The 228,016-nt window shown below is 73.7% G+C and carries 192 protein-coding genes and 2 riboswitches (1 of these 194 running past the window's edge); of the genes, 84 read left to right on the top strand and 108 right to left on the bottom strand.

Annotation, left to right across the window (positions count from 1 at the left end; all coding sequences use genetic code 11):
* Window positions 1-159 precede the first annotated feature (159 nt).
* The 3 genes from ACZ3YL_RS01155 (at window position 160) to ACZ3YL_RS01165 (ending at window position 3,789) form a co-directional block, all read left to right on the top strand.
* Window positions 160-1,152, top strand: coding sequence for an ABC transporter permease (locus ACZ3YL_RS01155; protein ID WP_465654553.1), 993 nt, complete (start codon window positions 160-162; stop codon window positions 1,150-1,152).
* A 14-nt stretch (window positions 1,153-1,166) separates the two neighbouring features.
* Complete coding sequence (locus tag ACZ3YL_RS01160; protein ID WP_465654555.1) at window positions 1,167-2,954, top strand: dipeptide ABC transporter ATP-binding protein; 1,788 nt, start codon at window positions 1,167-1,169, stop codon at window positions 2,952-2,954.
* Between the two features lie 271 nt (window positions 2,955-3,225).
* Entirely contained in the window at window positions 3,226-3,789 is a 564-nt protein-coding gene (locus tag ACZ3YL_RS01165) for an EF-hand domain-containing protein (RefSeq protein ID WP_188303035.1), read from the top strand.
* A 122-nt stretch (window positions 3,790-3,911) separates the two neighbouring features.
* Here ACZ3YL_RS01165 and ACZ3YL_RS01170 read toward each other — a convergent pair whose 3' ends face one another.
* Window positions 3,912-4,931 carry an EamA family transporter gene (locus ACZ3YL_RS01170; protein WP_465654557.1) on the bottom strand — a complete coding sequence of 340 codons (1,020 nt, stop codon included), beginning with the start codon at window positions 4,929-4,931 and terminating at the stop codon, window positions 3,912-3,914.
* Between the two features lie 133 nt (window positions 4,932-5,064).
* Between ACZ3YL_RS01170 and ACZ3YL_RS01175 the strand changes: the two genes are divergently transcribed.
* The 6 genes from ACZ3YL_RS01175 (at window position 5,065) to ACZ3YL_RS01200 (ending at window position 9,593) form a co-directional block, all read left to right on the top strand.
* Window positions 5,065-5,514, top strand: coding sequence for a gamma-glutamylcyclotransferase family protein (locus ACZ3YL_RS01175; RefSeq protein ID WP_465654559.1), 450 nt, complete (start codon window positions 5,065-5,067; stop codon window positions 5,512-5,514).
* Between the two features lie 192 nt (window positions 5,515-5,706).
* Window positions 5,707-6,945: a precorrin-6y C5,15-methyltransferase (decarboxylating) subunit CbiE gene (gene cbiE / locus ACZ3YL_RS01180; protein ID WP_465654561.1), complete on the top strand. Its 1,239-nt coding sequence runs from the start codon at window positions 5,707-5,709 to the stop codon at window positions 6,943-6,945.
* Window positions 6,942-7,703, top strand: a complete 762-nt coding sequence (gene cobM / locus ACZ3YL_RS01185) for a precorrin-4 C(11)-methyltransferase (RefSeq protein ID WP_465654563.1) — start codon at window positions 6,942-6,944, stop codon at window positions 7,701-7,703. Before cbiE ends, cobM begins: the two co-directional genes overlap by 4 nt.
* The gene (locus ACZ3YL_RS01190; RefSeq protein WP_465654565.1) at window positions 7,700-8,482 is read left to right on the top strand and encodes a cobalt-precorrin-6A reductase; all 783 of its coding nucleotides are present in this window, start codon (window positions 7,700-7,702) and stop codon (window positions 8,480-8,482) included. Before cobM ends, ACZ3YL_RS01190 begins: the two co-directional genes overlap by 4 nt.
* Window positions 8,483-8,539: 57 nt before the next feature.
* Complete coding sequence (locus ACZ3YL_RS01195; protein ID WP_188303041.1) at window positions 8,540-9,058, top strand: DinB family protein; 519 nt, start codon at window positions 8,540-8,542, stop codon at window positions 9,056-9,058.
* Window positions 9,059-9,086: 28 nt separating this feature from the next.
* A complete protein-coding gene (locus ACZ3YL_RS01200; protein ID WP_465654567.1) occupies window positions 9,087-9,593 on the top strand; it encodes a protein-tyrosine phosphatase family protein in 507 nt (168 codons plus the stop codon).
* A gap of 37 nt (window positions 9,594-9,630) precedes the next feature.
* Here the strand turns inward: ACZ3YL_RS01200 and ACZ3YL_RS01205 are convergent, their stop codons facing one another.
* Window positions 9,631-11,160, bottom strand: coding sequence for a UDP-N-acetylglucosamine 1-carboxyvinyltransferase (locus ACZ3YL_RS01205; protein ID WP_188303043.1), 1,530 nt, complete (start codon window positions 11,158-11,160; stop codon window positions 9,631-9,633).
* Between the two features lie 178 nt (window positions 11,161-11,338).
* Window positions 11,339-12,589, bottom strand: a complete 1,251-nt coding sequence (locus tag ACZ3YL_RS01210; RefSeq protein WP_188303044.1) for a cobalt-precorrin-5B (C(1))-methyltransferase — start codon at window positions 12,587-12,589, stop codon at window positions 11,339-11,341.
* A gap of 350 nt (window positions 12,590-12,939) precedes the next feature.
* Between ACZ3YL_RS01210 and ACZ3YL_RS01215 the strand changes: the two genes are divergently transcribed.
* Window positions 12,940-14,679: a TIGR03767 family metallophosphoesterase gene (locus tag ACZ3YL_RS01215; protein WP_465654570.1), complete on the top strand. Its 1,740-nt coding sequence runs from the start codon at window positions 12,940-12,942 to the stop codon at window positions 14,677-14,679.
* Window positions 14,680-14,827: 148 nt separating this feature from the next.
* On the opposite strand, the gene ACZ3YL_RS01220 is transcribed toward ACZ3YL_RS01215, so the two are convergent.
* The 3 genes from ACZ3YL_RS01220 to ACZ3YL_RS01230 are packed head-to-tail and all read right to left on the bottom strand — an operon-like array spanning window position 14,828 to window position 18,254.
* The gene (locus tag ACZ3YL_RS01220) at window positions 14,828-16,354 is read right to left on the bottom strand and encodes a precorrin-2 C(20)-methyltransferase (protein ID WP_188303046.1); all 1,527 of its coding nucleotides are present in this window, start codon (window positions 16,352-16,354) and stop codon (window positions 14,828-14,830) included.
* Complete coding sequence (locus ACZ3YL_RS01225) at window positions 16,351-16,977, bottom strand: precorrin-8X methylmutase (RefSeq protein ID WP_188303047.1); 627 nt, start codon at window positions 16,975-16,977, stop codon at window positions 16,351-16,353. The genes ACZ3YL_RS01220 and ACZ3YL_RS01225 overlap by 4 nt, the downstream gene beginning before the upstream one ends.
* Window positions 16,974-18,254, bottom strand: a complete 1,281-nt coding sequence (locus ACZ3YL_RS01230; protein WP_465654572.1) for a hypothetical protein — start codon at window positions 18,252-18,254, stop codon at window positions 16,974-16,976. Before ACZ3YL_RS01230 ends, ACZ3YL_RS01225 begins: the two co-directional genes overlap by 4 nt.
* A gap of 267 nt (window positions 18,255-18,521) precedes the next feature.
* A riboswitch (cobalamin riboswitch) is annotated at window positions 18,522-18,607 on the top strand.
* A 157-nt stretch (window positions 18,608-18,764) separates the two neighbouring features.
* On the opposite strand from ACZ3YL_RS01230, the gene cobN reads away from it, so the two are divergent.
* Window positions 18,765-22,391, top strand: a complete 3,627-nt coding sequence (gene cobN / locus ACZ3YL_RS01235; protein ID WP_465654574.1) for a cobaltochelatase subunit CobN — start codon at window positions 18,765-18,767, stop codon at window positions 22,389-22,391.
* Window positions 22,392-22,774: 383 nt separating this feature from the next.
* Entirely contained in the window at window positions 22,775-24,331 is a 1,557-nt protein-coding gene (gene lnt / locus ACZ3YL_RS01240) for an apolipoprotein N-acyltransferase (protein ID WP_465654576.1), read from the top strand.
* Here lnt and ACZ3YL_RS01245 read toward each other — a convergent pair.
* The 3 genes from ACZ3YL_RS01245 to ACZ3YL_RS01255 all read right to left on the bottom strand — a co-directional run bounded on the left by ACZ3YL_RS01245 (window position 24,307) and on the right by ACZ3YL_RS01255 (window position 27,310).
* Window positions 24,307-25,068, bottom strand: a complete 762-nt coding sequence (locus ACZ3YL_RS01245) for a VOC family protein (RefSeq protein WP_188305657.1) — start codon at window positions 25,066-25,068, stop codon at window positions 24,307-24,309. The genes lnt and ACZ3YL_RS01245 overlap by 25 nt on opposite strands.
* Window positions 25,069-25,288: 220 nt before the next feature.
* Window positions 25,289-26,197 carry an NADP-dependent oxidoreductase gene (locus tag ACZ3YL_RS01250; RefSeq protein ID WP_188305658.1) on the bottom strand — a complete coding sequence of 303 codons (909 nt, stop codon included), beginning with the start codon at window positions 26,195-26,197 and terminating at the stop codon, window positions 25,289-25,291.
* Between the two features lie 237 nt (window positions 26,198-26,434).
* A complete protein-coding gene (locus ACZ3YL_RS01255) occupies window positions 26,435-27,310 on the bottom strand; it encodes an AraC family transcriptional regulator (RefSeq protein ID WP_188305659.1) in 876 nt (291 codons plus the stop codon).
* Window positions 27,311-27,654: 344 nt separating this feature from the next.
* Between ACZ3YL_RS01255 and ACZ3YL_RS01260 the strand changes: the two genes are divergently transcribed.
* On the top strand, window positions 27,655-28,284 hold the full coding sequence (locus ACZ3YL_RS01260) for a GTP cyclohydrolase II (protein ID WP_465654579.1): 630 nt from the start codon (window positions 27,655-27,657) through the stop codon (window positions 28,282-28,284).
* A 117-nt stretch (window positions 28,285-28,401) separates the two neighbouring features.
* Here the strand turns inward: ACZ3YL_RS01260 and ACZ3YL_RS01265 are convergent, their stop codons facing one another.
* The 3 genes from ACZ3YL_RS01265 to ACZ3YL_RS01275 all read right to left on the bottom strand — a co-directional run bounded on the left by ACZ3YL_RS01265 (window position 28,402) and on the right by ACZ3YL_RS01275 (window position 35,359).
* Window positions 28,402-31,980 (bottom strand): protein kinase domain-containing protein, encoded by a 3,579-nt coding sequence (locus tag ACZ3YL_RS01265; protein ID WP_465654581.1) that lies wholly within the window; start codon window positions 31,978-31,980, stop codon window positions 28,402-28,404.
* A gap of 231 nt (window positions 31,981-32,211) precedes the next feature.
* On the bottom strand, window positions 32,212-34,332 hold the full coding sequence (locus tag ACZ3YL_RS01270; protein WP_465654583.1) for a putative bifunctional diguanylate cyclase/phosphodiesterase: 2,121 nt from the start codon (window positions 34,330-34,332) through the stop codon (window positions 32,212-32,214).
* Window positions 34,333-34,552: 220 nt separating this feature from the next.
* Window positions 34,553-35,359: an SAM-dependent methyltransferase gene (locus ACZ3YL_RS01275; protein ID WP_465654585.1), complete on the bottom strand. Its 807-nt coding sequence runs from the start codon at window positions 35,357-35,359 to the stop codon at window positions 34,553-34,555.
* 295 nt (window positions 35,360-35,654) lie between these two features.
* On the opposite strand from ACZ3YL_RS01275, the gene ACZ3YL_RS01280 reads away from it, so the two are divergent.
* The 8 genes from ACZ3YL_RS01280 (at window position 35,655) to ACZ3YL_RS01315 (ending at window position 45,123) form a co-directional block, all read left to right on the top strand.
* Window positions 35,655-36,104 (top strand): SRPBCC family protein, encoded by a 450-nt coding sequence (locus ACZ3YL_RS01280; RefSeq protein WP_465654587.1) that lies wholly within the window; start codon window positions 35,655-35,657, stop codon window positions 36,102-36,104.
* A complete protein-coding gene (locus ACZ3YL_RS01285) occupies window positions 36,101-37,339 on the top strand; it encodes an aminotransferase class I/II-fold pyridoxal phosphate-dependent enzyme (protein WP_465654589.1) in 1,239 nt (412 codons plus the stop codon). The genes ACZ3YL_RS01280 and ACZ3YL_RS01285 overlap by 4 nt, the downstream gene beginning before the upstream one ends.
* 266 nt (window positions 37,340-37,605) lie before the next feature.
* Entirely contained in the window at window positions 37,606-38,892 is a 1,287-nt protein-coding gene (gene egtA / locus ACZ3YL_RS01290; protein WP_465654591.1) for an ergothioneine biosynthesis glutamate--cysteine ligase EgtA, read from the top strand.
* Complete coding sequence (gene egtB / locus ACZ3YL_RS01295; protein WP_465654593.1) at window positions 38,889-40,277, top strand: ergothioneine biosynthesis protein EgtB; 1,389 nt, start codon at window positions 38,889-38,891, stop codon at window positions 40,275-40,277. The genes egtA and egtB overlap by 4 nt, the downstream gene beginning before the upstream one ends.
* Window positions 40,277-41,026 carry an ergothioneine biosynthesis protein EgtC gene (egtC, locus tag ACZ3YL_RS01300; RefSeq protein WP_465654595.1) on the top strand — a complete coding sequence of 250 codons (750 nt, stop codon included), beginning with the start codon at window positions 40,277-40,279 and terminating at the stop codon, window positions 41,024-41,026. The genes egtB and egtC overlap by 1 nt, the downstream gene beginning before the upstream one ends.
* Window positions 41,027-41,071: 45 nt before the next feature.
* A complete protein-coding gene (gene egtD, locus ACZ3YL_RS01305) occupies window positions 41,072-42,043 on the top strand; it encodes an L-histidine N(alpha)-methyltransferase (RefSeq protein ID WP_465654597.1) in 972 nt (323 codons plus the stop codon).
* A gap of 166 nt (window positions 42,044-42,209) precedes the next feature.
* Window positions 42,210-43,634: a sugar porter family MFS transporter gene (locus ACZ3YL_RS01310; RefSeq protein ID WP_465654599.1), complete on the top strand. Its 1,425-nt coding sequence runs from the start codon at window positions 42,210-42,212 to the stop codon at window positions 43,632-43,634.
* 376 nt (window positions 43,635-44,010) lie between these two features.
* A complete protein-coding gene (locus ACZ3YL_RS01315) occupies window positions 44,011-45,123 on the top strand; it encodes a nitric oxide synthase oxygenase (RefSeq protein WP_465655233.1) in 1,113 nt (370 codons plus the stop codon).
* 121 nt (window positions 45,124-45,244) lie between these two features.
* On the opposite strand, the gene ACZ3YL_RS01320 is transcribed toward ACZ3YL_RS01315, so the two are convergent.
* Window positions 45,245-45,889 (bottom strand): TetR/AcrR family transcriptional regulator, encoded by a 645-nt coding sequence (locus tag ACZ3YL_RS01320; protein ID WP_188305113.1) that lies wholly within the window; start codon window positions 45,887-45,889, stop codon window positions 45,245-45,247.
* 128 nt (window positions 45,890-46,017) lie between these two features.
* Between ACZ3YL_RS01320 and ACZ3YL_RS01325 the strand changes: the two genes are divergently transcribed.
* The 4 genes from ACZ3YL_RS01325 (at window position 46,018) to ACZ3YL_RS01340 (ending at window position 51,059) form a co-directional block, all read left to right on the top strand.
* On the top strand, window positions 46,018-47,181 hold the full coding sequence (locus ACZ3YL_RS01325; RefSeq protein WP_188305117.1) for an acyl-CoA dehydrogenase family protein: 1,164 nt from the start codon (window positions 46,018-46,020) through the stop codon (window positions 47,179-47,181).
* A gap of 37 nt (window positions 47,182-47,218) precedes the next feature.
* Window positions 47,219-48,418, top strand: a complete 1,200-nt coding sequence (locus ACZ3YL_RS01330; protein WP_188305112.1) for a thiolase family protein — start codon at window positions 47,219-47,221, stop codon at window positions 48,416-48,418.
* A gap of 189 nt (window positions 48,419-48,607) precedes the next feature.
* Window positions 48,608-49,366, top strand: a complete 759-nt coding sequence (gene fabG, locus ACZ3YL_RS01335; RefSeq protein WP_188305111.1) for a 3-oxoacyl-ACP reductase FabG — start codon at window positions 48,608-48,610, stop codon at window positions 49,364-49,366.
* A gap of 286 nt (window positions 49,367-49,652) precedes the next feature.
* Window positions 49,653-51,059: a S53 family peptidase gene (locus ACZ3YL_RS01340; RefSeq protein WP_465654602.1), complete on the top strand. Its 1,407-nt coding sequence runs from the start codon at window positions 49,653-49,655 to the stop codon at window positions 51,057-51,059.
* A gap of 215 nt (window positions 51,060-51,274) precedes the next feature.
* On the opposite strand, the gene ACZ3YL_RS01345 is transcribed toward ACZ3YL_RS01340, so the two are convergent.
* Window positions 51,275-53,521 carry a hypothetical protein gene (locus ACZ3YL_RS01345; RefSeq protein ID WP_465654604.1) on the bottom strand — a complete coding sequence of 749 codons (2,247 nt, stop codon included), beginning with the start codon at window positions 53,519-53,521 and terminating at the stop codon, window positions 51,275-51,277.
* A gap of 173 nt (window positions 53,522-53,694) precedes the next feature.
* Between ACZ3YL_RS01345 and ACZ3YL_RS01350 the strand changes: the two genes are divergently transcribed.
* Both ACZ3YL_RS01350 and ACZ3YL_RS01355 read left to right on the top strand, forming a co-directional pair.
* The gene (locus ACZ3YL_RS01350; protein WP_465654606.1) at window positions 53,695-54,246 is read left to right on the top strand and encodes an HAD domain-containing protein; all 552 of its coding nucleotides are present in this window, start codon (window positions 53,695-53,697) and stop codon (window positions 54,244-54,246) included.
* Window positions 54,247-54,261: 15 nt separating this feature from the next.
* Entirely contained in the window at window positions 54,262-54,564 is a 303-nt protein-coding gene (locus tag ACZ3YL_RS01355) for a hypothetical protein (protein WP_188305897.1), read from the top strand.
* Between the two features lie 66 nt (window positions 54,565-54,630).
* Here ACZ3YL_RS01355 and ACZ3YL_RS01360 read toward each other — a convergent pair whose 3' ends face one another.
* From ACZ3YL_RS01360 to ACZ3YL_RS01420, 13 genes are all read right to left on the bottom strand, one after another.
* Window positions 54,631-58,536, bottom strand: coding sequence for a LysM peptidoglycan-binding domain-containing protein (locus tag ACZ3YL_RS01360; protein ID WP_465654607.1), 3,906 nt, complete (start codon window positions 58,534-58,536; stop codon window positions 54,631-54,633).
* Window positions 58,537-58,628: 92 nt separating this feature from the next.
* Window positions 58,629-59,093 (bottom strand): TadE/TadG family type IV pilus assembly protein, encoded by a 465-nt coding sequence (locus ACZ3YL_RS01365; protein ID WP_188305899.1) that lies wholly within the window; start codon window positions 59,091-59,093, stop codon window positions 58,629-58,631.
* A gap of 167 nt (window positions 59,094-59,260) precedes the next feature.
* Window positions 59,261-59,785 (bottom strand): TadE/TadG family type IV pilus assembly protein, encoded by a 525-nt coding sequence (locus ACZ3YL_RS01370; RefSeq protein ID WP_188305900.1) that lies wholly within the window; start codon window positions 59,783-59,785, stop codon window positions 59,261-59,263.
* Window positions 59,782-60,156 (bottom strand): TadE/TadG family type IV pilus assembly protein, encoded by a 375-nt coding sequence (locus ACZ3YL_RS01375; RefSeq protein WP_188305901.1) that lies wholly within the window; start codon window positions 60,154-60,156, stop codon window positions 59,782-59,784. Before ACZ3YL_RS01375 ends, ACZ3YL_RS01370 begins: the two co-directional genes overlap by 4 nt.
* Window positions 60,157-60,200: 44 nt before the next feature.
* Complete coding sequence (locus ACZ3YL_RS01380; protein WP_188305902.1) at window positions 60,201-60,488, bottom strand: hypothetical protein; 288 nt, start codon at window positions 60,486-60,488, stop codon at window positions 60,201-60,203.
* Window positions 60,489-60,537: 49 nt separating this feature from the next.
* Entirely contained in the window at window positions 60,538-61,416 is an 879-nt protein-coding gene (locus ACZ3YL_RS01385) for a hypothetical protein (protein ID WP_188305903.1), read from the bottom strand.
* The gene (locus tag ACZ3YL_RS01390; RefSeq protein WP_188305904.1) at window positions 61,413-62,387 is read right to left on the bottom strand and encodes a type II secretion system F family protein; all 975 of its coding nucleotides are present in this window, start codon (window positions 62,385-62,387) and stop codon (window positions 61,413-61,415) included. Before ACZ3YL_RS01390 ends, ACZ3YL_RS01385 begins: the two co-directional genes overlap by 4 nt.
* A complete protein-coding gene (locus ACZ3YL_RS01395; protein WP_465654611.1) occupies window positions 62,387-64,024 on the bottom strand; it encodes a CpaF family protein in 1,638 nt (545 codons plus the stop codon). The genes ACZ3YL_RS01390 and ACZ3YL_RS01395 overlap by 1 nt, the downstream gene beginning before the upstream one ends.
* The gene (locus ACZ3YL_RS01400; protein ID WP_465654613.1) at window positions 64,014-65,348 is read right to left on the bottom strand and encodes a hypothetical protein; all 1,335 of its coding nucleotides are present in this window, start codon (window positions 65,346-65,348) and stop codon (window positions 64,014-64,016) included. The genes ACZ3YL_RS01395 and ACZ3YL_RS01400 overlap by 11 nt, the downstream gene beginning before the upstream one ends.
* Window positions 65,348-66,217: an SAF domain-containing protein gene (locus tag ACZ3YL_RS01405; RefSeq protein ID WP_465654615.1), complete on the bottom strand. Its 870-nt coding sequence runs from the start codon at window positions 66,215-66,217 to the stop codon at window positions 65,348-65,350. The genes ACZ3YL_RS01400 and ACZ3YL_RS01405 overlap by 1 nt, the downstream gene beginning before the upstream one ends.
* Window positions 66,218-66,281: 64 nt before the next feature.
* Entirely contained in the window at window positions 66,282-67,214 is a 933-nt protein-coding gene (locus tag ACZ3YL_RS01410) for a hypothetical protein (protein ID WP_465654617.1), read from the bottom strand.
* Window positions 67,208-67,771 carry a hypothetical protein gene (locus ACZ3YL_RS01415; RefSeq protein WP_188304896.1) on the bottom strand — a complete coding sequence of 188 codons (564 nt, stop codon included), beginning with the start codon at window positions 67,769-67,771 and terminating at the stop codon, window positions 67,208-67,210. The genes ACZ3YL_RS01410 and ACZ3YL_RS01415 overlap by 7 nt, the downstream gene beginning before the upstream one ends.
* A 197-nt stretch (window positions 67,772-67,968) precedes the next feature.
* The gene (locus ACZ3YL_RS01420) at window positions 67,969-68,838 is read right to left on the bottom strand and encodes a hypothetical protein (RefSeq protein WP_188304895.1); all 870 of its coding nucleotides are present in this window, start codon (window positions 68,836-68,838) and stop codon (window positions 67,969-67,971) included.
* Window positions 68,839-68,987: 149 nt separating this feature from the next.
* Between ACZ3YL_RS01420 and ACZ3YL_RS01425 the strand changes: the two genes are divergently transcribed.
* The 5 genes from ACZ3YL_RS01425 (at window position 68,988) to ACZ3YL_RS01445 (ending at window position 73,756) form a co-directional block, all read left to right on the top strand.
* Window positions 68,988-69,461: a pyridoxamine 5'-phosphate oxidase family protein gene (locus tag ACZ3YL_RS01425; protein ID WP_188304894.1), complete on the top strand. Its 474-nt coding sequence runs from the start codon at window positions 68,988-68,990 to the stop codon at window positions 69,459-69,461.
* A 118-nt stretch (window positions 69,462-69,579) separates the two neighbouring features.
* Window positions 69,580-70,032, top strand: a complete 453-nt coding sequence (locus ACZ3YL_RS01430) for a MaoC family dehydratase (protein WP_188304893.1) — start codon at window positions 69,580-69,582, stop codon at window positions 70,030-70,032.
* Window positions 70,033-70,431: 399 nt separating this feature from the next.
* On the top strand, window positions 70,432-71,610 hold the full coding sequence (locus ACZ3YL_RS01435) for an MBL fold metallo-hydrolase (protein ID WP_188304902.1): 1,179 nt from the start codon (window positions 70,432-70,434) through the stop codon (window positions 71,608-71,610).
* A gap of 439 nt (window positions 71,611-72,049) precedes the next feature.
* Window positions 72,050-72,961, top strand: coding sequence for an acyl-CoA thioesterase (locus ACZ3YL_RS01440; protein ID WP_317621062.1), 912 nt, complete (start codon window positions 72,050-72,052; stop codon window positions 72,959-72,961).
* A gap of 144 nt (window positions 72,962-73,105) precedes the next feature.
* Entirely contained in the window at window positions 73,106-73,756 is a 651-nt protein-coding gene (locus tag ACZ3YL_RS01445) for a TetR/AcrR family transcriptional regulator (protein ID WP_188304892.1), read from the top strand.
* A 9-nt stretch (window positions 73,757-73,765) separates the two neighbouring features.
* Here the strand turns inward: ACZ3YL_RS01445 and ACZ3YL_RS01450 are convergent, their stop codons facing one another.
* Entirely contained in the window at window positions 73,766-74,896 is a 1,131-nt protein-coding gene (locus ACZ3YL_RS01450; RefSeq protein ID WP_317621061.1) for a sulfite oxidase, read from the bottom strand.
* 631 nt (window positions 74,897-75,527) lie between these two features.
* Here ACZ3YL_RS01450 and ACZ3YL_RS01455 point away from each other — a divergent pair.
* The 3 genes from ACZ3YL_RS01455 to ACZ3YL_RS01465 all read left to right on the top strand — a co-directional run bounded on the left by ACZ3YL_RS01455 (window position 75,528) and on the right by ACZ3YL_RS01465 (window position 79,051).
* On the top strand, window positions 75,528-77,180 hold the full coding sequence (locus ACZ3YL_RS01455) for a BCCT family transporter (RefSeq protein ID WP_188304890.1): 1,653 nt from the start codon (window positions 75,528-75,530) through the stop codon (window positions 77,178-77,180).
* 157 nt (window positions 77,181-77,337) lie between these two features.
* Window positions 77,338-77,517, top strand: a complete 180-nt coding sequence (locus tag ACZ3YL_RS01460; protein WP_188304889.1) for a hypothetical protein — start codon at window positions 77,338-77,340, stop codon at window positions 77,515-77,517.
* Window positions 77,518-77,677: 160 nt separating this feature from the next.
* A complete protein-coding gene (locus ACZ3YL_RS01465; protein WP_465654622.1) occupies window positions 77,678-79,051 on the top strand; it encodes an NAD(P)/FAD-dependent oxidoreductase in 1,374 nt (457 codons plus the stop codon).
* Between the two features lie 135 nt (window positions 79,052-79,186).
* On the opposite strand, the gene ACZ3YL_RS01470 is transcribed toward ACZ3YL_RS01465, so the two are convergent.
* Window positions 79,187-80,917 carry a DUF2398 family protein gene (locus ACZ3YL_RS01470; protein WP_465654624.1) on the bottom strand — a complete coding sequence of 577 codons (1,731 nt, stop codon included), beginning with the start codon at window positions 80,915-80,917 and terminating at the stop codon, window positions 79,187-79,189.
* 232 nt (window positions 80,918-81,149) lie between these two features.
* Here ACZ3YL_RS01470 and ACZ3YL_RS01475 point away from each other — a divergent pair, with 232 nt between their 5' ends.
* Complete coding sequence (locus ACZ3YL_RS01475) at window positions 81,150-81,884, top strand: lysoplasmalogenase (protein WP_188307857.1); 735 nt, start codon at window positions 81,150-81,152, stop codon at window positions 81,882-81,884.
* Window positions 81,885-81,954: 70 nt separating this feature from the next.
* Here ACZ3YL_RS01475 and ACZ3YL_RS01480 read toward each other — a convergent pair whose 3' ends face one another.
* The 7 genes from ACZ3YL_RS01480 to ACZ3YL_RS01510 form a co-directional block, all read right to left on the bottom strand.
* Window positions 81,955-82,542 (bottom strand): hypothetical protein, encoded by a 588-nt coding sequence (locus tag ACZ3YL_RS01480; protein WP_188307856.1) that lies wholly within the window; start codon window positions 82,540-82,542, stop codon window positions 81,955-81,957.
* Window positions 82,543-82,704: 162 nt separating this feature from the next.
* Window positions 82,705-83,508 carry an exodeoxyribonuclease III gene (locus ACZ3YL_RS01485; RefSeq protein WP_188307855.1) on the bottom strand — a complete coding sequence of 268 codons (804 nt, stop codon included), beginning with the start codon at window positions 83,506-83,508 and terminating at the stop codon, window positions 82,705-82,707.
* A 161-nt stretch (window positions 83,509-83,669) separates the two neighbouring features.
* Complete coding sequence (gene ggt / locus ACZ3YL_RS01490; RefSeq protein ID WP_465654627.1) at window positions 83,670-85,457, bottom strand: gamma-glutamyltransferase; 1,788 nt, start codon at window positions 85,455-85,457, stop codon at window positions 83,670-83,672.
* Window positions 85,458-85,678: 221 nt separating this feature from the next.
* On the bottom strand, window positions 85,679-86,785 hold the full coding sequence (locus ACZ3YL_RS01495) for an ROK family glucokinase (RefSeq protein ID WP_411292878.1): 1,107 nt from the start codon (window positions 86,783-86,785) through the stop codon (window positions 85,679-85,681).
* Window positions 86,782-87,597 (bottom strand): ATP-binding cassette domain-containing protein, encoded by an 816-nt coding sequence (locus ACZ3YL_RS01500; RefSeq protein WP_188302818.1) that lies wholly within the window; start codon window positions 87,595-87,597, stop codon window positions 86,782-86,784. The genes ACZ3YL_RS01495 and ACZ3YL_RS01500 overlap by 4 nt, the downstream gene beginning before the upstream one ends.
* Window positions 87,594-88,634, bottom strand: coding sequence for an ABC transporter permease (locus ACZ3YL_RS01505; RefSeq protein WP_188302817.1), 1,041 nt, complete (start codon window positions 88,632-88,634; stop codon window positions 87,594-87,596). Before ACZ3YL_RS01505 ends, ACZ3YL_RS01500 begins: the two co-directional genes overlap by 4 nt.
* A complete protein-coding gene (locus tag ACZ3YL_RS01510) occupies window positions 88,631-89,650 on the bottom strand; it encodes a sugar ABC transporter substrate-binding protein (protein WP_465654630.1) in 1,020 nt (339 codons plus the stop codon). Before ACZ3YL_RS01510 ends, ACZ3YL_RS01505 begins: the two co-directional genes overlap by 4 nt.
* A gap of 361 nt (window positions 89,651-90,011) precedes the next feature.
* Here ACZ3YL_RS01510 and ACZ3YL_RS01515 point away from each other — a divergent pair, with 361 nt between their 5' ends.
* Window positions 90,012-91,094 (top strand): alpha/beta hydrolase, encoded by a 1,083-nt coding sequence (locus tag ACZ3YL_RS01515; protein WP_317620899.1) that lies wholly within the window; start codon window positions 90,012-90,014, stop codon window positions 91,092-91,094.
* Window positions 91,095-91,292: 198 nt separating this feature from the next.
* On the opposite strand, the gene ACZ3YL_RS01520 is transcribed toward ACZ3YL_RS01515, so the two are convergent.
* Complete coding sequence (locus ACZ3YL_RS01520; protein WP_465654632.1) at window positions 91,293-92,900, bottom strand: PucR family transcriptional regulator; 1,608 nt, start codon at window positions 92,898-92,900, stop codon at window positions 91,293-91,295.
* A gap of 389 nt (window positions 92,901-93,289) precedes the next feature.
* Here ACZ3YL_RS01520 and ACZ3YL_RS01525 point away from each other — a divergent pair, with 389 nt between their 5' ends.
* From ACZ3YL_RS01525 to ACZ3YL_RS01550, 6 genes are all read left to right on the top strand, one after another.
* Window positions 93,290-94,177, top strand: a complete 888-nt coding sequence (locus ACZ3YL_RS01525; RefSeq protein ID WP_188302813.1) for an FAD binding domain-containing protein — start codon at window positions 93,290-93,292, stop codon at window positions 94,175-94,177.
* Window positions 94,174-94,659, top strand: a complete 486-nt coding sequence (locus tag ACZ3YL_RS01530; protein ID WP_188302812.1) for a (2Fe-2S)-binding protein — start codon at window positions 94,174-94,176, stop codon at window positions 94,657-94,659. Before ACZ3YL_RS01525 ends, ACZ3YL_RS01530 begins: the two co-directional genes overlap by 4 nt.
* 73 nt (window positions 94,660-94,732) lie before the next feature.
* On the top strand, window positions 94,733-97,099 hold the full coding sequence (gene pucD / locus ACZ3YL_RS01535) for a xanthine dehydrogenase subunit D (protein WP_188302811.1): 2,367 nt from the start codon (window positions 94,733-94,735) through the stop codon (window positions 97,097-97,099).
* A gap of 248 nt (window positions 97,100-97,347) precedes the next feature.
* Window positions 97,348-98,832, top strand: a complete 1,485-nt coding sequence (locus ACZ3YL_RS01540; protein WP_188302810.1) for an NCS2 family permease — start codon at window positions 97,348-97,350, stop codon at window positions 98,830-98,832.
* A gap of 172 nt (window positions 98,833-99,004) precedes the next feature.
* On the top strand, window positions 99,005-100,189 hold the full coding sequence (locus tag ACZ3YL_RS01545; RefSeq protein WP_188302809.1) for an XdhC family protein: 1,185 nt from the start codon (window positions 99,005-99,007) through the stop codon (window positions 100,187-100,189).
* Window positions 100,190-100,332: 143 nt separating this feature from the next.
* Entirely contained in the window at window positions 100,333-100,626 is a 294-nt protein-coding gene (locus ACZ3YL_RS01550; protein WP_188302808.1) for a hypothetical protein, read from the top strand.
* 22 nt (window positions 100,627-100,648) lie between these two features.
* Here ACZ3YL_RS01550 and ACZ3YL_RS01555 read toward each other — a convergent pair whose 3' ends face one another.
* The 14 genes from ACZ3YL_RS01555 to ACZ3YL_RS01620 all read right to left on the bottom strand — a co-directional run bounded on the left by ACZ3YL_RS01555 (window position 100,649) and on the right by ACZ3YL_RS01620 (window position 116,511).
* Window positions 100,649-101,269 (bottom strand): LysE family translocator, encoded by a 621-nt coding sequence (locus ACZ3YL_RS01555; protein WP_188302807.1) that lies wholly within the window; start codon window positions 101,267-101,269, stop codon window positions 100,649-100,651.
* A gap of 34 nt (window positions 101,270-101,303) precedes the next feature.
* Window positions 101,304-101,720 carry a PIN domain nuclease gene (locus ACZ3YL_RS01560; RefSeq protein ID WP_188302806.1) on the bottom strand — a complete coding sequence of 139 codons (417 nt, stop codon included), beginning with the start codon at window positions 101,718-101,720 and terminating at the stop codon, window positions 101,304-101,306.
* On the bottom strand, window positions 101,713-101,910 hold the full coding sequence (locus tag ACZ3YL_RS01565) for a type II toxin-antitoxin system VapB family antitoxin (protein WP_465654636.1): 198 nt from the start codon (window positions 101,908-101,910) through the stop codon (window positions 101,713-101,715). Before ACZ3YL_RS01565 ends, ACZ3YL_RS01560 begins: the two co-directional genes overlap by 8 nt.
* Window positions 101,911-102,006: 96 nt before the next feature.
* The gene (locus ACZ3YL_RS01570; RefSeq protein ID WP_465654638.1) at window positions 102,007-103,749 is read right to left on the bottom strand and encodes an SDR family oxidoreductase; all 1,743 of its coding nucleotides are present in this window, start codon (window positions 103,747-103,749) and stop codon (window positions 102,007-102,009) included.
* On the bottom strand, window positions 103,746-104,699 hold the full coding sequence (locus ACZ3YL_RS01575) for a M24 family metallopeptidase (protein WP_465654639.1): 954 nt from the start codon (window positions 104,697-104,699) through the stop codon (window positions 103,746-103,748). Before ACZ3YL_RS01575 ends, ACZ3YL_RS01570 begins: the two co-directional genes overlap by 4 nt.
* A 257-nt stretch (window positions 104,700-104,956) precedes the next feature.
* Window positions 104,957-106,045 (bottom strand): PDR/VanB family oxidoreductase, encoded by a 1,089-nt coding sequence (locus tag ACZ3YL_RS01580; RefSeq protein WP_465654641.1) that lies wholly within the window; start codon window positions 106,043-106,045, stop codon window positions 104,957-104,959.
* A gap of 231 nt (window positions 106,046-106,276) precedes the next feature.
* Window positions 106,277-107,194: a metal-dependent hydrolase gene (locus ACZ3YL_RS01585; RefSeq protein WP_188302801.1), complete on the bottom strand. Its 918-nt coding sequence runs from the start codon at window positions 107,192-107,194 to the stop codon at window positions 106,277-106,279.
* Between the two features lie 207 nt (window positions 107,195-107,401).
* Window positions 107,402-108,181: an IclR family transcriptional regulator gene (locus ACZ3YL_RS01590; protein WP_188302800.1), complete on the bottom strand. Its 780-nt coding sequence runs from the start codon at window positions 108,179-108,181 to the stop codon at window positions 107,402-107,404.
* A gap of 345 nt (window positions 108,182-108,526) precedes the next feature.
* Window positions 108,527-109,987, bottom strand: a complete 1,461-nt coding sequence (locus tag ACZ3YL_RS01595) for a catalase (protein ID WP_188302799.1) — start codon at window positions 109,985-109,987, stop codon at window positions 108,527-108,529.
* Window positions 109,988-110,078: 91 nt separating this feature from the next.
* The gene (gene alc / locus ACZ3YL_RS01600; protein WP_465654643.1) at window positions 110,079-111,353 is read right to left on the bottom strand and encodes an allantoicase; all 1,275 of its coding nucleotides are present in this window, start codon (window positions 111,351-111,353) and stop codon (window positions 110,079-110,081) included.
* Window positions 111,354-111,501: 148 nt separating this feature from the next.
* Window positions 111,502-112,881, bottom strand: a complete 1,380-nt coding sequence (allB, locus tag ACZ3YL_RS01605; protein WP_465654645.1) for an allantoinase AllB — start codon at window positions 112,879-112,881, stop codon at window positions 111,502-111,504.
* A 217-nt stretch (window positions 112,882-113,098) separates the two neighbouring features.
* A complete protein-coding gene (locus tag ACZ3YL_RS01610) occupies window positions 113,099-114,241 on the bottom strand; it encodes a glycerate kinase (RefSeq protein WP_465654647.1) in 1,143 nt (380 codons plus the stop codon).
* Between the two features lie 369 nt (window positions 114,242-114,610).
* Window positions 114,611-115,504 carry a 2-hydroxy-3-oxopropionate reductase gene (locus ACZ3YL_RS01615; protein ID WP_188309324.1) on the bottom strand — a complete coding sequence of 298 codons (894 nt, stop codon included), beginning with the start codon at window positions 115,502-115,504 and terminating at the stop codon, window positions 114,611-114,613.
* Between the two features lie 140 nt (window positions 115,505-115,644).
* Entirely contained in the window at window positions 115,645-116,511 is an 867-nt protein-coding gene (locus ACZ3YL_RS01620; RefSeq protein WP_188309333.1) for a TIM barrel protein, read from the bottom strand.
* A gap of 218 nt (window positions 116,512-116,729) precedes the next feature.
* Between ACZ3YL_RS01620 and ACZ3YL_RS01625 the strand changes: the two genes are divergently transcribed.
* The 7 genes from ACZ3YL_RS01625 to ACZ3YL_RS01655 all read left to right on the top strand — a co-directional run bounded on the left by ACZ3YL_RS01625 (window position 116,730) and on the right by ACZ3YL_RS01655 (window position 122,681).
* Window positions 116,730-116,975, top strand: a complete 246-nt coding sequence (locus tag ACZ3YL_RS01625) for a thiamine-binding protein (RefSeq protein WP_188309332.1) — start codon at window positions 116,730-116,732, stop codon at window positions 116,973-116,975.
* Window positions 116,972-117,352, top strand: coding sequence for a helix-turn-helix domain-containing protein (locus ACZ3YL_RS01630; RefSeq protein ID WP_188309323.1), 381 nt, complete (start codon window positions 116,972-116,974; stop codon window positions 117,350-117,352). Before ACZ3YL_RS01625 ends, ACZ3YL_RS01630 begins: the two co-directional genes overlap by 4 nt.
* Window positions 117,353-117,575: 223 nt before the next feature.
* Window positions 117,576-118,079 (top strand): 2-oxo-4-hydroxy-4-carboxy-5-ureidoimidazoline decarboxylase, encoded by a 504-nt coding sequence (uraD, locus tag ACZ3YL_RS01635; RefSeq protein ID WP_188309322.1) that lies wholly within the window; start codon window positions 117,576-117,578, stop codon window positions 118,077-118,079.
* Between the two features lie 105 nt (window positions 118,080-118,184).
* Window positions 118,185-118,520 (top strand): hydroxyisourate hydrolase, encoded by a 336-nt coding sequence (gene uraH, locus ACZ3YL_RS01640; protein WP_188309321.1) that lies wholly within the window; start codon window positions 118,185-118,187, stop codon window positions 118,518-118,520.
* 30 nt (window positions 118,521-118,550) lie between these two features.
* Entirely contained in the window at window positions 118,551-119,471 is a 921-nt protein-coding gene (gene pucL, locus ACZ3YL_RS01645; protein ID WP_188309320.1) for a factor-independent urate hydroxylase, read from the top strand.
* 264 nt (window positions 119,472-119,735) lie between these two features.
* On the top strand, window positions 119,736-121,226 hold the full coding sequence (locus ACZ3YL_RS01650; protein ID WP_188309319.1) for a nucleobase:cation symporter-2 family protein: 1,491 nt from the start codon (window positions 119,736-119,738) through the stop codon (window positions 121,224-121,226).
* Between the two features lie 69 nt (window positions 121,227-121,295).
* Window positions 121,296-122,681: an 8-oxoguanine deaminase gene (locus tag ACZ3YL_RS01655; protein ID WP_188309318.1), complete on the top strand. Its 1,386-nt coding sequence runs from the start codon at window positions 121,296-121,298 to the stop codon at window positions 122,679-122,681.
* A gap of 142 nt (window positions 122,682-122,823) precedes the next feature.
* Here the strand turns inward: ACZ3YL_RS01655 and ACZ3YL_RS01660 are convergent, their stop codons facing one another.
* Window positions 122,824-123,225: an allophanate hydrolase-related protein gene (locus ACZ3YL_RS01660; RefSeq protein ID WP_188309317.1), complete on the bottom strand. Its 402-nt coding sequence runs from the start codon at window positions 123,223-123,225 to the stop codon at window positions 122,824-122,826.
* A 145-nt stretch (window positions 123,226-123,370) separates the two neighbouring features.
* The gene (gene aceB / locus ACZ3YL_RS01665; protein WP_465654652.1) at window positions 123,371-125,053 is read right to left on the bottom strand and encodes a malate synthase A; all 1,683 of its coding nucleotides are present in this window, start codon (window positions 125,051-125,053) and stop codon (window positions 123,371-123,373) included.
* 200 nt (window positions 125,054-125,253) lie between these two features.
* On the opposite strand from aceB, the gene ACZ3YL_RS01670 reads away from it, so the two are divergent.
* Window positions 125,254-126,051, top strand: coding sequence for an IclR family transcriptional regulator (locus ACZ3YL_RS01670; protein WP_188309315.1), 798 nt, complete (start codon window positions 125,254-125,256; stop codon window positions 126,049-126,051).
* A 166-nt stretch (window positions 126,052-126,217) separates the two neighbouring features.
* Here the strand turns inward: ACZ3YL_RS01670 and ACZ3YL_RS01675 are convergent, their stop codons facing one another.
* Window positions 126,218-127,618, bottom strand: coding sequence for a glycoside hydrolase family 16 protein (locus ACZ3YL_RS01675; protein WP_465654654.1), 1,401 nt, complete (start codon window positions 127,616-127,618; stop codon window positions 126,218-126,220).
* A riboswitch (cyclic di-AMP (ydaO/yuaA leader) is annotated at window positions 127,619-127,784 on the bottom strand.
* Window positions 127,785-128,225: 441 nt separating this feature from the next.
* Here ACZ3YL_RS01675 and ACZ3YL_RS01680 point away from each other — a divergent pair.
* Window positions 128,226-128,642 (top strand): MoaF-related domain-containing protein, encoded by a 417-nt coding sequence (locus tag ACZ3YL_RS01680; RefSeq protein ID WP_465654656.1) that lies wholly within the window; start codon window positions 128,226-128,228, stop codon window positions 128,640-128,642.
* Between the two features lie 73 nt (window positions 128,643-128,715).
* Here the strand turns inward: ACZ3YL_RS01680 and ACZ3YL_RS01685 are convergent, their stop codons facing one another.
* On the bottom strand, window positions 128,716-129,912 hold the full coding sequence (locus ACZ3YL_RS01685) for an alpha/beta hydrolase (protein WP_188309313.1): 1,197 nt from the start codon (window positions 129,910-129,912) through the stop codon (window positions 128,716-128,718).
* Between the two features lie 279 nt (window positions 129,913-130,191).
* Entirely contained in the window at window positions 130,192-130,818 is a 627-nt protein-coding gene (locus ACZ3YL_RS01690; protein WP_465654658.1) for a TetR family transcriptional regulator, read from the bottom strand.
* Window positions 130,819-130,955: 137 nt separating this feature from the next.
* Between ACZ3YL_RS01690 and ACZ3YL_RS01695 the strand changes: the two genes are divergently transcribed.
* Window positions 130,956-131,720 (top strand): SDR family NAD(P)-dependent oxidoreductase, encoded by a 765-nt coding sequence (locus ACZ3YL_RS01695; protein WP_465654660.1) that lies wholly within the window; start codon window positions 130,956-130,958, stop codon window positions 131,718-131,720.
* An 89-nt stretch (window positions 131,721-131,809) separates the two neighbouring features.
* Here the strand turns inward: ACZ3YL_RS01695 and ACZ3YL_RS01700 are convergent, their stop codons facing one another.
* The 6 genes from ACZ3YL_RS01700 to ACZ3YL_RS01725 all read right to left on the bottom strand — a co-directional run bounded on the left by ACZ3YL_RS01700 (window position 131,810) and on the right by ACZ3YL_RS01725 (window position 135,913).
* Window positions 131,810-132,232, bottom strand: a complete 423-nt coding sequence (locus tag ACZ3YL_RS01700) for a GNAT family N-acetyltransferase (RefSeq protein ID WP_465654662.1) — start codon at window positions 132,230-132,232, stop codon at window positions 131,810-131,812.
* Between the two features lie 118 nt (window positions 132,233-132,350).
* Window positions 132,351-133,277, bottom strand: a complete 927-nt coding sequence (locus ACZ3YL_RS01705; RefSeq protein ID WP_465654664.1) for a phosphotriesterase family protein — start codon at window positions 133,275-133,277, stop codon at window positions 132,351-132,353.
* Entirely contained in the window at window positions 133,274-133,819 is a 546-nt protein-coding gene (locus ACZ3YL_RS01710; RefSeq protein WP_188309309.1) for a carboxymuconolactone decarboxylase family protein, read from the bottom strand. Before ACZ3YL_RS01710 ends, ACZ3YL_RS01705 begins: the two co-directional genes overlap by 4 nt.
* A 17-nt stretch (window positions 133,820-133,836) precedes the next feature.
* The gene (locus ACZ3YL_RS01715; RefSeq protein ID WP_465654666.1) at window positions 133,837-134,412 is read right to left on the bottom strand and encodes a DUF4865 family protein; all 576 of its coding nucleotides are present in this window, start codon (window positions 134,410-134,412) and stop codon (window positions 133,837-133,839) included.
* Window positions 134,413-134,494: 82 nt separating this feature from the next.
* A complete protein-coding gene (locus tag ACZ3YL_RS01720) occupies window positions 134,495-135,061 on the bottom strand; it encodes a TetR/AcrR family transcriptional regulator (RefSeq protein WP_188309307.1) in 567 nt (188 codons plus the stop codon).
* A 351-nt stretch (window positions 135,062-135,412) separates the two neighbouring features.
* The gene (locus ACZ3YL_RS01725; protein WP_465654667.1) at window positions 135,413-135,913 is read right to left on the bottom strand and encodes a hypothetical protein; all 501 of its coding nucleotides are present in this window, start codon (window positions 135,911-135,913) and stop codon (window positions 135,413-135,415) included.
* Between the two features lie 513 nt (window positions 135,914-136,426).
* On the opposite strand from ACZ3YL_RS01725, the gene ACZ3YL_RS01730 reads away from it, so the two are divergent.
* Window positions 136,427-137,419, top strand: coding sequence for an aldo/keto reductase (locus ACZ3YL_RS01730; protein WP_465654669.1), 993 nt, complete (start codon window positions 136,427-136,429; stop codon window positions 137,417-137,419).
* Window positions 137,420-137,602: 183 nt separating this feature from the next.
* Here ACZ3YL_RS01730 and ACZ3YL_RS01735 read toward each other — a convergent pair whose 3' ends face one another.
* From ACZ3YL_RS01735 to ACZ3YL_RS01760, 6 genes are all read right to left on the bottom strand, one after another.
* Window positions 137,603-138,676, bottom strand: a complete 1,074-nt coding sequence (locus tag ACZ3YL_RS01735) for an LLM class flavin-dependent oxidoreductase (RefSeq protein ID WP_188309303.1) — start codon at window positions 138,674-138,676, stop codon at window positions 137,603-137,605.
* 3 nt (window positions 138,677-138,679) lie between these two features.
* Window positions 138,680-139,585, bottom strand: coding sequence for an ABC transporter substrate-binding protein (locus ACZ3YL_RS01740; RefSeq protein ID WP_188309302.1), 906 nt, complete (start codon window positions 139,583-139,585; stop codon window positions 138,680-138,682).
* A gap of 85 nt (window positions 139,586-139,670) precedes the next feature.
* On the bottom strand, window positions 139,671-140,447 hold the full coding sequence (locus ACZ3YL_RS01745) for an ABC transporter ATP-binding protein (protein ID WP_188309301.1): 777 nt from the start codon (window positions 140,445-140,447) through the stop codon (window positions 139,671-139,673).
* The gene (locus ACZ3YL_RS01750) at window positions 140,444-141,310 is read right to left on the bottom strand and encodes an ABC transporter permease (protein ID WP_465654673.1); all 867 of its coding nucleotides are present in this window, start codon (window positions 141,308-141,310) and stop codon (window positions 140,444-140,446) included. Before ACZ3YL_RS01750 ends, ACZ3YL_RS01745 begins: the two co-directional genes overlap by 4 nt.
* A complete protein-coding gene (locus ACZ3YL_RS01755; protein ID WP_465654675.1) occupies window positions 141,307-142,335 on the bottom strand; it encodes an NrtA/SsuA/CpmA family ABC transporter substrate-binding protein in 1,029 nt (342 codons plus the stop codon). Before ACZ3YL_RS01755 ends, ACZ3YL_RS01750 begins: the two co-directional genes overlap by 4 nt.
* Window positions 142,336-142,533: 198 nt before the next feature.
* Window positions 142,534-143,559, bottom strand: coding sequence for an ABC transporter substrate-binding protein (locus ACZ3YL_RS01760; RefSeq protein ID WP_465654678.1), 1,026 nt, complete (start codon window positions 143,557-143,559; stop codon window positions 142,534-142,536).
* A gap of 500 nt (window positions 143,560-144,059) precedes the next feature.
* Between ACZ3YL_RS01760 and ACZ3YL_RS01765 the strand changes: the two genes are divergently transcribed.
* On the top strand, window positions 144,060-144,842 hold the full coding sequence (locus ACZ3YL_RS01765) for an IclR family transcriptional regulator (protein ID WP_465654680.1): 783 nt from the start codon (window positions 144,060-144,062) through the stop codon (window positions 144,840-144,842).
* A 182-nt stretch (window positions 144,843-145,024) separates the two neighbouring features.
* Here ACZ3YL_RS01765 and ACZ3YL_RS01770 read toward each other — a convergent pair whose 3' ends face one another.
* From ACZ3YL_RS01770 to ACZ3YL_RS01790, 5 genes are all read right to left on the bottom strand, one after another.
* The gene (locus tag ACZ3YL_RS01770) at window positions 145,025-145,777 is read right to left on the bottom strand and encodes a winged helix-turn-helix domain-containing protein (RefSeq protein ID WP_465654682.1); all 753 of its coding nucleotides are present in this window, start codon (window positions 145,775-145,777) and stop codon (window positions 145,025-145,027) included.
* A gap of 849 nt (window positions 145,778-146,626) precedes the next feature.
* The gene (locus ACZ3YL_RS01775) at window positions 146,627-147,175 is read right to left on the bottom strand and encodes a GTP-binding protein (RefSeq protein WP_317621458.1); all 549 of its coding nucleotides are present in this window, start codon (window positions 147,173-147,175) and stop codon (window positions 146,627-146,629) included.
* 121 nt (window positions 147,176-147,296) lie between these two features.
* Entirely contained in the window at window positions 147,297-147,842 is a 546-nt protein-coding gene (locus ACZ3YL_RS01780; protein ID WP_188309296.1) for a DUF742 domain-containing protein, read from the bottom strand.
* Between the two features lie 8 nt (window positions 147,843-147,850).
* A complete protein-coding gene (locus ACZ3YL_RS01785) occupies window positions 147,851-148,270 on the bottom strand; it encodes a roadblock/LC7 domain-containing protein (protein WP_030283024.1) in 420 nt (139 codons plus the stop codon).
* A complete protein-coding gene (locus tag ACZ3YL_RS01790) occupies window positions 148,267-151,389 on the bottom strand; it encodes a sensor histidine kinase (RefSeq protein ID WP_465654685.1) in 3,123 nt (1,040 codons plus the stop codon). The genes ACZ3YL_RS01785 and ACZ3YL_RS01790 overlap by 4 nt, the downstream gene beginning before the upstream one ends.
* A gap of 444 nt (window positions 151,390-151,833) precedes the next feature.
* On the opposite strand from ACZ3YL_RS01790, the gene ACZ3YL_RS01795 reads away from it, so the two are divergent.
* The 3 genes from ACZ3YL_RS01795 (at window position 151,834) to ACZ3YL_RS01805 (ending at window position 156,425) form a co-directional block, all read left to right on the top strand.
* On the top strand, window positions 151,834-153,660 hold the full coding sequence (locus ACZ3YL_RS01795) for an AMP-dependent synthetase/ligase (protein ID WP_465654687.1): 1,827 nt from the start codon (window positions 151,834-151,836) through the stop codon (window positions 153,658-153,660).
* A gap of 280 nt (window positions 153,661-153,940) precedes the next feature.
* Entirely contained in the window at window positions 153,941-155,098 is a 1,158-nt protein-coding gene (locus tag ACZ3YL_RS01800) for a polysaccharide deacetylase family protein (RefSeq protein ID WP_465655234.1), read from the top strand.
* Between the two features lie 439 nt (window positions 155,099-155,537).
* Entirely contained in the window at window positions 155,538-156,425 is an 888-nt protein-coding gene (locus ACZ3YL_RS01805; RefSeq protein ID WP_465654689.1) for a nitroreductase/quinone reductase family protein, read from the top strand.
* Between the two features lie 93 nt (window positions 156,426-156,518).
* On the opposite strand, the gene ACZ3YL_RS01810 is transcribed toward ACZ3YL_RS01805, so the two are convergent.
* The 4 genes from ACZ3YL_RS01810 to ACZ3YL_RS01825 form a co-directional block, all read right to left on the bottom strand.
* Window positions 156,519-157,316 (bottom strand): SGNH/GDSL hydrolase family protein, encoded by a 798-nt coding sequence (locus tag ACZ3YL_RS01810; protein ID WP_465654691.1) that lies wholly within the window; start codon window positions 157,314-157,316, stop codon window positions 156,519-156,521.
* Window positions 157,317-157,588: 272 nt separating this feature from the next.
* The gene (locus ACZ3YL_RS01815; RefSeq protein ID WP_317621144.1) at window positions 157,589-158,332 is read right to left on the bottom strand and encodes an SGNH/GDSL hydrolase family protein; all 744 of its coding nucleotides are present in this window, start codon (window positions 158,330-158,332) and stop codon (window positions 157,589-157,591) included.
* A gap of 423 nt (window positions 158,333-158,755) precedes the next feature.
* Window positions 158,756-159,394, bottom strand: a complete 639-nt coding sequence (locus ACZ3YL_RS01820) for a hypothetical protein (protein ID WP_465654693.1) — start codon at window positions 159,392-159,394, stop codon at window positions 158,756-158,758.
* Between the two features lie 188 nt (window positions 159,395-159,582).
* Complete coding sequence (locus ACZ3YL_RS01825; RefSeq protein WP_465654695.1) at window positions 159,583-160,479, bottom strand: hypothetical protein; 897 nt, start codon at window positions 160,477-160,479, stop codon at window positions 159,583-159,585.
* 745 nt (window positions 160,480-161,224) lie between these two features.
* On the opposite strand from ACZ3YL_RS01825, the gene ACZ3YL_RS01830 reads away from it, so the two are divergent.
* Both ACZ3YL_RS01830 and ACZ3YL_RS01835 read left to right on the top strand, forming a co-directional pair.
* A complete protein-coding gene (locus ACZ3YL_RS01830; RefSeq protein ID WP_188307917.1) occupies window positions 161,225-162,394 on the top strand; it encodes an exonuclease SbcCD subunit D in 1,170 nt (389 codons plus the stop codon).
* Window positions 162,391-165,459 (top strand): AAA family ATPase, encoded by a 3,069-nt coding sequence (locus tag ACZ3YL_RS01835; RefSeq protein ID WP_465654697.1) that lies wholly within the window; start codon window positions 162,391-162,393, stop codon window positions 165,457-165,459. Before ACZ3YL_RS01830 ends, ACZ3YL_RS01835 begins: the two co-directional genes overlap by 4 nt.
* Before the next feature lie 11 nt (window positions 165,460-165,470).
* Here ACZ3YL_RS01835 and ACZ3YL_RS01840 read toward each other — a convergent pair whose 3' ends face one another.
* Window positions 165,471-165,704 (bottom strand): hypothetical protein, encoded by a 234-nt coding sequence (locus ACZ3YL_RS01840; RefSeq protein WP_188307795.1) that lies wholly within the window; start codon window positions 165,702-165,704, stop codon window positions 165,471-165,473.
* 90 nt (window positions 165,705-165,794) lie between these two features.
* On the opposite strand from ACZ3YL_RS01840, the gene ACZ3YL_RS01845 reads away from it, so the two are divergent.
* Window positions 165,795-166,352 carry a DUF1990 family protein gene (locus tag ACZ3YL_RS01845; RefSeq protein ID WP_188307794.1) on the top strand — a complete coding sequence of 186 codons (558 nt, stop codon included), beginning with the start codon at window positions 165,795-165,797 and terminating at the stop codon, window positions 166,350-166,352.
* Window positions 166,353-166,361: 9 nt separating this feature from the next.
* Here ACZ3YL_RS01845 and ACZ3YL_RS01850 read toward each other — a convergent pair whose 3' ends face one another.
* Together ACZ3YL_RS01850 and ACZ3YL_RS01855 are read right to left on the bottom strand one after the other, a co-directional pair.
* A complete protein-coding gene (locus ACZ3YL_RS01850) occupies window positions 166,362-166,817 on the bottom strand; it encodes a YjbQ family protein (RefSeq protein WP_188307792.1) in 456 nt (151 codons plus the stop codon).
* A gap of 207 nt (window positions 166,818-167,024) precedes the next feature.
* The gene (locus ACZ3YL_RS01855; protein ID WP_188307793.1) at window positions 167,025-167,294 is read right to left on the bottom strand and encodes a hypothetical protein; all 270 of its coding nucleotides are present in this window, start codon (window positions 167,292-167,294) and stop codon (window positions 167,025-167,027) included.
* An 877-nt stretch (window positions 167,295-168,171) separates the two neighbouring features.
* On the opposite strand from ACZ3YL_RS01855, the gene ACZ3YL_RS01860 reads away from it, so the two are divergent.
* Window positions 168,172-170,415: a bifunctional glycosyltransferase/CDP-glycerol:glycerophosphate glycerophosphotransferase gene (locus tag ACZ3YL_RS01860; protein WP_465654700.1), complete on the top strand. Its 2,244-nt coding sequence runs from the start codon at window positions 168,172-168,174 to the stop codon at window positions 170,413-170,415.
* An 87-nt stretch (window positions 170,416-170,502) separates the two neighbouring features.
* Here the strand turns inward: ACZ3YL_RS01860 and ACZ3YL_RS01865 are convergent, their stop codons facing one another.
* Window positions 170,503-170,715: an EF-hand domain-containing protein gene (locus ACZ3YL_RS01865; protein ID WP_188304199.1), complete on the bottom strand. Its 213-nt coding sequence runs from the start codon at window positions 170,713-170,715 to the stop codon at window positions 170,503-170,505.
* 176 nt (window positions 170,716-170,891) lie between these two features.
* On the opposite strand from ACZ3YL_RS01865, the gene ACZ3YL_RS01870 reads away from it, so the two are divergent.
* Entirely contained in the window at window positions 170,892-171,560 is a 669-nt protein-coding gene (locus ACZ3YL_RS01870) for a lysophospholipid acyltransferase family protein (RefSeq protein WP_188304198.1), read from the top strand.
* A gap of 26 nt (window positions 171,561-171,586) precedes the next feature.
* Here ACZ3YL_RS01870 and ACZ3YL_RS01875 read toward each other — a convergent pair whose 3' ends face one another.
* Both ACZ3YL_RS01875 and ACZ3YL_RS01880 read right to left on the bottom strand, forming a co-directional pair.
* Window positions 171,587-173,431 (bottom strand): ABC transporter ATP-binding protein, encoded by a 1,845-nt coding sequence (locus ACZ3YL_RS01875; RefSeq protein WP_465654702.1) that lies wholly within the window; start codon window positions 173,429-173,431, stop codon window positions 171,587-171,589.
* Window positions 173,432-173,645: 214 nt separating this feature from the next.
* Window positions 173,646-174,419 carry an SDR family NAD(P)-dependent oxidoreductase gene (locus tag ACZ3YL_RS01880; protein WP_465654704.1) on the bottom strand — a complete coding sequence of 258 codons (774 nt, stop codon included), beginning with the start codon at window positions 174,417-174,419 and terminating at the stop codon, window positions 173,646-173,648.
* A gap of 70 nt (window positions 174,420-174,489) precedes the next feature.
* Here ACZ3YL_RS01880 and ACZ3YL_RS01885 point away from each other — a divergent pair, with 70 nt between their 5' ends.
* Entirely contained in the window at window positions 174,490-174,867 is a 378-nt protein-coding gene (locus ACZ3YL_RS01885) for a DUF6895 family protein (RefSeq protein WP_465654706.1), read from the top strand.
* The gene (locus tag ACZ3YL_RS01890) at window positions 174,864-175,718 is read left to right on the top strand and encodes a serine hydrolase domain-containing protein (protein WP_465654708.1); all 855 of its coding nucleotides are present in this window, start codon (window positions 174,864-174,866) and stop codon (window positions 175,716-175,718) included. The genes ACZ3YL_RS01885 and ACZ3YL_RS01890 overlap by 4 nt, the downstream gene beginning before the upstream one ends.
* Here the strand turns inward: ACZ3YL_RS01890 and ACZ3YL_RS01895 are convergent.
* Window positions 175,715-176,311, bottom strand: coding sequence for a LysE family translocator (locus ACZ3YL_RS01895; protein ID WP_465655236.1), 597 nt, complete (start codon window positions 176,309-176,311; stop codon window positions 175,715-175,717). The two genes, ACZ3YL_RS01890 and ACZ3YL_RS01895, sit on opposite strands and share 4 nt — an antisense overlap.
* Before the next feature lie 216 nt (window positions 176,312-176,527).
* On the opposite strand from ACZ3YL_RS01895, the gene ACZ3YL_RS01900 reads away from it, so the two are divergent.
* Window positions 176,528-177,862 carry an aminotransferase-like domain-containing protein gene (locus tag ACZ3YL_RS01900; RefSeq protein ID WP_188304192.1) on the top strand — a complete coding sequence of 445 codons (1,335 nt, stop codon included), beginning with the start codon at window positions 176,528-176,530 and terminating at the stop codon, window positions 177,860-177,862.
* Window positions 177,863-177,969: 107 nt separating this feature from the next.
* Here the strand turns inward: ACZ3YL_RS01900 and ACZ3YL_RS01905 are convergent, their stop codons facing one another.
* From ACZ3YL_RS01905 to ACZ3YL_RS01915, 3 genes are read right to left on the bottom strand one after another with little or no spacing between them, the layout of a single operon-like run.
* Complete coding sequence (locus ACZ3YL_RS01905) at window positions 177,970-178,875, bottom strand: SDR family oxidoreductase (RefSeq protein WP_188304191.1); 906 nt, start codon at window positions 178,873-178,875, stop codon at window positions 177,970-177,972.
* Entirely contained in the window at window positions 178,872-179,963 is a 1,092-nt protein-coding gene (locus tag ACZ3YL_RS01910; RefSeq protein WP_465654711.1) for an alpha/beta fold hydrolase, read from the bottom strand. The genes ACZ3YL_RS01905 and ACZ3YL_RS01910 overlap by 4 nt, the downstream gene beginning before the upstream one ends.
* Window positions 179,960-181,621: a flavin-containing monooxygenase gene (locus ACZ3YL_RS01915; protein WP_465654713.1), complete on the bottom strand. Its 1,662-nt coding sequence runs from the start codon at window positions 181,619-181,621 to the stop codon at window positions 179,960-179,962. The genes ACZ3YL_RS01910 and ACZ3YL_RS01915 overlap by 4 nt, the downstream gene beginning before the upstream one ends.
* A gap of 234 nt (window positions 181,622-181,855) precedes the next feature.
* On the opposite strand from ACZ3YL_RS01915, the gene ACZ3YL_RS01920 reads away from it, so the two are divergent.
* Together ACZ3YL_RS01920 and ACZ3YL_RS01925 are read left to right on the top strand one after the other, a co-directional pair.
* Window positions 181,856-182,632: a MerR family transcriptional regulator gene (locus ACZ3YL_RS01920; RefSeq protein WP_317621002.1), complete on the top strand. Its 777-nt coding sequence runs from the start codon at window positions 181,856-181,858 to the stop codon at window positions 182,630-182,632.
* Window positions 182,633-182,750: 118 nt separating this feature from the next.
* Window positions 182,751-183,716, top strand: coding sequence for an ABC transporter substrate-binding protein (locus tag ACZ3YL_RS01925; protein WP_465654716.1), 966 nt, complete (start codon window positions 182,751-182,753; stop codon window positions 183,714-183,716).
* Between the two features lie 286 nt (window positions 183,717-184,002).
* Here ACZ3YL_RS01925 and ACZ3YL_RS01930 read toward each other — a convergent pair whose 3' ends face one another.
* From ACZ3YL_RS01930 to ACZ3YL_RS01950, 5 genes are all read right to left on the bottom strand, one after another.
* Window positions 184,003-185,601 carry a M4 family metallopeptidase gene (locus tag ACZ3YL_RS01930; RefSeq protein ID WP_465655238.1) on the bottom strand — a complete coding sequence of 533 codons (1,599 nt, stop codon included), beginning with the start codon at window positions 185,599-185,601 and terminating at the stop codon, window positions 184,003-184,005.
* 588 nt (window positions 185,602-186,189) lie between these two features.
* Window positions 186,190-186,438: a glutaredoxin domain-containing protein gene (locus ACZ3YL_RS01935; RefSeq protein ID WP_317621000.1), complete on the bottom strand. Its 249-nt coding sequence runs from the start codon at window positions 186,436-186,438 to the stop codon at window positions 186,190-186,192.
* 17 nt (window positions 186,439-186,455) lie between these two features.
* Window positions 186,456-188,384 (bottom strand): protein kinase domain-containing protein, encoded by a 1,929-nt coding sequence (locus tag ACZ3YL_RS01940; RefSeq protein WP_465654718.1) that lies wholly within the window; start codon window positions 188,382-188,384, stop codon window positions 186,456-186,458.
* Window positions 188,385-188,479: 95 nt separating this feature from the next.
* The gene (locus ACZ3YL_RS01945; RefSeq protein ID WP_465654720.1) at window positions 188,480-189,409 is read right to left on the bottom strand and encodes an alpha/beta fold hydrolase; all 930 of its coding nucleotides are present in this window, start codon (window positions 189,407-189,409) and stop codon (window positions 188,480-188,482) included.
* 191 nt (window positions 189,410-189,600) lie between these two features.
* The gene (locus ACZ3YL_RS01950) at window positions 189,601-190,362 is read right to left on the bottom strand and encodes a dienelactone hydrolase family protein (RefSeq protein WP_465654722.1); all 762 of its coding nucleotides are present in this window, start codon (window positions 190,360-190,362) and stop codon (window positions 189,601-189,603) included.
* Between the two features lie 88 nt (window positions 190,363-190,450).
* Here ACZ3YL_RS01950 and ACZ3YL_RS01955 point away from each other — a divergent pair, with 88 nt between their 5' ends.
* Window positions 190,451-190,771, top strand: a complete 321-nt coding sequence (locus tag ACZ3YL_RS01955) for a DUF6191 domain-containing protein (RefSeq protein ID WP_188304413.1) — start codon at window positions 190,451-190,453, stop codon at window positions 190,769-190,771.
* A 21-nt stretch (window positions 190,772-190,792) separates the two neighbouring features.
* Here ACZ3YL_RS01955 and ACZ3YL_RS01960 read toward each other — a convergent pair whose 3' ends face one another.
* Window positions 190,793-191,626, bottom strand: coding sequence for a (2Fe-2S)-binding protein (locus ACZ3YL_RS01960; RefSeq protein WP_465654724.1), 834 nt, complete (start codon window positions 191,624-191,626; stop codon window positions 190,793-190,795).
* A 293-nt stretch (window positions 191,627-191,919) separates the two neighbouring features.
* Between ACZ3YL_RS01960 and ACZ3YL_RS01965 the strand changes: the two genes are divergently transcribed.
* The 10 genes from ACZ3YL_RS01965 to ACZ3YL_RS02010 all read left to right on the top strand — a co-directional run bounded on the left by ACZ3YL_RS01965 (window position 191,920) and on the right by ACZ3YL_RS02010 (window position 204,268).
* Window positions 191,920-192,897 carry a FecCD family ABC transporter permease gene (locus ACZ3YL_RS01965; RefSeq protein ID WP_465655240.1) on the top strand — a complete coding sequence of 326 codons (978 nt, stop codon included), beginning with the start codon at window positions 191,920-191,922 and terminating at the stop codon, window positions 192,895-192,897.
* A 73-nt stretch (window positions 192,898-192,970) separates the two neighbouring features.
* Window positions 192,971-194,005 carry a FecCD family ABC transporter permease gene (locus tag ACZ3YL_RS01970; protein WP_188304411.1) on the top strand — a complete coding sequence of 345 codons (1,035 nt, stop codon included), beginning with the start codon at window positions 192,971-192,973 and terminating at the stop codon, window positions 194,003-194,005.
* Window positions 194,005-194,871 carry an ABC transporter ATP-binding protein gene (locus tag ACZ3YL_RS01975; RefSeq protein ID WP_188304410.1) on the top strand — a complete coding sequence of 289 codons (867 nt, stop codon included), beginning with the start codon at window positions 194,005-194,007 and terminating at the stop codon, window positions 194,869-194,871. Before ACZ3YL_RS01970 ends, ACZ3YL_RS01975 begins: the two co-directional genes overlap by 1 nt.
* A 51-nt stretch (window positions 194,872-194,922) precedes the next feature.
* Window positions 194,923-195,921 carry an ABC transporter substrate-binding protein gene (locus ACZ3YL_RS01980; RefSeq protein ID WP_188304409.1) on the top strand — a complete coding sequence of 333 codons (999 nt, stop codon included), beginning with the start codon at window positions 194,923-194,925 and terminating at the stop codon, window positions 195,919-195,921.
* 184 nt (window positions 195,922-196,105) lie between these two features.
* A complete protein-coding gene (locus ACZ3YL_RS01985) occupies window positions 196,106-197,305 on the top strand; it encodes an ATP-grasp domain-containing protein (protein WP_465654727.1) in 1,200 nt (399 codons plus the stop codon).
* Entirely contained in the window at window positions 197,302-199,014 is a 1,713-nt protein-coding gene (locus ACZ3YL_RS01990) for an IucA/IucC family protein (protein WP_465654729.1), read from the top strand. The genes ACZ3YL_RS01985 and ACZ3YL_RS01990 overlap by 4 nt, the downstream gene beginning before the upstream one ends.
* On the top strand, window positions 199,011-200,198 hold the full coding sequence (locus ACZ3YL_RS01995) for an MFS transporter (RefSeq protein WP_465654731.1): 1,188 nt from the start codon (window positions 199,011-199,013) through the stop codon (window positions 200,196-200,198). The genes ACZ3YL_RS01990 and ACZ3YL_RS01995 overlap by 4 nt, the downstream gene beginning before the upstream one ends.
* On the top strand, window positions 200,195-201,997 hold the full coding sequence (locus ACZ3YL_RS02000) for an IucA/IucC family protein (protein WP_188304406.1): 1,803 nt from the start codon (window positions 200,195-200,197) through the stop codon (window positions 201,995-201,997). Before ACZ3YL_RS01995 ends, ACZ3YL_RS02000 begins: the two co-directional genes overlap by 4 nt.
* Window positions 201,994-203,211, top strand: coding sequence for a type III PLP-dependent enzyme (locus tag ACZ3YL_RS02005; RefSeq protein WP_188304405.1), 1,218 nt, complete (start codon window positions 201,994-201,996; stop codon window positions 203,209-203,211). Before ACZ3YL_RS02000 ends, ACZ3YL_RS02005 begins: the two co-directional genes overlap by 4 nt.
* A gap of 259 nt (window positions 203,212-203,470) precedes the next feature.
* Complete coding sequence (locus ACZ3YL_RS02010; RefSeq protein WP_465655242.1) at window positions 203,471-204,268, top strand: inositol monophosphatase family protein; 798 nt, start codon at window positions 203,471-203,473, stop codon at window positions 204,266-204,268.
* Window positions 204,269-204,433: 165 nt separating this feature from the next.
* On the opposite strand, the gene ACZ3YL_RS02015 is transcribed toward ACZ3YL_RS02010, so the two are convergent.
* The 4 genes from ACZ3YL_RS02015 to ACZ3YL_RS02030 all read right to left on the bottom strand — a co-directional run bounded on the left by ACZ3YL_RS02015 (window position 204,434) and on the right by ACZ3YL_RS02030 (window position 210,094).
* Window positions 204,434-205,948, bottom strand: a complete 1,515-nt coding sequence (locus ACZ3YL_RS02015; RefSeq protein ID WP_465654734.1) for a pyridoxal phosphate-dependent decarboxylase family protein — start codon at window positions 205,946-205,948, stop codon at window positions 204,434-204,436.
* Complete coding sequence (locus ACZ3YL_RS02020; RefSeq protein ID WP_465654736.1) at window positions 205,945-207,414, bottom strand: diaminobutyrate--2-oxoglutarate transaminase; 1,470 nt, start codon at window positions 207,412-207,414, stop codon at window positions 205,945-205,947. The genes ACZ3YL_RS02015 and ACZ3YL_RS02020 overlap by 4 nt, the downstream gene beginning before the upstream one ends.
* Before the next feature lie 239 nt (window positions 207,415-207,653).
* Window positions 207,654-208,394, bottom strand: a complete 741-nt coding sequence (locus tag ACZ3YL_RS02025; RefSeq protein WP_465654738.1) for a response regulator — start codon at window positions 208,392-208,394, stop codon at window positions 207,654-207,656.
* Window positions 208,391-210,094 (bottom strand): ATP-binding protein, encoded by a 1,704-nt coding sequence (locus ACZ3YL_RS02030; protein ID WP_188309257.1) that lies wholly within the window; start codon window positions 210,092-210,094, stop codon window positions 208,391-208,393. Before ACZ3YL_RS02030 ends, ACZ3YL_RS02025 begins: the two co-directional genes overlap by 4 nt.
* Window positions 210,095-210,259: 165 nt before the next feature.
* On the opposite strand from ACZ3YL_RS02030, the gene ACZ3YL_RS02035 reads away from it, so the two are divergent.
* Window positions 210,260-211,684 (top strand): cation:dicarboxylate symporter family transporter, encoded by a 1,425-nt coding sequence (locus ACZ3YL_RS02035; protein WP_188309256.1) that lies wholly within the window; start codon window positions 210,260-210,262, stop codon window positions 211,682-211,684.
* Between the two features lie 182 nt (window positions 211,685-211,866).
* Here the strand turns inward: ACZ3YL_RS02035 and ACZ3YL_RS02040 are convergent, their stop codons facing one another.
* Together ACZ3YL_RS02040 and ACZ3YL_RS02045 are read right to left on the bottom strand one after the other, a co-directional pair.
* Window positions 211,867-212,832 carry a hypothetical protein gene (locus ACZ3YL_RS02040; protein ID WP_465654741.1) on the bottom strand — a complete coding sequence of 322 codons (966 nt, stop codon included), beginning with the start codon at window positions 212,830-212,832 and terminating at the stop codon, window positions 211,867-211,869.
* Between the two features lie 102 nt (window positions 212,833-212,934).
* Entirely contained in the window at window positions 212,935-213,528 is a 594-nt protein-coding gene (locus tag ACZ3YL_RS02045; protein ID WP_223243422.1) for an RNA polymerase sigma factor, read from the bottom strand.
* 220 nt (window positions 213,529-213,748) lie between these two features.
* Here ACZ3YL_RS02045 and ACZ3YL_RS02050 point away from each other — a divergent pair, with 220 nt between their 5' ends.
* Complete coding sequence (locus tag ACZ3YL_RS02050) at window positions 213,749-214,120, top strand: hypothetical protein (protein WP_188309254.1); 372 nt, start codon at window positions 213,749-213,751, stop codon at window positions 214,118-214,120.
* A 135-nt stretch (window positions 214,121-214,255) separates the two neighbouring features.
* Here ACZ3YL_RS02050 and ACZ3YL_RS02055 read toward each other — a convergent pair whose 3' ends face one another.
* From ACZ3YL_RS02055 to ACZ3YL_RS02085, 7 genes are all read right to left on the bottom strand, one after another.
* Entirely contained in the window at window positions 214,256-214,966 is a 711-nt protein-coding gene (locus ACZ3YL_RS02055; RefSeq protein WP_465654744.1) for a GTP-binding protein, read from the bottom strand.
* Entirely contained in the window at window positions 214,947-215,294 is a 348-nt protein-coding gene (locus tag ACZ3YL_RS02060) for a DUF742 domain-containing protein (protein ID WP_223243428.1), read from the bottom strand. The genes ACZ3YL_RS02055 and ACZ3YL_RS02060 overlap by 20 nt, the downstream gene beginning before the upstream one ends.
* 161 nt (window positions 215,295-215,455) lie before the next feature.
* Window positions 215,456-215,866 (bottom strand): roadblock/LC7 domain-containing protein, encoded by a 411-nt coding sequence (locus ACZ3YL_RS02065; protein ID WP_188309252.1) that lies wholly within the window; start codon window positions 215,864-215,866, stop codon window positions 215,456-215,458.
* On the bottom strand, window positions 215,863-218,688 hold the full coding sequence (locus ACZ3YL_RS02070; RefSeq protein WP_465654746.1) for a sensor histidine kinase: 2,826 nt from the start codon (window positions 218,686-218,688) through the stop codon (window positions 215,863-215,865). The genes ACZ3YL_RS02065 and ACZ3YL_RS02070 overlap by 4 nt, the downstream gene beginning before the upstream one ends.
* Before the next feature lie 138 nt (window positions 218,689-218,826).
* Window positions 218,827-219,675 carry an MHYT domain-containing protein gene (locus ACZ3YL_RS02075; RefSeq protein ID WP_188309250.1) on the bottom strand — a complete coding sequence of 283 codons (849 nt, stop codon included), beginning with the start codon at window positions 219,673-219,675 and terminating at the stop codon, window positions 218,827-218,829.
* Between the two features lie 417 nt (window positions 219,676-220,092).
* Window positions 220,093-221,457, bottom strand: a complete 1,365-nt coding sequence (locus tag ACZ3YL_RS02080; protein WP_188309249.1) for a cytochrome P450 — start codon at window positions 221,455-221,457, stop codon at window positions 220,093-220,095.
* A gap of 117 nt (window positions 221,458-221,574) precedes the next feature.
* Window positions 221,575-222,642 carry an RNA ligase (ATP) gene (locus ACZ3YL_RS02085; protein ID WP_188309248.1) on the bottom strand — a complete coding sequence of 356 codons (1,068 nt, stop codon included), beginning with the start codon at window positions 222,640-222,642 and terminating at the stop codon, window positions 221,575-221,577.
* A gap of 463 nt (window positions 222,643-223,105) precedes the next feature.
* Between ACZ3YL_RS02085 and modA the strand changes: the two genes are divergently transcribed.
* The 3 genes from modA to ACZ3YL_RS02100 all read left to right on the top strand — a co-directional run bounded on the left by modA (window position 223,106) and on the right by ACZ3YL_RS02100 (window position 226,084).
* Entirely contained in the window at window positions 223,106-223,972 is an 867-nt protein-coding gene (modA, locus tag ACZ3YL_RS02090; protein WP_465654749.1) for a molybdate ABC transporter substrate-binding protein, read from the top strand.
* 101 nt (window positions 223,973-224,073) lie between these two features.
* On the top strand, window positions 224,074-224,889 hold the full coding sequence (locus ACZ3YL_RS02095) for an ABC transporter permease (protein ID WP_188309261.1): 816 nt from the start codon (window positions 224,074-224,076) through the stop codon (window positions 224,887-224,889).
* Between the two features lie 109 nt (window positions 224,890-224,998).
* Window positions 224,999-226,084 (top strand): ABC transporter ATP-binding protein, encoded by a 1,086-nt coding sequence (locus ACZ3YL_RS02100; RefSeq protein ID WP_465654751.1) that lies wholly within the window; start codon window positions 224,999-225,001, stop codon window positions 226,082-226,084.
* Window positions 226,085-226,188: 104 nt separating this feature from the next.
* Here the strand turns inward: ACZ3YL_RS02100 and ACZ3YL_RS02105 are convergent, their stop codons facing one another.
* On the bottom strand, window positions 226,189-226,848 hold the full coding sequence (locus ACZ3YL_RS02105; RefSeq protein ID WP_465654753.1) for a response regulator transcription factor: 660 nt from the start codon (window positions 226,846-226,848) through the stop codon (window positions 226,189-226,191).
* Window positions 226,849-226,943: 95 nt separating this feature from the next.
* A protein-coding gene (locus ACZ3YL_RS02110; RefSeq protein WP_465655243.1) for a sensor histidine kinase crosses the window boundary here: on the bottom strand, window positions 226,944-228,016 show its 3' portion. It continues 220 nt past the right edge of the window; the window shows 1,073 of its 1,293 coding nt (coding positions 221-1,293); its start codon lies off the right edge, out of view; it ends in the stop codon at window positions 226,944-226,946.

A 228,016-nucleotide genomic window follows, 5' to 3' on the forward strand; every position in this document is an offset into this window, starting at 1 on the left:
GGTTTAAAACACCCTTTTTTGGGGGGGGGGGGGTTTGTGTGGTTTTTATTTTTTGTGTTGGGGGGGGGGGGGGGTTCCCCGCCCCCCCGGGGGGGGGGGGGGGGCACCCCGGCCGCTCCCCTCCCCCGCCTCCCCCGTCACGTCGACCCCGGACCGGCCATGCTCTCCTTCGCCCTGCGGCGCACCCTCCAGGCCCTCGCCGTCCTGGTCGCGGTCTCCGCCGCCGCCTTCGCCCTCTTCTACGCCACGCCCGCCGACCCGGCCCGGGCCGCCTGCGGCCCGCGCTGCGACAGCGGCCAGATCGCGGCGGTGCGCCAGAGCATGGGCCTGGACCAGCCGCTGCTCGCCCAGTACAGCGACTACCTCGCCGGTGTCGTGGCCGGGCGGGACATCAGCGACGTGGACGGCTCGGTCATCCACTGCGCGGCACCCTGCCTCGGCTACTCCTACCGGCTGCACCAGCCCGTCACCGAGGCGCTGGCCGAGCACCTGCCGGTCACCTTCTCGCTGACCGCCGGGGCACTCGCCGTCCTGCTGGTGCTCGGCCTCGGCACCGGGTTCGTCTCCGCGCTGCGGCACGGCGGGCGCACCGACCGGCTGCTGTCCGGCTTCACCCTGGTCGGCGCGAGCGTGCAGATCTCCTTCCTCGGGTACGTCGCGCAGTGGGCGCTGGTCTACTCGACCGGCCTGCTGCCGCTGCCCTCCTACACCCCGCCGAGCCGGGACCTCGCCGCCTGGGCGGGCGGGATGCTGCTCCCCTGGCTCGTCCTCGGCTTCGTCAACTCGGCTGTCTTCGCCCGGCTTTCGCGCTCCCAGCTGCTGGAGACGATGAACGAGGAGTACGTCCGCACGGCCCGCGGCAAGGGGCTGGGGCGGCTGCGCGCCCACCTGAAGTACACCTCGCGCGGCGCCGCCGGGCCGCTGGTGCAGCTGCTCGGCCTGGAGGCCGGGGTGCTGCTCGGCGGGGCGGTGATCACCGAGACGGTGTTCGGGCTGAACGGGGTCGGGCGGTTCGCCGCCCAGGCGGTGTCCGGGCAGGACCTGCCCGCGGTGGTCGGCGCGGTGCTGCCGGCCGCCTGCTTCGTGGTGCTGTTCGTCGCGCTGGCGGACCTGGTGGTGGCCTGGCTCGACCCGCGCATCAGGCTGGGCTGAGGGGAGCCGCAACGATGAAGTCTCTTGAATCCCACGGTGGTCACGCGGTGGATGTCGAATCGGTGCTCGGTGCGCAGGACTCGGCGGAGCCAGTGCTCGGTGTGCGGGACTCGGCCGAGCCGGTGCTCAGCGTGCGGGACTTGACGGTCGAGTTCGCCGATCCGCGCGGCGGCGCTCCGGTGACCGCCGTCCGGGGCCTGTCCTTCGACCTCGCGTCGGGTGAAGTGCTCGGCCTGGTGGGCGAGTCGGGCTCCGGGAAGTCCACCGTCGGGCTGGCCGTCCTCGGCCTGCACGACCCGCGGACCACCACCGTCCGCGGCTCGATCCGGCTGGACGGGCAGGAGTTGGTGGGCGCCGGGGAGTCCGCGCTGCGCGGGGTGCGGGGCGGCCGGGCGGCGCTGGTCTTCCAGGACGCGCTCACCTCGCTCAGCCCCTTCCACGGCGTGGGCGCCCAACTCGCCGAGATGTACCGGCTGCACCACCCGCGGGCCGGGCGCGCCGAGGCCCGTCGGCGCGCGGCCGCGATGCTCGACCGGGTCGGCATCCCGGCCGCCCGGCTGCGCGACCACCCGCACCAGTTCTCCGGCGGGATGCGGCAGCGGGTGATGATCGCGATGGCGCTGATGAACGACCCCCGACTGCTGATCGCGGACGAGCCGACCACCGCGCTGGACGCCCGGGTCCAGCGGCAAGTCCTCGACCTGCTGGGCGAGTTGCAGCGCGAGCACGGCACGGCGGTGCTGCTGGTCAGCCACGACCTCGGGGTGGTCGCCGGGACGACGGACCGCACCCTGGTGCTGCGCGACGGGGCCGAGGTCGAATCCGCGCCGACCGACGAGCTGCTGGGCGCCCCGCGCCGGCCGTACACCCGCGCACTGGTGGGGGCGGCGCTGCGGCTCGATTCGGTGCCAGGCAGCGCATTGCCGACGGTTGACGATCCGCCACCATCACGGAGGTTCGCACCCCGGGTGCGGACGGCCGAGCCCCCGGGGCGCTGGCTGGTCGAGGTGGAGGACCTCTCGGTGCACTTCCCCGGGCGGCGGCACTTCCCCAGGCGGCGGCGTCTCCCCGGGCGGCGTCTCCCCGCGCTGCGGGCCGAGCCGGTCCGGGCGGTCGACGGGCTGGGCCTGCGGATCGCGCCGGGCGAGACGGTCGGTCTGGTCGGCGAGTCCGGCTCCGGCAAGTCCACCACCGCCCGGGTGCTGGCCGGACTGCAGCGGCCCACCGGCGGCCGGGTGCGCTACGACGGCCGGGACGTCGCCCACCCGGACCAAGAGCTGCGGCGCCGGCTCAGCCGGGAGATCCAGCTGGTGTTCCAGGACCCGTACGCCGCGCTCAACCCGCGTCGCACCGTCGCCCAGACCCTCGACACCCCGCTGCGCCTGCACACCCCGCTGGACGCGGCGCGGCGGCGGGAGCGGTCGGCCGAGCTGCTGGAGCAGGTCGGGCTGCCCGCCGGGCACCTGGACCGCTACCCGCACGAGTTCTCCGGCGGGCAGCGGCAGCGGATCGGTATCGCCCGGGCCCTGGCCCCCGAGCCGCGGCTGATCATCGCGGACGAGCCGGTCTCGGCACTCGACGTGTCGGTGCAGGCGCAGGTGCTCAATCTGCTGATGGAGCTGCGCGAACGGCTGGGCGTCGCCTTCCTGTTCGTCTCGCACGACCTCGCGGTGGTCCGGCACTTCTGCGACCGGGTGGCGGTGATGCACCGGGGGCGGCTGGTCGAGTCGGCTGACCGGGAGCAGCTGTTCGACGCGCCGCACACCGAGTACACCCGGGAGCTGCTGGCGGCGGTGCGCTGAGGCCTCCGGGCCGCATGGCGGCCGGGCCCGGAAAGGGTTGGCACGATCGGGGTCGTAACGGTGATGATCGAAGGGTTTCGGGTTCGACCAGGAAGGACCGTCGATGATGTCCGGCACCGATCACGAGGCTGCCGGTCATGGACTGAGCCGGGCCCGGCGGGCGCCGGCGTTCGGCCTTCGTTCGGCTGCGCGGGCGCGGTCCGAGGCGTTAGCGTGCTGGCGACGTGCCGTCACTCGACGTGCCGCGCGGATCGCCACCGGAGGGGGCACATTGTCGGACGACCTGCTCATCGCAAAGATCAACCACGGTTTCGACTACCTCGATGCCGACGGAGACGGCCTGCTCACCGAGCGGGACCACGTGCTGATGGGCCACTCGGTGGCCCGCTCGCTCGGCCACCAGGAGGGCTCGGAGGCGGAGGCCGTCATCGTCCGCGCCTACCTGACGGTCTGGCACGACCTGCACCTCGCCGGAAAGCCCGCCGGGACGGAGGCCATCACCCGCGAGCAGTTCGTCGCCGCGACCGCCGCGCTCGCCGACGACCCGGACGCCGCCCGGGAGATCCTCGGCTCCCTGGCCGAGTCCTTCCTCGTCGTCGCCGACGCCGACCGCAGCGGGACGGTGGACGCCGGCGAGTTCTTCGTGTTCCAGCGCGGCCACTTCGCCGGGCTCTGCCGCGACGACGCCGACGAGGCCTTCCGGCACCTCGACCTCGACGGGGACGGGACGCTGTCCGCCGAGGAGTTCACCAGCGCCATCATCGAGTACTGGACCAGTCGCGACCCGGAGGCGCCGGGGAACTGGTGGACGGGGAAGCCGCCCTCCGCGCTCTGACCCGGCCGGGCCCGCGCCCCTTCCTTGGCCTTCCCCCCTCCCTGAGTGGTGCGCCGGCGGATCGCCCCGGTCAGGCGGCCGGGACGGTCCGCCCGGCGACGGCGCGTACCGTCCGGGGCGGCTCAGCCGCGGCCGGACGGCGCCTTCGCCGGGCGCTCCGGACGCCGGCCGGACGGGCGCCGGCTGACGCTCACCACCAGGCAGACGCCCGCCACCACGATCGCCCCGCCCACCAGCGTCGGGCCGGTCAGCGGCTCGGCCAGGATCAGCCAGCCCAGCAGCACCGCGACCACCGGGTTCACATAGGCGTAGGTGGCGACCAGGGTCAGCGGGGCGGAGCGCAGCAGCCAGGCGTACGCGGTGAAGGCGAGCAGCGAACCGAACAGCACCAGGTAGCCGAGGGCCAGCCAGGACCGCCCGGAGACGGCCCCGAGGTCGAGTCCGCGCTGCTCGCCGCGGGCCAGTCCGACCAGCAGGTCGCAGAGGCCGCCGGCCAGCATCTGGTAGGCGCTCGCGGCCAGCACGTTGCCCGGCATCGGGATCTTCTTGCTCGCGAACGAGCCGACCGCCCAGCTCAGGGTGGCGCCGATGATCAGGATCACCCCGACCGGCTTGATCGACCCGCCGATCGCGGGGGCGGACAGCACCCCGAGGCCCACCAGGCCCAGCAGCACACCGGCGAGTTCGGCCCGCTTCGGGCGCTCGCCGCCGCCGAAGGCCGTCAGCACGACCATCCAGAGCGGGACGGCGGCCACCAGCAGGGCGGCCAGTCCGGACGGGACGGACGTCTCGCCGAGCACCACCAGACCGTTGCCGCCGGTCAGCAGCAGCACGCCGACCAGGGCCGCGGAGGCCAGCTGACGGCCGCTCACCCGTAGGCCGGCCGGGCCCTGGCGGACCAGCAGGTAGCCGACCAGCAGCAGTCCGGCGGTGAGGAAGCGGGCGGCGGCGGAGAAGAAGGAGGGCATCGTCTCGACCACGATCCGGATCGCGAGGTAGGTCGAGCCCCAGACGACGTAGACCACCGCGAGGGCCAGCCAGACCGCGCCGGAGAGGCGGGGGGCGGTGGGTGTGCTCGGGGAGGGGCCGGCGGGGGCTCTGCCGGGGGTCGTTGCCGGTTGTGAGGAGGCGGGCGATGTCATGCGTGTCCCCCTAGGACGGTGCTGGCTGAACATCCGATATGACAGCGCATCGACGGCCCGGTGCGCCAGTGGGTTCCACGGATCGGTCGGCAGGACGTACCGTGGGCGCTCCCCCAGCGAAGAGGTCGAATCCGTGTCCGCTTCCGAGCAGGCCCCGACGGCCGGGGCCGCGCTGCCGTTCTTCGTGTACGGCACCCTGCGCAGCGGCGGCCACAATCACGCCCGCCACCTGGCCGGACGCTGCGCCGGGATCCGCCCGGCGGTGCTGGAGGGCGCGGCCCTGCACGACGGCCCCGGGTTCCCGTACGCGGTGCCGGACCCGACGCCCGGGCGCCGGGTCGTGGGCGAGCTGATCACCCTGCGCCCCGGCGCGTACCCCGGGGCGCTCACGGCGCTGGACCTTCTGGAGGACTGCCGGGCCGACGGAACGGGCCTGTACGTCCGGCGGCGGCTGGCGGTGCGGACGGCGGCCGGCGACCTGTGCGACGCCTGGGTGTACCTGGCTGGGCCGGCGGCCGAGGCCCGGCTGCGCGCCCGGCCCGCGCTGATCGCCTCCGGGGACTGGACGGCGGTCGGCGGCTGACGGCTGACGGCTGACGACGTTCAGCTTTCAGCGTTCAACATCTGAAATCTGTTCGCTGACATCTGTTGGCTGACATCTGTTCGCTGAGACCTGTTCGCCGCCCGCCGTCCGCCGTCACCTCGCCGGATCCCGCCCGCATACCGCCAGGTAGGCTGCCCCGGCCAGCAGGAACGAACGACGAGGAGCCACCCGGTGCCCGAGCTGCCCCCTCCGATCACCGTCGTCGGGATCGGGGCCGACGGCTGGCCCGGCCTCGCCGACGGCTCCCGGGCCGCACTGCAGTCCGCCGAGGTGGTCATCGGCGGTCCCCGGCAGCTGGACCTGCTCCCCCGGGACGCCGTCACCGCCGAACGCGTCGCCTGGCCGTCCCCGCTGCGCCCAGCCGTCCCCGGGCTGCTCGCCGACCACGCCGACCGTCGGATCGCCGTGCTCGCCAGCGGCGACCCGATGTTCTTCGGCATCGGCCGCACCCTCGCCGAGACCGTCGGCGCCGACCGGCTGCGCGTGCTGCCCCACCCCTCCTCCGCCTCCCACGCGTGCGCCCGGCTCGGCTGGCCGCTGGAGGCCACCGAGGTGGTCAGCCTGGTCGGCCGGCCCCTGGACACCCTCGCGCTCACCCTCCACGCCGGGCGCCGCCTGCTGGTGCTCAGCGCCGACGCCCACACCCCGGCCGCCGTTGCCGCCCTGCTCACCGCGCGCGGCTTCGGCACCGCCCGGCTGCGCGTGCTGGAGCAGCTCGGCCACGCCCGCGAACGGCAGCTCGAAGGCCGCGCCGACGCCTGGCCGCACCCGCCCGGCGATCCGCTGAACCTGATCGCCGTCGAGCTCGGTGACGGTCCGCGCGGCTCCCTCGTCCCCGGCCTGCCCGACGAGGCGTACGAGAGCGACGGCCAGCTCACCAAGCGGCACGTGCGCGCCGCCACCCTGGCCACCCTCGCCCCCTCCCCCGGCGAACTGCTCTGGGACGTCGGCGGCGGCTCCGGCTCGATCGCCATCGAGTGGCTGCGCGCCCACCGGGACTGCCGGGCCGTCAGCATCGAACGCGACCCGGTCCGGGCCGAGCGGATCGAGCGCAACGCCGCCGCGCTGGGCGTGCCCCGGCTGCGGGTGGTGACCGGCCGAGCCCCCGGCGCGCTCGCCGAACTCCCCACCCCCGACGCCGTGTTCATCGGCGGCGGCCTCACCGCCCCCGGCCTGCTGGATGGTTGCTGGGCCGCGCTGCGCCCGGGCGGGCGACTGGTCGCCAACACCGTGACGCTGGAGTCCGAGGCACTGCTCACGGAGTGGTACCGGCGCCACGGCGGGGAACTCGTCAAACTGGCCGTCGCCCACGCCGTCCCGGTCGGCGGATTCACCGGGTGGCGGCAGGCCATGCCGGTCACCCAGTGGTCCGCCGTCAAGCCCAACACCCCTCAGGAGGACGCCTCGTGACCGTCTACTTCATCGGAGCCGGCCCGGGCGCCGCCGACCTGATCACCCTGCGCGGCCAGCGCGTCCTGGCCCGCGCCGAGGTCTGCCTGTACGCCGGCAGCCTCGTCCCGCGCGAGCTGCTGGACGAGTGCCCGGCCGGCGCCCGGCTGGTCGACACCGCACAGCTCAACCTGGACCAGATCATCGCCGAGCTGGTCGCCGCCCACCAGGCGGGCCGGGACGTCGCCCGGCTGCACTCCGGCGACCCGTCGGTGTTCTCCGCCGTCGCCGAGCAGATGCGCCGACTGGACGCGGCCGGCGTGCCGTACGAGGTGGTCCCCGGCGTACCCGCCTTCGCCGCCGCAGCAGCAGCGCTGAAGCGGGAGTTGACGGTGCCGACCGTGGGCCAGACCGTCATCCTCACCCGGATCGCCAAGCGCGCCACCCCGATGCCCGACGGCGAGGACCTCGCCACCCTCGGCCGCAGTGGCGCCCTGCTGGTGCTGCACCTGGCGGCCGGCTACGTGGACGACGTGGTCGAGCAGCTGCTGCCACACTACGGCGCAGACTGCCCGGCCGCCGTGGTCGCGATGGCCAGCCGGCCCGACGAGCTGGTGCTGCGCGGCACGCTCGCCGACATCGCCGGGCAGGTCAAGGAGGCGGGCGTGGTGCGCACCGCCGTCATCCTGGTCGGCCGCACGCTCGCCGCCGAGCAGTTCCGGGACAGCCACCTGTACTCGGCGGACCGCGAGCGGCCGCACGAGCCCTGCGGCGCATGACCCTGCACAGCCCGACCCTGCACAGCCCGACCCGCACCCCTGCCCATGTGCTGGTCCTCGGTGGGACGACGGAGGGGCGGACGCTGGCCGCCGCGCTGGACGGCCGGCCGGGTCTGCGGGTCACCAGTTCGCTGGCCGGGCGGGTCGCCCGACCCCGGCTGCCCGTCGGGCAGGTGCGGATCGGCGGCTTCGGCGGCCCGGACGGGCTCGTCGCCTGGCTGCGCGCCGAGGCGGTGGACGCCGTGGTCGACGCCACCCACCCGTTCGCCGCCGGGATGTCGCACAACGCCGCCCTCGCGGCCGCCGCCACCGGGGTGCCGCTGCTGGTGCTGCGCCGCCCCGGCTTCGCGCCCGTCGCCGGGGACCGCTGGCACCTCGCGCCCTCGTTGGCGGCGGCCGCCGAGCTGCTGCCCAGCCTCGGCCGGAAGGTCTTCCTCAGCTCCGGACGGAAGGGCATCGGCGCCTTCGCCCACCTGGAGGGGCTGCACTTCCTGGCCCGCTCGGTGGACCCGCCCGAGCCACCGATGCCATCCTCGCTCGAAGTCCTGCTGGAGCGCGGCCCGTTCACCCTCGACGGCGAGCGGGCGCTGCTGCGCGAGCACCGGATCGACGTGCTCGTCACCAAGGACAGCGGGGGCGCCGCGACCGCGCCCAAGCTCACCGCCGCCCGCGAACTCGGCCTGCCCGTGGTCGTGGTGGAGCGCCCGCCGGTGCCGGAGGGCGTGCCGGTCGCAGCGGACGTGCCGGGCGCGGTGCGGTGGTTGGAGCAGCTGGGGTAGCTCTCGCCCGCAGAATAATGCCAGCCGGATGCTCAGGCCATGAGGCACGATGGCCCGATGACCGATACTCAGCCCACCGCCACCCCGCGCACCACCACCCTGCAGACGGCCGACGAACGGGCCACCCTGGCCAGCTTCCTGGACTTCCAGCGGGACACCCTGGCGATGAAGTGCGCCGGCCTGACCACCGACCAGCTGCGGACCCGGGTGCTGGCACCCTCCGGGCTCTCCCTGCTCGGGCTGGTCCGCCACCTCGCCGAGGTGGAGCGCGGCTGGTTCCGCAACGTCCTCGCCGACGAAGGCCGGCCCGGCTTCTGGAAGCATCCCGACGGCAGCTTCGCCGAGTTCGACGTGGAGACCGCCGACCCGGCGGAGGCCTTCGCCGTCTGGCGCCGAGAGTGCGACCACGCCCGGGAACTCGTCGCCGCCGCAGAGTCGTTGGACGTCCTGGGCCGCCACGGCGAGGAGGTGTTCTCGCTGCGCTGGATCCTCACCCACATGATCGAGGAGTACGCCCGCCACAACGGCCATGCCGACCTGCTGCGCGAGCACCTCGACGGCAGCACGGGCGAGTAGCCGCACCGGGGGGCCGGAAGGAGCACACGTGCGGACCCGCCAGAAGGACCGCGACGTCCCCGGACCGCCGGAGCCCTGGAACGAGGTCCTTCCCGGGCTCTGGATGGGCGGACACCACTTCACCCCGCCCGGCGGTGAGCTGGAACCAGCGGTCGCCCGGGGCGAGTTCGACCTGGTGGTGAGCCTGTTCACACGGCCCGGGCACGGCCCGGCCCCCGGGGTGGAGCACATCGTCCGAGAGGTGCCCGACCAGCCGCTCTCCCCCGGCCAGTTGCTCGCCGTCCAGGAGGCCGCGGACCTCACCGCCGCCGCCGTGCGCCGGGGCCGTCGGACGCTGGTGCGCTGCCACTCGGGCTACAACCGCTCGGGCCTGGTGGTCGCGCAGGCGCTGGTCGGCCTCGGGCACGATCCGGCCGAGGCGGTCCGGCTGATCCGGGAGCGGCGTTCGCCCTGGGCGCTGAACAACCCGGTGTTCGTGGACTACCTGAACACCGGGCTGGACGTGGCGGCCCTGCTGGCCGGCCTCAGCGGCTGAGGCCGACCGTGGAATGGACGATCCGTCAGGCGGACGGTCAGATGTCGCGGAAGGTCTCGATCTGGGCGCCGATGGAGTTGAGGCGCTCGGCGAGGTCCTCGTAGCCGCGGTTGATGACGTAGACGTTGCGCAGGACGGAGGTGCCCTGGGCGGCGAGCATCGCGAGCAGGATGACCACGGCCGGGCGCAGTGCGGGCGGGCACATCATCTCGGCGGCGCGCCAGCGGGTCGGGCCCTGGACCAGGACGCGGTGCGGGTCGAGCAGCTTGACGTCCGCGCCGAGCCGGGTCAGCTCGGTGAGGTAGATCGCGCGGTTGTCGTAGACCCAGTCGTGGATCATCGTGGTGCCGTGCGCGGCCGCGGCGATGGCGGCGAAGAACGGCACGTTGTCGATGTTGATGCCGGGGAACGGCATCGGGTGGATGGTGTCGATCGGCGCGGTCAGCTTGGAGGGGCGCACGGTGAGGTCGACCAGGCGGGTGTGGCCGTTGTGGGCCCGGTACTCCGGGGTCCGGTCGTAGTCGAGGCCCATGCCCTCCAGCACCGCGAGTTCGATCTCCAGGAACTCGATCGGCACCCGGCGGATCGTCAGCTCGGAGGAGGTGACCACGGCGGCGGCGAGCAGGCTCATCGCCTCCACCGGGTCCTCGGCCGGGGTGTAGTCGACGTCGCAGCTGATCTGCGGGACGCCGTGCACGGTGAGGGTGGTGGTGCCGATGCCCTCGATCTTCACGCCCAGCTTCTCCAGGAAGAAGCAGAGGTCCTGGACCATGTAGTTGGGCGAGGCGTTGCGGATGACGCTGACGCCGTCGTGCCGCGCGGCGGCCAGCAGGGCGTTCTCGGTGACGGTGTCCCCGCGCTCGGTCAGTACGATCGGGCGGTCCAGCGGGGTACCCGGCTCGACCGAGGCGTGGTAGGCGCCGCCGGTGGTGGCGACCTCCAGGCCGAAGCGGCGCAGCGCCGTCAGGTGCGGCTGGACGGTGCGGGTGCCGAGGTCGCAGCCACCGGCGTACGGGATGGCGAAGCGCTGGGCGCGGTGCATCAGCGGGCCGAGGAACATCAGCACGCTGCGGGTGCGGCGGGCGGCCTCGACGTCCATCGCGGCGAGGTCGAGTTCGGCCGGCGGGGTGAGTTCGAGGTCGCGGCCCTCGTTCAGCCAGCGGCTCTTGACGCCGATGCTGGTGAGCACCTCGAGGATGCGGTAGACCTCCTCGATCCGGGCGACGCTGCGGATCGTGGTGCGGCCGGTGGTCAGCAGCGAGGCGCAGAGGATCGCGACGCAGGCGTTCTTGCTGCTGCGGACCTCGATGGCGCCGGAGAGGCGGGTGCCGCCGGTGACCCGCAGGTGCATCGGCCCGGAGTAGCCGAGGGAGACGATCTCGCTGTTGAGGGCATCGCCGATGCGCGCGATCATCTCAAGGCTGACGTTCTGCTTGCCCTGTTCGATGCGGTTGACCGCGCTCTGGCTGGTGCCGAGGGCCTCGCCGAGCTGCGCCTGGGACCAGCCGCGGTGCTGGCGAGCGGTACGGATGAGGGTGCCGATACGGGTGAGGTAGTCGCCTGTCACTCGGCAGACCATATCTCATGGTTGAGATGGCACCAGAATCAACAGCAGGCATGGCGCCACTTTTGTCCGTTTCTCACCCTGTATGAACGTCGGATCTTCACATCACCACGCGATATTGCTGAGGTTTCTTTGCGCAAGGGAGACCCTCAACTCGCTGCCGTACAGGGCCCGAGCGCCGTCACGGCCCGAGTGGCTCCGCCCGGCCGACGATGGTGCCCGCGCGGTCGATGCAGATGACGTCCACCGCCACCGGCGAGCCGAGCAGCACACCGAGCGCCGTCGCCCGGGCCGCCTCGGCGACCTGGTCCCCCAGCGGCACCCCGGCCGCCCGGCACAACTGCACCGCCTCCAGGCCGGTGTTGGCCGCCGCCACCGCCGCGACCAGTTCCTCGTCCGCCCCGCCGCGCCGGGCCAGTTCGGCCAGGTAGCCCTTGTCCACCTGGGAGCGCGCCGAGTGCAGGTCGAGGTGGCCGTAGGCGAGCTTCGACAGCTTGGCGAAGCCGCCCGCGATGGTCAGCCGGGGCACCGGGTGGCGCTTGAGGTACTTGAGGACGGCCCCGGCGAAGTCGCCCATGTCGAGCAGCGCGTCCTCGGGCAGGCCGTGCACCGCGACCGCGACCTTCTCCGAGGTCGAACCGGTGCACCCGGCCACATGGGTGCGCCCGGCCGCGCGGGCCACGTCCACGCCGCGGCGGATCGAGTCGATCCAGGCCGAGCAGGAGTAGGGGACGACGATCCCGGTGGTGCCGAGGATCGACAGCCCGCCGAGGATACCGAGGCGGGGGTTCCAGGTCGAGCGGGCGATCTCCTCGCCGTGGTCGACGGAGACCTCCACCACCACGTCCCCGCTGCCGCCGTGCGCGGCCGCCACCTCGGCCACGGCGTCGCGGATCATCTGGCGGGGCACCGGATTGATCGCGGGCTCGCCGACCGGCAGCGGCAGGCCCGCCTTGGTGACCGTCCCGACTCCGGGGCCGGCCCGGAACACCACCCCGGTGCCGGGTTCGCCGAAGCGTACGGTCGCCCGGACCAGTGCGCCGTGGGTCACGTCGGGGTCGTCGCCGGCGTCCTTGACCACCCCGGCCATGGCGCTGGTCCGCTCCTGGCCGGCTGTGGCGAGCTCCCCGCCGGCCCTGCTCAGGACTTCGCCGCCCGTGGCGCGCTCCCCGCCGGCTGTGGTCTGGTCTCCGCCGCCCGTGGTCGGCTGCTCGGCAGCCGTGGTCAGCCGCTCGGCGGCGAGGGCGAAGGCGGGCCGCTGCCCCTTGGGGAGGGTGATGGGCACCGGGTCCGGGAAGTCGCCGGTGAGCAGCGCGGTGTACGCGGCCTTGGTGGCGGCGGTGGCGCAGGCGCCCGTCGTCCAGCCGTGCCGCAGACCGCTGCTCTTCAGCTGGCCGGCCCGGCCTCCCGGCTCGGCTCCCGCTGCGGCCACCTGCGCCTCGCTTCCGTGCTGCGGGCCGGCGCTCGCGCACCGGCCGTCGTTCCGTCGACGGCCGGTGTGGCCGTCGCTCCTCCAGCGGCCGCACCGGCCGTCGTCGCCGCCGATTTTCCCCCATCCGTCCGGCCGCGGCCCGACCGGGGTCGCGGCGGGCGTCCGGTGTGGGGGCTGCGAAGGGGAGGCGGGCCCGCGTTCCCGAAGAGTTCTCCGCACGGGCCTAACGCCGCCGGCTACCGGTGGGTAATCTGGCGGTCCGCCAGAAGCGGGTTCATGACACTCAGGCCCGGTGGACGGGACGCCTTTCCCGACCGGGCCATCAGCATGTGGGGGTTTTTGTGGCAGGCATGAGACGACGCACCTTCCTCACCGGTACGTCGGTGGCCGCCGCCTGGTCGGCCCTGTCGCTGGGCGGCGCGCAGTTCGCCTCGGCCGCGGCGCGCGAGCAGGCACTGGCGACCACGGCCGCGCGGGCGGTCAACGTCTCCGGGACGACCCTGGAGCAGGTGGCCACGCCGTCCGGCGACGGCTCCTACAAGCGGCTGACGGCCGGGCCGGGGTGGCCGCTGGTGGTGCGCGGGGAGCTCGCGGCGCCGGGCACCGGGCGGGACGACCGCCGCACCGGGCTGGCCAGCTTCGTCCAGTTCAGCGACCTGCACCTGGTGGACACCGAGTCCCCGGTGCGTTTCGAGTTCCTGGCCAAGTTCAACGACAGCGCCTACCGGCCCCAGGAGGCCCTGAACGCCCGTGGTGTCTCGGCCCTCGTCGAGCGGGTCAACTCGCTCGCCGGCGGCCCGTACACCGGGATGCCGTTCAGCATGGTGATGGCCACCGGTGACAACACCGACAACCATGAGCTGGCCGAACTCGACTGGTACCTCACCGTCATGGGCGGCGGGCGGCTCGCCCAGAACACCGGCGACCCGACCCGCTACGAGGGCGTGCAGAACTCCGGCAACTCGGCCTTCTGGAACCCCGAACTCGCCTACAGCGACGTCTACAAGGCGAAGGGCTTCCCGCAGGTGCCCGGCTTCCTGTCCGCGGCCGGCCGGCCCTTCGACGCGCCGGGCCTGCACACCCCCTGGTTCACCACGGTCGGCAACCACGACGACAGCATCGAGGGCTCGCTGCCGGACTTCGGGCTGCTGAACGACCTCTACACGGGCGGCCTCAAGCTGGAGGGCTGCGACGACGCGACCGCCGCCCAGCTGATGGACTCGCTGCGCCGCGACCCGGCGGGTGCCGTACTGCTGCTCGCCAAGCTGCTCGCGAACGGCGACGCGGTGCGCCGGATAACCCCGGACGAGCGCCGGCACCCGTTCACGCTCAAGGAGTTCGCCAAGGCCCACCTCGACCCGGCCGTCACCGGCGCCGGTCCGTACGGGCACGGCTTCACCTCGGACATGGTGAGCAGCGGCAAGCTCTACTACACCTTCCGGATCTCGGAGAAGGTCGTCGGCATCAGCCTGGACACCACCAACCAGGCCGGATTCGCCGACGGTTCGCTGGGTACCGCCCAACTGCGCTGGCTGGAGCAGCAGTTGAAGAACCACAGCGGGCACTGGTACGACAGCAACGGGAACCGGGTCACCGGCGGCAGCACCGACGACGTGATCCTGCTCTTCAGCCACCACACCAGCGGCTCGATGGGCAACCTGCTGCCGGACCCTCGCAACATCTTCGAGAAGCGGCACGACGGCAACGAGCTGGTCGCGCTGCTGCAGCGCTACCCGAACGTGGTCGCGTGGGTGAACGGACACACCCACATGAACAAGATCACGGCGCACGGGCACGCGGTGCCGGAGCGGGCGTTCTGGGAGATCAACACCGCCTCGCACATCGACTACCCGCAGCACGGGCGCATCATCGAGATCGCGGACAACGGGGACGGCACGCTGTCGCTGTTCACCACGCTGATCGAGTCCGCCGCGCCGTACTCCACGGACTTCGGCAGCACCTCGGACGCCAACCTGGCGGCGCTCTACCGCGAGCTGGCGTACAACGACCCCAACGGGCGGGTCTCCTCGCTGCTGGGCGCCGGGGAGGACCACAACACCGAGCTGCTGATCACCAAGCCGACCCGGTGAGGTAGCGGCGGACAGCGGACGGCAAACGGATGACAGCTGACAGATTTCATCATCTGTCAGCTGTCATCCGTTATCTGTTAGCTGTTATCTGTCCGCTGTCACCTGTCGGCTGTCAGCTTGTTCCCTGTCAGCCGCGACGCGCCCGCCGTCACGCCTCCGGGTACCGCCGGGGCGTCCAGACGACCTCCACGCCGCCGCCCCGCTCGACCGCCCGGGTCTGCGAGGAGCCGATCAGCAGGATGGTCCGCATGTCGACCAGTGCCGGGTCCAGCTCGCCCAGCCGGACGATCCGGATCCGCTCGGTCGGCCCGCCGACGTCGCGGGCCATCACCACCGGAGTCTCCGGCGCGCGGTACTCCAGCAGCAGGTCCCGGGTCAGACCGACCTGGGTGGTGCGGGACTTGGAGCCCGGATTGTAGAGCGCGAGCACGAGGTCCGCCTCGGCGGCGGCGCGCAGTCGCTTGGCCACCACGTCCCAGGGCTTGAGCCGGTCCGACAGCGACACCACCGCGTAGTCGTGCCCGAGCGGGGCGCCGGCCCGGGAGGCGGCCGCGTGGGCGGCGGTCATCCCGGGGACGATCCGCACCGGCACGTCCCGGTAGTCCGGCTCGCAGGCGACCTCCAACACGGCGGTGGCCATCGCGAAGACGCCCGGGTCGCCCGAGGACACCACGCAGACCCGGTGCCCGCGCCGGGCGAGGTCCAGCGCGAACTCGGCGCGCTCCGACTCCACCTTGTTGTCCGAGCCGTGCCGCCGCTGCCCCGGCCGCTCGGGCACCCGGTCCAGGTAGGTGGTGTAACCGACCAGGTCGGTGGCCTCGGCCAGGGCGCCACGCGCATCGGGGGTGAGCCAGAGCGGCCCGGCCGGGCCGGTGCCGACGACGGTCACGCTGCCGACGCCGTCCGCGAGCCGCACCTCCGGCTCCAGCGGCGCGACCTTGCTGGGCAGCACGACCACCGAGAAGTACGGAACGGTCTCCCCGTCGACCTCGGCGAGCGGCGCGATCCGCTCGCCGTCCATGAAGGCGCGCTCGACGTACTGGGCGTCGTCCAGTCGGCCGGCCCGCTCCAGCGCCCGCCGGACGGTCGGGAAGGTGCGCCCGAGCTTCATGATCACCGCGGAGTCCGCCGAGGCGATCCGTGCCGCCAGCTCCTCCTCGGGCAGCGTGCCGGGGATGACGGTGAGCGTCTCCTCGGCCTCGGTCAGCGGCCGGCCGAGCCGGGCCGCCGCCGCGCTGACCGAGGTCACGCCGGGCACCACCTCGGTCGGGTAGCGGTGTGCGAGCCGCTTGTGCATGTGCTGGTAGGAGCCGTAGAACAGCGGGTCGCCCTCGGCGAGGACGACGACGTCGCGCCCGGCGTCCAGGTGGGCGGCCAGCCGGGCGGCTGCCTCCTCGTAGAACTCGTCCAGCGCGCCCCGGTAGCCGCCGGGGTGGTCGGTGGTCTCGACGGTGAGCGGGTAGACCAGCTTCTCCTCGATCTGACCACCCGTCAGATAGCGTTCGGCGATCGAGCGCGCGATGGACCGGCCGTGCCGGGCGCTGTGGTACGCCACCACGTCGGCCTTGCCGATGAGTTCGGCCGCCCGGACGGTCACCAGCGAGGGGTCACCGGGGCCGAGCCCGACACCGTACAGCCGTCCGGTGGCAGCCCGAGGATCCTGATGTTCCGTCACTCTTCTTCGCTCGCAATCGCGTTGATGGCGGCGGCGGCCATCGCGCTGCCGCCGCGCCGACCGCGCACCACCAAGTGCTCCAGGCCGGAGGGGTGTTCGGCCAGCGCCTGCTTGGACTCGGCGGCGCCGATGAAGCCGACCGGGACACCGATCACCGCGGCCGGACGCGGCGCGCCCGCCTCGATCATCTCCAGCAGTCGGAACAGCGAGGTCGGCGCGTTGCCGACGGCCACCACGGCGCCCTCCAGCCGGGGCAGCCACAGCTCCATGGCGGCCGCGCTGCGGGTGTTGCCCATCGCGCGGGCGAGTTCGGGCACCGACGGGTCGGTGAGGGTGCAGATCACCTCGTTGTCGGCGGGCAGCCGCTTGCGGGTGACGCCGCTCGCGACCATGTTGACGTCGCAGAGGATCGGCGCACCGGCGTGCAGCGCCGCGCGCGCCGAGGCGACCACGCCGGGCGAGTACACCAGGTCCTCGACCAGGTCGGTCATCCCGCAGGCGTGGATCATCCGCACCGCGACCTGGGAGACGTCCGCCGGGAGGGCGGCCAGATCGGCCTCCGCACGGATGGTGGCAAAGGACTGGCGGTAGATGGACGCGCCGTCCTTCTCGTACTCGATCACTTGGTGGTCCTCCTGGCCTCGGCGACCGCCTCGGCCATCTCTTCGTTCCTCACGTCCACGGGGGCGCCCGCGGTCGTGGCCGGCCCGTTCACCGTCACCCGGTAGCCGTGCCCGGTGGCGAGCACGTCCACCCACCGCCCGGCCGGATGGCCGCAGCGCCGTTCACAGCCCGACCAGTGGACGGGCAGTCCGCCGGTCGCCGTCCCCGGCCCCGTCTCCATCCCCGCCGCCGACTCCGCCGACTCCGCCGCCGCCAACGCCCGGGCCGCGTCGGCCCTTACGTCGGCCAGCGACTTGGCGCAGCCCGGCAGCCCGGTGCAGGCGGTGGCCCGCTCCCAGGGCGAACCGGGCTCGGTACGGAAGCCGGCCGCCGCCAGCGCGGGCAGCCGGTCGGCCGGGGCGCCGGGCACCACCGCGCCGCGCCACGGGGTCAGCCGCAGTTCGCCGGCCGAGGCGGCGACCAGCGCGCGCCACTGCGCGGCGCTCGCCCGCCCGAAGCGCACGCCCACCGAGAGGCCCCCGGGCAGCACGCCGACGGCGGGCGGCGCACCGGCGACGGCGGGCAGCGGCACCGGGCCGGCCGACAGCAGATCGGGCACCTCGCGCACGTGCCAGGCCCGGCGGCCGCTGCTCCGCAGCGCGTCCAGGAAGGCGTGGGCCGCGTCCAGCACGGCCGTCACCTCCTGCCCGGGCTCGACCGGGTGTCCGTCCGCGGCGCGCCCGAGGCGCAGCACGGCGGGCCCGCCCGAAGCTGCGATCAATGTCACATCGGCGTCGAGCGCGGCGACGTCGCCCCGCCCGTCGTCCAGCGCGAACAGGAACTTGCCGGAGAGCCCGGCCGCCCAGTCGCTCGCGCACAGCCGGGCGTCCAGTTCCCGTACCCAGGCCTGGACATCGGCGTTCCCGGCGGCGTCCAGTCCGGCCAGCGGCGAGGCGACGATGTTGCGCACCCGCTCATGGGTGTCCGAGGGCAGCAGTCCGACGGCGCGCAGCCGGTCGGCGAGTTCGGCGCCGCAGTCCCGGGCCAGGCCGCGGAGTTGGACGTTGCCGCGCGAGGTGGTCTCCAACTCCCCGTCGCCCAGGGCCTCCGCCGCCTCGGCCAGGCCCAGGGCCTGACGATCCGTCAGCAGTCCGCCGGGCAGCCGGACCCGGGCGAGGCCGCCGTCGTCGGCGGCGTGCAGGCGCAGCGCCCCGGGGCAGGCGTCCGCGCGCCCCCGGTCGGGCACGGCGGCGCCCGGCGCGGTGGCGTCGGGTGTCGGTGGCATGGCGGCGAGCATACAGATGATCCGATCGCTTGCCCCCGTCCGCTGCATCACACCGCCGGAACATCCGGCAGCACGCCCGCCAGCACGCCCGCCAGCGCATCCGCAGCACGCCGGCCGCACACCGGCCGCACACCGAGCTGTCGTCCGGCGCCGGTGAGCACCGTGCGCCCGCCCGTGCGCCGGGCGAAGCGAAGCCGGCTCTCCCCCAGGTCAGTCGCACCCCGGTACGATGCAGGCGGACGGCCCCAGCGGGCCGTCCACGCCAGCGACGGCGCAGGGGAGGAAACCGGTGCGAGCCCGGTGCGGTCCCGCCACTGTGACCGCGGCTCACCGGGAAGCCGGTCGGCCGCGGGAGCCAGGAACTCCCGCCGTCCTCCACCGGCCCGGGGCGCGGACCCCGAGGAAGGCAGAAATGCACCACCGCTGTCGCATGCCCGCGCCCGTTTCCCCGGCCACCACCGCGGCCGCCCCGGCCACCACTGCGGCCATCCCGGCCGCCCACGAGGCCGGGAGGGCCTTCGCATGATCCTGCTGCTGTCGACGTCCGACACCGACCTGCTCAGTGCCCGCGCCTCGACCGGCCCGGTCCCGTACCGGCTCGGCAACCCGGCCCGGCTGAGCCCCGAGGACCTGCCCGAGCTGCTGGAGGGCACCGAGCTGGTGGTGGTCCGTCTGCTCGGCGGGCGCCGCGCCTGGCAGGAGGGCCTGGACGCGCTGCTGGCCGGTCCCCGCCCGGTCGTCGTGCTGACCGGTGAACAGGCCCCCGACGCCCAGCTGATGGAGTTGTCCACCGTCCCGGCCGGCATCGCCGCCGAGGCGCACGCCTACCTCGCCCACGGCGGCGCGGCCAACCTGGCCGAGCTGGGCTCCTTCCTCTCCGACACCGTGCTGCTGACCGGCCACGGCTTCGCCCCGCCCGCCTCCGCACCCGCCTGGGGGCCGCTGGAGCGTGAAGCCCGTACGTCCGACGGCCCGACCGTCGCGGTGCTCTACTACCGGGCGCACCACATGAGCGGCAACACCGCCTTCGTGGAGACCCTCTGCCGGGCCGTCGAGGACCAGGGCGCCCGGGCGAAGGCCTACTACTGCGCCTCGCTGCGCGGTGCCGAGCCCGAGCTGCTGGCCGAACTCGGCGCGGCCGACGCGATCGTCACCACCGTGCTCGCCGCCGGCGGCACCCGCCCGGCCGACGCCCAGGCCGGCGGCGACGAGGAGGCCTGGGACGCCGGCGCGCTGGCCGCGCTGGACCGCCCGATCCTGCAGGCGCTCTGCCTCACCTGGTCCCGCGCCCAGTGGGAGTCCAGCGACGACGGCCTGTCCCCGCTGGACACCGCCACCCAGATCGCGGTGCCCGAGTTCGACGGCCGCCTGATCAGCGTCCCGTTCTCCTTCAAGGAGCTGGACGAGGACGGCCTGACCGTCTACGCCGCCGACCCGGAGCGCGCCGCCCGGGTGGCCGGCACCGCCGTCCGGCACGCCCGGCTGCGGCACGTCCCGGCCGCCGAGCGCCGCCTCGCCCTTGTGCTGTCCGCCTACCCGACCAAGCACTCCCGGGTCGGCAACGCCGTCGGCCTGGACACCCCGGCCAGCGCGGTGCGCCTGCTGGAGCGGCTGCGCGCGGAGGGCATGGACCTCGGCTCCGACCTGCCCGGCTTCAACACCGCCACCGACGGCGGCGAGGACGACGGCCACGAGGGCGACGCCCTGATCCACGCCCTGATCGCGGCCGGCGGCTACGACCAGGACTGGCTCACCGAGGACCAGTTGGCCCGCAACCCGGTCCGCATCCCGGCCGCCGACTACCGCCGCTGGTACGCCACCCTCCCCCAGGGCCTGCGCGCACGGGTCGAGGAGCACTGGGGCCCGGCCCCCGGCGAGCTGTACGTCGACCGCTCGCAGAACCCGGACGGCGACATCGTGCTCGCCGCGATCCGCTCCGGGAACCTGCTGGTGCTCATCCAGCCGCCGCGCGGCTTCGGCGAGAACCCGGTCGCCATCTACCACGACCCGGACCTCCCGCCGAGCCACCACTACCTGGCCGCCTACCGCTGGATCCAGGCCGCCCAGCAGGACGGCGGCTTCGGCGCCCACGCCGTCATCCACCTCGGCAAGCACGGCAACCTGGAGTGGCTGCCCGGCAAGACCGCCGCGCTGTCCGCCGAGTGCGGCCCGGACGCCGTCCTCGGCGACCTCCCGCTGATCTACCCCTTCCTGGTCAACGACCCGGGCGAGGGCACCCAGGCCAAGCGCCGCGCCCACGCCACCCTCGTCGACCACCTCGTCCCGCCGATGGCCCGCGCCGACTCCTACGGCGACATCGCGCGCCTGGAGCAGCTGCTCGACGAGCACTCCAACATCGCCGCGATGGACCCGGCCAAGCTGCCCGCGATCCGCGCCCAGATCTGGACCCTGATCCAGGCCGCCAAGCTGGACCACGACCTCGGCCTGGACGAGCGCCCCGAGGACGACGGCTTCGACGACTTCCTGCTGCACGTCGACGGCTGGCTGTGCGAGATCAAGGACGCCCAGATCCGCGACGGCCTGCACGTCCTCGGCCAGGCCCCGGCCGGTACCGACCGGATCAACATCGTGCTCGCCATCCTGCGCGCCCGGCAGATCTGGGGCGGCGTCAGCGCGCTGCCCGGCCTGCGCGAGGCGCTCGGCCTGGACGAGGCGGCCCTCACCCTCGGCGCCACCGACGCGGCCGAGGCGCAGGCCCGCGCCCTGGTCGAGGCGATGGAGGCGGAGGACTGGGCGCCCGAGGCGGTGGAGAAGGTCGCCGCCGGGCTGCCGGAGGCCGTCCGCCAGGTGCTCGACTTCGCCGCCACCCAGGTGGTGCCCCGGCTGGCCGCCACCACCGACGAGCTGGACGCCGTGCTGCACGCGCTCCAGGGCGGCTTCGTCCCGGCGGGCCCGTCCGGCTCACCGCTGCGCGGCCTGGTCAACGTGCTGCCGACCGGCCGCAACTTCTACTCCGTCGATCCGAAGGCCGTCCCCAGCAAGCTCGCCTGGGAGACCGGCCAGGCGCTGGCGAGTTCGCTGATCGACCGCTACCGGGCCGACAACGACGGCGCCTACCCGCCCTCGGTCGGGCTCTCGCTCTGGGGCACCAGCGCGATGCGCACCGCCGGCGACGACATCGCCGAGGCCTTCGCCCTGCTGGGCGTCCGCCCGGTCTGGGACGACGCCTCGCGCCGGGTCACCGGCCTGGAGGCGATCCCGGCGGCCGAGCTCGGCCGCCCGCGCATCGACGTCACGCTGCGCATCTCCGGCTTCTTCCGGGACGCCTTCCCACACGTCGTCGCCTTGCTGGACGACGCGGTGCGCCTGGCCGCCGCCCAGGAGGAGGCCGACGACGACAACTTCGTCCGCGCCCACGTCCAAGCCGACCTCGCGGTGCACGGCGACGAGCGCAAGGCCACCGTCCGCGTCTTCGGCTCCCGCCCGGGCACCTACGGGGCAGGCCTGCTCCAGCTGATCGACAGCCGGGACTGGCGCACCGACGCCGACCTCGCCGAGGTCTACACCGTCTGGGGCGGCTACGCGTACGGTCGCGGACTGGACGGACGCCCGGCCCGCGAGGAGATGGAGACCGCGTACAAGCGGATCACCGTCGCCGCGAAGAACACCGACACCCGCGAGCACGACATCGCCGACTCGGACGACTACTTCCAGTACCACGGCGGCATGGTGGCCACCGTGCGCGCCCTCACCGGCAAGGCCCCGACCGCCTACATCGGCGACTCGACCCGCCCGGAGACGGTCCGCACCCGCACCCTCACCGAGGAGGCCGCCCGCGTCTTCCGCGCCCGGGTGGTCAACCCGCGGTGGATGGACGCGATGCGCCGCCACGGCTACAAGGGCGCCTTCGAGATGGCCGCGACGGTCGACTACCTGTTCGGCTACGACGCCACGACCGGCGTGATCGCGGACTGGATGTACGAGAAGCTCACCCAGGAGTACGTCCTCGATCCGGTCAACCGCGAGTTCCTGGCCGGCGCCAACCCCTGGGCGCTGCACGGGATCAGCGAGCGCCTGCTGGAGGCGGCGAGCCGCGGGCTGTGGGAGCAGCCGGACCCGCAGCTGATCGAGCAGCTGCAGGCCGCGTTCCTGGAGACCGAGGGCGACCTGGAGGGCGACGAGGGCTGAGGCCCTCCGACCGGACGGTGGCCGGCCGCGTTCCTCCGGGAAGGCGGCCGGCCACCGTCGTGCTGTCCGGCCACCGTCGTGACCTCCGGCCAGCGTCGTGACGTCCGGCCGGTGCGCGGGCTGGTCAGGGATCGGTCCGGTGGTGCCGATGACCAGAACCGTTCCGAGGAGCGGCACCGTTCCAAGAGCCGGCACCGTTCCGAGAGCCGGCACCGTTCCGAGGACTGGCGTCAACCGCGTGTGCCGCCATCTGGCACCGGGCGTCGCCCGCGCGGACAATACGGGGCATGTCGCGCCGCAGCGTTCCCGCCAGCCCGGTCCTGAGCACGGCCCGCACAACCCGCACAGCCCGCACGGCTCGCACGGAGCAACGTGAGCCGCGCGTGCCGCACCGGTACCGGGCACGGCTCGGGGCGCTGGCGGCCGGGGCCGTGCCCGTGGTGGCGTTCCCCGCGCCCGGGCAGGCGTGGCTCGCCTGGGTCGCGCTCGTGCCGGGGCTGCTGCTGGCACAGCGGGCGCCGTCGGGGCGGGAGGCGGCGGTGCGCGGCTGGTGGTTCGGGGCTGGGTTCATCCTGACCGCGATGTACTGGCTGGTGCCGTCCGTCGGACCGGCGCTGCCCGTGCTCGCGGTGCTGTTCGGGGCGCTGCAGGCCCCGGTCGGGTACGCGGTGCACCGGCTGCTGCGCCCGCCGCTGACCACCCCCCGGGCCCTGCTCGCGCTGCTGGTCGTCCCCGCGGTGTGGGTGAGCGCCGAGTACGCGCGCTCCTGGCACGCGCTCGGCGGTCCGTGGGCCCTGCTCGGCGCCACCCAGTGGCAGCACCCGGCGATCCTCGGACTGGCCTCGGCGGGCGGGATCTGGCTGGTCAGCGCGGCGGTGGCGGCGGTGAACACCGGGGTGCTGATCGTACTGACGGCGGTGCGGCGGCGGCCCCGGGCGGTCGCCGCACTGGTGACCGTCCTGGTACTGGCCGCCGGTCCGCTGCTGTTCGCACTGCGCCCGGCGCCGGTGGGGGCCGGGGCGGTGACGGTGGCGCTGGTCCAGCCCGGCATCGTCGAGGACCCCCAGGCCCGGTTCGACGCCAGCGCGCGGGCCACCACCGACCTGGTCGGGCAGCCGGTGGACCTGGTGGTCTGGGGCGAGAGCAGCACCACCGCCGACCTGGACCACGACCCGGCCGCCCTGGACGCGCTGCGCCGGCTGGCCGTCACCACCGGCGCCGAGCTGCTGGCCGGGGAGGACGCCCGCAAGGCCGACGGGCGGATCTCCAAGGACGCGGTACTGGTCTCCCCCGACGGGGTGGTGGACCGCTACCGCAAGATCCGCCTCGTGCCGTTCGGCGAGTACATCCCGCTGCGGCCGCTGTTCGGCTGGATCGCCGGAGTCAGCCGGGCCGCGGGCGAGAACCGGGCCCCCGGCACCGCCTTCCACATCCTGCCCACCACCGACCGCTCTGGTCGGCCACTGCCGGTCGGCGCGCTGATCTGCTTCGAGTCGGCCTTCCCGGACATGGCGCGCGCTGCGGCCCGGGACGGCGCCCGGGTGCTGGTCTACCAGTCCTCGACCTCCACCTTCCAGCACACCTGGGCACCCGAACAGCACGTCTCGCTGGCGGCGATCCGGGCCGCCGAGACCGGGCGCCCGGCCGTCCAGGCCTCGCTCACCGGGGTCTCCGCCGCCTTCGACGCCCAGGGCCGGGAGCTGGCCCGGCTGGGCACCGACGGCACCGGCGCGCTGACCGTACGGCTGCCGCTCACCGCGCCCGGGACGCTGACCTGGTACGACCGGATCGGCGACGTGGTGCCGCTGGGCGCGCTGCTGGTCACGGCGGGCGCGGCGGCCACGGCCTGGCGCTCGCGCGGCTCCCGGGCGCGGACGGCCGCGAGTGCCTCCCCGCGTTCGGACGGGCCGGGCGCTCAGCCCTCGGCGCCGTCGCGGTAGATGCCGAAGGGGGCGCCCTGGTCGTCCCGCAGCACGGCGATCCGCCGGACCGGCATGGAGTAGGCGGGCATCAGCACGTCCGCGCCCATCGCGACCGCCCGGCCGACCGTGTTGTCGACGTCGGCGACCGAGAAGTACGGCAGCCAGTGCGGCGCCACCTCCGGCGGGAAGCCGTCGTCCATCACCACCATCCCGCCGAAGTCCTGACCGTCCAGGCCCCACTGGGTGTAGTACTCGGACGGCGCGACGGACCAGCCGAAGACCGCCGGGTAGAAGGCGGCCGCGCCGGCGGCGTCCCGGGTGGCCAGCTCCACCCAGCCGAGGGCGCCGGGCTCGTTGAACACCCCGGCGCCCTCGAAGGCGCGGGCCTGCCAGAGGATGAAGACCGCGCCGGACGGGTCCGCGGCCACCGAGAAGCGGCCGAGGTCGCGCACATCGGTGGGCTCCTTGAGGACCTTGCCGCCGGCCGCCTTGATCCTCGCCGCGGTGGCCTCGGCGTCGGCGACCGCGAAGGCGACCGTCCAGGCCACCGGCTGCTGCGGCGCGTACCGCGGGGTGACGGCGGCGGCCGGGGCCTCGCCGACGAACATCTGGGTGTAGCCCTCGTCCTCGGGGCGGACGTCACTGTCGGGGCGCCAGCCGAACAGTTCGGCGTAGAAGGTCCGGGCGGCGGCCGGGTCGTCGGTGCCCAGCTCGACCCAGCACGGGGCGTTGGTGGTGACGGAGGTCTGCTTCATGGCTCCCGGCTCCTGGCTCTCGAATCTCGGTGCTCGGTTCTCGGTGTCCTGTTGTGGGTGTTCTGTTGTGGGTGCTCGATGCTTGGTGCTCTGTTGTGGGTGCTCGATGCTTGGTGCTCTATTGTCGGTGCTCGATGCTTGGTGCTCTGTTGTCGGTGCTCGGTACTCGGTACTCGGTGCTCGGTGTTCGGTGTTCGGTGTTCGTCAAAGGGCTGCTGCGTCAGGAGACTTCGATGATCACCTTGCCGCGGGCGTGCCCGGACTCGACCTCGGCGAGTGCCTCGGCGGCGCGGCCGAGCGGGTAGCGTGCGCTGACCTGCGGGTCGAGGTCTCCGGCGGCGACCAGGGCGGCGAGGGCGGCGAGGGTCTCGGGGGTGGTCGAGCGGGTGACGTAGCGGCCGCCGAGTTCGGCGGCGGTGGCCGGGTCGGCGGTGCTGACCAGCTCGGTGCGGTCGGCGCGGACGTCAGCCACGGCCCGCAGGGCGTCGCCACCGACCAGGTCGAGGATGCCGTCGACGCCGTCGGGGGCGGCCTCGGCGATCCGCCCGGCGACGCCGTCGCCGTAGCGGACCTGCGTCGCACCGAGGGACTCCACGTAGGCCCGGTTGGCGTCGCTCGCGGTGCCGAGCACGACCAGGCCCTGGCTGCGGGCGATCTGGGCGGCGGCGCTGCCGACCCCGCCGGCGATGCCGAGGATCAGCAGCGTCCGCCCGGCGCCCAGGGCGAGTTGGCGGACGGCGTCGTCGGCGGTGGCAACCGACACAGAGAGCACGGCGGCCTGGTCGAAGCCGACGGCCTCGGGCTTGAGGGCACTCAACTCGGCCCGCAGCAGGGTCTGTTCGGCGAAGGCTCCGGCGGCGACGAGGCCGAACACCTCGTCGCCCGGGGTGAAGCCGGTGACCCCGGGGCCGACCTGCTGCACCACTCCGGCGGCCTCCTGGCCCATCACGGCGGGAAGTTGGCGTTCGCGGCCGAGGAAGCCCCGGCGGATCTTCCCGTCCACCGGGTTCACCCCGGCGGCCCGGACGGTGATCGCCAGCTGGCCGGAGCCCGGGGCGAGTACGGGACGGTCGAGGAACTCCTGCGTCTCCGGTCCGCCGTAGTCGACGAAGCCGAATGCCTTGGCCATCGGTGATCCCACTCCTCGGGTAGCGGCCTGCGGCCCCTGCCCCCCGCCCCAGCATGCGGGGCGCGGTGGGGCGGGGGCGGGCGCTGGTGGGCCGAACGGGGGCGGACGAACAAAAGACAGCTGACGGATGACAGATTTCGAAATCTGTCATCCGTCAGCTGTTATCTGTTTGCTGTTATCTGTTACTTGTCAGCTGTTACCTGTCAGCCGTCAGCCGAGCGCAGACCCCGACCGCGGTCAGCCCCGCACGGCCCGCGCCACCGGGATCCAGAGCTCCGCGTCCGCGTCGCCCGTCCCCGGGATGAAGCGGGTCCTCAGGATTTCCGGACCCGGCCGGGCCTCGTACGGGTTGGACGGGAACCACTGGCTGCCCACGTTCCCCCACATCTCCTGCAGCGCCTGCGGGAACGGCCCGCTGCTACTGAACACCGCCCACGTCCCGGCCGGGACGTGCAGGACATCCAGGTCATCCGGGACGACGGCGTCCTCGCTCGCCACCACCGCGTGCCAGTAGTCGTATTCGGACCCCTCCTCCCGGTTGGGCGCGAAGCCGTCGTTCACCGAGACGATGCCCTCCGGCTCCTTGCCGGTCAGTGCGGTGATCCGTTCCACGGTCTCCTTGCCGAGCCCCTTGATGAACTCGGCGACACCCGGATTGACACCCTGGTAGATCAGGGTGACCCGGGCCTTCTTCCCGACGATCCGGAAGTCCGGCTTCTCGACGATCCGGTATTCCATGCTGCTGCTTCCCTCCACGATGAGTCGGAAGGACATCCGGGGCTGGGAGACGAGCACCGCGCCGTCGCGCCGGGCCTCACCGGGCCCAACCCCGTGCATCGCCCGGAACGCCCGGGCGAACGCCTCCCCCGAGGTGTAGCCGTAGCTGACCGCGACATCGAGCAACGTCCGCCCGCCGTCGAGCACTTCGGCCCCGGCGACCGTCAGTCGCCGGCGTCGGACGTACTCCGACAGCGGGATCCCGGCGAGCATCGAGAACAGCCGTCGGAAGTGGTACTCCGACGTCATCGCGATCCGCGCCAGTTCGGCCACGTCGATCTCATGGTCCAAGTGCCGTTCGATGTGCTCCATCGCCCGGTTCAGGTGCTCCAGCACGCCAACCCCGCCCTTCCCTTGCTGATCACTACCGTAGGAAGGACCCACCCTGCCGTACCCGACGATCGGTGCCCGCTCCGGTCGGGTAGCGATGTCCACACCTCGGGTCCCGCCCCTTCCACATGCTGGTACGCCGGACGGGAACAGGCGGGGCGGATGGGGTGTTGTCCGCCTCCGTAGTCGGTTCGATCACCGGCAGTAGGCAGTTGTTCAAATTGGAACAACCAGGTACGGTCGACCTCCGAACCGATCGGATCCCTCTCGGATCCGATCCGGATCCACTCCGGATCCGAAGATCCGACCCGGTCAAACCCGGTCCACCCCCGATCGACGGAGGCCCGTCCATGCCTCAACCCGGCTCCGCCACGGTGCGCTCGCGCGTGCGCATCCCGCTCACCTTCCCCGACGGCTACCGCGCCGACGCGGAGGTCTCCACCTTTCACGGCCTCACCGACGGCGCCGAGCACCTGGCGCTCGCCCTCGGCACCGTGCCGGACGGCGGGACCCCGCTGGTGCGACTGCACTCCGAGTGCCTGACCGGCGACGTCTTCGGCTCGGACCGCTGCGACTGCGGCCCGCAGCTGCGCGAGTCGGTGGAGCGGATCAGCGAGGCCGGCGGGTACCTGCTCTACCTGCGCCAGGAGGGCCGGGGCATCGGCCTCTACAACAAGCTCGAGGCGTACGCCCTTCAGGACTCCGGTCTGGACACGTACGACGCCAACACCGCGCTGGGCCTGCCCGAGGACGGCCGGGACTACACCGCGGCCGCCCAGATGCTCGCCACGCTCGGCGTCGACGGCATCGACCTACTGAGCAACAACCCGGACAAGGCCGCCCAGCTGACCGAGCTCGGGGTCGCCGTCCGCCGGCGGGTGCCGACCGGTGTCCACCTGTCGGCGAGCAACGTCCGGTACCTGACGGCCAAGGTGGAGCGGACCGGGCACTCGATCGAACTCTCCCGACTGGTGGGCTGAGCACGGCGGACGACGGGCAGCGAGCGGCGGACAACGAACGACGAACGACTGACAGATAACAGCCGACAGATGACAGATTTCAATATCTGTTATCTGTCAGCTGTCAGCCGCCCTTCGTCAGCCCCCCGCTCCCGCCCCCCGCACCGTCCGCAGCACCCCGTACGCCGCCAGCGGCAGCGCCACCAGCAGCGCCGCCCAGAACGCGCCGTGCCCCCACCAGTTCGCGACCGCGCCGAACAGCCCCCCGAACACCGGGATCCGCAGCGCCTCCACCGGCCCCAGCTGCCCCGGCCAGGCGCCCAGGAACAGGGTGCCGAGGATCCAGCCGACGAACAGCACCCGCGCGGTGACCAGCGTCCCGAGAGTGCTCAGCAGCGTCACCGCGGCCAGCAGCACGACGAACCCCGCCTGGTAGGACGCACCGGTCTGCCCCGTCCCCCAGGAGTCCGGCGTCCGGTGCACCCCGGTGGCCGCGAGCCGCACCTCGACCGCCGCCCACAGCAGCAGGACCAGCACCCCGGTGCCGGCGAGCGTGAACCGCAGCCGGTCACGCGTCCCCGCCCGGCCCGTACCCCACGCCCTGGCGGCGCCCGCCGCCGGAACCGGCCGGGCCGGAGCGCCCGCGACCCGCGCCGCCCGCTCGGCCCGCTCGGCCCGCCGGTCGAGGTCCCGCCAGGCCTCCCGGACCCGCCGCCGGGCCTGCTGGGCGGGCTTGAGCAGCCGGCCGGCCGCCCGCTCGATCAGCACCACGGCCGCCACCAGCGCCACCACCGCCGCGATCCCGGCCCAACTGCCCATCCCGCCCTCGAACATGACCACCCGGTCGGCCACCGCCCGGGGCGCCTGCACGGCCGTCATCGGCGGTCCGAGCCGCAGGTAACCGATCACGAGGGCGCCCGCGCCGGTCAGCAGGGCCGTACCGAACCCGACCGGGGCCGGGAAGAAGGCGAGCACGGCGGCCGCGACGAAGGCCGCGCCCAGTTTGCCGACCACCTGCTCGGCCGCCCGCCGCCCGGCGAAGCGCAGCGGCCCGCCGAACAGGTCGGGCGAGAGGTCGAGTTGATGCCCGGACTCGACCGGGTAGCGCAGCACCGCCCCCGTCCACAGCAGCAGCCCCAGGCCCACCACCAGCAGCGCGGCCGCCGCCACCCGGCGCGGCAGCATGGTGCGGGCGTACGGCCACCAGAGCCGCAGCCGGGCCGCCCAGTCCACCGGCGGCTGTCGGCGCCGCTCGCGCCACAGCCGGGCCGCCCGACCGGCCCGCGCCCGGCCCTCCCGCAGCGCGCCCGCCTCCGCCTCGGGCCCGGACCGCTCCGCCCGCCCCCGGCCGCGTCGGCGCAGCGCCTCCGCGGCCACCAGCGCCGCCCGCCCCGCGACCTGCTCCGGCTCGGCCCCCACCGCCCGCCGCCGCAGCGCCGACCAGCGGCGCCGCACCACGTCCCGGGGGGTGGCCGCCGCCGGGTCGGGCGCCGGTCGCCGGGCGGCCGAGCGCACCGCCGTACGGGCCCCGGCGCCGGCCGTCAGCGCCCCGTCCACCACCGCCGCCGCGGCCACCGCGGCGAGCTCCGACGCCCGTACGGGCAGTGGCAGTCGGTGGAGCGCGGCGGGCAGCGGGGAGAGCCGGCCGAGCAGCCGGTACCGCTCCTCGGGGCGGATGCTCAGCCAGACCGCCAGCCGGTGGGCCTCCTCGCGCTCCTCCGGGCTGAGGCCGCCGTCACCGCGCCGGCCGCCGCCGACGGTGCGGGCGGTGCGCTCCACCTCGGCCAGCACGTCTGGGAGGGCGGCGAGGGCGAGCAGCCGCGAGCAGTGCTCGCCGGAGCACTCGGGGTGGAAGCAGTCGTAGCGCGCGGCGACGGCGGGGGCGCCGCCGCGGACCAGTTCGTCGATGAACGCGGCGCCGTCCGGCTCGGTGGCGACGCGCTCCAGTCCGGCCGGGTCGACCGGCCGGTCGCGGTAGTGCGGGACGGCGGACGGGGCGTAGGCGGCGCCGAGGGCGAGCACGGCGACGCCGGCCACCGCCTCGCGCCGGGAGCCGGGCGAGCGGACCACGTCGGTGAGGTAGTGCAGGTCGAACACGGAGTCCTGGACCTCGTCGCGCAGCCAGTCGCGCAGCCGCTCCGCCCCCACCGCCGCCAGCCAGCGCGCCGCCGCACCGGAGTTGCGCAGCAGCACCTCGGTGAGCCGGGCCGGGTCGGTGAACGGGTCGCCGAGGAAGGTGATCGGCCGGCGGGCCTGCGGGCGGCGCCGGATCACCTCCGGGCTGCCGCCGGCCAGCCAGCTGCGGACCTCCGGGGCGGTCCAGCGGTCCTCCGGCTTCTTGGTGAACAGGCCTTGGAGCAGCAGCAGTTGGCGCTGGTCAGTGACGGCGGTGAGGTCCACCTCCTCGCCCATGACCAGTTCCAGTTCCAGGTCGTGGTCGGCGGCCCGCTCGCCGTCCGCGCCGACGAAGCGGGGGCGGCCGACGAACAGTTCGTACAGCACGTTGCCGAGCCCCCACCAGGGCCCGGCCTCGTGGTTCTTGCCGGCCAGTTGCTCGGGGGCCATGTAGGCGACGGTGACCATCATCGCGGAGGTGAAGCGGCGGCTGTCGGTGAGCCGGTCGACGCCGCCGAAGTCCGCGATCACGAACTCCCCGGGCCCGCGGCCGGGTCGGACCAGGATGTTGGCCGGCTTGAAGTCCAGTGGGTTGCGCTGGATCCGCCGCTGCCAGAACTCCAGCAGCGAGACCAGCTCGTAGACGATCTGCTCGGTGGTCCGCGGGTCGGTGTGGGCGCCGTCCCGGCGCAGCCCGGCGACGTACGCGGAGAGGGTGACCGGCAGGTACTCCATCGCCACCCAGTCGACCAGCGCGCCGTGGTGGCGCACCCGGCCGAAGTCGATCAGGTGCGGGACGTGCCGGCGGAAGCCGTCGTTGCGCAGGTGGACGAGCAGGTCGTGGTCCATCGGGTGGCCGACCACGGACACCTTGACCGCGGCGTCCGCGCCGCCGTCGGTGCGCCGGACGTACCAGACGGTGCCCTCGGCGCCGGCGCCCGCCCTGCCCAGCGGGGCGAAGCGGTCGCGCAGGGCGTCCGGGAAGCCGTCCTCGGTCGGGCCGGCCTGCCCGGTGAACCCGCCGCCGCCCGGCTCCGGCCCACCGACCGGGCCGGGCCCCCCGCCCGGGCCCGGCGCGCCGTTCGGCCCCGGCGCACCGTTCGGGCTGGGCCCCGGGCCGATGTTGTCCTGCCAGGACGGCCCGCCCGCGGACCGGGGCCGCACCACCTCGGTGACGGCCTCCGGGTCGAACCGCCCCGGGGCGCCGGGCCGGACCTTCGTCGGGGCCTCCGGATCGGGCCGGCGACCGGGCATCCGGCGGGTGCCGGCCTCCGGGTCGTGGCGCGGACCGGGCATCCGCCGGGTGCCCGCCTCCGGGTCCACCCCGGTGGGCCGCCGGGCGCCGAGCCGCGACGGCCGCTCCGCGCCGTCCCCCGCGCCGGTGTCCGCGCCGACGCCCGAGCCGGACCTTGAGCCGGACCCCGCGCCGGATCCCGCCTCGCCCCGTCCCCCGCCCTGGGCGCCGAGCCGCCGGTCCCACGACCCCCGGAACCGCGAGCCGCGCTCCCGCGACCCCCAGTCGACCCTGGTCCGCGGCGGCTCCCCCGGCCACCCCTGGGGCCGGTCCCCCTCGGCCGGACCGGCGCCCTCCGTTGCGCCCATGGCGGCGCTCCCCTCCCCGTGCCCCGGGGCCGGTGCGAAGGCCGTGACCACGGGCGCACCGGTGCCGGGTGGTGATTTTGACGCGCCATCATCCCGCATACCGGGCGGGGCCGTAGGGCGGTTTCCGGAACGGTTCCGGAACGCTTGCCGGAACGGGACCGAGCCGCGGCCACCGCGCCGCGGCGCCTCCGTCCCGACGGCGGGAAGGGCCGCCGGAGGACGGGCGGGGGATCATCCCGCCGCGACCGGCCGCCCCGCCGGCTCCTCGACGATCCGGCGGGCGATCTCGGCGGGCCGCACCGGGCGGCCGAAGTGCCAGCCCTGCGCCCAGTCGCAGCCCATCCCGCGCAGCCGCTCGGCGTCCTTGCGGGTCTCCACGCCCTCGGCGGTGACGTTGAGGCCGAGCGTGTGCGCCATCGACACCAGGCCGCTGACGATCCGCCACCCGGTGGCGCCGTCCTTGGCCGGGTCGTGCAGGTCGCCGACGAAGGAGCCGGCGATCTTCAGTCCGGAGACCGGCAGGTCGCGCAGGTAGGCGAGGTTGGACCAGCCTGTGCCGAAGTCGTCCACCGCCAGTGACACGCCGAGGTCGACCAGCCCGTGCAGGGTGCGCAGCGCCTCGTCCTCGGGGCCGACCACGGTCGACTCGGTGATCTCCAGTTGCAGCCGGGCCGGGTCCAGACCGGTGCCGTCCAGGATCCGGGCGAGGTCGGTGACCAGCGCGGCGCTGCGCGCCTGCCGGACGGCCAGGTTGACGTTGAGCTGCGGTGCGGCGTCGCCGTACCGCTTGATCCAGTCCGCGGCCTGGCCGCAGGCCTGCTCCAGCACCCAGCGGCCGAGCGGCATGATCAGCCCGGTCTCCTCGGCGGTGGTGACGAACTCGTCCGGGCCGAGCACCCCGAGCTGCGGGTGGCGCCAGCGCACCAGCGCCTCCACGGCGGCCATCCGGCCGTCGGCGAGGCGGTAGAGCGGCTGGTAGTCGATGAAGAACTCGCCGCGGTCCAGGGCGGCCGGCATCCGGACGGACACCGCGTAGCGGCTGACCGCGCGGGCGTTCTCCTTGGGGTCGAACAGCGTCCAGCGGCCGCGGCCGGCCTCCTTGGCGCGGTAGAGCGTGAGGTCGGCGGCCCGGACGGCGGCGCCGGGGGTGGTGGTGGACACCCGCCGCTCCAGCACGCCGACGCTGGCGCCGACGGCGAGCTTGTGGTCGCCGATCAGCACCGGCCCGGCCAGCGCCCTGAGCACGGTCTTGGCGGCGGCCACCGCCTCCTGCTCGCCCCGGCAGTTCTCCAGCAGCACGACGAACTCGTCGCCGCCGAGCCGGGCGACCAGGTGGCCGAGCGGGGTGAGGGCGGCCTTCAGCCGGGCGGCGACGGCGGACAGCAGCTGGTCGCCCATGTCGTGGCCGAGGCTGTCGTTGACCACCTTGAAGCCGTCGAGGTCGACGTAGCAGAGGCCGAAGCGGGCGCCGGGCTCCGGTTCCTCGAAGAGCTTCTCCAGCCGTTCGAAGAAGGCGGCACGGTTGGGCAGGCCGGTCAGCGGGTCGTGGGTGGCCTGGTAGCGCAGCCGCTCCTGGAGCCGGTAGCGGTCGGTGACGTCCTCCAGCATCGCGACCTGGTACTGCGGGACGCCGTCGTCGTCGCGGATCAGCGAGACGGTGAGGTGGGTCCAGACCACCTCGCCGTCCTGGCGGTAGTACGGCTTGTCGAACTGGAAGTACTCCCGCTTGCCGCCGATCAGCTCCTCGTACGCCTCCCAGACGCCCGGGGTGTCCTCAGGGTGGACGAGGTCGTCGACCCGGCGGCCGACCATGTCCTCCGGCCCCGCTCCGAACAGCTCCTGCACGGCCTTGTTGACGGCCAGGATGTTGCCGTCGGTGTCGCCGATGGCGATGCCGATCGCGGCGCTCTCGAACAGGGCGCGGAACCGGGCCTCGGAGGCGCGCAGCGCGCGTTCGGCCTCCTTGCGGGCGGCGTCGGCGGCGGTGCGGATGGCCTCCTGCTCGCTCAGCGTCCGCTCGCGCAGGGCGTTCGCCCACCCGGCCGCGAAGGCACCGGTGAGGGCGGGGCCGCAGTCGTCGCGGATCGGCTGGGACTGCAGCAGCTCGACCGCTCGGGCGAGCAGCACGGGGTCGGTGAAGTGGGCGTCGACCAGTTCGGCGGCGGCCTGGGCGGCCAGCCGGGGCTGGAAGGGATCGTCCTGCTGGGCGCGGTGCAGCAGCGCGGCGGTGCGGGCGACAAGCCGGCCGAGCAGGCCGGGGTGGACGGCGATGCCGTGGTCGGCGGAGAGCAGCCGGGACCAGTCCTCGTGGAACCGCTCGGCGCTCCGGTCCGCCGGGGTGGCGCCGCTCATCCGACGGCCCCGGTTCCGCACCGGGCGCCGGCCCCGGCGGTCCGGCTGTTGCCCGCCCCGGTGGTACGGCCGGTGGCACGGCTGTTGCCGGCCGCGGTGGTACGGCCGGTGGCACGGCTGCTGCCGGACCCGGCGGTACGGCCTGGGGTGCGCACGGCCGGGCGGCCGGCGGCCGTCCCGTGGAGGGTACGGCCGTCGGTCGCGCGCCGGGTGCGACCACTCAAGGGCGGAACCCCACGCCCGCCACCCCGGCGATCCGTTCGGGGTGCTCGCCGACCGTGCCGGGCTGGTCGGGGCGCCACTGCGGCAGGTGGACGACGCCCGGCTCGACCAGCTCGAAGCCGTCGAACATCACGGTGACCTGCTCGCGGGTGCGCATGGTCAGCGGGGTCGGGGTCATCCGGTAGAGCTCCTGGTGGTCCTCGGCCTGGTCCGGACGGGCTTCCAGGGAGGCGTGCGAGAGGACCAGGGCGCTGCCGGCCGGGAGCCGGTCGCGGATCGTGGCGATCAGCTTCCAGGGGTCCTCGTCGTCGCTGACGAAGTGGGCGACGGCCACCAGCAGGACGGCCGCCGGCTCGCCGGCGGCGAGGAGCGCGGCCACCTCGGGGTGGGCGAGCAGGTCGTCGACGTCCCGCAGGTCGGCCTGGACGACGGCGCTGTGCGGGTCGTCCTCGAGCAGCAGGCGGCTGTGGGCGACGGCGACCGGGTCGCGGTCCACGTAGACGACCTCGGCGCCGGGCCGGATCGCGCGGGCGATCTCGTGCACCGCGCCGAAGGTGGGGATGCCGGAGCCGATGTCCAGGAAGCGGGTGACGCCGTGCTCGGCGAGGTAGGTCACCGCGCGGCGCAGGAAGGCCCGGTTGGAGCGCATGATCTGGGGCAGTTCGGGCCACAGGGCCATCGCCCTGCGGGCCATCTCCCGGTCGACCTCGAAGTTGTGGGAGCCCCCGAGGTAGTAGTCGTAGACCCGCGCGGCGTTCGGCTTGTCCAGGTCCGTACCTTCCGGTACCCAGCTCGGTCGCCGCATGCCTGTGACTCCTTCACTCCGGTTCGGGGCGCAGCGTCTGGAGGTGCTGCCGTGACTGATGAGACTACAAGCACACAAGATCCTCCCTCGCACCCCGAACGGGTGCAAGCGGAGTGCCCCCTTCCCCGCGAACTGCGTTCTTTGCCCCGTATGTACCGGGCGTTCGAGCTCCGCCATCGACGGGACCCGCGCGGCGGGCGCCAACTCGGCAGCAGGCCGACCCCGTTCGCCCCTCCGACGGCGGGCGCCGGACTAGGGTGGGCCCGTGGATCCCAACCACTACCGTTTCCGGAGCGTGTGGCGACTCACGGCCCCGGCCGCAGCGGCGTACGCGGCGCTGGAGGACCTCCGGAGCTACCCGCTGTGGTGGCCGGAGATCCGCGAGGTCCGGCAGACCGGCCCGGAGTCCGGGCAGGTGGTGCTCCGCGCGCTGCTGCCGTACCGGCTGGTGATCGGATTGGAGCGGCGGCGGCACGACCCGGCGGCCGGGGTGCTGGAGGCGGTGATGCGCGGTGACCTCGAGGGGTGGTCGCGGTACACCGTCACGGCGGACGGGCCGGGCGGCGCGGGGTGCCGGGTGCTGTTCGAGGAGGACGCCCGGCCCGGCAAGCCCCTGCTACGGCGCCTCGCGCTGCCGCTGCACCCGCTGTTCCGGGCCAACCACGCGGTGATGATGCGCCGGGGCCGCCGCGGGCTCGCGGCGTACCTGGCGGGCGACGGCGAACGAGGGATGGCGAACAGATGACAGATGACGACTTTCAGCGAACAGATGACGGATTTCGAAATCTGTCAGCTGTCAGTTGTTCGCCGACCTCCGATCCCGCCCCTCCCGTCGGCGTCGCCTCGGACTTCGCCACCCCCTTCGACCGCACCGCCACCGGCAGCAGCAAGTGGGCCCGGGCCGCCGCCCCCGGGGTGATCCCGATGGGTCTGGCGGACATGGACCTGCCCGGCCCGCCCGCCATCGCCGAGGCGCTGGAGCGGCGAGCCCGCCACCGCGCGTACGGCTACACCGTCTGTGACCCGGTCGGCCGGACCCTGGTCGCCGACTGGTACCGCGCCCGGCACGGCGTCGAGGTCGACCCCGACTGGGTGCTGCTGCTCCCCTGCGGCCCGCGCACCACCCTGCGCCTGCTCCTGGAGACCGTCCGCACGGAGGCCGCGCACCCCCACGCCCCCGTCCTCTTCCCCACCCCCGAGTGGGGCGGCTTCGCCCAGCTCTGCCACGCGGCCGGCCTCCCGTACCGCGAACTGCCGCTGCGGCTCGGCCCGAACGGCTACCGCTCCCCGAGCGGCCCGTTCCCCCGCCCCGCGGCCGCCGTACTGCTGAGCAACCCCCACAACCCCTCCGGCACGGTGTGGCCGACCGGCTACCTGCGCGGCCTCGCCGGGTGGGCCGCCGAGGCGGGCGCGCTGCTGGTCTCGGACGAGGTGCACGGCGACCTCACCCACCCCGGCGCGATCCACCCCGTCGCCGTCACCACCGTCGAGCCGGCGCTGCGCTGGCACGTGGTCACCCTGAACTCCGTCGGCAAGACCTTCAACTGCTCGGGCGTTCCCAGCAGTTTCGCCCTCGTCCCGGACCCCGGGCTGCGCGCCCGGCTCACCGACACGATGGCCGGCTACGGCCTCTGGGAGGGCGGCCTGCTGGAGCAGACCGTGCAGCGGGCCGCCCTGAGCGAGGGCGGCCCGTGGCTGGACGCGCTGCTCGCCCACCTCGCCGCCGCCCGCGCCCGGCTCACCGACCGCCTCGGCCCGGCCGTCCGCTCCGCCCCGCGCGCCTCCTACCTGCTCTGGCTGGACGCCGCCGCCCTCGGCCTGCCGCCGGCCGACGCCCGCGCGGCGCTGTTGCAGCGCTGCGGACTGGAGGCCTCCGACGGCGCCGAGTTCGGCCCGGGCGGCGCGGGCTCGCTGCGCCTCAACTACGCTCTGCCGGGCCCGGTGCTGGACACCGTCCTGGAGCGGCTGGACCGCCTGTGACCGGGGCACGTGCCGCCGTCCAGTACGCCTCTGCAAGCCCCTGCCCGGCGGCCTCCGCACCCCCGGATTCACCCGTTCGCCACGGCCCTGACCTGCTGAAACGAACATTCACGCGATATTTGCGAAGCGCCCCCGCATGCTCCGTAGCAGACTGGGCAGGGTAGACCGGGCCCGCAATCGTGATCCCGAGGATGGTGAGTCCGGTGATACCGACATCCCCCACCACTCCGCCCGACCGGCAGAGCGCACCCCCGCCCCCCACGGGGGTGACCCCGTTGACCGAATCGGGGGCGCGCAGCCATGTGTCGGGCGTCTGCTTCAAGATCGGACCGCCCCGCCTGGTGGGGGTCGAGGTCGAGTGGTTCGTCCATGACGACCGATGTCCGACCCGACCCGTTCCCCCCGAACTGCTCCACGCCGCACTGGAGTCGCTGCCACTGGGCGGCCCCGACGGCGTCACGCTCCCCTCGGGTTCGCGCCTCACGCTCGAACCCGGCGGACAGGTCGAGCTCAGCTCCCCGCCCGCCACCGGCCTCCTGGCCTGCGTCGATGACACCCGACGTGATCTGACCGCCCTGCGGGCCGCCTTCGCGGCGCAGGGCCTGCGACTCACCGGCACCGGGACGGACCCGCTCGCCCGCCCCCGACGGATGGTGCTGGACCACCCCCGCTACCTCGCGATGGAGCGCTTCTTCGACTCGGCCGGCCCCTGGGGCCGGGTCATGATGACCGGTACCGCGTCGGTGCAGGTGTGCCTGGACGCCGGCGACACGGCCGGTCCGCACGCGGCCGAACGACGCTGGCGGCTGGTCCACCGACTGGGCCCGGTGCTGGTCGCCACCTTCGCCAACTCCCCGATCCTGGACGGCCGGCCGACCGGCCACCGGTCCACCCGGCAGACCGTCTGGTCCCGGATGGACCCGAGCCGCACCCTCGCCCCCGAGCCGGACCACGGCGACCCGCGCGAGGCCTGGGCCCAGTACGTGCTGGACGCCGAAGTCCTCTGCGTGCAAAGGCCGGAGGGCCTGCCCTGGACGGCCACGCCCGGCCTGACCTTCCGCGACTGGATCCGCGGCGGCGGCGAACGCCCGCCCACGCTGGCCGACTTGGAGTACCACTGCACCACCCTGTTCCCGCCGGTGCGCCCGCGCGGCCACCTGGAGCTGCGGATGATCGACGCCCAGCCCGGGGACGGCTGGGTGGTGCCGGCCGCGCTGGTCACCGCACTGCTGGACGACCCGGTGGCCGCCGACACCGCGCTCGCCGCGCTGGAGCCGCTCGACCGCGACAGCGACCGGCGCCCGCCGCGCAGCGAGGTCTGGCGCCGGGCCGCCACCCTGGGCGTCGCCGACCCCGAGCTGCGCCGCGCCGCCCTCACCTGCTTCGCCGCCGCCGACGCCGCGCTGGGCCGACTGCCCGGCGCCGGGCGGCTGCGCGCCACCGTCGCCGAGTTCGCCGAGCGCTACCCCGCGCGCGGCCGCTGCCCGGCCGACGACCAGCTGGACGCCCTGCGCTCCGGCACCCGACGCACTCTCCCGGAGGAGGCCTCATGACCGACGTCCGACCCCCCACCGCCCCGGGGCCGGGCGCCCCGGGCCCCGCCCCCGACCCCGGGGCGGGCAGCGAGGCGCTGCGCGAGATCATCGCCACCGAGCTGCTGGCCGCCCGCGCCCGGACCGCCGCGCTGACCGACTGCGTCGAGGATGCCGACCTGACCGCCCAGCACTCGCCGCTGATGTCGCCGCTGGTCTGGGACCTCGCGCACATCGGCAACCAGGAGGAGCTCTGGCTGCTGCGCAACGTCGGCGGCCGCGACCCGATGCACCCCGAGATCGACCCGCTGTACGACGCGTTCCAGCACCCCCGGGCCGAGCGCCCGAGCCTGCCGCTGCTGCCGCCCGCCGAGGCCCGCGCCTACGCCCACGAGGTGCGCGGCCGGGTGCTGGACCTGCTGGCCGCCAGCCCGCTGGAGGGCGCGCCGCTGCTGGACGCCGGGTTCGCCTTCGGGATGATCGCCCAGCACGAACAGCAGCACGACGAAACGATGCTGATCACCCATCAGCTCCGTCGGGGCGAGCCCGCGCTGGCCGCTCCCCCGCCGCCGCCCGCGCCCGCCGACGCGGCCACCCTGCCGGCCGAAGTCCTCGTCCCCGCGGGCCCGTTCACCATGGGCACGGACACCGAGCCGTGGGCGCTGGACAACGAGCGCCCGGCGCACACCGTGGAGCTGCCGGGCTACTTCCTGGACACCACCCCGGTCACCAACGCCGCCTACCAGCGCTTCATCGCCGACGGCGGCTACGACGAGCCGCGCTGGTGGACGCCGGAGGGCTGGGAGCACCGCCTGCGGGCCGGCCTGACCGCCCCGCTGTTCTGGCAGCGCCAGGACGGCCAGTGGCTGCGCCGCCGCTTCGGCGCGGTCGAGCCCGTACCGCCGAACGAGCCGGTGCTGCACGTAAGTTGGTACGAGGCGGACGCGTACGCCCGCTGGGCCGGGCGGCGGCTGCCGACCGAGGCCGAGTGGGAGAAGGCGGCCCGCCACGACCCGGCCACCGGCCGCTCGCGCCGCTACCCCTGGGGCGACGGCCCGCCCGGCCCCGAGCACGCCAACCTCGGCCAGCGGCATCTGCGCCCGGCCGCCGCCGGCAGCTACCCGGAGGGTCAGTCACCTTACGGCGTGCGGCAGTTGATGGGCGACGTGTGGGAGTGGACGGCCAGCGACTTCCACTCGTACCCGGGGTTCCGGGCCTGGCCGTACGAGGAGTACTCGGAGGTCTTCTTCGGGCCCGAGTACAAGGTGCTGCGCGGCGGCTGCTTCGCGGTGGCGCCGGTCGCCTGCCGGGGCACCTTCCGCAACTGGGACTACCCCGTCCGGCGGCAGATCTTCGCCGGCTTCCGCACCGCCCGCAGCCTGGACCACGACCCGGGGCGGGCCTGATGTGCCGCCATCTCGCCTACCTGGGCGGTCCGGTGGCGCCGCAGGAGCTGCTGGTGCACCCGCCGTACGCGCTGTACCGGCAGTCCTGGGCGCCGCGCACCCAGCAGTACGGGACGGTCAACGTGGACGGCTTCGGCCTGGGCTGGTACGCGGAGGGCGACGAGCTGCCCGCCCGGTACCGCCGGGCCGGGCCGATCTGGGCGGACCCGGCCTTCGCCGACCTCGCCCGGGTGATCCGCACCCGGGCGCTGGTGGCGGCCGTGCGCTCCGCGACCGAGGGCTGCGCGGCGGGTGAGGGCGCGGCCGCGCCGTTCGCCGCCGGGCGCTGGCTGTTCAGCCACAACGGCGCGGTGGCCGGCTGGCCCGGCAAGCTGGACACGCTGGCCGCCCTGCTGCCGCCCGCCGAGTTGCTGGAGCTGGAGGCCCGGAGCGACTCGGCCCTGCTGTGGGCGCTCACCCTGCACCGGCTGCGCCGGGGCGCGGACCTCGGCGAGGCGCTGGCCGGCACGGTGGCCGACGTCACCGGGCACACCACCGGGCGGCTCAACCTGCTGCTCACCGACGGCACCACGCTCGCCGCGACCACCTGGGGCGACACCCTGCACCACCGCGCGCTGCCCGGCCTCGGCACGGTGGTGGCCTCCGAGCCGTACGACGACGATCCGGGCTGGACGCCCGTCCCGGACGGCTCCCTGCTGCTGGCCGACGCCGGGGGCGTCTCGGTCCGGCCGCTCCCCCGCCACTACTGACCCTCCACTCTCCCTTCATCTTCTGAACAGAGGACCCACCCTGTCATGGACACATTTGATCTCGTCCGACTGCTGCCCGCCGACCACTTCAGCACCGCGCTGCACCACGACGTCCGGCACGGGCTGACCGCCGAGCCGAAATGGCTGCCGCCGAAGTGGTTCTACGACGCGCGGGGCAGCGAGCTGTTCGAGGAGATCACCCGGCTGCCCGAGTACTACCCGACCCGCGCCGAGCGGGCCATCCTCACCGCCCGGGCCGGCGCGATCGCCGCCGCCACCCGCGCCCGCACGCTGGTCGAGCTGGGCTCCGGCTCCTCCGAGAAGACCCGGCTGCTGCTGGACGCGCTGCGCTCGACCGGCGACCTGGAGACCTACGTCCCGGTGGACGTCAGCGAGAGCGCGCTGGTCGCGGCCGGCACCGCGCTCGCCGCCGAGTACCCGGGCCTGGCCGTGCACGGGGTGCTGGCCGACTTCACCGCCCGGCTCGGCCCGCCCCCGGACGGCGGCCCCCGCCTGGTCGCCTTCCTCGGCGGCACTCTCGGCAACCTGCTCCCGCCGGAGCGCGCCGCCTTCCTGCGCGGCCTGCGGGCCGCCCTCGACCCGGACGACTTCCTGCTGCTCGGCACCGACCTGGTCAAGGACCCGGCGGTGCTCGTCGCCGCCTACGACGACGGCGCCGGGGTGACGGCCGAGTTCAACCGCAACGTGCTCAACGTGCTCAACCGCGAGCTGGGCGCCGACTTCGACCCGGCCGCCTTCGAGCACGTCGCGCTCTGGGACCGGGAGCAGGAGTGGATCGAGATGCGGCTGCGCTCGCTGCGCTCGCAGACCGTGAAGATCCCGGCCCTGAACCTGCCGGTGCACTTCGAGCGGGGCGAGGAACTGCGCACCGAGGTGTCGGCCAAGTTCACCCGGGAGCGGGTGACCGGGGAACTGGCGGCGGCCGGACTGCGGCTGACCCACTGGTGGACCGACCCCGAGGGCCGGTTCGGACTCTCGCTGTCCGCCCCGGCGTAAAGGCCGGCCGGCCCCCACGGGCGACGACAGCGAGGAGGCTCAATTTGCTTGTTCACCTTACGAATTCTCAGAGCAAAATTTGAGCTTCCCCGCGTACAAGGCTTGAACGAATAGGGGTTACGATCTCGGCTACCGAGCTCAGCGTTGAGTACCAGGAGTCAAGATCGTGAGCGTCACCCAGAAGCCCTCCGGGGCGGCCGAGGCCACCGCGCCCGGCCGCCTCGGTTTCGTCGTCTTCATCACCGCGGCCGCGGCCCTCGGCGGTTTCCTGTTCGGCTACGACAGCTCCGTGATCAACGGCGCCGTCTCCGGCATCCAGGGGAAGTTCAGCGTCGGCAGCGGCGAGACCGGCCTGATCGTGTCCTCCGCGCTGCTGGGCTCCGCGGTCGGCGCCGCGCTGGCCGGGCGGTTCGCCGACCGCTACGGCCGCATCAAAATCATGAAGGCGGGCGCGCTGCTGTTCGCGGTCAGCGCCGTCGGCTCGATGCTGCCGTTCTCCCCCTGGGACCTCGCCCTGTGGCGCGTCCTCGGCGGCGCGGCCATCGGCATCGCCTCGGTGATCGCCCCGACCTACATCGCCGAGGTCGCGCCGACCAAGTACCGGGGCCGGCTGGCCTCCTTCCAGCAGGCTGCGATCGTGCTCGGCATCGCGATATCCCAGCTGGTCAACTGGGTGCTGGCGGACGCCGCCGGCGGTGACACCCGCGGCCGGCTGCTCGGCCTGGAGGCCTGGCAGTGGATGCTCGGCATCTGCGTCGTCCCCGCCGCGGTCTACTTCGTGCTGTCCTCGATGATCCCCGAGTCCCCGCGCTACCTGATCCAGGCCGAGCGCCTGGACGACGCCCGCAAGGTGCTGGCCGCGATCGAGGGCGAGGGCGTGGACGCCGACGCCCGGATCGCCGAGATCCAGTCGCTGATCGCCTCCGACCACCGCCCGCGCTTCCGCGATCTGCTCGGCGGCCGCTTCGGCCTGCTCCCGATCATCTGGGTCGGCATCGGCCTGTCGGTCTTCCAGCAGCTGGTCGGCATCAACGTGATCTTCTACTACTCGTCGATCCTGTGGCAGTCGGTCGGCATCGACCAGAGCAACTCGCTGCTGATCAGCTTCATCGGCTCGGTCATCAACATCCTCGGCACCGTGATCGCGATCCTGCTGGTCGACCGGATCGGCCGCAAGCCGCTCGCCCTGATCGGCTCGGCCGGCATGGCCGTCACGCTGGCCGCGGCCGGCTGGGCGTTCTCCTCCGCGACCGGCTCCGGCGACAACGTCACGCTGCCCGACCTCCAGGGCACCGTCGCGCTGATCTCCGCCAACGCCTTCGTGCTGTTCTTCGCGATGTCCTGGGGCGTGGTCGTCTGGGTGATGCTCGGCGAGATGTTCCCGAACCGGATCCGCGCCGCCGCACTGTCCGTCGCCGCCTCCGCGCAGTGGATCGCCAACTGGGCGATCACCGTCTCGTTCCCGTCGCTGTCGCGCTGGAACCTCTCGGCGACCTACCTGGTGTACGCGGCCTTCGCGGCGCTGTCGCTGGTCTTCGTGGCGAAGTTCATGAAGGAGACCAAGGGCGTCCGGCTGGAGGACATGGGCTGATCAGCCCCGCACCCGCCGGTCCTACAGTCTGACCTTCGGCCCCCGCACCCTAGCGCGCTGAGCGCGGGTGCGGGGGCCGAATCGTTCACTCTCCACGGCGGGCCGGGCACCTCCGGTACTCCTGTGCGACAGGAGGGATGTGTCCTTGATCTTCAACCGGCTCCGCACCCGCAGAACCGCCGCCGCCCCGAGCGGCGGCTGTCCGTACGCCCACGCCCACATCGCGACGACCTTCGCCCCATCCGTCGCCCCATCCGCCGCCCCATCCGTCGCACCGGCCGTCGCACCACGTGCCGCCCCACCCGTCGGCCGTCCCGTCGCACCGCCTGTCGGCCGACCCGTCGCACCGCCCGCACCGTCGGGTCGGCAGCCGCAACTGCCGCCCGCGCCAGCGCCGTTCACCGACCCCGAGCAGGCCGCCGGGTTCCTCCGGCAGTTCCACCGCGAGCAGCCCGCCGCCGGCGACCCGGAGCCCAGGCTGCGGGCCGTCCGGGAGGAGATCGACCGCACCGGCAGCTACCGGCACACCCCCGCCGAACTCGCCTACGGCGCCAGGCTCGCCTGGCGCAACGCCGCCCGCTGCATCGGCCGGCTCTACTGGCGCAGCCTGGTGGTCCGCGACCTGCGCCACCTGTCCTCCGCCGACGACATCGCCGCCGAGTGCTTCGAGCACCTGCGGCTGGCGGGCAACGGCGGCCGGATCCGCCCGATGGTCTCGGTGTTCGCCCCCGACCGCCCGGGCCGCCCGGCCGCGCGGATCCTCAACCAGCAGCTGGTCCGCTACGCCGGACACCGCGTCGACCGCCCGGAAGGCAGCACCGTGGTCGGCGACCCGGCGGGCGCCGCCCTCACCGCCCGGGCCCGCGACCTCGGCTGGAAGTGCGCCGAGGACCGCTTCGAGGCACTGCCGCTGCTGATCCAGGAACGGCCGGGCGAGCAGCCCCGCTGGTACGAACTGCCGGACGGCACCACCCTGGAGGTGCCGCTGAGCCACCCCGAGCACGCCTGGTTCGCCGACCTCGGGCTGCGCTGGTACGCGGTGCCCGCGATCAGCGACATGACCCTGGAGATCGGCGGCGTCCGCTACCCCACCGCGCCGTTCAACGGCTGGTACATGGGCACCGAGATCGGCGCCCGCAACCTCGCCGACGCCGACCGCTACGACATGCTGGGCACCGTCGCCGACCGGCTGGGCCTGGACACCTCCAGCGACCGCACGCTCTGGCGCGACCGCGCCCTGGTCGAGCTCAACCTGGCGGTGCTGCACTCCTTCCAGGAGGCCGGGGTGACGATCGCCGACCACCACACCGAGTCGGAACGCTTCCTCAAGCACGTCGCCCAGGAGAAGCGGCTCGGCCGCCCGACCCCGGCGGACTGGAGCTGGATCGTGCCCCCGGTCTCCGGCGGGCTGACGCCGGTCTACCACCGCTACTACGACCCGGTGGACCCGGAGCAGCGACCGGCCTTCCTGACCCGCGAACCCTGGTAGCGCCCGGGGGTCGGTACACCCGGCCCCGGGCGCCAGGTGTACCGACCACGGAGGTTGGCGTTGTCGGACCACGGAGGTCGGCGGCGGCGGACCACGGAGGTCGGTGACGTGGTCCAGAAACCTAGGACCGCACGGCGAGGCGCTCGAAGCGCAGGGCGAGCCCGTCCAGCAGCGCCTCCAGGCCGGTCTCGAAGGCGCCCTCGTCGACCGTCCCCCGGTGCCCGGCGAGCCGGTGCGCCTCGCCGAGGTGCGGGTAGTCGGCCGCGTCGTAGACCTCGGCGTCCGCCGGGAAGCCGGCCGCGAAGGAGGCCAACGCGGAGCCGGTGACGAAGTAGCGCATCAGCGCGCCGATCCGGGTCGCCTGGCCGCGCGGCCACCCGGACTCGACCAGGTGCCCGAAGACGGCGTCGGCCAGGCGCAGCGCGTTGGGCCGGCGCCCCGGGCCCTGGGCGAGCACCGGGACGATGTTGGGGTGGGCGGCCAGGGCGGCGCGGTAGGAGCGCGCCCAGTCGCGCAGCGCCTGCGGCCAGGGGGTGTCCGGGGCGCTGAACATCGACAGGTCGACTTCCCCGATGACGCTGTCCACCACCGCGTCCAGGAGTTCGTCCTTGGTGGCGAAGTGGTTGTAGAGCGACGGCCCGCTGACCGAGAGCTCGGCGGCGAGGCGGCGGGTGGAGAGGACCTCCAGCCCCTCGCCGTCGATCAGCCGCAGCGCGGCGGCGACGATGCGCTCGCGGCTGAGCAGCGGGGTGCGCGGGCGGGCCATCGGGTCGCTACCTCCGGTCGGGTGGGGTGAGGACCGATTCTGACAGGTGCCCCTTCCCAGTACGGCGGGTCGGAGCTACAGTCCCCTCGTAAAACTTGCAGCGCTAGTTTAACGAGGTGGGCACCGTCGTGAACCTGGAGTTGTCCGAGGAGCAGGCCGCCGTCCGGGACCTCGCCGCCTCCTTCACCGACCGCGAGATCGCTCCGTACGCCGCCGAGTGGGACCGCGCCGAACAGGTGGACCGCGCGATCATCGGCAAGCTCGGGAAGGTCGGCTTCCTCGGCCTGACCATCCCCGAGGAGTACGGCGGCAGCGGCGGCGACCACCTCGCGTACTGCCTGGTGCTGGAGGAACTCGGCCGCGGCGACTCCGCCGTGCGCGGGATCGTCTCGGTCTCGCTCGGCCTGGTCGCCAAGTCGATCAACGGCTTCGGCACCGAGGAGCAGAAGCGGCACTGGCTTCCCCGGCTCACCTCCGGCGAGGCGCTCGCCTGCTTCGCGCTCACCGAACCCGGCACCGGCTCGGACGCCGCCAACCTCACCACCCGGGCCGTGCGCGACGGCGACGGCTGGCTGATCAGCGGCGCCAAGACCTTCATCACCAACGGCACCTGGGCCGACGTCGCCCTGGTCTTCGCCCGCACCGGCGGCGACCGGCCCGAACACCAGGGCCACCGGGGCATCACCGCCTTCCTCGTCCCCACCGACCTGCCCGGCTTCGGCCGCACCGAGATCCACGGCAAGCTCGGCCTGCGCGGCCAGGCCACCGCCGAACTCGCCCTGGACGGCGTCCGGGTGCCCGACAGTGCCCGGCTCGGCGAGCTCGGCAAGGGCTTCACGGTGGCGATGGCGGCCCTGGCCAAGGGGCGGATGTCGGTCGCGGCCGGCTGCGTCGGCATCGCCCGGGCCTGCCTGGAGGCCGCCGTCCGCTACGCGGGCGAACGCGAGCAGTTCGGCAAGCCGATCGCCTCGCACCAGCTCGTCCAGGAACTGCTGGCCGGCATCGCGGTGGACGTCGAGGCGGCCCGGTTGCTCACCTGGAAGGTCGCCGACCACATCGAACGCGGCCTCCCGTTCGCCACCGAGTCCTCCGTCGCCAAGCTCTACGCGAGCGAGGCCGCCGTCCGGGCCGCCAACAACGCGCTCCAGGTCTTCGGCGGCTACGGCTTCATCGACGAGTACCCCGTCGGCAAGTACCTGCGCGACGCCCGGGTGATGACCCTCTACGAGGGCACCAGCCAGATCCACCAACTGCTCATCGGGCGTGCCCTGACCGGCGTCAACGCCTTCTGACCCGCCACCCTCCCGAACATCCGATAAGGAGCACGACGTGCGCCCTGTCTACTTCGCCGCAGCCCGCCGCACACCCATCGGCCGACTGCGGGGAGCGCTCGCCACGGTCCGCCCGGACGACCTCTCGGCCACCGTGCTGCGCGCCCTGCTCGCCGACGTACCCGCCCTCGACCCGGCCCGGATCGACGACGTCTACTGGGGCGCCGCCAACCAGGCCGGCGAGGACAACCGCAACGCCGCCCGGATGGCCGTCCTGCTGGCCGGCCTCCCCGAGACCGTCCCCGGCGCCACCGTCAACCGGCTCTGCGCCTCCGGCCTGGAGGCCGTCACCCTCGCCGCCCGGGCCATCGGCTCCGGGGAGGCCGAGGTGGTGCTGGCCGGCGGCTGCGAGTCGATGACCCGCGCGCCCTTCGTCCTGCCTCGCCCCGACGAGGCACTGCCGCACCGCATCGAGACCCACGACACCCGGCTCGGCTGGCGGCTCACCAACCCCCGGATGGCCGAACTCCACGGCGTGCTCAGCATGGGCGAGACCGCCGAGGAGGTGGCGAGCCGGTACGGCATCGGGCGCGAGCGCCAGGACGCCTTCGCGCTGCGCAGCCACCAGCGGGCCGCCACCGCCCGCAAGGACGGGCACTTCGACGCCGAACTGGTCCCGGTGGAGCGGCCGGACGGGGTGACGGTGAGCCAGGACGAGGGCATCCGCGAGGACACCAGCCTGGAGAAGCTCGCCCGGCTCAAGCCGGCCTTCCGTCCGGGCGGCACCGTCACGGCCGGGAACGCCTCGCCGATGAACGACGGCGCGGCCGGACTCGTCCTGGTCAGTGAGGAGGCCCTGCGCGACCTCGGGCTCCAGCCGCTCGGCCGGTACGTGGCCGGGGCCTCGGCCGGGGTGCACCCGGACGTCATGGGCATCGGTCCGGTGCCGGCCACCGCCAAGGTGCTCGGCCGGGCCGGCTGGAACCTCGCCGACCTGGACACGGCCGAGCTGAACGAGGCCTTCGCCGCCCAGGCGCTGGCCTCCGCCGACGGCATCGGGTTCAGCCCGGAGCGGGCGGACGAGCTGGTCAACCCCAGCGGCGGGGCGATCGCCCTCGGCCACCCGCTGGGCGGCTCGGGCGCCCGCATCCTCACCACCCTGCTGCACCGCATGCGCCGCACCGGCGCCCGGCGCGGCCTGGCCACGATGTGCGTGGGCGTGGGGCAGGGTACGGCCGTGCTGGTCGAGAACGGCTGACCGCCGAGCTGCTGACGGCCAGAACGGCTGACGCCGAGAACAGCTGACGTCCAGAACTGCTGACGTCCAGAACTGCTGACGTCCAGCGCTGCTGACGTCCAGAACTGCTGACGTCCAGAACGGCCGGCCTCCGGAACGGTTGAGGCCGAGAACGTCCGAGGGAGTTTCCAGATGAGCGGAGGAACCGACATGGCGCGATTCACGGGCAGGGTCGCCGTGGTGACCGGCGCGGCACAGGGCATCGGCGCGGCCACCGCCCGCCGACTGGCGGAGGAGGGCGCCACGGTCGCGGTGGTCGACCTGACCGCCGAACGGGCGGCCGGGACGGTCGCCGAGATCACCGCCAAGGGCGGCACCGCCCGGGCCTACGGCTGCGACGTGGCCGACTACGACGCCGTCGAGGAGGTGTTCGCCCGGATCGCGGAGGAACTCGGCGGGCTGCACGTCCTGGTGAACAACGCCGGGATCACCCGGGACAACCTGTTCTTCAAGATGTCCAAGGCCGACTGGGACACCGTCCTGACCGTCAACCTGACCAGCGCGTACAACTGCAGCCACGTGGCCCAGAAGTACATGGTGGCGCAGAAGTACGGGAAGATCGTCTCGCTCAGTTCCCGCTCCGCGCTCGGCAACCGGGGCCAGGCCAACTACGCGGCCGCCAAGGCCGGCATCCAGGGGCTCACCGCGACCCTGGCGATCGAGCTCGGGCCGTTCAACATCAACGTCAACGCCGTCGCCCCCGGCTACATCGCCACCGCGATGACGGCGGCCACCGCCGAGCGGGTCGGCGCCACGGCCGAGGACCACCAGGCGGAGGTGTCCGCCCGCACGCCGCTGCGCCGGGTCGGGCAGCCGGAGGAGGTCGCCTCGGTGGTGGCCTTCCTGGCGAGCGAGGAGGCCTCGTACGTCAGCGGGCAGACCCTCTACGTCAACGGCGGGGCTCGATAGCCACCCCCAGGGGTGAAACCGGTGGCCGCCAGTTGAATTGAGTGGGCACTGGGTAGATACGGTTAATATTCATTGAATATTACTGACGTGTCATCAGATGGCCGTCCCAGGTGCGCGGTTACTTTTCCCTGGGACGGCCTTTACCTTTTCGCGTGGCCGATCATGACCATGTGCCTGGTCAGACGACCCCACCAAATGACTATGGCATGATCATGCGGCAGTCGATGGGATGTCCGAAACCGACTCGACCACCCCAGGTCGGGCCCTCTGCGTCCCAAGGAGTCCCATGGGCAGCCCCGCCACCCTCCGCCGTGCCCTGGCTCTGCTCGCCGTGGGGGCCACCGCCCTCACCGCCGGCACCGTCGCCGTTCCGGCCGTCGGCGCCGCGACCGCCGCCCCCGCGCACGACTACTCGGGCGTCCACGTCCGCCCGGCCTCCTTCGGCCACCACCTCGCCACCACCCGCCCGGCGCCGCTGAGCACCACCCAGTGCGTCAGCCAGATCGGCATCCACTGCTACTCCCCGCTGCAGTACCAGGCCGCGTACAACCTGGCCCCGCTGTACAAGGAGGGCATCACCGGCAAGGGCCGCACGATCGTCATCGTCGACTCCTTCGGCTCGCCGACCATCCAGCACGACCTCGAGGTCTTCGACAAGCAGTGGGGTCTGAAGGACACCCAGGTCGAGGTCAAGAAGTGGGGCAACGTCCCGGTCTTCGACCCGAAGAACCCCGACCACACCGGCTGGGCCGGCGAGACCACCCTGGACGTCGAGTACGCCCACGCGATCGCCCCCGACGCCCACATCGTCCTGGTCGAGACCGGCGTGGCCGAGACCGAGGGCACCACCGGCCTGCCCGAGATGATGGACGCCGAGAAGGACCTCATCAAGAAGGGCGTCGGCGACGTCATCTCGCAGAGCTTCGGCGCCACCGAGAACACCTTCCCGGGCTACGACAAGGGCGACTTCAAGTCGCTGACCGACCTGCGCTACGCCTTCAAGGCCGCCGCCGACCGCGACGTCACCGTGCTCGCCGCCTCCGGCGACAACGGCGCGACCGACTCGCAGACCAACGGCACCGACCTGTACCCGTTCAAGGTCAACTCCTGGCCGTCCTCGGACCCGCTGGTCACCTCCATCGGCGGCACCCAGCTGACCCTGGACGACAACGGCAAGCGCACCGCGGCCGACAAGGTGTGGCACGACAAGTCCGGCGCCGGCGGCGGCGGCGTGTCCGGCATCTTCCAGCGCCCGTGGTACCAGACCGGCGTCGCGAACGTCACCGGCAACCACCGCGGCACCCCGGACATCAGCATGAGCGCGGCCGTCGACGGCGCCGCCTGGACCTACGAGTCCTACGACCCGACCGCGGTCGGCTGGCACCTCACCGGCGGCACCAGCGAGGCCACCCCGCTGTTCTCGGGCGTCGTCGCGCTCGCCGACCAGCTCGCCGGCCACCGCCTCGGCCAGCTCAACCCGAGCCTGTACGGCCTGAGCCTGCTCCCGAACAGCTGGAGCGGCATCGTGGACGTCAAGGACGGCGACAACGGCTGGGGCGGCGTCACCGGCTACAACGCCGCCTCGGGCTACGACCTCGCGAGCGGCCTGGGCACCATCGACGGCGCCAAGTTCGTCCACGCGATCGCGGGCGACGTGCTGGGCGACGACAACAGCCAGGGCGACGAGCAGTAAGCAGCTGGTCGTGCGTGCGTGAGAGCTGACAAGTAACAGCTGACAAGTAACAGCGAACGGATAACAGATTTCAACATCTGTTATCCGTTCGCTGTTTTCTGTTTGCCGTTCTCTGCTCTCCGTCAGCTGCCGGGAGCCGGGAGCCGGGAGCCGGGAGCCGGGAGCCGGGAGCCGGGAGCCGGGAGCCGGGAGCCGGGAGCCGGGAGCCGCCCGGCTCAGGCTCGGTCGGCGCCCGCCGGGGTGGCCGCCAGTTGCGCAAGGTAGCGCTCGGCGGCCCGGAGCTTGCGGTTGTCCCGGCCCGGGAGGAAGGCGCGCAGTTCGATGATCTCCGGGGCGATGCGGATCGCCTCCGCCCGGTCGGCGATCGAACGCCAGCAGGCCTCGGCGTTGGTGGCCGCCCGCTGGGCCTCCGGGTCCTCCGCCCCCTGCGAGCGCAGCAGCGTCAGGGCCACCTCGCGGTAGATGCTGGCCGCCTCGGCGGGCCGGCCCGCCAGCCGGCAGACGTGGGCGCGCACCTGGCGCACCTGGAGGACCGGTTCGGAGACCGCTCCGTGCTCGGCGATCGCCTCCAGTTCGAGGGCGAAGGCGAGGTCGGTGGCGGCGGCGTGGTCCCCGGCGTCGGCACTGCGGACGATCCGTCCGATGACCTCGCGGTAGTCCTCGCGCGGCGCGTTGGCGGCCGGGGCGCCGGCCTGCGGGCCGTCGGCGGTCGCCTCGGCCTGCACGGGCGGAGCAGGCGGAGCGGGCGGAGCGGGCGGAGCGGGCGGCACCTCGGACGGGACCTCGTCGGCCGGTACCTCGTCCCGGGGTACCTCGTCCTCGGGCACCTCCGCGACGGGCACCTCGTCGGCCGGCACCTCGCCCTCGGGCACCTCGTCCTCGGGCACCTCGCCCTGCGGCTCGTCGGCCGTCGGCAGGGCCTCGGCCGGGACGGCGTCCCGGGGCTCCTCGGCGGGCTCCCCCGCCACCACAGCCGGGTCAGCTACCTCAGCGGCATCGGCCACATCCTCGGCGACCACCGCCGACGGCCCCCCGGCCGCCTCCGGAACGGTGTCCGACGGCTCCCGCCGGGCCTTGCGCAGGGTGACGCCCGCCGAGGACGCGGCCTCCGCCATGGCCGGCGCCACGGCGTCGGCGGCGGCCTTGTGCAGGCTGACGTTCGACGGCTCCTCGGCGGGCTGCTCGCCCGCCTTCCGCAGGCTGACCGGGCGGGCCGGTCGCGGCGGTGTGGGCGGCACGCCGGGCTTGACCAGGTTCACCGGTCCACCCACGGGCGTAGAGGGGACCAGGGCCTCGGCCGCCGGGGCCCGCTCGGCCACGGCGTCCCAGGACTCCGCCTGACGCGGCAGCGGCAGCGACAGCGGCGCCGCCAGGGACAGCGCCGGCTCGGCCACCGCGTCCACGACCGACGGCGCGTCCAAGAGGGACAGCGCCTCCGGCAGCGGCAGCACAGCGTCCGCGACCAGGGCCTCGCCCCGGCGGGCGGTGTTGCGGAAGACCGGGCGGTCCGGGGCGTGGGTGGCCAGGATGACCACGTCCGGCCGCAGCACCGAGTACACCTGCTGGCGCAGCTGCTCGGGGGCGAGCACCTCGCCCGCCCCCGGGCGTCCGCCGTGCAGTGCCTCGATCAGGGCGCGGGTGAAGGTGCCGATCTGCTCCGGATCGGGACTGACGACGGCCCACAGCGGGATGCCCTCGCTGAGCGGCGAGACGGTGCCCTGGAGGTACGGCCAGGCGTTCTGGTCGGCGCTCAGGTCGGCGATGACCAGGGTCTGCCACTCGGCCGGACGGTGGCTCAGTTCGGCGGCGACGGCCTGCCAGGGCAAGCCGTCCTGCTTGGAGTCGCGCAGGGTGAGCTGCAGCTGCCCGCCGCGCTTGTCGGCGACGACGTGCCCGCCCAGGTGGACCAGCAGCGGCCCGGGGTGCCGGGAGGCGGCGCGCAGGTGGGCGAGGACGGTGTGCGGGTCGCTGGCGCCGGGGAGGTGGACGGCGTCCACCGCGTCCGCGGCGAGCAGCACCTGTGGCGAGACGGCGGCGAGCATCGCCGACAGCACCGGCGCCTGGGTGGGGCCGCCCCGGCCCCAGGTGCGGCGGCCGGAGGTGCCGTAGCCGCCCTCGATCACCAGGATCCGGCCGCGCGGCGCTGCGCCCAGCCCGCCCGGGCCGCCCGGGCCGACGGGGGCCGCACCGGGGGCCTGCGCCTGCTGCGGCGCCGCCTGGGGCGGGGCACCGGCGGCGGGCAGGCCGGTGAGGGTCCATCCGGTGGGCGCGACCGGCGGGGCCGGTGGCACGGTCGGCGGCGCCGGGGGTGCGGCCGGGGGCGTCGGCGGCGGCTCGTACAGCGCGGCCGGCCCGGGCGGGTGCTCCTCGGCGGTCCGGTGGACGGGCGGCGGTACGGCGTCCCAGGGGCCCGAATCCGCTGTCGGCTCGGGACCTCCGGAAACAGCTGTCGTCTCCGCCATCTTCTGGTCACCGCCCCGCCCCGCCGCTGCCGCGGCGTCTGATGCCCTTGCTCTCGTGGTGCCTGCCACCACGTCCCGTGCGCGCCACCCTACGAGATCCCGGCACGCCCGAGCCAGGCCGGGTGGCCGATCGGCGCGCCCACGCCGTCGGCGCCGGTGGCTATCGTGCCGTCATGACCGCTTCCGGCCCGCCCCTGCTGTTCCTCGACGTCGACGGACCTCTGATCCCCTTCGGCGCCCCGCCCCCGGGCGGTTACCCCAGCTACCCGGGCCCGGGCACGGGGCCGGAGGGCAATCCGCTGGTGGCCCGGGTCGACCCGGGCCTGGGGCGGCGATTGCTGGCCCTGCCCTGCCAACTGGTCTGGGCCACCACGTGGTTGGCGGATGCCGACGACTGCCTCTCGCCCCGGCTGGGCCTGCCCCGACTGCCGTACGTGGACTGGCCGGAGACGGACGACGCGGACGGCGCGGACGGAACGGATGGAACGGACGATGCGGACGGCGGCCACCGAACGAACGCCCAACTGCACTGGAAGACCCGTACCTTGGTCGCCTGGGCCGCGGGCCGCCCGTTCGCCTGGGTGGACGACGAGATCACCGGGGCCGATCGCCGCTGGGTCGAGGCCCACTCCCCCGCTCCCGCGCTGCTCCACCGCGTGGACCCCCGAGTCGGCCTCACCGAAGCCGACTTCACCACCCTCGACGCCTGGCTGCGCGGCACCTGACTACACTCCCCCGCCATGGAGTACGAGGCTGGGCCACCGACCCGCTGGCACCTGACCCTGCGGGACGGGGCCGTGCTCGAACTGTGGGCGGACGGATACGGCATCGAGGACGGGGCGTACGAGTTCAGCGTGCTCGTCCGGGCGACGGAGGAGGAGCAGGGCGGCGCCGAGGTGGTCGCGCGGACCCCTGCCGACCCCGGGCGGGTCATGGTGGCCGTGGCCAGGCTGGCGACGGCATCCGTGCAGGACGTCCACACCGCCTCCGCACCCGCGCGCGACGGCGCCTGCGTCTGCCGCCCCTTCTCCTGGGAGCAGTGACGCCCGCCCGGTCACCCCTGCCGGATCCGGACGGATCAGGGGTGACCGGGCGGGCGACGGGGCGTTTCAGGACCCGGCGAGCAGGTCGCGCAGCAGGGCGACGGTGTCGGCGTCCAGGTCCCGGCCGGTGCGGCGGCTCAGCGCATCGAGGCGGTTGACGGCGCGCAGCAGCTGGTCCCGCGCGCCGGCCGAGGCGTAGGCGTAGAAGAGGTCCCGGTGCAGGAGTTCGACGTCCGGGGCGACGGCGAGGCCGCGGAAGACGGCCGCCTCGGCGCTGCGGTGGTCGCCGTACTGGAGGCGGCGGGCGGCCAGTTCGTGGGCGGTGTCGACGATCGCGGCGATCATGTCCTGGCGCTCGGCCTCGGCCCAGCCGTAGGAGGCGGGCGGGGCCTCGGCGAACGGGGCGCCGCGGACCAGGGCCAGGGCGTGGGCGAGGGCGGCGTCCGCGGTGGCGCTGGTACTGCGCATGCCGCGCCGGTAGAGGCCGCGGAACTCGTCCCAGTCGCAGGTGACGGTCGGGGCGAAGGAGTAGCCCTCGACGGTGTCGGTGGGCAGGTAGGCGCGGCCGTCGGGCGTGGTGCCGAACCAGGCCGCCAGGTCGGCGAGTTTGGCCGGGAGCGGGCTCCCCGCGTCGGACGCGGTGGGGTGCGGGTCGAGGTGGGCGGCGCCCGGGTGGAGGTCGTGGTCGAGCGCGTGGTGGTCGGCACCGGGCCGCAGGGCGAGGTAGACGGCGAGTTCGGTGAGCCGGGGCAGCGCGCCGGGTTCGACGGCGCCCGGGGTGCCGGCCACGTCGACCGGGCCGAGCAGCCGGATCCGGGGGGCGGTGCGCGGGGTGTGGGCCTCCGGGGAGCGGAGGATGGCGAGCAGGTCGTCGCTGTCGCTGCGCCCGGGGGTGGTCCGGGCGACCGGCGCGGTGGCGGCCGGGCCGGGTTCGACCGTCGCCTCCTGATCGTCACCGGCCGGGCCGGTCGGGCCGGTCGGGCCGTACGGGCCGGGGGCGGGTTCCGGGCGGCCCGGGACGCGCGGATCGACGCCGGTGGGCGCGGGCGCGCTCTGGTGCGTCGGCGCGGGCTCGCCCGGCGCCGCGGGCACTGCCGGTACTGCCGGTACCGCAGGCGCCGCGGACGTCTGCGGGGCCACGGGCTGGACGGGCTGGACGGGGAGCACCACCACCGATGCCTCCGCCGGTGCCGCGTCGGCGTCCCCGACCGCCTCTTGCGCCTCCGCCTCAGGGTTCACCTCCGCCTCCGCCTCCGTCTCCGGCTCCGGCGACTCGGCGGGGGCACCCGGCAGCCGCAGGTCGCGGGTGGCCTCGTCGGCGGGCTGCTCCGTCCCGGTGGCCGCCTGCCGCCCCTGCCCGTTGACGGCGAACCGCGCCGACCCGGCCGGCACCGGAACGGGCACGGACACAGGAACGGGCGCGGGCGTCACCGGGTCGGTGCCCGCGAACGGGCTGGCGCCGGTCCCGATGACCCGGGTCAGCAACCGGGGCCCGGCGGCCGGCTCGGTGTCCTCCTCGGCCGTCCCGCCCGGGGCGCCGACGGCGGCCAGCACCGGTACGGCGAGCGGCAGTTCGGTGGTGTCGGTGTCCTCGTCCGGGTCCGGGTCGAGGCCGGGACCGTCCAGCGTCCAGGCGGGCGCCGGGTGCTGGGTGGCGTCGTCGGCGGCCCGGAGCAGCTCGGCGACCTGGTCGTACTGGTGGTCGTCCAGCCGCTGGAGCTCGACGGTCAGGTGCAGGCCGGGGACGGCGGCCTGGCCGGTGGTCGGCAGGGTCCAGCGGGCCACCGGTCCGGTGCCGCGCTCGGGGGCGCGGGTGACGACGGCGACGCAGGTGCGCGGGCGGGCGTCCAGCAGGCGGCCGAGTTCGGCGGGGGTGTCCCCGCCGGGCTGCTGGGCGCAGAGGATGATCTCGGGCACCCAGGACTCGTCCGCCTGGCCCCGGCTGCGGGCCTCGCGCGGGCTGGCGGCCTCGGCCGCGACCAGGGTGGCGCGGGCCTTGGCGGTGCGCGGGCCGAGGGCGGCGAGCGCGGCTTCCAGGGTGGGGTGGCGGTGGACCCGTTCGGCGGCCGGTCCGCTGATCGGCACCTCCTCGGCGAGGTCCACCAGGTGCAGGTGGAGCCGGTCGGCCAGCGGGCTGTGGGCGAGTTCGATGGCGAGGGTGCGCAGCACGGCGCGGGCGTCGTCGGGGTGCCCGGACAGGTGGAGCAGCCGGACGGCCTCCAGGTCGGCGAGGACCACCGAGCCGTCCGGCGAGGTGCCGAGGGTGACCAGCGCGGGGTAGGGCGCGGCGGTCTTGCGGGCCTGGGCGGGGCTCAGCAGGTCGCCGGACTCCTCGCTGCACCACCAGACGTTGGCGGCGTGCGCGGCGCGGAACGGAGCGATCGGGGTGGCCGGGCCGGACAGGTGCAGTTCGATGGTGTGGTCGGTGGTGATCCGGGCCGCGACGATCGCGGGCAGCCGCTTGCCGCCGCGCAGGGTGTTGCGGGCCAGGGTGCGCAGGGCGCGGTCCAGCAGTTCCAGGCCGGCCTGGTCCTGGCGGACCATCAGCTCGTTCTCGAAGGCGGCGGCCTCGGCGTCGGGCATCGCGATCCGGTGTCCGGGGCGGCGGCCGCGCAGCTGGGTGCCGCGTTTGTAGGCGACGGTGCCGACCATGACGGCGGCGAGCAGGACGCCCACGGTCGAGGCGGCGAGGGCGACGCTGTAGTCGTCGCTGGGCGCCGGGGCGGCGTGCGCGGCGGGGGCGGGCGCGGGGGTGTGGGCGGGAGTGTGGGCGGGCGCCGGGGCAGCCTGGGACGGCGCGGCCTGCGAGGGCGAAGGCGCCGGGGCCTGGGTGGCCGGGGTCTGCTCGGGCGTGGTCGAAGGCGTGGTCGAAGGAGCGGGCGTGGCCGAAGGAGCGGGCACGGGCGTCGACGCGGGCGGCTGCTCGACCGGTGTGGCCGGTGCGGCCGCTCCGGGCACGGTGAGCACCATCCCCGGCTCCAGCACGTCCGGATCGGTCAGCCGCTCCCCGTCCGGCGCCTGCGCGCCCTTGTTCGCGTCGAACAGCTTCGGCCAGGCCTCGGCGTCCCCCAACTCCCGCTGGGCGATGGCCGACAGGCTGTCCCCGGCCTGGACGGTCACCGTCTTCGGCCCGCCCGCCGCCGGCTCCGTCCCGGCCTGCGGCACCTGCGCCGGAGCCGGGGTCTGTGCGGGGGCGGGGGCGGGCGCCGGGGCCTGCGTGGGTGCCTGGGCCCCGTCCGGCTTGGCGTCGGCCGGCATCAGCAGTTCCCAGCCGGGCTGGATCGGCCGCTCGGCGTCGAAGCGGATGCCGGAATCGCCCATCGCCCGGCCCTCGTTGAGCTTGGCGATCTCCACCCAGCGTTCTCCGGAGCCCAGTTGGCGTTCCGCGATGGACCACAGGCTGTCCGCCGGCCGGCTGTCCCGCACGGTGTAGGTGGGGTGCTGGTCCGCCGCCGGTGCGAGGGCGGGTGCGGGCTGGGCGGCGGGCAGCGCGGCCCGCTGCACGCCCGGGGTCAACTGCGCCTGGGCGGCGGGGCTGTGGGTCAGTTCGGGCACCGCCGCGAAGGCCGAGCCGGCCACCGGCAGCAGCGCGAGCACCGAGCCGACCAGTCCGGCCGCGAGCCGCTGGCTCCAGCCGAAGGCCGGGATCCGGCGGGCGATCCGGCCGCGCAGCTGGGCCGGAATCTCCAGCAGGACGGAGAGCGCGAAGCACGCCCAGGCCAGCCAGCCGACCACCACCAGCAGCCAGAGGAACAGCCGCCCGTCGTCCGGACTGGTGAGCGCCTCGCCCACCCCGCCGGACGCGACCTCGCCCATCGAGGCGACCGCCTGGGTGCCGTACAGCAGCAGGGCGGGGACGCCGAACAGCAGCGCGAGCAGGGTGACCAGCGCGGCGAGCGCGGTGATCAGCGCGCCGCCGCGGCCGCGTCCGGCCCGGCGCCCGCTCCGGGCGTGCCCCCTCACGGTTCGCATCCCGTCCTTCCCGGTTCCGCCCGGGCCGGTTCCGGGCCCACCGGTACGGGCCTGGGCGGTACGGGCCTTGTCCTTGGCACGTGGCGCGGCCATCAGTCGGTCTCCGCTTTCTCGACTCCGTGGACGAGGGTCGCACTGCCCCTGCCCGTTACCTTCCGCTCCCCGAGGGCGCCCAGCAGGACCGGCCGGTAGTCGGCCTGCACGGTGACGGTGACGACCTTGCCGTCATCGGAGAACGTGATGTGGTCGACCTGCAACCCGTACCGTTCGAGGTAGATCTCGGCGGCCCGCCGGACGTAGTCCTGCTGGACCTTGAAGCCCTTCCCCTGCAGCACGGCCGCCTGGTCGAGTTGCTGTCCGCCGACCCGCGCGGCCTCCTGGGCGTAGGCGTCGGTGCGTTCGGCGACCCGCAGTCGGCCGCCCGCGTCGATCACCAGCGCGATGACGAGCACCAGGTAGGCCGCGCAGATCGCCACGAAGAGGGCGACCGCGCCCCGGTCGGACCGGCGCCCGGCCGAGCGGGGGCCGCGGGCCCGTAGCCGGCTCAGCACTCGCATCCCCTCCCCCCGATCCGCACGATGTCTCCCCACCGGCTCCCCACCGGGCGCCCCTCGGTGTCGTTGCGTCATCCCCCGAGCGCTCTCCGCTTGCGTCTCCCCCGCGCGGGCCGTCCCCAATCCCCCTGCCGCGCCCGTTGCGGCGCGCGCACCGCCGGTTACCGCCGTCATGTGCCGCGGTAGCGGTCCATCACGGAGGTGAACGTCCCCTTGAGGTGGGTGGTCACGGGCAGTCCGGACGGTCCGCCGAGCAGGTCGGCGAGTTCGACGTCGCAGAACACGGTGACCGTCACGGTCGCCACCTGGCCGCCCGGCAGGTCCATCGTGCCGGTGTCGACCTGGACCCGCGAGGTGCGGCAGGCCACGCCCTGCTGGTCCAGCGTCGCGAGGGCGGAGTCCGCGGCCGGCTTGTCCACTCCGGCGACGCTGCGCTGAAGCGAGCCGGTCCGGGCCCCGGCGCGGGCCGCGGCCTCCACGGTGCCGGCCGCGGTCTGCACCCGTCCGGCGGCGATCGCCACCAGCACCAGGCCGACCACGCCCGGAACGACGATCGCCGCCTCGATCGCGATCCCGCCCCGGTCCGACCGGCGCGGCCACCGCAGCCACCGCGCCCGCGCGGTGCCGCGGGCCCGTCCCCAGCCCCATCCCCGGCCCTGGCCCGCGGCCTCAGCCTCGGCGTCGGCCCGCCTCACGGCGTCACCGCCGGCGCGATGAAGCGCTCGCGCGGCGCCTCCGCGAACTGGCGGATGCTGGGCCCGGTGAGCCCGGGTATCAGCAGCGGGGGCGTCAGCTCCACCGTGACCTTGATCGTCTCGGCGGTGCTGCCGTCCGTCCCCACCTGGTACGTCCGGACGCCCTGCCGGTCCAGGAAGTCCCGGGCCTGCCGCTTGGCGGCCTCGTTCTTCGCCTGCTCCGTCGTGTCGCCCTGCGCCCGGCCGGCGTCCACGCCCTCGCGGGCGGCGGTGAGCGCGACCTGCCGGTCGTACCAGATCAGCGCGGCCTGGACGACGAGGAGCAGGAGCAGCAGGACGACCGGGAAGACGATGGCCAGGCTGATGGTCATCGACCCCCGGTCGCCGCGGCGGCGTAGCAGGCGAAGCAGGGCGGTCACTTGGTGGCGCCGCCCGCGGCTCCGCCGGGCAGGTTCGGGTCCTGCTCGACCTTGGTGACCACCTTGTCCTTCAGCAGGTACAGCGCGGTCGCGACGGCGCCCGCGACGAACACCAACGCGATGATGGCGAGGGCGAGTTCGATGCTGATGGCGCCGCGGTCGCCGCGGGCCCGGGCGGCGCGCAGCCGGCCCAGCCGCAGGGTGAACAGCAGCAGCGCGAACTGCACCGGCAGCAGGACGGGCCGCAGCACCCGGCCTGCCAGCCGGACGAGTCGTGGGGTCATCGGGGTCTCCAGGTGGTGTGGTGTGGTGTCAGCTGCTCGGTGGTGCACGTCAGTTGAGCATTTGGTGGAGCGCCGGGAAGACGATCAGGACGGTCATCAGCAGGGTCAGCGCCGCGCCGGGTGCGACCATCCGCTCGCTGTCGGCGTTGGCGCGGGCGAGGTCTTCGGCGAGCAGTTCGCCGCGCAGGCCCTTGGAGCGGGCCCGCAGGGTGTCGTACACGGCGGCGCCGTCGGTGCCGGACAGCCGCATGATGTCGGCCACGTCCTGGAGCGGGCTGAGACCCAACTCCTCGGCCAGCGCGTCGAGTCCGGCCCAGGGCGGGAGCCGGTCGGTGGCGGCGCGCTCCAGGGCGTCGCGGATCCGCCGGAACACCGCGCCCTGCCCGACCGAGGCGGCCCGGCGCAGCGCCTCGGCGGGGCCGCAGTCGGCGGCCCGTTCCAGGGCGACGAGTTCCAGGTAGGCGGCGATGCCGTGCAGGTACTCGGTACGGGCCTCCTTGGCCTCGCCGCGCACCACGCCGTCCGGGACGAACCAGAGCAGCCCGGCCAGCAGCGGCCCGGCGACCAGCGGCAGGGCGAACGGCAGGCCGACGTCCATCAGTACGGCCATCGCGCCCAGGTAGGCGGGCAGCACCAGGCCGAGCGCGGCGAACAGCAGCTTGTGCACCATGAACCGGGCCGGGGTGCGGCCGATCAGGGCGAGTTCGCGGCGCGGGATCGTCACCCCGCGCAGGGTGAGCGAGCGTTCGCCGATCCGGTCGTACCAGCGCGGCCGCTCGTCCGGGTCCTGTTCGCGGTCCGCCGGGGCGCGGTGCAGCCGGTCCAGCGCCTGGCCGAGGTCCGGTGGTGCGGGCCGCAGTTCGGCGATCAGCAGGGCGAGGCCGCCGGCCGCGACGGCGCCGGCCAGCACGGACCAGGGGGAGATCACCGGACCTCCCCGACCTGCTCGGCCGGCTCCGGCTCGGACCCGTGGGCCGGGGTGGAGCCGAGCCTGCGCCCGCCCTTGCTGCGCCGGTCCGGGGTGAGCAGGCGGGGCACCGGCGGGTGCGAGGCCAGGGCCCGCATCCAGGCGATGATCGCGACGAACAGGGCGGCGACCACGGCGAGCACCAGCTGGCCGAGGACGGTCCCGTACGGGCGGGTGTACTCGGCGTTGAAGGAGCCGACGGTGACGACCAGCACGATGATGCCGACCAGCCAGCGGATGGTGGTGCGGTGCTTGGCCCGGTCGGCCTCGATGACGCGGCGCTGGCGGACCTCCTCGCGCACCGAGTCGGCCATGTCGGAGAGCGTCCGGGCCAGGCCCGGGCCGCTGTCCCCGGAGCGGAGCACCAGGGCCGCGAGCACCTTGTCCGCGGTGGCGTCGGCGAGGCTGTCGGCGAAGGCGTGCAGGGCCTCCTCGGGCCGCCAGCGGGCCTGAAGCCGGGCGGCGAGTTCGCCGATCTCGTCCTCCAGCGCGGCGGGGGCGGTGCGGCGGCTGGTGACGATGGCCTGGTTGAGGCCGACGCCGAGCAGCAGCACGTCGGCGATCCGCTGGGTCCACTCGGAGAGCGCCTCCAGCCGCTCGATCCGTTGGGTGTCCGGGCGGGTGGTGTCGAACAGCCAGGGCAGGCCGAAGACGGCCAGCGGCACCAGCAGCGCGGTCAGCGGGATGCCGGTGAACAGCCAGGCCAGCGGCCCGCCGACGAGCGCCAGCGGCAGCTGGATCCGGCGCAGCCGCACCATCCGCAGCGAGGCGCTGCCGGGGGCGCCGTACCAGAGGACGTGGGCGCGGCCGGCCAGCGGGTTGTCCCGGCGGGCGGGTCCGTCCTCGGCGGCGGGTTCGCTGCCGCGGGCCCAGGCCACCAGGGCGACCAGGCCGCCGGCGACCGCCAGCCCGCACAGGGCGAAGAGCAGCATCACCGCGCGCCACCGCCGATCCGCAGCTGCAGCGGGGCGGCCCAGCTCCCGTACCGGGAGCCGAGCAGGGAGGCGTCGAAGCCTGCCCGGCGCAGGTCGTCCAGGCACTGCGGCGGGGTGTGCGGCACGGCGCGCGGCTCGCCGAGGTCCGGCCGGGGGCCGAAGACGGTGTTCAGCGCGGGCCGGCCGCTCTCGCCGAGGCCGGTGACCTCCAGGACGTGGGAGACGAAACGGTGACGGCGGCCGCCGACGGCGGTCTCGTCGACCATGGCGACGTGCACGATGAGGTCCAGGGCGTTGGCGGTGAGCCGGTAGGCGAGCGCGTCGGTCATGTGCGAGCCGTACTCCAGGCAGAGTTCGGCGATCCGGTCGACCACCATGTGCGGGCCGCGGGCGTGCAGGGTGCACATCGAGCCGCCCTCGCCGTTGGTCATGACCCGCAGCATCGGGACGACCTCGCCGGAGCGGACCTCGCCGACGATGATCCGGGAGAGTGTCATCCGCAGCGCGGCCGGGATCAGGTCGCCGATCGTCAACTCCCCGGCCAGGCGTCCTTCGACGCGCTCACCGTTGCCCTCCCGGGCCTCCATCGGGACGACCTGGCGCAGGTGGCCGAGGGTGTGCAGCCAGAGCTCGAACTCCGACTCCAGGGTGCCGATCCGCTCGTCCGGCGGGATCTCCGCGGCCATCGCGCGCAGCAGGCTGGTCTTGCCGACGCCCTGGGTGCCGGTGATCATCACGTTCTTCCGGGCCCGGATCGCGGCGGCCAGGAAGGCGGCCAGGCTGGAGTCCAGGGTGCCGAGTTCGACCATCTCGGGCAGCGTCGCCGAGGCCACCCGGTGGCGCCGGATCGCCACGTACGGGCGGGGCGTCACCTCGGTGAGCGCCTGAAGGCGCATGCCGCCCTCCAGGCGCAGGGCGAGAGTCGGGCTGGCGGTGGACAGGCTGCGCTCGCCGCCGCCGTGCTGACGGGCCAAGTCCTGGAGCAGTTCGACGAGTTCGTCGTCACTGTCGGCCACCGGCGGGACCTGCCGCAGCGGCTGGTGCACCTTGGAGACCCAGACGTCGTCACAGCCGTTGACCAGGATGTTCTCGATCTCCGGGTCGTCCAGGTAGGGCTGGAGCCGGCCGGCCCGGAACAGCAGGTCGAAGACGGCCTCGGCGAGGGCGCGGTCCTGCTCCCGGGTGGGCGGGATGCCGTGGGTCTGGGCGTAGGCGTCGGACCAGCGGGCGACCGCCTCCTCGATCAGCGCCCGGCCGCGCTGGCGGCGGGTGGCGCGGTCCGGCTCGGCACCGGAGCCGGCGGTCAACCGGGTGATCTGCTGGTGCAGTTCGGCCGCGACCTGGCGCTTGAGCTCGCGCGCGACCTGCGGGTCCACGGCCGGCCGGGTGGCGGCGCCGCGCACGTCCAGCGAGGGCAGCTGGGAGGGCACGGCGGTGGGGCCGGCGGCGGCCGGGGCGACGGGCCCCGGCGCGACGGACTGTGGCACCGACTGCGGTACGACCGGGCCGGGCTGGTACGCCTGCGACGGCGGCTGTGGCTGCGGCTGCGGCTGCCCGGCGGCCGGTACGGGCGCGGCCCACGGCAGGGCGGCCGGGTCGGCCGTCGGGCGCTGGTGCAGGGGGCTACCGCGCACGGAGCACCTCCCCGGGGTTGAACGGGTACTGGTCGTCTTCTTGACGGTCCGTCACCGTCGGTTGCTGGAGCTGGTACTGACCGTCCTCGGTCACCGGACCGGTCATCCGGCCGGACATCTGGCCGGAGGCGTGACCGGTCGCCTGGACGTGTGCCGGGAACGGCGCGGGGGCGGCGGGCTGTGGTGCCAGTCCGGCGAGCGGGGCGACGGGGCCGGTGGTGATCACCGGCGGGACGTACGAGGGCGACTCGCCCTCCACCGGGGCCTGGGCCGACTGCCCGTAGCCGGGCTGCGGGTAACCGGGTTGCGGGTAGCCGGGCTGCGGGTAGAACGGCTGCCCCTGGGACTGCTCCCCGGAGCCCTGATCCCCGGAGGCCGGCCGCCCGTGGACGCCCTGCCCGTACGGGGCCGGTGTGGGCACCTGCGGCACGGGCGGCACCGGAGCTGCGGGCCCGACCGGCACCGGTCCGACCGGCGCGACGGGCACCGGCCCGACCGGCACCGCCGCGACGGCCCCGGCCGCGGCCCCCGCGCCGGGCGCGAGCCGCTGCCGCCGGCGACGGACCAGCAACTGCACCTCGTCCGCCGCCGAGCGCGCCGTGCGCATCAGCTCCGAGCGGATGAACCGCCGATCGGTGGTGTCCCCGCCGTCGGAGAGCACCCGCGCGGTGCGGGGGGCGTGCGGCAGCACCCCGAGCAGCGGCAGACCGAACTCGCGTGACACCTCCGCGCCCGAGTACGGCCCTTCCGCGACCAGCAGCAGTCCGAGCGCGTCCGTCCCGGTGCCGGCGGCGGCGAGGTCCTCGCCGAGCGCGGCGAGCCGGGGGCGGGCGGCGCTGAGCCCGCGCAGGGTGCTGCGGACCGTCACCGCCACCACGTCGGCGCGCCGGGCGAGCACCGCGCTGGTCCCGGTGGCGCCGGAGCGGCCGAGGTCGACGATGACGTCGTAGCCCTGCTGCTCGATGCCGTGCAGCAGTTCGGCGAGCGGCTCCCAGGTGTAGGCGAGGCCGGACGCCTGGGCGGGGTCGGTGAGGCCGGGCAGCAGCAGCCGCTCGGCGTTGCCCTCGGGCGAGAGGTCGATCAGCTGCTCCCAGATGGTCTGGGCGAGCAGTCCCCGCCGGTCGGCGACGGCCAGGTTGCGCAGCCCGTACACCGCCTCGACCCGGCCTTCCAGGGCTCCGGCGAGCACCGCGCCGCCGTCCGGGTCAGCCTCGACCAGGACGATCCGGCGGCCGGGCTGGAGCGGCCAGGCGAGCAGCAATGCCAGGGCGGTGGTGGTCGCCCCGGGCGCGCCCGGGCCGCCGACCAGCGCGATCACCGCCATCAGGCGCCACCCGTTCCGGCCGGGGCCGATGGCGCGCCGGCCGCGCCGGAGGGCGCCCCGCTGGGTGCTGCACCGGCGGGCGCCGTCCCGGTGGGCGCCGCACCGGTGGGCGCCGCACCGGTGGGCGCCGTCCCGGCGGGGGCCGTCGAGGACCCGCCCGGGGTGACGGCCCGCGGCGCGAGCAGCACCTGGATCCGCCCGCCGGCCACCCATTGGGCCAGCCGGGGCCCGTCCGCCGCGCCGACCGCCACATCGATCACCTGGCTGCCGTCGGTGTCCACCCGGCCGACGGTGATGACCGTCGCGGCCAGCGAGTCGGGCCGGCCGTTGTCGGGGGTGTTGACCACGACGATCTGCACCCCGGGCTGGAGCCGGCTGGCGGGCAGCTGGGTACGCCGGGCCGAGACGCCGACGACGATCTGGCCGGGCTGCACCGTCAGGCCCTGGGCGAGGTCCGCCCCGGTCAGCATGGCGCCGCGCTTGAGGTCGGTGGCGGCCCGCATGCCGACCGCCTTGGCCCGGTCCTGAGCGGAGACCGGGTGCAGCGCCGGGTCGCCGGCGATCCGGGCGACCGCCAGGTCGTCCTCGGTGATCACCTGCCCCCAGGGCACGTCTCGGGCCAGTGCCAGCACCGCGACCCGCTGGCCGGTGCTGTTGTAGAGGGCGGCGCCGCCCAGCCCGCCGGCCGCGATCAGCGCGACGGCCATCGCCAGCACCGCGGGGCGGCGGCGCCGGGCCCGCATGGTCCGGCCCGGGGTGTGCGGCGTCGCACGGCCCCGGCCCTGCTCCTGCTGCTCCGGCACCGCCACGGACACCGCGGCGCCCGCCGGTGTGCCGGACCCCGGCGTCGCGAATGTACGGTTCTCCACCGGGTTCCGCCCTTCCTCGTACGCTTTCCGGATCGTCAGTGGCCGAACGGCCTGCGTGGCGCGGTCAGTTGAGGACCTGCACCTCGGCGACCTTGACCGTGAACGGTTCGCTGTCCTGTTGCATGGGAGGGATCGAGTACTTCTCCGGGTTCGGCCCGGTGACGACCACGTCGGCCACCCAGTGGGTCGATACCGTGGCACTGAAGACGCCGCCCCGGGTGGTGCCCGAGCCGACCTTGAACAGGTAGCCGCAGTCCGGGGATGCGGAGCCCTGGTACTTGGGGTCGTACGGCGTCCCGGCGGTCGCGCAGTCCTTGGTGCCGCCGGCGCCGAAGTCCCAGGTGGTGCCGGTCAGTCGGGCCGTGACGGTGACGGTCACCCCGCCGGACGCGGCGTACCCGGGCTTGGGCGGCGTCACGTTGTCCGCCCAGAGCCAGACCGGCGCGTTGACCACCGCCGTCCCGCCGGGCGCGACCCGGCCCACCGGCACCGGGAGGTGGACCTTGTCCCTCGCCTCCCGCTTGAGCTCCGCCACGCTCTTCACCCGCTGCCCGGTGGGCACGAACACGAACTGGGCGCCGTCCTGGCCCCCGCCCGTCTGCGGGCAGACCTTCGAGTAGATCGAGCCGTCGGTGGGCTTGTTGGTGCCCCAGGCCGAGTCGCTCGCCGGGGGCTGCTCGTCCAACTCGCGGTAGTAGCAGCCCTCGCCGCTGTCGAACGAGCCCCACTGGGGGTCGTAGCACGCCCACTGCACGCCGTGGTAGCCGCACAGGTCCGAGCCGCCGTCCGACGACCCTCCGCCACCGCCCCCCGGATTCCCGGTGGCGGTCGTTCCACCGGAATTGGCGTGGGCGCAGATCACGTTCGGGAAACACTGTTCGGCCCCGCCGCTCGGGGGTTCGTCCGCCGTCGCCGTCACCGCCGAGGACAGCAGCAACCCGGCCGTCAACGACGCGACGGCCGCGAATCGTCCGGCCGGTTTCCGCGCGTTCAGCATGTCCGGTCCACCTCCCGTGTGAACTCGTAGATCAGCCAATGTGCTTGGAACCTGCGCAGCGAAGCCGTCGCGACATACCGGTCCAGCCGCCCACCCGGATCCTTCGCCGCCCGGGTGACGGGATCGACCCGGCGCCAGCCCGAGAGATCGACACAGTCCTCGATCACGGCGGTCTGCGGATCGGCTTTCAGATCAATCGCCTTCACCACCGCGGAATTGCGCGGCGCTCCGGTCATCACCACTTTGGCGTCGTGGAGTTGGTGGAGGCCGACCAGGGCGTCCGAAAGCGCCCGCCCGGAGGAGTACTGCTCCAGTGCCGATCCGTCCGAATCCGTACGCCCGTACGCCTCGGCCTGGGCCCGCCACCAGTCCTGATATGCGCTCAGGGCCAGCCGCCCCATCGCCCCTTCCGGGCCGTCGGTCGGCGCGATCGTGGCGTTTGCCGAACCACCCGAAGGAGTTAACGGGTTCACTCCCGCGACCGTGGGCGCGGGCGACCCGAGACGATCGACGGAACCACCGGCGCCACCGCTCGCACAAGCGCCGAGCAGTAACACCAGTACCGCCCCGCCAGTCCCAACCGCCCCAGGGCGCAACACATTTCCGCGCTGTCGCATCGCCCCACCTCGTCGCGACCGAGCCGATCCGTGATCCACGGCCGCCAGGAGAATTCCGAAGTCCCGCCGGTGTTTCCGCTGGGGATCGATTCTTCGCCAACCCACCCCATCACGGCAACACCTCAGGCCCCCTGACCTTACGCGGAGGGCGGTTCCGTCGGGGCACTTTCCCGCCACAGAACGGCCAACAGTTCCTCGGAAAGCGACAATCCGGCCAATGCGCCCCGAACTGCGGCCCGATTGCGCATCAACAGGCGCCCGCCCTGCGGCGGAACGAGCAGGCGCACGCCCGGCGCACCCGAACTACCGGACGGATCGCCCCCGTCGAGCAGGCCGGCCACGGCAGGCTGGAGGTCCACCGGGGCGACGGCCGCGGGGGCACCCGGGACGCCCTGCCGCAGGACGGTGGTGAGCGCCCGGCTGAACGAGCCCTCCTCGCCCGGCAGTACGGTGTCCCGGCCGCGTCTGCCCGGGGCGTACCGGCTGCCCGCGGCGTAGCGGCCGATCCGGCCCCAGAGCGGGACCCTGGAATAGCTGAGCAGCTCGCCCGCGGTGTCCTCGCCGGCCCGCTCCAGCGCCGTCCAGGTGTCCCGGTCGGCCACCGCGTCGACCAGCAGCAGCGCCTCCTCCTGGTCGCCGTGCACCATCGCGCTGACCACCCAGTCCCAGGCCAGGCCGCGCCGGTAGGCGTTGTCGGGGGTACTGCCGGGGGTGACCAGGGCGAGCCGGCGCCCGCGCGGGTCGGCCACCAACTGGCCGACCAGGCACACCACCAGCCAGCGGCCGGGGTGCTGGGCGGCGTCCCGGACGGCGGTGAGCATCGCGTTGGCGTCCGCGTCCGGCGCCACCGCGCTCACCCGGCAGCCCGCGGCGCCGGTGTCGAAGCACATCCCGGGCAGCACCTCGGCCAGCAGCCGGGCGCCCGCCGGAGCGTGCGCCGAACCGCCGTAGGCCCGGTCGGGCCCGCCGTCCGCCCCGATCACCACCAGATCGACCCCGCCGGCCATCCGTCCGCCCCCTCCTGCGCCCGCCCCTCCACCGATCCCGACGCCGGGCAGGCTACCGCTCCGGGCGGGCGCCGACGGGGCTCCCGGCCCCTCCGCTCAGGGACCATGGGCCCTATCGACGCACCCGTCGACCGAGGACGATCGGACGCATGGAGCGTGAGGACCGTGCGGAGACCCTGAGCGAGGCCGAGTGCCTGCGGCTGCTCAGCACCGTGCCCGTCGGGCGCGTGGTGTACACCGAGCACGCGCTGCCCGCCGTCCTGCCGGTCTCCTTCGAGGTCCTGGACGGGCGGCTGGTGCTTGCTGTACGCCGGGGAAGTGCCACCGCGCGCGGGCTTGACGGCACGGTGGTGGCCTTCCAGGCGGACCTGCTGGACCCGGTCACCCGCACCGGGTGGAGCGTGCTGGTGCACGGGCGGGCCGACGCGGTCAGCGAGCCCGAGCAGGTGCGGCGGGCGCTGCGCTCCGGACTGCGGCCGTGGGTGGGCGACCCGGAGCCGCTGTTCATCGCGCTGGTGCCGGAGCTGGTCAGCGGCCGGCGGCTGTTCCCTGACGGGCAGGGCCCGGCCGGCCGGGGCGCGCCGGGGCCGGGCCCGCTCGGGCGGCCGCTGCCGCGGCCCTGAGCCCGCGCGTCGCAGTCCGGTGATTTCGCACTCCGGTCCTGACAGGTACCGGCGGGTAGGCATACGCTTCCGGCGTCCTGACCCCTCCCCGGGGCCCGTCCCCCTCCAGGAGCGCACCGTGACGACCTTCGCCTCCCTCGCCGAGCTGACCGCCGCCGTCGGCACCGAACTGGGCACCAGCGAGTGGCACACCATCGACCAGCGGACCATCGACCTCTTCGCCGAGGCCACCGGAGACCACCAGTGGATCCACGTGGACCCGGAGCGCGCCAAGGAGAGCCGGTTCGGCTCGACCATCGCGCACGGCTACCTGACCCAGTCGATGATCCCGGTGCTGGCCAAGGAGTGCTACGGCGTCGAGGGCGTGCGGATGGCGCTCAACTACGGCTCGGACAAGGTCCGCTTCCCGGCCCCGGTACCGGTGGGCACGGCGATCCGGGCCACCGCCGAGCTCCTCTCCGCCACCGAGGTGCCGGGCGGGGTCCAGGCGGTGGTGCGGTTCACCATCACCAGCGAGCAGAGCGCCAAGCCGCACTGCGTCGCGGAGGCGATCACCCGCTTCTACGCGTAGCGGCGCGCCCGGGACGGGTGCGCGGGGCGGCGGGCGGGATATGGCGGGGCGGGGCGGCGGGCGGTCCACCAGGCGCCGGGTACGCCGATTGGACCGTGCCGGGCCCTCCACCGAGTCCGAACGGCCCACGGCGAGTAACGTCCGACGAGATGGTTGTCGTACCCCAGTGGCCTCATCCGCCCCGGGGTACGCGCCCCGGCCAGCCCGGTAGCCGTGACCGTCCCTGGAGGAGCCGTGCCCCGCCCCGTCTCGTGGTTCTCCCGTATCGCCGGTCTGACCGCACAGTTCGCCCCACCGCCCGCCGGACCTGCCGGAACTGCCGGAACTGCCGAACCCGCCGGAACTGCCGCCGACGGTGTCGCCCGGGGCCGCGTCAGCCCGGACCGTGCCCTCCCCGGCCTGGCCGGACTGCCCCGCGCTGCCTGGCACCGGGTCCGCACCGAGGCCTTCGGGGCCGAACCCCGGGGCGAGCGGCTGGCCCGGATCCGCCGCTCGCCCCAGTTCGCCGACGGTGCCTTCCGCAATCCCGTGCCGACCCGCCGCCTGGTCTACGAGCGGAGCCCGCTGGAGATCACCCTCGCCCAGCTCAGCGGGGACAAGACCCGCCGGGCACCAGCCGCCGCCGTACCGGTGCACCGGCTGCTCCCGGTCGACCTCGCCACCCCGCCCGCCTCCGGCTTACGGCTCACCTGGCTCGGGCACGCCACCGTGCTCGCCGAGATCGGCGGACGACGCGTCCTGATCGACCCGGTCTGGGGCGAGCGCTGCTCCCCGTTCGGCTGGACCGGGCCCAAGCGACTGCACCCGGTGCCGCTGCCGCTGTCCGAACTCGGGCCGGTGGACGTCGTGGTGATCTCCCATGACCACTACGACCACCTCGACATGCGCACCGTACGGGCCCTGATCGGCAGCGGCGCCGTGTTCGCGGTCCCGCTCGGGGTCGGGGCGCACCTGGAGCACTGGGGGGTACCAGCCCGGCGGATCGTCGAACTGGACTGGTGGGAGTCGGCCGAGGTCGCCGGGCTGACCCTGACCGCCACGCCCGCCCGGCACTACTGCAGCCGCGGTCCGCGCACCAGCGCGCTGTTCCTGTGGGCGTCCTGGGTGATCGCGGGCGGCGGGCACCGGATCTTCCACAGCGGGGACACCGGCTACTTCCCGGGCTTCGCGGAGATCGGGCGCCGGCTCGGCCCGTTCGACGCGACGATGATGCAGGTCGGCGCGTACAGCGAGTTCTGGCCCGAGGTGCACATGACCCCGGAGGAGGGCGTCCGGGCACACCTGGACCTGGGCGGCGAGCTGCTGCTGCCGATCCACTGGTGCACCTTCAACCTGGCGATCCACCCCTGGGAGGAGCCCGCCGAACGCGTGGTCATCGCCGCCCAGGCGCTCGGCGCCCACCTGGCGGTGCCCCGCCCCGGCAAGCCCTTCGAACCCGCCGACCCCCCGGCCCTGCGACTGTGGTGGCGCGCCGTCGCGGCGACCCCGCGGGGCATCGAGCCGCTGGTGGCGAGGCGGACGGAGGCGTGTGAGCCGGTGGCGGGGCGCAGCGAACAGATTTCAAATTCTGTTCTCTGAAATCTGTTCGCTGAAAGCTGTCAGTTGAACTCTGTTCGCTGAACTCTGTTCGCCATCAGCCATCCACCGTCAGCCGTCAGCCGTCAGCCGTCAGCCGTCAGCCGTCCACGACGTGGGCCACCCCGACCGAGTCGTCCAGGCAGCCGAGCACCGGCTCGCGCAGGTCGGGCGGGACGATCAGGCGAAGGTGCAGCACGAGCACTCCGGTGCGAACGGGACGGATCGGAAATCCCGCCCACCCTGGGCCCTGACGCCCCGCCCGCCGCCCGAACCGCCCCCGCCCGCCCCGCCCGGCCCCGCCCCCCCGAGGTGGCCGGGTCGAGGCCTCCGGCCGCCGGCGCCGTCCAGCGGGCCGGCGTCGGACTGGAACACGTTCTACGGGCGGAGTGCGTAACCCAGGTCACACCACCGCACGGTTGGCTTCTGCCACTATGGGCCGGTGACCGACCTGACAGAACAGCAGAGACCGACCGAGCGGGAGCCCGCCCCGGCCGCCCCGTTCGCCGAACTGCTGGAGATCGAGCAGCTGGACGAGAACACGTTCCGGGGCCACTGCCACGCCGGCGCCCCGATGCGCGCCTTCGGCGGGCACGTCGCCGCCCAGGCCCTCGCCGCCGCCGGGCGCACCTGCGCCGCCAAGCGCGCGGTGCACTCGCTGCACGGCTACTTCCTGCTGCCCGGAGACCCGACCCGGCCGATCGAGTACCAGGTGGACCGGCTGCGCGAGGGCTTCACCTACACCACCCGCAGGGTCCGGGCGGTGCAGGACCGGAACGAGATCTTCAACCTCACCGCCTCCTTCAAACTCCCCGAGCCGGCCGCCGGCGACCGCCACCGCGAGATGCCCCCGCTGCCCGGCCCGGAGACCCTGCCGGACGCCTTCTCGCACTGGGACGAGGAGCTGCGCACCGCGATCAAGGCCACCGACGGCTTCCGCGACCTCGAACTGCGCTTCGTGCCGCCGGACGCCCCGGGCATGCCCCCGGACGCCCCGGGGATGCCGCAGCAGTTCGTCTGGCTGCGCATCGCCACCCCGCTGCCGGGCACCGACCCGCTGCTGCACACCTGCGCGCTCGCCTACCTGTCCGACCTCACCCTGGCCTCCACCGCCGGGCTGCACGAGCAGCCGAACTTCTTCCAGCGCACCGAACCGCCCCGGCTGCTGATGACCTCGCTGGACCACGCGATGTGGTTCCACCGGCCCTTCCGGGCCGACGAGTGGCTGCTCTTCGCCCAGCGCAGCCCGTCCGCCTCGGACGGCCGGGGCCTGGCCCTCGGCGAGTTCTACGACCGGGACGGCCGGCTGGTCGCCTCGGCCGTCCAGGAGGCGCTGATCCGGAGGATGCCGTAGCTCCCGGGGCGCTGCGGCGGCCACCACGAACGCCCCCGGGGCCCCCGGTGCGCCCCCGGGAGGAGCGTGGTGACCGCCGGGCGAACGGAAGGGGGCCGGTCGGCGTCATACTCCTGAGCGGTCCCGGCCCGTATCATGGTGCGGGTGACCAAGGTTGACCTGTCACCACGGCCGGTGGAGGCGATGTCTCCGCGTCAGCTCGAACGCCGCGAAAGCCTGATCGCGGCCGCGCTCGCCCTGGTGAACGAGATCGGCGTCGAGCGGCTGCAGATGAAGCAGGTCTGCGAGCGGTCCGGAGTCGCCCTGGGGACGGCGTACCGCTATTTCTCCTCCAAGGACCACCTCCTGGCGGCGGCGATCGCCGAGTGGCACCGCCTGCTGCTGGCGGATCTGGTGGCCGAGCTGCGGGGGCCGCGCGCCGGGCTGGGGGCCACCGATCGGGCGGTCCGGTTCGTCCGGGGCGGGATGCGGGCCTACCAGCGCCAGCCCGAGCTGGCGCGGCTCCGGGTGGCCGTCGCCGCCTCCACCGACCCCTTCGCCAGCGAGGCGCTGCAAGGCATGGCCCGGGCCGACAGCACCGCCCTCCAGGCGGTGACGGCCGAGGTGCCGACGGCGGCCAGCGAGCTGGTGCGGCACATCGTGGCGCACGCCTGGCAGGGCGAGCTGACCGCCTGGGTGACCGGCCGCACCACCCTCGGGGACGCCCGGCGGCGACTGGAGGACGTGGTGCGGCTGGTGCTGACCCCGTACGAGACCCACTACCCGGCCCCGTACGAGGTCCAGTCCACCGGCTGAGCGGTCGGCTCAGCCGACCGTCACCGGGTGCGCCACCACCGCGCCGAACAGGTAGCCCTCGCGGTTGAACGCCGCCCGCTCGGGCTGGGTGGCGCCCCGGTGGTCCGTCGCGCGGGCGCGCAGCTCGTAGCCGCCGGGCCGCTCGGGCCGCCAGTCGAGGCTCCAGCGCGTCCAGTCGCCGGCGCGCGCCTGCTCGTCCAGTTCGGCGTGCCGCCAGCTCCGGCCGCCGTCGGTGCTCACCTCGACCAGCCGCACCGGGGCGGTGCCGGACCACGAGCGCCCGTGCAGCCGGTGCTCGCGCCCGGCCTCCAGCCGTGCGCCCTCGGCCAGTTCGAAGGCGGACTTGACCACCTGGGCAGTGAGCGCGGGGCCGCCGCCGGGTGGATGGTCCGGGCCGAACATCCGGTAGAACTCGGTGTTCCAGGGCGAGTGGAGCGGGTGGTCGGCCACCTCGACGCCGCCGACCCACTTGATCGAGGCGATGCCGACCCAGCCGGGCACCACCAGCCGTACCGGCGCGCCGTGGTCGGGGGTCAGCGGCGCCCCGTTCATCTCGTACGCGAGCAGCGCGTCGTCCAGTGCCTTGGCGATCGGCAGCGGGCGGCGCACCGGGCCGTAGTTGGTGCCGTCGACGACGTAGTCCGGGTCCAGGCCAGTGGGCAGCACGTCCACCGCGCGGTCGGTCAGCCCGGCGGCGCGCAGCACCTCGGCCAGCCGGACGCCCCGCCAGGCCGCCGAGCCGATGCTGCCCAGCGTCCACGGGGTGCCGGGGACGCGCTGGCCCTGCTGGCGGTGGAAGAAACTGCGGCCGTTGCCGGCGCACTCGATCAGCGCGTCGATCCGGGTGGCGGGCAGCGCCCGCAGGTCGGCCAGGCCGAACTCGACCGCCCGCTCCGGCCCCGGGGCGCCGCGCAGGCCGCTGCCGAACAGCCGCAGCCGCCAGGCGACCGGGTCGATCAGCGGGGTGCTGGTGTGGTTGCGGACGAAGAACCGTTCCACCGGGACGTGCCGGCCGACGGCGGCCCCGCCGTCGGCGTCGCGCAGCGCCTCCCAGCGCATCTCGGCGTTGGTGTCGCGCTGGACGAACCACTCGGCAGGCAGTGGCTTGACGATCCCGGGCAGGTTGACGCTTCCGGGCACGGGCCTGGCACCTCCTCGGCGGCCGCCCGGCCCGGGGCGCACACCGGGGCGGCCAACGCGGGCGGGTGGGCGCCCCGGCGGCGGAGCGCGGCGGCATCCGGACGGCACTGTCCGGATGGCACTCCTTTCTCCCAGCGTAGGCGCTCCGACGCGTTCCGTGACCTGGGCGGCGGACAGGGGTTTCCATCCGGACCCGGCGCTGACCTTCTCACCGGTGTGGACTCCTGGTGTTCCCGGTGCCGGAACAAGCCCCGCCGCACCGAACACCGAGGAGCACCCGTGCCGTCCGACACCCCCGCCCCGCGCGCCCAGCCCGGACGAGTACGCCGACCGGCCGGCCATCGGCGCCGCCGAGGCCCCCGGCGCTCGCCATGTCGAACTCCCCTACGGGCACCCGCCGATGATCGAGGCACTGCCCCAACTGGGCGAGACAATAGTGGAGTTCATGGAGGGCTGACGCACCGGAGCGGGCCGGGGCCGAGCCGGCGGGGAGCAGGCGGCCTGACGGGTCGCAAGTCCCGACCCCGGCGGCTCTCCGGCGCGCCGCCCGGCCCCAAGCGGCGCCGACTGGACATAGTGCGACATACATCCCGATTCCCCCGTGCTCCGAGTATGTCGAGAGGTCCGCCCGATGAGCAGCCAGCCGCCGCAGCCCTCCCCTCGCACGACGGAGCCCGACGAACCCGGCGAGCCCGCCGCCACCCTCCCCACCGACCGGGCGGTCTTCGGCATCAGCGCCGCCCTGGTGCTGGCGGTGGTCGCCTGGGGCGTGTTCGCCGAGGACTCCCTCGGCCGGACCTCCAGCACCGCGCTCGGCTGGGTGCTGCACAACTTCGGCTGGCTGTTCGTGGTGGCCGCCGACGTCTTCCTCGCCCTCACCGTGCTGCTCGCCTTCAGCCGCTTCGGCCGGATCCGGCTCGGCCGCGACGACGACAAGCCCGAGTTCTCCACCCTCGCCTGGGTGGCCATGATGTTCAGCGCGGGCATGGGCATCGGCCTGATGTTCTACGGCGTCGGCGAGCCCCTCCAGCTGTTCGCGGCCCCGCAGCCCGGCTCCGGCCTGGAACCGCAGAGCCCCGCCGCCGCCCAGCAGGCACTGGAGTTCTCGCTCTTCCACTGGACCCTGCACCCGTGGGCGATCTACGCGGTCGGCGGCCTCGCCCTCGCCTACACCACCTTCCGCAAGGGCAGGGGCAACCGGATCTCCGCCGCCTTCGTCCCGCTGATCGGGCAGCGCGGCGCGGACGGCTGGACCGGGCGCACCATCGACCTGCTGGCCGTCTTCGCCACCGTCTTCGGCTCGGCGACCAGCCTCGGCCTCGGCGCCCTGCAGGTCGCCGACGGGCTCGGGTACATCACCTCCGTCCGCAACACCCAGAACGCCCAGCTGGTCATCATCGGCTCGCTGACCGCCGCCTTCGTGCTCTCCGCCTTCTCCGGCGTGCACAAGGGCGTCAAGTGGCTCTCCACCGCGAACGTGGTGCTGGCCTCGCTGATCATGCTCTTCGTCTTCGTCTTCGGGCCGACGGTCTTCGCCCTGGACTCGATCCCGGCCACCGTCGGCGGCTACCTCTCCGACCTTCTCGGCATGTCCACCCAGACCGGTGCCTTCACCGACGAGAGCTGGCTCGGCTCCTGGACGATCTTCTACTGGGCCTGGTGGCTCTCCTGGGCACCCTTCGTCGGCACCTTCATCGCCCGCATCTCGCGCGGCCGCACCATCCGGCAGTTCCTGCTCGGCGTGCTGCTGGTGCCCAGCGGGGCGACGGTCATCTGGTTCTGCGTGATGGGCGGCACCGCGATCCGGCTGGTCGGTACGGGCGCGGCCGACCTGGTCGCCACCATCCCGCGCGGCCCGGAGGCCTCGCTGTTCGAGATGCTGCGCTCGCTGCCGCTCGGCTCGGTCACCAGCGTGGTCGCGGTGCTGCTGGTGATGACCTTCTTCATCACCAGCGCCGACTCCGCCTCCCTGGTGCTCGGCTCGCTCTCCAGCCGCGGCTCGCTGCACCCGCGCACCCCGCTGGTGGTGGTCTGGGGCGTGCTGATGGGCGGGGTCGCCGCCGCCCTGCTGCTGGCCGGCGGGCTGACCGCGCTGCAGAACGCGACGATCCTGGTCGCCCTGCCCTTCGTGGTGGTGATGCTGCTGCTGTGCGTCTCCCTGGTGAAGGAGCTCCGGGAGGACCCGGCGGCCGGCCCCTCCCGCTTCCACCCCGCCCACGGCCTGCGGGACGCCGTCCGGGTCGCCGTCGGCGAGGCCCTCGCCGAACGCGGTCCACACCGCTGAGCCGGGCGCCGGACGCCCTCCCGGGCACGGCACTGACCAGCGGATACACCCCACCCGCCGGCCGGGTGGGGTGTATGCGGCCAACCGACGCCGGATCCCCGTCCGGACTTCACCCGCGCGTACCGACCGTTCACACCGCCCTGGGAGCCTCCCTGTCATGAACGCCAGCCCTCAGGCGCCCTACCAGGAACCGCGCTTCCCGCTCCCCCAGCGCCACCGCCGTCTGCTCGCCTGCACCGCCGTCCTCGCCTCCATCGCCCTCGGCACCCTCGGGGTGGGCGCCACCGTGGAGACCGTCCAGCACGGCCCGCTCGCCACCATGACGGCGAGCAAGTAGCCGACCCGGCCCGCGCCACCGGCCCGACCCTTCCGGCACCGCCGTCCGCCCCCCGGACGCGGTGCTTCCGTCGTTCCTGAGCCGGAACGACGGGGGCGGCTCCGATCCCAAGATCGGCAAACCCTAAGATCGTTCCGCAACACGACGCGAAGGGGATGCAGTGGCGCGGGTTGCGATCATCGGTGGTGGTATCAGCGGGCTGGGAACGGCGCTCCTGCTCGGTCGGCGGGGCCACAAGGTCACGCTGTTCGAACAGGAGACGCGGCAGGCCGGGGACGACCTGAACCAGGACTTCTTCCACTGGAACCGGCCGAGGGTCCCCCAGGCCGACCAGCCGCACTCCTTCCTCGCCCCCGTCCGCACGGTGCTGCGGGCCGAGGCCCCCGACGTCTACGCGGACCTGCTGGCCCGCGGCGCGTACGAGTACCACGACTTCGACTGGTTCGACGAGCACCCGCCGCACCGCGGCGGCGACGAGGAACTGGTGACCCTGCGCACCCGCCGGATCGTGCTGGAGGCCGCTCTGGCCGCGGGCGTACGGCGGGAACCCGGCATCGAGGTGCGGCGCGGCCGCCGGGTGAGCGCCCTCGCCGTCCGGCGCGGCGACCCGCCCCGGGTCACCGGCGTACGGGTGGGCGGCGAGACCCACCGGGCGGACCTCGTCATCGACGCGGCCGGGCGCCGCTCCCCGGTGCCCCGCTGGCTGGTCGAGGCCGGCTGCCGCCCGCCCGTGACCGACAGCCACCGCACCGGGATCACCTACCTGTGCCGCTGGTACCGGCTGCGCGCCGACGGCCCGCGCGACCCCGGGCGGGTCAGGACCGGCTCGGCCGCGGCCTTCGCGCTGGCCGGCGTCTTCCCCTCCGACAACGACACCTTCGCGCTGAGCATGATCATCTCCACCGGCGATCCGACCCGCGCCTCGCTCGTCGACCCCGCCGTGTTCGAGGCCGTCGCCCGCCGCTTCCCCGCCTGCGCCGCCTGGCTCGACCTCGACCCCGAACCCCTGTCGGCCGTCCTGCCGATGGCCGGCCTGGACAACCGCTGGACCTCCCTCGCCGACGACGCCGGGCCCGTCGTCACCGGCCTGGTCAACACCGGGGACAGCCTCATCCACACCAACCCCACCCTCGGCCACGGCGTGGCCCTCGGCCTGCGCACCGCCCAGTACCTCGCCGCCCACGCCGACCAGGTCGCCGCGGACCCCACCGGCTACCACGCCTGGGCCGGCCGGAACCTCCGCCCGCTGTTCGACGAGCAGGTGGCCGCCGACCGCGCCAACGAGCAGCGCCTCAACGGCGGTTCACAGCTCCCGGAGCGCCGCGCCGCCGCCCTCGCCGCCTGCGCCTTCGACGACCCCGTCGTCATGCGGGCCCGTGCCCATGCCCGCCACCTCGTCCGGCCGGCCAAGGAGGCCTACGGCACCGAGGAGGTCGACCGCGCCGTCACCGCCTGGCTGGCCGCCAACCCGGACTTCACCCCGCAGCACGACGGCCCGACCCGCGACCAGTGGGACGCCCTCATCCCGGCCTGAGCACCCGCCCGGTCCGGCCGTCCGGCCGCCGGGGGACACCCCGGCGGCCGGACGGGGAACCGTCATCGGGGCCCCGGAACAGGGACTCCGGAACAGGGAGTTGAGAGCCGGCGCACCGGGCTCACCGGACCCGCCCTACGCCCGCAGGCCCTCACGGGTCGGCACAGAGGCCGGGGCCGGGGCCGGGCCGGTGGGGCGGGAGTGGCGGCCGGTGCCCGGGGTGGGGTGGAGGTCGGGCGCCGGGGCGTAGCGGGCGGCCGGGGGGCGGAGGAGCCATGTGGTGCGGGGGGTGGGGGTGATCAGCCCGAGGCGGTGCAGGAGGTCGAGGGCGTCGCGGCGCAGGGCGGTGCGGTCGGCGAGGTAGCGCGCGGGGAGGTCGTGGTCGTCGGCGATGTCGCCGAGCAGGCCGTCTATCAGCGCGTCGGAGATCGGGACGTCGCCCTCGCCGCTCTCCCCGCCCTCGCCGGGCAGCGGGCGGACCTCCTCGACCAGGCACTCGATCAGCAGCTGGGCGGCCTGGGCGAGGGTGCCGGTACCGGGGAGGGCGAGGTCGGTGAGTTCGGCGGCCGGGTCGAGCAGGGCGACGCCCTCGGCGCGCAGTTCGGCCTCCAGCCCGAGGAACTCCGCGAGCGCGGCCGGGCCGCTGAGCCGGTGCTCGTGCAGCCAGGCGCGCCGGTCCTCGGGGAGGTCGGCGGCGAGGACGGCGGGCGTCTCGGCGAGGAGCCGGCGTACGGCGGTGCCGGGCTCGGCCTCGGCGGCGCGGCGGATGAGGTCGGCGGCGTCGTCGGCGAGCGCGGGCCGGCCGGCCGGGACGGCGCGGGCGAGTTCGCGGTCGACGGTCAGCACGAAGGCGGTGTCGGCCGGATCGGCCGGCAGGTCGCCCAGCACCTGCCAGTCGGCCAGCGCGGCGAGCGCCATCCCGAGGGCGGTCGGGTCGGCCGCGAGGTCGGGCGCGGCGGCCCGCATCGCGTCGAGCAGCCGCCCGTACCGGAGTTGCTCGGGGGCGTCGACGAGCAGGGCCAGGACGAGGGCGAGCCGGGCGTAGCCGGCCGGGGTGAACGGGGCACCGGTGACGGGGTGTTCGAGGCGGCGGCCGGCACCGGGGCCGAGGCCGGCCTTGCAGAGCCGGGCGTGCCAGGGGCCGACCACCAGGCGGTAGCCGAGCAGGGTGTCGAAGCGCTCGATGAGCCAGTCGCGGTGACGGCGGATCAGCGGGAAGCCGTCGGCGTGCGAGCCGGAGGCGGTGACCAGCGGGTGGGCGAGCAGCAGCCGGGCGGCGATCCGGCGTTCGGCGTCCGGGAGTTCCACACCGGAACGATCCTGCACGTCGGGCGGGGCTTCCGGGAGCGCGCGGCCCCGCTCCGGCCGGCGGTGCCTGCCGGGCCCGCCGGGCTTGGCGCCTGACCGGACGACGGGCAGTGCGGCGGCGTCCCGCCGGGCCCGGCGCAGGCCGCCCTCGGTACGGGCCTCGCGGGTGCGCGGTGCGGCGGCGGCGTGGGCCGTCGGGCCGTGCCACCAGCTGACGGCGGGGTCGGCGGGCGCGGCGGCGGCGCCGAGGTGCCGGGCGGGGTAGAGGCCGAAGGAGGCGGTGCACAGGTCGTCCGCGGTGCCGGGGGTGGCGGCGGCGAACCAGTGGGCGAGCCGCAGCAGCCCGGGGTCGGGCGAGAGCCCCTCGGCGGTCGCCTGCGGGCCGTCAGCACCGGTCCCGGCCACGGCATGGACCTCGACTTCGGCTTCGGCGGACGCTTCGGCTCCGCGTACGGCGAGGACGGCGTCGGCGGTTCCCCGTCCTGCCCCGCCCTTGCGTCCGTCCGGCCTGCCGGCGGCCACCCGGGTGGCGCCGACCGCGTACTCCTGCTGCTCCATGTCGGGGTCCAGACTAGACGGTGACCGGCTCACCCGGTGGCAGCAACCGTCCTCCCGAGGAACTCTCCGCAGGAGCCGTCGAAGCGGGCGCCCGCACCCCGTTTCCACCGGCCGCGCCGTCACTCCCCGCCGCCCGACCGGGTTACGCACCGGTAACCCGGTCTTCCGCCGCCCGGTCGACTCCCCTAAGGTCGATCTCCCCACCCCGAACGACTGCGGAGGCACACGCCGCATGAGTATCCGTACGACCACCCGCGCCACCGGCCTCGGCGGGCGCCTGCGTTCGGCCACCGGCCTGCTCGGCGGCTTCGCGGCCACCTCGGCGGCGCACCTGGGCTCGATCCTGTCCGGCGCGTCCGTCCTGCAGAACGCCACCAAGCCGGCCCTGATGCCGCTGCTGGCCGCGCACAGCGTGGCGGCGGCGTCCCGCGCCGGGCGCGAGGCGCCGAAGCTGCTGGCCCCGGCACTGCTGGCGAGCGCGGGCGGGGACGTGCTGCTGCAGCTGAAGAACGACACCGCGTTCCTGGCCGGCATGGGTTCCTTCGCGGCCGCGCACGTCTGCTACGTCACGATGTTCGTCCGGCGCGGGGCGCTCACCGACCGCCGACGGGCCCTGGTGGTCGCGGCCGCGTACGCGACGGCCTGGGCGGGCCTGGTCAGTCAGCTCTGGCCGGACCTCGGGGACCTCAAGGTGCCGGTGGCCGGCTACAGCCTGCTGCTCACCTCGACCGCCGTCACCGCGGCCGGGCTGAACTGGCGGACCGGGCTGGGCGGGGCGCTGTTCCTGCTCTCCGACACGCTGATCGCCACCCAGATCGCGAAGTGGCGCGAGCTGCCGGGGCATCAGTTCTGGATCATGGCGACGTATGTGCTGGCCCAGTACCTGCTGGCCAGCGGCACCCTCCAGCACCAGGAGCACCCGGAGCACCAGGAGCGACCCGAACGGCTGGAACCGGCGGCCGTCTGACGCACCACCGCGCCGCCGGTCCGGTCAGGATCCGGCGGCGCGGGGCGCGGCTGCGGAGGGGGCGGGGCCTTCAGGCGCCGCGCCGCCGGAGCAGCCAGAAACCGCCGACACCGCCGGCCATCAGGGCCAGCCCTCCGGCCAACTCCGCCGGGTCCGCCGCGACCGAGCCGCCGAGGCCGGTCTCCACCGCGCCGTGCGGGCCGACCTGCTGGCTGCCGGCACCGGACTGGCCGAGCGAGCCGGCCCACTCCCCCGCCGCCTTGCCCCAGTCGCCGAGGCCCTTGTCGGAGCCGCCGGCGGCGACGGTGCCGACCGTGACGGTGGTGGAGAAGGCGCCGCCGTCCGGACAGGTGCCGTCGACCTTGCTGTCCCCGCCGTGCTGGGAGGCCAGCCGGGCGGAGCCGGTGTGCTTGCCGTCGGCTCCCAGGGTGAGGGTCGCCGGGCCGCCCTCGAAGGCGGCGGAGTGGGCGGTGATGGTCTTGGCGTCGGGCTTGTCCGACTTCTCGCAGGAGACCGTGACCGTCACGGTCTGGCCCGGTGCGGCCTGGGACGGGCTGACCGAGGCCGCGCCGTTTCTGGCGGACGCGAGGGGGGCCGTCAGACCGGTCAGCACCGTCGCGCCGATCAGGGCGGCGGCGGCCGTACGCATGGGGCGCATGCCGGAACCTCCGGGATTCTCGGGCGCAGCCGGGGACTCCCATGTCCACGTGGTGTGTCAACTGCACCCGGTTATTCACCGACGGTAGGCAGGCGCTCCCGGCCCGGCCACCGCTCAGGACCGTTCGAGCGACGGCCCGTCACCCAGTGTCAACATGGTGACTCAGAGGTCCAGGTCGACCACGACCGGGGCGTGGTCCGAGGTGCCCTTGCCCTTGCGGGCCTCGCGGTCCACGTAGCTGTCGGTGACGGCGTCGGCGAAGGGCTCGTTGGCGTACGTGAGGTCGATCCGCATGCCGCGGTTCTTCGGGAAGGCCAGCTGGCGGTAGTCCCAGTAGGTGTAGGGGCGGTCGTACTTCAGCGGGCGCGGCACCACGTCGTGCAGGCCGATCTCGTCGAGGGCGGCCAGGGCGGCGCGCTCGACGGGGGTGACGTGGGTGAGGCCCTCGAAGGCGGCGACGTCGAAGACGTCCTCGTCGGTGGGGGCGATGTTGAAGTCCCCGAGGACGGCGAAGGGGCGCGGGCCGGCCGCGTCCTCGGCGGCGGCCTTGCGCAGCGCCTCCAGCCACTCCAGCTTGTAGTGGAAGTGGGCGTGGTCGACCTCGCGGCCGTTGGGCACGTAGACCGACCAGACCCGGACCGGGCCGCAGGTTGCGGCGATGGCGCGCGGCTCGACGTCGGGCAGCAGGGCGCCGTCGGCCAGGTAGCCGGGCTGGCCGGGCAGGCCGCGCACGACGTCGTCCAGGCCGAGCCGGGAGACGATGGCGACGCCGTTCCAGCGGCCGGTGCCGTGCGCGGCCGTCTCGTAGCCGAGCTCGCGGACCTGCTCGTACGGGAAGGCGTCGGCCGCGCACTTGAGCTCCTGGAGGCAGAGCACGTCGGGCTTGGCGCTCTCCAGCCACTCCAGGAGCTTGGGCAGCCGCGCGGTGACGGAGTTGATGTTCCAGGTGGCGATGCGGACGGTCACGGCGGGCGGCCTTCCCGGTGGTTCGGTCGGTACGGACGGGGGTGGGCCCCCTGGGGAGGCCCACCCCGAACATACCGTCCGGCACCGACAACCCGGCCCGACCGGCGCCACGGCCGGTCCTGGCCCGCGCCGTGGCCGGTCCTGGCCGGCGGCGCCGGGCGTCAGCCCGCCGGCCGGACCACCGCGGCCGAGCCGCCGCCGCGCCGCACCGGTTCGGCCGCGGCCACCCAGCGGCCGTCCGGCAGCCGTTCCACGCCGGTCGCGGCGCCGATCTCGCCGCCGTCGGTGAACCGGTGCCCGAGGGCTTCCAGCGCGGCCCGCTCCGGCAGTGCCAGGAAGCCGGGCTCGGCCTGGGTGGCGGCGCTGTTGCGCTGGCTGGCCCGGGGCGCGGCGATGGCTCGCTCCAGGCTCAGCCCCCGGTCGAGGCGCCCGAGCAGCACCTGCAGGGTGGTGGTGATGATGGTCGCGCCGCCGGGGCTGCCGGTGGCCAGCAGCGGCTCGCCGTCGCGCAGCACGATGGTCGGGGACATCGAGGAGCGCGGCCGCTTGCCCGGGCCGGGCAGGTTGGGGTCGGGGACGCCGGCGGCGAGCGGGGCGAAGTCGAAGTCGGTCAGCTCGTTGTTGAGCAGGAAGCCCCGGCCGGGGACGGTGATGCCGCTGCCGCCGGTCTGCTCGATGGTGAGGGTGTACGAGACGATGTTGCCCCAGCGGTCCGCCACCGTCAGATGGGTGGTGTTGGGACCCTCGTACGGCTCGGGGACGGCCTGGCCGGTGTCGGCGCAGTCGGCCGGGTGGCGCGGGTCGCCGGGGGCGAGCGGGCTGGTGAGCGCGTGGTCGGGGCTGATCAGGCAGGCCCGGGAGGCGGCGTAGCGCTCGGAGAGCAGCTGCTTGGTCGGGACGTCGACGAAGGCCGGGTCGCCGACCCAGCGGTTGCGGTCGGCGAAGGCGATCCGCGAGGCCTCCAGGAAGTGGTGGTAGTACTGGGTGCCGCTGTCGGCGGAGAGGTCGCCGTCCTCGAGGATGTGCAGCGCCTCGCCGACGGTGGTGCCGCCGGAGCTGGAGGGGGCCATCGAGTAGACGTCGTAGTCGCGGTAGGCGACGTGGGTGGGCGCCTGGTCGCGGACCCGGTAGGCGGCCAGGTCGGCGGTGTCGACCTTCCCTGGACGGGCGTTGCGGCCGGCGGCCGGGTCAACTGGCGGGTGCTGCAGGGTGTTGACGATGTCCGCGGCCAACTCGCCCTGGTAGAAGGCCTTCACGCCGTCCTTGGCGAGCAGCTTGTAGGTCGCGGCGAGGTCGGGGTTGCGCAGCACGGAGCCGACCTCGGGGAGCTTTCCGCCGGGCAGGTAGATCTTGGCGGTGGCCGGGAAGTCCTTGAACCGGCTGTAGTTGTCGGAGGTCTGACCGCGGAAGGTGCCGTCGACGACGAAGCCGTTCTCGGCGATCCGCTCGGCGGGGTCGAGGTTCTGCGCGAGCGAACGGGTGCCCCACTGGCGCAGCGCGGAGTCCCAGGTGGCGGGGGTGCCGGGGACGCCGACGGACAGTCCGCTGGTGACGGCGTCGGCGAAGGCGAGCGGCTTGCCGTCCTCCAGGAACAGCCCGCTGTCGGCGGTGTGACCGGCCGTCTCGCGGCCGTCGATGGTGTGCACCCGGCCGGTGGCGTGGTCGTAGTAGACGAAGTACCCGCCGCCGCCGATCCCGGAGGAGTAGGGCTCGGTCACCCCGAGCGCCGCGGCGGCGGCCACGGCCGCGTCCACCGCGTTGCCGCCCTTGCGCAGCACCTCGATCCCGGCGGCGGTGGCGTCGGCGTCCACGGATGCCACCGCGCCGCCCCACCCCACCGCCTCCGGCACCTTCGGCGGCGGCGCCGCGGCGCCGGCGGGTCCGGTGGTGGCCCAGACCAGTGCGGTGGCGAGCAGCAGTGATGGTGCGAGACGGGTCAGAGCCCTCATCCAGGTCCTCCTGATGTGACGTCAACTCATCAGTTGTTCCACAGGAGGGATGATCCGACAACCACACCATGCCACTACCCATGGGTAGTTGACGTGATTGATGCAGGAGGGGAGGGGAGGAGGGAGGGCGGCGAACAGAAAACAGCTGACAACTTTCAGCGAACAGAAAACATCATCTGTTCGCTGAAAGTTGTCAGCTGTCACCCATGCCGACCCGACCGCTACAGCGCGCTGCGCTCCACCCGCCGCCGCTTGATGGTGCGGAACCGCCGCGCCACCTGCCGCGCCAGGTCCGCCGCCCCGACCAGCCCGGCCTCGTTGCCGAGGGCGGCGTGGACGATGGTGGCCTCGGGCCGGAAGCCGCGGCCGGTCAGGGTGCGGCGGAAGGTGTCCCGGGCCGGGCCGATCAGCAGGTCGCCGGCCTCCGAGACACCGCCGCCGATGACGAAGCGCCCCGGGTCCAGCGCCGCCGCCAGGTTGGCGATGCCGACGCCGAGCCAGGTGCCGACCTCGTAGAGCAGTTCGGTCGCGGTCGGGTCGCCGTCCTGGGCGGCCTCGGTGACCAGCGGCCCGGTGATGCCCTCGACCGTGCCGCCGGCCCGGGCGAGCAGGGGCTGCACCACCGGGGACTCCTCGGCGACCAGCTCCCGGGCGTCGCGCACCAGCGCGTTCCCGGAGGAGTACTGCTCCCAGCAGCCGCGGTTGCCGCACGGGCAGCGGTGGCCGCCGGGCACCACCTGCATGTGCCCGAACTCGCCCGCCAGGCCGTACTTGCCGCGGTCGACGTAGCCGTCCCGGACGACCGCGCCGCCGATGCCGGTGCCCAGGGTGAGCATCACCATGTGGTCCTCACCGCGCCCGGCACCGAAGCGCCACTCGGCCCAGGCCGCCGCGTTGGCGTCGTTCTCGACGATCACCGGGAAGCGCAGCCGCTCGCTGAGCGCCTGCTGGAGCGGCTCGTTGCGCCAGTTGAGGTGGGGGGCGAAGAGCACCCGGGAGCGCTCGGCGTCGACCCAGCCGGCCGCGCCGATGCCGACCGCGTGGACGTCGTGCCGGTCGGCGAGCTCGAGCACCAGCTCGACGATCACGTCCTCGACGACCCGGGCGCTCCTGCTCTTGTGCGGGGTGTCGGTGCGCAGCTTCTCCAGCACCTTGCCCTCGCCGTCGACGACCCCCGCGACCACCTTGGTGCCGCCGATGTCGACGCCGATGGTGGGCAGCCGCAGTATCCCCGCGGGCAGGGCGCGGCGCCGGCGCTCGGCCCGCGGGCCGAGGCCGAGCAGGGTGGGCAGGACGGCCGGCCGAGTGCTGCCTTGGGGGCTGGTCACGGCTGCGGACGCTCCTCACGGGAGAGGGTGGTGTTCGGACGGGCCAGCTCGTGCGAGAGCTCGGCGAGGTCGGAGCCGCCGGCCATCTCGGTGGTGAGCTGTTCGAGGCTGATCGCGTCACGCGGGTGGCTGCCGGCCATCCGCCCCCGCTTCAGCAGGGTGAAGTGGTCGCCGACCAGGTAGGCGTGGTGCGGGTTGTGGGTGATCAGCACGACCCCGAGCCCGGCGTCGCGGGCCGCCGTGACGTACTTGAGCACCACCCCGGACTGCTTGACGCCGAGCGCCGCGGTCGGCTCGTCCAGGATGAGCACCTTGGCGCCGAAGTGCACGGCCCGGGCGATGGCCACGCACTGGCGCTGCCCGCCGGAGAGGGTGCCGATCGGCCGGTCGACGTCGTACAGGTCGATGCCCATGTTGGCGAGCGCCTCGCGGGTGGTGGCGCGCATGCCGTCGGCGTCCAGCCGCAGGCCGCCCCAGCGGCGCATGCCCTGTTCGGAGCCGAGGAAGAAGTTGCGCCACACCGGCATCAGCGGGACGACGGCGAGGTCCTGGTAGACGGTGGCGATGCCTCGGTCCAGGGCCTGGCGCGGGGAGTCGAGCCGGACCTCCTCGCCGCCCACGGTGTAGGTGCCCTCGTCGTGCTGGTGCAGCCCGGCGATGATCTTGATCAGGGTGGACTTGCCGGCGCCGTTGTCGCCGAGCACGCAGCTGATCTCGCCGGTCCGCAGGGTCAGGGAGACGTCCTGCAGGGCCCGGACCGTCCCGTAGGTCTTGCCGACGCCTTCCAGGGAGAGGAGTTCTGAAGAGGTCATCGCGGCCCCCGTTCCGCCCGGCGCTTGACGTAGGCGTTGAGCAGCGCGGCCAGCAGCAGCATCGCGCCGAGGAAGAACTTGAACCAGTCCGGGTTCCACTGGGCGTAGATGATGCCCTTGCTGGCCATGCCGAAGATCAGCGCGCCGAGCGCGGAGCCGGCCACCGAACCGTAGCCGCCGGTGATCAGGCAGCCGCCGATCACGGCCGCGACGATGTAGATCAGCTCGTTGCCGACGCCCTCGCCGGACTGGACGGTGTCGAAGGAGAACAGCAGGTGCTGCCCGAGCACCCAGGCACCGAAGCCGACGCCCAGGTAGAGCACCGTCTTGGTGCGGGCGACCGGCACGCCGACGGCGCGGGCGGCGGCCGCGTCGCCGCCGACGGCGAAGATCCAGTTGCCGAAGCGGGTGCGCAGCAGCACCCAGCTGCCGATCACCAGCAGGCCGAGCCACCACCAGACGGTGGCCTTGATCGCCAGTCCGCCGATGGTCAGCTCGGAGGCGAACAGCCACCGGCAGGTCTCGTAGCCCTGCATGTCCGCGATGGACTTGGTGGAGACCGTCCCGGAGATCGCCTTGGTGACGCCCAGGTTGGCGCCGGTCAGCATCAGGAAGGTGCCCAGGGTGACGATGAAGCTGGGCAGCCTGGTGCGACCGAGCATCCAGCCGTTGAACCCGCCGATCGCCAGCGTGGTGGCCAGCGAGACCAGGACGCCGACCCAGGTGACCGCGGTGAACTGGTACGAGACCATCGAGGAGGTCAGCGCGGCGGTGGTGACCAGCACGCCGGCCGACAGGTCGAACTCGCCGCCGATCATCAGCAGCGAGACCGGCACGGCCATGATCCCGATGGTGGACGCCGCGTAGAGCACGGTGCCCAGCGAGGAGACCCTCAGGAAGGGTTCGGCGACGGCCGCGAACACCGCGAACACCGCGACGGCGGCGATCAGCGAGCCGAGCTCGGGCCGGGCGAGGATCCGCCGCAGGGTGGTCGGGCGGTCCTGGACGAGCAGGTCGGAGGTGGTGGGGCTGGTCACCTGGTCCCCCTCGCCACGTACTCGGCGAGCGCGTCGGCGTTGTCCTTGGTCAGGATCTGCGGGCCGGTCGCGACGGGCTTGCCGCCGCCGAGCATGTCCAGGTTGGACTTGTACAGCCACAGCAGGTCGACGCCCTCGTAGCCCTGGAGGTAGGGCTGCTGGTCGACGGCGAAGCCGACGCTGCCGGACTTGAGGCCGGCCACCACCTGCGGGCCGAGGTCGAAGGTGTCCAGCTCCACGCCGCGGTGGGCGTCCTGGACGGCCTGCAGTCCGGTGGCGGCAATCGGCCCGGAGAGGGTGAGCACGGTGTCGATGGAGGGGTCGGCCTGGAGCTTGGCGGAGATCGCCGCCCGGGCGTCGGGCATGTCGACGCCGTTGACGTAGAGCGTCTGGAAGCCGCCGCCGGCCTTGGACTGGGCGCCCGAGCAGCGCTCCTCCTGGCCGACGTTGCCCTGCTCGTGGATCACGCACAGCACGTTCTTGCGGCCGCGCGAGGCCAGCTCCGTACCGGCCGCCTGGCCGGCCGAGGACTCGTCCTGGCCGATGTGGGTGAGCGCGCCGAACTTGGCGGAGAACTCCTGACCGGAGTTGATCGTGATCACGGGGATGCCGGCCGCCTTGGCCTTGCCGAGGACGTCGGCCATCGCGTCGCCCTTGGCGAGGGTGACCAGCAGGCCGTCGACCTTCTGGTCGATGGCGGCCTGGACGAGCTGGACCTGGTTCTGGGTCTGCGCGTCGTTGGAGTACAGGAAGGTGATGTTGTCCTTGGCGGCGGCCTGCTCGGCGCCCTTGCGCACGCTGTCCCAGAAAGCGTCGCCGGCTCCGGCGTGGGTCACCATGGCGACCTTCCAGCGCGGGGTGGTGACGGCGCTGCCGCCGGTGGCCGCGGCCTTGGCGCGGGCCTCCTCGGCGCGTCTGCCTCCGGTACTGCTGCAACCGGCCGCGGTGACCGCGAGGGCCAGGACGGCGCACACGGGCCAGAAGCGGCGGGACGGGCGAAAGCGGGTTGTGCTCATCCCCCTAGTCTCTCTGGCCCGGCGGTGCGGGATCGCACCGCCTCGCCCGGTGGTGCGAACGGCCCGGGAGGTAAGGTGCCGCGGGGGACCTTCCTGGAAGTTCGCTGGGCATCTGGTCCGGAGCACCGCCGTCCGGGTGACAGACTAGGCGCCGACCCGAAGCTGGAACACCTCGGAAACGTGATGTTCCTCTCAGGTTCCGCACAGATTCGGACGGCAACCGATCATCGGTTCGCTGCCGTCTGATGCCATTGACGTGCGTTCGGGCGAGTGGGGCCCGAGCGGCGAGCGACCCGGATACGAGAACTTGATGGAACTGACAGGTACGCCATTCCTTATCCTCACCGTCATCCTGGTGCCGGTGTCCATCACGGTGGCGCTGCTGTTCTGGGGGAAGGTGCGCGGCCCCCAGCCGGTGCGCACCCTGTCCCGGATCGTCATGATCATGTTCTGCCAGGTCACCGCCGTGCTGATGGTCTTCGTGATGGTCAACAACGCGAACCTGATCTACGGCAACTGGGACGACCTGCTCGGCACCGGTGACCACGTCCGCGCGGTGCCCTCGGTGGCTCCGGAGAACCCGGCGGGCAACGGCAAGGACGGCCAGTCCGACGCCGCCAAGCAGCCGCCGAAGGCGCTGCAGAAGTTCGGCGGCGTGAACGACCCGGCGGTGCCCGGCGACGTCCAGAAGACCGAGCTCAAGGGCCAGGTGTCCGGCGTCGACGGCGAGGTGCTGGTCTGGCTGCCGCCGCAGTACAACGACCCGGCGTTCAAGGACAAGAAGTTCCCCGTGGTCGAGCTGATCCCCGGCTACCCGGGCTCCTCCTCCACCTGGTACGGCACCCTCAAGGTCTCCGAGCAGCTCAAGCCGCTGATGCAGCAGGGCAAGGTCGCGCCGTTCATCCTGGTCTCGCCGCGCACCCTGCTGCTGGGCAACCACCAGGACGCGGGCTGCACCGACATCTCCGGCAAGATCAACGCGGATGCCTGGATCACCCGCGACGTCCCGCAGATGGTGCTGGACAACTTCCGCGCCGATCCGTCCTCGGACCGCTGGGCGATCGCCGGCTACTCGGCCGGCGCCCACTGCGCGGCCAAGCTGTCGCTGGCCCACCCCAACCGCTACCGCGCCGCCATCGCCATGTCCGGCTACAACGACCCGGCGACCGAGGGCGACTCGCTGGTCGGCAAGGACCCGAAGCTGCGCGAGGCGAACAACCCGGTCAACATCCTCAAGTCCGCCCAGCAGCCGCCGAAGGTCGCCCTGCTGGTCAGCGGCGCCAAGGGGGACGGCTACGAGGACGGCCAGGCGATCGCCGCCGCGGCCAAGGAGCCGACCAAGGTCCAGGTCGAGGAGAGCACCGGCCCGCACACCACCGACATGTGGAAGCGGATGGTGCCCAGCGCCTTCGAGTGGCTGACCGGGATCATCCCGGTGCAGTGACCGGCCGTCACGGCCGAGGGCCCGCCGCGAAGACTCGCGGCGGGCCCTCGGCCGTTCCCGACCGTTCCCGACCGTTCCCGGCCGGCTCCGGCGTCGGTGTCAGGAAGGGCCGATTCCTGGGAGACCGCTGGAAGGCGACCGGAACCGAGCGGACCTGAACGGGCCTGAGCAGACCCGAGCGGAACTGCCAGGAAACGATCAGGCCAGTTCCAGCGCCAGATAGAAGTCCACCCGGTCCTCCAGCCGGGAGAGGTCCCGCCCGGTCAGCTCCTCGATCCGGCCGATCCGGTACCGCAGGGTGTTGACGTGGACGTGCAGCTGCCCGGCGCAGCGGGTCCAGGAGCCGTCCGAGCGCAGGAAGGCCTCCAGGGTGCGGACCAGGTCCGCCTGGTGCTCGATGTCGTACGCGATCACCTTGTCCAGCAGCCGGCTGCGGAAGGCCCGGCGGACCTCGTCCGGGACGGCGGCCAGCAGCAGCACGTGCGAGGCCAGCTCCTCGGGGCCGGCCACACAGACCCGGCCGACGCGGGCGGCGGCGATCCGGCGGGCGTGCCGGGCCTCCTCCAGGGCGCCGCGCAGGCCGCCGGCCTCCGAGGCGGGGGCGGAGACGCCGAGGGTGATCCGGCCCTCCGAGCCGAGCCCGGCCTCCAGGGGGGCGAGCAGCTCGCGCAGGGTGTCGGCGGGCACCGGGCTGTCCAGCGCGGGCAGCACCACCACGGCGCCGTGGCCCGCCCCGGCGACCAGGGCGCGGTCGGTGGTGCCGCCGAGCGCCTCCTCCAGGACGGAGCGCACCATGCCCTCCGGCAGGCCGGTGCCCTCGGCGCTGAGCACCAGCCAGGAGGCTTCCTGCGCCGGGGACTTGGGCTCGGGGTTCTCGTAGCGGGCGGCCATCGCCGAGGAGGCGTACAGGGTGCGGCTGATCTCGGCCGGGTCGGCGTCGCGGCGCAGCAGGGCGAGCAGTTCGTCGGCCAGTCGGCGGCGCAGCCGGCGGCCCTCGTCCCGGCGCTGGCGCTCGGCGGCGACCAGCCGGGCCAGGTTCTCGGCGAGCTGCTGGCGCTTGGTGGTCCACTCGGTGACGTCGCCGGCCACCGCGAGCACCCAGTCGGCCAGCGCAGAGCCGGCCTGCGGGGCCTCGTCCTCGGCGGAGGCCGCGGCGGGCAGCAGCGAGTAGGCGCCGCCGGCCAGTCGGGCCCGGTGCGGGGGGCGGCGGCGCTGGCGCTGGGCGGCGAGGTGGGCGCGGACCAGCTGGTCGCGGTCCTCGGCGGTGAGCCGGTCGGCCGGGCCGGCGATCACCCCGCCGGTCGGGGTGAGCACCCAGCAGTCCAGGTCGAGGTCGCCGCCGAGCAGGTCCAGCACGGCGTCCAGCCCGCCGCCGCCGGCCGCCGAGACCAGCAGCCGGTGCCGGTCGACCAGGGCGGCGAGGTCGGCGGCGCGGTCGGCGGAGACCTGCCGGCCGATGAACTCGGTGACGGTGCCGAAGGCGATGTCGTCGGGGACGGCCAGCAGCGGCATCCGGTGCCGGCGGCAGGCCTCGACCAGGTCCTCGGGCACCGGGCCGACCTCGGCCTCGCCGGCCGCCAGGGCGACGGCGCCGCCGGCCGCGATGGTCCGCACGAAGCGCTCGGAGTCGGCCGGAGCGCTCCGCCAGAGCATCCCGGTGAGCACCAGCTCGCCGCCGTGCAGGTAGCGGCCGGGGTCGTGCAGGTCCGTGGTCATCACACCGCTGACCTGCCGGTCCAGCTCCTCCTCGGCCGCGAGCAGGCGCAGTCGGGGGGCGCCGGGGGCGAGCAGGTCACGGACACGCATCCGCGGACTCCTAACGGGGGGCTGGAACAGGGGGTTCGAACGGGGGGCTGGAGCGGGGCCGGGGGGCGGATCGAGGGGGTGGGGGTGGCCGGGCGCGCCGCCCGGGGGTGACAGTGTGCCCGAACATCCGTGCTCGGTGTTACGTACCAACGGGCGGTCGGATCACGGGCCCGTGGACCGTGCGTCACGGCCGGATTACGGTCGTAGGTAGCACCCGGCGGAGACCTGGACTGCGGGATTCTCCTGCTTAGAGGAACGTACAGGATGCCGGGCGGGCGCACAGCCGGGGCTTCATGCCATCGGTGACTGCCAGTGGCCCCGGTCACAGGAGTTCACTGGGCGACACGCCGCCGGACACCCGGTCGGCGAAGACTTGAGGAGAAACCCGCATGGAGTTCCTTCGGCCCGCCACCTGGGACGAGGCTCTCGCGGCGAAGGCTGAGTACCCGACCGCGCTGCCCATCGCGGGCGGCACGGACGTCATGGTCGAGCTGAACTTCGACGTGCACCGGCCATCCGCGATTCTCGACCTGAACCGCGTCACCGAGCTCACCGAATGGACGAACGACGGCAGCGTCGTCCGGCTCGGCGCCTCCGTCCCGTACGCCCGGATCATCGCGGAGCTGTCCGGGCCGCTGCCCGGGCTCGCGCTGGCGGCCCACACCGTCGGCTCACCGCAGATCCGCAACCGCGGCGGCGTCGGCGGCAACCTGGGCGGCGCCTCCCCGGCCGGTGACGCGCACCCCGCGCTGCTGGCGGCCGGGCGGGACGTGTTCGTCGAGGCGGCCTCGGTGCGCGGCACCCGGCTGATCCCGATCGACGAGTTCTACGTCGGCGTGAAGCGCAACAGCCTGGAGGCGGACGAGCTGATCCGCGCGGTACACATCCCGGTCGCGGACGGCCCGCAGCAGTTCTCGAAGATCGGCACCCGCAACGCGATGGTGATCGCGGTGTGCGCGTTCGGCTTCGCGCTGCATCCCAGGAACGGAACCGTCGGCACCGGGATCGGTTCGGCTGCCCCCACGCCGCGCCGCGCCGTCGAGGCCGAGGAGTACCTCCAGGGGGTGCTCGCCGAGCGCGGGCTCTGGGAGTCCGGCGACCTGCTGGGCACCGAGGTGATCCAGCGCTTCGGCGAGCTGGTGAAGGCCGCGGCCTCCCCCATCGACGACGTCCGGGGCACCGCGGACTACCGGCGCCACTCGCTCGCCGTGATGGCCCGCCGCACCCTCACCTGGTGTTGGAACGACTACAGCAAGCAGATCAGGAGCGCGGCATGAGGGTCACGTTCACCGCCAACGGCAAGCCCGTCGAGGCCGACGACGTGTGGGAGGGCGAGAGCCTGCTCTACGTGCTGCGCGAGCGCGTCGGCCTGCCCGGTTCGAAGAACGCCTGCGAGCAGGGCGAGTGCGGCTCGTGCACCGTCTACCTGGACGGCGTGCCGGTCTGCTCCTGCCTGGTCGCGGCCGGACAGGTGCAGGACCGCGAGGTACGCACGGTCGAGGGCCTGGCCGAGGAGGACGGCGAACTGGGCCTGGTCCAGCAGGCGTTCATCGACGCCGGGGCCGTCCAGTGCGGCTTCTGCACCCCGGGGCTGCTGGTGCAGACCGACGCCCTGCTGGAGCAGGACTCCCAGCCGAGCGACAACGACATCCGCGAGGCGCTGTCGGGCAACCTGTGCCGCTGCACCGGCTACGAGAAGATCATGGACGCGGTGCGGCTCGCCTCCGCCCGCAAGTGCGCCGGGGAGGGTTCGAAGTGAGCGAGCGAAGCGAACGGAGCATCAAGGGGTGCGCGTCGGGCGAAGCGCCCGCCGAACGCAGCGAGGTGGCCGCATGAGCACCAGGACCATCCAGGGCCAGAAGAACCTGCAGAACATCAACCAGGCCTCCAAGGACGGCATCGGCGGCTCGCCGCTGCGCCCGGACGGAAACCTGAAGGTCAGGGGCGAGTTCGCCTACTCCTCCGACATGTGGCACGAGGACATGCTCTGGGGCATGGCGCTGCGCTCGCCGCACCCCCGGGCCGACATCCTGAGCGTGGACATCTCCGAGGCGCTCAAGGTGCCCGGCGTCTACGCGGTACTGACCCACGAGGACATCCCCGGCGCCAAGTACTACGGCCTGGAGATCCAGGACCAGCCGGCCCTGGCGATCGACAAGATCCGCTACCACGGTGAGGCGATCGCCCTGGTCGCCGCCGACCACCCGGAGACGGCCCGCCGCGCGGTGAAGAAGATCAAGGTCGAGTACGAGGTGCTCACCCCGATCGTCACCGAGGAGCAGTGCCTCGACCCGGAGACCCACGGCTACGTGCACGAGCCGCACGAGTACAAGTCCCACGCGTACGGCAACATCTGCCACGAGCAGAAGCTGGTCTCCGGCCTCGGCGTGAACGACGAGGTGCGGGCGCTGGCGGACGTCATCGTCAGCGGCGACTACGAGGTCGGCATGCAGGACCAGGCCTTCCTCGGCCCCGAGTCCGGCCTGGCCGTGCCCGCCGAGGACGGCGGCATCGACCTCTACATCGCCACCCAGTGGCTGCACGTGGACCGCGAGCAGATGGCCCCGGTGCTGGACCTGCCCGAGGAGAAGGTCCGGCTCACCCTGGCCGGCGTCGGCGGCGCCTTCGGCGGCCGCGAGGACATCTCGATGCAGATCCACGCCTGTCTGCTGGCCCAGCGCACCGGCAAGCCGGTCAAGATCGTGTACTCCCGGGACGAGTCCTTCTACGGCCACGTCCACCGCCACCCGGCGCGGATGCACTACGAGCACGGCGCCACCCGGGACGGCAAGCTGGTCTTCGCCGACTGCCGGATCGTGCTGGACGGCGGCGCCTACGCCTCCGCCTCCCCCGCCGTGGTCGGCAACGCGGCCTCGCTCGGGCACGGCCCGTACGTGATCCCGAACGTGAAGATGCACGCCATCGCGCTCTACAGCAACAACCCGTCCTGCGGGGCGATGCGCGGCTTCGGCGCCGTCCAGGCGGCGTTCGGCTACGAGACCCAGATGGACAAGCTGGCCGCCGCCCTCGGCATGGACCCGGTGGAGCTGCGGCAGCTGAACGCGATGTCGGAGGGCGACTTCATGCCCACCGGCCAGCAGATCGACTCCCCCGCGCCGGTGGCCGAACTGCTCCAGCGGGCCAAGGACATGCCGCTGCCCCCGCCGCTGGACACCGAGCACCTGGACGTGCGCGCGCTGCCCGGCGCGCTCTCCAACACCTCGCACGGCGAGGGCATCGTGCGCGGGGTCGGCTACTCGGTCGGCATCAAGAACGTCGGCTTCTCCGAGGGCTTCGACGACTACTCCACCGCCCGGGTGCGGCTGGAGGTGATCGGCGGCGAGCCCGTCGCCATGGTGCACACCGCGATGGCCGAGGTCGGCCAGGGCGGCGTCACCGTGCACGCCCAGATCGCCCGCACCGAGCTGGGTGTCGAGCAGGTCACCATCCACCCCGCCAACACCGAGGTGGGATCGGCCGGTTCGACCTCCGCCTCGCGCCAGACGTACATGACCGGCGGCGCGGTGAAGCTGGCCGCCGAGGCCGTCGCGCGGGAGCTGATCGAGAAGGGCCGGCGCCGCTACGGCTGGACCCACAAGGACATCACGCTGGCCGGCGGCAAGGTCGTCTCGGAGAGCGCCGGTGTGCTCGTCCCCATGGTGGACCTGCTCGGTGACGAGGCGATCGACCTCACCCGCGAGCACCACCACCGGCCCACCCAGGCCTTCGACAAGGAGACCGGCCAGGGCTTCGGCCACGTCCAGTACACCTTCTGCGCCAACCGCGCGGTGGTGGACGTGGACGTCGAGCTGGGCCTGGTCAAGGTGGTCGAGCTCACCGCCGTCCAGGACGTCGGCAAGGCGCTCAACCCGCTCTCCGTGGTCGGCCAGATCCAGGGCGGCTGCACCCAGGCGCTCGGGCTCGCGGTGATGGAGGAGATCATCGTCCGGGACGGCAAGGTGCGCAACGCCTCCTTCACCGACTACCTGATCCCCACCATCCTGGACACCCCGCCGATCCCGGTGGACGTCCTCGAACTGCCCGACCCGCACGCCCCGTACGGGCTGCGCGGCGTCGGCGAGGCGCCGACCGTGTCGGCGACCCCCTCGATCGTGGCCGCGATCCGCAACGCCACCGGTCTGGCGCTCAACCGGATCCCGGTCCGGCCGGAGCACCTGACCACCGAACAGCCCGGCTGATCCCGGGAGTCCACACCTCTCCGGGGCGGCGCCGAGTCTTCCCCGCCGCCCCGGAGACACCCGCTGCCCGCGCCCACGCCGGGGTTGCGCAGTGGTGCGCACCACCCACACCTGCACCACCCGCACCACGGGCGCTCCCCCCAACGAGCGCCCCCAGTGAGTCGATTCAGTCCCCCTGTGCCAACGTCGTTGACTGGCAGTCAGGTCGGCTCGCCCACCCCAACCCCCTTTGACACTTGGGAGTGGACATGACCAGGATCCCCACGGAGCCCGGCACCACCGAAGCAGACAGACCCACCGAGGACGAGACCCACCCCTCGCCCCCGGCACCAGGGCCGAAGGGCGCGCTCGACGCGTACTTCAAGATCTCGGCCCGCGGCTCGACCCTCGCCAACGAACTGCGCGGTGGCCTCACCACCTTCATGGCGATGGCGTACATCATCCTGCTCAACCCGCTGATCCTCAGCGGCGCGGACGTCACCGGCGTCAAGCTCGACCACGCCGCGCTGACCACCGCCACCGCCCTCGCGGCAGCCGTCACCACCATCCTGATGGGCGTGGTCGGCAACGTGCCGCTGGCCCTGGCCGCCGGGCTCTCGGTCTCCGGCGCGGTCTCCGCGCTCGTCGTACCGCACACCACCTGGCCGCAGGCCATGGGACTGTGCGTGATCTACGGCCTGCTGATCGTGCTGCTGGTGGTCTCCGGACTGCGCGAGAAGATCATGAACGGCATCCCCCTGCCGCTCAAGCACGCGATCACCATCGGCATCGGCCTGTTCGTCACGATCATCGGCCTCTACAAGGCCGGCTTCATGCACACCGGCGGCCCCACCCCGCTGTCCCTCGGCCCCTTCGGCGAACTCTCCGGCTGGCCGGTCCTGATCTTCTGCCTCACCCTGCTCACGATCTTCGTGCTGATGGCGCGCGGCGTGCGCGGCGCGATCCTGATCGGCATCGCCGGCGGCACCGTGGTCGCCATCGTCGTCAACAAGCTGGCCCACGTACCGGCCAAGGCCTGGGCGAACTCCGTCCCGGTCTGGCCCGGCAGCCCCGTCGCCGCCCCCGACTTCAGCCTCTTCGGCCACGTCGACCTGTTCGGCGCCTTCGGCGGCAAGGGCCTGGGCGCGATCAGCGCCTCCGTCGCGGTGTTCACCCTGGTGCTGGCCGGCTTCTTCGACGCGATGGCCACCATCATCGGCGTCGGCACCGAGGCCGGGCTCGCCGACAAGCAGGGCCGGATGCCAGGCCTGTCCAAGGCCCTGTTCATCGACGGCGCCGGCGGCGCGGTCGGCGGCCTGGCGGGCGCCTCCGGGCAGACCGTGTTCGTCGAGTCCGCGACCGGCGTCGGCGACGGCGCCCGCACCGGCCTCGCCTCCGCCGTCACCGGCGGGCTCTTCGCGCTGATGCTGTTCTTCTCTCCGCTGGCCGGCATCGTGCCGGTCGAGGTCGCCTCCGCCGCCCTGGTGGTGATCGGCTCGATGATGATGAGCCAGGCCCGGCACATCGACTGGTCCGACCGCGAGGTCGCCATCCCGGCCTTCCTGACCTGCGTGCTGATGCCGTTCACCTACAGCATCACCGCGGGCGTCGCCGCCGGCATCATCTCCTACTCGGTGATCAAGGCCGGCCAGGGCAAGTGGCGCGAGCCCGGGGTGCTGATGTGGATCCTCACCGCCGTGTTCGTCGTGTACTTCGCGCTCAGCCCGATCAAGTCCTGGCTCGGCGTGCACTGAGCGGTCGGGGTGCACTGGGCGCTCGCGGGCACCGAGCACTCACGGGCACCCAGTACTCGCGGGCACCGGGCGTCATGACCCCGGGCCTTTGATCACAACCGCCGCCGTACGGGATCGTTTCCCGTACGGCGGCGTCTCCCGCTACTGTCGAAACGTGTAAGGAGCCTCCGACATGCAGGACATCGCCGAGCAGTTGCGGGCCTGGCACGCGTCCGGGCGCTCCTTCGCCGTGGCCACCGTCGTCGGCGTCTCCGGCAGCGCCCCGCGCGACCCCGGCGCGGCCCTGGCCGTCGACGCGGCCGGGGAGGCCGTCGGCAGCGTCTCCGGCGGGTGCGTCGAAGGCGCCGTGTACGAGCTCTGCCGGGCCGCCCTGGAATCCGGCGAACCGGTGCTGGAACGCTTCGGCTACAGCGACGAGGACGCCTTCGCCGTCGGGCTGACCTGCGGCGGGATCCTCGACGTGTTCGTCCAGCCGGTCGTGCCCGGGGCCGACCCCGGGATGGACGCCGGCCTCGCCCGCATCGCCGACGGGACGCCCGTCGCCCTCGCCCGGGTGATCGAGGGCCCCGCCGGACTGCTCGGGGCCACCCTCGCCGTCACCGCCACCGAGCAGCACGGGGCGCTCTCGGTCGGGCCGTCCACCGTCGGCGCGCTCGAACGCGCCCTCGGCGCGGAGGCCCGGGCCATGCTCGACGCCGGCCGCACCGGGCGGATCGTACTCGGCCTGGACGGACGGCCCTGCGACGAACAGGAACAGGGCACCGTCACCTGCTTCGTCGAGTCCTACGTGCCCGCGCCCCGGATGCTGGTCTTCGGCGCGATCGACTTCGCCGCCGCCGTGGTGCGGATCGGCAAGTTCCTCGGCTACCACGTCACCGTCTGCGACGCCCGGCCCGTCTTCGCCACCACCCGGCGCTTCCCCGATGCCGACGAGGTCGTGGTCGACTGGCCGCACCGCTACCTGGACTCCCAGCTCGGCCGGATCGACGGCCGCACCGTGCTGTGCGTGCTCACCCACGACGCCAAGTTCGACGTCCCACTGCTCGAACGCGCCCTGCGGCTGCCGGTCGGCTACGTCGGCGCGATGGGCTCCCGGCGCACCCACCGCGACCGGCAGGCCAAACTGCGCGAGGCCGGGCTCACCGACACCGAACTCGCCCGGCTGCGCTCCCCCATCGGCCTCGACCTCGGCTCCCGCACCCCCGAGGAGACGGCCGTCTCCGTCGCCGCCGAGATCATCGCCCACCGGCGCGGCGGTAGTTGCCTGCCGCTGAGCGCCGGGGACGGGCCGATCCACCACGACACCGCGACGCCCCCGCAGGCACCGGAGGCGGCACCGCGGACCCACGCCGCCTGACCCACGCCGGCTGACCCACCCCGCCCGGTCCCGGGGCGGATCAGCCGGGGCGGAGCCCGCCCGGTGTCACGTTGCGTGGCCACCGGGGCGGCGGGAGGCTGGAGGTGCGGACTCGCCCCGAGCCCGGGGAAGGAGCAGGGATCATGCGTGCCCTGCTGGAGGTCGAACTCGACACCGCGGCCTCGAACAAACTGATCACCGACGGCACCATCGGCCCGGGGATCCAGCAGACGCTGGCCCAACTCAAGCCGGAGGCAGCCTACTTCCTCAGCCGCCACGGGCGGCGCGCGATGGTGCTCGTCGTCGACATCGCGGACGAGGCCTCGATCCCGTCCATCGTGGAACCCTTCTGGCTGCAGCTGGACGCCGACGTCGACCTGTACCCCTGCATGAACGCCGACGAGCTCCTGGAGGGCCTCAAGCGGATCGGCCAGTAGCCGCCCGGTCCGCGTTCACGCCTCAGTCGGCCAGCGCCAGCTTCAGGCCGAAGCCCACCACCACCGCACCGGTCACCCGGTCCATCAGGCGCCGGGCGGCCGGCCGGCGCAGCCACTCGCGCAGCACCCGGGCGAACCCCACCAGGACGGTCGACCACAGCACCCCCTCCACCACGTGCACACAGGTGAGCGCCACCCCGGCGGCGAAGTGCGGGGCCCCGGCCGGGATGAACTGCGGCAGCATGGCCACGTAGAACACCCCGACCTTGGGGTTCAGCAGGTTGGTGAGGGTGCCGCGCCGCCAGCCGTGCCCGAAGCCGCCCTCGGCCGGCTCCCCCTCGGCCGCCGCCGCTCCTCCTCGGTTGCGCAGCATCCCGACGCCCATCCACACCAGGTAGGCGGCGCCGGCCCAGCGCAGGACCTCGTACGCCACCTGCGAGGCGGTCAGCAGCGCCGTCACCCCCGCCGAGGTCAGCGTCCCCCAGATCAGCGTGCCGGTCTGGATCCCCAGCACCACCCCCCAGGCCTGCCGCCGCCGCCCCATCGCGGAGGTCCGCAGGATCAACGCGGTGTCGAGCCCGGGCGTGAGCGTGAGCAGCCCGACGACAAGGGCGAAGGACCACAGCGCGGTTGTCATCTCCATGGGCCGTGATGCTCTCACAGACCCGCCGGAGCGATCAGTCGGCCGTCCCCTGCGGGACGACCCACTCGGTCGGCTGTCCGGTGACGGCGGCGATCATGTCGTAGTCGCCGTTGTAATGAAGGACCGTGGCGCCATGGCGTTCGGCGGTGGCGGCGATCACGAGGTCCGCCACGGACAGCGCGCGCCAGTTGCCGGCGACTGTCAGGAGGGCTTGCACTTCGACGGCGCGGTCCCAGACTTCGTCGGGGGTGGACAACCAGCCGAAGCCGCGCAGGCCGTCTCGGATTCGGTCGGCGTCCGCCTTGGACCGGGCGCTGTACATGATCTCCAGCTCGACCGCACCGCAGATAGCGAGGCGCCCTTGACTGAACAATCTGTCGATGACATCCGCGATCACGGGCTTGGGGTACCGAGCGAAAGCGGACTTGTCGATGAGGAAGCGCTCAGTCACCCTTTTCCACCGGCCCGGTCAGGTCAGGTAGCCCGCCATCCGCAAGCCACGCAAGAAACTCCTTGCCCTTACGACGCTTCACCGCGTCCTCAAGGGCGGCATTGACGGTGGCAACCTTGGTCGAGGTGCCGAAGATCTCGGCAGCTTCGGCCAACAGTTCGTCGTTGACGTCTATCACGGTGCGGGTCATGGCGACCTCCCGAAAGATGCACAGGCCTGCGATATCAAAATCGATGGTAGTTGATATCGCAGGCCCGTTGGAGCCGATCAGGTGACATCCACCCGATCAAGTGACGTTGAGGCGGGCGGCGAGGCGTAGCAGGCCGGGGCTGAGACGGGAGAGGAAGCGGGCGGCCTTGGCCTCGGGGGTGACCGGGACGACGGGCCTGCCGGTGCGGACGGCCGTGACGATGGCGGTGGCGACCTTCTCCGGCGGGAAGCCGCGGCGGGCGTAGAGCCGGGCGGCGCGGGCCTGCTTGGCGGACTGCTCGTCGGCGGTGGTCGCGGAGAAGGTGGAGGTGCGGGTGATGTTGGTGTTGACGATGCCCGGGCAGATCGTGGAGACGCCGATGCCGTGGCCGACGAACTCGGCGCGCAGGCAGTCGGAGAGCATGAAGACGGCGGCCTTGCTGGTCGCGTAGGCGGTGAGCGCCTTGGCGGGCAGGTAGGCGGCGGCCGAGGAGACGTTGACGATGTGGCCGCCCTGGCCGCGGTCGGCCATCAGGGTGCCGAAGGCGCGGCAACCGTGGATCACGCCCCAGAGGTTGACGTCCAGGACCCGCTGCCACTCCTTCTCGGTGGTCTGCAGGAACGTCCCGGAGTGGCCGATGCCGGCGTTGTTGACCATCACGTCGGGCACGCCGTGTTCGGCGGCGACGCTCTGCGCGAAGGCGTCCATCCCGGCGCCGTCGGAGACGTCCACCTGGTAGGCGTGCGCCCGCGGGCCGATCAGCGAGGCGAGTTCGGCGGTGCGCTCGGCGGCCGCGAGGTCGAGGTCGCAGACCACCACCCGGGCGCCGTCCTCGGCGAAGGCCAGCGCGGTGGCCCGGCCGATGCCGCTGCCGCCGCCGGTGACGACCACCAACCGGCCGTCGCCTTCGGCGGGTTGGGCCTGCCGGCCCGCATCGACGCGGGCGGTGAACTCGCGGACCATGGCGGCCACGGTGGCTCCCTTCTCCAGCAGCGCCGACCAGTGGCCGGCGTGCAGCGTGCGGCGGGTCAACCGGGGCACCCAGCGCTCCAGGCCCTCGGAGAGGTAGGTGCCGACGTAGCGGTCCCGGGTCAGGGTGATCAGCTGGACCGGGACCTCGGTCGGCCGCTCGCGCGGACTGCCCAGGGTGGGGCGGAAGTTGGCACGGTACAGCTCGATGCCGCGGACCGCGTCCCGGCGCAGGGTGGGCTGGGGGTGGCCGGCCCGCGGGGTGACGTGCTCCAGGTCGCGCAGCACCCGCGGCCAGGCCCGGGCCAGGCCCAGGCGCCACACCGCCGGGGCGAGGAAGGGCAGGTGGAAGGCGGTGATGTACCAGGAGTGGGCGCCCTGGTGGAGCAGCTGCTTGAGGTGGCGCGGGGTGGGACGGCGCATCCGGTGGCGCAGCCAGTGGCCCATGTGGTCCAGGCTGGGGCCGGACAGCGTGGTGTAGGAGGCGATCCGCTGCTCGGCGCCGGGGACGGTGACGGCCTCCCACGACTGGATCGAGCCCCAGTCGTGGGCCAGCAGGTGCACCGGGCGGTCCGGGCTGACGGCGTCGGCCACCGCGAACAGGTCGTCGGCGAGGCGCTCCAGGCGGTAGTCCTCGCGGTGGGCCGGGGCGGCGGACTCGCCGGCGCCGCGCACGTCGTAGCGGACCACGTGGTGGTCGCGGGCGAGGTCGGCGGCGATGTCGTCCCAGACGGTGTGGGTGTCCGGGTAGCCGTGCACCAGGAGGACGGTGGGGGCCTGCGGGTCGCCCTGCTCGAAGACGGCGAGCGGCAGGCCGCCGGAGTGGACGGTCCGGCGGCGGACGGCCGTGGACGGGCGAGGGGTCGTCATCGGGTGGCCTCCAGAGCGGTCGGATCGGCGTCGGTCGGGTCGCCGTCGGCCGGGTCGGCGTCGGTCGGGTCGGCGTCGGTCGGGTCGGCGTCGGTCCGCTCGATGGTGGCCGAATCGTCGGCGGTGGTCCAGCGGCGGACGTGCGGGAGGTCGTCGTCGAGCCAGTAGGCGTCGTCCTCGGTGACCACCAGCAGTTCCTCGAACTTGATGCCGACACCGCGGAATCCGATGTGTGGTTCGACCGCCCACAGCCCCGGGGTGGGCGCGTGCCGGGACGACCGCCCGTCCGCCCACAGCGGCGAACGCCCGTGCAGGCGCTCGGAGATGAGCTCGCGGCCGAGGGTCTGCAGGGTGCGCACGCCGAAGCCGAGGACGTTCACCCCGGCCGGACCGCGCACGGTGGTGCGGGTGACCTGGTGGCCGATCACCCGGCCCGGGTAGACCTGGTGCCGGTTGTCGTAGCCGTGCGCGGCGATCTGCGCGTCCACCGCCGCGTACACCTCGTTCAGTGGCTTGCGGGCGCGCACCTCGGCGAGGATCAGCTCACGGTAGACCTTCAGGTCGGCGGCCAGGCGGTCCCAGACCCGGTTCTCGCCGATCTTGCCGCCGTAGCCGATGTCGGCGGTGTAGCCGTCCACGATCGGCGCGCAGTCGAGCACGTAGGGCATGCCCTCCTCCAGCCGACGGCTGCCGGCGAAGAACTGCAGCGGGGTGTGGAAGTGCCGGAATGCGGTGCGGTCGCCGAACCAGGCGAAGGGGACATGGAAGAAGTCCTGCACCCCGGCGGCCACCAGACGGCGGCGCAGCTCGGCGGTGGCCTGCCGCTCGGTGACGCCCGGTTCGATCCAGGCGGCAACCTGTTCGGCGCAGTGGTAGGCGAGTTGCTGGGTCTCGCGGAAGCGGGCGAGGTCGCGCTCGGTGTAGGCGAACGTCGGGGTCGCATTCCCCATCGGAGGGGCTCCTTCCAGGGCGTGTCTTGTGGGTTCTGTCGGAGAGGCCGCGGCGTGGGGGTGCATGCATCGCACGGCGGAGGTGCGGGCACCTCCCGGCCCGAGGCCGGGGGCGGAGTCCAAGCGGTGGGGGCACCTCCCGGCCGCCAGGCCGGGGGCCATCGGCGACCGACGACAACCCGGCGAGGCGCGTGCCCCCGCGCCGCGGCCCCGGCAAGGAGCCGGCAACGACCCGGCAACGACCCGCAGGACGGGCCCTAGACGTCGAGCACGAGGGTCTCCCCCTCGGCGGCGCGGGAGACGCAGGGCAGCAGGGCGCCGGCGGCGCGCTGCTCGGGAGTGAGGCGGCGGTCCCGGTGCTCGGGGGTGCCGGCCAGGAGGCGGACCTCGCAGGTGCCGCAGAAGCCCTGGTGGCAGGAGTACGGGAGGTCAGGGCGGGCCTCGCGCAGCACGTCCAGGGCGGAGCGGTCGGCGGGGACGTCCAGGGTCGGGCCGCCGGTGCCGAGTCGGACGGCGAAGGGCGCGCCGCCGGTGATCGGGGCGGCGCCGAAGCGCTCGAAGTGCAGGGCGCAGGCCGGGGATCCGTCCAGTGCCCGCTGCACGGCGGCGAGCATCGGGGCCGGGCCGCAGCAGTAGACGGCGGCGCCGCGCGGGGCGTGGGCGAGCAGTTCGGCGCCGGTGGGGACGCCGCCGTGCTCGTCGTCGGTGCGCAGCACGACCCGGTGCGGGTCGAGGGCGCGCAGCTCGTCCGTGTACGGGAGGGTGTCGGCGCTGCGGCCGACGTGCACCAGGCGCCAGTCGAGGCCGTGCCGCTGCGCCTCGCGGGCCATCGGGAGCAGCGGGGTGATGCCGATGCCGCCGGCGAGGAGGAGGACGGCGGGCTCGGCACAGAAGGCGAAGCCGTTGCGCGGGCGGCGGGCGGTGAGGCGGGCGCCCGGGTGCAGGGTGTCGTGGACCTCGACCGATCCGCCGCCGCCCTCGGGCAGTCGCCGGACGGCGATCCGGTAGCGGTGACGGTCGGCAGGATCACCACTGAGCGAGTAGTGGCGTTCGCGGCCGGAGGGCAGGGCGAGCCGCAGGTGGGCGCCGGGCTGCCAGGGCGGCAGCGGGCTGCCGGAGGGGTCGGCGAGGCTCAACTCGATCACGTCGGCGGCGAGTTGGCGGCGGTCGGTGACGACCAGCTGCAACGGCGGGGTGGGGCGGCTGAGCGCGCGGCGGGGGTTGCGGCGCAGCAGGGGGCTGCCGAGGGCCGGGGAGTAGCGGTCGCCGAAGGCGGTGAGCCGGCGGATGAAGGCGTCGACGCGGGGGCGGCCGTAGAGGTCGGGGGGCGGGGTGAGCAGGTCCATCCGGGCGGGTCCTTGGCGGTGGAAGGGGGCGGCGGGTGGCGGGCGGTGGTCGGCGGCTGATGACTGACGGGACGGGACGGACGGAACGGGGGTGACGGGTGACGGGAGTTCAAGGTTCAGAGTTCAGCGAACAGATGACGTCGTCTGTTATCTGTTATCTGTTCGCTGAACTCTGTCAGCTGTCAGCTGTCCGCTGTCAGCCGCCGGCCGTCCGCCGTCAGCTCGCGGCCGTCACCCGCGCCCGGCGGCGGCGCGGGCGGCCGGCGAGGTGGCGAGGTAGCCCAGCGCCTGGCTGGAGGAGCCCTCCTGGGTCGGGTGGTAGCCCGGTCGCAGGTAGCGCAGCCCGGAGCGGACGGAGCGGATCGGGTCCGGCAGCAGTCCGCGCTTGGCGATCCGGCCCGCCTCCCGCCAGGTGGGCTTGAGCCGCCCCTCCAGGGTCGGGTCGGCGGCGAGCAGGAAGCGGGCGCCGCGCACCCAGAGGTGCACCAGCAGCGGCCCGGACACCGCCATCCCGCGGACCCGGCGCAGGTAGCCCGGGTCCAGGTGGACCATCAGGTCGAAGGCGACGCTGCGGTGCTCGACCTCCTCGGCGCCGTGCCAGCGCAGCAGGTCCAGCATCGTCGGGTCGGCCTCGGCCCGGTCCAGGCCCGGGGAGTTGAGCGCCCAGTTGCCGAGGAAGGCGGTGAAGTGTTCGATCGCCGCGACGAAGGCGACCCGTTCGATGACGTTCTCCCGCTGCCGGGCCGGCGTCAGGCCCGGTTTGTCGCCGAGGATGCGCTGGAAGAGCCAGGAGATCTGCCGGACGTACGGGCGCGGGTCGAGCCCCTGGCCGAGCAGGTGGTCGAGCACCTCCTGGTGGGCCTCGGCATGGATGGCCTCCTGCCCGATGAAGCCGAGCACCTCCTCGCGCAGCTGCTCGTCCCGGATGAGCGGCAGTGCCTCCTTGAACACCTTGACGAACCAGCGCTCACCCTCGGGCAGCAGCAGGTGCAGCACGTTGATCACGTGGGTGGCCATCGGCTCGTCCGGGATCCAGTGCAGCGGCAGTCGGGCCCAGTCGAAGCGGACGTCCCGGGGCTCCAGGACGAGGCTCTCGTGCACCCGCGCGGCGGGCGCGGCGACGGCGGGGACGGGGGTGGAGCGGGGCATGGCAGGCCCTCCTGACCTGGGGGCGGCGGCTCGACTCTGCGAAACGTACTCGCCGGTAGCGGTACCGACAAGGGGTTCGGCACCCCTTATCGACATCGAGTCTAATAAGTGATGTGCACCGCGGAACACCCCCGGAAACACTCCCGCGGAAAACGCGCGGGCCCCGCCGGACAGTACGTCCGACGGGGCCCGAGGGGCGGGCGGTGCTCAGACCGCCATCGCCAGCATCAGCGGCGCCGCCCGGGCCGCCAGCAGTTCGGCGGCGGCCTTCAGCTTGTGGATGTTGTCCACCGGCATCGAGGTGGCCAGGCAGCCGACCGTGCTGCCCGCCGTGATCGGGACGGCCGCGCAGACCGTGCCGAGCGCGTACTCCTGGATGTCCAGCACCGGCACCGTGGCCGGCTGGCGCTCCAGCCGGTGCATCAGCTGATCGGCGTCGGTGACCGTACGGGAGGTGAGCCGGGCGACCGGGTGCCGGGAGAGGTGGTCGCGCCGGCCGTCCGCGTCCAGCTGGCTGAGCAGGCACTTGCCGATCGCGCTGGCGTGCGCGGTGGCGCGGAAGTCCACCCACTCCTGCACGGCGGGCGCGTAGTCGGCGGCCGAGACCGCCTCGACCGACAACTCCCCGTCGTGGTAACGGGTGAAGTACACCGCGGCACCCAACTCGTCCCGGAGTTCGGCGAGTTTGCGGTTCAGCCGGGCCTTGACGAGCTGTTCCCGGTTGTACTGCCCGAGCAGGGCGAAGGTGCCGCCGAGCACCCAACCGCCGTCCTGGCACTGGAGGTAGCCCTCGATCTCGAGGATCTCCGCGAGCCGACGGACGGTCGGCAGGCCCAGCGAGGTCTCCCGCGCGAGGCCGACCAGGGTGGCGCCGTCGGGGTGCCGGTCGACGGCCTCCAGCAGTCTGAGGGCGTGCTGCAGGGAGGTGAACGGGCCCGTCGGGCCCTGGTCCAGCGCGGCGTGACGACCCGGGGCTGGTGTCGACATGTCGTCCCCTTCCGATGTCCCCCCACGGAGCGACCGCGGGCGGTGTCCAGCCTATCCACCCCGGGGCTCGGTCGGCTGCTGTCCGTGAATATCCGTGAACATTCCGTGGAGCAACGGCAGGTCGGCTGGCGGGGTCGGCGCGGAGTCGGCCCCGCAACGCGCCTCTCCTGCAACGTGCCTCCCCGCAACGCGCCTCTCCTGCAACGTGCCTCCCCGCAACGGCGGACGGGCTCCTCCCCCACTGCCCAGGGGGAGGAGCCCGTCGTGGAACCGCCGGGGTGCGGGCCCCGGCGGCCCTGAGGGTGCGGAGAGTACGAGGGGGTGCGGGCGAAGGTCCGCGGGGCGTCAGCCCTCGTCGCCCGCACGGAGCTTGGTGACGGCGGCCTCCAGCCGGGCGCCGTACTCCTCGTCGGCGGCGTGGAAGTGGGCGAGGTTCTTCTCGACCACGTCGTCCCGGGTGACCTGCGACAGGAAGCCCGCGATGTTGTGGATCAGACGGGCGCGCTCGCCCTCCGACATCAGCCGGTAGAGCTCGCCGGCCTGGAAGAAGTCGTCGTCCTTGGTGTGGGCCGGCGTGGTGTAGGTGCCGGTGTAGCCGTCGAGCCTGACCGGCGCGGCGAGCGCGTTGTCGCTCTGGACCGGGCCGTCGTACGAGTTGGGCTCGTAGTTCTTGCCGCGGCCGGCGCTGTTGACGGCCATCAGCCCGTCCCGGCCGTAGTTGCCGGCCTCGGTGGCGCGCGGGGCGTTCACCGGCAGCAGGGTGTGGTTGACGCCGAGGCGGTAGCGCTGGGCGTCGGCGTAGGCGAACAGCCGGCCCTGGAGCATCTTGTCCGGGGAGGGACCGATGCCGGGCACGAAGTTGTTCGGCGAGAACGCGGACTGCTCGACCTCGGCGAAGACGTTCTCCGGGTTCCGGTTGAGCACCAGGCGGCCGACCTTGACCAGCGGGTAGTCGGCGTGCGGCCACACCTTGGTGAGGTCGAAGGGGTTGAAGCGGTAGTCCGCGGCCTCGGCGACCGGCATCAGCTGGACGTAGAGGGTCCAGGACGGGAACACCCCGCGCTCGATGGCCTGGTGGAGGTCGCGCTGGTGGGAGTCGGCGTCGGCGCCGACCACCTCGGCGGCCTGGCCGCCGTCCAGGCTGCGGATGCCCTGGTTGGTCTTGAAGTGGTACTTCACCCAGTAGGCCTCGCCCTCGGCGTTGACCCACTGGTAGGTGTGCGAGCCGTAGCCGTTCATGTGGCGGTAGGAGGCGGGGATGCCGCGGTCGCCGAACAGCCAGGTGATCTGGTGGGTCGAGGCCGGCGAGTGGGCCCAGAAGTCCCAGACGTTGTCCGCTTCCTGCACGCCGGTGTACGGGTCGCGCTTCTGCGAGTGGATGAAGTCGGGGAACTTGATCGGGTCCTTGATGAAGAACACCGGGGTGTTGTTGCCGACGAGGTCGTAGTTGCCCTCCTCGGTGTAGAACTTCAGCGCGAAGCCGCGCGGGTCGCGCACCGCGTCGTTGGCACCCAGGTTGCCGGCCACGGTGGAGAACCGCAGGAAGACCTCGGTGCGCTTGCCGACCTCGGACAGGAACGCCGCCCGGGTGTACTTCGACACCTCGTCGGTGACCTCGAAGTAGCCGTACGCGCCGGAGCCGCGGGCGTGCACGACGCGCTCCGGGATGCGCTCGCGGTTGAACCGGGCCAGCTTCTCCAGCAGCTGCTGGTCCTGGATCAGCAGCGGGCCGTACTCGCCGGCCGAGGCCGAGTTCTGGTTGTCGGCGACCGGGGCGCCGGACTCCGTGGTCAGGATCTTGGACATGGAGGGTCCTTCAGGTGTCGATAAGGCGGTGCGTGAGGGCAGCGCGTGGAGGCGGTGCGTGAGGAGGCGGGAGAGCGGGCGCGGGCCGGGGTCAGACGCCCAGCAGGCGCCACAGCGCCGAGCGGCGGCGGGCGGAGTGCTCGCCGTCCGGGCCGTCGGCCGGCTGGAGGGCGGCGACCGCGGCGGTGGCCGCGGCCGGGTCCGCCAGCGGGCGGGCGGCGGCCAGCGCGGCGGCCTCCTCGGCGGTCAGGCCGGCGCCGGTGAGCGCGGTGGCGGCCTCGACGGCCGGGACGGCGTTGAACCAGCGCAGCGCGAGGGCCGCGCGGCCGGCCTCGGTGAGGCGGCCGGTGAGCCGGAGGCGGGCCAGGCCGCCGTCCGGGTAGACGTTGATCCGCACGTGGGTCACCGGGCGGCCCGGGTCGAGCCGGAAGCGGTGCCGGGTGTCGGGCTGCAGCCGGGTACGGGGCAGGATCTCGAACCACTCGCCGTCGGCCGGTGTCTGTGAAGTCGCAGCCTGCCCGGTCGAGGCGTCGAAGCCGATCAGGTCGGCCCAGCCGGGGGCATTGGCGACGAAGTGGGTGGTGTCCACCTCGGCGGCCAGGACCTCACCACCCCCGGCCAGGGCGATCTGCACCCAGTCGTTGGCCTTGTCGCGCCGACGCCGGGTCTCCCAGCCCTCGCCCATGACGGAGGCGCGACCGGGAGCGTTCAGGTTGTGCGGGGAGGAGAAGTAGCGGTCGGACGCCGCCTCGGCCACGCCGCCGTACTCCTGGGCGGCCAGGTCGAAGGTGAGGCCGTCCAGTTCGCGCGGGTCGGGCAGCACCTCGCCGTGCACCCGGAGCCGGGCGACGCCGCCGTCCGGGAAGATGGCGAGCCGTACGTGGGTGTACCGGGCGTCGTCCTGGACGGCGAACTCGTGGGCGGTGTCGCCCCGGAGCGGGGTGCGCGGCACGATGACGGTCCACTCGGCGGCCCGCAGCTCCTCGGGCGAGGGGTGCCCGGGGACGGAGGCGGCCTCGACCGTGGCGCTCTCCGGGTAGTTGCCGGTGAAGTGGGCGGTGTCGACGATCACGCCGCGGATCACGCCGCCGACGCCGAGCCGCACGATCGCCCAGTCGTGGTCCTGGTCGGTGGGGTGCGGCTGCTCGGCGGAGACGCCACGGCGGCGCTTGGACTCCCAGCCGTCCATGATCTGGCCCTTGTGGCCGAAGGTGTGCGGGCGGAACTCGGCGGGCTTGGCGACCAGCAGGTTCTCGGCGTCCGCGAAGGTGTCCTCATTGGTGGCGACGACGCCCGCGCCGAGCAGTCGGGAGGCCAGGTTGACCAGCTCGGTGAAGGGAGCGCTCGGGGTGTCGGCAGTGGTCACTGACTCTCCTCGGAAGACGTGGCGGTTCGGGAAGCTCGGCGGTTCGGGAGGCTCGGTCGGTTGGGGAAGCTCGGCGGTTCGGGAAGCTCGGCGGTTCGGGAAGCTCGGCGGTTCGGGAAGCGGTGCCGTTTCAGGGAGCGGTGCCGTTTCAGGAACCTTCGACCGAACGGGAGTCGGCGGGCCGGGTGAGCTGCCGGCCGAAGGGCTCGGCGCCGGTGTCCACCGCACGGCCGCGCAGCCAGGTGGTGCGGACGGCGCCGCGCAAGGTCCGTCCGGCGTACGGGGTCACCGGGTTGCGGTGGTGCAACGCGCGGGCGTGGACGGCGAATTCGCCGTCGGGGTCGAAGGCGACCAGGTCGGCGTCGCAGCCCGCCGCGATGGCGCCCTTGGTGCCGGTGAGGCCGACCAGTTCGGCCGGTCCGGAGGACATCCAGCGCACCACGTCGGCCAGCGTGTGGCCGCGACGGCGGGCCTCGGTCCAGATCGCGGGCAGGCCCAGCTGCAGCGAGGCGATGCCGCCCCAGGCCGCCGCGAAGTCGCCGCTGCCGCCGTACTCGGGCAGCAGCTTGAGGTCGGGGGTGGACGGCGAGTGGTCGGAGACGACGGCGGTGAACTCGCCGTTCGCCAGGGCCTCCCAGAGCGCGTCCCGGTTGGCCTCGTCGCGGATCGGCGGGCAGCATTTGAAGGCGGTGTCGCCGTCCGGCACCTGCTCGGCGGCGAGGGTCAGGTAGTGCGGGCAGGTCTCGGCGGTCACCCGTACGCCGTCCTCGCGGGCCTGGCGCAGCAGCGGCAGCACGGCCGCCGAGGAGACGTGCAGGATGTGCACCCGGGTGCCGGTGCGCCGGGCGGTGTGGAGCAGGTGGGCGACCGCCGCGGTCTCCGCGCCGGCCGGCCGGGAGGCGAGGAAGTCCCGGTAGTGGACGCCGGGTTGCTGCGGTGCGGCGGCCAGCACGGCCGGGTCCTCGGCGTGGATGATCGCCAGTGCCCCGATCCGGGCCTGCTCGGCCAGGGCGGCCTCCAGGTCGGCGGCCTCGACGTGCGGGAACTCGTCCACGCCGGACGGCGCCAGGAAGCTCTTGAAGCCGAACACGCCTGCCCGGTGCAGGGGTTCGAGGTCGGGGAGGTTGCCGGGGACGGCGCCGCCCCAGAAGCCGAGGTCGACCCAGGCCTGCCCCTCGGCGGTCTTCCGCTTGACGTCCAGCCCGGCGACCGTGGTGGTGGGCGGGACGGAGTTGAGCGGCATGTCGATGATCGTGGTGACGCCGCCGGCCGCGGCGGCCCGGGTGGCGGTGGCGAAGCCCTCCCACTCGGTGCGGCCGGGCTCGTTGACGTGCACGTGGGTGTCGACCAGGCCGGGCAGCAGGGCGGTGTCGCCGAGGTCGACCAGTTCGCTGTCGCCGACCGCGAGGGAGCCGTGGGCGGCGACCTGCTCGATCCTGCCGCCCCGGATCAGCACGTCCGCGGGGCGCTCGCCGTCGGGCAGCACCGCCCGACGGGAGCGGATCACCGCTGGCTGGCTGAACGGCATGGGGACCTCCGAAACCTGGAACTGGGTGGGGAACGGGGCACTCAGGGGTACGCGGGGACACACCGGACCGCGCGGGCCCGGGAGGCACTCGCGGACGGTCGGAGTCAGCGGCTGGCGCGGGTCGTTGGCGCGGGTCGTCGGCGTGGCGGGAACCGAAGGATTGCCGGGAGCCTAGGCCCGCCTTCAACAAAACGTCAATGGAGGAACGTACGAGGGCTCAGCCCGGCAGCAGCGCCCCGGCCAACCGCTCCCCCGCCACCTCGGCCAGTTCCCCGGCCTTGGTCATGCTGTCCCCCGGCTGCTCGGCGAGGTCGGTGAGCGCGATCGCGGCGGTGAAGCCGGCCGCCCGCCACTCGGGCTCGGACAGCTCCAGCCGCCCCGCCACGGCAGCCACCCGAACCCCCGCCCGGGCAGCCGCCGCGGCGACTCCGGCGGGGGCCTTGCCATGGAGCGTCTGAGCGTCCAGGCAGCCCTCACCGGTGACGACGAGGCGTGCCCCACGCACGGCCTCGTCGAAACCCAGCAGTTCGAGCAGCAGCTCGATACCGGGTCGCATGGTGGCGCCGAGCAGGGCGAGGGCGCCGAAGCCCACCCCGCCCGCGGCCCCGGCGCCGGGGGCCTCCCGCACGTCCCGTCCGGTCGCCGCGGCGACCTGGTCGGCGAAGCTGGTCAGCCCCTGCTCCAGGACCACCAGGTCGTTCCCGTCGGCGCCCTTCTGCGGGCCGTAGACGGCGGTGGCGCCGCGCGGGCCGAGCAGCGGGTTGTCCACGTCGCAGGCGACCACGACGTCCACGCCGGCCAGCAGCTCGGCCAGCGGACCGAGGTCGACCCGCGCCAGTCGGCGCAACGCGGCGCCGCCGGGCGGCAGTTCGACGTCGTCGGCGTCCCGCAGCCGGACCCCGAGCGCCTGCACCATGCCGGCCCCGCCGTCCGTGCCGGCGCTGCCGCCCAGGCCCAGCACGATCCGCTTGGCGCCCATCGACACCGCCCGGCCGATCAGCTGGCCGACGCCGTAGGAGCCGGCCGCGAGCGGGGCGGTCCGGCCGCCGGGCAGCCGGGCCAGCCCGGAGGCCTGGGCCAGCTCGACCACGGCGGTGTCGCCGCGGACGGCGAGCGCGGCGTCCACCGGCAGGCCGGTCGGGCCGGCCACCTTGGCCGGGACGCGGGTGAAGCCGGCCGCGAGCGCCGCGGCCAGAGTGCCCTCGCCGCCGTCGGCGACGGGCAGTTCGCGGACCTCGGTGCCGGGCGCGGCGCGCCGGATGCCGGCGGCGATCCTCGCGGCGACCTCGGCGCCCTCCAGGGTGCCCTTGAACTTGTCCGGCGCTACGACCACGTGGCCCTGGTGGGGGGTGGGGGGCATCGGTGGTCCTCACTTCCGTGCGGGTGTGGCAGTGGTTCGACAAGCATGGGTCCGGTGGCCCCGGGACCGCGACCCCCGCGCGGTTGGCACGGCCGGGGCCCGCGGAAGGGGTGGTGCGCCCCCTCCCCGCCGTTTCCCCTCGTCCCGCTTCCGACGTACGAGGGGCTCCCCTCGGCGGGGAGGGGGCCAGGCGACACGCGATCGGCACGACCGAAGTGCCCCCAGGGAAGGGTGTGCGTGTCACCGGCTTGGGTCGACCGGCGGGCGGGCGGATGAGCCCCAGCCCGCGCGCCGGTCGGGTCTGGCCTCCTGGTGGCGCGGGCACGACCGGATCAGGTACACGCCACCAGGAGGAGCTTTCGGGAGGTGTTACACCACCTCGCGGCCCGAGAGCCGCTCGACGCCGCGCAGCAGCGCCGAGTGGTCGAGCGAGCCGTCGCCGTTGGCCCGGGCGGAGGCGACCAGCTGGGCCACCACGGCGCCGACCGGCAGCGCGGCGCCCACGGCGCGGGCGGCGTCGGTGACGATGCCCATGTCCTTGTGGTGGAGGTCGATCCGGAAGCCGGGGGCGAACTCGCGGTTGAGCATGTTCGCCTTCTTGCGGTTGAGCACGGTGGAGCCGGCCAGGCCGCCGCCGAGCACGTCCAGCGCGGCGGCGAGGTCGACCCCGGCGTTCTCCAGGAACACCACGGCCTCGGCGAGCACCTGGATGTTGACCGCGACGATCAGCTGGTTGGCTGCCTTGACGGTCTGGCCGGCGCCGTCCGGCCCGACGTGGACGACCGTGGTGCCCAGCGCGTCGAACAGCGGCTCGGCCTCGGCGAAGTCCGCGGCCTCGCCGCCGACCATGATCGACAGCACCGCCTCGACGGCGCCGGCCTCGCCGCCGGAGACCGGGGCGTCCAGGGTGCGCACACCCTTCTCCCGGGCGGCCTTGCCGACCTTGATGGAGGTCTGCGGGGTGATCGAGGACATGTCGATCACCAGGGTGCCCGGCCGGACGTTCTCCAGGACGCCGCCCTCGCCGAGGATGACCGCCTCGACGTGCGGGTCGGCCGGGACCATGGTGATGACGACCTCGGCGTCCTTCACCGCGTCCGCGATGCTCGCGGCGCCGTGGCCGCCGGCCGCGATCACGGTGTCGATCGAGGCCTGGGAGAGGTCGAAGCCGGTCACGTGGTGGCCGGCCTTGACCAGGTTGACGGCCATGGGCTTGCCCATGATGCCGAGGCCGACGAAGGCAATCTTGCGGGAGGCGCTCATCACGTCGGGTTCCTTACGTGTGCGGGTGGGGAGGGGTGCCGTGCCGGGCCGTGCCGGGTCCGACCGGGGCCGCGGCGGCCTGACGGGTCCGTCGGCCTGACCGGGCCGTCGGCGCTTCGGACCGTGACGGGTCCGTCGGCCTACCGGGCCGCGCGCAGCTCGCGCGGCAGCCAGTCGAAGCTGTCGGCGCTGACGCCGGTGGAGGGCCGGTACTCCAGGCCGATCAGGCCGCCCGCGGCAGAGCCGCCGACCGGCCGATGGCCCGCGGCGCTGAGCCGGGCGAACAGGTCCTCGAAGTCCAGCTCGCCGGTGCCGGGCTCGTTGCGGCCCGGGGTGTCGGCGATCTGGACGTGGCCGATCTTGTCGGCGTGGGTGTCGATGACCGCCGCCAGATCCTCGCCGTTCTTGGCCAGGTGGTAGAGGTCGCAGAGGAACCGGGCGTTCCCCAGGCCGGTGGCGGCGTTGACCTTGTCCACCACCTCGACGGCGGCGGCTGCGGACACCAGCGGGTAGTCCGGGGACTCTGCCTTGTTGAGGGCCTCGATCAGCAGGACGGCGCCGATCTCGTGCGCCGCCCGTGCGGCGAGCACCAGGTTCTCCAGCGCGAGCGCGTCCTGTTCGGCCGGCTCGACGCCCTCGACCCGGTTGCCGTACAGCGCGTTGAGCGCGGTGGCGCCGAGCGAGGCGGCGAGTTCCGCGGCGACCGGGAGGTTGGCGCGGAAGCGGTCCCGCTCGGACGGGACCGAGACGGTGCCCCGGGCGCCCAGGCTGAGGTCGTCGAGGAGGTTCAGGCCGGTGAGCCGGACCCCCGCGTCACTGAAGGCCTTGCGCAGCGCGTCGAGTTCGGCCCGGCTGGGGCTGTGCTCGGCGCCGAAGGGCCACCAGAGTTCGGCGGCCGTGAAGCCGGCCGCGGCGGCGGCCGCGGGGCGCTCCAGCAGCGGGAGTTCGCCGAACAGGATCGACAGGTTGACCGTGAAGCCGTGCTTGGCAGCCGCCGTCACGTCCATCACCTCTCACTCTCTCTTCCTTCATCCGCAACTTCCACGATCCGGAAGAGGGATTCTGTGTGGTGGAAGCATCTCCGGCCCGCCGAGCGGGTGTCAAGGCTGTCGCAACATTTTGTTGAAGAAGCCCGGAGGGGCCCGCCCACCAGGCCCGCGACTGTTCGATCGCCCAGCCCCTGCCCCCGCCCACCCCCGCTCGATACAGTGAGCAGGTGCGATTGATGGTGGAGTTCACGACAGAACCGTTCGAACTGGACACGTTCCCCGAGCACGCCGCGGCGGCCCGCAAGGTCGTCGACGAGGCCGGCCTGGACGTGTCCGTCGGCCCCTTCGGGACCGGTGCCGAGGGCGAGGCCGAGCAGGTCCTCGCCGCGGTGACCCGGCTGCTCCGGGAGACCCTGGACGCCGGGGCGACCCGCATCTCCGTCCAGGTCAGCCTGCTGGGCGAGGAGGGCGGTACGCCGTGACCGAGCACGTGGAACACCCGCTCGCCGCGGCGGTCAAGCCGCTGCTGGACGCGGTCGGCGCGACGCCCGTCCCCCTGGACGAGGCGAAGGCCGAGGACGTCGTCCTGGAGTGGGAGGGCACCCCGGCCCTGGCCGTCCGACTGCCGCACCTGAGCAGCGCACTGGACCGGCTGCTCACCGAGATGACCCGGCAGTTCGACGGCCGGCCGCTGGCCGAGCTGGACCGCTGGGAGAAGCAGCGGGTCGTCGCCCTCCTGGAGGAGCGCGGCGCGTTCACCGTGCGCCACGGCGTCGAGACGGTCGCCTCGGCCCTGGGCGTCAGCCGCTTCACCGTGTACAACTACCTGAACCGCCAGGACGGCTCGAAGCCCTCCTGAACGAACCGGGCAGCCCTGGGCGGCCCGCCGTACGGGTGACCCCGCCGGTGCCGAGAAGTCTGGATCGGCCCTCGGCGGGGCACACTTGGCGAATCGCACACGAAAGGGCCCCGTATCGCGGGCCGGTTCAAAACGTAACCACCAACCGTTCAACAAACTGTTGACGGCCGGGTGGGGCCGATCTAGCTTTTCCGGGTGGCACCACTCTTCAGGAGGTCCACCCGTGACCAACCACCCCCACGCCCTTGACGCCCTGGCCGCGACCGATGCCGCGGCCCTGACGGAGATCCTGCTGGAGGTATGCTCCAGCCCCCGCTGGGCCGCCGCGGTCGCAGAGGCCGAGCCCTGGTCCAGCCGGGAGGCCCTGCTCGCCGCCAACGCGGCGGCGATGGCCGGACTGACCGGCGCGGACCTGCGCGACGCGATGGCCGGACACGCCCGGATCGGCCAGCCCAAGGCGGGCGACGCCACCTCCGAGCGCGAACAGGCCGGCCTCCAGGGCGTGGACCAAGCGGTCCTCGACGAACTGCGCCGGGCCAACGCCGACTACGAGGCCAAGTTCGGCCACGTGTTCCTGATCTGCGCGACCGGCCGCACCGCGGTCACCATGCTCGCGGCCCTGCGCGCGCGCCAGCCCAACGATCCCGCCACCGAGGCGGAGATCGTCCGGGGTGAGCTGCGCAAGATCAACGACATCCGGCTCAACCGCCTCCTCGACGCTTCCTGACTCATCGTCAAGAATGCTTCGTGGGCGGGCCGCCCCTCCCCCGGACAGTCGCCCGTCACGATCTGACGCACCTTCACCTCTGCCATCAGTAAGGTCACTTCACCCATGACTGGCATCTCCACCCACGTGCTCGACACCAGCCTCGGCCGCCCGGCCGAGGGCGTCCCGGTCGAGCTCGCACTGCACACCGAGGGTGGCTGGCAGGTGCTCGGCACCTCCGCCACGGACTCCGACGGCCGGGTCAAGGACCTGCCGGCCGTGGAGGCGGGCTCGGTCGTCCGGCTGCTCTTCGACACCGGCGCGTACTACGCGCTCAAGTCCGCGGAGCCGCCGTTCTTCCCCGAGGTCTCGATCGTCTTCACGGTCGCGCCCGAGCAGCACCACTACCACGTGCCGCTGCTGCTGAACCCGTTCGGATACTCGGTCTACCGCGGAAGCTAGTAGACCGACCTGGAAGCTTAGGAGCCTGTCATGGCCCACGTACTCGGTCAGAACCAGTACGGCAAGGCGGAGAACCGCATCGTCCGGGTCTACCGCGACTCCACCCGGCACGAGATCAAGGACCTCAACGTCTCGGTCTCCCTCCAGGGCGAGTTCGAGGACGTCCACCTCACCGGGTCGAACGCCAACTGCCTTCCCACCGACACCACCAAGAACACCGTCTACGCCTTCGCCAAGGAGTACGGCATCGACTCGGCCGAGGCCTTCGGCATCCTGCTGGCCCGGCACTTCGTCGACGACACCGAGCGCGGCGTCGTGCACAGCGCCCGGATCCGGATCGAGGAGTACTCCTGGGACCGGATCCGGACGCCCGACAGCTCGGCCCGCTTCATCGGCTCCGAGGAGGTCGGCCACTCCTTCGTCCGCAACGGCCAGGAGACCCGCACCACCGAGATCGTCTACGACGGCGAGCGGGTCCAGGTCATCTCCGGCCTGAAGGACCTGATCGTCATGAACTCCACCAACTCGGAGTTCTGGGGCTACATCAAGGACAAGTACACCACCCTGCAGGAGGCGTACGACCGCATCCTCGCCACCCAGGTCACCGCCCGCTGGAAGTACGGCTACAGCGGTCGCGACGGCGAGGCCCAGCCCAACTGGAACCGCTCCTACACCCACGTGAAGCGGCACATGCTGGAGGCGTTCGCCGAGACCTACTCCTACTCGCTGCAGCAGACCCTGCACGCGATGGGCACCCGGGTGCTCAACAACCGCGCCGAGGTTGACGAGGTACGCCTCGAACTGCCCAACAAGCACCACTTCCTCGTCGACCTGGAGCCCTTCGGACTCAAGAACGAGAACGAGGTCTACTACGCCGCGGACCGCATGTACGGCCTGATCGAGGGCACCGTGCACCGCGAGGGCGTCGTCCCGGTCATCCCGGTCGCCTGAACACCCCCACCCGCGGCGCCACCCGCACCACCCGTCCAGCTGATCCACCCGTTCCGGCTGTTGCCGCACCACCCGTTCCCGCACCACCCGCTCCCGCACCACCTGTTTCTCCACCCCCACCAACCGGAGTTCGTGTCTGCCTCACGGCGGCCGGCCCGGGGCACTGGAGAAGCGCCCCGAGGGATCCTTGCTCCGCCGTCCCGCTCTCGGGGGTCTCCAGCGCCACGGGCGCGCCGGGAGCCACGGGCACAAGAGGGGCTCGACATGGCACCCAGCAACACCAGCAGTAACGACGGCGGTTCCACCCCAGCAAGAACCCCGGGCCCGGACGGCACGTCAACCCGCCTCCCCGGCGGGCCGTCCGGCTCCGGACCCCACCCCGTGGACGAGGTGCTGCCACCGGTGAAGCTGTTCTCCACCGGGCTCCAGCACGTCGCCGCGATGTACGCGGGGGTCGTCGCACCCCCGCTCATCGTCGGCGCCGGCGTCGGACTCTCCGCCGCCGACCTCGCCCTGCTGATCTCGGCCAGCCTGTTCACCGCCGGACTGGCCACCCTGCTCCAGACCCTCGGCGTCTGGAAGATCGGCGCGCGGCTGCCGTTCGTGAACGGCGTGTCGTTCGCGGGCGTCGCGCCCATGATCGCCATCGCCAAAGGCTCCATCGAAAGAACAGGGGGACCGAAGGACGCCCTCCCGGTGATCTTCGGAGCGGTGATCGTCGCGGGGGTCCTGTGCTTCCTCGCGGCGCCGTACTTCTGCAAGCTCATCCGGTTCTTCCCCCCGGTCGTCCAGGGCACCGTGATCACCCTCATCGGGGTGTCCCTGCTCCCGGTGGCGGTGAACTGGGCGCGCGGCGGCTCGCCGGGCGCCCCCGGGTACGGCTCCATGCGGGCCATCGGCCTCGCCGCGATCACCCTTGTCGCGGTGGTGCTCTGCCATCGGCTGCTGCGCGGCTTCTGGCAGCAGCTGTCCCTGCTCGTCGGCCTGGCGTTCGGCACCCTGATCGCCTTCCCGCTGGGGCTGGCCGACTTCGGCGCGGTCCAGGACGCGAAGATCTTCGCGCTCCCCTCCCCGTTCCACTTCGGCGCGCCGATGTTCGACGCCGCCGCGATCGTCTCGATGTGCATCGTCATGGTGGTCTCGATGACCGAGTCCACCGCCGACATGCTCGCCCTCGGGAGGATCGTCGAGCGCGAGGCCGACGAACCCACGCTCGCCGCCGGCCTGCGCGCCGACGGACTGGCCACCGCGCTCAGCCCCGTCTTCAACGGCTTCGCCGCCAGTGCCTTCGCCCAGAACATCGGGCTGGTGGCGCTGACGAAGATCCGCAGCCGCTTCGTGGTCGCGGCCGGCGGGGGCATCCTGATCCTGCTGGGGCTCTTCCCCGTGCTCGGTTCGGTCGTCTCCCTGGTTCCGCAGCCCGTCCTCGGCGGCGCCGGGATCGTGCTGTTCGGCACGGTCGCGGCGAGCGGGATCCGAACCCTCGCGGAGGCCGGCATGGAGTCCAGCGCCAACACCATCCTGGTGTCGGTCTCGCTCGGGGTCGGCATCGTCCCGATCGCCGTGCCCACCTTCTACGACGCCTTCCCGGAGGCCGTCCGGACCCTGATGCACTCGGGGATCTCGGCCGGCTGCGTGATGGCCGTCCTGCTCAACCTGCTCTTCCACCACGTCGGAGCAGCCCGCCGGCCCGGATCCGAATCCAGGTCCGGCCAGGCCTCCGGCGCGACGGTGCCGACGGCGACACCGTCCTGACCGGTCCGGGCAGGGGCGCGCACCGCTGAGTGCGCGCCCCTCCTGGCCCTCCCCCATAGGAGTGACACCATGGCAGTCCAGCCCCCGCCCGCCGACCAGCGGATCGTGATCGAGAACGTCGCGATCGCCACCGTCGACGCCGTCGACACCGAGTACGCCCGCGGCCACGTGGTCATCCTCGGCAACCGGATCGAATCGGTCGGCGACGGCCCCGCCCCGGCGTGGCTGGACAACGTGGTGCGCCGGATCAACGGCGAGGGCCACCTGCTCACCCCCGGCCTGGTCAACACCCACCACCACTTCTACCAGTGGATCACCCGCGGCCTCGCCCAGAACGACATCCTGTTCGACTGGCTGGTCGCCCTCTACCCGACCTGGGCCCGGATCGACGAGAAGCTCGTGCACGCCGCCAGCCAGGGCTCGGCCGCCGCCCTGCTCAAGTCCGGCTGCACCACCGCCTCGGACCACCACTACGTCTTCCCCAAGGACGGCGGGGACGTCCTCGGCGCCTCGATCGAGGCCGTCCAGGAGCTCGGCCTGCGCTTCACCGCGCTGCGCGGCTCGATGGACCGCAGCAAGAAGGACGGCGGACTGCCGCCGGACCACGCCGTCGAGGAGCTGGACGACATCCTGGCCGCCTCCGAGGCCGCCGTGGACCGCTACCACGACTCCTCGTTCGGCTCGATGCTGCACGTCGCGCTGGCGCCCTGCTCGCCGTTCTCGGTCTCCACCGACCTGCTCCGCCAGTCCGCCGAACTCGCCCGCCGCAAGGGCGTCCGGCTGCACACCCACGGCTCCGAGACGGCCGAGGAGGAGCAGTTCTGCAAGGAGCTGTTCGGCATGGGGCCGACGGACTACTTCGAGTCGGTCGGCTGGCTCGGCGAGGACGTCTGGATGGCGCACTGCGTCCACATGAACGACTCCGACATCGCCAAGTTCGCCGAGACCGGCACCGGCGTGGCGCACTGTCCGTCCTCCAACGCCCGCCTGGCCGCCGGGATCGCCCGGGTGCCGGACATGCTCAGGGCCGGCGTACCCGTCGGCCTCGGCGTCGACGGCACCGCCTCCAACGAGTCCGGCGAGCTGGGCACCGAGCTGCGCAACGCGCTGCTGATCAACCGGCTGCACGGCTCCCCGACCGCGCTGACCGGGCGCCAGGCGCTGCGGCTGGGCACCATGGGCGGCGCCCGGGTGCTCGGACGGCAGAACGAGATCGGCTCGATCGAGGCCGGCAAGCTGGCCGACCTGGCGCTGTGGAGGATCGACGGGGTCCTGCACTCCTCGATCGCGGACCCGGTCGCGGCCCTCACCTTCGGCGCGCTGCCGCCGCTGGCGACGCTGTTCGTCAACGGCAACGCCGTGGTCGAGAGGGGCGAGCTGACCACCGTCAACGAGGACCGGATCGCGCGTGCCTGCGCCCGCGCGGCCAAGGAACTGGCCTCCCGGCCGGTCTGATCCCGGCCGGTACCAAGGAGCTCCGGGGGCGCCCAGGGACGGTGCGCACCCCGGACTCCGTACACCCGGCAGGGTGTACGGACCGCGGCCCCGAACCCACGGCGAGGGTTCGGGGCCGCGGCGTGTGCTGCGGCGCCTGCCCTCAGGCCGTGCGCCCCAGCGTCCCCAGGTACGCGCGCCAGCCGCCGTGGTGGGTGATCTCCCGGTGCACGCCGCGCTCGACCTCGCCGCGGGCGAGCAGCATCGAGAAGCACGCGGAGCCGTCCTCCAGCTCGATCACGCCGAGCTCCAGCTCCCTGGGCTCGCCCGGCAGGATGACGTCCCGCAGGCGCTCCAGGCTGATCTCGTACAGCTCGCCCTCGATCGCGCTGTCGGCGGCCGGGTCGGGCAGCAGCCCCGGGCAGACGTCCGTCCCGCCGCTGTGGTCGATGGAGAAGAAGCGGTAACCGGTCGCGGTGCGGGCCGGGCCGATCAGGGCGTCGGCGACCTTGGCGTGGAACGGTCCGCCGACCATCGCCTGGCCGTTGAAGAAGATGCGTGCCATCGGTGAACTCCTCGGAACGAAAAGACCGTTCCGCACGGCGACGAGAGGACAGGTGGATTCGTCGCCGTACGGAACGGAGCATTGGGCGGTGGAACTGCTACAGCCCGGCAGGCGGCAGCGGTGGCGCCGGCGGATAGGTTGGTACTCAGCCCAGCAGGGGCAGCGCGGGGAGGGTCAGGAAGTCCGCGAACTCCTCGGCCAGGGCGACCTGTTCGAAGAGCTGGGCGGCCTCGCGCCAGCGGCCGGCCTGGTAGGCCTGGTCGCCGGACTCGGCGCGGAGCTCGGCCAGTTCGGTGGCGACCAGGGTGCGCACCAACTCGGCGGTGGCCTTCTCGCCGGTGTCGGACAGCACGACCCCGTTGTGGATCCACTGCCAGATCTGCGAGCGGGAGATCTCGGCGGTGGCGGCGTCCTCCATCATGTTGAAGATGCCGACCGCGCCGAGCCCGCGCAGCCACGCCTCGATGTAGCGCAGGCCGACCTGGACGGCGTTGTGCAGCCCGGCCCGGGTGCAGGTGCCGCCAGCGCCGGCGATGTCGAGCAGGTCGGCGGCGGTGACCGGCTCGGCCGGGCCGGGGTTGTCCTTCTGGTTCGGCCGCTCGCCGAGCACCGCGTCGAAGGAGGCCTGGGCGACCGGGACGAGGTCCGGGTGGGCGACCCAGGAGCCGTCGAAGCCGTTGCCGGCCTCGCGGTCCTTGTCCGCCTTGACCTTCTCCAGCGCGGCGGCGTTGACCTCGGGGTCCCGGCGGCTGGGGATGAACGCGGCCATGCCGCCGATCGCGTGGGCGCCGCGCCTGTGGCAGGTGCGCACCAGCAGGCGGGTGTAGGCGGCCATGAACGGCGAGGCCATGGTGACGCTGTTGCGGTCCGGCAGGATGTAGTGCTCGCCGGCGTCGCGGAAGTTCTTGACGATCGAGAACAGGTAGTCCCAGCGCCCGGCGTTGAGGCCGGCCGCGTGGTCGCGCAGCTCGTGGAGGATCTCGTCCATCTCGAAGGCCGCGGTGATGGTCTCGATCAGGACGGTGGCCCGGACGGTTCCGTGCGAGATGCCCAACTCGGCCTGGGCGTGGGTGAACACGTCGTTCCAGAGCCGGGCCTCGAGGTGGCTCTCGGTCTTCGGCAGGTAGAAGTACGGGCCGGAGTTGGGGTCCTCGGCGCCCTTGGCGAGCAGCCGGGCGGCGTTGTGGAAGAAGTACAGGCCGAAGTCGACGAACGCGCCGGCCACCGGGACGCCGTCGACCAGCAGGTGGTTCTCGTCCAGGTGCCAGCCACGCGGGCGGACCACGACGGTGGCGAGTTCGGCGGCGGGCTTGAGGGTGTAGGCCTTGCCGGCCGTGCTGGTGAAGTCGATCCGGCCCTCGAAGGCGTCGATCAGGTTGACCTGGCCGCTGACCACGTTCTCCCAGGTCGGGGAGGTGGCGTCCTCGAAGTCGGCGAGCCAGATCTTCGCCCCGGAGTTGAGCGCGTTGATGACCATCTTGCGGTCGGTGGGGCCGGTGATCTCGACCCGGCGGTCCTGGAGGGCGCGCGGCGCCTCGGCGACCTTCCAGTCGCCGGCCCGGATGTCGGCGGTCTCGGGGAGGAAGTCCAGCGTGCCGGTGCGGGCGATCTCGGCGCGTCGGCTCTTCCGCCTGGCCAGCAGTTCCTGTCGGCGGCCCTCGAAGGCGCGATGGAGGCCCACGACGAAGGCGACCGCCTCCGGGGTGAGCACCTCCTCCGCCCGATGGACGCGCGGACCGGCGACAGTGACGACCGGAGCGGCGGTAGAGGAGGCGATTGGGGGTACCCCCGGCCGGAGGCTGGGGGAGGGCCCCTGATCTGCAGCCATGAGCAGGACACTCCTAAGACGGTTGAGCCTGGCGAAGGGGGCTCCGGTGGGAACGCCCTCGGGAACTTCCTCGATCGTTACCCGCCTGTCGGCGAGTTCGATTCTGTAAGGTGGAGACTAGTTTCCGCGATACAGAATTTCAACGGTTTGTTGAAGAGTCGCCGGGACTCTACTCCTCCCCGACAGCGAAGGGAACGCCGGTGGTTGCGACCCCCGACACAGCATCGACGACAGGCGCCGACCGCGCGAGCGGCGGCGTGCAGTCCGTCGAGCGCGCCTTCCAACTCCTGGAGGCGCTGGCCGACTCGGGCGGCGTGGCCACCCTCAGTGAGCTCTCCACCAGCTCCGGCCTCCCGATGCCGACCATCCACCGACTGGTCCGTACCCTCGTCCAGCAGGGCTATGTCCGCCAGGACACCGCACGCCGCTACACCCTCGGCCCCCGGCTGATCCGGCTCGGCGAGACGGCCGGCCGGCTGCTCGGCAGCTGGGCCCGCCCGTACCTGGCCGAACTCATGGAGGCCACCGGCGAGACCGCCAACCTGGCGGTGCTGGAGGGCGGCGAGGTGGTGTACGTCGGGCAGGTGCAGTCGCGGCGCTCGATGCGGATGTTCACCGAGGTCGGACGGCGGGTGCAGCCGCACTGCACCGGCGTCGGCAAGGCCCTGCTCGCCCAGCTCCCCGAGGACGAGGCGCGCGCGATCCTGGGCCCCAACTCGCTGCCCGCGCACACCGAGTACACCCTCACCGACCCGCAGGAGCTGATGGACCAGCTCGCCGAGGCGCGCGAGCGCGGGTACGTGGTGGACGACCAGGAGCAGGAGATCGGCGTCCGCTGCATCGCCCTCACGGTACCGGGCGCGCCGACGCCCACCGCGCTCTCGGTATCCGGCCCGGAGGCCCGGATCCGGGCGCTGGAGGATCAGACGGGGGCGTCCTCGCTGGTACCGGTGATGCAGGAGATCGCGACCCGGCTGGGGCAGGTCCTGGCGCCCTGACGCCTGATTCTGACGCTACGTCAATTCACCTGCCGCACCTGGGGATCAACGCAAGAACCGGCAGCCGTTCCGACCACGCGCGGTGGTCGAGGCGGCTGCCGGTCCCTGAGAGCGGCTGGTCTTGGGTGGTGCGGGTTCGGCTACCCGGGGCGGGCTACGTGACGGCTCAGCGGTAGACGCGCACGTAGTCGGCGGCGAAGGTGATCGGGGTGTTCCCCTGCGGCGCAGGGTGGTACTTGCCCGCGCCCACCGAGAGGTTGAGGATCAGGTACGCCGAGAAGCCGGCGCCCACGCCCTTGTTGTCCGAGTACACCTTGACGCCGTTGACGTACCAGTCCACCGAGTTGGCGCCGTAGTAGGTGCCGATGGTGACCCACTGGTCCTTGGCGACGGCCTTGGCGTCGGTGTAGTACTCGGGGTTGCTCGGGTTGACGTGGTTGGTCAGCTCCAGCAGGTTCGGGTTGTCGGGGTGGTACTCGAAGGAGTCGATCTCCCCGTTGCCGTTCTTCCAGGTCCACAGGGCGGGCCAGGCGCCGCCCACGGAGGGCATCTTGACCCGGGTCTCGGCGTAGTCGCCGGTCTTGACCTGGAAGCCCTCGGCGGAACCCTCGGTGGTCAGGAAACCGGTGTTCCAGGACTGCTGGCCGTTCTCCAGGGTGGGGCCGCCCGGGGTGGCGGTGAAGGTGGCGACGCCGTTCGCGACGGTGACGTTGTTCTTGTTCAGCCAGTCGAGCTTGTTGTCGTCCGGGTTGTGGTTCCCGTACTTGTACGAGGTGCTCTTGTCGCCGACCCAGCGCTGGCCCCAGTCGATCGGGCCGTTGAACTCGTCGGACCAGGTCAGCGACTTGCCGGCGATCGGGGAGGACGGCGCCGGGGTGCTCGGGCTCGCGGTGGCGCTCGGGCTCGCGGTTGGGCTGGTCGGGCTCGTCGGGCTCGCGGTCGGTGTGGTGGTCGGGCTCGCGGTCGGGCTCGTGGTCGGCGGCGGCGTGGTGGTCGGGCTGGTCGTCGGCGTGGGCGTCGGCGCGGTGGTCGGGCTCGTGGTCGGCGACGGCTTGGCGCTGGGGGTGGCGGTCGGGGCCGGGGTCGGCGTCGACGTGCCGGTGCGGGAGACCACCAGCTGCTGCGAGGGCAGGTTGTGCCAGGCGCCCCCGAGGTCCTGCCAGAAGCCGAACTGGGTGTACGTCCCGGCCGGCAGGGTGCGCGCACCGCTGGTGAAGTCGACCCCGCTCGGGCATATCCGCGCGTTGGTCGCGTTGCCCGGGAAGTCCAGGTTGGTGCCGCGCGCGTCACGGACGCCGACGCCGACGGTCTTGGCGACGAAGCAGGCCGAGGAGTGCAGGCTCAGCGAAGCGGTGGTGGCCTGGCCGGCGACCATGGCGGCCGGAGCGAGCCGGTCCTGGGTGACGGTCGGGGCGGTGGCGGCCTGGGCACCGGCGACGGACGGCAGCCCGAACAGGCCTGCGCCGCTGATCGCCAGCGCCCCGGTGGCGGCGAGGGCGGCGTTGCGGCCGCGGTGGGACGGACGGGCGTGGCGGGGCGCGCGGCGGCGCCGGGCAGGCTGGTGCATGGGGGTCCTCTGCGACGCCTGCGAGGTGAGCTGTCGGATTCGGACTGCAGTTGCCCGGCCGCCTGTGGAGCGGCTTCACCCCTAGCCACGGCCCGCACACTGGTGCGTACGGGCCGGGCGCTGACCTTGGTTCCCCCGCTCCCGTCCGCTGTGGCGCTCGACAGCTCGCCGACGGGTGGACGGGACTCGGCGTCCCGGCGGCGGGGTCCGCGACGGCGGACGACGGTTGCAGGCTAGGCAGGCCGTCCGTGAACGGACAACCTGATCGGGCCGGTTGTCGCACAGCTCACAGTGGTGTCGATCAACGACGCTGCGTGGTGGCCGAGTTGATCAACCACGTCGTCGCGGCCCGGGGCTCAGCCGAGCCAGCCGGCCACCTGGCTCTCGGCCTCCGGCGACCAGGCCGGCTCCAGGTGGTTCAGCCCGGGTAGCAGTCGCTGCCGCCGGTCGGCAGCACCCCGAGCCAGGGCTGCTAGGACCGGCGTGCGGCCGCCGCCCATGTGCCGGTCACACACGGTGAGCGGCGCGGTGGTGGCGGACCGTACCGTGGCGCGGGGCCGCCCGAGTCCGCCCGGTCGGATAAATTGGAGCCCTGGCGTTTTCCACGGTGCACAAGTGCACCGAGCCCGACCCGTACGACCCGTACGACCCGCACGGTCCGTCCCGCGCTCCCGAGAAGAGGTCCCGCCCCACCATGACCGCGTCCCTGCCCGCCTTCGCCGGCCGTACCTACGTCTTCCGGGCCGACAACGGCGCGGCCTTCCGCAACAGCTACTCGGCCGACGGCACTCGGCTGCGCTGGGAGGGCCTCGGCGAGTCGGCCGGCCAGTGGGAGGACGTGCGGCTGCACGTCGCCGAGGTCGCGCCGGAGATCTACTTCATCAGCTGGACGGAGCAGAGCGGGATCACCGTCAGCCATGTGATGGACCTCAATGCGCTGACCGTACGGGCCTTCTGGACCTTCGAGGGCGAGGGCGGCCGGGTCGGCCAGCTGCACACCGGGACGCTGGAGCGGGTGGCCTGACCGGCGCCGGGCCGTAGAACGCGTCGAACCCCCGGGGCCTGGGCTCCGGGGGTTCGACGCGTTCCCGTCGCCGTCAGACGGTCTGGCTCGCCTGGCCCGAGGGGTTCGGCCGGCCGGGCTGGTTCGGCTGGCTGGGCTGGTTCGGCACCTTGAGGTGCTGGGACAGCCACTCCAGCGAGGACGGCAGCAGGGCGCTCCAGGTCTCGAAGTTGTGGCCGCCGTTCTCGAGCATGCTGTACGAGACCTTCATGGGGCTCCGCACCGCGTCGATGAACGCCTCGGTGTCCGGCTTGTAGTTGCCGTCGCCCTTCTTGGTACCGGCCAGCAGGACCGAGATGTCCGGCGGCGGCATGTTCTTCAGCCGCCACATCAGGTTGGCCTCGTTGCGGCGCTGCTTGCTGCCGCCGAAGAGGTCGCCGGTGGTCGGGTCGTCGGCGGCGTCGTAGTAGCCGGACAGGGCGACGGCGGTCGGGAAGACGTCCGGGTGGCGCATGGCCATCTTGACGGCGCAGTAGCCGCCGGTCGAGTTGCCCATGAAGGCCCAGGCGTGCGGATCGGGCGAGACCCGGTAGCTGGCCTGGATCGCCGAGGTGACGTCCTTGGTGAAGTACGTGTCGGACTGGGCGCCGCCCGGGATGTCCTCGCACTCGGTGTCCTGCGGCATGGCGGGCGAGGGCTGCAGCATGACCATGACGGTCGGCTGCATCCGGCCCTCCTGCAGCAGCTTGAGCGCGGCGCCCGGGTAGTTGAAGCGGGTGATCAGGTTCTCGGCGATTCCTGGGAACCCGGTGCTGACGATCACCGCCGGGAACTGCTTCTGCGCGTACTCGGGCTGGAAGTACTGCGGCGGCAGGTAGACGAAACCCTCGGTCGACAGCCGGCTCACCTTGCCGTCGATCCGGACCTTGCGGATCTCGCCGGACTGGCCGGGTTCACGGCCCCTCGCGCCGCCGCCCTTGACCGACGCCTGGCCTATGGTCTCCACCAGCAGGCGGCCGGAGGCGTCCGCCTTGTTGTGTATCACCACCGGGCCGGTGCTGCCGGTGCCCAGCAGGTCGTCCCAACTGCTGTAGAACGCGAAGTAGTTGTTCGCCACCAGGCCGAGCGCCGCGAGCACCGTGAGCTGGGTGGCGAGCAGCGCGCCGATCCGGCCGAACACCGCCTGCCAGCTCTTCCTGGCGAGTCTGGGCCACAGCCAGACCGTGCCGACCATCATCACGACCGCGACCAGCACGGCCAGCGCCAGCACCTTGTGGCTCGTCAGACCCATGTTCCAGTTGCTCCCACACCTCGGACTCCACGCCCCCTCCGCTCAGGGACATCCGAGGAGTTCACCCCGGTTCCCCCACCGGGGCGTGAGGTCCAACCCTAGCGGGAGCTGGGAGGAAGCTGATCGGGGGCTGGGGAAGGCTGAGGACGGGTTTCAGTCGACAGATTTCGAAATCTGTTAGCTGAACTCTGTTATCTGTCGTCTGTCATCTGAAATCTGTCAGCCGTCAGCCGTCAGCCGCCGCCCGTCGTCTGTCGCCTGCCGGCCGCCGACCGCCTGCTACGCCCCGGCCGCCCACTCCCAGAGCCGCAGCCCCGCCGTGAGCTCGCGCATGCAGCGGGCGCCGAGGTCCTGCGGGGAGCCCGGGCCGGTGACCGCCACGTCGGAGGCGGCCCACTGCTCCAGGGCCACCCGGATCGCCGCCGTGGCCGCCGCGGCGGCCAGCCGGATCTCCAGCGGGTCGGCGCCGACCGGGCAGCGCTCGGCCAGGACGGACCGCAGTCGCTCCTCCGATCCCGCGTGCACCCGCTGCCAGGTGCCGTCCAGCCGGGGGTCGCGCAGCAGGCTTCGGGTCCAGTGCATCGCCTCGACGGCCGCATCGTCGGCCGGGGTCAGCGACTCCACCGCGGAGCGCTCCAAGGCCTCGCGCAGCGGGCGGTCCGCCGGACTCTCGGCCAGCAGCTCGACCCAGCGCTGCCCGCCGGCCGCCAGCAGCGGAGCGACGGCGTCCTCCTTGACGGAGAAGTAGCGATAGAAGGTGCGCAGCGAGATGCCCGCGGCGGCGGCGATCTCCTCGGCGGTGGTCGCCTCGGCGCCCTGCTCGGCGAAGAGCGCGGCGGCGGTGCGGGCGATCTCCAGCCGGGTGGCGTCACGGCGGCGCTGGGTCAGGGTCGGGCGTCCGGTCACAAGGGTCAGCGTACGCACCCGGGCTCCATAATGACGCACCACGCCTATATGGCACATCGAGACTTATTGGCACGACGTGCCATAAAGGCGTACCGTGTCTCCTGAGGTCGAGAGACCACGAACGAAGGAGTACCACCATGGAGCGCTTCAGCGGACGGAACGTCCTGATCACCGGCGGCGGCTCTGGCATCGGCCAGGCGACCGTGCACCGGATCCTCGCCGAGGGCGGGAACGTCGTCGCCGTCGACGTCAACGAGGACGGCCTGAAGAAGACCCTGGACCGCGCGACCGCCGACGGCACCGCCGACCGCCTGACCATCCAGGTGCTGGACATCTCGGACGAGTCCGCCGTGGTGACGGGCGTGGCCGAGGCGATCACGGGCCTGGGCGGCCTGGACGTCCTGGTCAACGCGGCCGGCATCCTCCGCTCCTCGCACACCCACGAGACCACCCTGGAGTTCTGGAACAAGCTCCTCGCGGTGAACCTCACCGGCACCTTCCTGATGACCCGCGAGGCGCTCCCCGCCCTGCTGGCGACCGGCCGGGGCGTGGTGGTCAACTTCAGCTCCACCTCCGCGAGCTTCGCCCACCCCTACATGGCCGCGTACGCCGCGACCAAGGGCGGCATCCAGTCCTTCACCCACGCCATCGCCTCGGAGTACTCGAAGCAGGGCCTGCGCGCGGTGTGCGTCGCGCCGGGCAGCATCGACAGTGGCATGACCAACAACCCCGGCCTGCCCGCCGACGCCGACTTCAGCCTGCTCGCCAAGCTCTCCCCCGCCATCGGCCGGGGCTTCGCGGGCCCGGACACGGTCGCCGGCGTGATCGCCATGCTGGCCTCCGACGACGGCGCCTTCGTCACCGGCACCGAGCTGCGCATCGACGGCGGCACCCACATGTGAGCCGCCGGTCCGGTTGACGGCGGGGCCCGTGCCATCCCCCATCCGGCACGGGCCCCGTCAGCGTTCTCCGGGCTCCGCCCGTGCACCGGTCAGTCCAGCGGCTTCGCCAGCAGCAGTTCGCGGGTGGTCCCGTCGGCGAGGAGATCGCCGGGTTCGGCGAGCGGGACGAAGCCATGGCGGCGGTATCGGGCGAGCGCGGCCTCGTTGCCGGGCAGCACCGCCAGGCGCAGGGTGCTGCCGCCGTCCGCGCGGGCCCAGTGCTCGACCTCCTCGATCAGCCGGTCCGCGACGCCCCGCCCGCGCGCCCAGGGCGCCACCCACAGCGAGCGCAGCTCCCGCACGCCGTTCGCCGTACCGGGCAGCCCGCCGGCCAGCCCGGCCGGGGCGTCGTCGAGCAGGGCCACCAGAGCCGACGGGAGCGAGCCACGAGTGCATCGCCGGGACCGCCTCGCCGGGGCGTGGTCCGGGCAGGGGCTTCGCGGATTCAAACCCCGGCGGGCGGACGCGGCCACGGGAGGGACGGTTTGGGCGAATCGTTTCAGCAGGCAGCTTCGGTGGACGGTTTCCGCGGGTGGTCTCGGCGGGCGGTCTCAGCGGGCCGTTTCAAGGGCCTGCTTCAGGGGCCCGGCTTCACGGGGTGCGCCAGTCCGCGGCCAGGGCGGTTGCCGGGTTGGCGACCAGCAGCCGGTCAGGCAGCTCCGGCCCGAAGGTGCGGGCCAGCCGCGGGGCGAGGTCGGTGAGCAGCCGGGCGGGGCCGCCGACCGCGCGGGCCGTCCTCGTGGTGGTGTCGGCGCCCAGCAGCAGCCGGTCGGCGTGGCCCGCGTCGACCAGGTCGGCGATCACGTCGAAGGCCTGGAGGTCGGCGGGGTGGCCGATCCGGGAGGGGCTGTCCAGGGCGAGGAACACACCCTCGGCGGCCAGGCTGCGGTGCACCGCCCGGTCGGTGAAGCGGGTGAGGTGGCCGAGGACGATCCGGTCGGGGCTGACTCCGTGCCGTCCGTGGAGCCGGCGCAGGACGCCGTGCGGGTCGCCGTCGGGTTCGAGGTGGACGGCGATCGGCGCGCCGGTGGCGTGGTGCGCCTCGGCCGCGGCGGCCGTCGTCCGGCGGGTGTGCGCGGTCAGGGGGCCCGCGTCGTCGGCGATCTTGATCAGGCCGGGTCGCACGCCCTCGGGGGCGCCGGGGAGCCCGGTGGTGAGCTCGGTGACGAAGCGCTCGGCGAGGTCGGCGGACGGGGTGGGGCCGGAGCGGCCGTCTTCGGGGTAGTGGGCCGCCTGGTGCGTGCCGGTGGCGGCGACGACGTGGACGCCGGTCGCGCGGGACAGCGCGGCGAGGACGTCCGCGCCCCGGCCCATGCCCCACGGGGTCCACTGGACGAAGGTGCGGCCGCCGGCCGCGGCGTAGGCGCGCAGCACCTCCTCGGCGGCGGCCGGGTCGTCCAGCTCCTGACCGGGGAGCAGCGGGCTGCGGATGAAGAGGTGGTCGTGGGAGTCGGTGACGCCCAGTTCGGCGGGGGCGAGGTCGCCCAGGACGGTCCGTACGGTGCGGGTGGCGCTCACGCCTCGTCCTCCGTCGGGGTCGCGGCCGCCGGGGCGCCGGTCGCCGGGGTGTCCGTCGCCGACGTGCTGGTCGCCGCGGTGTCGGTTGCCGCGAAGGTGACGGTGGCGACCCGGAGGCCGGCCAGGGCCTTGGGGACGCCGACGTACGGGGCCAGGTGGACGATCACCTCGGTGATCTCCTCGCGCGTCATCCCGATCCGCAGGCTGTTGCGGACGTGGTCGGCGAGCTGCGGCTCCACGCCACCGAGGGCGGTGAGTGCGGCCAGGTTGGCGATCTGACGGTCGCGCAGGGCGAGGCCGGGGCGCTGGTAGGTGCCGCCGAAGAGGCTGGTGACGATCCAGTCGGGGAAGCCGGGGGCGAGCGCGTCCAGGCCGCCGAGGGTGGCGGCGGCGGCCGGGCCGGCCAGGTCGGTGAGCAGGGCGTAGCCGGCTTCGCGGTCGAGCGGCGCGGGGGTGAGATCGGCCGGGACGACGCCGGCGGGGGTGGGGTCGGCGGGGGCGAGTCCGCTCGACGGGTCGACGGCGGGGGAGGTGGTGGGCATCGCGGTGTCGGGACCTTTCACCAGTGGCGACCGGCCGGCAGCCGGTCGAGTTCGGGGCGGGACAGGTGCAGCACCCGGTAGCGGGTGCCCGGCGCGTCCTCGGGGGCCGGGCCGTGCCAGAGGGCGAGGCTGAGCAGTTCCCAGCGGCTCGGGTCCACGGCGACGGCGGCGGTGTGCAGGGCGGGGTGCGCGGGGAGGTCGGCGAGGGCCCGTACGACGGCCTCGGCCGGGTCGGCGGCCTCCGGTAGCCGTACGGTCGCACGGGTGGCGGTGGTCGGGGCGTCCGTCCGGGTACCCGCGGTCAGGCCCGCGCCGAGCCAGTGGTGGACGGCGGGGCGGCCGAAGTCCGCGCTCAGGCCGCGGAAGCCCGGGCCCCACAGGAAGGCGTTCATGCCCTCGGCGGTGCGCCAGAGGTAGAACGGCGCGTACTGGTTGACCGGCGAGCCGTCCTGGCCGCGCTCGCGGACCAGGTACGCCTTGAGGCCGAGGCCGGGGTGGGCGTCGAGCAGGTGGCCCTTGTCGGCCACGCGCCGGCGGATGATGCCCATGTCGTAGTCGGCGGGGAGGGTGATCTCGTACTGCATGGCGTGCACGGCGGGGCTCCCGGGCTCGGGCGGCGGGTCAGTGACGGAGATCCGTGCTGGAGATCCGTGCTGGATCCGTGCTGGGGATCCGTCAGGACTGGCGGTGGGCGGCGAGCAGGCCGAGGGCGCCGCGGACGGCCTGTTCGAAGGGTGCGGCACTGTCCGCGGCGCGGGCCAGGACGTAGCCGCCCTGGACGACGGCAACCACGGCGGCGGCGGTGTCCGCCGGGTCCAGGCCGGGGGCGAACTCGCCGTGCTCCTGACCCTCGGCGACCAGTTCGGCGATCCGGCCGCGCAGCCAGTCGAAGGTCTCTTCGACCGGGGCGCGCAGCTGCGGGTCGGCGACGACGTCCGGATCCTGGGCCATCCGGCCGATCCGGCAGCCGCGCAGCACCTCGCGGTCGCGGTGCAGGTAGGCGGCGATCCGGTCGTACGCGGTGCCGGGGGCGGCGAGGTCGGCCTCAGCGACGCCCCGCATCTGCTCAGCGCTGCGGCGCAGGGCGGCGGCGGCAAGGTCGGGCTTGCCGGTGAAGTGGTGGTACATGCTGCCCTGGCCGACGCCGGAGCGCTGCTGGATGGCCTTCGGGCTGGTGCCGACGTAGCCGCGCTCCCAGAGGAGGGCCTGAGTGCTCTCGATGAGGCGGTCCTGGGTGGTCATGACTCCACTGTACATACCAGTAGGTACAGAGGGAAGTGCATTCGTCTTTCTCCGGGGCCGCACTCGGCGGAAGGCCGGAGAACGGGGACGGAAGACTGAGGGCCGTGCGCCGCCCCCCGGCGGCCACGGCCCCTCGACCGTTCGTCATCCCCCGTGCCGCCCAAGGGCATTCCGCCCGGAGCGGTGGCGCGCGTCACGTCACGGACGGTGGCAGGCGTCACACGGCGTGGGGGGTGCGCGGCGCCCGCGCGGGCGGGAAGCGTCGTTCCGCTCGCGCGGGCGGGGGGCGAAGCGCGTCGCGCGGGCGGGGGGCATCGTTCCGCGCGGGCGGTCAGGGCAGCTCGCGCCGGATCACCGGGGCCACCTCCCCGGCGAACAGCTCCAGTTGCTCCCGCTGCGCCCCTCGGTCAGCGCGCCCTCGGTCAGCGCGTCCACGCCGATGCCGACCGCCTCGCTGCCGAAGGCCTCGTGGTAGCGGTGGATCTTCTCGATCACCTGCTGCGGACGGCCGACCAGGGCCGAACCCTGCGCCGAGGCGTCCTCCAGCGAACCGAACGGCGAGTCATCGTGCTTGCCCGCCGCCGAGTCGACCGGGGCGCCCCCGTACGGGCGGAAGCCTCGACGGCGTCGTGCCAGCACCTCGCGACGTACAGTCCGCCGAAGCCCGCCCCCGCCCGGGGCCTCCTTCAGGTCATCGCCGTAGTGCTCCCAGCGCTCGCGGCAGTGCTCCACCAGGGCCCGGTACTTGACCGGCGGGTGGGAGGGAGTCGGCGGAGAACAGCAGGTCGCCGTACCGGGCGGCCAGGTCGGTGGACCGGGTGAGCGGCGGGCGGTCGCGCTCTCCCAGCTCACCTCCTCCTCGCGCCAAAGTCCGCGCAGCAGCGCGTAGTTCTCGGCGAGCGCCGCCTACTGGCACTCCTCGGGAAGGCCGAACAACCCGGTGCGGTTTGGATCGTCACCCTTGCCGGTGATCAACTCCACCCGGCTGCCGGACGGTTGGTCGAGCAGTGCGCAATCCTCAGGCGCCCCGGACCGGATCGAGGACCCCGAGCACCGTCACCGCGGCGAAGAGCCGGACGGTGGTCGTGCGGGCGGCAATCGCGCTCAGCAGTACGGGCACCGCCGGAGGACGGCCCGGGCGGGCGGGGCGGCTCGGAGGCGGCGTCAGTGCGCGGCGGGGCGGCGGGGGGGGGTGGTCGCCACGGTCCGGCCTGCCATCACGCCCCCCTCCGTCTCGTACACCCTCGACCCCAGCCGGGGTCGGACGGCCTCGCGCCGCCTCGTACGGTCCTCCGCGAGGACAAGCAGTGGTCGGAGGCGGGGCAAGGGCTTGCCCGGGCCGGACCGGCTGGCAAGATGTCCGGCATGAGCTACCTCGCCGCAGATGACCGCTACGCCTCGATGACCTACCGGAAGGCCGGCCGCAGCGGCGTCCAGCTGCCCGCCGTCTCCCTGGGGCTCTGGCACAACTTCGGTGACGCCCAGCCGCTGGACGTGCAACGGGCCGTGCTGCGCCGGGCCTTCGACCGGAGCGTCACCCACTTCGACCTGGCGAACAACTACGGCCCGCCGTACGGCAGCGCCGAGCGCAACTTCGGCTATCTGTTCGCGCAGGACTTCCAGCCGTACCGCGACGAGCTGTTCATCGCGACCAAGGCCGGCTGGGACATGTGGCCCGGCCCGTACGGCAACGGCGGCAGCCGCAAGTACCTGCTGGCCAGCCTGGACCAGTCGCTGGGCCGGATGGGGCTGGACTACGTCGACGTCTTCTACTCGCACCGCTACGACCCGGACACCCCGATCGAGGAGACGATGGGGGCGCTGGACAGCGCGGTGCGCTCGGGCAAGGCGCTGTACGCGGCGATCTCCAACTACCCGGCGGAGCAGCACCGGGAGGCCGTGGCGATCCTGCGCGAGCTGGGCACGCCGGTGCTGATGAACCAGTCGGCGTACTCGATCCTCAACCGGTCCGTGGAGGAGGGTGGCGTGCTGGACGCGGTGGGCGACACCCAGACCAGCCTGATCGCTTACTCCCCGCTCGCCCAGGGGCTGTTGACCGACCGCTACCTCTCCGGGCAGGTGCCGGCCGGTTCGCGGATGTCGGTCGGGAAGTTCCTGACCGAGGAAGTGCTGACCGAGCCGAAGCTGGAGCAGCTGCGCGCGCTGAACAAGGTCGCCGAAGGGCGCGGGCAGAGCCTGGCGCAGCTGGCGCTGAGCTGGGTGCTGCGGGACCCCCGGGTGGTCTCGGTGATCATCGGGGCGAGCAGCGTGGCCCAGCTGGACCAGAACCTCGAGGCGCTGGCCGCCGGACCGCTGACGGAGGAGGAACTCGCGGAGATCGACCGGCTGAGCGCCTGACGGCGAGCGGCGGGGCGCCGGCGGGTGACAGCTGACAGATTTCGAAATCTGTCAGCTGTCATCTGTTTGCTGTTATCTGTTTGCTGTCATCTGTTTGCCGTCAGCTGTCATCTGTTCGCTGACGGCCGTCGGTCGCCTGCGGCGAGCGGCCGCCTTCCAGCGCCGACGGCCGGCAGCGGGAGATCAGCGACGGATGCCCAATGCGGGCAGAACCGTTTCTGCAACCCGGTGAGCCTCCTCCAACAGCGGATTGCCGGAGAGGATGAAGGTGTCCACCCCCAGCGCCTCGAACTCCTGCAACCGCTCCACCACCTGGGCCGTCGAGCCGACCACCGCAGTCCCCGGCCCGGGGCGGAACAGGCTCATCCCCGGCCACAGGTTGGGGTAGGCCTCCAACTCCCGGGCGCGCGCCGGGACCTTGCCACCGTGCTGACGGAACTGGCGCTGCCAGCCGACACCGTCCTCCCCCTCGGCCGAGCCCAGCTGCCGCGCGTACGTCGCCTCACTGGTCACGTCCAGCAGCCGGTCGGCCGCCGCCCAGGCCTCCTCCTCGGTGTCCCGGACGATCAGGTGCAGCCGCAGCCCGATCCGCAGGCTCCGCCCGTGGGCGGCGGCGCGCTCGCGGACCAGGTCCAGCTTCTCCTTGAGCAGGTGCGGCGGCTCGCCCCAGGTCAGGTAGACGTCCACATGCCGGGCGGCCATCTCGATACCGGCCGGCGAGCTGCCACCGAACCAGAGCGGGATGCCGCCGGGCTGCACCGGGGGGAGTTCGCGCAGGCTCGCCCCTGCGTTCTTCAGCCGGTAGAACTCGCCCTCGTGGTCGAACACTTCGCCCGTCGTGAGGCGCTTGACGATCGACCAGTACTCCGCGCTGAGCCGGTAGCGGTCGTCGTGCTCGACGTCCAGGCCGTACTCGCGCAGTTGGGCGGTGGAGCCGTTGACCACGTTGAAGCGCAGCCGTCCGCCGTGCAGGTGGTCGAAGCTGAGTGCCGACTTGGCCAGCAGGGTGGGCGAGATCAGCCCGGGGTGGACGGCCAGCAGCGGCTTGAAGGCCGGGCCGGTGGCGGCGGCGAGCGCGCTGCCGAGCGTCCAGACGTCGTACAGATCGGTGGCGAGCAGCGCGCCGGTGTAGCCCAGGCGCTCGACGCTGCCGGCCAGTTGCTGCAGGTAACGCAGGTCCACCGGGCGGCGGCCGGCCGACTCCCAGGGGTAGTGGCCCTCGCGCGGGATGATGTACCAGAGGACTTCGGAGGCCACGGCTCAGCTGTCCTTCCCGAGCGCGGCGGCCACCGGGGCCTCCAGGGCAGGCAGATGGGCGTCGGCGACGGTCAGCGCGCCGGCGAGGAAGCCGACCCGGTGGAAGATGTCCGCCGCCTCCTGCTGTTCGGCGATGAACTCGGCCGTGGCGGGCTCCAGTTGCCAGGGCAGTGCGGCGAGCGCGGTCCGCCAGTCGGCGGCCGTGCCGCCCAGCTCCCCGGCCGCGATCGCGGCGGCCTCGGCCGGGTGGGCCGCCACCCAGGCGTCCGCCCGGCGCAGCGCGGTGGCGATCGCGGCGACCACCTCGGGGCGCCCGGCGGCGAACTCCCGGCGGGTGAAGAAGACCGAGCGGTCGGTGATGACGTCGCCGGTGCGGATCAGCTCGCGGAACTCCCCGCTGCGGCGGGCGGCGGCCAGTTCGGCGCCCTGGGCGATCCAGCCGGCGATCTCGCCGTCACGCAGCCGCCGGGCCTGGTCCTCCCCCGCCACCGGGCGCGCCGGGGTGACATCCTCACCGTACGAAAGCCCCTGCGCGTAAAGGGCCTTGGCGAGCAGGTGGGTCTGCCAGGAGCCGACGCCGAGGACGACGGTACCGCCCTTGAGGTCGGCGACCGTACGGACCGGCCCGGCGTCCAGGACCAGCAGCGCGCCGTGGTCGGGGCGGGGCACGGAGACCGCCGCGTACACCAGGTCGTGACCGGCCGCCTGGGCGGTGATCGGCGGGGTCGAGCCGGTGCCGCCGAAGTCGATCGTGCCGTCGGCGAGCAGGTCGCCGGTGCGGGTGCCGTCGGTGTAGTGGTGGAACGCTCCGGTCTCGCCGAGCGGGGCCAACTCCTCCTCCAGGTAGGGAAGTCGGGCGAGGTAGTAGAGCGAGGGATTGCTGGCGTGAACGCCGAGGGTGACGGTCATCTGGTCAACTCCGTTGGTGCGTGGGGATTCTTCGGGCGGCCTGGGGGAATCTGCGGAGGTGGATCGGGTGCCAGGCGGGGGCCGTTCAGTGGACGCCGAGGTCGGCGAGCAGGTGTCGGCGCAGCTCGGCGAAGGCCGGGTCGGCGGGGTCGCGGGGGTGCTCGACGGTGACGGCCTCGTCCCGGACCAGCAGACCGTCACGCAGCACGGCGACCCGGTCGGCGAGCCGGACGGCCTCGTCCACGTCGTGGGTGACCAGCAGGACGGCCGGTCGGTGGCGGCGGACCAAGTCCCCGACCAGATCCTGCATACGCAGCCTGGTGAGGGCGTCCAGGGCTGCGAACGGTTCGTCCAGCAGCAGAAGTTGGGGCTCTCGGACGAGCGCCCTGGCGAGCGCGACGCGCTGCGCCTCACCGCCCGAGAGGGTGGCCGGCCAGGCCTCGGCATGCCGTTCCAGACCGACCTCGGCGAGTGCCTTCAGTCCGGTCTCCCGGGTGGCGGCGCCGCCCGGCAGGCCGACCGTGACATTGGCCAACACCCGCTTGGACGGCACCAGTCGGGGCTCCTGGAAGACCACCGTACGGACCGGCGGAACGAGCACCGTACCCTCGTCGGCCTGGTCGAGCGCACCGAGGATGCGCAGCAGAGTGGTCTTCCCGGTGCCGCTGGCGCCGAGCAGGGCGACGAACTCGCCCCGGGCGATGGAGAGGTCGACGCCGTCGAGCACGGCCCGGGTGCCGAACACCCTGCGCAGGCCTCGTAGATGGACGGCGGGGGCGGCACCGGGCGAAGTACCAGCGGAAGCGGCGGCGGTGGCGGTGACAGCGGCGGTTGCGGCGGCAGTGGGGACGGGGATGGTCATCGGGCGGCTCCTCGGACGACCCGGCGCCACGGCATCAGCAGGCGTTCCAGGATCCGGACGACGCCGTCGGCCGCGAGGCCGAGCAACCCGTAGATCAGGATGCAGACGGCGAGGACGTCGGTGCGCGAGTAGTTCTGCGCCTGGGCCATCAAGTACCCGATGCCTTCGGTGGAGTTGATCTCCTCGGCGGCGATCAGGGCGATCACGCTCAGCGTCATGGAGAGCCGAAGGCCGGAGAGCAGCGAGGGCAGTGCCCCGGGCAGGACGACCGTGCGCACGATCGCCCAGCGGCCGAGGCCGAAGCTGCGCATCGCCTCGACCAGCTTGCGGTCGGTGTTGCGGACCCCGCCGGAGGCCGAGACGTACATCGGGAAGCTGGTGGCCACCCCGATCAGGGCGACCTTCGCAGTCTCGGTGATGCCGAACCACACCATGAAGAGCGGGACGAGCGCCAGGAACGGTACGGTGCGCAGGACTTGGATCGCCGAGTCGAGGAGCTCCTCCCCCAGCCGGGTGAAGCCGGTGACGACGCCGAGCACGAGACCGGTGGTGGCGCCGAGGAGCAGGCCGAGTCCGGCCCGGGTGAGCGAGACGGTGAGGGCGTCGGCCAACTGGCCGTTGTCCCACAACTCGCGGACGGCTCCGGCGACCTGGGCCGGTGAGGCGAGCACGTCCTGGGTGAGCGCTCCGGTGGCGGAGGCGAGCGCCCAGCCTCCGAGCAGGGCCAGCGGGCCGAGGGTGCGCAGGAGCGCGGCGAGGGCCCGGGGGCGGGGCCGCCGGAGCTGGGCGCGTGGGGTCACCAGTCCGGCGGCCAGGGCGGCCCGGGTGTCGGTGGGGGCGTGTCCCGCTGCGGGGGTGGTCACTTGGCGCCGCCCCCGAGCGTGTCGATGTCGATCAGGTAGGGCTTGACGTCGACCAGCTGCTTGGTGACCTTCTGGTCGGCGAAGAACCGGGCGACGGTGCCGAAGCGGGCGGTGTCGGCCTCGGAGATGACGTCGGCCACGGCGGCTTGCCGGCTGACGTTCACCGCGACGTCCTTCTCGGCCGGGGTGACGGCGGTCGGGCCGGAATCGGTGAAGACGTTGAGGTAGGCGGCCGGATCGGCCTTCTCCTTCCGGCCGTTGTCGCGCAGGTAGGCGTAGAAGGCCTTGACCACCTCGGGGTGCTTGTCGGCGAAGCCGTTGCGCACCGCCCAGACCGCGTAGTTGTCGGAGCCGATCGCCTGGCCGTCGACCAGGAAGTGCGCGCCCGCGTTGGCGATGGTGGGCGTGGAGAAGGTGTTCCAGGTGGCCCAGGCGTCCACCTGGCCGGAGTTGAACACCCCGGAGGTCTGGTCGGCGCGCAGGTAGACCCGCTGGACCTGGTCGGCCGGGACGCCGTTCCTCTCCAGCGCCTTGAGCAGCAGGTACTCGCTGGTACCGCCCTGGGAGACGGCAACCTTCCTGCCGACCAGGTCCTGCACGGTCTTGATGGGCGAGTCGTTCTTGACCAGGATCCCCTCGCCGACGCCGTCCGGCGCGGTCTGGGCGAACAGCTTGAAGCCGGGCTTCTGGGCAAGTGCGGCGACGGCCGAGGTGATCGAGCCCTGGGCGACGTCGAGCTGGTCGGCGGAGAGGGCCTGCGCGGCGGGGGCGAAGGGGCCGGCGCTCCCCGTCCAGGCGGCCTTGGCGTGGACGGCCGCCAGGGCCTGGTCCAGCGAGCCGTCCTTCTTGCCACGGGCGAGGAAGCCGTTGTTGCCGGGGTCGGGCAGGCGGAGCACGACGTCGGCCTTGCCGCCGGCCCCGCCCTCGGCGGAGCCCTGGGCCCCGTCGGCGGACGAGCCGCAGGCGGCCAGGGCGGTGGAGGCGAGCAGCGCGGTGGCGGCGAGGGCGAGGCGGGCGGTGTTCACGGGGGTCTCCAAGAACGGATGACAGGTGACAGCTGACAACTTTCGAAAGTTGTTCGCTGAACTCTGTTTACTGAAAGCTGTCGGCTGAAAGCTGTTCGCCGAACTCTGTCGGCGGGGCGTGGCCTGCGGCGCAACTGCCCGCAGGCTCGTGGCAGGCGGGGACCGGTCAGCCGGACGAACGACCGGGCCTGCGGCCGGTCACGCCCCGCCGCCCCGCCGCTCGCGCAGCAGCGCGCGGGCGGCGCGGAGCGGCTCCGGGTCGGCCCAGGCCCGTACGTCCACCGGTGCGGGAAGGAAGCCCTGCCCCCTGAGGAACCGTTCCTGCTGGGCCAGCAGCTCCAGACGCTCCTCCGACAGATCCAGGTGCAGGGTCCGGTGACCGCCCCCCGCATACGCCCCCGCGACGCCCTCGGCGCCGGCCCCGGTCTCGGCCTGCAGGATCCGGGCCACCTCCGCCGGCCGCACGGCGGCCCAGTCGGCGGCCTCCAGCAGCACGGCCAGGAACCGGGCGACCAGCTCCGGGTGCTCGTCCAGCAGTCGCTGGTGGACGGTGACCGGCCGAGGCGTCCCGTTGTTGACCCGGGCCCGGCGGTCCGGGGTGGCGTCGAGCTCCACCGCCACCTCGGCGCCGATCCGGCGGGCCGCCTCGACGGCGAGCGCCCCCTTCACGTACACGGCGTCCACCACACCGTCCCGCAGTGCGGACAGTTCGGCGGACCATTGGCCGCCGCCCGGGGCGGCCGGGACGTCGACCAGCTCGGCATCGTCCAGTCCGAGTCCGGCGAGCCCCAGGGCGCCTCGGAAGCCGGCCAGCGCCATGGCCCGCCAGAAGTCGATGCCGATCCCATGATGTGGCACCGCCAGCCGCAGACCGCGCAGCCGGCCCGGCTCACTGATCGCGCTCCCGGCCCGGACCAGGACGACCTGGCGCTCCTCGATCCAGGTCAGCCCGATCAGCCGGGTCGCCTCACCGCGCGAACGGGCCCACAGCGCGGGGACGTTGCCGCCCTCGCGGAACAGTCCGGTGAGCGCATGGGTGTAGTGGTGGTCGGCGGCCACCTCGGGCGGGGCGTCCTGGAGCGAGCGGACAACGATCCCGTCGGCGGCGAACTCGCGGGCGAGCCAGCCCTGATCGGCCGCTATCCCGGTCGCGGTGGGCACCGGGCAGCGGGTGAACCAGAGGGTGTCGGGGCGGTCGGGGGAACTCGGCGAACGGCTGGGCACGAGGCTTGGTCCTCTTCGGGGGCTCCGACGGCGGGGCCGGAGGCATCGGCGATCAAGTGTGTCCGGACCACGCGGCACTGGACGCAGGGAAGTTGCGTCCCATGGCCGGCAGCGGAGCGAGGCAGGGCGAGAAAGGGCAGGGCGAGAAAGAGCAGGCAGAGCAGGGCGGGACAGGAGGCGCAGGGTGCGTCAGCGACAACAGCCACGGGAAGGGCGGCGCCGGTGGAGCGTCACGGCACTACTCCTTCCTGTTTCCTGCGCACGGGGACCAACGCATGTGCGGCATCCGGGCGCGCCCCGGCCGAGAAGCCGGCGGCGCGATGCGAGGAGCGTTCCACGGCGGCCGAGCCGCAGGCAAGCCTTTGCCACATGGTGGGATCAGTTGTTCATCAACGCCATTCCATTGCAACATCGTTGACACATGTCCGCAGCACCGGCTGCCCTACGCTGAAACTCCCTCCGGCAGTCCGCTCGGAGCCACGAACCGAACGCGAGGTGCCATGGCCGAGGCCGCCACCGCCGTCCAGAGTCCGCCGGCGGGTGCGCAGGCCGTCCAGCGCGCACTCGGACTGCTGCACTGCTTCCACGACAACGGCCCGGATCTGAGCGCCTCGGACCTGGCCCGCCGGATGGACCTCTCGGTCTCCACCGCGCACCGGCTGGCCCGCACGCTGGTCAGCGCCGGCTTCCTGGAGCAGGACGAGCAGACGGCCCGCTACCGGCTCGGCCCGGCCGTCGCCGAACTCGGCCAACTCACCTTCCACCAGCGCGGACTGCACCTGGCCGGGCCCGAGCTGGAACTGCTGTCCCGGCGCACCGGGACGACCGCCGACCTGGCGATCCGCAGCGGTCCGCATGCGGTGATCCTGGTGGGCGGCTCCGTCCGCCCGGACACCGGGCTCGGCCTGCGCCGGCCGCTGCACTCCACGGCGCTCGGCAAGGTTCTGCTGGCCTGGCCGCGCGCGGGCGAGGCGGCGGTGTCCGCGCTCGGTCCGCTGCCCTCCTTCACCGACCGCACGATCGCCGAACCGGCGCTCCTGGAGGAGGAGTTGGCCATGGTCCGATCCGTCGGCCACGCCCTCAACGACGGCGAGTCGGCCGCCGGGGTGCGGACGGTCGCGGTCCCCGTCCTGGACGCCGCCGGGCAGGCCCGGTTCGCGCTCGCGGTCCGCTCGACCCCGGCGCACCTCACCGACGACCGGCTGGACTGGTTCCTGAGCCACGCCCGGACCTGCGCCGACGCCCTCGCCGTCCTCCTGCTGCCACCCGACCAGCGCGCCTGACCGCCGGAGGTGAGCCGCGAGAACGCCAACGCGCCGCAGCGGGAAGCCCGTTCACGGAGCGAACGGACAACCCGCCGCGGCGGCAGCGGTCTTGGCGGCGATCAGCCGACCACGTCGGCCGGCGGGCCGGTTGACCGGTTGACCGGTTGACCGGTTGACCGGTTGACCGGTTGACCAGCGGATCAGTTGACCGGCGTGTACTTGTACCCGACCCGACGGACCGTCACGATCGAGTCCCGGTATGCCGATCCGAGCTTGCGACGCAGCCGGGCGACGTGCACGTCGACGGTGCGGCCGTCGCCGACGTGGCCGTAACCCCAGACCGCCGAGACCAGGTGGTCCCGGGTGTGGACCCGCTGCGGGTGCTCGGTGAGGTGGGCCAGCAGTTCGAACTCCAGGTAGGTGAGGTCGAGCAGCCGCCCGTCGACGTAGGCGTTGCGCCGCTCGGCGTCGACGCTGATGCCGCGTCCGGCGGGCCGGACCGGCCGGACGGCACCCGGCGCGGTGCCCGTTACGGTGCCCGGCGCGGCTCCCGGCGCGGCCGCCCCGGGCAGGCCGACCGGCGCCGCCGGGTTGTCGGCCGGCACCAGCACCAGGTACCCGACCATCGGGTGTCCGGCGGCGGCTCCGGCCTGCGCGCCGTACTGGGCGAGCAGTCCCTGCGGCAGCAGGCCCTGCGGCAGGGCGGCGACCACGGCCGCTCCCTCCGGCAGTGCGGCGAGCAGCGAGGCGGGCGCCGACGGTGCCACCGCACCGGAGTGCGGACCGACGGCCGGAGCCACCCCCGGACGGGGCGCCCCGACGACCGGACCGATGCCGGGGACAACGCCCGGGACGACGGAGGGGGCGGCGGAGACGGGAGGAACGGACCGGACCGCGCGCAGGTGCGGGGTCGTGGTGGGCAGGGGCAGGGTGGCCGTGGAAGAGGAAGACATGGTGTGCCACTCATTTCGCGCGTGACGGACGGGGTGGAGTCGTCTGCGCGTCGACCGGGCGTACTGCCGGGGCTGGACCGGGTGGAACCGGGTTCAGCGGGCGGAAGGCCGGGACGCGCTGGGCGAGCCCGGACACGTCTGATCGAACAGGTGCGGCTGCCGCGACGGCCAGAACGGTTGGAGGTCGGCGCGACCCCGTCGGCCGTCCGCGGTGAGGCCGGCGCGGTCGGCGCGTCCGTTCCACCGTCCGGTCCGCGGACCCGCGCCCATCGTGGGAGCTGGCCCGGTCCGACCGGAACGGCCGACGATGCCGGGGGGATTGCTGGGGCAGACGATGTTCACTGGTTGGTTTCTCCGCGAGGCGGGGCCGGACCGGTCGGCCGGGGGTGCACCTGACGGGCGATCCGCTACGGCCTGGTCGACGGGGTAGGTGGTGCGTCGGACGGCGCGGCCGGGTTCGGGCCGGAGGTGCCGGGGACGTACCGAGGTGGGGTGGGTCCGGTCAGCGACAACAGGCGCTGCAGATCAGCGCGTGGTCGATGTAGCGGCGGACGGTGAGCGCCGGCAGGACGGGGCCGGGCACGGCGGTGGTGCGTCGCTGGCCGACGGTCATCCTGCTGCCCTCCCCCTGCGTCCTGCCTCGTGGTGCCACCGGCCCGAACGGACCGGCGGGAATGGGATGTTCCCGACCCTCCCGACGGCATGACCGGGACGGCTTTCGTCCACAGAGCCTTCCACGCCCGAGGCTGTCTAGGCAACCTTCCGCGCATCGACCGTCCGACATATGGACTACCGAATGAGACATCGGGTGTGCGAAACACCCCTGACCAGCGGCGATCCCATGGAGCCTCAGGAGCGCGCGGCGGCCCGGTGACGGAGGGCGGCGGCGTGCTCGACCAGCGCCACCAACAACTCCTTGCCGTCCTCCCGCAGCCGGGCGTCGCACAGCAGCACCGGGATCTCAGGGTCGAGATCGAGTGCGTCCCGCACCTCGTCCGGGGAGAACCGCTCGGTGCCGTCGAAGCAGTTGACCGCGACCAGGAACGGAATGCCGCGCTGCTCGAAGAAGTCCACCGAGGGGAAGCAGTCGGCCAGCCGCCGGGTGTCCGCGAGTACCACGGCGCCGAGTGCGCCACGCGCCAACTCGTCCCAGACGAACCAGAACCGGTCCTGCCCGGGCGTCCCGAACAGGTAGAGCGCGAGCCCGGGCCGCAGGTCGATCCGGCCGAAGTCCATCGCCACCGTGGTGGTGCGCTTGGCCTCCACGCCCGAGGTGTCGTCCACCGGGCGGCCCAGCTCGCTGAGCTCCTCCTCGGTGCGCAGCGGCCGGATCTCGCTGACCGAACCGACCAGGGTGGTCTTGCCCGCGCCGAACCCGCCCGCCACCAGGATCTTCACCGCGGCGGCCGGACCACCGCGCCAGCGCGGGTCGCTGGCGCTCCCGCCCGGCCTCGGCGGAGTGCCCTGAGTGCCCGGCGGAGTGCCCTGGATGCTCGGCGGGGTGCCCGGCGGGGTGGCGTCAGAGCGCACGGAGTCCATTGATCACGTCTCGCAGCAGGCGCTCGTCCGGCAGCTCGGCGAGCGGAACGGGTCGGGTGACGCTGATCAGATCGGCGTCGTAGAGGTCGCCGAGCAGGACGCGCACCACGCTGACCGGCAGGTCGGTGTAGGAGCCGAGCTCGGCGACGGACAGCGGCTCGTGGCGGCACCAGGCCAGCAGGGTCTGGTGCTCCGGGTCGAGGACGTGCGCGGGCACGGCCCCTACGTCCGGCCCGGGGTCCTTGGCGGTGACCAGCGAGATCAGGTCGAACAGGCCCTCCTCGACCGGCCGGGTGCGGCCCCGGGTCATCGAGTAGAGCCGCACCACCGGGCCGGCCTCGTCGTCGAACCACCGGTCGTCGACCGGGGTGCGCGGCCGGAACAGGTCGACCTCGGCACCGTCCGGGCCGTCCTGCCCCGGCTCCGCACCCTCGCTCCCGGTCGTGCCCCCGGCCTCGCCCGCCGGCACCGCCGGGCCGTCGGGCGCCGCCGGGCCGCCCGAACCGTCCCCCTTCGGATCCGCCATCGGACCGCTCAGCCCCTCGGCGCGGCGGTTTCGGTGCGCGGCTCGGCGGCCATGTGCTCGCCGACCCGCTTGACCAGCAGGGCCATCTCGTAGGCGATCTGGCCGATGTCCGCCTCGGCCTCGCTCAGCACGGCCAGGCAGCTGCCGTCGCCGGCGGCTGTGATGAACAGGAACGCCTCGTCCAGCTCCACCATGGTCTGCCGGACACCGCCGACCTTGAAGTGCCCGCCGGCCCCCTTGGCCAGGCTGTGGAACCCGGCCGCGACGGCGGCGAGGTGCTCGGCGTCCTCCCGGTCGAGGTCGCGCGAGGCCCCGGTGGCCAGCCCGTCGCTGGAGAGGATCACCGCGTGCCGCAGAGCCGCGACGCGGCCCACCAGGTCGTCGAGGAGCCAGTTGAGGTCCCCGGACGGCTGCGTCGAAGTGGTCATGAATCAGTTCCTTCCGCTGGAGCGGGTGGTGCGGGCACTACGGATGTTGCGGTCACTGCGGATACTGCGGGTGGTACGGGCGCTGCGGGCACTACGGGTCCTGCAGATGGTGCGGGCACTGCCGGCGCTACGGGTGCTACGGGTGCTACGGGTGCTACGGGTGCTACGGATGCTACGGGTGCTGAGGGTGTCACTGGTGGTACGGCCGGGACGGCCGCAGGGTTCCGCCGCACCGGCTGGCCCGCCGGGATCCGGCGCGCCAGCGGCGCCCGGGCGGCGTCGCCGGGCGCGGGCGCGGGCAGCGCCGCCGGGGCGGGTGCGGGGCTGATCACCCGGCGGGACGGGTCCGGCGGCTGCCAGAGCGGTACGGTCGCGGGCCGGGCGGCGCGGTCCTGCGTGCTCCGGTCCTGCGTGCTCCGGTCCTGGGCGCCCCGGTCCGTCGGGGCGGTGGCCCCGCGCCCACGGGTGAAGCCGCGCTGGAACGAGGCGAAGGTGGCCCTGGCCTCCTCCGGCGACCGTTCCCGGGCCTCCTGGGCCGCGGCAGCCTCCCCGCCCTCAGCGCTCTCCGCGCCGCCGGTGCCCACCGCCGACCGTCCGGTATGACCCTCGGCCCCGGTCTCCCCGCGAAGTCGCTCCCTGGCCTGCTCCTTGAGCTGCGGCGCGAGGTTCGCCTGCCGGACCCGCCGGGGCAGACCGCCGGGCGTCCGGGGCGCCGCGTCCACGGGAGCGACCGCCACCGGCGCGACGTCCACCGGCGCGACATCCGCCGGAGCCGGGACCGCGGCGACTGCGGCGACCGAGGCGGCGGCAGCCTCCGCCGCCTCGCGCCGGTGCCGGCCCGTCCCCGCGCCACCCTCGCCGTCCACGCCCGGCGCGGGCACCAGCACCGGCCCGCCCTTGGTCCGCGAGGCCCGGCGCGGAAGCCCGTTGGCCGTACGCCCCGTCTCGGGCACGGACGGCCGCGGGCCGCCGGTCCCCCGGTGCCGCCCGCTCGTGCCCTCCGTCGACGCCGAACTCGTGGACGCCGCTCTCGACGGCGCCGCATTCGACGACGCCGCACTCGACGAGGCGACCGGGGACACCGCCGAAGCGACGCCGCCGGGAGCCGCGTCCGGCACCGCGACCAGGTCACGCCGCCCCGCCGTCCGCCCGGCCGCGCGCCCCACCGGCCGACGCCCCGCGCCACCGGCGGCCCCGGTGGCGGGCGGTTCCGGCAGGCCGTCCGGCGCCTCCGCCAGCAGCTCGCGCGGGATCAGCACCACGGCCGTCGTCCCGCCGTACGGGGACGGCCGCAGGTGGACCCTGATGCCGTGCCGACGGGCGAGCCGGCTGACCACGAACAGTCCCAGCCGGTCGGTGTCGGCAAGGTCGAACTCCTGCTCCACGGTCAGGCGTTCGTTGATCTCGGCGAGCAGCTGTTCGCCCAGCCCGAGCCCCCGGTCGTCGATCTCCAGCGCGAAGCCGTGCGCCACCACCTCGCCCTGGACGGTGACTTGGGTGGTCGGCGGGGAGAACACGGCCGCGTTCTCGACGAGTTCGGCGATCAGGTGGGTGACGTCGGCGACGGCGCTGCCGAGCAGGCCGGTGCCGGGGAAGGGCCGGACGATCACCCGGGCGTAGTCCTCGACCTCGCCGACCGCCGCCCGGACCACGTCCACCATCCGGACCGGCTTGCGCCAGGCCCGACCGGGCGAGCCGCCGGCCAGGATGATCAGGCCCTCGGCGTGCCGGCGCATGCGGGTGGTGAGGTGGTCGACCTTGAAGAGGTCCTCCAGCTCCGCCGGGTCCTCGGTGCGGCGTTCCATGGTGTCGAGCAGGGTGAGCTGGCGGTGCAGCAGCACCTGGCTGCGCCGGGCCAGGTTGACGAACACCGCCGCGACGCCGCGACGCAGTTCGGCCTGTTCGACGGCGGCCTCCACGGCGGCCCGCTGGACCGCGTTGATGGCCTGGCCGACCTGCCCGATCTCGGCCTGGCCGAAGTGCAGTTCGGGCGCCTCGGCGGCCACGTTCACCGGTTCGCCGCGGCGCAGTCGCAGCATGACGGAGGGCAGCCGGGTGGTGGCGAGTTCGTTGGCCGCGTTGCGCAGCCCGATCAGTTCGCGGGCCAGGCCGCGCCCGATCCGGAGCGAGATCAGCACCGACAGCACGACGGCGACCAGGCCGATGGCGCCGGCGATGCCGCCGCGCCACAGGGCCGCGATCGCGGCGGAGCGGCCGCGGTCGTCCAGTCCGGCGCTGATCCGGGAGTTGATCGAGGAGAGGTCGCCGAGCGAGTGGTCGGCGGTCTCCCGCCAGTTGTCGCCGTTGAGCGCCTGGACGACCCGGTCGGGGCCGCCGGCGCCGACGAAGTCCGCCTCGGCGCGGGCCAGCGCGCCCCAAGCCTCGCCGCCGCGCAGGGCGATGTAGTCGGCCTGGTCGGCGGGTTCGAGTTCGGCGATGTAGACGGTGAACAGCGCCTGCTGGTTGTGCAGGGCGTCCAGCGCGGTCTGGTACTGCTCGGCGGTGGGTCTGGCCGCGCCGGTGCGCAGGCCCTCCATCGCCGCGTCCTCCTGCGCCAGGTACTCGCGAGCGCGCACCAGCTCGATCAGGATGGTGCCCTGGCGCGGGAGCTGGCCGCTCTGCCGGGCGACGTAGGCGGACCGGAAGCCGAACACCGGCCGGACCAGGTCGCTGTACTGCCCGAGCGCGAACTCCCAGTTGAGCGCGAGACGGCCGACCTGGGCCCGGAGCGGGCCGAGCTGGTCGGCGGCGGCGGTGATCTGCACCAGGCGGGCCCGCTGGGCGCTGGAGAGCCGGTCGCCGGCGCCGTCCTTCTTCTGCCGGAGCACCGCGAGGCTGCGGTCGGTGGCGGTGGTGGCGCGTTCGAAGGCGTCCCGGGCGACCGGCGAGTTCGGGTCGGCCAGGTGCTGGACGGCGGCGCGGCGCTCGTTCTGCAGGTCACCCGTGTACTGGTCCACGGCCGCCCCGTACTCCTTGTACGTACGGCTGATCGTCAGCTGGTTCCAGGCGTCCCCCGTGGCGGCGAACGTCGCGTACACCCACAGGGCGACGAGCGCGACGATGGGCACCAGGAGCAGCGCGATGATCTTCGCGCGGATCGAGCTGCTGCGCAGACGCATGGAGTCCTCGGTCGGAAGTGCCAGGCGCGGACGGGGAGCGGTTCGGCGGGCTTTCGGGGTGCTGGGGACGGCGGGTTCGGCGGTACTTCGGGGAGTCCTGAGGAGGAGTCTGCGGGAGGCTCCCGGCCACAGGTCTGCGAGACTCTACTACGCCCTGACCACACGTTCGAGGGTCGAACCATTCCGCTTCTTCACCTTGCCCCGAACACGTCAGAAGCCGGTCGCGGTCCGGTCCGCCCGCCCCGGGCGCCTCCCCGACTCCTCCCCGATTGCGACACCATTCGTACGGACCGGTGCCGATCTCGTCGCGTCACCGTCACAACCCTGGGCAGTGACAGAGCGATCCGATAGTTTCGCTCCACCCCGCGCGACCGGGCGCCGCCACCCCGGTGCCCGTGCGCCGGGCCGGCAGACAGCGCCGTGCGAAGCGAACTGGGGAGGACTGTGCGCGAGTTCACCACCCCCGCCCCGGCCGGGCTCGAGGCCACCGGAGGACTCGCCGACTCCCTGTACGACACCGCCGACCGCACCCCCGACCTGGTCCAGCTGTCCCGGCGGACCGGCGACGGCGGCTGGCAGGACGTCACCGCACGGGAGTTCCGGGACGAAGTGCTCGCCCTCGCCAAGGGCCTGCTGACCCGCGGCGTGCGCTACGGCGACCGGGTCGCCCTGATGTCCCGCACCCGCTACGAGTGGACGCTGTTCGACTACGCGCTCTGGTCGATCGGCGCGATCACCGTGCCGGTCTATCCCACCGCCGCGACCGAGCAGGTGCGCTGGATCCTCGCCGAGACCCAGGCGGTGGCCTGCCTGGTCGAGGACGAGGACGCCGCGATGACCGTCGGCGCGGTCTGCGACGCCCTGCCCGACCTGACCGGGATCTGGCAGCTCGACCGCGACTGCGTCGCCGCCATCACCGAGGACGGCCTGGACGTCCCCGACGCCCTGGTGCACCGCCAGCGGCTCGGCGTCACGGCCGCCAACATCGCCACTGTGGTCTACACCTCCGGCACCACCGGACGCCCCAAGGGCTGCCTGATCACCCACGCCAACCTGGCCGCCGAGGCCGACTCCCTGCTCGCCGGCTGGGGCGAGGTGCTCCGCGACACCGGCGGCGGCCAACCCGCCACCCTGCTGTTCCTGCCGCTGGCACACGTCTACGGCCGGGCGGTGCAGATCGCGGCGATCCGCGGCGGCTTCCGGATCGGCCACATCCCCGAGGTGTCCACCGACGCGCTGCTACCCGCCCTGGAGAGCTTCCGGCCGAGCTTCCTGCACGCCGTCCCGTACGTCTTCGAGAAGATCTTCCAGCGCGCCAGGCGCACCGCCGAGGCGGCCGGGCGGAGCGAACTCTTCGAGCAGGCCCGGCAGGTGGCCGTCGACTGGGCGACCGCCCGGGAACAGAAGGCCTTCGGCCGCGGCCCCGGCCCGGGTGCGGCCCTGCGGCTGCGTCACCTCGCCTACGAGCGGACGGTCTACCCGAAGCTGCGCGCCGCACTCGGCGGCCGGGTACGCACCGTGATGTGCGGAGGGTCCGCGCTACGACGGGAGTTGGGCCTCTTCTTCACCGGCGCCGGGCTCCAGCTCTACGAGGGCTACGGACTCACCGAGACCACCGCCGCGATCACCGCCAACCCGGCCGGGCGGCCGAAGCTCGGCACCGTCGGGCAGCCGGTGCCGGGCGCCTCGGTGGCCATCGCGGACGACGGCGAGGTGTGGGTGCGCGGCGGATCGGTCTTCGGTGGCTACCTCAACCATCCGCGGTGCACCGCGGAATCACTCGTCGACGGCTGGTTCGGCACCGGCGACCTCGGCCGGCTCGACGAGGACGGCTACCTCACCATCACCGGCCGCAAGAAGGACCTGATCGTCACCAGCAGCGGCAAGAACCTCGCCCCGGCGGCCCTGGAGGAACGGGTCGAGGCGCACCCGCTGGTCTCCCAGTGCCTGGTGGTCGGCGACGACCGCCCGTACGTGGCAGCGCTGATCACGCTCGACCCGGACGCGCTCGCGCACTGGCTGAAGACCCGCGGACGGGAACAGCTGGACGCCTGGGCGGTGCTCGCCGACGAACAGCTGCACGACGAGGTCCAGCGCGCGGTGGCGGCGGCGAACACGGCGGTGTCCCGGGCCGAGTCGATCCGGGCATTCCGTTTACTGCCAAGGGAGTTCAGTCTGGAGCAGGGGCTACTGACTCCCTCGCTCAAGCTGCGGCGGACGGCGATCGCGGAGTTCTACTCGACGGACATCGAGGAGCTGTACCTCTCCTGATCCCTCATTGCCCTCGCCTCGGCGCATGAACTGCAGTTCTTTTTCTGTCTTCTGACGTTCCGTCTTGTCCCTTTTACGGACGGTTCGTTCGCCCTCCGGTTCACCTGCCGTTCCCTTGACGAGCCGATTGGTCCAGTCCATTGTTGCTCTTCGGTCCGAGTGCGGCGCACCAGCACCACCCGCTCCCGCCCCTCCGGGAGCGCTCTGGTTCCACGGTCCAGATTCCCGTTCGCGCCCTCCCCACGGGCGTGCCCCCACCTGCTGGAGTCCTCACGTGTCGATGTCCATGCGCCTGTCCGCGCCGGCCCTATCCGTCGCCCTGCTGACGGCCTTCGCCGTCCCGGCCGCTTCCGCCTCGGCCTCCGCCCCCGCCTCCGCCTCCGCCTCCGCGGGGGGTTCCGCCGGCGCGACCGTCAACCTGGTCTCCAACCCCGGCTTCGAGCTGCCCTCCCCCGGCCTCGCCGACTGGGGCAGCATCCCCGGCTGGACCTGCACCGGCGGCCCGGCCGAGGCCGCCGTCACCACCGCCGCTGCCGCCGCGCACTCCGGCACCTCGGCACTCACCGTCACCCCGGCGAACGGCGACTCCACCGGCGAGTGCGCCCAGACCGTCGCCGTCCAGCCCGGCACCACCTACACCGCCTCGGCCTGGGTGCGCGGCGACTTCGTCTACCTGGGCGCCACCGGCACCGGCCGGGACGTCGCCCCCGCCTGGACCGAGACCACCTCCGGCGGCTGGCAGCAGCTGACCACCCGCTTCACCACCGGACCGGACGCCCACAGCATCCGGCTCTACGTGCACGGCTGGTACCAGCAGGGCCCGTTCTCGGTGGACGACGTACGGGTGGACGGCCCGGCGCCCGCCCCGGCGGTGGCGGCCGGCTCGATCCCGACCACCGACAAGGTCGTCTTCTTCACCGTGGACGACGGCTGGCAGCGCACCCCCGAGGCGGAACGGTTCATCGCCGACCACCACCTGCCGATCACGGCCTTCCCGCTGCCGATGCCGGCCGGCACCGACCCGGCCTTCTTCCAGCGGGTCACCGCCGTGCCCGGCTCCTCGATCCAGGACCACAGCGTCTCGCACTCCGATCTCAGCAAGCTCCCGCTGGAACAGCAGCAGGTCGAGATCTGCGACGCGCGCGACGCGATGACCCGGCTGTTCGGCACCGCGCCCGTGGTGTTCCGCCCGCCGTACTTCGCCTGGAACGCCGACACCCTGCAGGCCGCCGCCAATTGCGGCATCCGCACCGTCCTGACCGCCGACGCGGACTTCAGCTGGGGCGCCTCCACCGTCTGGCACCCGGGCCGGCTCCAGCCCGGCGACGTGATCCTCATGCACTGGACCGACACCCTCGTCACCGACCTCCCCCGCGCCCTCGCGGCCGCCGAGACCGCCGGCCTCAAGCCGGCCGGCCTGGTCGACTACCTGCACTGACGCTCCCGCCCCGGGGGCCCGACACGATGACAGCTGACAGAATTCATCATCTGAAATCTGTCAGCTGTCATCCGTTATCTGTCATCCGTTATCTGTCGTCTGTCGCTCGTTGCCTCTTGGGCGGCCACCAAGCCTGCCCCGCTCCGGCGTGGGATCCGGGGGGGTGATCCGCTCGACCGCCCGGGCGTGATCACGCTCGTTGACAGGGTGTCCGCGACGCGGCTCTAATGAGGGCGTGCAGCGCGGCGTCGGCCACAAAGCAGTGGGCCGGCCGGCGGCCGAGCCAGCACCTGACGTGTAAAGGGACGATGCGCGATGAGTACCTTCTCCGCTGCCCTGATCTGACGTAGGCGGTCACCGCGGTGTCCGCCCGTTCCCGTGCCGGCACCGTGTGTGGCCGCGAATCCCCCGTATTCCCAGGAGACTTCACCACACACACATGTCCATGTCCTTCAATCAGAATGTCATCGAGGAGTTCCGCGCCAACGGCGGCCGGGTCGGCGGTCCGTTCGAGGGCGGCGACCTGCTGTTGCTGACCACCACCGGAGCCGGCTCCGGTCGACCGCACACCGTACCCCTCGGGTTCGTCCGGTCCGAGGGGCTGGTCCTGGTCGTCGCCTCGGCGGCCGGGGCGCCCGAACATCCGCAGTGGTACCGCAATCTGCTGGCCCACCCGGTGGTACGGGTCGAGCTCGGCACCGAGACCTTCGACGCCATCGCCGTACCCGCCGAAGGCCCCCGCCGGGATCGGTTGTTCGCCGCCGTCGTCCGCGAGGCGCCCGGGTACGGCGACTACCAGGCGCACACCAAGCGGGAGTTGCCAGTGGTCACGCTGGAGCGGCCCGAGGCACCGCCAGGCCGTCCGCGCGAAGTGCGCAGCCTGGCCGACAAGTTGCTCGAAGCGCACAGCTGGCTGCGGGCCCAGCTGCGGCACGTCCGGGCGGAGACGCACGCCCACACCCCCGGCGGGCCGGCCGGGCTCGGGCTGCAACTGCGCCAGCACTGTCTGGCGTTCTGCGAGGGGTTGACGCATCACCACGCCGGGGAGGACTCCGCGATCTTCCCGGCCCTGGCGCGCAGCCACCCCGAGCTCGCCGGAGTGCTGGACCGACTCGGCGAGCAGCACCGGGAGATCGGCCGGATCAAGGGGGAGCTGGCGGCACTGCTGGCCGGGATAGAGATCGCCGATCCGGACCGACTCCGGACCGAACTAAACCGGATGTCGGCCGAGTTGGAGGCACACCTGGACCACGAGGAGGCCGAGCTGCTGCCGGCCCTCGCCGCGATCCCCTTCCCGCCGGTGCGTCCGGCCCCGACCGGGCGCTGACGCGACGGTGCCGCCGCCCCTCCCCGAGCACGGGAGGGGCGGCGGCACCGGTCGTCATGTCAGGGGTTCGACGGGACGGTGGAGGCGGGCGCCTCAGGACTGGCTGAAGACCGGCAGGTAGCCGTTGGCCTGGCCCGAGTCGGTCGGGTGGTAGCTCTCGTCGATCGGCAGGGTGGTGCTGTGCAGCCAGGTGTCCAGCGAGCCGCAGATCTCGTGCCCGGAGAAGATGTCGCGCACGTCGCCGAAGGTGAAGCCGGCGTTGGCGACCTCCTTGGCGATGACGCCGTCCAGGGTGTCCGCGGCCTCGTTGATGGCGGCCCGCTTGGTGTCGCCGATGCCGAAGATGCAGCTGCCGCCGAGCTGGTAGAGGTGCGGGTAGCCCATGACCACGACATGGGCGTTCGGGGCCTTGGCGCGGATCGCGTTGTACACCTGGTCCAGCTGGCCGGGGAGGGTGTTGGTCGCGTAGTTCTCGGCCGTGTTGACGGCGTTGAGGCAGTCGCTGTCGGAGCTGAGCACGCAGGTCTTCATGGTGCTGGAGAAGCCCGCGTCGTTGCCGCCGACCGAGAGGCTGACCAGGGTGGTGTCGGAACTCAACGCGGAGATCTGGTTGTTGAGGATGTCACCGGTTCTCGCACCGGAACAGGCGACGAAGGCGAAGGAGGACGGGGAGTTCGCGTTCGACCAGAGGGAGGCGTAGGCGTTGGCGCTGCGCTTGCAGCTACCGCTGTCGCCCAGGTAGTCGCCGGCGCCGACACCGGCCGAGTACGAGTCACCGAGGGCGACGTAGTTGACGGCCGCCGCGTTGGCGGACGAGGCCGTGAAGAGCGTCGTCATGGTGAGGACGGCGGCTATCGCGGCGACGGACAGGGCACGGGCAGGGCGGAACATTGCACCTCCAGGTGTGACGCGGGTCACAGAAAGGGATACCAAGCGGTCGTCGAACATGGAAGCGTTCATGCCAAACACATTGACGGGCCGTCAGCTGGCGCAGAAGTGAACTGCCGGCCGGGCGGCGCTTGTTCACGCCGAACGGCGCGCACCGACGAGGACGCGCGCGAGCACGGGCACGGGGACGAGCACGGGCCGGTCAGCAGACCGGTCCGTAGCGCAGGTCAGCGACGCCACCCGGTCGCCCGGGCGGGACGCCACGACCGACTCGCTCAGGAGCGGCTGAACACCGGGAGGTAGCCGTTGGCCTGGCCCGAGTCGGTCGGGTGGTAGCTCTCGTCGATCGGCAGGGTGGTGCTGTGCAGCCAGGTGGTCTGCGAACCACAGATCTCGTGCTCGGCGAAGATGCTGCGCACGTCGCCGAAGGTGAAGCCGGCGTTGGCGGCCCGCTTGGCGATCACGCCGTCCAGCGCGTCGGCGGCGCCGTTGATGGCGGCGCGCTTGGTGTCACCGATGCCGAAGATGCAGTCGCCGCCGACCTTGTACAGGTGCGGGTAGCCCATCACCACGACGTGGGCACTCGGAGCCTTGGCGTGGACCGCGGAGTACACCCGGTCCAACTGGCCGGGCAGGGTGTTCGTCGCGTAGCTCTTCGCCGTGTTGACGGCGCTGAGGCAGTCGCTGTCGGAGCCCAGCACACAGGTCTTCATGGTGTCGGCGAAGCCTGCGTCGTTGCCGCCGATCGACAGGCTGACCAGCGTGGTGCCACTGTTCAGTGCGGAGATCTGGTTGTTGAGCACATCGCCGGTTCTCGCCCCCGAGCACGCCACGAATGCGAAGGAGGACGGCTTGTGCGCGCTCTTCCACAGGTAGGCGTAGGCGTTGGTGCTGCGCTTGCAGCTACCGCTGTCGCTCAGGTAGCTGCCGGCACCGACGCCGGCCGAGTACGAGTCTCCGAGGGCGACGTAGTTGACACCGGCCGCATTGGCGGCTGACGCCGTGAAGAGCGTCGTCATGGTGAGACCAGCCGCAATCGCGGCAACGGACAGAACACGGGCAGGGCGGAGCATTGGACCTCCTGGTATGACGCGGGTCACAGAAGGGATACCAGGCAGTAGCCCAGCGCGGAAGCTGTCATGCCAAGGACATTGACGGACCGTCTGATAGCAGAGAAGTGAACCCGCCCCGACAGAACGTGAGTTCGCCCAGGTGGGTGCAGGTGTATGTCGACGCGCATCGGTCATCGCGTGTAGACAAAAAAGTTTTGAGAAGTCAGCTCTCCGTCAGCCGCCGGTCAGCATGCGGCCGTCGGTGCGTCAGTTCCGCGGCGCCGCGCCGTCGGTGCGCCAGTTCCGCGGCATGCTGCCGTCGGTGCGTCGGCTCTGGGGCGCGGAGCCGTTCCGGCCCGATCGCGCCGCCCGTCCCGCCGGGCGCGCGGCTCAGTGCCCGGGGACGCTTCCGCCGCCCGGGTACACGGGGCCGGGGAAGACCGTGCAGCCCTCGACCGGCAGTTCCTCGATCGTCTCGTTCGCGGCCGCGGGCACGCCGAGCCAGTGGGCGGCCATGGCGACCGCCACCCGGGCCTGGCGCAGTCCGGGCTCGCCCCAGCCCAGCAGCTCGACGGCGAGCCCCGGCGCGACCAGCAGCCGCCGGTAGTGCCGGCCCGAGGCCGGGTCGGCCTCGCTGGGACCGACCGCCCGCAGCGCCGCCGCCATCCGGACCCGCGCGCACTCGTGCCCGCCATTCGCCGAGCCGACCCGGTCGTAGAGGTAGCCGAGGTAGTACGGCCGGCCGATCACGGCCCGCGCCTCCTCGCCCGCCTCCCGGGCCAGCGCGGCCGCCGGGTCACCGTCGTCCTCCGGCTCCAGCGAGCCGCCGGGCAGCGAGCAGATCCCGTCCTTGGGGTTGACCAGGGTCAGCACCCGCCCGTCCGGGGCGAACAGCCACCCCCAGGACTGCTTCACCGGCAACCCGTCCGGCACCTGCTCGCCCGGCCGCCACGGCCAGCCCGCCGTGGGACGTCGGCGCACCTTCCCGAGCAACTCGGCGATCTCCGCCGTGAACTCGATCCGGCCCATGCCGCGCGCCCCCTCTCGGTGTCGGGCTCGCCGGACCTGCGGAGCACGGTTCGGAGCGGAGCGACCGGAGCGGCGGCGTGGGGTACCGCGCGCCCCTGCTGATGATCTTCTCCGATCTTCCCCGAACAGGCGGTCGATGAACAGTCCCCAGCGCCGCATGGTGGATGCGCAGACCGCGAAAGCCCTGTTCACCCCACCAGCCCACCTCCGCCCCCGGCACCCGGGAAGCCCGGCAACGGGAACCCCGGCTGCGGGACCACGCCGGGCGGGAACGGCAGCCCGCGCGCCGCGTCGTCGGCCAGCTCGTCGAACACCTCATGGGCCGTCATCGGCCGCAGCCGCCCGCCGGCCAGCGCCCAGCCCCGCACCGCCGGCCCGGACCTCGCCGCGTCCGGAGACCCGCCGGGAGGCCCGCCCGGGCGCTCGCCCGACGGGGGCGCGGACGGATCGCCGTGCAGCAGCAGTGCCCCCTCACCCCCGGACGCCACCCCGGCCGCGAGCGTGACGCAGAACGCCTCCACGTCCCGCCCGGCGGACTGCAGCCGCCCCGCCTCCACGCAGACGTCCACCGCCGAGGTGAGCTGCTCGCCGTCCTCCGGCCCGTGGCACCGCAGCGTCAGCAGGTGACAGCCCTCCCCCGCGCCCTCGGCCAGCGCCAGGTAGACCGAGGTCACGTACCGCATCACCGCCGCCATCCGCCGCTGCCCCACCAGGTCGTCGCCGACCGCGTTCAGCAGCGCCGCGCAGGCCACGGACATCCGCACCCGCGCCCGGTGGTCGTCCAGGAGCACCGGGAGGAGCTCCGCCAGCGGCTCCCCCGCGTAGACGAAGGGCTCCCCGGCCAGTTCCGGATCCCCCGCGTACGCGACCCGGGCGGCCGGCGCCCGGGGATCGAGCCCGAGCGCGGCACAGTAGTCCTCGAAGTCGGCCGCCTCCAGCACCCGCAGGTGCACCTCCAGCCCCTGCCGGTGCAGGCCGCTCAGCTGCTCCTCCGCCCGCACCAGGTACTCCCGGTGCCCGAGCGCGCCGAACAGCCCGTACCCGGCCAGCGCGGCGAAGTCGGCCGCCTCCGCGGCCAGCGCCACCGCCACCGGCTGCGGCGGCGCGCCCCGGGCCCGGCCGCCGCGCCGGCCCCGCGCACCGGCGCCACCGGCTCCACCAGCCCGCGAGCCCGGCGGCCGACCACCTCCGGGCGGCGACGCTCCGCCCGGTCCGCCGTCCGACCGGCCACCAGCCCCGGGGCCAGGGCCGTACCCGCCACCCGACCCGGGCCTGCGCCCGCCGAACAGCAGCGCCCGCGGGCCCGTCAGCGGCCGGCTCCGCACCGCCACGACGCCCAACACCTCGTACACCGTCTCCCGCACAGCCATGGGGTTCCTCCCGTTCACTCGACTCACTGACTCGCCGACTCATCGACTCATCGACTCACCGACTCACTGATCCACTGGCCCACTCAGTCGGCACGAACCAGCACGAACCTGCGCGAACCTGCGCGAGTCAGCATGAACCTGTATGAGTCAGCACGAACCAGCACCGACAGCTCCGACTCCCGGAGCCGCCGACGTCACGGAACCTACACAGAGCCACTGACAATCCACCCCAAGTAATCGAACACCAGCGGCCAGGGCCCATGCAGAGGATCAAGATGTGCCCCCTCCAGCCGTCCCCCTTCACCTCAACGGGCCAACATGTGCCCCTCAAGCCCTCACGAACCCTTGTGACCCCGTGAACCCCCTCGCACCCCCTCGAACCCCCCTCACACCCCCCTCGCACCCCCGTGCCCCCTGAGCCCGACGGGATTGTCAGTGCCGGGCGTTAGGGTCGGGGACCATGCGACTGCTGCATACCTCCGACTGGCATCTCGGGCGTTCGTTCCACCGGGAGAGCCTGCACGACGCCCAGCGCGCCTTCCTGGACCACCTGGTGGAAGTGGTCCGGTCCGAGGGCGTGGACGCCGTGCTGGTCGCCGGGGACGTCTACGACCGGGCGCTGCCGAGCCTGGACGCGGTCGCGCTGTTCGACGACGTGCTGCACCGGCTGGCCGACCTCGGGGTGCCGACGGTCTTCATCAGCGGCAACCACGACTCGGCCCGCCGCCTCGGGGTCGGTGCCGGCCTGATCGGCCGGGCCGGGATCCACCTGCGGACGGACCCGGGCGAGTGCGCCGAGCCGGTGCTGCTGGCGGACGAGCACGGGCCGGTGGCGGTGTACGGGCTGCCGTACCTGGAGCCGACGCTGGTGCGCGAGCGGTTCGGACTGGCCAAGGGCGGGCACGCGGCGGTGCTCGGCGCGGCGATGGACCAGGTCCGGGCCGACCTGGCGACGCGCCCCGCGGGCACCAGGGCGGTGGTGCTGGCGCACGCCTTCGTCACCGGGGGCACGGCGTCCGACAGCGAGCGGGACATCGCGGTCGGCGGGGTCGCCTCCGTCCCCGCCTCGGTGTTCGACGGGGTGCACTACGCCGCGCTCGGCCACCTGCACGGCTGCCAGACCCTCGCCCCGCACCTGCGCTACAGCGGCTCCCCGCTCGCCTACTCCTTCTCCGAGGCGCGCCAGCGCAAGACCATGTGGCTGGTCGACCTCGCGGCCGACGGCTCGGTGACGGCCGAGCGGGTGGACTGCCCGCGGCCCCGCCCGCTCGCCACCCTGCGCGACACGCTGGCGGCGCTGCTCACCGACGAGAAGTACACCGGGGACGAGCAGTCCTGGGTGCAGGCCACGCTCACCGACGCGGCCCGCCCGAGCGAACCGATGGAGAAGCTGCGCCGCCGCTTCCCGCACACCCTCCAGCTGCTGTTCGACCCCGAGGGCGGCGGGGACGAGCCGTCCCGGTCGTACGCGGCCCGGGTCAGCGGCCGGGAGGACCTGGAGATCGCCGAGGGCTTCCTGCGGCACGTCCGCCCCGGCGCCGAGCCGGCGCCGGACGAGCTGGGCTGGCTGCGCGAGGGCTTCGAGCGCGTCCGCGAAGGCGCCGACCGGAAGGCGGACCTGCCCCGATGAGGCTGCACCGGCTCACCGTCACCGCCTTCGGCCCGTTCGCGGGCAGCGAGACGGTGGACTTCGACGCGCTCGCCGCCGGCGGGCTGTTCCTGCTGCGCGGCGCGACCGGCGCGGGCAAGAGCAGCGTGTTGGACGCGGTCTGCTTCGCCCTCTACGGCGAGACGCCGAACGCCCGCCGGGCCAACCGGCTGCGCAGCGACCACGCCGCCCCCAAGCGGCTCACCCAGGTCGAACTGGAGCTGACGCTGGGTGGGCGGCGGTTGCAGATCATCCGGCTGCCCGAGCAGCGCCGGCCGAAGAAGGTCGGCACCGGCACCACCGTCGAACGGCCGCAGACCCTGCTGCGCGAGTGGGCCGCCGACGCGGGCGACGGCACCCCGGGCTGGCGGCCGGTCAGCACATCGCACCAGGAGGCCGGGGAGGAGATCCACCGGCTGATCGGCATGAGCCGCGAGCAGTTCTGCCAGGTGGTGCTGCTGCCCCAGGGCGACTTCGCCCGCTTCCTCAGGGGCGACTCCGAGGAACGCGGCAAACTGCTGCGCCGGCTGTTCGACACCGAGCGCTACGGGCACGTCGAGGCCTGGCTCGCCGAACTACGGCGCGCCCAGGAGACGGCCGTCCAGGCCGGCCGGCGCCGGCTGCGGGACCTCGCCAGCAAGGCCGAACAGGCCGCCGGGCCGGGGGCCGAGCCCGCCGGGGCGTGGGTGCCGGCCGAGGACGACGACGCCGGGCTGACCGCCGGGCTGCTGGGCTGGGCGGCGATCCTGCGCGGCGGGGCGGCCGAGCAACTCGCCGTCGCCGAGGCCGCGCTCGCGGGCGCCGAAGCGGCGCAGCGGGCGGCCCAGCAAGACCGGGAGGGCGCCGAGGAGTTGGCCGGCCGGCAGCGCCGGCACCGCGAGGCGCTGGCCGAGGCCGAGCGGCTGGCCGGCTTCGAGTCGGCCGCGGCGCGGGACCGGCAGCGGCTCGCGGCCGCCCAGGAGGCGGTCGGCGTGGAGTCGGCGCTGCGCCTACGGGAGAGCGCGGCCGAGGCCCTCGAGCGCGCCCGGGAGGCGGAGCGGCGGCACCGGGGCGCGCTCGCCCGGGCGGCCGACGGGGCCCACGCACTGGCCGGATCCGACGCCGCCGGGCTGACCGAAACCGAGCTGACGGAGGCCGGGCTGGCCGAGGCCGAGCTGCGGCTGCGCGCCGAAGTGGTCCGGCTGGAGACGGCCCGGGCGGAGGAGCGGCGCTGCGCCGAACTCGCCCGCGAGCAGCTCTCCTTGACCCAGGGCCGGGTCGACGCCGAGGAGCTGGCCGAGGAGGCCGCACGCTGGCTGGCCGAGTTCGAGGGCGAGTTGGCCCGGCTGGAGGAGCAGCAGTCCCGGGCCCAGGCGGCGAGCACCCGGGTCGAGCAACTGGACGGGCAGCGCGCCGAGTTGACCACCCGCCTGGGTGCGGCCCGGGAGCGGGACGGCCTGCGGGTCGAGATCACGGCCGCCGAGCCGAGGGTCGCCGAGCTGCGGACGGCCGCGCTGGACGCCCGCGAGTTCAGCCTGGACCTACGGGACCGCCGCCTGACGGGCATGGCCGCCGAGCTGGCCGAGCAGCTGCGCTCGGGCGAGGCCTGTCGGGTCTGCGGCTCGCCCGAGCACCCGGCGCCCGCCGAGGCCGCCGACGGCGGTCGGGTGAGCGCCGAGGACGAGGAGCGGGCCGGCCGGGCCCAGGCCGCCGCCGAACAGCTCTGGGGCGAAGCCGACCAGGCGCTGACCGCGCTGCGGGTGCGCGAGGCGACCGCCACCGGCGCGGCCGGCCCGGAGGCCGTGGACGTGCTCGCGCGCTCCCTCGCCGAGTTGGAGCAGGAGCACCGCACCGCGCTGCACGAGGCGGAGGCGCTCGGCCGGGTCGGGCAGGAGATCGCCCGGCTGTCGCAGGACCGCGCCCGCCGGCTGGACGAGCTGCACGAGGCCAGGGAGCGCGCCGCCGTCCTCACCGACCGGCTGCGGACGCTGGACGACGAGCAGCGTGAGCTGACCACCAGGGTCACGGCCGCCCGCGGCGCGGCCGCCTCGGTCGCCGATCGGGCCGCCGCGCTGACCCGGCTCGCCGAGGCGGTCGCCGCGGCTGCCGCCTCCGCCCGGACGGTGGCGGAGGCGCGGGCCCGGCTGGGCGGGGCCGAGGAGGAACTCGGCAAGGCCGCCGCCGCGGCGGGCTTCCCGGACGCCGCGGCGGCGCTCGCCGTGCTGTTGCCGCGCGAGGAGCGGGACGGGTTGGAGGCCCGGCTGGAGCGGCACCGCGCGGAGTCGGCCGCCGTCCGGCACGAGCTGGCGCTGCCCGAGCTGGCCGAGGCCGCGACCCGTCCACCGGTCGATCTGCCCGCCGCCGCGGCCGCGCTCGACGCCGCCACCGACCGGCTCGGCCGGGCGCACGCTGCCCGGTCGGCGGCCCAGGAGCGCTGCGCGGCACTGGCCGCGATCGGCCGGAGCCTGGGCGACCTGGCCGCCGAACTGGCCCCGGCCCTGGAGCGGTACGGGCGGATCAACCGGCTCGCCGCGCTGGCCGCCGGCACCTCCACCGAGAACCGGCTGCGGATGCGCCTGGAGTCGTACGTCCTGGCGGCCCGGCTGGAGCAGGTCGCGGCGGCGGCCAGCGACCGGCTGGTCCGGATGTCCGGCGGCCGCTACACCCTGGTCCACAGCGACGACCGGGGCACCGGCAACAAGCGCTCCGGCCTGGCCCTGCGGGTGGTCGACGCCTGGACGGGCACCGAGCGGGACACCGCGACCCTCTCCGGCGGCGAGAGCTTCTTCGCCTCGCTCTCCCTCGCCCTCGGCCTGGCCGACGTGGTCACCGACGAGGCCGGCGGCATGCCGCTGGACACCCTCTTCATCGACGAGGGCTTCGGCACCCTGGACGAGCAGTCCCTGGAGGAGGTGATGGACGTCCTCGACGGCCTGCGCGAGCGGGACCGCGCGGTCGGCATTGTCAGCCACGTCGCCGACCTGCGCAGCCGGATCCCCGCCCAACTGCTGGTCCGCAAGGGCCGGCACGGCTCCACCCTGGCCCTGGCCGGACGGGAGGACGCCTGAGCCGTGTCCGCTCAGCCCGAGCAGGCGATCCGCTGGGCCTGCTGCCAGGCACAGGTCGGGCACAGCGTGCTGCCCGGCTGATCGGCGGGCAGCACGGTCGGCTCACCGCACAGCACGCAGTCGGCCCGCGGCCCGACCGCCCCCGGCTCCTCCCTCAGTGCCGCTTCCGCGGAACCGGCGGGCGCGAGCTCACAGACCGCCGCGTCCCCGCTCACAACGCCCTCACCCGTCCCGGTCTCACTCATACCGCCTTCCTACTCCCCGCCCCCGCCCCGCCGCAAGGCACCTCGGGCCCGGGGTCAGGCCCGGGGGAGGAGGGGGCTAGCGTGAGCGGCATGGTTGGCGATCTGGAACGGCGGCTGCGGGCCGCTCGGGGTGCCGAGCCCACGTATGCCGAGGTGGGAGCCACTCGGGGCGGGCGGCTGCCGGAGGGGTACGGGCACCTGCGGCGGCGGGTGCACCTCGGGCGGGGGCCGGAGGTGCTGGATCGGGCCGGGCGGTATGTGCTCGGGTGGGGCAGTCAGTTGGGGACCGGGTTCGCGGTGCACCCGGGCGGGCCCGCCCGGGAGGGGGCCACCGTGCTGCTGCGGCTGCGCCTGCCGGGCAGCCGGTGGCCGCGGCTGATGATCCCCTGCCGGGTGGTGTGGACGGTGACGGAGCCGGACCGGGTCGGGTTCGCGTACGGGACGCTGCCCGGCCATCCGGAGTGCGGCGAGGAGTCGTTCCTGGTGTCGATGGACGCCGAGGGCGAGGTGTGGTTCGAGGTGGCCGCGTTCTCCCGGTTGTCGGCCTGGTACGCCCGGCTGGGCCGGCCGGTGGCGCTGCTCTGCCAGTACCTGGCGATCGAGCGCTACCTCGCGGCCGTGGCCGGGCACGTCGCCCGGGACCGGTAGCGGCCCGCCCTAACCGAGGAAGGACAGTCGGACGGTGCGGCGCGGGTTGTCCCCGTTGGTGTCGATCAGCACCACGGACTGCCAGACGCCGAGCGCCAGTTGGCCACCGAGTACCGGCAGGGTGGCGTGCGGGGCGACCAGGCCGGGCACCACGTGGTCCCGTCCGTGACCGGGGCTGCCGTGCCGGTGGCGCCAGCGGTCGTCGGCGGGGAGCAGTTGGCGCAGGGTGGCGAGGAAGTCGTCGTCGCTGCCCGAGCCGGTCTCCAGGACGGCGATCCCGGCGGTGGCGTGCGGGACGAAGACGTTGAGCAGTCCGTCGCGTCCGGGGGCCCGTTCGTCGAGGAACGCGGCGCAGCGGTCGGTGATGTCGAGCGCGACCTCGCGGTTGCCGGTGACGATCTCCAGGGTGGTGGTCTGGAAGGGCCCGGTCGACCCGGTCGACGTGGAGTGGTTGGTGTCCGCCATGGCGCCATCCTGACCCAGGTCAGCGGATCGGTCGTACTGCCTCGCCGACTGCCCACGCCGGGGTGTCGCCCTCGCGTAGGGTGAGAGGTTCAGACCAAAGTGAAGGTTCCGGTGTCCGGATACGCCGACGACCCGACGGACCGGTGGTCTGTCGGGTCGTTCGGGAACCGGTCCCGGGCCGAGGCCCCGGAGCCTGGCTCCAGAGTCTCAGCCGCGTCCGCCGAAGAGGCTCCGGCGCAGTCGGCGCAGCGGCGCCAGCAGCGACACCCGGGAGTGGCGACGACGGGCCGCCGCCGGGGCGTCGGCGCCGCGCGGCGTCAGTTCCCTTATCAACCCGAGCGCCTCGGCGGTGTCCACCGCCGGGAGCGCGGGTGCGCCGAGCACGGCCAGGTGTCGTTCGATCCGGCGGCCGGTCGCGCCGACACCGCACTGGACCGCCGGCACACGGGGCCGAGTCCGCACTTGCATGTGTTCCATCAGTTTTCCCACCCCTACGAGGCGCCAGGGCCGTGAGGCGAAGACTATCCGTGAGGGACGGCCTTCGCACAACCGTCCTTGGTGTTGTGCCACCGTACCGTGCGACGTCAACTGACGGTGCACCAGGGGCTGACCGGGCGGTCACGACTAGGCATCAATGATGGTGCACGACCGGCCATCCGTCATCAGGGCCAGGAGGCGCGGGGCCGGCGCCCGCGCCGACGGCATGCGCCGGGCGCACGGGGGCGGGCGGCCGGTGCGGTGGCCGTGTCGACGAATCGCCCCGGGCGCTCGCACCGAGAATCCCGCAGGAACTCCTGTGGGGACTCCTGCGGGAACCCCCGCCGGGCCCCTCCCGGAGTCCTGCCGAGACCCGGACCGGAGCCGCCCGCCGGAGTTCCCCATATAGGGGACAGCCGTCACATCGACAAAGCGATCACCGCGTCACCGTCCGACTTCATGAAGTGAACGCATTCGAGGGATTGACTCCGCCGATTCCTCCAAGCAATATCTGAGTCAACACGCAGGTGCCCGCACCGCACCAGCCGTGTGTTCGAGTCATGAATGGCTCGAGAAGGGCTCCGGCTCCTGCGGGCCACTGCCCGGCCACCTCGACGCTGCGGTGGCCAGGCCCGCGCGGTGCCCGGACCGGCGGCCGGCCGTAGAGGGTCGGCCCGGCCGCCACCAGACTGCCGGTGCCGCCCCGCACGGGGCCCGGCACCGGCGGTCCCGGGCCGGTTCCCGTCGCCCGTCGCGCCCGCCTTCCGCCCCCGGTCCGCCCATGGCTCCGCGGCCGTCGGGCCCGCCGGACCGGCCCACCGCCGCCGACCGGACGTCCCCGCAGGTCGCGCCGTGTGGATCGGTAGACTCGGCCAGCGTGTCCCTCCTCCTCAGCATCGTGCTCCCGGTCCACGGCGTGGAGCGGTACCTGCCGCGCTGCCTCGACTCGATCCTCGGCGAGACCCCCGCCGCCGAGACCCGCTTCGAGGTCATCGCGGTCGACGACCTCTCCCCCGACGGCTCCGGCGCGATCCTGGACGCCTACGCCGCCCGCGACCCCCGGCTGCGTGTGATGCACCTCACCGAGAACCAGGGCCTCGGCGGCGCCCGGGCCGCCGCCCTGCCGCAGGTGCGCGGCGAGTACGTCTGGTTCGTGGACAGCGACGACTGGCTGCCCGAGCGGACGGTCGGCGTGATCCTGGACGAGCTGGCGCAGGAGAGCCGCCGCGAGGTGCCGGCCGACGTGCTGCTCACCGACTTCACCCACGTCTACCCCGACGGCGGGAGCGAGCCCAACCCCTGGCGGCACGTCCTGGTCGGCTCCCCGCTGGTCGAGGGCTGTACGGCGGCCGAGCACCCGGCGCTGTTCCAGACCGTGATGTCGGTGTGGAACAAGGTGTTCCGCCGCGCCTTCCTGGAGGGTCTGGACGTCGCCTTCGGCCGCGGCTACTACGAGGACATCTCGGTCACCTACCCCGCGCTGCTGGCCGCCGGGCGGCTGCGCTACCTGGACCGCCCCTGCTACTTCTACCGGCGCGGCCGGGAGGGCGCGATCACCGCGACCGCCTCCCCGAAGCACGCCGGTGTGTTCGCCCAGTACGACGCGATCTTCGCCTTCCTGGACCGCCCGGACCGCCCCGGCCGGCCCGTCCCGGAGTCGCTGCGCACCCTGGTCTTCGACCGGACCGTCCGTCAGGCGCTCAACGTCTACGACACCCCCGGTCTCGTCCCGCTCGACCGGCGCCGGGACTACTTCCACCGGCTCGCCCTGCACTTCGAGCGCCACCGCCCGGCGGACTACCGCTTCCCCGGCGGGGTGCGCGGCGTGCAGTACCGGCTGGCCGCCCGCGGCGCCCGGATCGCGTACGCCGAGCTGCGCCGCACCGGCCGGCTGCCGCGCGAACTCAAGCGCGGGGCACGGGCGGTGGCCCCCGCGGTGAAGAAGGGGGTGCGCAGCGGCGCCCGGTTCACCGCGTACAACGCGTTCCGCCGCCTCCCGCTGGACGAGCACCTGGCGGTCTACGCCGCGTACTGGCACCGGGGTTACGCGTGCAACCCGGCGGCGATCTACGAGAAGGCGCGGGAACTCGCCCCGCAGATCCGGGGCGTGTGGGTGGTCGAGAACCGCCGGCAGGCCGACGCGATGCCGCCCGGGGTCCCGTACGTGATCGTCAACACCCCGGCCTACCTGAAGGCGATGGCGACCGCCAAGTACTTCGTCAACAACGTCAACTTCCCGCGCACGATGGCCAAGCGCCAGGGCACGGTGCACATCCAGACCCAGCACGGCACCCCGCTCAAGGCGATGGGCATGGACCTGCGCGGCCGGCCCGAGGCGGCCGAGGGGATGGACTTCGACCGGCTCCAGGAGGCCATCGACCGCTGGGACTTCCTGGTCTCCTCCAACCCGCACACCAGCGAGCACTTCGCCCGGGCCTTCCCCGGCCGCTACGAGATGCTGGACACCGGCTACCCGCGCAACGACCGGCTGGCCGACGCCACCCCGGCCGAAGTCCGGGCGATGCGCGAGCGCCTGGGTCTGCGGCCCGGCACCACGGCGGTGCTCTACGCGCCGACCCACCGCGGCGGCAAGGGCGGCTACGTGCCGCTGCTGGACGTGGCGGACCTGGCCCGGCGGCTGGGCCCGCGGTTCACGCTGCTGGTGCGCACCCACTACTTCCACACCGACGGCCCGGGCGACCTGACGGCCGGTGAGGACGCGGCGCAGATCGTGGACGTGTCGGCGCACCCGGTGGTCGAGGACCTCTACCTGGCGGCGGACGCGCTGGTGACGGACTATTCGTCGATGATGTTCGACTACGCGGTGCTGGACCGGCCGGTGGTCGTCTTCGCCCCGGACTGGGAGGAGTACCAGCGCGAACGCGGCGTGTACTTCGACCTGTTCGCGGAGCCGCCGGGCGCGGTCACCGTCGACGTGGACGGGCTGGCGCGGGCGCTGCGCGCGGGCGATCCGGAGCCGGCGGCGCGGGAGCGGTTCCGGGCGAAGTTCTGCGTCTGGGACGACGGTGGGGCGGCGGAGCGGGTGGTGCGCCGGGTGTTCCCGGTGGCTCCGGCGGCGCCTGCGACTCCTGCGGACCCTGCGGACCCTGCGGACCAGTGACGCCGGGCGAGGACTGACCCCAGAACGAGAGGCACCCCGGACGGGGCCGGCGCCGCCGGTACGGCGACCGGCCCGGTCCACGCGAACTCAGCGCTGGCGGGCGGCCAGGAACTCCTCGAAGTCCAGGTAGCCCTGGTGCCGGGTGTCCATCGCGTGGATCAGCGCCTCGGCCATCGAGATCGTGACGCTGTGGTCACCCATCTCGTTGGCGGCCAGCGCGTACTCGGCCGGGGTGATCTTGCCGTCGCCGTTCTGGTCGAAACGGTCGAACATCTCCTTGATGGCCTCGACGCTCTCCATCGTTCCCTCCTGGGTACTGCGGGTCTTGCTCGGTTCGGACGGCCGTACCCTACCCGGCCGTGGTGTTCCCCACGGTCGCCGGGAGTGGACGGCCGCCGGGGTCGGTGTCGTAGTCTGCGGGTCTGACTGCTGACCCGGACTCCTCCGGGGCGGTCGTTCGTCCAGGGAGGGAACCCGTGCTCGACCTCGCCACCAGGCTGCTGCTGAAACCCGTTTCACGGGGGATCTGGCGTCCGGCCATCGAGGGCGTCGAGAACGTGCCGCGCAAGGGCGGGGTGATCCTGGCCAGCAACCACCTGTCCTTCATCGACAGCGTGGTGATCCCGCTCACCTCCCCGCGCCGGGTCCACTTCCTCGCCAAGGCCGAGTACTTCACCGGCACCGGGCTCAAGGGCCGGCTCTCCAAGGGCTTCTTCGAGTCGATCGGCGCGGTACCGGTCGAGCGCGGCACCTACCGTTCCGCTCAGGCCTCGCTGGAGTCGGCGCTGGAGATCCTGGAGGCCGGCAAGGCCTTCGGCATCTACCCGGAGGGCACCCGGTCGCTGGACGGCCGGCTGTACCGGGGCAAGACGGGCGTCGCCTGGCTCGCGCTGACCGCGGGCGTCCCGGTGGTGCCGGTGGCCCTGGAGGGCCCGGAGCAGATCCTGCCGGTGGGCAAGCGGGTGCCGCGGATCAAGAAGGTGACCGTCCGCTTCGGCGAGCCGCTGCACTTCGACGAGTTGCACGGGCAGGCCCGTTCGCTGAAGGCCCGTCGACAGGTGACCGACGAGGTGATGGCGGCGATCCAGCGGCTCTCCGGCCAGGAGGTCGCGGAGAGCTACAACGAGGTCCCGAAGGCGGCCTGAGCCGCCTCCCCGCCGACCCCGTGGTCCTACGCGTGCCCGAGCGCGGCCTCCGGGACGGCCTCCGACCCGGCCGCCGCCTGCGGCACCTCCCGGCGCAGCAGCGCCGCGTACCGGCCGTCCAGTTCCACCAGTTCCTCGTGGGTGCCGAGTTCGACCACCCGGCCGTGGTCCAGCACCGCGATCTGGTCGGCGGAGCGGACGGTGGAGAGCCGGTGGGCGATGGTGATGGTGGTGCGGCCGGCGGCCAGGGTGTCGACGGCCTGCTGGACGGCGCGTTCGGTGCGGTTGTCGAGCGCGCTGGTGGCCTCGTCCAGGATGAGCACCGGCGGGTTGCGCAGGATGGTGCGGGCGAGCGCGAGGCGCTGCTTCTCGCCGCCGGAGAAGCGGTAGCCGCGTTCGCCGACCATGGTCTGGTAGCCGTCCGGGAGGGCGGCGATGGTGTCGTGGATCTGCGCGGCCCGGGCGGCCTCGACCAGTTCTTCGTCGTCGGCACCGGGTTTGGCGAAGCGCAGGTTCTCGGCGACCGAGGCGTGGAACAGGTAGGTCTCCTGGGAGACCACGCCGACCGCGCGGGCCAGGGTGTCAAAGGACAGTTCGCGCACGTCCACGCCGTCCAGGGTGACCCGGCCGCCGGTGACGTCGTACAGGCGCGGCACCAGGTAGCTCAGGGTGGTCTTGCCCGAGCCGGTCTCGCCGACGACGGCCAGTGACGTCCCGGCCGGGACCTTGAGTTCGACGTCGGCCAGGGTCGGGCGCTCCTGGTCCGGGTCGTAGCGGAAGTCGACGGCCTCGAAGCGGACCTCGCCCCGGATGTCGGTCAGGCTGACCGGGCGCTCCGGTTCGGCGATCTCCACCGGCAGGTCGAGGTACTCGAAGATGCGCTGGAAGAGCGCGAGCGAGGTCTGCACGTCCACGCCGGTGGAGAGCAGGCTGACGGTCGGGCGGAACAGGCCCTGCTGGAGCGTGACGAAGGCGACCAGGGTGCCGACCGAGACGATCGGCGCGCCGGCGGCGGAGGTCAGTCCGGCCGCCCAGTAGATCAGCGCGGGCATCGCGGCCATCACGATCATGATGGTGTTCATCCGCCAGCGGCCGGCCATGCTGGCCCGCACCTCCAGGTCGGCGAGCTGGTCGGACTGCCCGGTGAACTCCCGGGCGAGCGAGTCGGAGCGGCCCATGGTGCGGCCGAGCAGGATGCCGCTGACCGACAGCGACTCCTGGACGGCCGAACTCATCGCGGCCAGCTGCTTCTGCCGCTCGGTGGTGATCTTCTTGCGCTCCTGGCCGACCCGGCGGCTGATCCAGACGAACAGCGGCAGCAGGAGCAGCGAGATCACGGTCAGCCGCCAGTCGAGGGCGACCATGGCGACGATCGAGGCGATCACGGCGGTGAGGTTGGAGACCAGGCTGGTCGCAGTGGAGGTCACCGTGGACTGCATGCCGCCGATGTCGTTGGCGATCCGGGACTGCACCTCGCCGGTGCGGGTGCGGGTGAAGAAGGCCAGCGACTGCCGCTGCAGGTGGCCGTAGACGGAGGTGCGCAGGTCGTGCATGACGCGCTGGCCCACGGTGGTGGAGATCAGCGTCTGCAGCACGTTGAAGATGCTGTTCACCACGGCGGTCAGGATCATCCCGAGCGCGAGCAGGCTGAGCAGCCCGGTGCGGCCCTGCGGGATGGCGGTGTCCAGCACGGCCCTGAGCAGGAACGGGGAGACCACCGACACCACGGCGGAGGCGGCGACCAGCAGGCCGACGGTGGTCAGGCGGCCCCGGTAGGGGTGGAACAGCGCGAGGATGCGGCGCCACTGGGCCGGCGGGCGGGGGTCACCCTCGGCGCGGTCGGGCGGGGTCCAGTCGATGGCGGGCCTCAAGAACGGGCCTCCCTGGGTCGGGCGGTCGGATGGTCGGACAGTCGGATGGGCGGGTGGTCGGGTGGGCGTCATCAGCATAGCGGGGTTAGCTCATAGTTAGACAAGCTAATAGTGAGGTCCCCTCTATTCCCTGCCGACGACCCGACCCCGCCCGACCCGCCGATGGCCCGACCCTCCGACCACCCGACCACCCGACCACCCGACCTCGGGCGCCTCAGTCGGTCCGGTAGGTCCGCGCCGCCTTCGAGGAGAGGCCGCCGAGCTTGCCGGACGGCAGCACCCGGGCGATCGCCACCGCCAGCTTGTAGCGCTTGCCCGGCACCGACACCGAACGGCCGCGGGCGAGATCACGCATCGCCTCGTTCACGACCCGCTCGGCCGAGAGCCAGGACCAGGATGGGATGTTGCCCGTCCCCATGCCCGCCCGCTGGTGGAACTCGGTCCGGGTGAAGCCGGGGCACAGCGCCATCATCCGCACGCCCGACCCGCCGAGGTCGCGCAGCACGCCCTGGGTGAAGCTCACCACCCACGCCTTGCTGGCGCCGTACGTACCGCGCGGCAGGAAGGCCGCCACCGAGGCGACGTTCACGATCGCGCCCCGGCCGCGCTCGCGCATCCCCGGCAGGGCGGCCGTGGTCAGTCGCAGGATGGCCTCGATGTGCACCTTCAGCATGTCCAGCTCGCCCTGGAGCGGGACGGTCCCGAAGGCGCCCTTGTTGCCGAAGCCGGCGTTGTTGATCAGCAGGTCCACCGGGCGCCCGGCGTCGGACAGCCGGGCCTCGACGGCGGCGATGCCCTCCTCGGTGGCGAGGTCGGCGGTCAGCACCTCCGCCTCGACTCCGTACTCGGCGTGCAGGTCGGCGCTCGCGCGCTCCAGGCGCCCGGCATCCCGGGCCACCAGGACGAGCTGGTAGCCGCTACGGGCGAGCCGGCGGGCGAACGCGGCTCCGATGCCGGCGGTCGCGCCGGTGATCAAGGCTGTGGTCATGCCCCGACCGTACCGACTCACCGCATCCGCGCCCACACCCAGGGCAACACCCCAGCTCAGCGGGCTGCGGATGCAGGTACCCCATCGCGCTCGTCATACCGAATGGGGTGCCCGGCCCGAGTGCCTGCCCGAACCGATGCGCGACTACCTGCGCGACTGGCTGCCGGCCTGGCTCGACATCTGGCTGGAGACCGAGCAGTGGGACCTCGCCGGCGAGCTGCTGATCGTCGACTCGTGCATCGGGGAACCCGTCACCGGCCGGGTCGGCTGGGGGGCCCTGGCCGCGATCCAGCAGCCGGACGGGCTGATCCCGTGCGAGGGGTCGGCGCCCGAGTACGACGACCCTGAGGACGCCTTCCGCGACCACGGACACACCGCCGTGGTCGGGGTGGTGGCCGCCACCGTCGCGCTCTCGCGTGCGCTCGGCGGCACGCCGGTGGCCACTTGAGCGAGCTGGCCGCCGCCGCCGCGGCGACGCTACGGGCCGCCGGACCGTACGCCACCGCCGTCACGGTGACCCTCACCTGCGGGGACCGCGAGGAGGTGCACTGCCACGGTCGGCTCGGGCTCGCGCCCACCGCACCGCCGTGCACCCCGAACACCGTCTTCGAACCCGGCTCCGTCACCGAGACGTTCACCGCGCTGCTGCTCGCCGAGTCGGCCGCACGCGGTGAACTCGCCCTGGACGAACCGGTGGAGCGCCGCCTTCCGCCCGACTGGCGCCCGGCGACGGTGAGTTCCCGCCGGCCGATCCGCCTGCTGCACCTGGCCACCCACACCTCGGGCCTACCGCGACTGCCGCCCGGACTGCTCGCGGCGGCCGCCCCGAACTGGGCCGGCAATCCGCACGCCGCCTACGGCGAGGAGCAGTTGCGCGCGTCGCTGGCCCGAACCACCGTACGACGCACCCCCGGCAGCCGGTACCGGTACTCCAACTACGGGGTCGGGCTGCTCGGGCGGATCCTCGCCGAGGCCGGCGGGGCGCCGTACGGGGAGCTGCTCGTCGAGCGGGTCTGCCGGCCGCTGGGGCTCCATGCCACGACCTGCGCACCGGACGCACCGGGGCGCGCGGTCGGGTACCGACGTGGAGGGGCGCTGCCGCCCTGGCTCATCCCCGGACTGCCGGGGGCCGGCGCGATCCGCTCCAGCGGGGCCGATCTGCTGCGCTATCTGCGCGCCCATCTCGACGGCGGGGACGGCGAGTTGGGGGCCGCGCTGCGGGACGTCCAGCGGCTTCGGCTGCGGCTGCCGCACTGCTGCGGGCCGCGAGCCGGGTCTGACGTTCACAGCAGACCCTAGGCCGCGACGGCCTTGGCGCGGTCGGCGGCGATGTGCAGGGCGAGGCCCGCGAGGACGGTGCCCATCACGTAGCGCTGGAAGCGCAGCCAGGCGGGGCGGCGGTTCAGGAAGCCGGCGATGCTGCCCGCGCTCATCGCGATCAGGCCGTTCATGCCGACCGCGATCGCGATCTGGGTCAGGCCCAGCACCAGGCTCTGCAGCGCGACATGGCCGCGCTCGGGTGCCACGAACTGGGGCAGCAGCGAGATGTACATGATGGCGATCTTGGGGTTGAGCAGGCAGGTCAGGAAGCCCATCGCGAACAGGCGGCGCGGTGGGTCCGGCGGCAGCTGCTGCGGGGCGAAGACCGCCGTGCCGCCCGGCTTGACCGCCTTCCAGGCCAGCCAGAGCAGGTAGCCGGCGCCGGCCAGCTTGATCGCGGTGTACAGCGCGGGGACGACCGAGAACACCGCGGCCACCCCGGCCGTCACCGCGACCAGGTAGACCAGGAACGCGGCGGCGACACCCGTCAGCGACACCAGTCCGGCGCGGCGGCCCTGTGATATCGAGCGCGAGACCAGGTAGATCATGTTCGGCCCTGGCGACAGCACCATGCCCAGTGCCACGGCGGCGATGCCGAGCACCGCGTGACCGTCCACGGCCTGTAGCGCGGCCGGTGCACCCAGCGCGTTCCCGGCGTCCCCCGCCGCTATCAGCTCGTCCATGCGACGAGGCTAGGGCGCGCGGCAACCTCGATGCAATGATGACTTTGCACTCGGTGCAATGTGCCCCGCCTCGGGGGCGATGGGCGTGTGAGGGGTTGGCTCGCGATGGACGACTACCGGCGGATCGCGGACGAGATCGCCGCCGACATCACCGACGGACGGCTGCGGCCCGGCCGGCAACTGCCCACCCTGCGCGCCTTCGCCCGCCGCCGGGGCATCGCCGCCTCGACGGCCGGGCGGGTCTACCGCGAACTGGCCCGGCGTGGGCTGACCGTCGGAGAGGTCGGACGGGGCACCTTCGTCCGGGCCGGGCGGGCCACCCAGGCGGACGGCGGCCGGATCGCCCTCGCCGAACCCGCCGACGCGCCGATCGACCTGGAACTCAACTACCCCACCCCGCCCGGACAGGCCGAACTGCTCGCCGCCGGACTGGCACCGCTGCTGCGGGCCGACGCGCTCGGCGAGGCCCTGCGGCCGGTCGGCGCGGCCGGGACGGAACCGGCCCGGCGGGCCTTCGCCCGGCTGCTGTCGACGGGGGCGGGCGACTGGGAGGCCGACGCCCGGCAGCTGCTGTTCGCGGGCAACGGGCGGCAGGCCGTCGCGGGGACGCTCGCCGCGCTGGTGCCGCCCGGGCAGCGGCTGGGGGTCGAGGCGCTCACCTACCCGGTGGTCAAGGCCGTGGCCGAACGGCTCGGCATCCGGCTGGTGCCGCTCGCGGTCGACGAACACGGGCTGCTGCCCGACGCCGTCGCGGCGGCCCACCGTACGGCGCCGCTGCGCGCGGTGTACGTCCAGCCCCGCCTGCAGAACCCGCTCGGCGCGAGCCTGCCGCCGGAGCGGGCGATCGCGCTGGCCGGCGAACTGCGCCGGCTGGACCTGCCGGTGGTCGAGGACGCCATCTGGTCCTTCCTGCGCCCCGAACTGGCTCCGTTCGCCGCGCTCGCCCCGGAGCGGACGGTGCTGGTCGACAGCCTCTCCAAGCGGCTGACCCCCGGGCTGACCACCGGGTTCGCGGTCGTCCCGGACGGACTGCGCGAACGGGTCGCCGGTGCGCTGCGGACCGGCGGGTGGGCGCCGAGCGGCTTCGCGCTGGAGGCGGCGGTGCGCTGGATCGGGGACGGGACGGTGGCCGCCGTGGCGGCGGCGAAGCGGGCGGACGCGGCGGCGCGGCAGGTGCTGGCCCGGGAGGCGCTCGCGGGGCAGCGACTGCGGGCGGACCGGTGCTCGTACTACCTGTGGTGGGAGCTGCCCGGGGCCTGGCGGGCCGAGACCTTCGTCGCGGCGGCGGCGCGGGCGGGGATCTCGGTAACGCCAGCAGCGGCCTTCGCGGTGGATCCGCGGAGCACGCCGTCCGCGGTGCGGGTGGGGCTGGCCTCGCCGCCGCTGCCGGTGCTGGGGTGGGCCTTGCGGGTGCTGGCGGGGATCGCGGCGGACGGGTGACGGATGGAAGCCGGAAGCCGACAGATAGCAGGTAACAGATAACAGCTGACGGATAACAGATTTCGACATCTGTCATCCGTCAGCTGTCAGTCGTCATTCGCCTTCCGTCAGTCCCCCGCCCCCGCCCGGTCCCCCCGCACCGCCGTGTCCGCTGCGCCACCGGCCCCGACGGCGCGCAGCCGGGAGGCGGCGGTGGCGGCGAGCTGCGGCGCGAGCCGGGCCACGTCACGGGAGCCGACCACCGCGATCAGGCTCGGCAGCAGCCAGCGCACCGGCTGCATCCCGCGCAGCCAGGCCTGGGCGTACACATGGGCGGAGCGCCGGGCGATCCCGGCGACGATCCGCTCCACCGCGGGCTCCAGCGGGTACGTCTTGTTGGCCGGCCACGGCAGTCGGCTGCGCATCTGCTTCAGCACGGCGTCCTGGTCGGCGCCGCGCACCATGTCCGTGTCGGTCCAACTCAGGTACCCCACACCGACCTTGACCCCCTGATAGGCGACCTCGGCGCGGATCGAGTGGGCGAAGGCCTCCACCCCGGACTTGCTGGCGCAGTAGGCGCTCATCAGCGGCGCGGGCGTCAGCGCGGCGAGCGAGGCGATCTGCAGCAGGTAGCCGCGGCTCTCGGTGAGCGCCGGCAGGAAGGCCCGCGCGGTGGCGACGCTGCCCAGCAGATTGACCTCGATCACCCGGCTGAACGCCCGGTGGTCGCTGTCGGCCAGCGGTCCGCCGATCGCGATCCCGGCATTGGCGACCACGGTGTCGATCCGCCCGTAGTGCTCCTTGATCCGGTCGGCGGTGTCGCTGAGCGCCTCCAGGTCGGTGACGTCCACCTCCCACGCGGTGGCGGCCGCGCCGCACTGGGCCGAGACGGCCTTCAGCTCCTCCGGCTCCAGGCCGAGCAGCGCGACCTTGGCCCCGCGCCGGGCCAGCTTGCGGGCCAGCGAGGCGCCGACCCCGCGGGCGGCCCCGGTGACCACCACGACCTGCGCGGACAACGGCGGGATGGCGTTCATGCGGCGGTGGTCCTCTCGACGGCGGGCGCGGGAACGCCCGGCTCGGAAACGCCCGGCCCGGGAACGCCCGGCCCGGGAACGCCCGGCTCGGAAACGCCCGGCCCGGGAACGCCCGGCTCGGAAGCGGCGGCGGGCGGGGGAACAGCGGCGGAGGCGGGCGCGTCGGTGGCGCGGCCGGGGGCCAGGTGGGCGGAGGCCATCCGGTCGATCTCGGCGGCGATCTCCACCGGCCGCTCCAGCGGCGCCATGTGGCCGACCCCGGGCAGCAGCAACAGGCCCTGCGGGTCGGCGAGTTCGGCGACCATCCGATGGGCGTGCACCGGCGGGGTCAGCCGGTCCGCGGTGCCCACCACCACGGCGGTGGGGGCGGTGATCCGGCCGAGCCCGGCGCGCACGTCCAGCCGGTCCAGTACTCCGGCCCAGTGGAAGCGGACCCCGGTCGGGCAGGCGTGCACGATCCGGGCCGTCGCCTCGACCTGCCCGGCGGGCGAACCCGGCCCCATGACCGCGTACTTGAGCGCGGCGCGACTGACCCCGGAGACCGGTCCGAGCGGCATCCGGGAGCGCAGCAGCTGCCGGTGCAGGAAGCGCCGCAGGCCCGGGGCGCGGACGCCGTCCGGCAGGACGGTGAGTTCGGCGACCAGCTCGGCCGGACCGGTGGAGATCAGCACGTTGGCGGCGGTGCGCTCGGCGACCTCGGGGCGGCCGCCGGCGGCCATGATGGTCATCCCGCCCATGCTGTGCCCGGCCAGCACCGCCCGCTCCCCCGCCGGGACGGTCCGCTCGAGCACGGCGGCCAGGTCCTCGGCGAGCGCGCGGGTGGAGTAGCGGACCCGGCTGGGCGGGATCTCGCTGTGCCCGTGGCCGCGCTGGTCGTATACCACCACCCGGTAGCGGTCGGCGAGTTCACGGATCACCGGGGCCCAGAAGGCGGTCGAGCAGGTCCAGCCGTGGGAGAGCACCACGGTGGGCGCGCCCGGCTGGCCGTGCACCTCGACGTGCAGCCGGATGCCGTCCGCCGAGCGGACGCTCAACTCCTCGACGGGTGTGGGCGGTACGTACTCGGCGGGCAGGTGGACGGCGGTCATGCGGTGGCCTCCTGGACGGCGGTGCCGGCGGCGGAACCGGCGGTGGTACGGGCGGCCCTCGGGGTGGTGCGCATGATCAGCTCGTACTCGCCGAGGTCGACCTTGCGGGTGGCCCGGCGGAAGGACGCGGTGGAGCCGGGCCAGAGCACGGTGTTCCTGCCGCTCGCGTCCAGGTACCAGCTGCGGCAGCCGCCGGTGATCCAGACGGTGCGGTCCATCCGGTGCTGGAGTTCCAGGTTCCACTGCCGCTGGGCGCGGACGGTGGGCTGCATGGCGGTGGCGCCGACCGCGTCGAGCGTGGTCAACGCATCGATCATGTAGTTCAGTTGGGACTCGATCATGAGGATCATCGAGCTGTTGCCGAGTCCGGTGTTGGGGCCGATCACGAAGAACAGGTTCGGGAAGCCGCGCACGGTCGAACCGCGCAGCGCCTCCATGCCGCCCTTCCACTCCTCGGCCAGGCTCGTCCCGTCCGCCCCGAACACCCGGGCGCCGATGGGCATGTCGGTGACGTGGAAGCCCGTGCCGAAGACGATGGCGTCCACCTCGTGCTCGCTGCCGTCGGCGGCCACCAGGGTGGACCCGCGCAGTTCGCGCAGACCGGAGGAGACGACCTCGGTGTTGGCGGCGGCGAGCGCCGGGTAGTAGGTGTTGCTGAGCAGGATGCGCTTGCAGCCGATCCGGTAGTCCGGGGTGAGCCTGGCGCGCAGCGCCGGGTCGGCGACGCCCTGGGCGAGGTGGCGTTCGGCGAGTTGCTGGACGACGCGCAGCAGCCCGGGGCGGCGGACGAAGGCGTCCACCTGGATCTCGCGGAGCGCGAAGAGCGTTCCCCGACGGATCTTGGCGGTGACCGGCAGACGGCCGTGCAGCCACTTCTCCACCTGGGTGATCTCGCGGTCGCGGCGCGGCAGCACCCAGGCCGGGGTGCGCTGGAAGACGGTCAGCTTGCCGACCTTGGGCTGGATCGACGGGATGATCTGGGCGGCGGACGCCCCGGTGCCGACCATCGCGACGCGTCGGCCGGTCAGGTCGAAGTCGTGGTCCCAGCGGGAGGAGTGGAACACCTTGCCGGGGAAGCTGCTCAGGCCGGGCAGGTCGGGGATCTGCGGGTCGGCGAGCGGCCCGGCGGCGGAGACGATGGCGTCGGCGGTCCACTGGCCGGCCGAGGTGGTGATCCGCCAGCGGGTCCGCTCGCTCTCCCAACGCGCCTCCAGCACCTCGGCGTTGAAGCGCAGGTGGGGGCGGAGGCCGAAGACGGTGGCGACCTTCTCCAGGTAGGCGCGGATGTCCGGCTGGCCGGAGAAGCTGCGCGGCCAGTCGGGGTTGGGCGCGAAGGAGAAGGAGTAGAGGTGCGAGGGCACGTCGCAGGCGCAGCCGGGGTAGCTGTTGTCGCGCCAGGTGCCGCCGACGGAGTCCGCGCGCTCCAGGACGACGAAGTCGGTGATCCCGGCGCGGCGCAGCCGGACGGCGGCGCCCAGGCCGCCGAAGCCGGAGCCGATCACCGCCACCCGTACGTGCGGCACGGCCTCCGCCGCAGCGCTGGGGTCGGTCGCACCGGCCGTTCCGGTCGCGCCCGTGGCACCGGCCGTTCCGGTCGCGCCGGTGTCGCCCATAGCGCCGGTGTCGCCGGAGCGTGGGCGCTTGCTGCTGGATGCCATGCGGCCTCCTCCTGAGGGTGGGGCGGTGGTCTTCACGCTCTTCCGGGGGCTGCGCTCCGGATCCTCCGGGGCCGTCCCCGGAACCCTGCCAATCGCGCCAGTAATCACTGGCATGATTGGCAGGGTAGCCCTTGCCGACACCGGATGGAAGAAGCGCGGCAGCGCGGATTCACCGGAAGTTCCCGAAGCTCCCGCAGGCTCCCGCGCCGACCCGACGGACCTATGCTGATCGCCGTGGACAAGGTCAGAGCTGCTGCGGACGACAGAAAACGCGAGTACCGGGTGGAGGAACTGGCCGAAGCGGCCGGGATCACCACCCGCACCCTGCGCTTCTACCGCGAGCGCAAACTGCTCCAGCCGCCCCGCAAGGAGGGCCGGATCGCCTGGTACGGCGAGGAGCACCTGGCCCGGCTGCGGATGATCGGCGAACTGCTCGAACGCGGCCACACCCTGGGCGGGATCGCCGAACTGATCGGCGCCGGCGAGAGCGGACGGGACGTCGCCGAGCTGATCGGCCTCGAAGCCGCCATCGTCGCCCCCTGGTCGGACGAGACCCCGGTGCGGCTGGAGTGGGACGAGCTGAAGGCCGCCTTCGGGGACCAGCTCACCGAGGAGAACACCGCCGAGTCCATCGCCCAGGGCTACATCACGGTCGAGGACGACGGGATCACCCACGTCAGCCGCCGACTGATGGACGCCACCACCGAGCTGGTCGCCGAGGGCGTGCCGCTCTCGGCCGTCCTGGACGCCAGCCGGCGCACCCGGGAACACGTCGACGCCATCGCCGAGATCTTCATCGAGGTGGTCAGCGAGCACCTGCTCAGCGTGCTCTCCGGCGACACCCCGCTCGCGCCCGGCGAGGCGGCCCGGCTCACCGAGCGCATCCTGCGGGTGCGGCCGCTCGCCCGCACCGTCGCCGACGCCCAGTTCACCCTCGCGATGGACCGCCGGGTGCGCGCCGAGTACGACGAACTGCTGCGCCAGCGAAGGGAGTACGGCTCCGAGGCGTAGCGGGACTGCCGGGCGGGCAGGGATTCCCGCGCCCGTACGCCCCGTGGGGGTGCCCGCCCGTTGGAGGCCCGCCGTGGGGCGCCCGCTCGCTGGAGGCCGCCCGTTGGAGGAGCCGCTGATGACCCGAACCCTCAGCCGCCGCACCGCGCTCGGCCTCGCCGCCGGGCTCGTCCCGGGCCTGGCGCTCACCGCCTGCGGGCCCGACTCCCCCGCACCGGGCGGCAGTTCGGCCGGCTCCGGCGGCACCCGGACGGTCAAGCACGCACGCGGCGAGAGCAGCGTACCGGCCCGGGCGAGCCGGGTGGTGGCACTGGACACCGACGCCCTGGACTCGGTGGTCACCCTCGGCCTGGCCCCGGTCGGCGCCACCACGGTCAGCGAGGGGGCGCCCTTCCCCGCGTACCTGCCCGCCGGACGGCTGACCGGGACGAAGCCGGTCGGCGCGATCGGCCAGCCCAACCTGGAGGCGATCGCCGCGCTGCGGCCGGACCTCATCCTGAGCAACCAGGTGCGTGACGACAAGCGGTACGACCAGCTCTCCAAGATCGCGCCCACCGTGCTGTCCGAGACCACCGGGCCGACCTGGAAGGCGAACGCCCGGCTGCACGCCGAGGCGATGGGCCGCCGGACCGAGGCCGAGGCGACGGACGCGGCGTACCGGACGAGGCTGCGCGACGTGGCCACCGCGCTCGGCGGGCCGGCCAAGGCGGCGGCCACCCGGGTCGAGATGGCCCGCTTCCTGGCCGGCGCGCCCACCCGGCTCTACCTCGACGACACCTTCGTCGGTTCGCTGTTCAAGGACCTCGGGCTCGGCCGCCCGGCCAACCAGGACAAGCCCGGGTTCTCGCTGGAGATCAGCCCCGAGCAGGTGGACCAGGCGGCGGCCGACGTCATCTTCTACTCGGTGTACGGGGACCGGGCGAAGTCCGACCACACCAGGATCACCGAGGGCGCGCTGTGGAAGAACCTGGACGCCGTCCGCAACGGTCGGGTGTTCGAGGTGGACGACAACCTCTGGATGCTCGGCATCGGCTACACCGGGGCCGGACTGATCCTGGACCAGATCCGCAAGGACCTGGCGTGACGGCGGACGGCCGGTGCCCGAACGCACCGCGGTCCGAACGCGACACGGTCCGAGCACCGCGCAGCCGACCGAGCACAGCGCAGTAGAGCACAGCGCAGCCGAACACAGCCCAGCCGAGCGCGCAACGCCGTCGAGCGCAGACGACGGCGGGGGCGACGGTGGTCCGCACACCGTCGCCCCCGCCGTCAGGTCCGGCCGTTCGGCACCCACAGTCCGGCCGGACCCACTCGGGCGTGGACCGGGCCGGGCCTGCCCAACACAGGCCCGAACCCGGTTCGGACCCGAGTCAGTTGACGTTGACCGCGGTCCAGGTGGCCGCGACCGCGTTGTACTCGGCGCTGTTCGCACCGTACAGGTCCGACGCCGCGCTGAGGGTGGCCGTACGGGCGCCCGCGTAGTCGGTCGTCGAGGTGAAGTAGGCGGTCAGCGCCTTGTACCAGATCTGCGCGGCCTTGTCGCGGCCGATGCCGGCGAGCGAAGAGCCGTCGGCCGTCGGGCTGTTGTAGCTGAACCCGTTGATGGTCTTCGCGCCGCTGCCCTCGGACAGCAGGTAGAAGAAGTGGTTCGCCACGCCGGACGAGTAGTGCACGTCCAGGTTGCCGACGTTCGCGTCCCAGTAGTCGGCCGAGGAGCCGTCCTTGCTGGGCTGGTCCATGTAGCGGAGCGGGCTGCCGTCGCCGCGCAGGTTGATCAGCTCGCCGATCTGGTAGTTCGGCGGGTTGGAGGGCAGGTTGGCGTACCACTCCACCATGGTGCCCATGATGTCGGAGGTGGCCTCGTTGAGGCCGCCGGACTCGCCCGAGTAGTTGAGGGCGGCGGTGGCCGCGGTGACGCCGTGGCTCATCTCGTGGCCGGCCACGTCTATCTCGGTGAGCGGGGCGGCGTCGCCGCTGCCGTCGCCGTACGACATGCAGAAGCAGTCGTCGCTCCAGAACGCGTTGACGTAGTTGGAGCCGTAGTGCACCCGGCTGAGGGCGCCGACACCGTCGTTGCGGATGCCGTTGCGGCCGAAGGCGCTCTTGTAGAAGTCCCAGGTGGTGGCGGCGCCGAACTGGGCGTCCACGGCGGCGGATTCGCGGTTGCCGTTGGTGCCGTCGCCGAAGCTGTTGCTGGTGTTCGCGAACAGCGAGCCGCTGCCCGACTCGCTGTTGCTCATGTCCACGGTGGACTGGCCGCCGCGGCTGGTGTCCTTGAGCTCGTACTGCGAGCCGTTCTGGTTGGTGTTCAGGCCGACCTTGCCGACGAAGATGCCGGTGCCGGTGCCCGCGGCGGTCTCGATCTTCTCGTGGGTGGAGAGGACCTTGCCGTCGGCCGCGTCGGTGACCAGGATCTGGGCACTCGGGGTGCCGTCGGCGCGCACGCCCTCGACGGTGGTCCGGTACGCCAGTCGCGGGGTGCCGTCGGTGGCCCAGACGACCAGCTGGGCCTTGCCGACCTGGTGGACGTCGGCCAGCGGGGACTCGTCGGCGTCGATGGTCTGCCCGATGGTGGCCTTGACGTTGCCGGAGGCCTGGTCGGCGGCCTTGTCGGCCGGGATCTTCGGGGTCAGGCTCGGCAGCGCGATCTGGGCGGCGACCGCCTTGTCGACCGACTTCACCGCACCGTCGGACTTCTGGTGGACGACCAGGTCGCCGCCGATCACCGGGAGGCCGGCGTAGGTGCGCTCGAAGCGCAGGTGGCGGGTGCCGTCCTGGTCGACGACGGCGTCCTTGGCGACCAGCTTCTCCTGGGAGCCGAGGCCGAGCGCCTTGGCGAGCGGCGCGGACTGGCCGCTGGCCACCGCGAGCACGGCCTCGTGCTGCTGGGCGGCCTGCGCCTGCAGCGAGGGGGCCGCGGGGGCGGCCTGGGCGGCGGTGGTGGCCACCTGGACGACACCGGTCAACATGGCCGTGGCCGAGATGACGGCGACAGCGGCGAGCTTTCGCTTCACGTGCGAGTCCTTCCGGGAAACCGCGTGTGGGCGCGGTCGCACCGCGTCCCGGGGGCCGGGGTCGGCACCTGTGGGGCGGGACGGGCGCTGACGTGCTGAAACCCCGTACGGTCGAGCGGCTCGCCACCGAGGGGTGGGGGTGGGGGCTACCGCTGGGGGATGACCAGAAGCATGACAATCCAGCAGGTGAATTGACAGGTCTGCCTCAGTTATTGGCCAGGTCCCGCCAGTTGGTAAAGGGATTCAAAGGGTGGTCAAATCGGGGCAATCCAACGTGCCTTGCAGAGGGTTCCGATTCGAACCAGGGCCGAGCCGCCTGCGTCGACGACCGATCGCTCGCCAACCGTCAACGCGACGATCACTATCGATCATCATCCGATCGACTTTTACATCCTTGTAGAAGTTTCCATACATACCCTTGACACCCGAGTGGCGAGGTCCCGCCACCGGCCACCCTTGCCCCCCGAGCGGCGGCCTGCTAGAGGCCCGGCCGGGCACCAGGCACCAGGCACCAGGCACTACGCACCAGGCGACGAAGGCCGCCTACGCGCCGTACTCACGTACCGCAGCCAGTAGTTGACGCAGCGAAGGGTTCACCATCGGGCGGCCGACCACGGTGACCGTCGGAACGGTCTCGTTCCCGTCCGCGACCGAGCGGACGAAGGCGGCCGCGTCCGGGTCCTTCCAGATGTTGACGCGCGTGAAGCGGCGGCTGTAGCGAAGGCGCGTGAAGAGCAGGCCGAAGCGCAGCTTCATGCAGAAGCTGCACAGGGGGCGCCAGTAGAGCACCACGCCATCCCTGCGGCCCGTCACTGCAACCGCCATTCCTGTGCCGTGTTCCCGGGCGTGCACGCGACCATGGTGATCGCGTTGCCCGGTCCGTTGTCCGTCATGCAGGACTGGTTCTGGTAGTCGGCCAGGGTGTACGAGCCCGCGGTGCTCCCGGCGCGGACCGTCCACCGGGTGAGGAAGCTGAAGCCGTTGCTCAGCACCACCTTGCCGTCCATGGTCTGGACCAGCTGAGGGCCGCCGTTGTTGCAGGCATTGAACAGGATCCAGCTGCCGGGGTCGGTGGAGCGCACCCAGCCGTACTGCGAGGCGCCACCGAGGACGAGCGGGTTGTCGCCGTTCAGGTTGTCGTCGCGCATCCCGATCGGACGGCTGTCCTTGACGCTGACGATGGAGCTCCAGTTGCCGCCGCCACAGGAGGCGGGCCTGCCGGCGGTCTGCGGGGGCGGATTGCCACCGGCGGACGAAGCACCCGAAGTGCCGCCCTGCGAAGCCGAGTTGCCCGGCTTGACAGGCGGCTGGTCGGCCGCGGTGCCCCCGCCGGCGGGCTGGTTGGCGGCCTGGCCGCCCGAGGAGCCGCCGGGCGCCGCGCCGCCGGGGTTCGTACCCCCGCCGCGCCCCTGTCCGCCGCCGTTCCCGCCCTGGGCCGGAACAGGGACGGGCGGCTGGGCGCCGGCCGGCGACTGATCGGCGGCCGGGGTGCCCGACGGGGTGCCCGACGGGCTGTCGGTCGACAGCGGGGTGGCGGGCGCTGAGGTGGTGGCGGCCTGGCTGGTGGTGCCCGGGGCGGCCGGAACGGTCACCACCACGGTCGGCTGGGCGGCGGGCGGCGCCGCCGCGTCGGAGCTGCCGGGGCTGCGGTCGACCAGCAGTGCGGTCGCCGTGCCCACCGAGATGACGATCGGGACGACGACCGGCAGCAGCAGGGCGCGGCGCGAACGGCGCCGGCCCGGCTCGGTCTCCGCCCGCGGGTCCACCTTCACGACCTGCTCCGGTCCGGCCGGCGCGACCGCCCCGCCCGGGACCACCGCCGGTACGGCCGCCGGGGCTCCCCCGGCCCCCTCCCGCAGGTCGATCGTCGCGGTGTCCGCCGCCCTCCGCGCCGCGCCCGGCAGGCCGATCGCCACCCGGGCCGCCGCCGCCATCCCGGCCGCGCTCTCGAAGCGGTCCTCGGGACTCTTGGCCAGCGCGGTGGCCACCAGCGCCCGCACCGCCGCCGGGAAGCTCTCCGGCAGCTCCGGCACCGGCTGGTTGACGTGCTTGAGCGCGACCTGCAGCGGCCCCTCCCCCTGGTACGGCACCCGCCCGACCAGCAGTTCGTAGCAGACCACGCCGATCGAGTAGAGGTCGGAGGCCGGGCCGGTGGCCTCCCCGGAGGCCTGCTCCGGGGACATGTAGGCCGCGGTCCCGATGATCGCGAACGGCGCGGTGAGCTTGGTGCTGGCGACGGCCCGGGCGATGCCGAAGTCGGTGACGACGACCCCGCCGTCCTCGCGCACCATCAGGTTGGAGGGCTTGAGGTCGCGGTGCACGATGCCCCGCCGGTGGGCGGCGTGCAGCGCGTCCAGGGCTTCGGCGAGCAGGCGCAGGGCGCGCTCGGCGCTCATCGGACCGTCGTCCTTGAGCACCCGGTCCAGCGGCCGGCCCTCGATCAGGTCCATCACGATGTAGGCGCAGTGGGCGTCGCCGTCCTCGCCGCTGCGGCCGCTCTCGCCGTAGTCGTGCACGCCCACGATGCCGGGGTGGTCGATCGCCGCGACCAGCTGGGCCTCGCGGCGGAACCGCTGCACGGCGGTGCCGTCCTCGAACAGGTCCGCCCGGAGGATCTTGACGGCCACCGGCCGGGCCAGTACCTGGTCCTCGGCCCGCCAGACCGCGCCCATCCCCCCGCCGCCGATCTTCTCGACCAGCGTGTACCGCCCGCCGAGCACGGTGCCCGCGCTACTCATCTCCCCTGCCCCCAGGTGTCATGACCCTCCCCGCCGGGTCGTCGGCACACAGTGTGCCAGAGGGTGCCGTCGTCCCAGCAGTGGCTACCGGGGCCTCAAAGTCCGCCGTTCCGGGCGATTCGGGCCTGCTCGGACACCTCCCGGACGGCCGCGGCGACCACCCGCGGCCGGTCCTCGTGGACGGCGTGCCCGGCGCCGGGCACCACGATGTGCACGCCCCGGGCGGCACCGGCCGTGATCCGCGCCTGCGCGGCGGTGAAGCGGGCCCGCAGCACACGGGGCAGCCCCTCGGTCGCGCTCAGCACGGTGACCGGCGCCTCGGGCAGCGGCCCGGCGGCCCGCAGCCGGCGCAGCTGGGCGGTGGCACGGTTCGACAGCCGGTTCTCGGCGAGCACGGCCCGCCGTTGGTGGGGGTGGGAGAGGACGGCAGCCTCGGCGCGGGCAAGCGCCCCGGCCGGGCCCGGTACGGCGAGGGCGGGCACCCGCGCCGCCCGCCTCACCTCGATCCGGAGCAGCGCCGTCTCGGCGACGCTGATCGCCCACGGCCGGAAGTCCTCGTGCGCCGGGTCCACCAGGACCAGGCCGGCCACCAGCTCCGGCCGCCGCCGGGCGAGGAGCTGGGCCAGCTGACCGCCCCAGCTGTGCCCGACCAGGACGGCCGGTCCGGCGTCCAGCTGCCGCACCAGCGCGGCCAGGTCGCCGACCTGCGCCGCGAGGGTCAGGGTCGGGGCGCGGTCGGGTTCGCTGGCACCGAGCCCGGCCCGGTCGTACGCCACCACCCGCCCCAGCGCGACGAGTTCGGGCAGCAGCGGGGACCAGGTGAGCGAGGAGGTGCCGTTGCCCGCGACCAGGACGATCGGCGCACCCTCGGCCGCGCCTGCCTCCAGCCAGCGCAACGCCCGTCCGTCGCGGTCGAGTTCGCCCGGGCGCAGCCCGCCGGGCAGGTGCTCGGCCAGCGCCTCGGCGACGGCCTGCTGAACTCCGCCGAGGCGCAGCCCGGTTCGCGCGTTCCGTCCGTCCGGCATGTACGACCCCCGTGAGTGTGTCGACGGGGCCCGCCGCATTGCTCGGTCGCGGCGGGGACGCCCGCGCGGCCCGACCGGCTACCCGGCTACCCGGCTCCCACTCTACGGCCGCTGGAATCCACGGCCGGTGGATCGGGGACCAACAGGCCGGAGCCCGGGCGGGGTTGCACCGGCCGGACTCCGGCCGGTCATCACGCCGGCAGGGTGCGCTTCAGCAGGTCGAACAGCGCCGACCAGTGCCGGGCGTCGCCGACCGCGTCGTAGCGGGTGGTGTCGGCCTGGGTGTAGCCGTGCCCGGCGCCCTCGTACACCTCCGACCGGTGGCGGACCCCGGCGGCGGTGAGGGCCTCGTCGAGCCGGGTGATCTGCTCGGGCGTCATCGACTCGTCCTGGTCGGCGTGGCCGAAGTACAGCTCGGCGGTGATCCGTCCGGCCTCCAGGTGCGGGCTGTCCGGGCGGTCGGTGGCGAGGTGGCCGCCGTGGAAGCCGGCCGCGGCGGCGACCCGGTCCGGGTGGCCGATGGCGGTGCGCAGGGCGAGGTAGGCGCCGAGGCAGTAGCCGGTGACGCCGATCGGGCCGTCCTGGACCAGCGGGGAGCCGGCGAACCAGGTCAGGTAGGCGTCCGCGTCGCGGACCACGGCCTCCGGGGACCTGGCGGCGAAGAGCAGCGGGCCGACCTGGGCGAAGATCGCGTCGCACTGCTCGATGTCTATCAGCTCGGGCAGTTCGACGAGCGGCGCGCGGCCATTGCGGTAGTACACGTTGGGGACGAGGACGGTGTAGCCGGCCTCGGCGATCCGGTCGGCCATGGTCTTCAGGTGGGGTCGGAGCCCGAAGGCGTCCTGGTAGAGCAGGACGCCGGGGTGGGGCCGGCCGTCGTCGGGGTGGGTGAGGTAGGCGTCGGCGGTGCCGTCCGCCGTCGGGATGTCCACGAGGGTTCCGCGCACGGTCATGAGAGCTCTCCTTAAGATCCGTGGCAGCGTAACCGCTGGGGGTCCGGAACCGGGAACGCCAGTACGGGGGTGGGGCGTTGAGCTGGGCATGGGCTGGTTGCCGGGAGTGGCGTGCGTGGTCGCGGCGATGGTCGGGCTGGTGGTGCTGGCGGGCTGGCAGGTCCGGGCCGAGGCCTCACCGCGCCGGGCCGATCGCAGGCCCGGCGTCGGGGTCGGCGGTGGCGGCGGGCTCGACGAGTTGCACGCGATGTTCAGCCCGGGCAAGCGGATCCAGGTCGAGCAGAAGCGGGAGCAGGCGGCGCGCCGGGACGACACCCGGGCCGGGGCGCCGCCGCACTTCGGGGTGGACCTGGACCGGGGCGTGGCAGTGCTGCGACAGCCCGGGGGCGACGGCGACTCGAAGCGGTAGGGCGCCGCTGCGGACCGTCCGTCAGAACCGCCGCAGCCGCTCCTCGTCGCCGGTGCGCGGGCAGGTCAGGCAGGCGACGGCGGCGGGCTCGACGGCGTAGTAGAGGCAGCAGCCGAGCCGGGTGCGGGTGTGGTGTTCCCGGCCGTCCGGGGTGCGCAGCCGGCGGAAGTCGGCGGCTCCGGGCAGCGGTTGGGTGCCGCCGGGCAGCAGGGCTCCGGCGGCGGCCACGGCGGCGGCCTCGCCCTCGGCTCCCCCGGCCCCGGAGTCCCCGCCGACGGCGGCGTCGAGCATCCGGCCGAGGTACCAGACGGCGGAGGCGAGGTCGTCGGTCACCATGCCCCAGAGCGCGCGGTCGCGGCGCCGGGTCGGCCCGGCGAAGGCGGCGAGCACCGGTTCGAGGTGGGCGACCACGGCGGCCCGCAGTTCGGCGCGCAGTTCGTCGTCGCCGGGGTGGGTGACGCAGCCGCGCGGGCGCAGTGCGAGGTCGCCGGTGGGGGCGTGCAGCCAGAGGTCGGCGGGGTCGATGGCGGGGACCCTCCGGGCGAGGTGCCAGGGGCCGGCGATCAGCAGGCAGGCGCTCCAGGCGTAGTGGTGGAGCAGCCGGGAGGCGGTGACGTGCGGGCGGGGCGCGCGGCCGTGTCCGGCGGCGATGCGGGCGTCCTGGCCGGCCAGGACGGCGGCCAACGCCCGTTCGTCGGTGGCGATGCGGGCACCGGAGTACCAGCCGTCGGCGGCCGACGGGTCGGGTTCGGCGGGGTCGAGCAGGTGCAGCCGGAGGACGGGGCAGAGCTCGCGCAGCCGTCGGTAGTCGCCGACCAGGGCGGCGGGCGGGGCAGACTCCGGCGCGAGGGGCACGGGGCGGTCCGGCGCGACCGGCCGGGCAGCGACGGGCGCGACGGGCGCGACGGGCAGGGGTGTTCCGGGGACCATCGGCGCTCCCGAGATCGACTCCGAGTGATCGATTAAGGTGAGCCTCACCTTACAATGCCTCAGGGGGTGCACCAACCACCCGTCCACCAGGCCGCCGCCCCCGCCCGGCCGTCGACCCCACCTTGACGAACTTAGGCAAACCTAACCTAAGATATCGACTCGTGTTGAGAACCGACCCGCCGGCCGCCACAGCCCCGGCGACGCCCCGTTCCCCGGCGATCCGGCGGCCCCTGCTGCTGGTCGCCGGAGTGTGCGCGCTCGTGCTGTGCGCCGCCCTGAGCCTCGCGCTGGGCTCCCGAGCCATCCCGCTGTCCACCGTCGTCGACGCCCTCACCGGCGCCGCCCACGGCGGGGACGCCGACGTGGTGACGGGTCTTCGAGTCCCGCGCACCCTGATCGGACTGGCCGTCGGGGCCGCGCTCGGCGTCGCCGGGGCGGTCGCCCAGGGCGTCACCCGCAACCCGCTGGCCTCCCCGGTCACCCTCGGCATCAACGCCGGCGCGAGCCTCGCCGTGGTCGCCGCGATCTACGCGCTGGGCCTCTCCCGGCCGGGCGAGTACGTCTGGTTCGCCCTCGCCGGAGCGGCCGTCGCTGCCGTCGCCGCGTACACCATGTCCCGGCGCGGCGGAGACCTCGACCCGGTCCGGCTGGCGCTCGGCGGCACGGTGCTCACCGTGGTGCTCACCTCCTGGACCTCCGCGCTGATGCTGGCCAGTCACCGCACCCTGGACGAGGCCCGGTTCTGGCTGGCCGGCTCGATCGCCGGGCGGCACCTGGACACCCTCACCCCCGTGCTGCCGTTCCTGGTGCTCGGCCTGGTGGCCGCCTACGCGATCTCCCCCGCGCTCAACGCGCTGGCCCTGGGCGACGAGACCGCCCAGGCGCTGGGCGTGCCGGTGGCCCGGATCCGGGTGGTCGGCGGACTCGCCGTGGTCCTGCTCGCGGGCAGCGCGGTCGCCGTCTCCGGACCGGTGGCGTTCATCGGACTGGCCGCGCCGCACCTGGTCCGCGCGCTGCTCGGCAACGACCACCGCTGGCTGCTGCCCGGCTGCCTGATCGCCGGCCCGCTGCTGCTGCTCGCCGCCGACGTGCTGGGCCGGCTCGTGGTGCAGCCATCCGAGATCGAGGTCGGCATCGTGACCGCCTTCCTCGGTGCGCCGCTGCTCGCGGTGCTGGCCCGGAAGGTCGCCAAGTGAGCGCGCGAAGCGAGCGAACCGTCAAGAGGTGCACCTTGAGCGAAGCGTCTGCCGGGCGAAGCGAGGTGGGCGCATGAGCTCGATCACCGCCCCGCTGGGGGCGATCGCGCGCCGCCGGGCCCGTACCGCCGGCTGGTCGCTGCTGGCCGTCGCCCTGCTGGTGCTGCTCACCGGCATCGCGCTCGGCACCGGCCAGGTGAGCATCTCCGCCTGGGACGCGCTGCGCGCCCTGTTCGGTCAGGGCGATCCAGGCGACGTCCTGGTGGTGCAGCAGTTCCGGGCGCCGCGCGTGGTGTCCGCGCTGATCGCGGGCGCCGGGCTGGCGATGGCCGGCTCGATGCTGCAGCGGCTGTTCCGCAACCCGCTGGCCGCCCCCGACACCATCGGCATCACCGGCGGCGCCTCCTTCGGCGCGGTGCTGATGCTCGCCACCGGCGCCTCCCAGCAGCTGATCCCACTGGCCGCGGTCGGCGGCGGACTGCTCGCCGCGCTGCTGCTGGGCGGCTTCGCCTGGCGCACCAAGATGGCCGTCACCCGGCTGGTGCTGGTCGGACTGGCGGTCCAGCAGGGCCTGGCCGCCGCCGTGAACCTGATGATCGTACGGTTCCCGGCCGAGCTGGCCTCCTCCGCGATGCAGTGGACCACCGGCTCGCTGTACGGGCGCAACTGGACCGAGGTGTGGATCGGCGGCACCGCCATCGCGCTGACCGCCGGGGCGGCGGTGCTCTGCCAGCGGCGGGTCGCCGTCCTCGACCTCGGCGACGACTCGGCCGGCGGCCTCGGCCTGAACCCCGCCCGGGACCGGCTCTGGCTGCTGCTGCTCACCATCACCCTCGCCTCGCTGGCCGCCGCCCTCACCGGCCCGGTCGCCTTCGTCGCGCTCGCCGTCCCGCACCTGGTCCGGCTGCTCGCCGGACCGCCCACCCCCGGCACCCTCGGCCTCACCGCGCTCACCGGCGCCGTGCTGCTGCTCTCCGCCGACCTCCTCGTGCTCCACGTGATCCCCGTCCACGGCCTGCCGGTCGGTGCCGTCACCGCCACCCTCGGCGCGCCCTGGCTCCTGGTGCTGATGATCCGCCAGGGCCGGCTTCCCCAGAGGAGCAGCTGATGACCGGCACCACCGACGCCAACCGGCTCGCCGCCCACGGCCTCGCGCTGCGCTATGGCGACCGCACCATCGTCGACGGGCTCGACCTCGAACTGCCCGGCGGCGCCGTCACCGCGATCGTCGGTCCGAACGCCTGCGGCAAGTCGACCCTGCTGCGCGGCCTCGTCCGACTGCTCGACCCGGCCGCCGGCACCGTCACCCTCGACGGCGCCGACATCCACCGGATGCCCGCCCGCACCCTCGCCAAGCGGATGGGCCTGCTGCCGCAGCAGCCGGTCACGCCCGAGGCGGTCACCGTCGAGGCGCTGGTACGGCTCGGGCGCTACCCGCACCAGCGGATGCTCAGCCCGTGGTCCAAGGCCGACCAGGCGGCCGTCGAGGAGGCGCTGGCGCGCACCGGCACCGCGGAGCTGCGCGACCAGCAGGTCGACCGGCTCTCCGGCGGGCAGCGCCAGCGGGTCTGGATCGCGCTCGCCCTCGCCCAGGAGACCGATCTGCTGCTGCTCGACGAGCCGACCACCTTCCTCGACCTGCGGCACCAGCTCGACGTGCTCGACCTGGTCGCCGACCTGCACGCCGCGGCCGGACGCACCGTGGTCATGGTGCTGCACGACCTCGGACAGGCCGCGCGGTACGCCGACCACCTGGTGGTGCTCAAGGACGGGCGGCTCGCCGCGGCCGGCCCGCCCGCCGAGGTGCTGACGGCGGATCTGGTGGAGACCGTGTTCGGCGTGCCGTGCCGGGTGGTGCCCGACCCGGAGACCGGCACCCCGCTGGTCGTGCCACGGGCCCGGGTGCGCGCCGCCGCCGGCTCCGCCACTGCCCCCGCCACTGCCGCCGCCGCTGTCCCCGCCGCTGCCGTCTGATCTGGCCCCCCTTTCCCCGTCCCCCCGTTCGACCCGATCCAAGGAACTCCGATGAACCGCCGACTCCCCGTCGCCGTCCTCGCCGTCACGCTGTCCGCCACGCTCCTCGCCGCCTGCGGCAGCACCGGCGACGCCGCCAAGGCGGGTGGCGACTCCGCGTCCTCCGGCGCCTCGGCCGGCACCGCCGCCGGGTTCCCCCGCAGCGTCAAGCACGCCGCCGGGACCGCCCAGATCAAGTCGCAGCCCAAGCGCGTCGTGGTGCTGGACAGCGGTGAGCTGGACGACGTCACGCTGCTCGGCATCACGCCCGTCGGCGCGGTCTCCCCGCACATGAAGACCGAGGGCGGGTTCCCGAACTACCTCAAGGACAAGATCAAGGACACCAAGGACGTCGGCCCGATGAACGAGCCGAACCTGGAGCTGATCGCCTCCCTCAAGCCCGACCTGATCCTCTCCTCCAAGGTCCGGCACGCCAAGGTGTACGACCAGCTGAACGCGATCGCGCCGACCGTGCTGGCCGAGACCACCGGCTTCCCCTGGAAGGAGAACCTGGCGCTGTACGCCCAGGCGCTCGGCAAGGAGGACGAGGCGAAGAAGGCGCTGGCCGACTACGAGGAGCGGGCGCACAAGCTGGGCGAGGCGATCAAGGCGAAGTACAACGGGACGATGCCGACCGCCTCGGTGGTCCGCTTCGTGGCCGGCCCGACCCGGCTGTACGCCAAGGCCTCCTACAGCGGTGTGGTGCTCAAGGACGTCGGCCTGACCCGCCCCGCCTCGCAGGACGTCGACAAGAACATCATCGAGGTCAGCGCCGAGCAGATCAGCCAGGCCGACGCCGACCTGGTGTTCGTCACCACCGCCGACGACCCGAACAAGACCAAGGAGAGCGAGGTCCAGCAGACCCCGGTCTGGCAGGGCCTGAATGCCGTCAAGAACAACAAGGTGTTCACCGTGCCGGACGAGACCTGGATGTCCGGCATCGGCGTCCAGGCCGCCGACGCGATGCTCGTCGACATCGCCAAGGCGGCGGGCGTGGACGCGCCGAAGTAGCCGTCGCCCGCTGGCAGTCGACGGCGAACGGATGACAGCTGACAGATTTCACCGTCTGTTATCTGTCGGCTGTCATCCGTCATCTGTTCGCCGCCCTTCGTTCGCGGTCCTTCGTTCACCGTCCTTCGTTCACCATCTCCCGTTCGGCGTCCCTCGTCCGTCACCACGCCCCCAGGACACTCCCATGCGGCTCTACCTGCTCGCCCTCAACACCACCGACTCGGTCACCCGCGGCTTCCTGCCCGCCGCCGCCCGGCTCGGGCTCGACGTCACGGTGCTCACCGACCACGTCGAGGACCACCAACGCGCCTACGCCAGAGCCGGGTTGGCATGCGAGGTGGTGGAGTGCGACGTCCAGGACTTCCGCGAGGTGATCGGGCTGATATCGCAGCACCACACCCCCGACGCGGTGTTCAGCAACAGCGACCACCTGCAGACCCAGACCGCCCTGGTCGCCGACTACTTCGGCCTGGCCGGCAAGGACTGGAAGGCCGCCCTGCGGGCGAAGAACAAGGGCGAACTGCGCCGCCACCTGGCCGAGTCCGGGCTGGACCTGGTCCGCTCCGCCGAGCTGGCCCCCGGGCAGGACCCGGCCGGCCTCAACCCGCCGTTCCCGTGCATCGTCAAGCCCCGCGAGGGCGTCGCCAGCGAGGACGTCACGCTGGTCGCCGACGCCGCCGAACTCGCCCAGCGGGTCAAGGAGATCCAGCACCGCCGCCCCGGCGCCACGCTGGTGGTCGAGGAGTTCCTGGCCGGCGAGCTGTGCACCCTGGAGACCCTCGGCGACGGCCGGACCAGGCACGTCCTCGGCGGCTTCCGCACCCGGCTCTCCCCGCCGCCGGACTTCATCGAGGAGGTGCTGACCTTCACCCCGGCGCACCCCCGGCCGGTGGTCGACCAGGTCCTCGCCCAGCTCGACGCCCTCGGCGTCGGACTCGGCGCCTGCCACACCGAGTTCGTCCTCCAGCCGGACGGCCGCGCCCGCATCATCGAGGTCAACTACCGCGCCATCGGCGACCAGTGCGACCTGATGCTCGCCGAGATCCTCGGGATCCCCTACTTCGAGCTGGTCCTGCGCGCCCACCTCGGCGACCGGCTGCCCGCCGACCTCGGCGCCCGCACCGACCGGCGGGCCCGCCACGAGCGCGTCTGCGCGGAGCGGGCCGGCACCCTCACCGCCGCCCCCGAACCGCACTTCGAGCGACGGGCCGACGGCGTCACCCTCTCCTACCTGCCGGTGCGCGAACTCGGCGCCCGGCACGAGCTCTACCGCACCAACCGCGACTACCTGGGCATCGTCTGGGCGGTCGGCCCGGACCAGGCCGCGGTGGACACCGCCGTGGCGGAGTTCATCGCCGCCAACCGCTGGGAGATCACCCCATGACCGCGGCCGACACGGCACTGACCGCCGAGCCCCCGGCCCCCGCCGAGCAGCTCACCCTGCGCGTCCTGTCCGCCCTGCTGCGCGAGGACGTGCTCGGTCTCCGCACCAACGGCGTCCTGGAGCAGCGGCCCGACGGGCCCTGGCTGACCGACGGCACGCTGGCCCTGCCGGTCGCCCCCGACGGCTTCCAGGGCGACCACGCGGCCCGACTGCCGGTACTGGAGGTGGACGGCACCCGGCTCACCGACCTGGCCGCCGTCCTCGCCCGGCTCGCGGACCGCGCCGACCCACAGGACCGCCCCGGCCACCTGGCCTTCGCCGAGGAGTGCCGGCAGACCCTCGCCACCATGGAACTCCACGACCGGGTCCGGCCCGAGGTGCAGGCCCGGCTCGCCGGGCGGTACGGCGCGGACGTGTCCCGCTGGACCGGCCCGCGTGGCGCGCTCGGCTTCGAGGCGCTCGCCGCCTTCCTGGACCACCCGGTCTACCCCACCGCGCGCGGCCGCTCCGGCCTCACCGAACCGCAACTGTGCTCCTATGCACCGGAGTTCCACCCCACCTTCGAGCTGCGCTGGCTCGCCGTACCGGCCGGCCGGCTGACCGTGCACGGCGACGGGCCGCTGCCCTCCTGGTGGCCGAGTGCCGAACAGCTGGGCGTGCCCGGCGAGTTCCGGACCGTCCCGATCCATCCGCTCACCGCGGCCGAGGACTTCGGGCGGATCGCGCCCGGCGCGGTGCTCTGCCCCGAGCCCTACCTCGACGTGCTGCCGACGCTGTCCATGCGCACCGTCGCCGTCGTCCGGGACCCTTCCTGCCACCTCAAACTGCCGCTCGCCACCGCGACCCTGGGCCTGCGCAACCGGCGCACCATCAAGCCGGTCACCCTGGTCAACGGCGCGGTAGGACAGCGGCTGGTGGAGGCGGTCGCCGCGCGGGAACCGCGCTTCGCCGGCCGGGTGCTGCACGCCGACGAGCAGCACTTCGCCCACGCCGACGACGAGTTGCTCGCCGTCCTGCTGCGCCGCTATCCGGACGGCCTGGACGGGGCGGTCACCGTCCCGCTGGCCGCCCTGCTCGCCGGGGCGCCGGACGGGCGGCTGGTGATCGACCAGCTGGCCGACCGTTTCCACCACGGTTGCGTCCTCGCGCTGTACGAGGACCTGCTGCGGCTGCTGGTCGACTGGCAGACCACCCTGTTCGGGCACGGCATCGCCCTGGAGTCGCACCAGCAGAACACCTCGCTGGTCCTCGATGACTCCGGCCTGCGGCTGCTCTACAAGGACAACGACGGCCCCCGGATCAACACCACCCGGACGGCCGCCTCACCGATCGGCGAACTGGCCGCACTGGTGGCCGAGTTCCGCGACCCGCGGATCCTCGGCGAGCAGGACCGCGCGCTCACCGACCTGTTCACCACGATCACCGGCCACTTGTGCACGGCCTCGCTCGCCTTCGGCCTGGCCGAACACGGCCGGGTGCCGCTGGAACGGAGCCTGGAGCTGCTGCGCGCCGTCCTCACCGAGGCGGTCGACCGCCTCGGCCCGGCCGGACAGCCGCTGCGCGCCGCCCTGCTGGACGCCCAACGGCTGCCGGTCAAGGCCATGGTGAGCGCCGGCAGCCTGCTCAGCAAGGAGCGCAGCGGCGCCGACGACATCAACAAGCACTACACCGACGGCCCCAACTACCTGCTACCGAAGGACCGTTCGTGAGGACCGTCGAGCCGCTGCCGCGACCGGCCGGCGCCGTCGGACTGGACCGGCGCCAGGTGCACGCGGTGGCGGCCTGCTACTTCGTCGCCTCCTTCGCCGCCCTCGGCCTGCCGCCCTACCTCACCGAGATCCTCCCCAGTCTCGGTGACCACAGCGGGCACTGGGCCGGGCTGCTCTACATCGTGCCGACCGTCTTCACCGCCCTCGGCGCGCCGCTGTGGGGCCGGCTGGCCGACCGCTTCGGCCAGAAGCGGCTGCTGCTGCGCGCCCAACTCGGCCTCGCCGTCTCCTTCCTGCTCGCTGGAGCCGCCGACAGCCTGCCCGCGTTCACCATCGCGCTGGTGCTCCAGGGCTTCCTCGGCGGCACCTTCTCCGCCACCAACGGCTACCTCGCCGCGGCCCTGGACGGCTCCCAGCTGTCCAAGGCGCTGACCCTGATGCAGGGCAGCGCCCGGGCCGCCCTGGTCGCGGCGCCGATCCTGGTGGGCACGCTGTCGCCGTGGATCGCCCCGCACCGGCAGTACCTGGTGATGGCGGTCCTGCCACTCACGGCCGCGGTCCTGCTCAACTCCCTTCCGGAGCCGATCCGTCCGACGGTCGCAAGGGCGGGCGGCGACAGCGTCCCGGCCGACCCGCGGGGCTCGCTCAAGCTGCTCTACACCTTCGAGTTCGCCTTCGTCTTCGCCACCATCATCTCCTTCCCGTACCTGATCACCCTGGTCCAGCAGCGGCTGCCGGGCGTCAACGCCACGGTCGCGGGCCTCCTGTTCGCGCTGCCGCACCTGGTCTACCTGATCGGCGCCGGGCGGGTGCACTCCGCCGTCGAGGCGCACCCCCGCAGCGGGCTCGCGCTGGGCTTCGCCCTCGTCGCCGTCGGACTGGCCGGCCACGCCCCGGCCCACTCCCTGCTCACCTTCGCCCTCACCAGGGCGGTGCTCGGCCTCGGCATGACCTTCGGCCTGGTCTGCCTCGCCGTCCTCGCCGCCGACGCCGCCCGCGGCCGCGCGCCGGGCCGGATGTTCGGCACCCGCGAAACCGTCTCCAAGTGCGGGGCCGTCGCCGCCGGACTCGCCGCCGCGCTCGCCAACGGCAGCAGCGGACCGGCCGCCCCGGTCGTCACCGGCACCGTCGCCGCACTGGCCGCCGCCCTGCTCGCCCTCCTGACCCGTAGGAGCCCCCGATGACCGCCCGGCCCACCACCACCCTCCCCGCCAGTCCGTCGACCACGGCCCCTGCCGAACCGAACGGCGCCGAACTGCCCGGCTCCGAACTGCCTGGTTCTGAACTGCCCGGCGCCGACGAGGCGGTGGCCCACACCCTGCTCAACTGCCTGCTGCGCGAGGTGTCCGCCCCCGAGCACCAGACCGCCGTCGACGACGGCCGGCTGCTGCTGCGCCTGCCCCGCCGCGGCACCCTGCTTCGGGTCGCCCTGCGCCGCACCTCGCTGCTCGGCGCACACCGGTTCACCGGCCCGGTGTACGAGGAAACCCCGGACGGCTGGCGCGAGTTGGGCTGGCGCGAACTCGCCGGGTACGCCCAGGCGGAGCTGGAGCTGCGCACCGGCACGGTGAACGAGGAGTTCCTCGACCAGGTGGCGTCCAGCCACCGGGGTGTCGGCACGGGCCTGGCCGACCGTCCGGCCGCCGGAGCGGACCGCTACCTGGAGTCCGAGCAGGCCCTGCTGTTCGGCCACCGCTTCCACCCGGCGCCCAAGTCCCGCTCCGCCGCCCGCGGCGACTGGCGCCACTACGCCCCCGAGTCCCGCGCGGCCTTCCCGCTGCGCCACTTCGCCGTCCGCGCCGAGCTGCTCGCCGAACAGTCCCTGGACGCGGCGGCGAGCGCCGTACTGGACGGCCTCGGCGAGGTGCCGGACGGCTACCGACTGCTGCCCGTCCACCCCTGGCAGTACCAACTCATCGGCGACCATCCCCTGTTGCGCGCCGCCATGGCCCGCGGCGACATCCTCGACCTCGGCCCGCGCGGCGAGCGCTTCGCCGCCACCGCCTCGGTGCGCACCCTGTACGGCGCGGACGCCTTCCTCAAGTTCAGCCTCAACGTCCGCATCACCAACTGCCTTCGCAAGAACGCCGCCTACGAGCTCACCGGCGCCGTCGAACTCACCCGGCTGCTGGACCCCGTGCTCACCGACCTCGCCCGGCGCTTCCCGGACGCGGTCATGCTGCGCGAGCCCGCCTTCCGCACCCTCGCCCTGCCGGGCGCCGACGGCCGACCCGACCAGGCGCTCTACGAGGGCTTCGGCCTGATCCTGCGCGAGGGCCTCAGCGGCCTGCTGCGCCCGGGCGTCACCCCGCTGCTCGCGGCCGCCGTCGCCGACGAGCACCCGACCAGCTCGGCGCACATCTCCAGCCTGCTGGGCGGGAGTTCGGACGGCGCCTCGGCCCTCGCCTGGTGGCGCGACTACCTGCGGCTGCTCCTCCCGCCGGTACTGGCCGCCTACTTCGACCACGGCGTGGTGCTGGAGCCGCACCTGCAGAACGTGCTGATCGGCGTCGACCCGGCCGGCCGGCCGGCGCAGGTGCTCTTCCGCGACCTGGAGGGCACCAAGCTGGTCCCCGAGCGGAACGCCGAGTTGCTGGCCGCCCTGCCGCCCGAGGTGGCCGGCCCGATGACGTACGACGCCGAGCGCGGCTGGGACCGGGTGGTCTACTGCCTGCTGGTCAACCACGTCGCCGAACTGCTCGCCGCCCTCGCCGACCGCCACCCCGAGCTGGAGGGCGCGCTCTGGCAGGCCGTCCGGGACGTCCTGGAGGAGTACGCCGCCGCGCACGGCCGCCCGCCCCGACTGCGGGCGCTGCTGGCCGGCGTCCCGCTGCCCGCCAAGGCCAACCTGCTGACCCGCTGGGAGCGCAAGGCCGACCGCGAGGCCGGGTATGTCCGGCTGCCCTCCCCGCTGGCCGGCTCGGTGCTCGCCGAGGCCGCCCGCATGACCGCCCACCTTCCCGCCGGGAGCGCCACCCGATGAGCAGTACTCCGACCAGCGGCACCGTCCACCACCACGTCGCCGCCCTCGCGCCCGACCAACTTCCCGCCTACGTCTACGACCTGGCCGCGCTGCGCGAGCACGCCGCCGCCGTCCGGGCCGCGCTGCCCGACCGGGTCGAGCTGTACTACGCCGCCAAGGCCAACCCGGCGGCGCCGCTGCTGACCGCGCTGAGTGCCGCCGTCGACGGCTACGAGGTCTCCAGCGGCGGGGAGTTGGCGCACGTGCGGGCCGCCGTGCCGGACGCGCCGCTGGCCTTCGGCGGGCCGGGCAAGACCCCGGCCGAGATCGCCGCCGCCGTGGACGCCGGGGTGCACCGCTGGCACGTCGAGAGCGAGCAGGAGCTGCACCGGCTGGCCGCCGTCCTGGCGCAGCGGCCCGGGTCGAGCGTGGACGTGCTGCTGCGGGTCAACCTGCCGGTGGCCACCGACGCCCTGGACGCGGTACCGCTGGCGATGGGCGGACGACCGACCCCGTTCGGCCTCGACCCGGACCGGGCCGAGGAGTGCGTCCGGCTGCTCACCGACGGTGGACCGCTCGGGCACCGGCTGCGCCTGCGCGGGGTGCACGCCCACCTGGCCAGCGGGCTGGCGGCGGCGGAGCAGCTGTCGGTCGCCGAGCGGATCGTCACCTGGTCGGCCGACCTCGCCGAGCGGCACGGCCTCCCGCTCAGCGAGGTCAACATCGGCGGCGGGATGGCGGTGGACTACGACCACCCGGCACGGCGCTTCGACTGGACGGCGTTCGGCGAGGGCCTGGCCAAGCTCCTGGACGCCCACCCCGGACTGACCCTGCGGATCGAGCCCGGACGGGCCCTGACCGCCTACTGCGGCTGGTACGCGACCGAGGTGCTGGACGTGAAGCGCAGCCACGGCGAGGACTTCGCGGTCGTCCGCGGCGGCACCCACCACCTGCGCACCCCCGCCACCCGCGGGCACTCCCAGCCCTTCTCGGTGCTCCCGGTGGACGCCTGGCCGCACCCGTGGCCGCGCCCCGCCGTCAGCACCGGCCGGGCCACCCTGGCCGGTCAGCTGTGCACCCCGAAGGACGTGCTGGCCCGGGCGGCGGACGGCGCGGCCGGCCTGCGGGCCGCGGACCGGGTGCTGTTCGCGATGGCGGGCGCGTACGGGTGGAACATCTCGCACCACGAGTTCCTGATGCACCCCCGCCCGGGATTCCACTACCTGGGCGGCTGACGGCGAACGGTTCACAGGAGACGGCGAACAGATGACAAGCGACAGATGACGACTGACAGATGACAGATTTCGAACTCTGTCATCTGTCATCTGTCATCTGTTACCTGTCATCTGTTACCTGTCATCTGTTCGCCGTCATCCGACCGCCGCCAGCCACTCCCCGTCACCCGCCGGCCGTTCGCCCGCCACCCGTCCGCCGACACCCCCTCCGCGCACTCGTGCGAAAGTGGTAACCGGCGAAGGGAGCGCGAACGTGCTGATGGACAAGGTGGCGGAGATACTCGCCGAGGCTTCGGCCGAGGCGGTGGAACCGCGCTTCCGGGCGCTGAGCGCCGGCGAGGTGATGGAGAAGGCGCCCGGCGAGATCGTGACGATCGCCGACCGCGAGGCCGAGGCGATCATCGCCCGCCGCCTGCACGAGCTGCTGCCCGTCCCGGTGGTCGGCGAGGAGGCCGTGGCCGCCGATCCGGCGCTCGCCCAGGCCATCCACGACGAGCCCGCCGTCTGGCTGGTCGACCCGGTGGACGGCACCTCCAACTTCGTCGCGGGCCGCCCCGACTACGCCGTGATGTGCTCCCTGGTCCGCGGCGGCCTGACCGTCGCCTCGTGGATCTGGCAGCCCGTCGCCGCGACCGACTACCGCGCCGAACTCGGCGCCGGTGCCTGGCGCGACGGCGAACGCCTCACCCGCCCGCCGGCACCCGCCGACGCCGGGAAACTGACCGGCATCCTGAAGAGCCGCTTCCTCGCCCCGGCCGACCGCCGCCGGATGGAGGCCAACTGCTCGGTCTTCGGCGAGATCGACCCCGGCCGGAGCGCCGCCGGCATCGAGTACCCGGAGGTCGTCGAGGGCCGGGTCGACTTCATCTTCTACTGGCGCACCCTCCCCTGGGACCACGCCCCGGGTTCGCTGCTGCTCACCGAGGCCGGCGGCGTCGCGGCCCGGATGGACGGCAGCCCTTACCGCCCGGAGGCCCCGGGCTGCGAGGACGGCCTCCTGATCGCCGCCGACCCGGACACCTGGGAGCTCACCCGCGGCGTCCTGCTGAACGCCTGACGGCCGTACACCCGGCCGGGCCGGCCGCGGTGCGGATCCGCACCGGGGCCGGCCCACGCCGCGCCCGGACCCACGCCGCGGCCGGAGCAACACCAGGACCGGAGCCACGCCGAGGCCGGAGCAACACCGGGGCCGGGCCGACGCCGAGGCCAACCCCCCGCGCCGCTACCCCGCCCGTTCCCCCGCGACCTTGCGCCCCGCGCCGACCACCTCCCGCAGCAGCGCGCCGACCTCCCCCGCCGTCGTGTGCGGGTTGAGCAGGGTGAGCTTCAGCCGCACCCGCCCCGGCCCGTCCCCCGGCAGTTCGGTGCGCCCGACCACCGCGCGCCCGGTGCGTAGCAGGAGCCGGCGCAGCTGCCCGTTCAGCTCGTCCACGGCGGCCTCGTCGGTCAGCCCGGGCGGCCGGTAGCGGAACAGCAGTGTGGTGAGGACCGGCTCGGTGTGCAGTTCGAGCGAGGGTTCGGCCCGGACGGCGGCCGCGGCCGCGAGCGCCAGTTCGTGGCAGGCGTCGACGAGCCGGCCGAGCCCTTCGCGGCCGAGGGTGCGCAGGGTGACGGCGAGCTTGAAGGCGTCGGCCCGCCGGGTGGTGCGCAGTGAGCGGCCGAGCAGGCTGGGGTAGCCGGCCTGCTCGTCGTCGACCGGGTTGAGGTACTCGGCGCGCCGGGCCAGCGACACGTACGTCTCCGCCCGCCGGACCAGGAACACCCCGGCGGCCGCCGGCTGCCAGCCCAGCTTGTGCCAGTCGAGGGAGACGGAGTCGGCGCGGGCGATGCCGTCGAGCAGGGGGGCGAGCCGGTCGGAGAGCAGCGCGCCGCCGCCGTACGCGGCGTCGACGTGCAGCCAGGCGCCGTAGCGGCCGGCCAGGTCGGCGGCGGCGTCCAGCGGGTCGATGGCGCCGGTGTCGGTGGTGCCGGCGGTGGCGACGACGGCGATCGGGGTGTGTCCGGCCCAGCTGGCTTCGGCCAGGGATCGTTCCAACTCCTCTGGCGGCATGCGGAGTTGGCGGTCGACGGGGACGGCGATGACGGCCCGTTCGCCGAGTCCGAGCAGGGCGGCCGCGCGCTGCACGGAGAAGTGGGCGGCTTCGGAGGCGAGGATGCACGGCCGGGCGCCGGCCGGGATGCCGTCCAGCTCCACGATGCCGTCGAGCTTCTGGTCCCGCGCCAGCATCAGCCCCATGAGGTTGGACTCGGTGCCGCCGGAGGTGAGCACCCCGGCGGCGCGCGCCGGGTCGTAGCCGACCAGGGCGGCGAGTTCGGCCAGCAGCGCGGTCTCCAGGACCGTGGCGACGGGGGCCTGGTCCCAGGAGTCCTGGGAGGGATTGAGCGCGCTGACCGCGAGGTCGGCGGCGGCCGCGACGGCGAGCGGCGGGCAGTGCAGGTGGGCGGCGCAGGCCGGGTCGGCGGGGTCGGCGGCGCCGTAGGCGAGCAGTTCGGTGAGCCGGGCGAGCGCGCCGCGCCCGTCGGCAGCGGCGAGTCCGTCCGCGACCAGGGCGGCGATCTCGGCCGGGCTGCCGGCGGGCAGCGGCCCGGAGCGCAGCGCGGCGCCGGTGTCCAGGGCGTCGAGGACGGTGGCCAGCAGCGGGCCGAGTGCCCCCGGTCCGCCCGCACCGCCGGCGAGGGCGTCCAGGGCGCCGCCCTCGCCGGACAGTTCGGGCATCGCCCCGGAGCCGCCGGTCATGCGCCACCCCGGGCGGCCGGGGCCGCCGAGGTCCGGGCCGACGCGGAGGTCCCGGCCGAGGCGGAGGTCCCGGCCGAGGCCGAGGTCCCGGCCGACGCCGCCGCGATCGCCTCCGCCAGCCGCTCCAGCACGGCGGCGACCTGCTCGTCGGTGATGGTGAGCGGCGGCAGCAGCCGCAGCACCGCGTCGTGCCGCCCGCCGAGTTCGACGATCAGCCCGCGCTCCAGGCACGCCTCCCGGACCCGTACGGCGAGCGCCGGATCGGCCGGCCGGGCGCCGCAGGCGTCGGGTTCGGCGGTCGGGTCGACCAGTTCGACGCCGATCATCAGTCCGCGCCCGCGCACGTCGCCGATGGCGGGCAGTTCGGCGGCGAGTTCCCGCAGCCGGTCGGTCATCCGGGTGCCCGCCACGGCCGCCCGCTCGGCCAGCCCGTGCGCGGCGACGTACCGCAGCGTGGCGGCACCGGCGGCCATGGCGAGGGTGTTGCCGCGGAAGGTGCCGGTGTGGGCGCCGGGCCGCCAGCCGTCGTAGTCCTCGCGGTAGACGACCACGGCGAGCGGCAGGCTGCCGCCGATGGCCTTGGAGAGCACCATGGCGTCCGGGACGATGCCGCTGTGCTCGACGGCCCACATCGCGCCGGTGCGTCCGACGCCGGTCTGCACCTCGTCGACGATCAGCGGGATGCCGCGTTCGGCGGTGATCCGGCGCATCTCGCGCAGCCAGCCGTCGGGCGCGGGGACGACCCCGCCCTCGCCCTGGACGGCCTCCAGGATCATCGCGGCGGGCGGTACCACCCCGCCCGAGGGGTCGTCCAGCAGCCGTTCCACGTAGGTCACGCCGAGGTCGGCGCCCGCCTCGCCGCCGACCCCGAACGGGCAGCGGTAGCCGTACGGGTAGGGCAGCCGGACCACCTCGCCGCCGCTGGGCAGCGGTTCCTTGACGGCGACGCTGCCGGTGAGCGCGAGGGCACCGGCCGTCATGCCGTGGTACGCGCCGGTGAAGGCGAGTGCGCCGCGGCGCCCGGTGGCGGTCTGCATCAGTTTGAGGGCGGCCTCGACGGCGTCCGTCCCGGCCGGTCCGCAGAAGTGCACCCGGGCGCGGGCGGCGAACTCGGCGGGCAGGCTCTCGAACAGCGCGCTGGTGAAGTCGTCCTTCTCGGCGGTGGCGAGGTCGAGCAGGTGCAGTGGGGCGCCGCTGTCGAGGGTGCGGCGGATCGCCTGCAGCACGACGGGGTGGTTGTGTCCGAGGGCGAGCGTTCCGGCGCCGGAGAGGCAGTCCAGGTAGCGGCGGCCGTCGGCGCCCTCGACGGTCATGCCGTGGGCCCGGACCGGGACGATGGGGAAGGAGCGGGCGTACGTCCGGGCGGCGGACTCGCGGACGCGCTGGCGGCGCAGGATGGCCTCACCGGAGGGCGGGGCCCCGGCGGCCCCGGAATCGGCCTGGGCGGGTACGGCGGCGAGCGACAATGCGAACCCCCAGAAGAAGTTAGGTAAGCCTAACTTTACCGCCCTTGACCTGGCGGGACGCCTCGGGGGCACCGAGAACCACCCGAGTGAGTGAACCTCCCCCGGTATCGCGTACGCCGCCCCCGATCGGCCCAACGAGCGACGCGCCGGACCGTCACGCCCCCGGCCCAACCCACCCGAATCCGGCTGGAATCAGTCGCACCTGACCGGATCCGCCCACCCTCGACCGGCCCGGGGCCTCACCGCCCCTTCCACCGGTAGCAGAGTTCCGGCCGCCCGACGCTCCCGTACTGCGGCTCGCGCACCGCCCGCCCGGTGTCCACCAGGTGCTCGAGGTAGCGCCGCGCGGTGATCCGGGACACCCCGGCGGCGGCACCGGCCGCGGCCGCCGACAGTCCGGTCGCGGCCTCGCGCAGCACCGAGGCCACGGCGTCCAGGGTGGGCGCGCTCAGCCCCTTGGGCAGCGAGCTGCGCTCGGGCGTGCGAAGCAGGGCGAACGCCTGGTCGACCTCGTCCTGGCCGATGGCCTCGCCGGTGCGCCCGAGGCTGTCGCGGTAGCGGGCGTAGCGCTCCAGCCGGTCGTGCAGGGCCGCCGCGCTGAACGGTTTCAGCAGGTACTGCACGACCCCCGCCGAGACCGCCTGGCGCACCATCGCGAGGTCGCGGGCCGAGGTGACCGCGATGACGTCGGTGCCGTGTCCGGCGGCGCGCAGGGTGCGGCAGAGCTGGAGGCCGTGGCCGTCCGGCAGGTAGAGGTCGAGCAGGGTGAGATCGACGGGCGTCCCGGCGGCGCGCGCCCGCTCCAGGAAGCGCAGCGCGTCGGCGCAGCTGTGCACGGTGCCGGCTGCACGGAAGCCGGGCTCGCGCTCGACGTACAGGGTGTGCGCGGCCGCGGCCACCGGGTCGTCCTCCACGACCAGGACGGAGATCCCGCCGCCCGCTCCCGCCGCTCCGCCGACGCCGCCGGTCACGCCGGTCACGCCGGGACCCCTTCGCGCTCGCCGGAGCCGACGACCCGGCCACCGGCCAGCGGCAGCCGTACGGTGAGCACCGCGCCGCGGTCGCGCCCGACCTCGACGGTGCCGCCGTTGCGCCGGGCGGCCTGGGCGACCAGCGCCAGCCCGAGGCCGTGCCCGCGGCCGTCCTGCTTGGTGCTCCAGCCGCGCCGGAACACGTCCTCGACGGCGGCCGGGTCGATGCCCGCACCGGTGTCGGCGACCCGCAGCAGCAGGCAGGCAGCCGCGCCGTCGGCCTCGCCACCCGTGTCGATCCGGGCCGTGACGGTGACCTCCGGCGCGTCCGGGCTCCGGGCGGCCCCTGAGATCGCGGCGTCCACCGCGTTGTCGATCAGGTTGCCGAGGACGGTGATCAGGTCCCGGGCGGAGAGTCCGGGCGGGAGCACTCCGTCGTCGATCCGGCTGTCCTCGGTGAGGGTCAACTCCACGCCCCGCTCGGCCGCCTGGGCCGCCTTGCCGAGCAGCAGCGCGGCGAGCACCGGCTCGCCGACCGCCGCGACCACCCGGTCGGTGAGCTGCTGGGCGAGCGCGAGTTCGGCGGTGGCGAACTCCACCGCCTGTTCGTGGCGACCGAGTTCGATCAGCGAGACCACCGCGTGCAGCCGGTTGGCGGCCTCGTGCGCCTGCGCTCCGAGCGCCTCGGTGAAGCCGCGTACGGAGTCCAACTCACCGCTCAGCGACTGCAGTTCGGTGTGGTCGCGGAGGGTCACCACCCGGCCGAGGCCGGTGCCGATGGTGGAGGTGTTGAGCACCACGACCCGCTCGGCGGTCAGGTGCACCTCGTCCCGCACCGGCTCCTCGCCGAGCACCGCGGTCACCAGCGCCTCCGGCAGCCCCAGCTCCGCCACCGGGAGCCCGTCCAACTCGCCTTCCAGCCCGAGCAGTTCGCGGGCCGCGTCGTTGCAGAGCACCACCCGGTGCGCGCGGTCGAGCAGGATCAGCCCCTCCCGCACCGAGCGCAGGGTCGCCTGGTGGTACTCGTAGAGGTGGCTGAGTTCGTCCGGCCCCATGCCGTGGGTGTGCCGCCGAAGCCGGGAGTTGGCCAGATAGGTGCCCACCCCGCCGAGCGCGAGGGCGGCCACCGCGACCCCGACCAGGGCGAGCAGCGGCCCGCTCAGCTGGGCGGAGATCGACTCCAGCGTCAGCCCGACGCTCACCAGCGCGACCACCCGGTGCTGGTCGTCCAGCACCGGAGTGACCACCCGCACGGACGGGCCGAGCGTGCCGGTGTACGTCTCACTGCGGGTCTGGCCGGCCAGCGCCCAGTCGATGTGCCCGAGGTAGCGCTTGCCGATCTGCTCGGGCAGCGGGTGGGTCCAGCGCACCCCGTCGGTGTCCATGACGGTGATGAAGGAGACCCCGGTGTCCTGGCGCACCTGCTCGACGTACGGCTGGAGCACCGCGGTCGGGTCGGGCCCGCCGACGGCGGAGCGCACCGCGGGCGAGTCGGCGACGGCGTGGGCGATCGAGGTGACCTCGTTGCGGGCCGCGTCCTCGGTGCGCTCGGCGGTGAACAGGTACGCGAGCACCGCGCCGCCCGCGACCACGGCGGCGACGATGACCACCTGGACGACGAACAGCTGCCCGGCCAGGCTGCGGACCAGCCGGCGCGGCAGGGGGAACCACCGGCGACGCGAGCGGGTGGGGGAGGTGCTCACGGACATGCCTGCCAGTGTGCACCACGGCCCCGGACGCCCCCGGCGGCCGGACGGTTCCCGCCCGCCGTGAACTCTATGAACGCAAACGTGACCTCCGTCACGCCTGGCCCCCATAGTTCGGAGCGGCCCACCACCCGGGGCCACCAGGACTGCAGGGCAAAGGAGCCGCAGATGTCGATCGCCGAGACCGCCACGGCGGGGGGACCCAGACGCAAGGACCGGACCCACTACCTCTACCTCGCGGTGATCGCCGCAGTGGTCGCGGGCGTGGTGGTCGGGCTGGCCGCCCCCGGCTTCGCCGTGGAGCTGAAGCCGGTCGGCACCGGGTTCGTCAACCTGATCAAGATGATGATCAGCCCGGTGATCTTCTGCACCATCGTGCTGGGCATCGGCTCGGTCACCAAGGCCGCGAAGGTCGGCAAGGTCGGCGGCCTCGCCATCGGCTACTTCCTCGCCATGTCGACCGTCGCCCTGGCCATCGGCATGGTCGTCGGCAACCTGCTGGAACCGGGTGACGGCCTCCACCTGACCGCCGCCCTCGCCAAGTCCGGCCACGCCCAGGCGGCGGCCGGCGGCGCCCAGTCGACCAGCGACTTCCTGCTCGGGATGATCCCCGACACCCTGTTCTCGGCCCTCACCCAGGGCAAGGTGCTGCAGACCCTGCTGGTCGCACTGCTGGCCGGCTTCGCCCTCCAGGCGATGGGGGCGGCCGGCGCCCCGGTGCTGCGCGGGATCGAACACCTCCAGCGGCTGGTCTTCCGGATCATGTCGATGATCATGTGGGTGGCGCCGGTCGGAGCCTTCGGGGCGATGGCTGCCGTGGTCGGGGCGACCGGCGTCGACGCACTGAAGAGCCTCGCCGTGATCATGATCGGCTTCTACGTGACCTGCGTGCTGTTCGTCGTCGTGGTGCTCGGCGCGCTGCTCCGCCTGGTCGCCGGGGTCAACGTGTTCGCCCTGCTCAAGTACCTCGGGCGCGAGTTCCTGCTGATCCTCTCCACCTCCTCCTCCGAGAGCGCGCTGCCCCGCCTGATCGCCAAGATGGAGCACCTGGGCGTCAGCCGCCCGGTCGTCGGCATCACCGTGCCGACCGGCTACAGCTTCAACCTCGACGGCACCGCGATCTACCTCACCATGTCCTCGATCTTCATCTCCGAGGCGATGGACAAGCCGATGTCGATCGGCGAGCAGCTCTCACTGCTGGTGTTCATGGTGATCGCGAGCAAGGGCGCCGCCGGGGTCACCGGCGCCGGACTGGCCACCCTCGCGGGCGGACTGCAGTCACACAAGCCGGCGCTGGTGGACGGGGTCGGGCTGATCGTCGGCATCGACCGCTTCATGTCGGAGGCCCGGGCGCTCACCAACTTCGCGGGCAACGCCGTCGCGACCGTGCTGATCGGGCACTGGACCGGCGAACTGGACGCCGAGCGCGCCCACCGGGTGCTGGGCGGCGAGCTGCCCTTCGACGAGCTGACGCTGGTCGACAGCCACGGCGGCGCCGGTGCCTCAGGCACCTCGGGTGCCACGGGCCCCGCGCCGGAGACCGTGCCCGCCGGAGCTGGAGCCGGAGCCGGAGCCGGGGCCACCACGATCTGAGCGGCCACCCCGTACGCCCCCGGTCCGGCGCCTCACACCATCCCCCGGAAACGGCGCCGGGCCGGGGGTTCCCCTGTTCCACCACCACCGACGGCCGCCCTGTTGCCCGGCCCGACGACGGCACTCCGTCCAGAGGTCCCGCCCAGAGAGCCCGCTCAGAGATCCCGCTCAGAAAGTCCCGCTCAGAAGTCCTGCGAGCCGCTGACCGCCCAGGCCACCCCGCTGGCCGGATCCTCCAGCGCGAGGTGCAGATGGCGCAGCCCGGCGGCCGGCTCCTGCCAGGTGAAGCAGCGCATCCGGGCCACCAGCGCGTCCACCTCGGCGTGGCCGGGCCCGTCCGCACCGGCCATCGCGCCCAGCGCCCGCCAGAGCCGCAGCCGCCCGTGTGCGCAGCCGTGCGTCCGGCCCACCGCGGCGGCCTGCACCAGCGCCGGGTAGGCGAGCGCGAACGGCAGGAACCCGCCGACCACCCGTCGGCCCCGGGCCAGCACGGCGGCCGCCAGCGGGGCCGGGCCGCGCACGCACACCACCTCCGCCCAGGGCACCAGCGCGGCCAGCTCACCCAGCCCCCCGGTGACCCGCTGCCCGCCCGGCCGGGCCACCGACCGGGGCAGGTCGACCTCGCCCAGGCCCTCGCGGCTGGCCGGCAGGGTCAGCACCGCGCTGCGCGCTCCCCCGCCGGGCAGGTACTCGCGCACCCGTGAGGCCTCGTCCCAGCCCGCCTTCTCCCAGGGCTCCAGGCGCAGCGGCACGCCCTCAGGGTCGGGCTCGGTCCCGTAGGAGAGGTCCTCACCGAGCAGCACCCGGGTGTGCGCGACCAGTCGGCGCACCCGGGCCGGACCGAGCAGCGGGGCCAGTCGCAGCCAGGAGTGGCGGGTCGCCAGCACCTCCCAGAGCGGACCGGCGTCGTGGTCGCCCACCCCGGCGACCGTCCCCTCGCCACCGTCCGCGTCGAACAGCCGGACGGCCAGTTCGGGCGGCGCCGCATAGGCGATCAGGTGGCCGAGCGGCGCGGTCAGGGCCACCGCGGCCTGCTCCCCGCCCTGCACGACGGCGGCGGCCCGGCCCTGCCGGTAGGCGGCGAGCAGCTCGGGCCAGCGGCCGTCCTCGGCCAGGGCGCGGACGCTGTGGTCCTCGTACGTGATCACGATTCGCAGCGTACGGGCCGGGGTGGCGCATCAGCCGACTTGCCGTCGGCTCGGTGCGTCGGCTCGGTACGTCGGCTCGGTGGCCTTCCGGCCCCCGGGTCGTCAGGGGTCGTGCCGGCGCTCCCGCTCCAGGACGGCGCGCAGTCGGCGGTGGGCGCGGCGGCGGGTGACGGCCAGCGTGCTGCGGTGCAGGCCGAGCAGTTCGGCGGCCTCGTCGACGGAGTAGCCGTCGAGGTCCACCAGCACCACCACCCGGGCCTGCTTGGCGGTCAGGAAGCCGAGCAGCCGGACCACCTCCCAGCGCGCCTGCAGCTCGGCCATCCCGCCGGACGGCGGTTCGAGCGCCGAGTGGCCGTACCCCGCCGTCTCGGCCGGCTCCCCCACCTCGGGCAGGGCCACCCGGCGTCGCTCCCGGCGCCACTGGTCGCGCAGGATGTTCGTCATCGTGGTGAACACGTAGGCGTACGGCTGCGGGTGGCTGAGGAAGCGCTCCGGGCGGCGGGCGATCCGCAGGTACGCGTCGTGGACGACGTCACCGGCGGCCAGCGGGCTCCCGGCGAGCATCGTGGCCGCCTGCTGGAGCCTCGGCAGCAGTTCGGTGAACATCCGGTTGAAGTCGGCGGATTGGCCTTCGGACGGCTCCGGACCGAAGTCCTTCCGCCGCCCGCCCGCGTACCGTCCGCTGCATTCCGCCATGCCGCTCTCCCCGGAAATCGGGATCCCGACCGCCCAGTTGGAGCTGACCCCAGCCCCACCGGACATGTTGTGACACAGGTCACATCATAGGCCGTCCTCTCACGCTACGCAGTCATTCGTGTGCAATTCGTCATCGACCGGACGGGAGGCGGGAGTTCACCTCCGCACCACCCCGCCGGCCGGGGCACTCCACCGGAACCGCTGAGCGAGGAGAACCACCATGCGAGGCTGTATCGCCAGGAAGATCGCGACGTTCGGAATGGCCGGCGCGGCCGCTCTGGGCGTGCTCGGGACCGCCACCCTGCCGGCCGCCGCGGCGCCGGCCGCCGACCAGACCATCACCCCCGGCGCGGCCGCGGCCTCGCCGCACGTCAACGCCACCGGCTACCACTGCGTCATCACCGCCAACTACGGCTGGCGCTGGGAGGGGTACTGCAACGTGTACTCCGGCCAGCTGCGCACCATCACCTACTGCGCCAACGGCACCTCGTCCGTCGGCCTGTGGATCGGCGCCCGGCCGGAGGCGTGGGACGTCTGGGGCAACTGTCCCGGGTCGACCTGGACGAAGGTCGTGTTCCAGTGGCACAGCTGAGCAGGTAGCGGCCGCGGGGAACGGATGACGGCTGACAGCTGACGGATTTCGAAATCTGTTTTCCGTCAGCTGTCATCTGTTTTCTGTCATCTGTTCTCTGTCATCTGGTCGCCGTCATCTGCCCGCCGTCATCCGTCAGCCGCCGGCCGTCACCGGCGAGACCTCCGCCAGCAGTCGGGCAGCGTGCACCCGGCCCGCGTGTTCGACCAGGTTGATCAGCACCTCCTTGCCGGAGGCACGCCGCCGGGCGTCGCAGAGCACCACCGGCGTGCCGGAGTCCAGGTCCAGCGCGCGGGCGACCTCCTCCGGGCCGTACTCGCGCGTCCCGGCGAAGCGGTTCACCGCGACGACGAAGGGGATGCCCCGGTGCTCGAAGAAGTCGACGGCCGGGAAGCAGTCGGTCAACCGGCGGGTGTCGGCGAGCACCACCGCACCGAGCGCTCCCTGCGCCAGCTCGTCCCAGAGGAACCAGAACCGGTCCTGCCCCGGAGTGCCGAACAGGTAGACGGCCAGCCCCTCGCGGATGGTGATCCGGCCGAAGTCCATCGCCACCGTCGTGGTGGTCTTGCGCTCCACCCCGCCCAGGTCGTCGACCCCGCGCCCGGCCTCGGTCAGCCGCTCCTCGGTGCGCAGCGGCCGGATCTCGCTGACCGCGCCGACCAGCGTCGTCTTTCCGACCCCGAAGCCGCCCGCGACCAGGATCTTGAGCGCGAGCACGGAGTCCCCCGGGTCCACCGTGTCGGACGGCCAACGGTCGGATGGCCGGCGGTCGAACGGATGCCGCTCGGACGGCTGCCGCTCGGACGGGTGCCGCTCGGACGGGTGGTCAGAGTGCGCGGAGCCCATGGATGACCTCCTGGAGGATGCGCTCGTCGGGGAGCAGGGCGGGCGGGACGGGGCGGCTGACCCGGATGAGCCCGGCCGCCAGCAGATCGCCGAGCAGCACCCGCACGACGCCCACCGGCAGGTCGAGGTCGGCGGCGAGCTCGGCCACCGACAGCGGGTTGCTCCGGCACAGGCCGAGGATGCGCGCCTGCTCGGGGCCGACCGGCGGCTCGGGCAGGTCCGGGGCGAGCGCCGGGTCGGGCAGGTCGGACACGACCACGGCGATCAGGTCGAACTGCTGCTCACCGGCCCCGGTCCGGCCCCCGGTCATGGCGTACGGGCGGACCAGCGGCCCGGCCTCGTCGTCGTACCAGCGGGCCCGGTGGGCGGCGGCGAGCGGGTTGCGGGGCGGTCGGCCGGGATCGGCCCGGGGACGCTCCGGATGTCGCTGGTGGTACGGGTGGAACGCGTGCTCCGCCTGGTCCGGGCGGTCCGGGTGGGTCACCGTACTCACCCGCCGTGCACCGCGCGGGGCGGGGCGCCCAGGTGCTCGCCGACCCGGCGGACCAGTCTCGCCATCTCGTAGGCGACCAGCCCGAGATCGGCCCTGGCAGTGGCGAACACGGCCAGGCAGGTGCCCTCCCCGGCCGCCGCCACCAGCAGGTAGCCGCCCTCCAACTCGACCATGGTCTGCCGGACTTCACCCGCGCCGAAATGTCGTCCGGCGCCCTTGGCGAGGCTGTGGAAGCCGGAGGCGACGGCGGCCAGGTGCTCGCCGTCCTCGCGGGCCAGACCGGCCGAGCTGCCCATGGCCAGGCCGTCGGCGGAGAGCATCACGGCGAAGCGGACCTCGGGGGCGCGCTGGACCAACTCGTCGAGGAGCCAGTTCAGTTCCCCCGTGCGGTGGGTGGTGCCGATCACGGCCGGTCTCCTTCGGGTCGGGTGTCGAGTCGCTCTACGAGTCGCTCTTCGAGCCGTTCCTCGAGCCGCTCTTCGGTTCGTACGTCGGGTCGTACGTCGGGTCGGGCGTCGGGCCCGGGTGCCGACAGGTGCTGGTGCGGCGACCGGGGCCGGGGCCGGCTGCGGCCGGCGTCGGCCGATGGCTCCTCGGGCCACCGACCGGAGCGCAGGCCGCGCGCCCAGCCGTTCTGGAAGGCCGACATCGCCGCCCGCGCCGCCTCCGGACTGCGGATCGCGGGCTCCGCGCCTTCCCCGCCGAGGGCCGCGCGGCGGCTGCGCGGGGCGGCGCCGGCCGGGCTCTCCCGCAGTTGCGGCACCAGGCTCGCCTGGCGCACCCGGCGCGGCAACTCATCTGGGCAGTCGGGGACTTGCCGCTCATCCGGCGGCGGCGCGCTCGCCGTACGGTACGGCTGCGGCGGACCGGGCTGCGGACGGGAGGCGGCACCCCGGCCCCCGTCCGCAGCCGGTCCGGCCGTCCGGGCACCGGAGGCCCGGACGGGGGTGCGCCGCACCGGCCCGGGGTCGTCGCCCCGGGTGCCGAAGGGCAGCAGCGCCCCGCCCTCCGGCGGCGGCCCACCCACCGCCGGAAGCTCGATCTCCGTCACCCCACCGCCTGGGAAGGCCGGGGCCGGCGCCGACACCGGCGCGGGCTGCGGCCACCACACGGGATCCGGCTCGGGGGCCAGGTCCGTACCGTCCGGAACCGGCACGACGTCCAACTCCGGTACGGCATAGGCGTCCTGCCCGTACCCCTCCCGTCCGTCGGACAGCAGCCCGGTGGGCAGCAGGACCACGGCGGTGGTGCCGCCGTACGCGGAGGTCACCAGCGAGACCCGGACGCCGTGCCGCCGGGCGAGCCGACTGACCACGAACAGGCCGAGCCGGTCGCTGTCGAACAGGTCGGCCTGTTCGGCGGCGGCGATCCGTCGGTTGGCGGCGGCCAGGGCGGCCGGGCCCATGCCGAGGCCGCGGTCCTCGATCTCCACCGCGTAGCCGTTGCCGACCTGTTCACCACGGATGTGCACCCTGGTGTGCGGCGGGGAGAACCCGGTGGCGTTCTCGACCAGTTCGGCCACCAGGTGGGTGAGGTCGGCGACGGCATGGCCGACGACAGCGGCGCGCGGCAGCGGGTGCACCTCGACCCGGGCGTACTCCTCGACCTCCGAGACGGCCGCCCGCACCACGTCCACCAGCGGGACGGGCCGACGCCAGGCCCGACCGGGGACGGCGCCGGAGAGGATGATCAGGCCCTCGGCGTGGCGGCGCATCCGGGTGGTGAGGTGGTCCAGCCGGAACAGGTCGGCCAGCTCGGACGGGTCCTCGGTGCGGCGCTCCATCGCGTCCAGCAGGGTGAGTTGGCGGTGCACCAGGACCTGGCTGCGGCGCGCGAGGTTGACGAACACCCCGGACACCCCGGACAGCACCTCGGCCCGTTCCACCGCCGCCGTGACGGCCGCCCGCTGTACGGTGCCGAGCGCCCGGTGGACTTGACCGATCTCGTCGTCGCGGCCCGTCGGCCGGGGTGCCTCGGTCTCGATGTCCACCTCCTCCCCGGCGCGCAACTTCCTGATCGTGGCGGGGAGTTTGCGACCGGCCAGGTCAAGTGCCGAGTTGCGCAGGCCGGTCAGCTCGGTGACCAGTGCGCGCCCGATCCGCGCCGAGATCACCAGCGAGGCGACCACCCCGAGCAGCCCGAGCAGCACGGCGATCCCGGCCGGGGTGAACAGGCCCAGGGCGTAGGGGTTCTGGGGCCCGGCGGCAAGGCGACCGGCCTGGCCCTCGACGCCGCGCAGCCCGTCGGCGACGTTCCCGGCCACCATCGCCCACCGGTCGGCCGGCACCGCGGCGACGGCGGCCCGGCCGTCGGCGGCGGTACGGACCTTGTCCTCGTAGCCGGTCAGCTCCCGGTGGTCGGCTCCGTCGGTGACGGCGAGCAGCGCGCCCCGGTCGGCGGGGCGCAGGTCGGCGGCCGCGCCCTGCTCGAACTCGCGCCGGGCGAAGGCCGTACCGGCGAACTCGCGCAGCTGGTCGTCGCCGAGGCCGCCGGAGAGCTGGGCGGCGCGCAGCAACGCGTCCTCCCGGGCGAGGAGTTCACGGGAGCGGTCCAGCTCCGGCGGCACCCGGGCGTCGACTCCGGCCCGGCCGTCCTGGAGCGGGGCGGCGGCGCCGGAGACCGCCAACGCCTGGTCCACAGCGGCGCCGTAGGCGGCGTACACCTCGGGCCAGCCCACGCTCCGGGTCAGCACCCGGCCGCGCAGTTCGGGCAGGGCGGCGAGCGAGGCACCGAGGGCGTCCAGGCGGGCGGCCGCGTCGGCTCCCAACCCCTGGGCGTCGGCGCGGTTGTAGCCCTGGCCGGGGTGGCGAGGGTCGGGGAACAGCGGGGCGATCGCCCGGTCGGTGGCCGCGGCGGCCTCGCGCAGGGCACTCTCCCGCCCGGCGGCGGGAACGGTCCCCGGGACGAGCCCCGGACCGGCCAACAGCTGTCCGGCGGCGGCGCGTTCGGCCTGCAGGCCGGCGACCGTGTCGGCGACGGGGGCGAGCAGGCTGCGCTGGGTGTCGCGCAGGCGCAGCAGGTCCCAGACGCCCTGGGCGGTGGTCACGGTGGCGAATCCCCACAGGGCGATCACGGAGACCACCGGGACCATCAGCAGGGCGATGATCCGGGCACGGACGGTCCGGGGGCGCAGCCCGCGCAGCCAGGGGCCGGGCAGCGGCGGACGGGCGGGCGGCCCGGCATGGGCACCCCGGCGGGCGCCGGGGGCGGTACCGCGGTCTTCTCGCATGGGTGGGCGGCCTTTCGGGCGGGGGACGGTCATGGGCCGGACGGGGCCCGGAGTGGACGGCGCTCGGACTGGACGGGCCTCGGGCTGAACGGGCCTCGGGCTGAACGGGGGCTCAGACGGGTGCGGGCTCGACGGGGCTCAGGCCACGCGGTCGTGGCCGTACCGCTCGGGGAGCCCGGGGTCCACCTGCTCGACCCCTGGCTGGACGGCCGGCTCGGGGAACTCCTCGATCCCCAGCTCCGCCACCCCCGACCGACCGGCCCGGTCCTGGGCCGCCGGGGAGAGCGCGACGAAGGCGGACGCGAGGAAGAGGAACGAGCCGAGGCCCACCGCGAGCGGGAAGACGAAGTCCATCGGGCTGACCCCGCCCAGGCCGGTCCGGCCGGGCTCCAGCTGGACGTGGACGGCGGCCATGCCGGTGTAGTGCATGCAGCTGACGGCGAGGCCCATGGCCAGTGAGGCGCCCGCCGCCGCGTACACGTTGCGGATGGTGACGGCGGCCCAGAGCGCGGCGGTGGCAGCGCCCACCGCGACCAGCACGGACAGCGCGACCGTCCCGCCGTCGTAGCGCAGCCCGCCGTGCATGCGGACGGCGGCCATGCCGAGGTAGTGCATCGCGGCGACGCCGACGCCGGTGGTGCAGCCGCCGCCCAGCAGGGCGAGGCCGCGGTGCCGGCCGTAGCAGACCACGGTCAGGCCGAGGCCGGTGACCAGCACCGCGACCAGCAGACTGAGCACCGTCAGCGGCACGTTGTAGCGCAGTTCGGTGCCGTCGACGGCGAAGCCGAACATGGCGACGAAGTGCATGGTCCAGATGCCGGAGCCGATCGCGGCGGCGGCGGTGAGCAGCCAGTTCCGGCGGGCGGTGCCGGTGGCGGCCAGACCGCGCAGGGTGCAGCGGAGCCCGAGGGCGGCGCCGGCACAGGCCATCGCGTACGAGACGACGGGTGTCAGCCAGCCGAAGCTGAACTGGTTGAGGGCGCCCATGGGACCTCCGGTCGACCGGTCGGGCCCGGGGCGGGTGGACGGTGCCCCCGGGCACCCCCGGCCGGGCGGACTGCATCCGACGGGCATATGCCTGTCGCATGTGCGCTTTCGACCTGGGGTGCGTGGGACGCTATCGAGTGGCTGGAATCGGCCAGGCGAAGATCCGAAAAGCTGCCCGCGCGCCGGGGGCGGTGTGTTCGAATGACCCGGTCCTGTGCCCAGCGGCCCGGCCGTCGGCGGACCGTGCCCGCCGAACGACGGACGCCGAACAGCAGACACAAACAGCGAACAACAAACAGCGGACAGATAACAGATTTCGAAATCTGTCATCTGTCCGCTGAAAGTTGAACGCCGAAAGCCGAACCTCGTCAGCCGCCAGCTGCCAGCTGCCGCCCGATGGGCGATGGGCCCCGCCCGTCACCCGACGGGCGTCACCCGCACCCGCATCGCAGTCGCCGCCCGAAGCGTGATCGCCTGCGCGAGCGCCACCCGCCGATCCACCACCTCCACCTCGAAGTCCCGCAGCAGCACCCCGAGGGTCAGCACCGACTCCAGCATCGAGAAGTGCTGCCCGATGCAGGCCCGCGGTCCGCCGCCGAACGGGAACCAGGCGTACCGGTGCCGCGCCTTCTCCTCCTCCGGCAGGAACCGGTCCGGGTCGAAGCGCTCCGGCTCCACCCAGTGGTCCGGGTGCCGGTGGGTGACCAGCGGCGCGACGATGACCTGTGCCCCCGCCGGGATGACGTACCCGTCGATGACCGTCTCCTCGACCGCCCGCCGCCCGGTCAGCGCCGCCGCCGGGAAGAGCCGCATCGCCTCCTTGATCACCCGGGTGAGGTACGGCAGCCGTTCCAGGTCCGCCGCCGTCGGCGCCCGCCCGGCCAGGACCGTGCGCGCCTCCTCCTGGGCAAGCGTGCGCTGCTCCGGGTGCTTGGCCAGCAGATGCAGCGCGAAGGCCAGCGAGGTGGCCGTGGTCTCGTGCCCGGCGAGCAGGAACACCAGGACCTGGTCCCGGAGTTCGACCGGATCCAGCCGCTCGCCGTCCACGCCGCGCGCCTTCCCGAGCAGGGTGAGCAGGTCGTCCGCCCCGTCGTCGCCGTCCCCGCGCGCGGCCCGCTCGGCGATGATCCGGTCGCAGACCTCGTACAGCGCCCGCCGCGCCGCGAGGCCGCGCCGGTTGCCCGGCGTCGGCCAGGTGCGCGGGAGGCGGACTGGCGCGAAGCCGCGTTCCTTGACGTACTCGCCGAGCACCGGGAAGTTGTGGTTCACCACCTCCACCGCCTCCTCGACGTCGGCGCCGAAGAGGATCCGGGCGACGGCGCGCAGCGCGAACCGCGACATCTCCTCCGCCGCGTCCACCACCCCGCCCGGCACCCCCCGCCAACGCTCGGTGAGCGCCTGCGCCTCCTGGGCGAGCGCGTCGGCGTAGCCGTCCACCCGGCGCCGGGTGAACAGCGGCTGGATCAGCCGCCGCTGGCGCTGGTAGACCTCGTCCTGACTGGTCAACAGCCCGTTGCCGACACTGGTCCGCAGTTCGTCGTAGAAGTTGTTCTCCTTGCGGAAGTTCGCCGCCTCGCTGCCGAGCACCTGGTGGACGCCCGAGGGCGAGAACACCCCGTAGAACTCGACGCGCAGCCCGGGCGGCCCGGCGACGATGCGGACCACGTCCCCGTGGTCGCGCCGGGCCTGGAGGTAGGTCCGCAGCGGTCGGCGGGTGAGGTCGAAGAACGAACCGACCAGGGGGTTCCCGGCCGGTCCGGGTATCGCGGCTGTGGTGGCCATCGGCACTCCTTCTGGACATCCTGGACGCCGGCCGTGCTTGGCGACCCTTCAACCTTACTGACGGGTATTCAGCCGAGGAAGGTGCGGGAGGGGCCCTAAGAAAGGGCGACGGGCGGCTTACTCGTACTCGGTGCCGCCCTTGCGGGTCAGGTACGCGTCGCTGACCACCTTGGCGATCGCCCGCCCGCCGAGCAGCGGGCTCCAGCGCTCGACCACCGGCCGGACCACCACCCCCTCGCGCAGGTGGAGTTCGCGCCCGGAGTAAGTCTCCCGGCCCTGCGCGTAGGTCAGCACCGTCGCGGTGTCGAACGGCCCGCGCCACAGTTCGGGCACCAACGGCAGTTCACCATCCAGCAGTTCGGCAGCCGACAGCCAGGTCAGCTGCCCGTCGACCACGGCCGACACGTCGAACGCGGCGTACCCGGGGCGCTCGGTGCGCGCGGTGGCCCCGTACGTCAGGTCCTGCACGCCCTCACCGAACACCTCGCCGAAGACCCCGACCCGTTCCGCGCCCAGCCGTTCGGCCAGCCGGGCCGCCACCGCCGGGATGTCGTACGCGCGCACCGCGCGCCAGTACAGGTTGCGCTCGTCCTCGGCCAGCGCCAGCCCCTGGGCGCCGATCCCCTTGGAGGAGACCTGCACCTCGCCGGTGGCGGCGGTGTACGTGACCAGGCAGCAACTGCCGTGCAGCTTCTCGGTCAGCACCACGGGCTCGCCGGGCGCGAAGACGTCGGGGTGGCGCTTGAGGTTCTCGATGTCCACCCAGGGCAGCAGGTCCGGCGCGCTGACCACGTCACCGTTCATCGAAGTCGGCACCGGGGGCCGCCACTTGACGATCCCGAGCAGTTCGGCGAAGTCCTCGCCCCGCTCGGCGGCCCCGGCCAGGTCGGTGTCGGCCAGCACCCCGGGCCGGCAGACGATGCCCTGCGACAGCTCGCCGCGCAGCCGTACCGCCTTCACCCGGTTCGCCGCGCTGCCGGCCAGCTTGCCGGTCAGGCCCAGCTCCTCGACCAACTCATCGGGCAGGACGGCCTGTTCGGGGATGTAGACGGCGTGGTCGCCGGTCCGGTACGCGCCCTTCGCGACCACCGCCCGATAGAGGCCGACCTGCGCCAGCTCCAGGGCGTCAGCGTTCGGGTGCTCCAGGATGACCAGCCGCTCAGCCGTGACGCGCAACGTGGACATGGACGGACTCCTCCTCGTGGATCCGCATGGATCGACCGTCGGGCCCGGGCGGCCGACGGTCGGCCGCGCCTACGGGCTGCGCCCACTCTGACCGCTCCCCCGGCCCGGACGCGACGGGTTTTCCCGGAGCCCCGTCCCCGGCCCTGTCCCCGGCCCCGGCCTGTCCGCGACCCCGTCCCCGCCCCACCTCAACCCGCCTCCACCCCGACTCCGGGCCGCCCCCCGGCCCCCCCGGGGGCCGACCCCGGGCCCACGCTCCCCGCGCCCCCCACCACCGCCCCCGACCGTCCGTGCACGTTTGAGCCTTCGCACAGCGGCCCCGAGCCCCCTGCCCCACCCCGGCTGTGCGATGCGACAGAGGATTTATCGCTCGCATCTGCGGCACTATGATCGCCGTAATGGCCGCACCTGCGGCCACACCTCCGCGCCCCTTCCGGCGCGAACCCGGGAGGGGAAGCCACCGATGAGCACCCGCACCACCGCCACCCGCAGACTCGCCGTCGCCGTCGCCGCGGCCCTCGTGCTCAGCCTCGGGGCCACCGCCTGCGGCAGCGACGGCGGCAAGTCCTCCGGCTCCGCCTCCGCAGCGGCCACCACCGCGAGCACCGACGGCACCACCGGCACTGACGGCACCGGCGCCGGCGTCCCGAAGGCGAAGGGCGACATCACCGTGTTCGCGGCCGCCTCGCTCAAGGAGACCTTCACCGAGCTCGGCAAGAAGTTCGAGGCCGCCAACCCGGGCGCCAAGGTGAAGTTCAACTTCGGCGGCAGCTCCGCCCTCGCCACCAGCATCAACTCCGGTGCCCCGGCGGACGTCTTCGCCGCGGCCAGCCCGGCCACCATGAAGACGGTCACCGACGCGGGCGGCGCGAGCGGCCAGCCGAAGACCTTCGTCAGGAACACCCTCGCCATCGCCGTGCCCAAGGGCAACCCCAAGCACGTCGCGGGCCTGAAGGACCTCACCGGCTCCGGCGTGAAGGTCGCTCTGTGCGCGAAGGAGGTGCCCTGCGGCGCCGCCGCCCTCACCGCGCTGAAGGCCGCCGGGGTCGACCTCACCCCGGTCACCCTGGAGCAGGACGTCAAGGGCGCGCTCACCAAGGTCGAACTCGGCGAGGTCGACGCCTCGCTGGTGTACAAGACCGATGTGCGGTCCGATGCTGCGAAGATCGACGGCGTGGACTTCCCCGAGGCCGACAAGGCCGTGAACGACTACCCGATCGCGGCGCTCGCCAAGGCCCCGAACAAGGACGGCGCGGCCGCCTTCGTCGCCTACGTCCAGTCCCCCGAGGCCAAGCAGGTGCTGACCGCGGCGGGCTTCCAGGCGCCGTGAAGGACTGCACCACCGACAGCGGCCGGCCGGACCACCGCGACCGCGGCACCGGATCCGGCCCGGACCACCCCGCCCCGGCACCAGCAGGACCCGCGCAGGCCCTGCCGCGCCGCCGGGGCGCGCGCCGCCGCCCGGGGGCGCAGCGCGTCCCGGTCACGCTGCTGCTCCCGGCGCTGCTCGGCCTGGCGTTCCTGATCCTCCCGCTGGTCGGACTGCTGGTGCGGGCGCCGTGGAGCGGCCTGTCCGAGCAGCTGACCAGCACCGCCGTCTGGGACGCCCTGCGGCTGTCGCTGATCTGCGCGACGGCCGCCACCGCGGTCTCGCTGGTCCTCGGCGTCCCGCTGGCCTGGCTGCTCGCCCGCACCGAGCTGCCCGGCCGGCGGGTGATCCGGGCGCTGGTCACCCTGCCGCTGGTGCTGCCGCCGGTGGTGGGCGGGGTGGCGCTGCTGCTGGTGCTCGGGCGGCGCGGGATCGTCGGCTCCTGGCTGGACTCGGCCTTCGGCATCACCCTGCCCTTCACCACCACCGGGGTGGTGATCGCCGAGGCCTTCGTGGCGATGCCCTTCCTGGTGATCAGCGTCGAGGGCGCGCTGCGGGCTGCCGACCCCCGCTACGAGGAGGCGGCCGCGACCCTGGGCGCCTCCCGGCTGACGGCCTTCCGCCGGGTCACCCTGCCGATGATCGCCCCGGGGATCGCCGCCGGGGCCGTGCTCGCCTGGGCCCGGGCGCTCGGCGAGTTCGGCGCGACGATCACCTTCGCCGGGAACTTCCCGGGCCGCACCCAGACCATGCCGCTGGCCGTCTACCTGGCCATGGAGTCCGATCCGGAGGCCGCGATCGCACTGTCGCTGGTACTGCTGGTGGTCTCCGTCGCCGTCCTCGTCGGCCTGCGCGACCGCTGGATGTCGGCCCCGTGACCCCAGGCCCGGACGCCGTACCCGGTACCGTGCCCGACGCCGTCTCCGATCCCGGCGCCGTGCCCGATCCCGACGCCGTGCCCCAGGACTCCGACAGGATGCCGAACCGATGAACCCCCCGACGGCGACCGCCGCCGCGAACCCCGCCCTCGACGCCCGCCTCCGGGTCGACCGCGCCGCGTTCGCCCTCGACCTCGCACTCACCGCAGCCCCCGGCGAGGTGATCGCGCTGCTCGGCCCGAACGGCGCCGGCAAGTCCACCGCGCTGCGCGCCCTCGCCGGGCTGCTCCCGCTCAGCGGCGGGCACCTGCGCCTGGACGGCCACGTGTTGGAGGACCCGGCCCGGCGCCTGCACACCCCCGCCGAACTTCGGCCGGTCGGCGTGGTGTTCCAGGACTACCTGCTGTTCCCGCACCTCAGCGCGCTCGACAACGTCGCCTTTGGTCCGCGCTGCCAGGGGCGGCCCAGGCGCGAGGCCAGGGCCGAGGCGGCGGCCTGGCTGGAGCGGATGGGCCTGGCCGAGCACGCCTCGGTGCGCCCCGGCCGGCTCTCCGGCGGCCAGGCCCAGCGGGTGGCACTCGCCCGGGCGCTGGCCGTCCAGCCCCGGCTGCTGCTGCTGGACGAGCCGCTGGCCGCCCTGGACGCCCGCACCCGCCTCGACGTACGGTCCCAACTGCGGCGCCATCTGGCCGAGTTCGAGGCCGTGGCGGTGCTGGTGACGCACGACCCGCTGGACGCCATGGTGCTGGCCGACCGGCTGGTGGTGATCGAGGACGGCCAGGAGGTGCAGTCCGGCAGCCCGGCGGAGGTCGCCCGCCGGCCGCGCACCGACTACATCGCCCGGCTGGTCGGCCTGAACCTGTACCAGGGACGGGCCGAGGGCGCCCGGGTCACCCTCCCGGACGGCACCGTCCTGACCACCGCCGAGGACCTCTCCGGGCCGGCGTTCGTGGCCTTCCCGCCCTCCGCCGTCACCCTCTACCGGGAACGCCCGCAGTCCAGCGCCCGCAACCTGTGGGAGGCCGAGATCACCGGCCTGGACCTGCACGGCGACCAGGTGCGCGCCGAACTCTCCGGCGCATTGCCGATGGCCGCCGACCTCACCCCGGCCGCCGTCGCCGAACTGCGGCTGGCACCGGGGGCGAGGGTCTGGGCCTCGGTCAAGGCCACCCAGACCCACGCCTACCCGGCCTGACCGCGCACCCACCGACCCGCACACCCGCACAGCCACGGACCCGCTCAACCACGCACCCACACACCCACACACCCACCGGACGACGCCGCTACGCCGCTACTCCGTTACTCCGCCGGCTCGACGAACCCCGACTCGTACGCGGCGATCACCGCCTGGGTCCGGTCCCGCGCGCCGAGCTTCGCCAGCACACTGCTGACGTGGGTCTTCACCGTCTGCACCCCGAGGACCAGCCGCCCGGCGATCTCCCCGTTGCTGAGCCCGCGCGCCATCAGCCGCAGCACTTCGGCCTCGCGCCCGGTCAGCGCCGCCCGTTCCATCGTGGCGCGGGCGGCGGGGTTGCCGTGCCCGGCGGCCAGCCGGCGGATCGCGGCCGGGAACAGCAGCGACTCACCGGCCGCCGCCAGCCGCACCGCGTGGGCGATCTCGGCCGGGCGGGAGCGCTTGAGCAGGAAGCCGTCGGCGCCCGCGCGCAGGGCCTGGTAGACGTAGTCGTCGTTCTCGAAGGTGGTGACGACCAGGATCCGCGGCGGCCGCTCCCCCGGCGCGCCGGGACGCAGCAGTTCGCGGGTGGCCGCCAGGCCGTCCAGGACGGGCATCCGGACGTCCATCAGCACCACGTGCGGGCGCAGCGTACGGGCCAGCGTCACCGCCTCCGCGCCGTCGGCCGCCTCGCCGACCACCCGCAGGTCGCCCTGGGCCTCCAGCACGGCGCGCAGTCCGGCCCGGACCAGTTCCTCGTCGTCGGCGAGCAGGATGTCGGTCATGCCGGTACCGCCTCCCGTCCGGTCGCCTCCCGTCCGGGCGTCGCCCGCAACACCCGCAGGGCCCACCCGGCCCCCACCACCCGCGAGATCATTCGTCACGAGCCCAAGCGTAGGGGCAGCCGGACGTCGAGCACCCACAGCGCGCTCCCGTCGGCGGCCGCCCCGACGACGGCCTCGCCGCCGAGCAGCGCGGCGCGCTCGCGGATGCCGCGCAGCCCCTTGCCGCCCTTGCGCGAGCCGGCCCGGCCCGGTGCGCCCCGGCCGGGCGCCGTCACCAGCCGGTTGGCGCAGCGCAGCTCCAACTGCCCGTCCCGGACGGCGATCCGGACGCCGACCGACTCACCGGGCGCGTACTTGAGCGCATTGGTCACGCCCTCCTGGACGATCCGGTAGGACTCGCGAGAGAGCACCCCCGGCAGCACCCCGGCGGGCACCTCGATCCGCGCGTCGACCGGGCTGCCGGCCGCGCGGACGGTGTCGAACAGCGCGGGCAGCTGGTCGATGCCGGGCTGCTCGGTGGCCGTCCCGCTCCCCGCCGAGCCACCGGGTGAGCCGCCCGCCGCCGCCCCGCCGCCCGCCGCCCCGCCGCCCGCCGCGCCACCGCCCGCCGGGGTCTCGCGCAGCAGGACCAGGGTGCGTTCGAGGTCGTCCATCGCCTGCCGCCCGGTCTCCTCGATGACTTCGAGGGCCTTGGCGACGAAGGCCGCGTCCCCGACCTCACGCGCCGCGCCCGCCTGGAGGACCGTCACCGTCAGGGCGTGGCCGATGGAGTCGTGCAGCTCGCGGGCCAGCCGGTTGCGTTCCAGCAGCCGTTCGGCCCGCAGCTCGGCCTCCGCCAGCCGGTCCGCCGGCGACGGTCCCAACAGCCGTACGGCTATGTAGAGTTCGAGACGCCCGGCGCCCACCACCAACCAGCCGTAGCCGAGCGCGATCAGGGGGGCGAGCGGGAGGTACCAGAAGGCGCGCGGACCGGTCAGCAGGTCGAAGGCCGGGGCGAGGCCGAAGATCGTCGCGACGCCGACCGCCGTACCGAGCGCCACCCGACCGATCAGCCAGCCGGCCGTGCGCCGCCGGTCGGCCCAGGTGCGGGACGGCTCGACGCCGATGTCCTCCTCCCGGTCGGGCACCAGCAGCAGCCGGGCCTGCACCCCCTCGGCCCGCCGCGCCG

Source organism: Kitasatospora sp. NPDC023176 (genome assembly GCF_055560495.1).

Excerpts from the sequence above, each read along its gene's own strand:
- uraH (WP_188309321.1), top strand. The coding sequence starts at position 118,185 with ATGACTGGCATCTCCACCCACGTGCTCGACACCAGCCTCGGCCGCCCG.
- ACZ3YL_RS01380 (WP_188305902.1), bottom strand. The coding sequence starts at position 60,488 with ATGACCCCACGACTCGTCCGGCTGGCAGGCCGGGTGCTGCGGCCCGTC.
- ACZ3YL_RS01275 (WP_465654585.1), bottom strand. The coding sequence starts at position 35,359 with ATGCGGCGACCGAGCTGGGTACCGGAAGGTACGGACCTGGACAAGCCG.
- ACZ3YL_RS01950 (WP_465654722.1), bottom strand. The coding sequence starts at position 190,362 with ATGACCGTGCGCGGAACCCTCGTGGACATCCCGACGGCGGACGGCACC.
- ACZ3YL_RS01915 (WP_465654713.1), bottom strand. The coding sequence starts at position 181,621 with ATGGCATCCAGCAGCAAGCGCCCACGCTCCGGCGACACCGGCGCTATG.
- ACZ3YL_RS01520 (WP_465654632.1), bottom strand. The coding sequence starts at position 92,900 with ATGCGTGTCCGTGACCTGCTCGCCCCCGGCGCCCCCCGACTGCGCCTG.
- ACZ3YL_RS01350 (WP_465654606.1), top strand. The coding sequence starts at position 53,695 with ATGACCGCTTCCGGCCCGCCCCTGCTGTTCCTCGACGTCGACGGACCT.
- ACZ3YL_RS01835 (WP_465654697.1), top strand. The coding sequence starts at position 162,391 with ATGAGGCTGCACCGGCTCACCGTCACCGCCTTCGGCCCGTTCGCGGGC.
- ACZ3YL_RS01365 (WP_188305899.1), bottom strand. The coding sequence starts at position 59,093 with ATGCGAGTGCTGAGCCGGCTACGGGCCCGCGGCCCCCGCTCGGCCGGG.
- ACZ3YL_RS01955 (WP_188304413.1), top strand. The coding sequence starts at position 190,451 with ATGGGCTGGTTGCCGGGAGTGGCGTGCGTGGTCGCGGCGATGGTCGGG.
- ACZ3YL_RS01625 (WP_188309332.1), top strand. The coding sequence starts at position 116,730 with ATGGTGGAGTTCACGACAGAACCGTTCGAACTGGACACGTTCCCCGAG.
- ACZ3YL_RS02075 (WP_188309250.1), bottom strand. The coding sequence starts at position 219,675 with ATGGGCGCCCTCAACCAGTTCAGCTTCGGCTGGCTGACACCCGTCGTC.
- ACZ3YL_RS01895 (WP_465655236.1), bottom strand. The coding sequence starts at position 176,311 with ATGGTGCTGTCGCCAGGGCCGAACATGATCTACCTGGTCTCGCGCTCG.
- ACZ3YL_RS01885 (WP_465654706.1), top strand. The coding sequence starts at position 174,490 with ATGCAGGTACCCCATCGCGCTCGTCATACCGAATGGGGTGCCCGGCCC.
- ACZ3YL_RS01340 (WP_465654602.1), top strand. The coding sequence starts at position 49,653 with ATGGGCAGCCCCGCCACCCTCCGCCGTGCCCTGGCTCTGCTCGCCGTG.
- ACZ3YL_RS01215 (WP_465654570.1), top strand. The coding sequence starts at position 12,940 with ATGAGACGACGCACCTTCCTCACCGGTACGTCGGTGGCCGCCGCCTGG.
- ACZ3YL_RS01585 (WP_188302801.1), bottom strand. The coding sequence starts at position 107,194 with ATGCCCCGCTCCACCCCCGTCCCCGCCGTCGCCGCGCCCGCCGCGCGG.
- ACZ3YL_RS02045 (WP_223243422.1), bottom strand. The coding sequence starts at position 213,528 with ATGGCGGAATGCAGCGGACGGTACGCGGGCGGGCGGCGGAAGGACTTC.
- ACZ3YL_RS02005 (WP_188304405.1), top strand. The coding sequence starts at position 201,994 with ATGAGCAGTACTCCGACCAGCGGCACCGTCCACCACCACGTCGCCGCC.
- ACZ3YL_RS01655 (WP_188309318.1), top strand. The coding sequence starts at position 121,296 with ATGGCAGTCCAGCCCCCGCCCGCCGACCAGCGGATCGTGATCGAGAAC.
- ACZ3YL_RS01260 (WP_465654579.1), top strand. The coding sequence starts at position 27,655 with ATGCCTCAACCCGGCTCCGCCACGGTGCGCTCGCGCGTGCGCATCCCG.
- ACZ3YL_RS01500 (WP_188302818.1), bottom strand. The coding sequence starts at position 87,597 with ATGACCTCTTCAGAACTCCTCTCCCTGGAAGGCGTCGGCAAGACCTAC.
- ACZ3YL_RS01250 (WP_188305658.1), bottom strand. The coding sequence starts at position 26,197 with ATGGCCAAGGCATTCGGCTTCGTCGACTACGGCGGACCGGAGACGCAG.
- ACZ3YL_RS01565 (WP_465654636.1), bottom strand. The coding sequence starts at position 101,910 with ATGACCCGCACCGTGATAGACGTCAACGACGAACTGTTGGCCGAAGCT.
- ACZ3YL_RS01930 (WP_465655238.1), bottom strand. The coding sequence starts at position 185,601 with ATGTTGACCGGTGTCGTCCAGGTGGCCACCACCGCCGCCCAGGCCGCC.
- ACZ3YL_RS01660 (WP_188309317.1), bottom strand. The coding sequence starts at position 123,225 with ATGGCACGCATCTTCTTCAACGGCCAGGCGATGGTCGGCGGACCGTTC.
- ACZ3YL_RS02050 (WP_188309254.1), top strand. The coding sequence starts at position 213,749 with ATGCGAGGCTGTATCGCCAGGAAGATCGCGACGTTCGGAATGGCCGGC.
- ACZ3YL_RS01480 (WP_188307856.1), bottom strand. The coding sequence starts at position 82,542 with ATGCGCCCCATGCGTACGGCCGCCGCCGCCCTGATCGGCGCGACGGTG.
- ACZ3YL_RS01745 (WP_188309301.1), bottom strand. The coding sequence starts at position 140,447 with ATGACCATCCCCGTCCCCACTGCCGCCGCAACCGCCGCTGTCACCGCC.
- ACZ3YL_RS01195 (WP_188303041.1), top strand. The coding sequence starts at position 8,540 with ATGACCGATACTCAGCCCACCGCCACCCCGCGCACCACCACCCTGCAG.
- ACZ3YL_RS01675 (WP_465654654.1), bottom strand. The coding sequence starts at position 127,618 with ATGCACCAGCCTGCCCGGCGCCGCCGCGCGCCCCGCCACGCCCGTCCG.
- ACZ3YL_RS01840 (WP_188307795.1), bottom strand. The coding sequence starts at position 165,704 with ATGAGTGAGACCGGGACGGGTGAGGGCGTTGTGAGCGGGGACGCGGCG.
- ACZ3YL_RS01580 (WP_465654641.1), bottom strand. The coding sequence starts at position 106,045 with ATGGACCTGCTCACCCCGCCCCCCGACCTCTACGGCCGCCCCCGCGTC.
- ACZ3YL_RS01845 (WP_188307794.1), top strand. The coding sequence starts at position 165,795 with ATGGTTGGCGATCTGGAACGGCGGCTGCGGGCCGCTCGGGGTGCCGAG.
- ACZ3YL_RS02035 (WP_188309256.1), top strand. The coding sequence starts at position 210,260 with ATGTCGATCGCCGAGACCGCCACGGCGGGGGGACCCAGACGCAAGGAC.
- ACZ3YL_RS01970 (WP_188304411.1), top strand. The coding sequence starts at position 192,971 with ATGAGCTCGATCACCGCCCCGCTGGGGGCGATCGCGCGCCGCCGGGCC.
- ACZ3YL_RS01270 (WP_465654583.1), bottom strand. The coding sequence starts at position 34,332 with ATGAGCGGCGCCACCCCGGCGGACCGGAGCGCCGAGCGGTTCCACGAG.
- ACZ3YL_RS02030 (WP_188309257.1), bottom strand. The coding sequence starts at position 210,094 with ATGTCCGTGAGCACCTCCCCCACCCGCTCGCGTCGCCGGTGGTTCCCC.
- ACZ3YL_RS01855 (WP_188307793.1), bottom strand. The coding sequence starts at position 167,294 with ATGGAACACATGCAAGTGCGGACTCGGCCCCGTGTGCCGGCGGTCCAG.
- ACZ3YL_RS01730 (WP_465654669.1), top strand. The coding sequence starts at position 136,427 with ATGAGCTACCTCGCCGCAGATGACCGCTACGCCTCGATGACCTACCGG.
- ACZ3YL_RS01245 (WP_188305657.1), bottom strand. The coding sequence starts at position 25,068 with ATGAAGCAGACCTCCGTCACCACCAACGCCCCGTGCTGGGTCGAGCTG.
- pucL (WP_188309320.1), top strand. The coding sequence starts at position 118,551 with ATGGCCCACGTACTCGGTCAGAACCAGTACGGCAAGGCGGAGAACCGC.
- ACZ3YL_RS01720 (WP_188309307.1), bottom strand. The coding sequence starts at position 135,061 with ATGACCACCCAGGACCGCCTCATCGAGAGCACTCAGGCCCTCCTCTGG.
- modA (WP_465654749.1), top strand. The coding sequence starts at position 223,106 with ATGAGCACCCGCACCACCGCCACCCGCAGACTCGCCGTCGCCGTCGCC.
- ACZ3YL_RS02070 (WP_465654746.1), bottom strand. The coding sequence starts at position 218,688 with ATGCGAGAAGACCGCGGTACCGCCCCCGGCGCCCGCCGGGGTGCCCAT.
- egtB (WP_465654593.1), top strand. The coding sequence starts at position 38,889 with ATGACCGACGTCCGACCCCCCACCGCCCCGGGGCCGGGCGCCCCGGGC.
- ACZ3YL_RS01355 (WP_188305897.1), top strand. The coding sequence starts at position 54,262 with ATGGAGTACGAGGCTGGGCCACCGACCCGCTGGCACCTGACCCTGCGG.
- ACZ3YL_RS01650 (WP_188309319.1), top strand. The coding sequence starts at position 119,736 with ATGGCACCCAGCAACACCAGCAGTAACGACGGCGGTTCCACCCCAGCA.
- ACZ3YL_RS01590 (WP_188302800.1), bottom strand. The coding sequence starts at position 108,181 with ATGTCGACACCAGCCCCGGGTCGTCACGCCGCGCTGGACCAGGGCCCG.
- ACZ3YL_RS01420 (WP_188304895.1), bottom strand. The coding sequence starts at position 68,838 with ATGGCCGGCGGGGTCGATCTGGTGGTGATCGGGGCGGACGGCGGGCCC.
- ACZ3YL_RS01320 (WP_188305113.1), bottom strand. The coding sequence starts at position 45,889 with ATGGCCCGCCCGCGCACCCCGCTGCTCAGCCGCGAGCGCATCGTCGCC.
- ACZ3YL_RS01990 (WP_465654729.1), top strand. The coding sequence starts at position 197,302 with ATGACCGCGGCCGACACGGCACTGACCGCCGAGCCCCCGGCCCCCGCC.
- ACZ3YL_RS01945 (WP_465654720.1), bottom strand. The coding sequence starts at position 189,409 with ATGCCGGACGGACGGAACGCGCGAACCGGGCTGCGCCTCGGCGGAGTT.
- ACZ3YL_RS01780 (WP_188309296.1), bottom strand. The coding sequence starts at position 147,842 with ATGGCGGATCCGAAGGGGGACGGTTCGGGCGGCCCGGCGGCGCCCGAC.
- ACZ3YL_RS02100 (WP_465654751.1), top strand. The coding sequence starts at position 224,999 with ATGAACCCCCCGACGGCGACCGCCGCCGCGAACCCCGCCCTCGACGCC.
- ACZ3YL_RS01230 (WP_465654572.1), bottom strand. The coding sequence starts at position 18,254 with ATGCTCGCCGCCATGCCACCGACACCCGACGCCACCGCGCCGGGCGCC.
- ACZ3YL_RS02055 (WP_465654744.1), bottom strand. The coding sequence starts at position 214,966 with ATGGGCTCCGCGCACTCTGACCACCCGTCCGAGCGGCACCCGTCCGAG.
- ACZ3YL_RS01265 (WP_465654581.1), bottom strand. The coding sequence starts at position 31,980 with ATGGGCGCAACGGAGGGCGCCGGTCCGGCCGAGGGGGACCGGCCCCAG.
- ACZ3YL_RS01375 (WP_188305901.1), bottom strand. The coding sequence starts at position 60,156 with ATGACCATCAGCCTGGCCATCGTCTTCCCGGTCGTCCTGCTGCTCCTG.
- ACZ3YL_RS01400 (WP_465654613.1), bottom strand. The coding sequence starts at position 65,348 with ATGGCGGTGATCGCGCTGGTCGGCGGCCCGGGCGCGCCCGGGGCGACC.
- ACZ3YL_RS01695 (WP_465654660.1), top strand. The coding sequence starts at position 130,956 with ATGGAGCGCTTCAGCGGACGGAACGTCCTGATCACCGGCGGCGGCTCT.
- ACZ3YL_RS02080 (WP_188309249.1), bottom strand. The coding sequence starts at position 221,457 with ATGGCCACCACAGCCGCGATACCCGGACCGGCCGGGAACCCCCTGGTC.
- ACZ3YL_RS01425 (WP_188304894.1), top strand. The coding sequence starts at position 68,988 with ATGGAGCGTGAGGACCGTGCGGAGACCCTGAGCGAGGCCGAGTGCCTG.
- ACZ3YL_RS01880 (WP_465654704.1), bottom strand. The coding sequence starts at position 174,419 with ATGACCACAGCCTTGATCACCGGCGCGACCGCCGGCATCGGAGCCGCG.
- ACZ3YL_RS01905 (WP_188304191.1), bottom strand. The coding sequence starts at position 178,875 with ATGAACGCCATCCCGCCGTTGTCCGCGCAGGTCGTGGTGGTCACCGGG.
- ACZ3YL_RS01550 (WP_188302808.1), top strand. The coding sequence starts at position 100,333 with ATGCGTGCCCTGCTGGAGGTCGAACTCGACACCGCGGCCTCGAACAAA.
- ACZ3YL_RS01810 (WP_465654691.1), bottom strand. The coding sequence starts at position 157,316 with ATGTTCCGCCCTGCCCGTGCCCTGTCCGTCGCCGCGATAGCCGCCGTC.
- ACZ3YL_RS01975 (WP_188304410.1), top strand. The coding sequence starts at position 194,005 with ATGACCGGCACCACCGACGCCAACCGGCTCGCCGCCCACGGCCTCGCG.
- ACZ3YL_RS02010 (WP_465655242.1), top strand. The coding sequence starts at position 203,471 with ATGGACAAGGTGGCGGAGATACTCGCCGAGGCTTCGGCCGAGGCGGTG.
- ACZ3YL_RS01570 (WP_465654638.1), bottom strand. The coding sequence starts at position 103,749 with ATGACGACCCCTCGCCCGTCCACGGCCGTCCGCCGCCGGACCGTCCAC.
- ACZ3YL_RS02085 (WP_188309248.1), bottom strand. The coding sequence starts at position 222,642 with ATGTCCACGTTGCGCGTCACGGCTGAGCGGCTGGTCATCCTGGAGCAC.
- ACZ3YL_RS01525 (WP_188302813.1), top strand. The coding sequence starts at position 93,290 with ATGGAGTTCCTTCGGCCCGCCACCTGGGACGAGGCTCTCGCGGCGAAG.
- ggt (WP_465654627.1), bottom strand. The coding sequence starts at position 85,457 with ATGAGGGCTCTGACCCGTCTCGCACCATCACTGCTGCTCGCCACCGCA.
- cobN (WP_465654574.1), top strand. The coding sequence starts at position 18,765 with ATGATCCTGCTGCTGTCGACGTCCGACACCGACCTGCTCAGTGCCCGC.
- egtD (WP_465654597.1), top strand. The coding sequence starts at position 41,072 with ATGGACACATTTGATCTCGTCCGACTGCTGCCCGCCGACCACTTCAGC.
- ACZ3YL_RS01790 (WP_465654685.1), bottom strand. The coding sequence starts at position 151,389 with ATGCGTCTGCGCAGCAGCTCGATCCGCGCGAAGATCATCGCGCTGCTC.
- ACZ3YL_RS01540 (WP_188302810.1), top strand. The coding sequence starts at position 97,348 with ATGACCAGGATCCCCACGGAGCCCGGCACCACCGAAGCAGACAGACCC.
- ACZ3YL_RS01985 (WP_465654727.1), top strand. The coding sequence starts at position 196,106 with ATGCGGCTCTACCTGCTCGCCCTCAACACCACCGACTCGGTCACCCGC.
- ACZ3YL_RS01900 (WP_188304192.1), top strand. The coding sequence starts at position 176,528 with ATGGACGACTACCGGCGGATCGCGGACGAGATCGCCGCCGACATCACC.
- ACZ3YL_RS01360 (WP_465654607.1), bottom strand. The coding sequence starts at position 58,536 with ATGCGAACCGTGAGGGGGCACGCCCGGAGCGGGCGCCGGGCCGGACGC.
- ACZ3YL_RS01475 (WP_188307857.1), top strand. The coding sequence starts at position 81,150 with ATGAGTATCCGTACGACCACCCGCGCCACCGGCCTCGGCGGGCGCCTG.
- ACZ3YL_RS01925 (WP_465654716.1), top strand. The coding sequence starts at position 182,751 with ATGACCCGAACCCTCAGCCGCCGCACCGCGCTCGGCCTCGCCGCCGGG.
- ACZ3YL_RS01740 (WP_188309302.1), bottom strand. The coding sequence starts at position 139,585 with ATGACCGTCACCCTCGGCGTTCACGCCAGCAATCCCTCGCTCTACTAC.
- ACZ3YL_RS01800 (WP_465655234.1), top strand. The coding sequence starts at position 153,941 with ATGTCCATGCGCCTGTCCGCGCCGGCCCTATCCGTCGCCCTGCTGACG.
- ACZ3YL_RS01160 (WP_465654555.1), top strand. The coding sequence starts at position 1,167 with ATGAAGTCTCTTGAATCCCACGGTGGTCACGCGGTGGATGTCGAATCG.
- ACZ3YL_RS02105 (WP_465654753.1), bottom strand. The coding sequence starts at position 226,848 with ATGACCGACATCCTGCTCGCCGACGACGAGGAACTGGTCCGGGCCGGA.
- ACZ3YL_RS01285 (WP_465654589.1), top strand. The coding sequence starts at position 36,101 with ATGACAGATGACGACTTTCAGCGAACAGATGACGGATTTCGAAATCTG.
- ACZ3YL_RS02000 (WP_188304406.1), top strand. The coding sequence starts at position 200,195 with ATGACCGCCCGGCCCACCACCACCCTCCCCGCCAGTCCGTCGACCACG.
- ACZ3YL_RS01865 (WP_188304199.1), bottom strand. The coding sequence starts at position 170,715 with ATGGAGAGCGTCGAGGCCATCAAGGAGATGTTCGACCGTTTCGACCAG.
- ACZ3YL_RS01470 (WP_465654624.1), bottom strand. The coding sequence starts at position 80,917 with ATGGAGCAGCAGGAGTACGCGGTCGGCGCCACCCGGGTGGCCGCCGGC.
- ACZ3YL_RS01510 (WP_465654630.1), bottom strand. The coding sequence starts at position 89,650 with ATGAGCACAACCCGCTTTCGCCCGTCCCGCCGCTTCTGGCCCGTGTGC.
- ACZ3YL_RS01770 (WP_465654682.1), bottom strand. The coding sequence starts at position 145,777 with ATGTCTTCCTCTTCCACGGCCACCCTGCCCCTGCCCACCACGACCCCG.
- ACZ3YL_RS01620 (WP_188309333.1), bottom strand. The coding sequence starts at position 116,511 with ATGGACGTGACGGCGGCTGCCAAGCACGGCTTCACGGTCAACCTGTCG.
- ACZ3YL_RS01940 (WP_465654718.1), bottom strand. The coding sequence starts at position 188,384 with ATGAGTAGCGCGGGCACCGTGCTCGGCGGGCGGTACACGCTGGTCGAG.
- ACZ3YL_RS01155 (WP_465654553.1), top strand. The coding sequence starts at position 160 with ATGCTCTCCTTCGCCCTGCGGCGCACCCTCCAGGCCCTCGCCGTCCTG.
- ACZ3YL_RS01610 (WP_465654647.1), bottom strand. The coding sequence starts at position 114,241 with ATGCCCCCCACCCCCCACCAGGGCCACGTGGTCGTAGCGCCGGACAAG.
- ACZ3YL_RS01805 (WP_465654689.1), top strand. The coding sequence starts at position 155,538 with ATGTCCATGTCCTTCAATCAGAATGTCATCGAGGAGTTCCGCGCCAAC.
- ACZ3YL_RS01390 (WP_188305904.1), bottom strand. The coding sequence starts at position 62,387 with ATGCTGCTCTTCGCCCTGTGCGGGCTGGCGGTCGCCGGCGGCCTGGTC.
- ACZ3YL_RS01345 (WP_465654604.1), bottom strand. The coding sequence starts at position 53,521 with ATGGCGGAGACGACAGCTGTTTCCGGAGGTCCCGAGCCGACAGCGGAT.
- ACZ3YL_RS01595 (WP_188302799.1), bottom strand. The coding sequence starts at position 109,987 with ATGTCCAAGATCCTGACCACGGAGTCCGGCGCCCCGGTCGCCGACAAC.
- ACZ3YL_RS01190 (WP_465654565.1), top strand. The coding sequence starts at position 7,700 with ATGACCCTGCACAGCCCGACCCTGCACAGCCCGACCCGCACCCCTGCC.
- ACZ3YL_RS01575 (WP_465654639.1), bottom strand. The coding sequence starts at position 104,699 with ATGGGGAATGCGACCCCGACGTTCGCCTACACCGAGCGCGACCTCGCC.
- ACZ3YL_RS01170 (WP_465654557.1), bottom strand. The coding sequence starts at position 4,931 with ATGACATCGCCCGCCTCCTCACAACCGGCAACGACCCCCGGCAGAGCC.
- pucD (WP_188302811.1), top strand. The coding sequence starts at position 94,733 with ATGAGCACCAGGACCATCCAGGGCCAGAAGAACCTGCAGAACATCAAC.
- ACZ3YL_RS01830 (WP_188307917.1), top strand. The coding sequence starts at position 161,225 with ATGCGACTGCTGCATACCTCCGACTGGCATCTCGGGCGTTCGTTCCAC.
- ACZ3YL_RS01530 (WP_188302812.1), top strand. The coding sequence starts at position 94,174 with ATGAGGGTCACGTTCACCGCCAACGGCAAGCCCGTCGAGGCCGACGAC.
- ACZ3YL_RS01615 (WP_188309324.1), bottom strand. The coding sequence starts at position 115,504 with ATGAGCGCCTCCCGCAAGATTGCCTTCGTCGGCCTCGGCATCATGGGC.
- ACZ3YL_RS01820 (WP_465654693.1), bottom strand. The coding sequence starts at position 159,394 with ATGGGCCGGATCGAGTTCACGGCGGAGATCGCCGAGTTGCTCGGGAAG.
- ACZ3YL_RS01545 (WP_188302809.1), top strand. The coding sequence starts at position 99,005 with ATGCAGGACATCGCCGAGCAGTTGCGGGCCTGGCACGCGTCCGGGCGC.
- aceB (WP_465654652.1), bottom strand. The coding sequence starts at position 125,053 with ATGGCTGCAGATCAGGGGCCCTCCCCCAGCCTCCGGCCGGGGGTACCC.
- ACZ3YL_RS01910 (WP_465654711.1), bottom strand. The coding sequence starts at position 179,963 with ATGACCGCCGTCCACCTGCCCGCCGAGTACGTACCGCCCACACCCGTC.
- ACZ3YL_RS01980 (WP_188304409.1), top strand. The coding sequence starts at position 194,923 with ATGAACCGCCGACTCCCCGTCGCCGTCCTCGCCGTCACGCTGTCCGCC.
- ACZ3YL_RS01555 (WP_188302807.1), bottom strand. The coding sequence starts at position 101,269 with ATGGAGATGACAACCGCGCTGTGGTCCTTCGCCCTTGTCGTCGGGCTG.
- ACZ3YL_RS02015 (WP_465654734.1), bottom strand. The coding sequence starts at position 205,948 with ATGACCGGCGGCTCCGGGGCGATGCCCGAACTGTCCGGCGAGGGCGGC.
- ACZ3YL_RS01685 (WP_188309313.1), bottom strand. The coding sequence starts at position 129,912 with ATGGGTCTGACGAGCCACAAGGTGCTGGCGCTGGCCGTGCTGGTCGCG.
- ACZ3YL_RS01785 (WP_030283024.1), bottom strand. The coding sequence starts at position 148,270 with ATGACCACTTCGACGCAGCCGTCCGGGGACCTCAACTGGCTCCTCGAC.
- ACZ3YL_RS01850 (WP_188307792.1), bottom strand. The coding sequence starts at position 166,817 with ATGGCGGACACCAACCACTCCACGTCGACCGGGTCGACCGGGCCCTTC.
- allB (WP_465654645.1), bottom strand. The coding sequence starts at position 112,881 with ATGCCGTTCAGCCAGCCAGCGGTGATCCGCTCCCGTCGGGCGGTGCTG.
- ACZ3YL_RS01455 (WP_188304890.1), top strand. The coding sequence starts at position 75,528 with ATGAGCAGCCAGCCGCCGCAGCCCTCCCCTCGCACGACGGAGCCCGAC.
- ACZ3YL_RS01710 (WP_188309309.1), bottom strand. The coding sequence starts at position 133,819 with ATGCCCACCACCTCCCCCGCCGTCGACCCGTCGAGCGGACTCGCCCCC.
- ACZ3YL_RS01815 (WP_317621144.1), bottom strand. The coding sequence starts at position 158,332 with ATGACGACGCTCTTCACGGCGTCAGCCGCCAATGCGGCCGGTGTCAAC.
- ACZ3YL_RS01460 (WP_188304889.1), top strand. The coding sequence starts at position 77,338 with ATGAACGCCAGCCCTCAGGCGCCCTACCAGGAACCGCGCTTCCCGCTC.
- ACZ3YL_RS01410 (WP_465654617.1), bottom strand. The coding sequence starts at position 67,214 with ATGCTGAACGCGCGGAAACCGGCCGGACGATTCGCGGCCGTCGCGTCG.
- fabG (WP_188305111.1), top strand. The coding sequence starts at position 48,608 with ATGGCGCGATTCACGGGCAGGGTCGCCGTGGTGACCGGCGCGGCACAG.
- ACZ3YL_RS01765 (WP_465654680.1), top strand. The coding sequence starts at position 144,060 with ATGGCCGAGGCCGCCACCGCCGTCCAGAGTCCGCCGGCGGGTGCGCAG.
- egtC (WP_465654595.1), top strand. The coding sequence starts at position 40,277 with ATGTGCCGCCATCTCGCCTACCTGGGCGGTCCGGTGGCGCCGCAGGAG.